The following is a 226,801-nucleotide window of genomic DNA, read 5'->3' as shown; positions in this document are numbered from 1 at the left end:
GGCCTTGGTGACGACCGGCTTCTGGCCGGTGATCTTGACGAGGTCGTCGACCGCGCCATCGATCACCTTGCTGTCGCGAGCTGCCTCGCCGACACCGGTGTTCACGACGACCTTCACGAGACCGGGGATCTGCATGACGTTCGAGTAGCCGAACTCCTCCTGCAGAGCCTTCTGGATCTCGTTCTTGTACTTCTGCTTCAGGCGCGGCTGGATTTTGCCAGCGGGCGCGGCAGTATCGGTGCTCATATTCAGAGGTCCTTGCCTGACTTCTTCGCGAAGCGAACGCGAACCGTGCGCTTCACGCCGTCCTTGACCTGCTCCTCGACGCGGTGGCCGACGCGGGTCGGCTTCTTGCTCGAGGGGTCGACCAGGGCGACGTTGGAGATGTGGATGGGGGCTTCGAACGTCTCGATGCCACCCGTCTTGGTTCCGCGCTGGGTCTGACCCACGCGGGTGTGCTTGGTGACGTAGTTCACGCCCTCGACGATGACGCGGTTCTGCTCGACAAGGATCTCGAGGACCTTGCCCTGCTTACCGCGGTCGCCGCCGCGCTCGGGCTTGGCGCCCGAGATGACCTGAACCAGGTCGCCCTTTTTGATCTTCGCCATGATCAGATGACCTCCGGTGCCAGCGAGACGATCTTCATGAACTTCTTGTCGCGAAGCTCACGACCGACAGGCCCGAAGATGCGGGTGCCGCGGGGCTCCCCGTCGGTCTTCAGGATCACGGCGGCGTTCTCGTCGAACTTGATGTACGAGCCGTCGGGGCGGCGGGTGTGCTTGATGACGCGCACGACCACAGCCTTGACGACGTCGCCCTTCTTGACGTTTCCGCCGGGGATCGCGTCCTTGACCGTTGCCACGATGACGTCACCGATGCCCGCGTAACGACGGTTGGAGCCGCCGAGCACGCGGATGGTGAGCAGCTCCTTGGCGCCGGTGTTGTCGGCGACCTTGAGGCGGGATTCGTTCTGAATCATGGGTTACTTCGCCTTCTCGAGGACCTCGACCAGACGCCACCGCTTGGTGGCGCTGAGCGGACGGGTCTCGTTGATCAGCACGAGGTCGCCGATGCCGGCGGAGTTCGTCTCGTCGTGCGCCTTCACCTTGGAGGTGCGACGGATGACCTTGCCGTAGAGCGGGTGCTTCACGCGGTCCTCGACCTCGACGACGATGGTCTTGTCCATCTTGTCGCTGGTGACGTAGCCACGGCGCGACTTGCGGTAACCGCGGGCGTCCGCGTCGCGCACGTCGCGCTCGGAGCTCTCGTGCCCCTTGGCCTGCACGGCCTCGTCCACGACGGGCGCCTCGGCGGCCGCAGCTGCCTTGGTCGGCGCCTTGCGGGCGGGAGCCTTCTTCTTCTCGGTGGTCTCAGCCATCACTCGGCCTCTTCCTTCGCGGCCGAGTCAGCGGCATCCGCCTTCTTGGCCTTGGTCTTCTTCGCCTTCGTCGCCTCCACCGGAGCGGGAGTGGCACGGATGCCGAGCTCGCGCTCACGGATGACGGTGTAGAGCCGCGCGATGTCGCGCTTGACGGCGCGGATGCGGCCGTGGCTCTCGAGCTGGCCGGTGGCCGACTGGAAGCGCAGGTTGAACAGCTCTTCCTTGGCCTTGCGCAGCTCTTCGACCAGACGCTGGTCTTCGAACGTGTCGAGCTCGCTCGGGGCGAGCTGCTTGGTGCCGATCGCCATTACGCGTCGCCCTCCTCGCGCTTGATGATGCGTGCCTTGAGGGGCAGCTTGTGAATTGCCCGGGTGAGCGCCTCGCGAGCGAGGGACTCGTCGACACCGGAGACCTCGAAGAGGACCCGGCCCGGCTTGACGTTCGCGACCCACCACTCGGGCGAACCCTTACCGGAACCCATGCGGGTTTCAGCGGGCTTCTTGGTCAGCGGACGGTCGGGGTAGATATTGATCCACACCTTTCCACCACGCTTGATGTGACGCGTCATGGCGATACGAGCGGACTCGATCTGACGGTTGGTCACGTAGGCGGGGGTCAGTGCCTGGATGCCGTACTCGCCGAAGCTCACCTCGGTGCCGCCGGTCGCCTGACCGGACCGCCCGGGGTGGTGCTGCTTGCGGTACTTGACCTTACGGGGGATGAGCATTACGCCGACGCTCCTTCTGCCACGGGGGCCTCGTTGCGGGGGCTCCGCGGCGGACGGCGGTCGCCGCGGTCGCCACGGTCGTCGCGACCGCGGGACTTGGGCGCGTTGGCCTGCTCGCGAGCGAGCTCCTTGTTGGTCATGTCGCCGTTGTAGATCCAGACCTTCACGCCGATGCGGCCGAAGGTGGTCTTCGCCTCGTAGAAGCCGTAGTCGATGTTCGCGCGGAGCGTGTGCAGGGGCACACGGCCTTCGCGGTAGAACTCCGAGCGGCTCATCTCGGCGCCGCCGAGGCGGCCGGAGACCTGGATGCGGACACCCTTGGCGCCGGCGCGCTGTGCACCCTGCATGCCCTTGCGCATCGCGCGGCGGAACGCCACACGACCCACGAGCTGCTCGGCGATGCCCTGCGCGACGAGCTGGGCGTCGGCCTCGGGGTTCTTGACCTCGAGGATGTTCAGCTGGATCTGCTTGCCGGTGAGCTTCTCGAGGTCGGCGCGGATGCGCTCGGCCTCGGCGCCGCGACGACCGATCACGATGCCCGGGCGGGCGGTGTGGATGTCGACGCGGACGCGGTCACGGGTGCGCTCGATCTCGATGCTGCTGACGCCGGCGCGGTCGAGCGACGTGGTGAGCAGACGACGGATCTTGATGTCCTCCGCCACGTAGTCGGCGTAGCGCTGGCCAGGCTTCGTCGAGTCGGAGAACCACCGGGACACGTGGTCCGTGGTGATACCGAGGCGGAAGCCGTACGGGTTGACTTTCTGGCCCATTACTTGCTCGCCTTCTTGGTCGGGGTTCCGGCCTCGGCCGTCGGCGCCTCGGGCGTCGACAGCACGACCGTGATGTGGCTCGTGCGCTTCTTGATCTGGAAAGCGCGGCCCTGGGCACGGGGACGGAAGCGCTTCAGCGTCGCGCCCTCGTCGACGTACGCGTTCGCGACGAACAGATCCTGGTCGTCGAGGTACTCGTTCGTCTTGTCGGCCGTGACCCGAGCGTTCGCCATCGCCGAGGCGACGAGCTTGTAGATCGGCTCGCTCGCGCCCTGCGGCGCGAACTTCAGGATGGCGAGGGCCTCAGCGGCCTGCTTGCCCTTGATGAGCGCAACGACACGACGAGCCTTCTGAGGGGTCACGCGGATGTGTCGCACGCGTGCGATGGACTCCACCATTTCTCTCTCCTCTAGCGCCCCCGCGTCAGCGGCGGCGGCCCTTCTTGTCGTCCTTCTCATGGCCGCGGAAGGTGCGGGTGGGCGCGAACTCGCCCAGTTTGTGACCCACCATGGTCTCGGTCACGAACACGGGGATGTGCTTGCGACCGTCGTGCACGGCCACGGTGTGGCCGAGCATGGCGGGGATGATCATCGATCGACGCGACCAGGTCTTGATCACGTTCTTGGTACCGGCTTCGTTCTGCGACACGACCTTGCGAAGCAGGTGCTCGTCGACGAAGGGGCCCTTCTTGAGACTGCGTGGCATCTTCTGTTCCTACCTACTTGCGCTTCTTGCCGGCGGTACGACGACGGACGATGAGCTTGTCGCTCTCCTTGTTGGGGTGGCGGGTGCGCCCCTCCTTCTGACCCCACGGGGTCACGGGGTGACGTCCACCGGACGTCTTGCCCTCACCACCACCGTGCGGGTGGTCGACCGGGTTCATCGCGACACCGCGGACGGTCGGGCGGATGCCCTTCCAGCGGTTGCGGCCGGCCTTGCCCCAGTTGATGTTCGACTGCTCGGCGTTGCCGACCTCGCCGATCGTCGCGCGGCAGCGCACGTCGACGTTGCGGATCTCGCCCGAGGGCAGACGCAGCTGGGCGTACGGGCCGTCCTTGGCGACCAGACGCACGGATGCGCCGGCCGAACGCGCCAGCTTCGCGCCGCCGCCGGGGCGGAGCTCGATGGCGTGGATGACCGTACCGGTCGGGATGTTGCGCAGCGGCAGGTTGTTGCCGGGCTTGATGTCAGCGCCGGCACCCGACTCGATGACGTCGCCCTGCGACAGCTTGTTCGGCGCGATGATGTAGCGCTTCTCGCCGTCCGCGTAGTGCAGCAGCGCGATGCGCGCGGTGCGGTTGGGGTCGTACTCGATGTGAGCGACCTTGGCGTCGATGCCGTCCTTGTCGTTACGACGGAAGTCGATCAGACGGTACTGGCGCTTGTGTCCGCCACCGATGTGACGCGTGGTGATGCGCCCCTGGTTGTTGCGGCCACCGGTCTTCGACAGCGGTCGGAGCAGCGACTTCTCAGGCGTCGATCGCGTGATCTCGGCGAAGTCTGCCACCGACGAACCGCGGCGACCCGGGGTCGTGGGCTTGTACTTGCGAATAGCCATGTTCTGTAGTCCTCAGTCCCGACCGTCAGCCGACTGCCGTGAAGATGTCGATGGTGCCCGACTTCAGCGTGACGATGGCGCGCTTGGTGTCCTTGCGCTTGCCGAGGCCGAAGCGGGTGCGACGCGCCTTGCCGACGCGGTTGATGGTGTTCACCGCGGCGACCTTGACGTCGAAGATCTTCTCGATGGCGAGCTTGATCTCGGTCTTGGTGGCGCGGGTGTCCACGTAGAACGTGTACTTGCCCTCGTCGATGAGCCCGTAGCTCTTCTCGGAGACGACCGGCTTCAGGATGATGTCGCGCGGGTCCTTGTTTACGGTCATGCCGACACCTCCTGGGTGGTCGCCGACTTCGACGCGACGAAAGCGTCGTACGCGGCCTTGGTGAAGACGATGTCGTCCGAGACGAGCACGTCGTACGCGTTGAGCTGGTCGAACGTGAGGACGTGGACGTACGCGAGGTTGCGGACGCTCTTCACGGCCACATCGTCGCCGCGCTCGATGACGACCAGCACGTTCTTCGTCGCCGAGAGGGCACCGAGCACGGATGCTGCGGCCTTCGTCGACGGCGTGCCGTCGAACCCGAACGAGTCGATGATGTGGAGACGGTCGCCGCGTGCGCGGTCGCTCAGTGCGCCGAGGAGGGCGGCCGAGATCATCTTCTTGGGGGTCCGCTGCCCGTAGTCGCGGGGCTTGGGACCGTGGACGATGCCACCACCGGTCATGTGGGGAGCACGGATCGAACCCTGACGGGCGTTACCGGTTCCCTTCTGCTTGAACGGCTTGCGGCCGGCACCGGAGACCTCACCGCGACGCTTGGTCGAGTGGGTTCCCTGGCGAGCCGCCGCGCGCTGCGCGACGACGACCTGGTGGATCAGCGGGATGTTCGTCTTGACGTCGAAGATCGCGGCGGGCAGCTCCACGGAGCCAGCCTTCTTGCCGTCTGCCTTCAGCACGTCGAGCGCGAGAGTCGAGTCAGCCATGAGGTCAGGCACCCTTCACTGCGTTGCGGACGTAGACGATGCGGCCACGTGCACCGGGGACGGCGCCCTTGACGAGCAGCAGACCCTTCTCGGCGTCGACGGCGTGCACCGTGAGGTTGAGGACGGTCACGCGCTCGCCGCCCATACGGCCGGCCATGCGCATGCCCTTGAAAACGCGGCTCGGGGTCGACGAGGCGCCGATCGAACCGGGCTTGCGGTGGTTGCGGTGCGAACCGTGCGATGCCGAGACGCCCTTGAAGTTGTGACGCTTCATGACACCGGCGGTTCCCTTGCCCTTGCTGGTGCCGACGACGTCGACCAGCTGGCCGGCCTCGAAGAGGCCTCCCGCGGTGAGTTCCTGTCCGAGCGAGTAGTCGCCGGCGTCCGCGGTGCGGATCTCGGTGACGTGACGACGGGGGGTGACGCCCGCGGCCTCGAAGTGGGCCGTCAGGGGCTTGTTCACCTTGCGGGGGTCGATCTGCCCGTAGGCGATCTGCACGGCGTTGTAGCCGTCCTTCTCGGGGGTGCGAACCTGGGTGACCACGTTCGGAGCCACCTCGATGACGGTGACGGGAACGAGCTTGCCGGTGGCGTCCCAGACCTGGGTCATGCCCAGCTTGGTGCCCAGCAGGCCCTTGGAAATCTTGGAGTTGATGTCAGCCATGTCGAACCTCAGAGCTTGATCTCGATGTTGACATCGGCCGGGAGGTCGAGACGCATCAGCGAGTCGACGGCCTTGGGCGTCGGGTCGATGATGTCGATCAAGCGCTTGTGGGTGCGCATCTCGAAGTGCTCGCGGCTGTCCTTGTACTTGTGCGGCGACCGGATGACCGCGATGACGTTCTTCTCGGTCGGAAGCGGCACGGGGCCGACGACCGTCGCGCCGGCACGGGTCACGGTGTCGACGATCTTGCGCGCGGACGAGTCGAGTCCGGCGTGATCGTACGACTTCAGGCGAATGCGGATCTTCTGTCCCGCCATTGTCTGCTCTCTCTCTATACGCGTCTTACCCCGGGCCATTCGGACCCGGTGGCATTGGACGCACGACGGCGCTTGCGCGCCCTGGCACTTCTGCTCACTCTTGCGAGCGATGCTGCACCGCTGTTCTGCTGTCAAACCGGCTGCCGAAGCATCCGGCCCGCCCCTCCTCGCGCACGAAGACGCACTCCCGAAAGAGTGGAGGGTTTCGGTGGGATGTTCTCCTGCCCGCGGCCTAGCTCACTCTCGTGTCGCTATGCACTGCCCTGGCAGTGACCGGCGGCACGCAGAGCGACCACCGGAGTGTGGAACTGGATTAGTCTACGTGCCGCCCGGGCGTGTCGCAAACCCGGGCGTGTCGCGACAGACGATATGCAGCGCTCCCCCAGCCTCACACACGCCGACAGTGCCCGTTTCTGCCGCGGGTGCCCGACATTGCGGCCTGAAATGGCGGATTCGGGCACTCTCGGTGTCAGTCGAGCACACCGTGCGATCGCAGGAACGCCGCGAAGGTCGACAGCGACGTCAGGCGCTCCCACCCCCAGCGCACGGGCAGCCACCCGGTCGCCTCCGTCACCGCGGACTCGCGCGCGCGCTGCTCTCGCAGGGTCTCCCGGATGCTGCGCCCCGCCGTCATGGCCGGGTCCACGTATTTGCCGTCGCCGTCGAACTCCCCGAACCGGCGCCGTCTGGGCCACGCGAAATCGGGGTAGGCGCGGCGCCCGCCGCGCAGGCGCACCTCGGCCTGCAGCACGGGGGCGTCCGCGTGGAGGCGATGCATCCATAACCGGCTGAGGCTCTCGCCGGGAAGCTGCGCCCGCCCGTCGGCGAACGCGATCACGAAGCGCGCCTGCCGGATCCCGCGGGCCGACCCCGCCGCATCCGCCATCTCCTGCACGCGCTTGCGGAGGGCGGCAGCGCTCTCCTCGTCGTACCGGCCATGGCCGCGCCACGCGACAGCGCGCAGACCGCCGTCGAACGCCGCAAGTGCGGTCTCGACCGACGCCGTCCGAGCGACGTCGAAGAGCGTGCGCGCGAGGGAGGTGACCCGGAGCCCCTCGCGCTCGACGATGTCGTCGTCCCCCAGCGTGACGACACGGCGCACGACGTCGCCGCGGCTCCTATGCCCGACGCCCGGCTGCGCGACCTCTACGCGGTCGTCGCCGACCCGCAGGAGCGGCAGCCGCCACGCTGCGGCCGCGGTCGTGCCCATGAAGACGGGTGGATGCACCGCTCGGGCAGCAACGGCATGTGCGCGCAGCAGGATCCGCTGCTCGGAGGTCGAGGCGTCCCATGCGCCGGGATTCACGTACGCGCCCGAGCGCAGCCGCACCAGCGCTCCCCCGCGCACCTCTGCCCTCAGCCCGCCGTCAGACCCGGTACCGGAGAGATCGGCGGTGCGGACGAGGGGGCCATCGAAACGCATGGTTCGACGGTGCCCCACCGCCGCCCCGCTCCCGCCCCCGGCGGCGCATCGGTGCAGCATCCGTCCGTTGCGACCCCCTGGGGAGGAGAGGGCGCCCACACGCCGAAAGTGCCCGTTCCCGCCGTGGGTGCCCGAATCTTCGGGCACCTATGGCGGAAACGGGCACTCTCGGTGCGGCGCTACTGGTTGCCGATGTTCTTGTCGACGTTGGCGCGGACCTCGTCGATCTTGCCGTGGTGCTGCTCGGGAGCGACCTTCTTGATCGCGTCGGCGGCACCGTCGAGGAACTTGTCGCTGACGTCTTCGGCCTTCTCGCTCTTGAGGGCCTCCTCGATCTTGTCGCGGTTCTGCTCGAACATCTGCTTGCCCTTGTTGATGATGTCGTCGACACCCATGGGGTGACCTCCTCTAGTCCGAAGCCCCATTGTCGGTCGTGGCCTTCGCCGCGGGCAAGGGGTGGCGGACCGCGCGAGGAGGTCTCCCCGAGAGCCAGACGTACGTCGACGCGACGACGAGCACGCCGGCCACGATGAACGCCCACCACGGGAAGGTGGGGATCTCCGGTCCCCGGCCCGCGCCGTCGAGGTCGGCCTGCGGGGTCGGGATGACGCGCTCCCCGGTCACGAGGATGCGGTGGCTGTTCACACCGAGCGGGGTGCAGGTGACGAGGGTGACGAGGTCCTCCCCCAGCGCGGGGAGCAGACTCTCCGTCTCCGCGGGGTCGACCACGCGGGTGTCGACGACGCGGTAGGTGAGCACTTCGCCGAAGACCTCGATCGTGAAGGTATCTTCCACCTGCACGCGGTCCAGATGCGTGAACAGCTCGCTTGTCGCGAGCCCGCGATGCGCCGTCAGGACGGAGTGGGTGGATGCCCCGCCCACCGGCACGGCGGTTCCCTCCAGGTGCCCGACCCCGTGTTCGAGGACGGCATCGCTCGTGCCGTGGTAGATCGGGAGGTCCACGCTGATGGCGGGGATCTTCAGTCGCGCCATCAACCCGTCAGCATCCGCGCGGAGGACGCCGAGGTAGTCGCCGGCCTGGTCGGGCTCGTCGGCCAGCGGCAGCCGCTCGTTCGCGGCCACGTTCGCACCGGCCCCGCTCAGGTCGTCGTTGTAGGCGCGCGCCTCGGCGAGGCGCTCGCGGAGGGTGTCGGCGCCGAGGTCGGCGACGTCGTCGGTGAGCGCATCGATGCGCTGGGACTGCTCGTACTGGCTGAACCACGACACCACGGTCGGAAAGAGCAGGAGCCCCGCCCCGGCGAGCGAGACGAGCGCGATGATCAGAGGAAAGACCGGCAACCGCCACCGCCGCGCCCGGCGCAGCATCCTGCGCGTCGGGAACGGCGAAGGCGGGGCGCCCGGCCGACGCCCCGCCTTCGCTGTCACCATGCCGGTTACGCGGCAGCGCGCGCGCCGAGCGCGCGACGACGCGACACGACGACCGCCGCGCCGAGGGCGATCACCACGAGGGCGCCGCCACCGAGGCCGAACCACAGGCCGCCGTCACCACCGGTGAGAGGCAGCAGGAAGTTCGCGGCCGACACCTGCGTGTGGTTGAACTCGACGTAGTTCTGCACGGGCGGGACGGTCGAGGTCGGTCCCGCGACCACCACGGCCTGCACGGGGTTGCTCTGCGGCAGGTTGAAGCCGGCGGGCGGGGTGATCTCACGCACGTAGTAGCTGCCCGGCGTGATGATCGGGATGGCCACGAGGCCGTTCGCACCCGTCGTCCAGTTGGTCTCCCCGTTGATCGAGATGGGGTTCTGCTGGAGGTTAGCATCGTTCTGGTTCAGGTACACCTGGTACACCGCGCCGGCCAGGGGCGTGCGCGGACCGCCGTTGTTGCTCTCGTACGCGAGCACCGTGAGCTGACCGATCGGCGTGACACCGGTGACGGTCGTGGTCAGGCCGTTGATGTTTCCCGTTGCGCTGTTGACGATGCGGCCATCGGCGGGGATGGACACGGCGCGCGTCAGCACGTTGAACGACACGACGCCGCCCTGCAGACCCGTCAGACGGGTCAGGCCCGCGGGCGTGAAGGTCAGGGTGGAGGTGCCCGCCGCGGCGTCGGTCACGATGTTGTAGTCGGTGCCCGCCACGAAGTTCTGGGCGAGACCGGCGGAGTTGGTGACGGTGACGGTCGTCGGCGACACACCCGCCGGCGGGGTGCCGACGAAGGTGAGGTCGGCCGGGATGGTGTCGACCAGCGAGAAGTTCGAGATCGAGTCGCCCGCGGCGAGAGTCGGAACGGTCGACGAGATCGCCCAGCGGATGAGGTCGGGGTTGCGCGCCTCAGCGGAGTTCGCCGGAGCCGGTACCCGCGTCTTGGTCAACTGGGTGACGGCGTTCTTGGGGTAGACGTGGACGTCGTAGATCCACTGGTTCGCCGGCGCGCCCTGCGTGCCCGTCGGCAACGGCAGCGAGACGAGGAACGGCGCCGTGGGGTTGGTCGCCTCGGCCGGGAGCACGGTCTCCTGCACGTAGAACAGACCGATCGGCATGTCGGTCGGGAACGTCGCGGTGCCGTTGGAGGCGGATGCCGTGGACGTGAACGTCGTCGTGCCGAGACGGTTCGCCGCCGACTGCGGGGTGAGGTTGCTCGCGATGGCCCATCCCTCCGACGTCGTGAGGTCGACGCCGGCGACCTGCGTCGCGGTGAAGACCGCACCCGCGAGGGGGGTGCCGAGGTTCGTGCCCGCCGGGAGCTGCTGGCCGGTGCCCGCCTGCTGCGGGCTGTTCGGGCCGAGCGCGTACTTGTGCACCGTCAGGCTGCGCGCCTGCGTGCTGTCGATGTTGCCGGGCAGCGTGACCGCCTGGGCGGGGGCGGTGGCCACGATCGCCGCGCCGGCGGCCAGGACGACGGCGCCGATCGCGGCGGTGACCCGCCGAAGGATGGACGAGGACATGGGATTGCTCCATTCGGTGTGTACAGCGAGTAGTGCGAGGAAAGGGGTGGATCTATCGGTGAGCGAGAGGGGAGGACGTCTCAGAAGGCGCTCCTTCTCGTTCGGCGGCGCCCGTGCCAGACGGCGAGGGCGAGTGCGAGGACCAGGACGGCTGAGCCGCCCAGGAGGAAGGCGTCGGTGCTCGTGCCACCGGTGAGGGGAAGCGTGGCCGGCTGGACGGGCGCGTTCACGAACCGGTACACCGCGGTCTGCCCGGCCGCGGGCGCGGTGATCGACGCCGCACCCGACGACGCGGTGGCCACCGGGGTCCAGCTGCCGTTCGGCTGACGCACCTCCACCCGCAGCTGCTGGTAGGCGAGGCGCGTGCCGGTCTGGGCGAGCGCCTCCGTCAGCGTGTAGGCGTGTCCGGGCCGCACGTCGAAGGTGCTGGCGGGGTTGCCCGTGGCGGCGTAGTCGGCGCCCGCCACCGTCGTCGCCCCGAGTCCGGCGAGGGCGGCCGGGGTCGCGGTGAGGTTCCACGTCGACGGCTGGAACCCCGTCTGCGGGCTCTGCACGTTCTTGAGCAGGACGACGGATGCCGTTGCATTGGTCACCGTGCAGGTGACCGCCGTCGCGCGGGTGAGGGTGAGATCTCCCGCCGACGAGACCGGCACGGCCGCTCCCGCCGCCGTCACGCAGTCCCACGCGCCGACCTGCACGTACGTCGCGGGACCGCCCGCCTCGGCGAGGCGGTACGGCGTATCGGCCGAGACCGTCACCGCGTTCACCGTTCCGCTGCCGCCCGCGCCGGTCGGGCCGGGGAGGGCCGTGGCCAGGCTCCGTGTCGCGGAGAGCTGCCAGGCCGACGGCGCGGCGCTGCCGTAGGAGACGTTCTTCACGAGCGTGAGGGTGGCGACGGGCCGGTTCGTGTACACGCACTCGACCGTGGCGCCGGGGGCGATGTCGACGTTGAGCGCACCGCGCACTTGATCACCGGTGGTCGTGACGGTCGTGGCGCCCGCCGTGCCGTTCACCGTGCACACCAGGCTCTGATACCGGTAGCCCGTCTGCGTCGTCTCCGCGACCGTGACGCGGCCGCGGTGGGATGCTGCGCCGAAGAGCACCTGCCAGGTGGCGCTTCCGTCCGCGCCGGTCTGCTGGGAGGGGTTGCGCGAGGGGAGGATCGACACCGTGCTCCCGGCGTTGGCGGCCGCCGTGGTCGTCATGGTCCACCCGGGCGTCGGGGTACGCGCTGCCCCCCGCCAGTCCTCCACGATCTTCGTCACCCGGACCGTCGCGAAGGGCGCGGGCGAGTTGGTGAAGGTGCAGGCGACCCCGACGCTGAGCCGGTTGGGGATGGTGATGGTGGCCGACTTCTCGGTGCCGGTGAACAGGCGCACGCCGTCGGCCCAGCACTCGTACACCGACGTGTACGCGCTCAGCTGCGATGCCGACCCCGAGGCCATCGTCTCGGAGATGGTCACCGACGTGTTGATCTGCACGGGGGTGGGCGCGATGCGTCCCGCCTGCACGCCCGTCGCCGTCCCCGAGGTGACCGCGGTGGACGACTCCACGGCCGGCGATCCCGATGCGAGGGCGAGACGGAACTGGTCGGCGGCGTTGACCCGGCCGACGACGTTCTTCTCCAACGACAGCGTCGAAGGCGAGGCGCAGGCGGCGAGGTCGGTCGCCCCCGCGCCGGTCGCGGTCGTACCGATGGTCGCGCGCGGGCTGTTCGGCACCCGCACCCAGGTGACGGGGTCGAACTGGTACGCCACGGTCGCGTTTCCCAGGTACACGGTGCCGGCCGGCGAGAACGCCATGCCGTTGACCGCGGTGAGCGCGAATCCGCTGTCGGTCCCGCTCAGCGCGCGCCGCACGGTGGCGGTGGCGGGGATGGTGCCGCCGGTCGCCGCGACCAGCGACTCCCGGCTGACGCTGAACATCCCGACATTGCTCGAGTCTGCCGCCGTCTGAACGATGTGGAGGTTCCCCTGAGCGTCGAACGAGACGTCGCCGTTCTCTCCGGCGGTGGTGCCTGTGGCCACCTGACCCAGGTAGAGGAACCGGCTCCCGTTGTTCAGAGCCGTCGGCGTGTACTCCCACAGACGCACCGAGCCCGCCGCGGACTTCCCGACGACGAAGCGGCCGTTGAGCGGGTCGACCGCGCCGGCGATGATCGTTCCGTCGAGCGTGGCACCGGCCCGGTCGAGGAACGCACCCTGCGCCGTGGTCAGGGTCGTGCGGGTCGCCTGCAGGGCGCCGCTCACGATCGTGTAGTTCACGACGGCACCGGCGTTCCCCGCGCTGTTCGTGGCTCTGTCGATCGCGATGGCGGACGACCCGTCGCCGCTCACGCCGAGCGCGTTCACGTCGGTGGCGCTGGTGACCGCCCCCGCCACCTGCGTGGGCGCAGCCGTACTCGTCGCGTTGACCTGCACGATCGAGCCGTTGGACCGCACACCGTAGAAGTAGGTGCCGTCGCAGTAGAGGCTCGCCGGCTGGGGGGTGTTCGTGAAGGTGCACACGATCTCGGCGCCGGGCTCATCGGGGATCGTGATCGGACCCGACACCGAGGTACCCGTCGCGATCGTCGTCGTCCCGCGCACGCACTGGTAGCTCGTGACGTACGTGTTCAGCGTCGCCGTCGAGACGATGCTCTCGGAGATGGTGTACGTGGCTCCGCGGGCGACGGCGATCGGGCCCACCCGCTGGGTCTGGACTCCCGTGGCCGCCCCGAGTGTCGTGGCCGTCGCGATCTCGGTCGCGCCCTGGCTCAGAGCCAGTCGGAACTGGTCGCCGACGATCGCACGTCCGGTGACGTTCTTCAGGATGGTCAGACGCGCGGGCGCTTCCACGACGAGGGTCGCGTTCTCGGGCGCGTTCAGCACGGTGGTGACGTTCGAGGGCCCGTTGACGTAGGTCCCCGGGGTGTTCGCGACCACGTTGACCGTGACCGTGCAGCTGACTGCTCCCGCCGCGAGATCGCCGCCGGAGGCCGCGATCGTCCCGGAGCCGGCGGTGGCCTGGACGGAGTAGGCGGCTCCCGTCGCGTTCGCGCAGGTGCCTCCCACACTCGGGGACGGGGCGACGACGAGTCCCGTGGGCAACGCGTCGCTGAAGCTCCAGTCGCTCTTCGCGGCGAGCTCGGAGGTGTTGGTGATCGTGAACGTGAGGGTCGTCGGCGTACCTGCCACGACGGTGTCGGAGGCGAACGCCTTGTCGAGGGTGGGGGTCGCGTCGAGGATGCGGAGGTTGTCGACCGCCAGGTCGTTACCGCCCGAGGCGAGGTTGTTGTTGCGCACCACCGGGCGCAGCTGGGCCGCCTGGGCCGCGGTGAGCAGCAGCGAGGCGTCCGAGGTGAACGTGCCGACGGCGACACCGTTTCCGCCGAGGTTCCAGCCGCCCTGCAGTGCCGGCGAGGTGTACCACCGCGCGGTCGTCTCGGTGCAGGGCGAGAACGCCCGCGACGTCATCGAGGGCGTCGCACCGGTGCCGACCGCGAGCCCGAGGGTGACCTGCGCCCGCGTCCCGAACGCGCACGATGCCTCGCCCATGTCGAGGCGGGCGACGTAGTACCGCGGCCCGCTCGCGGCGATGCCGAGCGAGGGGGCGCCGGCGGAGCGACCGAGCATGAGGGTCTGGCCCGCCGTCCCGGTCTGCGACTCCGTCCACTCCGTGAGTGCACGGTTTCCCTGCGAACCGCCGTTGGGCGTGGTCGTGGAGGTGCCGGTGGCGGTCGCCGTGTCGGCGGTGGCGGCACCCGGGACGCCGAGTCGCAGCTGACCGAGCGCATCGGCGAGCCGCCGGATGTTGTTCCGCGAGGCCTGCGACGTGGCCGTGCAGATCGATGACAGCGACGCGTCCGTCGTCGCGTACTCCGCGAGCACACCGTTGCACTGTCCGTACGCGAGCCAGAAGGCGTCCGCGGTGTAGGCGTTTCCGAGCGAGCTGCCCAGGGGGGCGGCCGCCGTGCCGCTGACCCCTTCGAAGTCCTCCGTCCAGACGGGTGTCGGTGCCAGGGGGACGCCGGCGGCGAGGATCGAGACGCCGCCTTCGTTTGCCGCGCGCGCGAGCGGCGGGCCGCGGGCCGCCCGCTGGGTGCCGCTCGACGGGGACGACGACGGGTCCGGGGTGGACGACGAGTCGGAGGTCGGGGCATCCGTCGAGGGCGAAGGGACCGCGTCCGCCGGCTCGTCCTGCTGAGGCGCGGGGGCATCCGCGGCGGCGTCGTCCTGAGGGTCGACGGTCGCTTCGGGGGCCACGGCCGCACCCGTCTCCTCCGCGCTGACCGCCGGGGCCACGGCGGACGCGGATGCCGTCACACCGCCCACGGCGAGGAGCGTGACCACCAGGCTCGCGACCACCGCGCCGGCCACGGCCGTTTTCGCGGTGCGCCACGCCCGCGCCGCATGCGGGCGGCGGGTCAAGGCCTGATGAGCAGTCATTTTCGCGCGTAACTGTGAGGGGACGATGGGCGGCGGCGGCGACCCACAGTACGCGCGCGACGCAGGCGTCACGGCATGTGCGGAGGAGGGGCACCAGACTCCGGATTGCCGCACGCGCTCTCGTGAGCGCGGCGACGATTCATAGATTAGAGGGACACGCACCAAATATTCAAGTGTCCGAAGAGTTGCGATTCGGCAAAATTTTTGCCGCTCCCCCGGCATCGACGTTCGGCGCACGAAAAAGCCCCCCGGATCCCAACGGACCCGGGGGGCTTTCTCATGCGCTCGTTGGCCGAGCGGCGGTATTACTTCAGGATCTTCGTGACCGTGCCGGCGCCGACGGTGCGGCCACCCTCACGGATCGCGTAGCCGAGGCCCTCTTCCATGGCGATGGGCTGGATCAGCTCGACCGTCATGTCGGTGGTGTCGCCGGGCATGACCATCTCGGTGCCCTCGGGCAGCGTGATGACGCCGGTGACGTCGGTGGTGCGGAAGTAGAACTGCGGGCGGTAGTTCGTGAAGAACGGGTTGTGACGGCCGCCCTCTTCCTTCGACAGGATGTAGGCGGTGCCCTCGAACCCGGTGTGCGGCGTCACCGAACCCGGCTTCACGACGACCTGGCCACGCTCGACGTCGTCACGCTTGGTGCCGCGCAGGAGCAGACCACAGTTCTCGCCGGCCCAGGCCTCGTCGAGCTGCTTGTGGAACATCTCGATACCGGTGACGATCGTCTTCTGCGTCGGACGGATGCCGACGATCTCGACCTCGGAGTTGATCGCCAGTGTGCCACGCTCGGCGCGGCCGGTGACGACGGTTCCACGACCGGTGATCGTGAAGACGTCCTCGACGGGCATGAGGAACGGCTTGTCCTTGTCACGCACCGGGTCGGGGATGGACGCGTCGACGGCTTCCATGAGCTCGACGATCTTCTCGACCCACTCGGCGTCGCCCTCGAGAGCCTTCAGGCCCGAGACGCGGACGACGGGGGCGTTGTCGCCGTCGAAGTCCTGGCTCGAGAGCAGCTCGCGAACCTCGAGCTCGACGAGCTCCAGGATCTCCTCGTCGTCGACCATGTCGGACTTGTTCAGCGCGACGAGCAGGTAGGGGACGCCGACCTGCTTGGCGAGCAGAACGTGCTCACGGGTCTGAGCCATCGGGCCGTCGGTGGCGGCGACCACGAGGATCGCGCCGTCCATCTGGGCAGCACCGGTGATCATGTTCTTGATGTAGTCAGCGTGGCCCGGCGCATCGACGTGGGCGTAGTGACGCTTGGGGGTCTCGTACTCGACGTGCGAGATGTTGATCGTGATACCACGCTGACGCTCTTCCGGCGCCGAGTCGATCGACGCGAAGTCACGCTGAACGTTGGTGGCCGACGGGTACTTGTCGGCGAGCACCTTCGAGATGGCAGCGGTGAGCGTGGTCTTGCCGTGGTCGACGTGACCGATCGTTCCGATGTTCACGTGCGGCTTGGTCCGCTCGAACTTGGCCTTAGCCACTGGGTCCTCCTCAGGACGGTGATGTGTAGAGGGTCCGGGCACTGGTTTGCGACCGGTTCTCTACGGGGATGGATTCAGCTTAGTAGAGGTGTGATGTGAAGTTGTGGGGTGGATGCTGCCGGCCCCTCACCGGGGCGCGGAGCCGGCAGCATCCGGAGGGCGGATTTACTCGCCCTTGGTCTTCTGGACGATCTCGTCGGCCACCGCGCGCGGCACCTCGGCGTAGCTGTCGAACTCCATGGAGTAGACGGCACGGCCGGAGGTCTTCGAGCGCAGGTCGCCGATGTAGCCGAACATCTCCGAGAGGGGGACGTTCGCCTTGACGACCTTGACGCCCTGGGCGTCTTCCATCGACTGGATCTGGCCACGACGCGAGTTGAGGTCGCCGATGACGTCACCCATGTACTCCTCGGGAGTACGCACCTCGACACCCATGATGGGCTCAAGGATGATGGGGTTCGCCTTGCGGACGGCTTCCTTGAATCCCATGGAGCCGGCGATCTTGAACGCCATTTCCGAGGAGTCGACGTCGTGCGACGCACCGTCGAGCAGGATCGCCTTGACGCCCACCATGGGGTAGCCGGCGAGCACGCCGACGTTCATGGCGTCCTGGAAGCCCTGGTCGGTGGGGCCGATGTACTCGCGCGGGATGCGGCCACCGCTGACCTTGTTCTCGAACTCGTACGTCTTGTCGGCCGTGACCTCGAGCGGCTCGATCGCGAACTGGATTTTCGCGAACTGACCCGAACCACCGGTCTGCTTCTTGTGCGTGTAGTCGTGACGCTCGACGGCCTTCTTGATCGTCTCGCGGTAGGCCACCTGGGGCTTTCCGACGTTCGCCTCGACGCGGAACTCGCGCTTCATGCGGTCGACCAGGATGTCGAGGTGGAGCTCGCCCATGCCCTTGATGACGGTCTGACCGGTGTCGGAGTTCTGCTCGACGCGGAACGTCGGGTCCTCCTCCGCGAGCTTCTGGATCGCGAGACCCAGCTTCTCCTGGTCGGCCTTGGTCTTGGGCTCGATGGCGACCTCGATGACCGGCTCGGGGAACGTCATCGACTCGAGCACGACCTGGTGCTGCGAGTCGGAGAGCGTGTCGCCCGTGGTCGTGTCCTTGAGGCCGATGACCGCGTAGATGTGACCCGCGGTGACCGAGTCGACCGGGTTCTCCTTGTTCGCGTACATCTGGAAGATCTTCCCGATGCGCTCCTTCTTGGACTTGGTCGAGTTGACGACCTGTCCGCCGGAGTCGAGGTGACCGGAGTAGACGCGGATGTAGGTGAGACGACCGAAGAACGGGTGCGTCACGATCTTGAACGCCAGGGCCGTGAACGGCTCTTCGCGGTCGGCGTGGCGCTCGATGACGATCTCTTCGTCCTTCGGGTCGTGGGCCTCGATGGCCGGCACGTCGAGGGGCGACGGGAGGTAGTCGACCACCGCGTCGAGCATGGGCTGCACGCCGCGGTTCTTGAACGCCGAACCGCACAGGACCGGGTAGACCTCGGACGCGATGGTGAGCTTGCGGATCGCGGCCTTGACCTCGGCCACAGTCAGCTCCTCGCCGCCGAAGTGCTTCTCGAGAAGCTCCTCGTCGGACTCGGCGACGGTCTCGAGCAGGAGCTCGCGGTACTCGGCGGCCTTGTCGGCGAGGTCGGCCGGGATCTCCTGGATCTCGTACTTCGCTCCCATGGTGACGTCACCCTTGGAGTCGCCGGGCCAGACCAGGGCGCGCATCTCGACGAGGTCGATGACGCCGACGAAGTCGTTCTCCGCACCGATGGGGAGCTGGATGACGAGCGGCTTGGCCTTCAGCTTGTTGACGATCGTGTCGACGGTGAAGTAGAAGTCGGCGCCCAGCTTGTCCATCTTGTTGACGAAGCAGATGCGGGGGACGTCGTACTTGTCGGCCTGCCGCCAGACGGTCTCGGACTGGGGCTCGACGCCCTCCTTGCCGTCGAAGACGGCGACGGCGCCGTCGAGGACGCGGAGCGAGCGCTCCACCTCGACGGTGAAGTCGACGTGACCGGGGGTGTCGATGATGTTGATCTGGTTCTTGTCCCAGAAGCAGGTGACGGCGGCCGACGTGATCGTGATGCCGCGTTCCTGCTCCTGCTCCATCCAGTCGGTGGTCGAGGCGCCATCGTGCGTCTCGCCGATCTTGTGGTTGACGCCCGTGTAGAAGAGGATGCGCTCGGTCGTCGTCGTCTTGCCGGCATCGATGTGCGCCATGATGCCGATGTTGCGGACCTTGGTGAGGTCGGTGAGCACGTCTTGTGCCACGGGCGGGGTTCCTAACTTGTGGAGAGGGACATTCCGTCGACCTCCGGGCCCTTCGACAGGCTCGGGACCCGGAGGTCGACGTTCAGGCGTATTACCAGCGGTAGTGCGCGAAGGCGCGGTTCGACTCGGCCATCTTGTGGGTGTCTTCGCGGCGCTTGACCGCGGCACCGAGGCCGTTCGAGGCGTCGAGGATCTCGTTCTGCAGACGCTCGATCATGGTCTTCTCGCGGCGGGCCTTCGCGTAGCTCACGAGCCAGCGCAGGGCCAGCGTGTTCGCACGGTGGGGCTTCACTTCGATCGGCACCTGGTAGGTGGAGCCACCGACGCGGCGGCTCTTGACCTCGAGGGTGGGGCGCACGTTGTCGAGCGCCTTCTTGAGGGTGGCGACGGCGTCCTGGCTGTTCTTCGCCTCGACGCCCTTCAGAGCGGTGTAGACGATCGATTCCGCGATCGACTTCTTGCCGTCGACGAGGATCTTGTTGACCAGCTGGCTGACGATCGGAGCACCGTAGACCGGGTCGTTGACGACCGGGCGCTTGGTGACGGGACCTTTACGAGGCATCTGACTCAGCCCTTCTTCGCACCGTAGCGGCTGCGAGCCTGCTTACGGTTCTTGACGGCCTGGGTGTCGAGCGCACCGCGGACGATCTTGTAACGGACACCGGGGAGGTCTTTGACACGACCGCCGCGGACGAGCACGAGCGAGTGCTCCTGCAGGTTGTGGCCCTCGCCGGGGATGTAGGCGGTGACCTCGGTGCCGTTGCGGAGCTTCACACGGGCGACCTTGCGCATGGCCGAGTTCGGCTTCTTCGGGGTCGTCGTGTAGACGCGGGTGCAGACACCGGCCTGCTGGGGGTTCGACTTCAGGGCGGGAGCCTTGGTCTTGGTGACCTTCGGCGAGCGTCCCTTGCGAACCAACTGCTGAATAGTTGGCACGTTCTCTCCTTGTTGTGCTGCACGGTGACAGCGGGTGTGTCTCCCCCGCAGCATCCGGATCTTTCGATTCATGACGGTGCGGGCTCACATAGACCCACCGAGCGGCAGAATGATCTGACGCTTCTCGTGGTGGATATGCCGTGGGGGTGACCTGTTCGCAGGCCCATCCCTGAGATGGTGCGACCATCGCTCCTGCGAGACACCGGGGGCACGACGCAGGGCGCGCGTGAGCGCACACCCGCCCCATCATACGCCCCGAGCAGGGTACGGGCAAACGAGGGCGGATGCTGCGCGCGGTCGGGGCGGCGGAGTCGGTGTCAGGCTTCGACGTCGACCCACCGGAACGTGCTCATGATGACGTCGCCCGTCTCGAGGAGCAGCTCGGTGAGCCTGGTCGGCGTGATCACGTCGTCCGACGGCGCGGGTTGCGTGTCGTCGGCGGCCAGTACGGTGTGCACGAAATGGAGCCCGCGGCGTTCGGCGGCATCGACGCCGACCGGGACGACGTAGTGCTGCGCACGCGTGCGGATGGCGGGCTCGTCGGTAGCGCGCCGGTCGCTGTGATCGTTCGCCCACCGCCACATCGAGGTCGCGGTGAAGTCCGGCTGCACGACCTCCGCGCCCCGCGCGGCGCGACCGACCGCGTCTGCCCACGACACGTCGCCGGGTCGGACGAACGGTGCCGCCGTGAGCACGGCCGGCTGCGGATCGCCGTCGAGGGTCGGCGGGAGGTAGGCCTCGAACACATGGGTCGACCGCAGGGATCGCCGCAGCTGCGACAGCATCCCCCGCATCTGCAGGACGAGATCCGGCCGACCGGCTTCCTTGAAGCGCTCGACGGCCGTCTCGCCGAACACGTCGGTCAGGACCTCGGCGGGAACCCGCCGCCACCCCGAGGGCGCCAGCAGACGATAGGGCGCGGGCCGGGGCGGAGCCGCTCGGCGGCCGATGAGTTCTTCGCGCAATGTCATCGATCCGTCTCTCGTTCGCGGGGCTCCGCCATACTGCGGAACAGCGCCTCGACGTCGGCTTCCCTGTCGGCGATCGCCGCGGGGTCGTGATCGTTCGTGACGAGGTAGCAGACCCACTCGGGCGTCACACCCAGCCACTCCAGCCGGGGCAGCACCGCGGGCTCGGCGTCGTCCTCCGAGCGCAGCACGAGCGGGAGGCTGTGGCGGCGTGCCGCAGACGTGAACCCGTCGATCGTGAAGACCTCCACGACCGGGTCGAGCGCGGTGAACCCCGCATCGGGGAGCAGGTCCTGCGCGTGCGTGCCGTCGGGTTCGCGACTCTGGACGTAGATGTCGACGAATCCGGTCGGGATCGATGCGATCGGATAGTGCCAGAAGCGCGCCCACACGTGGGGGGCGGGGAACAGCGCGACCGCACGCGCGCCGGAGCGCACGAGGGGCGCGACGGTGTCGGCATCGGGCCGGCCGCTCGTGGCGGACTCGGCGAGCCAGTCGGCCCATTCCTCGGCATCGCGCCACGGCGTGTCGGCGTAGTCCAGGGGCACGCGGATCCAGCGGTCGGTGTCGAAGATCACCTCTGCGGCGCTCATCCCGCGTCTCCTCTCCAGACCACCGACGGGTTCTTCCGCCGGAGGCGTCGTGCGTCGCCGGCGCGGATGATGCCCTCGCGCTCCAGCACGTCGATCGTGGTGCCGTAGGAGCGGTCGGCGACCGACCGCTCGGCGGCGGCGAGTTTCGTGGGCAGGGAGGCCCACCACTCGTCGACGGGGTCGCCGTCGCCGACGCTGACCCCCCACTCGTCCTTCGCCGCGACGGCGGGGTCGAGCAGCGCGATACGGTCGCGGCGACGCGCCACGACCGCGAGCCCCGCCATACCCACGACCGACAGCCCGAGCAGGACGAGACCGGCGATAGGGAGCTGGGGCTCGAAACGGTCGACGTCGTCCCAGTTGAGCGACATGTAGACGAACACCGCGGCCCACACCACGGCGAGCACGATGTACAGCCGCCAGGCGCCCCTCGTGTGGGCGCCGAGGAGAAGGGTGTCGCGTCGGCCCCGTTCCAACGCGACGAAGATCGCGAACGCGGCGACCGCGCACAGACCGACCCAGAGTGCGGCGGTGTCGACGCCGAGGGCGGGGCGGCCGTTGCGCGGAGACGGCAGAACGAGGCCGGCCGCGAGGAGACCCAGGAGGAGGGCGACGACGGTCACGGTGTCGCGGATGCCCCACGTCGGACGCGACGGTCGTGCGGGCGTCGCGTCCGCTCGACGAACGACGTTGTCGTGTTCGCCGCGAAGGCGCGGCACCGCCACGAGGACGGCGGCTCGCGACGCCTCGACGACGGCGTCCAGGCGCTTGCGGCTGCGCAGTTCCGGGATGCGATTCTTCAGCTCGGCGCCGACGCCCGTGGTCAGGTCGGACACGTCACCTCGCCAAGGGGTTGAAGTCGAGACCGGGGATGTCGGCGACGGTCGGGATGTCGGGGCCGCCGAACACACCCACACCGGTGCTCACCGACTGCTCGATGCCGTTGAAGAAGTTCACCACGTTGGTCCCCTGCATGAACCCACCGGGGGCCCCGACGCCGGCGAGCCAGTTGTTCGCCGCGACGCGCGGCACGCCACCCGGGCGCGGCCAGGCGTTCAGGATGTTCTCCGACATGCTCAGCGCCTGGCCGTCGAGACGACCACCACCGGATCGGATGGCGTTCCAGGCGCCCTGACCCCAGTTGCCGACGGAGGTGCGCAGGAAGTCGTCCGCGATCCCCCCGGCAGCGGCCCGGCGAGCGGCCTGTCCCCCGCCCGAGCCGCCCCAGCCGAGGATCGTGCGCACGCCGTCTTCGACGGCGTTGCGGCCCGCCGTGATCGTGGTGCGCGACGCGGTGCCGAGACCGGCTGCGGGCCCGAGTGCGCGGAAGAACCCCGATCCGCCGCGCATGGCCTTGACGACGCCTCCGGCGAAGGGGATCACCGCGATGGTGTCGAAGATCAGGTCGCCCATCGTCACGCGTTTGGAGCCGGCGAGCATCATGCCGACGTGGATGGCCAGGGTGGCGATGGCCGCCACGGTGGCGATGACGAGCAGCACCGCAGCGATGGGAGCGGCGACGAAGATCGCCACGACGACGGCGATCGTGCCGATCACGGTCAGCGCCTGGGCGATGAAGTCGAAGGCGTCCTCCCACGGGTTGTCGTCGATGCCCGATGCGCTGTACGCGGACTCCAGATCGTTGACGGCCTTCTCGTAGGCCTCTTCCCACACCGAGTAGCCCGACTCGAAGGACTCCCAGAGACCCTCGAGTTCGGTCTCGGCACTGCTCGCCGCGCTTCCGGCGCTCGAGGCGGCCTGGTCGGCGGTGGCGAGCTGTGCGTCGGTGGCTTCGTCCTGCCACGGCCAGGGGTTGCGGAGGTCGTCCGCGGTGCTCTCGGCCTCCTCGCGGGCGGCGACGGCTTCGTTGCGCGCCGTGATCGCGGCGAAGATGTCGTCCACGAGTGGATTGACGGTGCGCGTGCGCGCGTCGCGGAGCGCGGCGGCGTACGTGACGAGGACCGGGCCGGAGCTCGTGTAGCGATCGGCGACCTTGGTCAGCTGATCGGCCAGCTCGCCCGCCTGCTCGCGGATTGCGTCGAGCCCCTCGGCCTTGTAGCGCGTCTCGGACGAGAGCTTCTCGAGCTCATCGGAGGTCCACTGCATGCGCTCGCCCATGCGCGTGTACTCGTTCCCGGCGGTCTCGATGTCGTAGGGGTCGCCCTCGAGCTCCTCGAGCCGATAGCCGCGATTCGGTGAGTAGGTCATTCGGGGTCACTCGCCAATTCCACATCGAGTTCGCCGATCGTGTCGACGAAGTCCTTCAAGTGCTGATAAACCGTGTCGAGATCTTCCGACAGCTGCTCGCGGTTGCCGTCCCATCCGCCCTGGAACTCCTCGACCTTGCCGCGCAGTTCCGACCGCCCGGAGGGTCGTCCCACAGCATCCGCCACCGTGTCGGTGTTTTTCCCGAGATCGGCGAACTCGGTCTTGAACGAATCCAGGCGGCTCACCATCAGCTCGAGATCACCGAGATCGACATCCATCCCGTCGTTGGCCATGCGGTCTCCTCTTCGTCGTCGCCGGAACCGTCGCGCACACGGCTTTCACCCCGGGTCGTTCCTCGCAGAGGACGGCCCGGGGTGAAAGTGCGTCAGTTGCCCGCGAGCGCCTGGTCGGTGTCCTTGATCGCCTGCATCATCTTGCGCAGCGACTCGCCCATGTCGGAGATGCCCTCGATGGCCTTCTCCAGGCCGGTCGTCAGCTCGGTGTAACCCTCGCCGAACTTGCCGGAAGCGTGCTGCGTCTTGAAGTCGTCGCCCAGGAGCCGGTCGACGTCGTCCTTCAGGCGACGAAGCACATCGCCGATCTCTTCACGGCCCGACTCGAGCTTTCCCGACATCGACTCCATCTCGCCGTAGGACGCTTTGAAATCCGCCATCATGCACCTTTTCGTTGAGGAAGAAGGGGCCGGAACCCCCGAACGACCACCACCCTAACCGAACCTCCGCGCGGCCCAGGACAGACCTTCCGGACGGCCGAGGGGTTGTGGTAACGCGCTTCAGTCGGCGACCAGCGGGAGCTGCACGGTGACCATCCGGCCGTTCTCGACGAACAGTCCGCGACCCGGCGGGAACTCGTGACGCTGCACCTTCGGGAAGGGAACCTTGAACAACGAGTCGCCGTCGTAGGTCTCGGGCCGCAGCGCGACGCCATGCCGCCCCGCCTTGAGTTCGCCGATCAGACCGAAGCCGCTGGTGAGCTGGGCGACGTCGCCGTCGGCGACCAGGAAGTGATCGCTGCGGTTGATCGCCTGGAACAGCTCCTTGAGCGGACGCTCGGCATCGGTGTCGCTGAACTCGGTGATGTTCTCCACGACGATCATGAGCCTCTTGGTGAGGGTCTCGTCGACGACGACGTCCTTGAGCTCCTTGGCGAGAGCGCGCACGTCCTCCGGACTGCTGGCCGTCCTGGTCCAGGGACGGAACGAACGCAGCGCCGCGCGGCGTCCGCCGACGTGAAACAGCGCCACCTCGGGGTCGAGACGCTCCACGGCCCTGACGAGGCCCCGCAGCGCCGTGGTCTTTCCGCTCTGCGGCGGCCCCGCGACGACGAACGTGCCGATGGGCTCGAACGCCCGGGGTCCCAGGGTGTCGTCGCCGATGCCGAGCACGGGGAGTCCGTCGAGCCGATCGGGCAGGCTCGCCGCGTCGAGCTCGGTGGGGAGCGATCCGATGTTCTCGGCCTCGACGGCGCCGGCGGAGCGGAGGCTCTCGGCGAAGACCTCGGCGGCGGTGTTCTGCTCGGCGACGTTCGTGGTGCCCCCGATGACCGCGATCTGGGTCTCGACGCCGTCGACGATGGCGCGCCCGGGGGCACTGCGCTCGTTCAGGACGTCCTTCGGAACCCCGAGGATCGAGTACGCGCCGTCATCGGCCATGCGCAGGACGATGCGCTTGGTCACGTTCGCACTGACGGCCGTGGGGACGCTTCCGTAGCGATCGGCGGTGGCGACGACATGTACGCCCAGCGGCCGCCCCTCGCCCAGCACGCGCATGAAGATCGCGTAGTACGGCGCGCGCGCCGACACCGTCTCCCAGTCCTGCTTGAAGGTGCCGAACCCGTCGAGCAGGATGACGATCCGCGGTTCGTCGGGCTTGCCGGCGAGAACGCGGTACTCGGTCAGGGTCGAGGCGTTGACCGCGGAGAACCGTCGCGCGCGGTCGTCGAGGATCGAGCGCACCGTGCGCAGCAGACGTTGGACGCGCTCGGCGTCGTCGCCCGAGACGATCGCGCCGACGTGGGGCATGGCCTCGATCGAGCGGAGCGACCCGGTGCCGAAGTCGATGCCGTACACCGCGACACGACCGAGGTCGGGACGCGCGCCCGCCGCGATGCCGATCGAGCGCAGCGCCACGCTCTTCCCCGACCCGCTCGTGCCGTAGACCAGCATGTGGCCGTCGGTGTCGGGCTCGAAGAAGACCGCCGTCTGCAGCTGCTGCTGCGGGATGTCGGCGAGCCCGAGAGGAATCCTCGCGTCTCCGTCGAGCGGGAGGTCGCGCAGGTCGATCGTGCTCGCCAGATCGTCGAGCCAGGGCCGCCTCGGCTTCGGCAGGCCCGCCTCCTCCGAGGCGGCCACCAGATTCGCCACGAGGCGCTTCTGGTCGTTCGGGCCGAGGTCTTCGTCGTGCGCGTCGGATCCGTCGTCGTCGTGCTCGGACTCCCAGAGCGTCACCGATCCGAAGCGGAGCTCCGCCACCCGCACCTGGGCGCGGTTCGGCTCCTCCGTCGTCCACCCTCCGGCGTAGGCCGCCTGGAACGGCACGAGCCGGCCGGGGCCGGTCTTGGCGATGCCGCGACCGGGGATGGACGGATCGAAGGTGGATGCGACGGCATCGCCGACGACGTCGTTCGAGTCCGACGCATCCGCCATCCGGAGGGCGACGCGCAGGTTGGTGTTCGCGCGGAGGTTGTCCTTGATGACACCGGCGGGGCGCTGCGTCGCCATGATCAGGTGGATGCCGAGGGAACGACCTCGCTGGGCGATGTCGACGACCCCGTCGACGAACTCCGGCACCTCGGTCGCGAGGGCGGCGAACTCGTCGATCACGATGACGAGGGCCGGCGGCGTCTCGGGATCCTGACGCTTCTCGAGCTCGAGCAGGTCCTTCGCCTTCTTGCGGTTGAACAGGTGCTCGCGGTGGTGCAGCTCCGCCCGGAGGCTCGTCAGGGCGCGCCGCACGAGGTGCGGGCTCAGGTCGGTCACGAGCCCCACCGTGTGGGGCAGGTCGACGCAGTCGGCGAAGGCCGAGCCGCCCTTGTAGTCGACGTAGAGGAACGTCACGCGGTCGGGGCTGTACTCGGCCGCCATCCCCAGCACCCAGGTCTGCAGGAACTCGCTCTTGCCCGAGCCGGTCGTTCCGCCGACCAGCGCGTGAGGCCCCTGCGTGCGCAGGTCGAGCGACATCGCGTCGGGGCTGCCCTGACCCATGAACGCCTTGAGGGTGCCGGCGCGCTTCAGGCGCGGACGGGGGGTGCGCGACCGGTCGATGATCGAGTTGTTCTGCCGCCACCGTTCGATCACGGCCGACGTCTCGGCGGCCCGATCGGCACCGATGATGCGCAGGAGCGACACGCTGTTGGGGAGGTCCGACGAGTCGGGTGCGACCGAGCTGGAGTCGACCACGGGCGCGAGCCGCTTGGCGAAGTGCTCGGCGTACTCGCGCGAGACGCCCTCGACACTGACGTTCTCCGCCCGCTCGCCGGCTCGCACCCACCCGACCACGGCGTCGTCGAGTCCGTTCGAGACGTCGATGAACGTGCGGCAGGCGGCCGGGAGCGACTCGACCGTCGGGGCGACGAAGATCGTGAAGACCCCCGCATCCGGTCCGCGCTCGATGAGCTGGGTGAGTCGGGCGCGGTCGACGGGCGCGTCGTTCGTGGCGATGAGGATCAGCGAGACGTCTCCGCCCTTGGCGGGGCTGTGCGCCCGCTCGCCGACGCTCTTGCCGAGCTCCATCGACGTGTCCTGCGGGGCGAGCGGCCCGCGCGGCTCGGTGGAGCCGGTGAGGCGCTCGAGAACGGCGCCCTCCAGGGCGTTGAGCAGCACGGTCGCCGCCGAGGGGCTGTCGGCGAGCGCGATCTCCGCGAACGGGGACTGAGGGCTCGTGGTGTGCGGCAGCCACTTCATCCACTCGACGTCGGGCGTCCACGCGGGGTCGACGATCGCGGCGGTGATGACCTCGTTGGGCGCGTGGAGGCCGAACAATTGCACACCGATCCCGCGGAGCACGTCGGCGACCTCGCCGCGCCCGCCGGCGATGCCGATCGCCCCCGCCGAGGGGAGGAGCTCGACCAGGGGCACGTCGGAGATGTGCTCGAACCGCGACCGGAGCGCGTTCACCCGATCGGAGTATTCGGCGATGCCGCGCTGGTCGCTCGCCTCCTGCACGGTGTTGCGGCTGCGACCGGTGCCCGACCCGAGTCGCACCGAGAGGAAGTTCCAGTGCTCGGGGCGCCGGGTCCACATCAGCGGGCCCAGTTTCATGGACTGCTCGAAGACGGTGGCGGTCGGCGGCGCCTCCTCTCGGCGGCGTTCGCGCTCGACCACCTCTTCGGCGAGCAGGGAATCCTCGAGCTCGTCGATCTGGGTCTCGAACGTGTCGATCTCCAGCCGGAGCTTTTTGCCCTGCTGCGTGCGCTGCCCGATGAAGTTGCCGAGCATCATCAGCGGCGCCATGAAGACGATCAGCAGCGACGTCGGACGCTGAGTCACGGCGAACAGCGCGAGGCCCAGGAGAACGGGGGCCGCGACCATCGGCCACGGGAAGATGCGGGGGTCGGCCTCGGCCGGGATGATCGGGTGACGGTGCTCGCGTCCGGCGTAGCGCTTCTCGACGCGGGGCGAGCGGTTGAACAGCAGCGACCCGCCCTGCTCGAAGATGCGCGCCTCCTCGGCGTCGCCCTCGTTCGCCGTGCGGACGAATCGCACGTCGGTGCCGCCGATGGTGATGATCTGGCCGGGCCGCACGCGCACGCGGGAGACGAGACCGCCGTCGATGACCAGCCCGTTGGCGGAGTTGAGGTCGATGACCTCGATCTCCTTGTCGACCTCGACGCGCGCGTGGCGCTTGGAGACCATCGGGTCGCGCAGCACGACGTGAGCCGGCTCGACCCGCCCGATGATCGAGGTCCCGTGGGCGAGCGGGACGACGCGCCCCGCTTCGGCGCCGCTGAGGATCTGCATCACGGCAGCGGTGGCCCCGCTGGATGCATAGGCATCGGCCGTGGCGGCGACCACCGCGGCGTCGAAGCCCGAGCCGAGGGGCGCGTCGGCGACCAGCGCGGTCGGATCCATCTGCGCGGGTTCCTCACCGGGCGGGGCGACGAGCAGCGTGGGAGTGACCGACGCCGGGATGCGGCTGCTGTCGGCGAGCGATCTGGCCACATCTTCGACGGTCGCGGTGGCGTCGGCGGTGACGATGACGTCGACGGGTGCTGCGGCCTCCCGGCGGAGGGCGAGTTTGATCTTCATGCCTGGGGATCCCCTCGACGAACCTGGAACATGCGACCGCCCAGGCGCACGACGGCGCCCGCCTCGAGGCCGACGCGCGAGCCCGGGGTGAGCGGGGTCTCGGCGCCGTCCGCGCCGACGATCATCGTCCCGTTGCTCGAGTTGCGGTCCATGACCCACACCCCGCCCGCATCGAGACCGAACGCCAGATGGGTCTTGGACAGGAGTTTGTCGGGGTCCTCGAGGGCCAGCAGCACCTCGGCCGTCTGACCGGGTGCGGCCTCGGGCTGACGACCGATCAGGCCGTACTCCGGCACGCGGACGCTCGAGCCGTCCTCGAAGACGAGCACGTGCTCGATCCGCGGCGCGGCGGTGATCAGTCCCGCGGCCTCGTCCTCGACGGGGTGCGGGGCCCACGGTCCGCCCGAGACGCCGACGACGCCGGCCCGCGAGCGGCGCTCGGCGAGCATGGGCGGTTCACCGGACCCGTTCGACGCGAGCGACGGCAGGCCCTCCGACACCTCCCGCAGCGGCATGTCGAGCTCGCGGATCGTGCGGCGCAGCGCCCGCGCGTCGGCCGGGTCGAGCCCCGCGCGCGCGTCGATCACCCAGCATCCGGCGACACGATCGAGGATGCTGCGCCCGCGGCCTTCGCGGTCCCACAGCCCCGACGCGAGCATCACGGCCGGGCCGATGAGGGGGATGATCCCGCTGACGCCCAGGACGAGGGCGCGCAGCACGATGCGCCAGAAGCCGGGGCGCCCGAGATCGACCACGGAGACCGAGCGCAGGCGCATCGCGGCCTTGCCGGCGGTGACGCCGCGACGCCCGTGGAGCACGAGCTGCACGAGCCCGAACAGGGCCGGCAGCGCCGCGCCGGCGATCACGAGCACGGTCGGACCCCACGACGCGTCGCCCATGAGCAGGAGGGCACCGCCGATGCCCGCGGGGACGGCCAGGAGCGACCAGATCAGCAGATCGATCGCGAACGCCCACGCGCGCACCCCGGGACGCGCGGCGACGATGCCGAGTCGCGTCGCGGACTCCGGGTCTCCACCGATCGACTCCGACGGGGTTCGGTCCCGCGTCTCACCGGCTCCGCTCATCGGTCCCCCTCGCAGAAAAGCTCGACTGGTAAACCTATCGCAGCGACGCGGCCCACCCCGTCGCTTGACGGGTGTACGGCCGCACGCCTCCCCGGTGCCGCGGTCACGCCGGGACGACGATCGCCCAGACGATCGCGGCGATCGCCAGCACGCCTGCCGCCGCACCCGCCGCGATCGCGACAGCGGCTCGACGTCGAGCCCGTCGAGCGCGCGAGGCCGTTGCGGCGGCCACGTCGACGGTGGCCTGTGACTCCCGTCGGGCCGGAGCCGCGCGCGTGACGACCTCGGACTCGACCGCTCGCGGCCGATAGATCTCCCGCTCCTCGGCCGACGGGACGCGCGCCGTGCGCTCCTCGGCAAGCCCCTGAGCCGCACGCACCGCCGACCGGCGGACGCGGGTCGGGGGAATGTCGGCGGGGCGGGCCCGCGCGCCCGGGGCCGTGTCGTCGTCGGGTTCGCCCTCGGATGCGGCGAGCCGCCGACGCCCCGGGACGGTGGCCTCGTCGAGCGGCTCGTCCGACGCCGCGACGGCGGACGCCGCCGCCGGGGTCGCCCGAGGAAGGAGGACGGTCGGCTCCTGCGCCGCACGGCGGCGCGCCACGAGGGTCTCGTCATCGACCGGCGACGGGACCTCCTGCTCGTCGCGGGGAGGATTCGGCCACGCGCGCAGCCGTCCCGCCCAGATGGTGACGTCGTCGTCGCGGTCGCTCACGCCTCGCTCCGCGTGAGTCGCACCTCCGCGTCGCCGAGGAAGAACCGCTCCCCCGCTTCGAGTTCCTGACCGGGCTGGGCCTCGATCTCGGTGCCCATGAGGGTCGCGAACAGCACACCGTTCGTCGAATCGAGGTCGGTGACGAACCACGTCTCACCGCGCAGCTCCAGTCGGGCGTGCGTCTTGGACACGGTGCGCGTCTCGTCGGAGATGGCGATCAACTGCGCGCCGGGCCGCGTGGGATCGGGGGCGGGGCGACGACCGAGGATGACGACCTCCGACGAGATGTCGATCGGGGCACCGCCCGGCGGGATCAGCTTCCACGGCACGCGGCGACGCCGCGCCACGATCGTGCGGTCCATGGCCTCGAGGTCGTCGTCCTCGTCGTCGGTCGAGTCGCCCTGGGCGTACAGCGCCGAGACCGACGACAGCGCCGACCGGGGCGCGCCCGCATCGGGGGCACCCGGCACGGCGGAGATCGCCTCGCTGAGCTCGGGGAACTGCTCGGGGTCGCTCGCGGGCGCGGCCGGCGCCCGGAGGGGTCCGGGAGCCCACGGCTCTCGCACCGGTGCCGGCGCGGGGGGCTCGGGAACCTCGGCGACCGGCGCGGGGGCGGCCTCCGGCGTCTCGCGCGGTGGCACGGTCGGCACCGACTCGATCGGCGCGGCGGACTCGGCGCTGCGTCGGGGCTGCTCGGGGTCGAGCGCGGGGGCGGACGGGGAGGACGCGCCACTCGGAGGGGACGGCGGCGTCACGCGGTCCTCGGGTTCCGCGGCGCCGCCGCCGGGCTCTTCGGCGGGGAGGGGCGACCGCCGCGAGGCGAGGAACGACGCGGGCGGCGGCAGCACCGGCGACTCGGCGGGCGGGTCGGCCTTCGGCACGACGACCGGAGCGGGAGGAGGGGTGGATGCTGCCGGGCGCGGGGTCTCGGGGGTCGGGGCCCAGAACCCCGTCGACAGGGGCGCGGCGTCCTGGGGCGCGGTGTCGGGCCGCGGGATGTCGACGCGCGTCGTGTCGACCGGATCGGCGAACATCGGCTCGAACGCGGTGAACGCTCGCGCACGCGGGGCCAGCGCAGCATCCGCGGGGTCGTCGCGGTCCGCCGTGCGACGGGGGCCGGACTGCTCCTCTCCGATCCAGCGCGCCGAGCCGAACCCGACGATGCTCGCCCAGATGAGCGGGAAGAGCGCCGCGACGACCGTCATCCCGCCGCCGAAGCCGAAGGCGACGTTGATGCGGTAGTACGCGATCACGAGGATCACCACGAACGCGATCTGACCGAACAGCGGCACGAAGACGATGAAGACGAACCACGGCGAGAATCCGCCCAGACGCAGGAGCACCGCGGTGTTGAGGATGGGCACCCATGCCTGCCAGGCGTCCTCCCCGGCCTTGCGGAACACCGCCGCGAGAGAGAGCGACGTCCAGAGGTAGAGGACGATGATCACGGCGAAGGTGATGAGCCCGGCGACGACGCCGATGGAAGAGTCGTTCATGTCGTGGTGCGTCCGCCAGCAGCTGGTCGGCGCTTCCCCCTCTCGACGGACCGCGGCGACCGCGGGCGCGAGGGGCGCGGCGCGATCAACCGGACGAATGACCTCAACGATAGGGCCGCGACGAAGCGACGCCAGAATCCACGCTCACGGGAGAGTCGTCTGCGTTCGTCGTCGACGATGCGCCAGAACTCCGCAGCGTCGTCGGGTGTGGTCTGCTCGCGCGCGAACACCGCTCGGTCGGCGGTGGCCGCGAGCTGCCCGCCGGACGGCGTACCGAAGGCCGCCGCGAGCTCTGAGCGCGTCAGTTCGCGCGGCGCCGGATGACCGGCGTCGACCCCCGCGTCGACGTACTCCTCCCAGCCGCCGGCGATCTTCTCGACGGGATCGGACGACGTCCGGCGCCCGCGCCGACGCGACGCCTTGGCCGCCAGGATGGCCAGGAACGGGCCGAGGACGACCGCGAGGACGAGCAGCACGATGCCCGCGACGCGCAGGATCGGCCACAGCCACGCCAGATCGATCCCGCCGGCGTCGTCGTCGGGCGCGTCCCGCGCCGAGTCCTCCTGCACGGGCTCGGGCGGCACGACCTCCTCGACGGTGTCGGGGCGCACCTCGGTGACGTTCTCGGGGTCGCGCTGCTCGGTGACCTCCAGGCTCGGCGACTGCTCCCACTGCGGGGTCGCGTCGACCGCGATCCAGCGGCCGTCGTCGGAGCGCACCTCGGCCCACGCCGCGAGATCCTTCGCGCGGCAGGTGCCCGCCTCGCAGGTGCTGAGCCCGGGGTCGGAGGAGGTCAGTCGCGCGCCGACCACCACCCGGGAGGCGAAGCCGAGCTCGCGCGCGACGAGGGCGACGGCGACCGAGAACTGCTCGTCGTCGCCGACGGCCGCCACGAAATTGTCGGACGCGACGGCCCGCGGGTCGCTCTCGCGCTCGATCAGGCGGGAGAAAAGCGTGTCGATGCGCGCGAGGGAGTGCCCCGACGCGCTGGGCTGGAACACGTAGCCCGACAGACCCGCCCTCCACACCGGCGTCTGGTCGCCCTCGTTCAGCGCGTGGCTGAGGTAGCCGCGCTCGCGCAGCAGCCGCACCAGTCCGTCGAGTGCCGCGCCGCCCGTGCCCACGGCGTGCTCGTCGACCCAGGCCGCCAGGTTGTCGGGCGGGACGACGCCGCCCGTGACACCGCCGGGCTCGCCGATCGAGGCGAGATCGCCGACGGCGGGCTCGACGCCCCGCAGCCGGTAGCGATCTCCCGCCGCGAGCCCGCCCTCGGCGGTCTGCACCCCCGCGCCGGCCGTCACGTCGTAGTAGAAGCTGTCGGCGAGCGCCGCCGCGCGGTCGCCCTCGAACTCCACGCGGGCGAGGCTGCCCGCGGTGGGCATGAAGATGCCGCCCAGGTCGCCGATGGTGACCTCGGCGTCGATCGGCGTCCCCTCCCCCGCATCGCGGACGGAGGGTACGCGCACGAACCGGCTGCCGTCGCCGCCCGGGCGGAAGATCTCGCCGTCGTAGCCGTCGAGCGTGGCGACGCGCACACGCTCGGGAGGCGCGTCGCCGCTGACCGTGAACAGCACGTCATCGGCACGCGCGTCGGAGAACAGCATCCGATAGTCCGACAGGGGACTCACCGCGGCGGCGATCTCGACCTCCGGGCCTGCCGCCGTGCGCAGCACCTGCCGATCGGCTCCCCGTGCAGCCCACGGCACGACCGCCACCGCCGCCACCAGCGCGATCGCGAGCATCCCCGCGCCCAGAGCCGTTCGGCGCTGGTCGGCGCTCGACGGCCGTCGCGACAGGCGCACGCCGCTCGCCGACGTGGCGCGCTGCAGCGCCGCGACGCGTTCGTCGCGCGCGCGCCACGCGAGCCACATCAGCGCGGAGCCGAGGGCGCAGACCCCGACGAGGGTCTCGACGGGCGCGGCGAACGTCAGCGGCCCGAGAACGAGCGCGGAGCTGACGGACGAGCGACCGAAGAAGAGCCCGAACGACACCATGCCCAGACCCACGACGACCGAGGCGTTGGCCCACCGGTCGTCGCGCCAGGCGAGGAGCAGAGCCACGGTCGTGCCGACGAGGAAGATCACGAGCGCCGGGACGAGGAGGTTGCGATAGGCGCCGACGGGGAGGTCGACCGTGAGGAGGTCCTTCCACCCGACGAGCACCCCGGCGAACGCCTCGCCGAGACCCTGCAGCATCTCGACCGGGCCGATGAGCCTCGACGGCACGGCGAGGGGCACGGCGAGGAGGGCGAAGGCGCCGACGAGCAGGGCCGCCACGATCCATCCGCCCCAGCGTCGTCGCAGCGAGACGACGGCGATCCCCGCGCCGACGAGGGCTCCGGCACCGGCGGCGACCAGGAACGCCGTCGACGCGTAGATCGGCCATGCGGCGAGTGCGGCCACCACCACGGTCGCAGCCACGTAGACGGCGCCCGCGGCGATCCGGGGGCCCTTCACGACGCCGCCCCGCGTGCGAGGAGGCCCGAGAGATCGTCCAGGGTGCCGATCGTCAGCACCGAGAGCCCCGAGAGCACGCGCATGCGCGGGTGCGCGCTCTCGTCGCAGACGACGGCGACGAGAGCGGTGTCGGCGGGGAAGGCGAGCGCGGCCTGCCGCAGGCGCTGCAGCGGCACAGTCGAGCCGACCACCATGAATGCGATGGACAGACGCTCGTTCGCCTCCGCGGCCAGGCGGCATACCTCGTCGACCGGCATGGTGTTCTCCAGGCGCGCGATGGCGCTGAAGCCGTCGAGCATCGCGCGGGGCGACACGGTCGCGATGTGCTGGATGGCGCGGAGCCTGCCCCGCACCACCCGCGGGATCTCCGACCCCGCGACGATGTCGAGGTCGCGCGCGTCGCGTACGGCGCGCAGGCCGAGGGACGCGGCGGCCGAGACGGCGAGCTCGAACTCGTCGGCGTCGGCGAACTCGGGCTCGGCGACACCGAGCACCACCGCCATGCGTGAGCGGCGCGACTCCTCGAACTGACGCACCATCAGGCGCCCGGTCTTCGCCGTCGATTTCCAGTGCACCTGGCGCTGGGAGTCGCCCGGGGCGTACTCGCGGATCGCGTGGAACGACATGTCGGAGTCGACGAGACGGCGCGTGGGATTTCCTTCGAGGTCGCGGATGAGCCCCGCGCTCGTGGACGGGATCGCGGTGGTGCGCGGGTGCACGAACAGGTCGCGCACGTCGTCGAACGCGTGCTCGCGCCGGAGGAGCCCGACCGGGTCGCTGCGGACGGTGGTGACGGGCCCCACCCGCACGACGCCGCGGGGCAGGGCCGGGATCTCGAGCGGCTGCGCCACCGTGTGCCCCGGGCGAAGGAGCGGCACCCCGAACTCCACGAGTCCGCGGCCCACGGGGATGTCGAGGCGCCCGGGGAGGGCGACGCGCCGCCCGTCATTGCGGACGACGATCTGGCCCGTCACGCCCTGGCCGGCCACGACCCGTTCGTGGGTGAGGGTGAGATCGACCTCGTAGGCGCGGGCGCCGAACAGGAACGGGACGGCCATGACCACCAGGAGCGCCGAGACGACCCCGGCGACCATCCATTCGACCCACCCGAAGGCGACGCCGGCGATGAGCCCGGCGGTGGCCGCGACCACCACGAGCGCGCCGGCGGGTCGAACGGTGCGTCCCGCCCAGCGCACCGCGGCGACGAGCGCGTCGCGGGTGGCTCGGAGGGCCACGGTGGTGCGCACGGCGGCGCGCACGACGGCCCGCTCGCGTCGCCGGGAGGTCGTCGAGGTGATGGAGGTGCGAGACGACGTGGTCGTCGACGACGCGGCGGAGGTGCGGGTCAGACGCGGATCGACGGAGTTCATGCCGCGTCGCCGGGGCTCGGGTCCGCGCTCATACGGCCTCGCGCTGCGTGGGAGGGGCGACGTCGAGGAGCACCTGGCCGATGACGGCCTCCTGCGTGACCCCGTCGAACTCCGACTCGGGGTGCAGGATCAGGCGGTGGGAGAGCACGGGCACGGCGAGCGCCTTCACGTCGTCGGGCGTGGCGTACGTGCGCCCCTGCGACACGGCGCGTGCACGGGTCGCGCGGGTGAGGGCGAGGGCGCCTCGGATGCTGACCCCGAGCCGCACTTCGTCGGCCGAACGGGTCGCGTCGACGAGCCGCGCGATGTAGTCGAGCACGAGGGCGTCGACGTAGGTCTCTGCCGCGAGGTCGGCCATCCCCGCCAACGCCTGGGGCGTGATGATCGGCGGGAGGTCGTCGGTCGCCATCGCTGCGCCGTCGAGGATGCGCACGGTGGCGGCGTGGTCGGGATACCCGAGCGACGTGCGCATCATGAAGCGGTCGAGCTGCGCCTCCGGCAGGCGGTAGGTGCCCGCCTGCTCCACCGGGTTCTGCGTCGCCAGCACGAGGAACGGGTCGCCCACCGCGCGGGTCACCCCGTCGATCGTGACGTGCTTCTCCTCCATCACTTCGAGCAGCGCCGACTGGGTCTTCGGGCTCGCGCGGTTGATCTCGTCGGCAAGCACGATGTTGGCGAAGACCGGACCGGAGTGGAACTCGAACGCGCCCGTCTTCTGGTCGTACACCGTGATGCCCGTGATGTCGCCGGGGAGGAGGTCGGGGGTGAACTGGATGCGGGTGTTCGTGCCCTGCACCGACTGCGCCACCGCGCGGGCGAGGGAGGTCTTGCCCGTGCCCGGCACGTCTTCGAGCAGTACGTGCCCGTCGCTGAGCATCGCGGTGAGCACGAGGTCGACGACCCGCCGCTTGCCGAGCACGGCGCGCTCGACGTTGTCGGCGATCTGCGCGAAGGTGTCGGCGAACCACGTCGCCTGCTCCTGGGTGATCGTCATCGTGCTCTCCTGTGTCGTGGGGAAGGGAAGGTCAGGGGGCGGGCGGCTCGGGCGCCGATGGTGTGCCGGGATCGCACTGCCCCGAGAAGGTCGACCGGGCCGCGTCGAGGTTCCAGCCCTGCGTGGTCCATCCGGCGGTGACGGCGATGTTCTCGACGTACCGCGCACCGGCGGGCACCAGCCGTGGGTCCTCGCCACGGGTCAGCGCCGTGCGGTTCGCATCGAGATAGCGCACCCCGGAGTAGTCGAAGGTGATGTCGGCCTGCGCATTGCTCGAGGTGCCCGTGGCGGTCAGCGTGCTCCCTGCGACGCATCCCCCCTGGCCCACCGACCACTCCGCCTGCACCTGGAACGGCGCACTGCCGGCACGAGGCCCCACGTTCTGAGGCGCCGACGACGACCACCCGTCGCGGACGTAGCGCACCGTGATGCCCGGATCGCGACCGTAGATCGTCGACGGGAGTCCTTCGAAGGCGGCGCGATAGCGTCGAGGCGGCTGATCGGTCTGCGAGCGCGGGTCGCTCGTGATGCCCCACTGCGCCCGCGAACCCGACACGGACGCACGGCGGTCGACCTCGAACTCCCAACCCGTGGGGACCTTGGTCGTGTCGATTCGAGCGGTACGACTGGCGGTGGCGGTGCTGAAGCCCTCGTCCCGGTACCGCGACTGCACGCAGACGACGACCGAATACTCCTCGCCCTCGTCGACGTCGGAGAAGGTGGCGGTGGCGGTGGAGCCGGTCGGGCTGCACCGGTCCCGGCCCAGGGCGAATCCGTACACCAGCGTCGACCCCTCCCCGTTGAGCGTGGCCGTGGCACTGGCGACGAGCTCGGTGCCGTTCTGCCCCTGTCGGGCTTCGACCGAGAGCGCGACGTTCTGCGGGGCGCCGACGCCGTTGGCACGGATCGTCGTGGACTGGCCCGACGGCGCGCCGCCGAGACCCGGCGGGAGTGTGAAGCGCGAGAACGGCGTCACGGTGACCTCCGTGGCCGCGTTCGATCCGACGGAGAACGATCTCACGTCGACCGCGGTCTGGCCCGGGCGGATGGACACGTCGCGCGTCTCGCCCGCCGCGCTGACGATCTGCAGCCGCCCGGTCGCGGAGGCGTCGATTCCCGAGATGCCCAGATCGATGACCTTCCCGTCCGCTCCGACGTCGCGGGGCTGCCAGACGATCTCGGCGGGGGCATCGGGGGCGTCGTACGCCCACGCGGTCGTGCGCACGCTGGAGCGCGATTCACCGGTGCTGTTCACGGCCCACGCCTCGTACGAGCGCTGCTCGCCGTTCGGGGCGGCGATCGGGGGGCAGACGCCGTCGACGCCGCAGCGCGCGACCTCCTGCCCCGACTGACGGATCACGAAACCGGAGAGCGACGGGTAGGCCTGGCGCGACTCCCCCGCGTCCACGCGGAGGGTCACCGAGCCGTCGGCGTAGGCCGTCTGACGAACGCTCCCCGGCGCCTTCGGGAAGCCCTGCAGATCGAGCAGCAGGCGCCCGTCCCGGGGGCCGGCCGTCACACGCCCCTGGGCGTCGCGCACCGAGAACGACGCGCTGCAGGTCGACCCCGGAGCATCCGCCGTCCACGACGCGGTCACCGTGTTCGCGGACGCGACACGGAAGCCCACCCCGACGCACGCGCCGGTCGGGCGGACGTCGACGACCTCCAGGGGCGTGCGCGGGAGCGGGTTGACCTCCCCCGACGCACCGATGACCGTCACCGTGCACGACGACCCCGCGGCCTGCGAGCACTGCTGCGCCGTCGACCCGCCCTGTGGCAGGGTCGACGGCGCCGCGCCCACGCGCAGGATGAGACGGGCAGGGGCCGTGGTGTGGCTGGTGATCCCGACCAGCACCGCGTTCTCCGAACCCGGCAGCGCGCGGTCATCGCCGGTGACCGTGACGGTCGACCCCGCCAGAGACACGTCGAACGCAGACCCGCCGTACTCGATGCCGTACTGCAGGGCGTTCCAGTCGTCGCGGAGCTGCCACGTCGTCATGGTCCGCAGGTCGAACGTCGCCGTCTCGCCCGGTCCGACGGTGAGGGACGCGGGGCGCAGCTCGGGCTGCGGGTCGAGTGCGTTCACCAGGATGGGCACCGAGAGGTAGGTCCAGTCCTCCGTGCCGGCGATCCGCACGGGAACCTGGCACGCGTCGGTCCACGGCGCGCCCTGACCCGAGCTGTAGCGCACCGTCGTGCCGCCCTCCGCGGTGCAGATCGCCGCCGGCCGCGCCCCCGCCGACCGCACGTCGCCGCCGATCTCGAGCGACGCGCCGCGCGGGAGGGCGACCAGCTGGGCCATGTCGAACGAGACCGACTCGAGTTCGTTCACCTGCTGCGCGGCGGTCCCGGCGCGCAGGGCCAGGGCCAGGTCGTCGTCGCCCGGCACGCGCAGGAACGCGTAGGTGCGCACCTCCACGCCGGCGGCCTCGCCCGTCACGGCGAACGGGATGACCCGGGTGGTCCGGGGGAGTTCGCCGCTGAGACGCCATCCGTCGACCCGGACGTCGCCCGGGTCGGCCCACAGGCCCACGGTGAGGCTGCCGACGTCGCCGCCCGACCAGGCGGCCTTCGCCGTCAGCACGTCGACGCCGTCGGCGAACTCGTCGCGGTTCTCGGTCGTGAGCACCGTGTCGGAGACGATCGGGTAGTCGGGCACGCTCTCGCGCACGACCTTCACGACGATCAGGCCGCGACCGGTGTTGCCCGAACTGGACTCGACGTCGTAGAGGAACGACATCGTCCCGGGGTTCTCCCCCGCCGCCAGGAGCACGTCGCTGTCGCCGACGTCTCGGATCTGCGCGGCGAGGCGGGTGTACTCCTCGTTCGCCTCGCCGTCCGCGAGGGTCTCGGGCAGGTCCGGCCGGACGTCGGTGATGGCAAGCGTCCCCTGCGTGGGGTCGATGTCGTTGGCGAGCGCGCTCACGCGGATCGTGTTGCCGGACCCCGCCTGCACCTGCACGTAATCCGTGAAGGTCACCGGGCTCGGGTTGGCGTCGGCGTCGAGCACGCCGACGCGCACCGTGCCCTCGCCGCCCGCGCCCGCAGCATCCACCGCCCGGTACCGGAACGAGACCTGCCCGCGGTACCCGGGCACGCTCGTGTAGACGATCGACGAACCGTCGGCCGAGATCGTCGCCGAGCCGCTCTCGGGCTGCGTGACGATGCGGTCGAGGGTGACCACGTCACCGTCAGGATCCATGCCGAAGCCGTCGAAGTCGATCGTCGTGGTCTGCCCGCTCAGCACCCGCCCCTCGATCCGGTCGGGTCGCGGTGCGCGATTCGCGTCGTCGGGGAGCACCCGCACCCGCACGGTCGCGCTGTCGGAGAGCGAGGGGAGTCCGGTCGTGTACACCGAGTAGTCGATGCCGTACTCGCCGGGCTCGGTGGGCGCGAGATAGCGCAGCACACCGCCCGAGGCGAATGCCAGGGCGTCGGGGGTGCTGGAGACCACCGAGGCCGGGTTCAGGGTCGGACGCCCGCCCGCGGGCGAGATGTCGTTGTCGAGCACGGGGATGTCGATCTGCGAACCGGCCCGCACGACGACGCTGTCATCGACCGCGATCGGTGCGATCTCGGGCGTCGGCGGCAGCAGGTAGACGGTGGCCTCGCCCGCGACGCGGGATCCTTGGTCTTCGGTGCCGTCGCTGACCGTGTACGAGACCGTGCCGAGCCGCCCGGCCGAGCCGCTCGCCGTCGTTCCCGAGACGCGCAGATCGTTCTGGCCCACCGCGTCGACCGACAGGGTGGCGCCCTCGTCGGCGTTCGCGACGACGTCGCTGAGCAGGAGCACCCGCCGGGTGGGGTTAGAGACCGCGGCGAAGACGTCGAGGGTCGCATCCTCCTGGGGGCGCACGAACGCCACGACCGGGGAGGTGGCGAGTTCGGCGGGCGCATCGGCGGCGACGAGTGTGATGCGCGCGGTGCCCGTGGCTTCGCTGACGCCGTCGGTGACGGTGAACCCGACCCGGAACGTGCCGGCGTCTCGCGCCGAGAAGTCGAAGGTGGTCGACCCGCCCACCACCGTCGCCGAGGCGGCCGCGTCGTCGAGCACGCGCACCGACGACACCGAGAGCGAGCCCGAGGTGCCCGTCACGTGCGGGGCGACGTCGACCGTGATGCCCGACTCGATGGAATCGACGGCGGCGAAGGACTGCACCGCGAGCGCGGGGCTCGGCGAGACCCTCACGAGCAGCGAGCGCTGCGAGACCAGTCCCGTCGTGTCGGCCACCGTCACGGGCAGCTCGATGAGCTGCTCGCCGCCCGAGCCGTCATCGCTGTGCTGATAGACCACCTCGCCCGACGGCGTCGCGGCCACCGTGCCGATGCCCGACGGGTTCTCGACCGAGAGCAGCAGCAGCGGGTCGCCGTCGGGGTCGACCCACCCGGGCAGGACGGGCACGGTCACGGTGCCTCCCCGGGCGACCTCCGGCTCCGGCCACCGCACGAGACAGCGTTCGACGCCGCACCATTCGGGCGCGGCATCCGCCGTCGACACCGTGAGGGTGACCGTCGTCGGAGCGGAGGTCAGGCCGTTCTGCGCGGTGCCGTCGGTCACGGCGTACTGGAAGGTCGCCGAGCCCACCGCCCCCGGCTCGACCCGCACCGCGAGGCGCTGGCCGTCATCGGTGATCGACACGGTGCCGAACCCGGGGTCCAGGCCCACGACCGATGCGGGGTCGATGCTGAGCACGTCCTCGTTCGGGTCGTGATCGTTCATCAGGACGGGCAGCGTCGCCAGACTCCCGGCGCGGACGCCGAACGCGTCGGGTTCGGCGATGGGCGGCTTGGGGTCGATCACGACGCTCAGCTGCTCCTCGCTGGGCACGGCGTCGGGATCGGTGCGGTCATCGAGCGACCAGTCCTGGCTCGACGGTACGAGCTCGCCGTCGGGTACGGTCCACACCCAGCCGGTGCGCGTCTCGTTGAGGATGACCGCGTCGTCTGTTGCCACGAAGACCGGTCGGCGCTGATCGGGGGCGCTCTCCCCGCCGTAGTCGAGCGTCGTCTCCCCGGCGCCGCTGCGCCAGAGCGATCCTCCACCGTCGCTCGGGCCGAGCCAGGCGGCGTAGACGACGCCGTCGTGCACGATCGGCGGAGCGGGCGTGCCGAGCACCGATGCGCCCGTGTCGCGTTGCGGGGCGACGCCCGAGCCGTCGACGGGCACACCCACCAGGGTCGACTCGTCGGCGAGGTAGACCGACGAACCGTCGGGGTCGGGCTCGCCCACCACGATGGTGCCGGTGAGGTCGGTGACGACAGGCGCGTCGACATCGCGCATCCGTACGTCTCCCGACTCCCCGTCCACGACGGCCCAGGCGTCGCCGGCGGCCGTCAGCGACGGCGAGGCGACATCCGCGTCGAGCGGATCGCGACCGCGCACCTCCGACGTCGCGATGTCGTAGCGCACGACGGATGCGTCGGCCGACGAGTAGGCGAAGAGGCGGCCGGTGCGATCGACCGCGACGGCGTCCGCCGCGTACTGGGGGGCGTCGTCGTCGGACGCGAACGGATCGACCTGGACGGCGTCGCCCGACGACAGGCGCCCGGCGAAGACCGCCCCGGTGTCGGTGAGGTAGGCCGTGAAATCGCCGGCCGTGGCCACGCGGGTGGTGCCCGCGGGCGTGGACGGCGACGTACGCAGCACTTCTTCGTCGAGGTCCACGGGGAGCGACGCGTCGATGCGGGTGAGTTTGCTGTAGCTGTCGGAGTAGAGGTATGCGCCGTCGGCGCCCTGCACGACGGCGCTCGGGTTCGTGACGCTGCGCACCGTGTCGAGCTCGCGGATCGTCGTGTTCACGCGCGCATAGCGGAAGTTCTCGCCCGTCTGAAGCGCCCAGACCGACGTGTCGACCTCCGGAGTCTCCTGGGCGTCGAGACCGGGCCAGACCACGCTGACGCCGAGGATCAGGGCGGCCGCGACAGCGGATGCCGCGATCCCGGCCGCGGTGCGGCGGCGCATCTAGAGCACTCCCGTGAGGAAGAGAGTGGTCACCACGACGATGCCGGCCGCGAGCACACCGCCACCGGCCAGCATCCACGGCACGACCCGGCTCCGGCGACCGGGCGACGCGGAGATGTCGGTGTCTTCGTCGCGCGCCAGGCCCGCCACGCCCGACGCGGTGCGCACCTTGCGCGAGCTGGTGTGCTCCACGCGCGAGCGCACCGGACCCCGCAGGGAGCCGTCGGCGAAGTCGATCGGGCGCGACGACGGCGCCCACTCGTCGGCCGCCACCTCGAGGGGCGTGACGGGGAGCCCGAGCTCGGACTGGGCCTCGCGCAGGGCATCGCCGACCTCGCGAGCGCTCGAGAACCGCTGCTGCGGATCGCGGTGCATCGCGCGGGCGAGTACCTTCTGCACCGAGGCGGGCACGTCGGTGCGGGCGATCTCGACGTACGAGGCGCGGGCGATCCGCCGGCGCAGCTGATCGCGGGTGTTCTGCCCGCGCTCGCGCCGTTCGAACGGGCTGTGCCCGGCGAGGAGCGAATAGACCGTGGCGCCCAGGCTCCACACCTCGCTGGTGATCGACCCGGCCGTCTGCTCGGCGACGACCTCGGGGGCACTCCACGGGATCGACATCGCGAGCATCTCGTCGGCCGACTCGCGCGCGAGCGACGACGAGATGCCGAAGTCGGCCAGAACCGGGGCCCCGAACGTGGTGATGAGGATGTTGCTCGGCTTCACGTCGCGGTGCACGAGCCCGGCGCGATGGGCGGATTCCAGCGCGCTCGCCATCTTCACCCCGATGGTGAGCACCTCGGGAACGGGCATGCGCTCGACGCGGTAGCGCTGCGACAGCGAACCGGGGCAGAACTCCATCACGATGTACGGCCGCCCGTCGGCCGAGATGCCGGCCTGATAGACGGTGACGATCGACGGATGCGCCGAGAGATGCGCGAGCACGTCGGCCTCGGCGTTGAACATCCGAAGCAGGTCGGGGTCGCGCACGTCGCTCGGCAGGACCTTCACGGCGACGTTGCGGCGCGGCATGTCCTGCTCGTAGAGGAACACGTCGGCGAAGCCGCCCGAACCGAGCGGTCTGATGTAGCCGAGCCCGGGGAGGATCGGGGGCGCGGCAGGCAGGCGTGTCGGCACCCGGCCTCCCGATTCTTGCAGTCCCGACGCGCCGACATCGGCGCGGGCATCTCCTGGTACGAGCCCGGCAATGCTAACAAGATCGGCACGGCGAACGCCCACCGCCCGCCCGGGGAGCGGCCGATCGGGTCAGAGGTTCGGCAGGCCCGGCTCCCCCGGGTCCGCCGGCGCCTCGAAGGGGGCGTCGAGGGTGCGGGTGAGCTCCTCCAGCATCGCGGCGATCTGGGGCTCGACGTACTGCGCGACGGCCGCCTGGATGCGCAGCCGGTGGTGCAGCAGGATCGCGCACACCTCCCGGCCGATCATGTTCGCGTAATCGTCGGCGAGCCCGACCTCCTGGCGCAGCGCCGCCTTGGCCTCGTCGCTGAGAGGCGGAAGCGCCGGGATCGCCGCCTCCTCCTCGGCCGCGAGCCCGGAGAGGGTGAAGAGGAACGGCGATGCGGGGTCGGGGTCGGGGTCGAGCGGGAGTCCTTCGAACTCCGGGTCGAGCCCCTCGGCCGGACGATAGCTGCGGACGCGGTTGCGCTCGGCCTGCTGATCGAGCTCGGCCTGGAGCATCGGGAGGTTCCGGGCCGTGTACTCGGCGACGGCGTGGTCGACGATCGTCTTCACGCGGGTCGACAGGCCGTGCTGCACACCGTGCGGCACGTCGGATCCGAGCCCCGCGGCCGAGAGCACCGGTGAGCCGAAGCACCGCCGGCAGGGGGCCACGCGCCCGCGGTGGGTGGCGGGTTCCCAGCGCGGCAACCACCGCAGCCAGGTATCGACGGCCTGGCTGACCTGGGTTTCGAGCGACCGCTCCACGGTCCCACGCTAGTCCGACACGCCCGGACTTCCCAGGCACCGGCCATCGGCGGCGCGGCGCGTCACTCGTCTTCGTCGCCCTCCCAGCCCCACCTCGGGCGTCGGGCGCGGGTGCGCACGAGCGCGATACCGGCCCACGCGGCGACGACGGCGGCAGCCGCGACGATCACACCGAACCAGCTGACGAGCGTGCGGCCCGCGGCCGCCACCGCCGCCGCCGGGTCGACTCCCGCGATCGCCGCCCCGATCGCCACTCCCCCGCCGTACAGGAGGAAGACAGCGAGGGCGACGACCGGCGCATTCCAGAACGACGGATGCGGCGCCCGCAGCGCGACGGCGAGAGACCCGGCGAAGACGGCGAGGGCGACGATCATCCCGACGATGCCGGGGACCTGCCCGCCCCCCGATGTCGAGATGACGTCCTCATCGAGGACGAGGCTCGTCACCCCGAGCCCGCAGATCGCGAGGGCGACGAACCCGACGCTCGCGAAGGCGACCGCGATGGAGCGGCGGACGGGGCCGCCCTCCGCTGGGGACGAACCCGTCATCGCCGCATCCGATCAGCCCTGGCGAAGCTGCGGACCCGCTTCGAGCGTGCGCTCGTACTCGCGCTGCGCCTCGTCGTTGAGCTCGGTGGCGCGGCGCCCGCGGGCGGCGACCCATGCGCCGAACCAGATGGTGAGCTCGCGGCCGAGCACGAAGGCGACGATCGACAGGGGCGCCAGCAGCTGCTCCTCGACCAGAGTCGCGCCCTCACGCGCCGTGAGCATCCAGAACGGTGCCTGGAAGAGCTCGCCGAGCAGGTTGCCGGCGTAGGCGAACAGACCGACCAGGATGCCCCAGACGACCCAGTGCCCCCAGCGCCCGCGGTTGATGAACGCGCCGAGCAGCCAGAAACCGATGTAGAAGGTGACGACCGGTACCCACAGCGTCCACGTCGTGAGCGCGGCGAGGGCGGTCTGCGGAACCTCGGCGAGCGTGATCCCGCCGTCGTACAGCAGCTCGAGACCGAGCCACGCGGCGAGGAAGAGCACGGCGAAGACGAGCGCGGCGAGCAGCCCGATGGCGCCGGCGGCGCCGCGGTTGCCCCGCGCGCGGGGCGCTTCGGGTGCCTGCACGAAGATCGGCTGGGCAGCGGGCGCCGTCGCAGCACCGGCCGCGTAGGACGACTCGGCGGCGTACATCGGCTCGGGCGCGGCGTAGGCCGGCTCGGGTGCCGTGTACGTCGGCTCGGACGCGACGGAGGCCGGCTCCGACGCCTGCGCGGCACCGCTGGTCCGGGCGGCGGATGCGTACGACGTGTCGCGCTCGGCGGCAGGTGCGTACGACGTGTCGCGCTCGGCGGCGGGTTCGCTCGCGGTCACCGCGGGCTCGTCGTCGAGGGGAACGTCGTCGCGCTCGTACCAGGGAACGCCGTCGGGCTCGGCACGCTCGTGAGCGACGGGCTCCGCGCGCTCCTGCGCTCCGGGCTCGACACGCTCGTCCGCGGCGCTGTCGACCGGGGCACGATCGGGTGCGGGGGCGTTCGTCGCCTCCGCATCGCGGCGCGCAGCCTCGGCTTCTGCAAGCCCCTCGTGGGCGCGGCTGACGACGTCGTGGTCGACGACGTCCTTCGGCTCATCGACCGGTTCGCCGTAGGACGACCTGGAATCACTCATCGCCGCATTCCTCCCGCGGGGGCACGGTCCCGCGTTGCGAGGTTAACCCCGCGGCGCTCGCGCGGCGGTGAGGCGTGCCGTCGTGTGTCGATGTCGGGGTCGCGATCGGCGCCGGTAGGGTGTGCCCATGGCCCGTCTCCGCGTCCGCAGCCTCGCCCTCGCCGTCGCGGTGGCGGGAATCGTGGCGCTCGCGGGATGCGCCCCCGAGGGCTACGGGCAGGCGACGCCGTCGACCGCGTCCACCGCGAGCGAGACGCCGGGCGCCTCGGCCAGTCCCGCCGTCTCGCCCTCGCCGTCGGGTTCGCCGGGGTCGTCCGCACTGCCCACCGACTGCCGCAGCATCCTCTCCGCCTCGGTGCTGGCCGAGCTCGCGGGTGTTCCGCTCAACGACCCGTCGTTCGGTCCCTCCGGCGCGCGGGGCGACACCCTGACGTGCATCTGGCGCGATCCGGCCGCCGACACCACGAGCCTGGTCACCACGATCACGAGGATGTCGTCGGGGCCGGCACTCGACCTGCTCAACGGCCTCGTGGCCTCCGACGGCTTCACCTGCTTCACCCCCGACAAGGGCACGCGGTGCGAGAAGACGTTCCAGAATCCGACGTACGGCACCACCGACGGTCGCACGCTCTTCTACCGCGAGGGGCTGCTGATCGACACGTCGTACTCCAACCTCGCGCCCAGCGGCTACACCAGCAGCATCATCGAGCGCGTCTTCGGCTGACCGTCCGCCGTTCGAGACACCACGATCGGCTGAGACACACCGCCAGGCGGGGCGTTTCGGCCAAAGGGCGTGTCTCACGCCGTCAGCGCGGGAACGCCCGAGACACCGTCTGAGCGCCGTACTCCTCGGGCTGCCAGTTCGTGAGCACCGTCGAGAGCCACGCCGTGCCCCGCAGATCGTGCAGTTCGACGACATCTGCCGTGGTGCGCTCGCAGTGCAGGCGCCCACCGTCGTCCTCGCACGAGAATCCCTCGCTCGCGAGTGCGGCCGACGCGATCGCTCCCGACCCGGTGGCGACGTCGGCGAGGGTCGTCGACACGCTCCGGCCGTCTTCGGTCGTCCACGTGCACGTGAACCGCACCGTCGGCGCCAGCGCCTGGGCGAGAGTGCTCGTCGTCGCCGGTGCCGCACCGTTCTGCGACAGGAGCACCTCGGGCGTCCAGGTCAGCTCGGCCCATAGGCGATCGGGGTAGAGCGTGCGGCAGTCGGTCGCCGCCTCCTCGACCTCCTCAGGCGCGCTCGCGACGGAGGTCGTCGTCGCACTGCGCAGCGTGTCGCCGACGAACGAGATCGCGCCCGGCACACCCGGAGCGGCGAGCCACAGCAGGACGAGCACGACAGCCGCACAGAACAGCAACGCCGGCCACGCGATCCACGCGCTGCGTCCGCCCACCTTGGCCATGTCTCGACCTCCCCTCCCACCACGGTACGCACCGGGGCGTCGATCCCCCGGCTGCGGCACGCCCGACGTGCGCGCTGCGGGCTCCGTCGGCCTCGAGCCTGCGGCCCGCATCCGTCTGTCGCGGTTCGGGGCGCATTCCGGCCCTCGGGGCGCGGAATACTCCGCCCCGGAGCGAAGAACGCGCCCCGAACCGGTGAGGGGGCACCGCAGCGTCCGGGCGACGCAGCACGAAGGCCTCCGACCCGGGAGGGGCGGAGGCCTTCGTCACACGGATGCTGTCAGCATCCGTTCTTCACTCAGTCGTCTTCGCGACGATGTCGCTCAGCAACCTCGATCGGCTCGGTCGTGCGAGCAAGCTCGCGCCACTCTCGCCTCACTCAGTTGTAGGTACCGGGCGTGAAGTCGTCGGTCGAGAAGCTGTCGAAGTCGACGTAGCTCAGGTCGGCGTCGCTGTACGCGCCGTCCGAGGCGAAGATGCGGTTGGGGTACCGCTCGCTCTTCGCTTCCTCCGTCGCCTCGACCGCGACGTTGCGGTACTTCGCAAGTCCGGTTCCGGCGGGGATGAGCTTTCCGATGATGACGTTCTCCTTGAGGCCGACGAGCGGGTCGCTCTTGCCCTCCATGGCGGCCTGCGTAAGAACGCGGGTCGTCTCCTGGAACGATGCGGCCGACAGCCACGACTCCGTCGCGAGCGACGCCTTCGTGATACCCATCAGCTCCGGTCGACCCGACGCGGGGCGCTTGCCCTCGCCCACGGTCTCGCGGTTGATGTTCTGGTACTTCTTGAAGTCGACCAGCTCGCCCGGGAGCAGCGTGGTGTCGCCGTGGTCGACCACGGTGACCTTCCGCAGCATCTGACGGACGATGACCTCGATGTGCTTGTCGTGGATCGGCACACCCTGCGAGCGGTACACGCCCTGGACGCCGTTCACGAGGTAGCGCTGCACCTCGCGGGCACCCATGACACGCATGACCTCCTTGGGGTCGAGCGTTCCGACGAGGATCGGCTGACCGACGGTGACGTGCTGGCCGTCCTCGACCAGGAGCGTCGCACGCTTCAGGACGGGGTACACGACCGCCTCGTCGCCGTTGTCGGGCGTGAGGATGACCTTCTTGGCCTTCTCGGTCTCGTCGATCGTGATGCGGCCGTCGGCCTCGGCGATCGGCGACGCACCCTTGGGGGTACGGGCCTCGAAGAGCTCCTGCACACGGGGAAGACCCTGCGTGATGTCCTCCGCCGACGCCGACCCACCGGTGTGGAAGGTACGCATCGTCAGCTGGGTTCCGGGCTCACCGATCGACTGGGCCGCGATGATGCCGACCGCTTCGCCGATGTCGACGATCTTGCCGGTGGCCAGCGAACGGCCGTAGCAGTTCGCGCAGACGCCGACAGCGGAGTCGCAGGTCAGCACCGAGCGCACCTTGATGGTCTCGACACCCGCCTCGACCAGCTTGTTGATGAGCACGTCGCCCACGTCGTCGCCGGCGTCGGCCAGGACCGTGCCCTGAGCGTCGACGACCTCGGAGGCGAGGGTGCGGGCGAACACCGAGTTCTCGACGTTCGGGTCGCGGGTCAGCGTTCCGTCAGCGCCCACCAGGGCGATGGGGAGCTCGAGGCCCTTCGACGTGCCGCAGTCCTCTTCGCGGATGATGACGTCCTGCGAGACGTCGACCAGACGACGCGTCAGGTAGCCCGAGTCGGCCGTACGGAGGGCCGTGTCGGCCAGACCCTTACGGGCACCGTGCGTCGCGATGAAGTACTCCGCCACCGACAGACCCTCGCGGTACGAGGAGATGATCGGACGCGGGATGATCTCACCCTTGGGGTTGTTGACGAGCCCTCGCATACCGGCGATGTTGCGGATCTGCAGCCAGTTACCACGAGCACCCGACGACACCATGCGGTTGATGGTGTTGTCCTCGGGGAAGTTGGCGCGCATCGCCTTCTGCACCTCGTCGGTCGCCTCGGTCCAGATCTTGATGAGCTCCTGGCGACGCTCGGCGTCGGTGGTGAGACCCTTCTCGTACTGCGACTGGACCTTCGCGGCCTGCTTCTCGTAGCCGCCGACGATCTCGGCCTTGTTCGGCGGGGTCAGGATGTCGCTGAGCGCCACCGTGACACCCGAACGGGTGGCCCAGTAGAAGCCGGCATCCTTGATCCGGTCGAGCGAGGCGGCGACCTCGGTCTTCGGGTACTCCTCGGCCAGCTTGTTCACGATCTGCGACAGCTTGCCCTTGTCGGCCTGCTCGCGGACGAACGGGTAGCCCTTGGGGAGCGTGTCGTTGAAGATCGCCTGTCCGAGCGACGCCTCGACGAGACCGTTGCGCTCGTACGCCTCGATCGTCTCGGGGGTCTCGCCCTCCGACTCGAGGAACGACAGACCCGGGATGCGGATGCGGACCTTGGCCTGCAGGTCGAGGGTTCCCTCGTCCTTGGCCAGGATCGCCTCGCCGACCGAACCGAACGCGCGGCCCTCACCGATCGCACCCTGCTTGACCGTGGTCAGGTGGTGCAGACCGATGATCATGTCCTGCGAGGGCAGGGTGACCGGGCGGCCGTCGGACGGCTTCAGGATGTTGTTCGAGGCGAGCATGAGGATGCGTGCCTCGGCCTGGGCCTCGACCGACAGCGGCAGGTGGACGGCCATCTGGTCACCGTCGAAGTCGGCGTTGAACGCCGCGCAGACGAGCGGGTGGAGCTGGATGGCCTTGCCCTCGACGAGCTGCGGCTCGAACGCCTGGATGCCGAGACGGTGCAGCGTGGGCGCACGGTTGAGCAGCACGGGACGCTCGCGGATGATCTCCTCGAGCACGTCCCAGACCTCGGGACGCGTGCGCTCGACGGCGCGCTTGGCGGCCTTGATGTTCTGCGAGTGACCGAGGTCGATCAGGCGCTTGATCACGAACGGCTTGAACAGCTCGAGAGCCATCTGCTTGGGCAGACCGCACTGGTGGAGCTTGAGCTGCGGACCGACGATGATGACCGAACGACCCGAGTAGTCGACGCGCTTTCCGAGCAGGTTCTGACGGAAACGACCCTGCTTTCCCTTGAGCATGTCGCTCAGGGACTTCAGCGCACGGTTGCCGGTACCGGTGACGGGGCGACCACGACGGCCGTTGTCGAACAGCGCGTCGACGGCCTCCTGCAGCATCCGCTTCTCGTTGTTCACGATGATCTCGGGAGCACCGAGGTCGAGCAGGCGCCGCAGACGGTTGTTGCGGTTGATCACACGACGGTAGAGGTCGTTGAGGTCGGAGGTCGCGAAGCGGCCACCGTCGAGCTGCACCATCGGGCGCAGCTCCGGCGGGATCACCGGGACGACGTCGAGCACCATGGAGGCCGGGCTCATGCCGGTCTGCAGGAACGAGTTGACGACCTTCAGGCGCTTGATCGCGCGGATCTTGCGCTGACCCTTGCCCTCGGAGATCTGCAGGTGGAGGCTGTCGGCCTCTTCCTGCAGGTCGAACGCGGCCAGACGACGCTGGATCGACTCGGCGCCCATGTGGGCCTCGAAGTACTGTCCGAAGCGGTCCTGCAGCTCGTGGAAGACGTCGTCCTCGGGCTTGAGCGCGCCGACCTCGAGCGTGCGGAAGTCTTCCCACACGCGCTCGAGCTTGGCGATCTGCTCGTCAGCGCCCTTGCGGACCTGCGACATCTCCTTCTCGGCGGCGTCCTTGACCTTCTTCTTGGCGTCGGCCTTGGCACCCTCCGCCTCGAGAGCGGCGAGCTCCTCCTCGAGCTTGGCGAGGCGGGCAGCGATCTTGGAGTCGCGGCGGTCGCCGAGCGTCTTCAGCTCGAGACGGATGTTGTTCTCCTGCGTGGCCAGGTCGCGGTGACGCGCGTCGGCGTCGACCGAGATGACCATGTAGGCGGCGAAGTAGATGACCTTCTCGAGGTCCTTGGGCGCCATGTCGAGCAGGTAGCCCAAGCGCGAGGGGACGCCCTTGAAGTACCAGATGTGGGTCACGGGAGCGGCGAGCTCGATGTGGCCCATGCGCTCGCGACGGACGGAGGACTTGGTGACCTCGACGCCGCAGCGCTCGCAGACGATGCCCTTGAAGCGGACGCGCTTGTACTTGCCGCACGCGCACTCCCAGTCACGGGAAGGGCCGAAGATCTGCTCGCCGAACAGACCGTCCTTCTCGGGCTTCAGGGTGCGGTAGTTGATGGTCTCGGGCTTCTTGACCTCGCCGAAGGACCAACGACGGATGTCGTCGGCGGTCGCGAGGCCGATGCGAAGCTGATCGAAAGTTGTTGACTCGAGCACGAATTCTCCTGGTAGAAATTCAGTCGCTGAAATTTTGGGTCGACGTCCGGGGGCGGATGCTGCGGCCGGTCGCCCTCAGGCGGAGGGCCGCAGCATCCGGTTCCGGATCAGATCTCGTCGATGGATGAGGACTCGAAACGGCTCGAGATGTTGATGCCGAGCTCTTCGGCGGCGCGGAAGGCGTCGTCGTCGGTGTCGCGGAGGTTGACCGCCGTGCCGTCGGCCGAGAGGACCTCGACGTTCAGGCAGAGCGACTGCATCTCCTTCATGAGCACCTTGAAGGACTCGGGGATGCCGGGCTCCTGGATGTTCTCGCCCTTGACGATCGCCTCGTACACCTTGACGCGGCCGAGGATGTCGTCGGACTTGATCGTGAGGAGCTCCTGGAGCGCGTACGCGGCGCCGTAGGCCTCGAGGGCCCACACCTCCATCTCACCGAAGCGCTGTCCGCCGAACTGCGCCTTACCACCGAGCGGCTGCTGGGTGATCATCGAGTACGGACCGGTCGAACGGGCGTGGATCTTGTCGTCGACGAGGTGGTGCAGCTTCAGGATGTACATGTAGCCGACCGAGACGGGAGCCGGGAACGGCTCGCCGGAGCGGCCGTCGAACAGCTTCGTCTTGCCCGAGGAGTCGATCAGACGGTCGCCGTCGCGCGTGGGGGTCGTCGAGTCGAGCAGACCCGCGATCTCCTGCTCGAACGCGCCGTCGAACACCGGGGTGGCGACCTTCGTGTTCGGAGCGGCCTCGAAGGCTTCCTTCGGGAGGTTGGCGGCCCACTCGGGGGTGCCCTCCACCTTCCAGCCCTGCTTGGCGATCCAGCCGAGGTGAAGCTCCAGCACCTGGCCGAAGTTCATGCGGCCGGGGATGCCGAGCGGGTTCAGGATCACGTCGACGGGCGTTCCGTCGGCGAGGAACGGCATGTCCTCGACGGGGAGGATCTTCGCGATGACGCCCTTGTTGCCGTGACGACCCGCGAGCTTGTCACCCTCGGTGATTTTGCGCTTCTGGGCGATGTAGACCACGACGCGGCGGTTGACGCCCGAGCCGAGCTCGTCGTCGCCGTCCTCGGCGTTGAACTCCTTGACCGCGATGATCGTGCCCTGCTCGCCGTGGGGGACCTTCAGCGACGTGTCGCGCACCTCGCGGCTCTTCTCGTTGAAGATCGCGCGGAGCAGGCGCTCCTCGGCCGACAGCTCGGTCTCGCCCTTGGGCGTGACCTTGCCGACGAGGATGTCGCCCGGGCGGACCTCGGCGCCGATGCGCACGATGCCGCGCTCGTCGAGGTCCTTGAGCAGGTCGGGGCTGACGTTGGGGAGATCACGGGTGATCTCCTCCTTGCCGAGCTTCGTGTCGCGCGCGTCGACCTCGTACTCCTCGATGTGGATCGAGGAGAGCGTGTCGTCCTTCACCAGCTCCTGGCTGAGGATGATCGCGTCTTCGAAGTTGTGGCCTTCCCACGTCATGAACGCCACGAGGAGGTTCTTTCCGAGGGCGAGCTCACCGTTCTCGGTGGCGGGACCGTCGGCGATGACCTCGCCGACCTCGATGCGGTCGCCCGCCGAGACGATGACGCGCTGGTTGTACGACGTGCCCTGGTTGGAGCGGTCGAACTTGCGCAGGAAGTAGTCCTGCGTGCCGCCCTCGTCGAGCTGGATGGTCACGACGTCGGCCGAGACCTCCTGCACGACGCCGGCCTTCTGCGCGGTGACGACGTCACCGGCGTCGATCGCGGCGTAGCCCTCCATACCGGTTCCGACGAACGGCGAGTCGCTGCGAACCAGCGGCACGGCCTGACGCTGCATGTTCGCACCCATGAGGGCGCGGTTGGCATCGTCGTGCTCGAGGAAGGGGATGAGCGAGGTCGCGACCGAGACCATCTGGCGCGGCGAGACGTCCATGTAACCGATCTCGTCGATCGGGAAGAGGTCGACCTCGCCACCCTGGCCGCGACGTGCGAGCACGCGGTCCTGGACGAACGATCCGTCGGCCTTCAGCTCGGCACCGGCCTGGGCGACGATGTAGTCGCTCTCTTCGCTGGCCGTGAGGTAGTCGATCTGCTCCGAGACCTTGCCCGCGGTGACCTTGCGGTACGGCGTCTCGATGAACCCGAACGAGTTGATGCGGGCGAACGAGGCGAGCGAACCGATCAGACCGATGTTCGGGCCTTCAGGGGTCTCGATGGGGCACATGCGGCCGTAGTGCGACGGGTGGACGTCACGCACCTCGACGCCGGCGCGCTCACGCGAGAGACCGCCGGGGCCGAGCGCCGAGAGGCGACGCTTGTGGGTCAGACCCGCGAGCGGGTTGTTCTGGTCCATGAACTGCGACAGCTGCGACGTTCCGAAGAACTCCTTGATCGCGGCGACGACGGGGCGCACGTTGATCAGGGTCTGCGGCGTGATCGCCTCGATGTCCTGCGTGGTCATGCGCTCGCGGACGACGCGCTCCATGCGCGACAGACCGGTGCGGACCTGGTTCTGGATGAGCTCGCCGACGGCGCGGATGCGGCGGTTGCCGAAGTTGTCGATGTCGTCGGTGTCGAGACGGATCTCGGCGGGCTTGCCCGCGCGGAGGCCGTCGAACGTCGTGTCGCCGCGGTGCAGGCGCACGAGGTACTTGATCGTCGCGACGATGTCTTCGACGGTCAGCACCGAGTCGCTGAGCGGGCCCGCGAGGCCGAGCTTCTGGTTGATCTTGTAGCGACCCACCTTGGCGAGGTCGTAGCGCTTCGGGTTGAAGTAGAAGTTGTCCAGCAGCGCACGCGCGGCCTCGGCGGCGACCTGCTCGCCCGGACGGAGCTTGCGGTAGATGTCGCGGAGCGCGTCTTCCTTCGTGAGGATGGTGTCCTTCGACAGCGTCTCTTCGATGGAGTCGAACCCGGCGAACTCCGCGAGGATCTCTTCGCTGGTGAGGCCGAGGGCCTTGAGGAACACGGTGACCGATTGCTTGCGCTTGCGGTCGATGCGCACGCCGACCTGGTCGCGCTTGTCGATCTCGAACTCGAGCCAGGCGCCGCGGCTGGGGATGATGCGCGAGGAGACGATGTCCTTGTCGGACGTCTTGTCGGGGGTCTTGTCGAAGTAGACGCCCGGCGAGCGGACGAGCTGCGACACGACGACACGCTCGGTGCCGTTGATGATGAACGTGCCCTTGCCGGTCTGGAGCGGGAAGTCGCCCATGAAGACCGTCTGGGTCTTGATCTCACCGGTCTGGTGGTTCATGAACTCGGCCTCGACGTAGAGCGGGGCCGCGTACGTCTTGCCGCGCTCCTTGCACTCCTCGATGGAGTACTTCTCGGGCTCGAGGTAGGGGTTCGTGAACGAGAGCTGCATCGTCTCGCTGAGGTCTTCGATCGGCGAGATCTCCTCGAAGATCTCCTCGAGACCGCTGATCTCGGAGACATCCGTGCGGCCGGCGGCCTGGGCCTCGGCGACCCGCGCCTTCCACTGCTCGTTACCGACGAGCCAGTCGAAGGACTCGGTCTGCAACGCCAGGAGGTCGGGGACCTGCAGGGTGTCGGAGATCTTGGCGAACGAGAGGCGGGAAGTACCGCGACCGTTCTTCTGGTTGGTGGTGGTGTTGGATGCGTTGCGCGCAGCAGCCAAAAGATATCCTCCGCAGAGCCCGGGCAGGGGGCTCATGATTCCTCGTCGTCAGGTGGAGTGCTCCTCGGCCCCGAAACCCTGTGCGTCGCACACCGCGGAATCGCGGGGACGCGCAGAGACAGCCGACCACCATATGAGGGCAGGGAGATACGAGGAGCGCAAAGACCAACTATATGTCGGATGCCGCGCCGTGTCCAGCGGGAATCTTGACGAGTGTGATCCGCTGCGGTATAACCGCGAGCCGGTCGCCGGCATTCCCGCCCGCAGTCCCCCGGCTTCGAGCCCGGACGCAGGACGAACGCTTCGAGCCCGTACTCAGGACGAACGCTTCGAGCCGCCCTCTTCCCCGCGTGTTCTCGGCTCGCGCTGTGACCTCAGCCTGAGTTCGTGCCGCGTCGACTCGTGCGACGCCTCTCGCACTCCGGTCGACCGGCTGCTTCTTCGCCTCGGCCGGCGCGCTGCCCTCTTCGCCTCGGCCGGCGCGCTGCCCTCTTCGGCCTGGCCGGCCCGCTGCCGTCGTCGGCCTGGGCGCGCCCGCACGCCGATCGCCGCCTGGGCAGCGCGGCAGGGACCAACCCGCTTCCGCGCACGAACTCAGGATGGGAGCGAGCCCACCGCCCTCTGCACGGCGTGTCGCGCGCGATCGCCCGACTCATCCTGAGTTACGGCGTTGAGGGAGGCGGAACCCGGGAACTCCGAAACTGCGGGGACTGCGGGAGCCGCGCCTACTCGCTCGGGCGCGCGTGCGAGAAGCGCAGGCGGTCGCCGGGCCTGGCCTGGCCGAGGGCGTCGAGCGACGCATCCGCCACCACCGCGATCACGGGATACCCGCCGGTCACGGGGCCGTCGGCCAGGAGGATCGTCGGGCGCCCGCTCGGCGGCACCTGCAGCGCCCCGGGCACCATGCCCTCGCTCGGCAGCTCCCCGTCGCGCACGCGCTCGAGCGTCGGCCCGTCGAGGCGCAGCCCCACCCGATCGGCGGCACTGCCGACCGTCCACGCACCGTCGAAGAGGAGGGAGAGGGCGGATGCGGCGAACCACTCGGCCCGCGGACCGGGAGCCAGCCGTACCTCGATCGGCGACTCGGCGTGCGTGAGCCAGGGGACGGCGTCGACCGTCGGCACCTCGCCGAGACCCTCCCGCCCGACCTCGAGCCCGTCGCCCGCCCGCAGCGGCGCCCCGCCGAGCCCGGCCAGCGTGTCGGTCGACCGCGAGCCGGCGACGACGGGCACGTCGATCCCGCCGCGCACGGCCACGTAGGCCCTGACCCCGGCGACGAAGGGCGCGAGCGACAGCTCCTCCCCCGCGGGCCAGTGCACCGCCGCGTGCGAGTCGACGGCGCGGCCGCCCAGGTGCAGGTCGCCGCCCGCCCCGGTGACGGCCACCCACAGGTCGCGTTCGGCGGCGGCGCGGAACCCGCCGACGGCCACCTCGATCGCCGCGGCATCCTCGCGATTGCCCACGAGGCGGTTCGCGAGCCGGAGTGCGCCGCGGTCGAGGGCGCCCGAGCGCGCGATGCCGAGCGCCGCCCGACCCTCGCGGCCCAGGTCCTGGACGGTCGAGAACAGACCCGGCGCAAGCACGCGCAGGCTCATGCCGTCACCTCGGTGAAGCGCACGCGGCTGCGGGGCGCGAGGAGCACCGGATCATCGGCATCGGGGTCGAACAGGGGCGCCCGCGTCGTCCCGATCAGGCGCCATCCCCCGGGGGTCTCGCGGGGGTACGCGCCGCAGAACGGTCCGGCCAGTCCGACCGCCCCGGCCGGCACGCGGGTGCGGGGCGCGGCCAGCCGCGGCACCTCGAACGGCCACCCCGCCCCGACGAGGTAGGCGAACCCCGGCGCGAACCCGGTGAACGCGACCGACCATTCGGTGGCGAGATGCCGCTCGACGAGCGCCCGCGTCGTGAGCCCGAGCAGCTCGGCGGTGTCGGCGAGGTCGGGCCCGTCGTACCGCACCGCGACCTCGACGAGCGGACCGGGCCCGGCAGCATCCGCCCCCGCAGGCCCGGCCGCCTCGGCGATCCAGGCGCGCGCTCGCGACAGCGGCAACACGGCCGGGTCGAGTGTGACGAGAACCGTCTGCGCGGCGGGCACGAGGTCGGTGACGCCGGCGGGCCTGCTCGCATCGAGCGCCGCATGGAGGGCGAGCACCGCCTCGAGCGAACCGGCCTCCGCCAGGAGCGCCCGGTCGCCCATAGGACGCACCACGACGGATGCGGCGTCGCCGCCGCTCATCGCCGACACCTCACCACGGCTCCCTCACGCTCACGCCGTCGGCCTCGAGAACGCGGCGCACGGCCCGCGCCATCGCGACGGCGGCCGGGGTGTCGCCGTGCACGCAGAGCGAGTCGGCGTGCGGACGCAGCCGGGTGCCGTCGACCGCGACGAGCTCGCCGTCGGCGACGAGGCGCCGGGCGCGCGCGGCGACGGCCTCGGGGTCGTCGAGGAGATCGCCGGGCGCGCCGCGCGGGACGAGAGCGCCGGTGGAGAGGTAGCCGCGGTCGAGGAAGGCCTCCCGACGGAACGGCAGACCCGCCGCGACCGCCGCCCGCTCGACCTCGCCGCCGACGCCCAGGAGCGGAACGGGACGACCGAGGTCGCGTGCGAGGTCGGCGACGGCACCCACGACCGCGTCGGCCTGCCCCGCGTCGGCCACGACCGCGTGGTAGAGCGCCCCGTGGGGCTTGACGTATCGGATGTCGGCGCCCGCGGCGCGGAGCGCGGCGAGCTGGGCCGCGATCTGTGCGCGCAGCACGACAGCCCCGGGGTCGTGACGCACGCGGCCGAAGTTCTCGGGGTCGACGTAGGACGGGTGGGCGCCGACGGCGACGCCGAAGCGCTCCGCGCGCTGCACCGAGGCCCGCATCGACGCCGCGTCGCCCGCGTGCCCTCCGCAGGCGATGTTCGCGCTGGAGATGAGCGCGAACATGGCCTCGTCATCGGCCGTGGCGACCCCGCGGATCGTCTCGCCGAGGTCGGCGTTCAGGTCGATCGTGCCCATCACCCCACGGTAGCGGCGGCCCGCCCGCCCCCGCCCGACGCCGCGACCGCCGCACGGCGTCGGAGGGTCGCGCGGAGGTCGGAGCATTCTCCGCCGAACCTCCGACGGCCGTGCCATCATCCGACGGGGTCGGGCGCGACCGAGCGGCGCCACTAGCGTGGGAGCGTGGCCAGGGCGCGGATAGAGAACGACGAGCTCGGCCGCGCGCGCCTGGGCGACGGCACGATCGCGCGCGTGCTGCCCTCCGCGTACACCTCCGGGTACGAGCTCGACGTCGACGGGACGCCGCAGTCGCACGTCGACCTCGACGACCCGACGCACCTGCACTTCGAGTACGTCGCACGCATGGGCGCGGTCATCGATCTCCTTCGCATGCCCGGGCAGCCGCTGACCGCCGTGCACCTCGGGGCGGGCGCCCTGACGATCCCGCGCTACGTGGAGGCCACGCGCCCGGGGTCGCGCCAGCAGGTGGTCGAGCTCGAGCAGCCGCTCATCGACCTGGTGCGCACGCACCTGCCGCTGCCACGGAATGCCTCACTGAGGGTGCGCATCGGCGATGCCCGCGCGGTCACCGCGAAGCTCCCGGCAGGGCTCACCGGCGCGGTCGACCTGCTCGTCTGCGACGTCTACGCCGGGGCGCAGACCCCCGCGCACCTCACCACCGTGGAGTTCTACCAGGATGCTGCGCGCCTGCTCGCCCCCGACGCGGTGCTGCTCGTGAACGTCGCCGACGGAGCGGGTCTCGCCTTCGCCCGCCGTCAGGTCGCGACCGTCCGGGAGGTGCTCGAGCACGTCGTCGTGCTGGCCGAGGTGCAGGTGCTCAAGGGCCGCCGGTTCGGCAATCTGGTCGTCGTCGCCTCGGCGTCGCCTCTTCCGGTCGAGTGGCTGCCGAGGCTGATGGCGGCCGGTCCGCACCCCGCCAAAGTGGCCCAGGGCGCCGAGATCGACGAGTTCATCCGCGGTGCGCGACCGGCGACCGACGGCGACGCCACGGCGTCTCCGAAACCTCTGCCGTCGCTGTTCGACCGGTGAGATCGGCGCGCCTGTGCGAGGCACCCGGCGACGTGACGCACACTTGCTGAGCGGCCGGCACGGGCGGAAGGAGTCGCGAGTGAGCTACATCCACGGGTACGACCCCGACACGCTTCGCGAGATCGTCGATCTCGAGGAATGCGGTGAGCGTCTTGAAGAGATCGGCGCGCAGCGCAGCCTGCCCGCGCTCCTCGAGCGCGTGTGGCTGCTGAAGGTGCTCGATCGACTCGACGAGGCCCTGGTGGTCTCCGACCAGTCGGTGCGCGTGGCCCGCATGGGCGGCACCCGCAAAGACCTCCTGCGTGCCCGCATCCTGCACGCGACCGTGCTGCAGAACCGCGGGGCGTTCGCCGCCGCACTCCAGGAGCTCACCGCCTGCGCCGAAGAGGCCGAGGGGCAGCGCTGGTCGGGCATCGCGGCGTTCGCGTACCAGCACCGCGGCAAGACCTCCTACGACGGCGAGGACTACGAGTCGGCGCGCACCGACTTCAAGCGCGCCCTCTTCCTCCGCCAGGACGCCGGGGCCACCGACGAGCAGCTGGAGGCGACCCTGCTCGCGATCGACGCCGCCGACCGACGACGCGCTCGGACCACCGTCGCCAGCTGACCGGCGATGGGCGACTGTCGGACGTACGTTCTATCGTCACGAGCATGACCGAACCGCAGCGCGTTCGCACCTGGGCTGAGGCGCTCCTCGCCCTCCACCTCGATGCCTCGTGGTCGTTCGGCTTCGACAACGCCAAGCTGCGTGCCGGGCTGTGCGACTTCCGACGCAAACGCATCACCGTCTCGCGTTACCTCTCCGCGCGGTACGACGACGAAGAGAACCATCAGACCCTGCTGCACGAGGTCGCCCACGCCATCGCCGGCCCGGGCGCCGGCCACGGGCCCCGGTGGAAGGCGATCGCCCGCGACCTCGGTTACGTCGGCGGCACCACGCACCACGGCGAGACCGCCGTCGAACTCGCGCCCTGGGTGGGCGTCTGCCCCGCGGGCCACGTCGCCTACCGGCATCGCCGCGCACCCCGGGCGACGTCGTGCTCGAAGTGCGCGCCGCGTTTCGACCAGCGGTTCCTCTTCACCTGGACCCGGCGCGAGATCAGCTCCGCCGACCGGCTCGCCGCACGAACTCCGCGCTGAGGCGCTCGGGATGCCTCCGCTGAGAGAGGATGAGGCATGCGCATCCTTTTGAAGCTCGTCATCGACTGCGACGCGGATGCGGCGTGGCGCGCCCTCCACTCCCCGACGGCGGTCGCCGAGCTCTACGGGCCGCTCATGCAGATGCAGCCGCTGGCCGACCCGCCGACCTCGTTCGAGACGGGCACCGACGCCCCGGTGAGCCTGAGCGTCGCCGGTGTGGTGCCCGTCGGCAGTCAGCTCATCTCGGTGTCCGACCGCGAGACGACGGATGCGGCGGGCGCCCGCGTGCGCATCTTCCGCGACAGCGGCATGCCGCTGACCGGTCCGCTCGCCGCCCTCGACGTGTGGGACCACCAGATGGCCGTGGCGCCCGCCCCCGGAGATCCCACGCGCACCCTGTGGCGCGATCGCCTGGTCATCGGTGGTCGCGCGGCGCCCCTCCTGTGGCCGACGCTCTGGGCGGCATGGCAGTGGCGTGCGGCGCGGCTGCGCGCCCTCGCCCCGACCTGGGCCCACGACCCCGAGCCCGAGCCCGAGGCCTGACCGGCTGCGCGGCTGCGCGGCTGCGCGGCTGCGCGGCTGCGCGGTGCGAGGGTCCGTGACGCATGCCCGGAGTCGCCGGCCCGAGGCCGGCGGCTCCCCGCCAGTCCCGATACCAGCGTCTCGGCCCCTCCCACCGCTCCGCCGCTCCCCCGACCCTGCGCGGCGTGCGCAGCATCCGCTCCACCCCGTGATGCTCGAATCCACATCCCGCCGCTGCAGCGGGGGGTGGATTCGAACACGACCGTGTCGATCGGATGCCGTGGCACGACCCGCGGTGGCGGCTACTCGGCGAGCGCGGCGACAGGGGCGACGCGCGTGGCGAGGCGGGTGGGAACGACCGCGGCCACCAGGGTGAGGATCGCCGTCGCGACGATCACGGCGAGTACGGGCCACAGCGGCACCGCGGGGAGCACGAAGGTCGGCGAGAGCCACGCGGGCGGGAACCGCACCGACCCGAGCACCGACTGCGCGCCCGCCCAGCCGTAGGCGATGCCGAGCACCAGCCCCGTCACGAGGGCGGCGATCGTGACGTGCGCGGCCTCGAGCAGCACCATGCGACGCACCTGCGCGTTCGACATGCCCAGCGCCCGCAGCAGCCCGAGCTCGCGACGCCGCTGCACCACCCCGATCGTGAGGAGGTTGACCAGTCCGACGCCGGCGATCACGGCGCTCACCGCGACGAGCGCCATCATGATGGCCGAGAACGAGTCGATGAGAGTCGCCATCCCGGGGTCGAGCTCCCCGCCGCTGGATGCCGTCAGCACCGCCTTGACGGTCTCGAGGGCCACGGCGAACATCGTCACGAGCGTCACCCCCATGACGACTCCGATCGCCATCCGCGACGAGCGCTCGGGGTATCGCAGCGCGTTCTCCGCGGCCAGTCGCGCCGTCGCCGAGCGGCCGAACAGCCGCCCGACCAGGCGCAGCACCGGGGGCATGACAAAGGTCGCCCCGAGGGCGAGCGCGGTGAACGAGAAGATGCCGCCCACGAACGAGATCGCAACGCCCAGGGGCGTGACCAGCCCGACCGCGATGCCCAGGGCGAGAAGTCCCCCGCCGATCACGAACAGCACCAGGGCGGCGATGTTCCGACCGCTCCGACGCGCCACCGTTTCGCGGGTCGGTTCCACCGAACCGCCCAGCGCCTGCAGCGGCGTCACGGTCAGCACGCGGCGCGATCCCGCCCACGCGGCTCCCCAGGTGGTCAGGGCGACGACGACGACGGGGAGCACCAGCAGCGGCTGCAGAAGCGTCGAGACGTCATCGACCAGCGCGAGGCCCATCAGCTGCACCGCGAGCTGCGCCCCGCCGAGCGACAGCACGGTGCCGATGACGAAGCCGAGCGTGGCGCCGATCGCCCCCACGATCAGTCCCTGCCGGGCGACCTCGGCGCGCTGCGCCTTGGCCGACGCGCCGATCAGACGCAGCAGCGCGATCTGACGTGTGCGCCCCGCCACCACGGTGGCGAAGGTGTTGGCCGTGACGATCGCGGCCACGTAGACGGCGACCCCGACGAGCAGCACCGTGAGGAAGCCCAGGATGAAGACCAGCGTCTCGCTCCCCCCGATGAAGGGGTCGGAGCGCAGGACGATCGAGATGAACGCGGTCGTCGACATGAGCACCACCGCGAACGCGCTCGACAGGGCGGCGACGAGCACGCTGGCGCCCATCCCGCGTTCCCGCAGCCACGCCAGCGGTCGGGCGGATGCTGCGGGACGCACCGCCCGCTCCTGCACCGCGACCGCGGTCATGCCGTCACCTCGGGCGCCAGGGCGCTCTCGGTCTCGAGCATGTAGGCCGCGATCTGCTCGGCACTCTGCCGCGGCTTGTCGGCGACGATCCGGCCGTCGCCGAGGAACAGCACGCGGTCGGCGTGCGACGCCGCGAGCGGATCGTGGGTCACCATCGCGATCGACTGGCCGTGGTCGCGGCTGGCCGCGGCGAGGAGCCCCAGCACCTCCCGGCCCGAGCGCGAGTCGAGGTTGCCCGTGGGCTCGTCGGCGAAGACGAGGTCGGGCGCGGTCGCCAGTGCCCGGGCGATCGCGACGCGCTGCTGCTGACCGCCGCTGAGCTGGTGCGGGCGGTGGGTGAGGCGCGCGGTGAGGCCGAGCGTCTCGACGAGGCCCTCGATGCGCGCCCGCTCGATCGCCGAGGGGCGGCGCCCGTCGAGGTCGAACGGCAGGAGGATGTTGCCGATCGCGTCGAGGGTGGGCACGAGGTTGAAGGCCTGGAAGACGAAGCCGACGCGGCGGCGGCGCAGGAGGGTCAGCTCCAGGTCGCCGAGGCCGCTGATCTCGGTGTCGCCGATCCATGCGCGACCCGAGGTCGGGGCGTCGAGGCCTGCCATGACGTGCATCAGGGTCGACTTGCCCGAGCCGGAGGGGCCCATGATCGCGGTGAACTGTCCCCGGCGGATGCCGACGGAGACGCCGTCGAGAGCACGGACGGCGTTCTCGCCGCCACCGTAAGACTTCGTGAGCTGCTGCACCCGGGCGGCGAGCCCGAGATCTGTCGAGGTGATTTCCATGCCTTCGACGCTACGAACCGGGCCGGGCGCGCCGCGTCGCCCGAGCGACGCATTCGCGTACATCGCGAGGATGACGATCGCTCAGGGCGCGTAGACGTCCAGCGCGCTCGAGAGGGCTGCCAGACGCAGGATGTAGCCGTCGGCGGTCGAGAAGGGGGCGTCCTCGAGCTCACCGTCGTGCGCGAAGGGCACCACCTGTCCGCCGCGCAGCAGCACCCGCACGGCGACATCGCCGACGACCCGACGCTCCACGTCAGACGCCCGAGGCAGCAGGCGCAGTTTACGGAGGACGGCGGCCGTCCGTCGGCCGAAGGCGAGCGATCCGAAGGCACGCAGGCGGGAGTCCCGCGCATGCAGGATGCGGAGGTCGAGCTCCCCGGTCGACAGCCGGCGACGCTGCATCGTCGATACGCGGCCCGGATCGTTGCGGCCGATGCTGGCGAACACCGACCAGACCGACATCTGCTCACCGTCCATCTCCACCGTGATCGGCCGCGCTCGCCGGACGACGATCGCGGCGGCGACCACGGCGGCGATCCACTTGCCCCAGCGCGCCTGTCGTCGGATGCGCTCGGCCACGAAATCGGGGTATATGCCGACCGAGACGGTGTTGAGCACCGTGAGCGGCGTGTCGTCACCGACAGCGAGCGAGCCGACCCCCACCCGAAGACCTCGACCCGTGCTCGCCGCGTCGAGCCCGACGTCCAGCTCGTCGACACCGAGAGCGCGTACGAAGTGGTTGAAGGTACCGCCGGGCAGGCCCAGGAGCGGAAGCGAGTATTCCCGCGCCAGCTGCGCCATCCGTGCGACGGAGCCGTCTCCCCCGTAGGCGACCAGCACACGAGGCGGGGTCGCCGAGGCGACCTCCTCGCGCACGATGTCGTCCATCCGGTCATCCGGCCCCATCTCCCGGATGCGCGCGCGGGGCAGCCGCGACGCGAAGACCGGCCGCGGGTCGGCGTGCAGCACCGAGGTGCCCGCCTCCTCGTTCAGCACGATGAGCAGGCCTTCGCCGTCTCGGGCCTCGGGCAGATCCACCCGCATGCCCGTCTCGGCGACCGACGGCTCGCTCCGCGGCCGGCGCGGGGGAAGGATCACCGCGCCGACCGCGGCGACGGCGGCGCCGATGCCGATCCCGCCCAGGACGTCAGACGCCCAATGGGCACCGACGTGCACCCGCGAGTACGCGACCGCCGCGGCGACCGGCGCCACCGCCGCGCCGACTGCGGGAGACTCCAGAGCGACACCCGTCACGAAGGCGGCCGCACTCGCGGAGTGCCCGGAGGGGAAGGACGCCGACGTCGGGTAGGACCCGAGCCTGCGACCGACCGGTACGTCCTTCCACAGCGGCCTGGGCCCACCGAACAGCCGTTTGCCGACGAGGTTCGCGAGAGCACTCGCCAGCACCAGCGACGCCGACCCCCGCAGAGCCGCACGCGGCCTGCCCGCGAGAGCGAGGACGCCGGCGATGGCGAACCACAGGATGCTGCGGTTCGCCGCCCGTGACGCGATGCGGAACACCGTGTCTCCGACAGGTCCGACGCCGGCCGCATTGACCCGGTGATTGATCGATCGATCGGCTCGGCGCACCCACCGCGGCAGCACCCGTCGGCGACGGATCGAGAAGATCGGGTGCCGCAATCGCTCCAGTCGCATGCTCTGAAGCTAGGCGATGCGCGCCGAGACAGAGAGGCCTTGCGACCGCGCGGGCGTCATGCCAAACCGTGCTCGAAGGCGAAGACGACGAGCTGCACGCGGTCGCGCAGGGACAGCTTCGCGAGGATGCGGCTGATGTGGGTCTTCACGGTGGCCTCCGACAGGTACTCGCGGGAGGCGATCTCGGCGTTGCTGAGCCCGCGGGCGGCGAGCGCGAAGATCTCGCGCTCGCGGTCGGTGAGGGTCTCGAAGGCGGCGGGAACCGGCACGGGCGCCGGGGTCGTGGCCGCGAACAGCTCGCGGGTGGCGGATGCGGCGATCACCGCCGACCCGGAATGCACCGTGCGGATCGCGGCGAGCAGGAACTCGGGGTCGGCGTCTTTCAGCAGGAATCCGCTGGCGCCCTGGCGGATGGCGCGCGCCGCGGCCTCGTCGAGGTCGAAGGTCGTGAGCATGACGATCCGCGGCGGCCCGTCGACGTCATCGGCAACCGGGTCGGCGAGGATGACGGCGGTCGCGGCGAGGCCGTCCATCCGCGGCATCCGGATGTCCATGAGCACCACGTGCGGGCGCGTCGCGCGGATGACGTCGATGCCCTCGGCGCCGTCGGCCGCCTCACCCACGACCTCGAGGTCGTCCTGCGAGTCGATCATCATGCGGATGCCCGCGCGGAAGAGCGCCTGGTCATCGACCAGCACCACCCGGATCACGAGTCCACCCCCAGCGGAATCGACGCCCGGACGACGAAGTCGTCGTCTGTGGCGCCGGCGTCGAGACGACCGCCGACGAGTTGCGCGCGCTCGCGCATGCCGATCAGCCCGTGGCCGCCGGGGGCGGGATCGCTCGCCCGTCCGTTCGTGACCGTCAGGTCGACGCGGGTGGGCCACCACGCCAGCCGCACCGAGACGACGCCACCGTCGCCGTGCCGGAGGGCGTTCGTGAGCGCCTCCTGCAGGATGCGGTAGACGGCCAGCTGCACCGAGGCGGGCTGCTCGCGGGCGGGCGCCGGATCCACCTCGACCCTCAGCTCGACCCCGGCCGCACGCACCTGCGCGTAGAGCGCCTCGACATCGGCGAGCGTCGGCTGCGGACCGGGCGCCTGGCTGTGCCGCAGCTGCGTGAGCAGCAGCCGCACGTCGGCGAGAGCCGCCCGGGCCGTGGTCGAGATCGTGCCGAGCGCGGTCGCGGCGGCGGTGGGATCGGATGCCGCCGCATAGCGGGCCCCGTCGGCCTGCGCGATCACGACCGTCAGCGAGTGCGCCACGACGTCGTGCATGTCGCGCGCGATGCGCACGCGCTCCTGCTCGGCGGCCGCCTGGCCCTCGGCGAGCTCCTGCGCCCGTCGGGTCTCGCGACCGCGGATAGCGGTGCGCACGAGCGCTCCGGTCACCCACGAGAGCAGGAGGGCGAACAGGGCGGCGACGAGCACCGCGATCGCCGTCGGGAGACTGTCGAAGCCCACCGTGGTGAGCACTCCGAAGATGTACACGGTGATGACCACGGCGCCGCCGATGGCGGAGGCGAACCCGAGCCAGAACACCAGCCGCGAGCCGTACGCGGCTGTGACGTAGAGGACGGCGAACACCACGACGTCGGCCGGTCGCGGCTGCTGCAGGAAGAGCATCTGCAGCACCGCGGCGAGCCACGCGACGCCCAGCGCGAGGCCGGGCTGGAGCCGTCGAACGGCGAGCGCCGCCGTGAAGAGCAACACCACCGCGCCCACCTGGACGGGGGCGGTCTGCTCGTAGCTCACTCCCGTGACCTCGAGGAGCGCAGCGCACACCCCGAACACAGCGGCGAGCGACAGATCGAGGGTGATCTGGTAGGGGCGGAGGGAGCGGAACATCGCTTTCACCGTACGCGTCGGGGCGGCCCCCGGCATCCGCCTCGCGATGTAGATGAGGCCCCGACCGTTGTGGCGACGGCCGAGGTGCGGTAGGGATGCAGTGCGGGCGAGCACCACCACCATCAGCATGGAGGTAGCAGTGACGACAGTACGAGCGGCCATCACCCAGACGACGTGGACGGGCGACAAAGCCTCGATGCTCGACAAGCACGAGGGCTTCGCGCGCGATGCCGCCGCCGACGGGGCGGAGATCGTCTGCTTCCAGGAGCTGTTCTACGGCCCGTACTTCGGCATCACGCAGGACAAGAAGTACTACGACTTCGCCGAGGCGGCCGACGGTCCCATCGTGCAGCGGTTCGCCGACCTCGCTCGGGAGCTCGGCACGGTGATGGTGCTCCCCATCTACGAGGAAGCGCAGACCGGCGTCTACTACAACACCTCGGTGCTCGTCGATGCCGACGGCTCAGTGCTGGGCAGGTACCGCAAGCACCACCTCCCCCATCTCGATCGGTTCTGGGAGAAGTTCTACTTCCGCCCGGGCAACCTCGGCTACCCGGTCTTCGACACCGCGGTCGGCCGGGTCGGGATGTACATCTGCTACGACCGCCACTTCCCCGAGGGGTGGCGCGAGCTCGGGCTGGGCGACGCGCACATGGTGTTCAACCCCAACGCCACCAAGCCCGGTCTGTCGAACCGCCTGTGGGAGGTCGAGGGCCCGGCCGCGGCCGTCGCGAACGGCTACTTCGTGCTGCAACCCAACCGCGTCGGCCGCGAAGACAACGAGTACGGGGAGCTCGCGGTGGACTTCTACGGCACCAGCCAGGTGATCGACCCGCGGGGGAACTTCGTCGGAGAGCGCGGCTCGGGCGAGCACGAGGAGGTGCTGGTGCGCGATCTCGACCTCGACATGGTGCGGCAGATGCGCGACGACTGGCAGTTCTACCGGGATCGCCGCCCCGACTCCTACACCCGGATCGCGCAGCCGTGAGCGCCGCGACTGCCCGGGTCATCGCCCGCCTCGAGTACCCCGGTATCGCGTCCGCCTCCAGACCGACCGGAGCGATGGCACCGGCGACACCGCTGGCCCTGCCCCTGATCGACACGGGACGGGCGGGGGACGACCGAAGGTCGCCCCGGGCCTGCGGTGACGCCGATGCCATCGCGCAGCGAGCGACGGAGGTCAGGCCATGAAGACACTCATCACGGGCGGCACGGTCGTCACGGCGACGGGCTCGAGCCTGGCCGACGTGCTGGTCGACGGTGAGACGATCGCCGCGGTGCTGGCACCGGGGTCGGCGCTGCTGGGCTTCGACATCGCCGCGCACGTCGACACCGTGATCGACGCGGCGGGAAAGTACGTCATCCCCGGCGGCATCGACGCGCACACCCACATGGAGCTGCCGTTCGGCGGCACGAACGCCTCCGACACCTTCGAGACGGGCACCCGGGCCGCCGCCTGGGGCGGTACGACCACCATCGTCGACTTCGCCGTGCAGAAGACCGGCGAGCGCGTGCAGGACGGACTCGCCGCGTGGCACGAGAAGGCCGCCGGCAACTGCGCGATCGACTACGGGTTCCACCAGATCATCGGCGGCGTCGACGACGCGTCGCTGCGGGCGATGGACTCGCTGGTCGATGAGGGGATAACGAGTTTCAAGCTGTTCATGGCTTATCCCGGCGTCTTCTACTCCGACGACGGACAGATCCTCAAGGCCATGCAGAAGTCGGCCGAGACGGGCCTGCTCACGATGATGCACGCCGAGAACGGCCCCGCGATCGACGTGCTCGCCGCCCAGCTCGCCGAGGCCGGCAAGATCGCCCCGTACTACCACGGCATCGCGCGCGCCTGGCAGATGGAGGAGGAGGCGACGCACCGCGCCGTCATGCTCGCGAACCTCACCGGCGCTGCGCTCTACGTCGTGCACGTGTCGGCCAAGCAGGCCGTCGACCAGCTCGCCTGGGCCCGCGACCAGGGCTGGAACGTGTTCGGCGAGACCTGCCCGCAGTATCTGTACCTCTCGCTCGAAGAGCAGCTCGGCGCCTTCAGCGCGGAATGGGGCGCCTTCGAGGGGGCGAAGTGGGTGTGCTCGACGCCGCTGCGCTCTCGCGCCGAGGGCCACCAGCACCACATGTGGCAGGCGCTGCGCACGAACGACGTGCAGATGGTCTCGACCGATCACTGCCCGTTCTGCATGAAAGGCCAGAAGGAGCTCGGCAGGAACGACTTCCGCGCCATCCCCAACGGCATCGGCTCGGTCGAGCACCGGATGGATCTCATGTACCAGGGCGTCGTCACCGGCGAACTGACCCTCGAACGCTGGGTGGAGCTGACCAGCACGACCCCGGCGCGCATGTTCGGCATGTACGGCAAGAAGGGCGTCATCCAGCCCGGAGCCGACGCCGACATCGTCGTCTACGACCCGAACGGTCGCACCGCCATCAGCGCAGCATCCCACCACATGAACATGGACCACTCGGCATGGGAGGGGTTCCAGATCGACGGTCACGTCGACACCGTGCTCTCGCGCGGGCGGGTGATCGTCGACGACGGCGCCTACCTCGGCTCGAAGGGCGACGGCCGGTTCGTCCGCCGTGGCCTCAGCCAGTACCTGATCTAGGGGGAACCGTGGACTTCGGCGTCGTTCTGCAGACCAATCCGCCCGCCTCGCGGGTCATCCACCTCTCGCAGCTGGCCGAGGCGCACGGGTTCTCGCACGTGTGGACCTTCGACTCGCACCTGCTGTGGGAAGAGCCCTACGTCATCTACTCCGCGATCCTCGCGGCCACCCGCCGGGTGACGGTCGGTCCGCTCGTGACCAATCCCGCCACGCGCGACTGGACGGTGACGGCGTCGATCTTCGCGACGCTCAATGAGATGTACGGCAATCGCACCGTGTGCGGCATCGGACGCGGCGACTCCGCCGTGCGGGTGACCAACGGACGCCCGTCGACGATGACCGAGCTGCGCGAGTCGATCCACGTCATCCGCGAGCTCGCGAACTCGCGGCCCGTCGAGTACAAGGGCGCCACCCTGCAGTTCCCGTGGAGCCGCGGCTCCGAGCTCGACGTCTGGGTAGCCGCGTACGGGCCGATGGCGCTGAAGCTCACGGGCGAGGTGGCCGACGGGTTCATCCTGCAGCTCGCCGACGTCGACATCGCGGAGTGGATGATCAGAACGGTGCGGGATGCTGCGGCCGCCGCCGGGCGCGATCCCGACGCGATCGCCTTCTGCGTCGCCGCCCCCATGTACATCGGCACCGACCGGGCCCACATGATCGACCAGACCCGGTGGTTCGGCGGGATGGTCGGCAACCACGTCGCCGACATCGTCGCGAAGTACGGCGCCCACGGATCGGTACCCGACGCGCTCACCGACTACATCGCCGGACGCACCGGGTACGACTACAACTCCCACGGCAGAGCCGGTAACGACCACGTCGACTTCGTGCCCGACGAGATCGTCGAGCGCTTCTGCATCCTCGGCACCGCCGAGGAGCACATCGAGAAGCTCGAGCGGTTGCGCGCGCTCGGGGTGACCCAGTTCGCGGGCTACCTGCAGCACGACAACAAGGAAGAGACCCTCCGGGTCTACGGCGAGACCGTCATCCCCGCGCTCCAGCTGCACGTGACGGCGAAGGCGTGACCTGCGCCGCGCGCGGATCACGCCGTATGGTCGATAGCAGGCCGGGATTCCGGCCCGACGACGCGACTCGACGATGAGGATGGCGATGGACCCCGACACGACAGACCTCGACGCCCGCACGAGAAACCTCGACCGCGCGCACGTCTTCCACTCGTGGTCGGCGCAGGGGGCCCTCGATCCGATGGTGATCGCCGGGGGCTCGGGCACGACGGTGTGGGATCACGCCGGCACCCGCTACCTGGACTTCTCCAGTCAGCTCGTGAACGTGAACATCGGCCACCAGCATCCGGCCGTCGTGCGCGCCATCCAGGAGCAGGCGGCGACCCTCGCCACCATCGGACCCGCGACGGCGAACCTCGCGCGGGGAGAGGCGGCCCGACGCATCGTCGAGCGGGCGCCCGACGGCTTCGAGAAGGTCTTCTTCACCAACGGCGGCGCCGACGCGAACGAGAACGCCATCCGGCTCGCGCGACTGCACACCGGCCGCGACACGGTGCTGTCGACCTACCGCTCGTACCACGGCAACACCGGAGCCGCGATCGTCTCCACCGGCGACTGGCGCCGCATCCCGAACCAGTACGCCCGCGGGCACGTGCACTTCTTCGGCCCGTACCTGTACCGCACCGAGTTCTGGGCGAACAGCGCCGAGGAGGAGTGCGAGCGGGCGCTGCGCCATCTCGAGCGTGTGATCCAGGCAGAGGGCCCCACCACGATCGCCGCGATCCTGCTCGAGACGATCCCCGGCACCGCCGGGGTGCTCGTGCCGCCGCCGGGATACCTCACCGGCGTCCGGGCTCTGGCCGATCGGTACGGCATCGTGCTGATCCTCGACGAGGTGATGGCCGGGTTCGGCCGCACCGGACGCTGGTTCGCCTTCGACGGCTACGAGGTCGTTCCCGACCTCATCACCTTCGCCAAGGGCGTGAACTCCGGCTACGTTCCCGTCGGCGGCGTGATCATCTCCGACCCCATCGCCGCGCCGTTCGACGAGCAGGTCTTCCCCGGCGGACTCACCTACAGCGGTCACCCGCTCGCCGCGGCCTCCATCATCGGCGCCCTCGACGCGATGGCGGACGAAGGCATCGTCGAGCACGCCGCACGCGTCGGAGCAGAGTCGATCGGGCCGGCCCTGCGAGCTCTCGCCGACCGGCACGACGTGATCGGCGAGGTGCGCGGCGAGGGCGTCTTCTGGGCGCTCGAGCTCGTCGCCGACCGCGCCACCCGCGAGCCGCTGTCGGGCCCGGCCATGGGCGCGCTGAAGAGCGGCCTCGTCGCCCGGGGGCTCCTCCCCTTCGTATCCGAGAACCGCATCCACGTCGTACCGCCCTGCGTGGTCACGGCCGACGAGGTCGATCAGGCCGCCGCCATCTACGACGAGGCCTTCACCGACCTCGCCCGCGCTCGCTGATGAGCGCCCTCAGAAAGGACAACATGACCGATACCGCAGTCACCGCTCCCCCTGCCGCAGCATCCGACACCGTCGTGCTGGACCACTGGGTCGACGGCGCGCCGTGGCCCGGCTCGTCCGACCGCACGGGTCCGGTCTTCGACCCGGCGCGCGGTGTGGTGCAGAAGGAGGTGCGCTTCGCGTCGACGCAGGACGTCGCCGACGCGGTCGCCTCGGCCTCGCGCGCGGCCGCCGTGTGGCGCGATACGAGCATCTCGAAGCGCACGCAGGTGCTGTTCGCGTTCCGCGAGCTGGTCAACGCGAGGAAGGACGAGCTCGCCGCGATCCTGACCTCCGAGCACGGCAAGGTCACCTCCGACGCCCTCGGCGAGATCGCGCGGGGGCTGGAGGTCATCGAGTTCGCCTGCGGCGTCGGCACGCTCAACAAGGGCGCCTACTCCGAGAACGTCTCGACCGGCGTCGACGTCTACACCCTGCGCCAGCCGCTCGGCGTCGTCGGGATCATCAGCCCCTTCAATTTCCCGGCGATGGTACCGATGTGGTTCTTCCCGCTCGCTCTCGCGGCCGGCAACGCGGTCGTGCTCAAGCCCAGCGAGAAAGACCCGTCGGCGGCGAACTGGATGGCGGCCCGTCTGAAGGAGGCAGGCCTGCCGGACGGCGTCTTCTCGGTCGTGCACGGGGACAAGACGGCGGTCGACGCCCTGCTCGAGCACCCCGACGTGCGCGCGATCTCGTTCGTCGGCTCGACGCCGATCGCTCAGTACGTCTACGAGACCGGCACCCGCCTCGGCAAGCGCGTGCAGGCACTGGGCGGCGCGAAGAACCACATGCTCGTCCTCCCCGACGCCGACCTCGACCTGACCGCCGACGCGGCGGTGAACGCCGGCTTCGGCTCGGCGGGCGAGCGCTGCATGGCCGTGTCGGTCGTGCTCGCCGTCGACACCGTCGCCGACGCGCTCATCGAGAAGGTGCGCGAGCGCATGGGGCGGCTCACGATCGGCGACGGCACCCGCGGCACCGACATGGGTCCGTTGATCACCGCCGCCCACCGTGACAAGGTCGCGTCGTACATCGATGTGGCCTCCGGCGACGGGGCGGACGTCGTGGTCGACGGGCGCGGCGTGGCCGTCGACGGCGACGCCGACGGGTTCTGGCTCGGACCGACCCTGCTCGATCGCGTGCCGACGGCCTCGGCCGCCTACCGCGAGGAGATCTTCGGGCCGGTGCTGTCGGTGATCCGCGTCGCCGGATACGAGGAGGGTCTCGAGATGATCAACTCGGGCGCCTTCGGCAACGGCACGGCGATCTTCACGAACGACGGCGGTGCCGCTCGCCGTTTCCAGCACGAGGTGCAGGTCGGCATGATCGGCGTGAACGTGCCGATCCCCGTGCCGGTGGCGTACCACTCCTTCGGCGGGTGGAAGGCGTCGCTGTTCGGCGATGCGAAGGCCTACGGCACGCACGGGTTCGACTTCTTCACGCAAGAGAAGGCCGTCACCTCGCGCTGGCTCGACCCCTCCCACGGCGGCCTGAATCTGGGCTTCCCGCAGCACGACTGAACCGCAGCATCCGTCTCGATTCGCGAGCGCGTTCTGCGTAGGGTAAGCTCGCTCGAGGCCCCCGCACCGTTTCGTGTTGGGGGTCGCGCGCCCGTAGCTCAATGGATAGAGCATCTGACTACGGATCAGAAGGTTAGGGGTTCGAGTCCCTTCGGGCGCACACTGTGTTGAGACAGTGACAGGCTCCGGCCCTCGCGAAAGCGGGGCCGGAGCCTTTTTCTCTGCCCTCGCTCTGGGTGAGAGTCCACAACACCCGGAGCGCACCGAGCGCGCGTCCGGGTGCTGTGGACTTTCACGCGGGCCCTCGGCCGCCCGAGCTCTGGGAGCATGGGTGTGATGAGCTATCGCACCGCCGACGAGGCCGCCGACCACGGTGCACGCCGCATCAGCCTCCGCGTCGCCGCGCCGTTCGACGAACTGCGCGCCCGCATCGAGGCCGAGGTGCCCGAGCTCGACCGCGACGACCTCGACGCGGTCGCGGGCGGCCGAACCCCGTGGGACGACTTCGTGCGCGGACTCGCGTGGGAGGCGCCGAACGGATTCGTTCGCCTGTCGAGCGATGACCTCGGTCGCGTGCTGAGCGTGGCGGGAAGGGATGCTGCGGCCGTGGGGTACCTGCTCATGGACTGGGCGGCGGCCGCCCGCATCCACCGGATCGAACCGACCGCGCTGCTGTACCTTCCGGTGCGGATGCTGCTGGTCGCGCGGGGCGACGAGGTCGCGCTCACGCTCGAGCAGCCCGGCCCGCACCTCGCGAGCTTCGGCCTCAACAAGCTCACCCAGGCGGGCGTCGAGCTCGACCGGCGACTCGGCGACCTGCTCGAGGCGCTCGACATCGCGCGCCCGGCGGCCCTGCGGCGGTAGTCGTTCCGCGCGAGACACGCGGATCGGCCGAGACATCACGCCAGGCGGCGCGTCTCGGCCGATTCGCGTGTCTCACCGCGCGCGGTGCGCGAACGGGCGATCAGGCGTCGTCGGCGCGGGCCTTCTGGGCCTTCTTCTTGGCCTGGGAGGCCAGGCGGGCGAGGTCGATCATGCGCAGCGAATCCATGCGCGCTCTGCGCATCGTCTCGTATTCGGGGTCGGAGTCGGCCGTCATCGCTTCGACGTTCAGCCGACGGGCGAGGTTCGACTCCACGTCGCCCCACGCGGCGTCGCGCGCGCTCTCCAGCAACGCGCTCACTCGGGCCTCATCGCCCGCCCAGTCGCGCAGCTCCGATGCCACGCCCAGGTACTGCTTGCGACGGCGGCGGAGGTTCGCGGTGTCGCGGTCACGGTAGTCGTGCGTGCCCGACGACGTCGAGAACTTGCCCCAGGCGCCGCGCCGTAAGCGCCGCGCCCGATCGGCGGCGCGCTCCTGCTCGGCGGCGAGTCCGAGCAGCGTCTCGCGGGTGATCTCGCCGAACGCGTCGGCGTCGAACTGGCCGCCATCGGCGATCGTGTCGACGAGGATGCGGTTGCGCACGATCAGTCGAGCGGCCGCTGCGGCGATCGAGACGCCCTCGGCGACAGCATCCGACGTCTTGCCCACGGCGCACCTCCTCCACACGAGGCTAGCGCGACCGCGGCCGGGCTCAGACGGAGAGCGTCGCCACGATGGACCGGATGCGGCGTTCCCGCGTCTCGGCGGTCTTCGCACCCTCGACGTTCGCGACGTGCGCCGTGCGCCGACTCGGCGCCAGGGCGTCGAAGCGGTCTCGCGTACCGGCCTCGGCGAGGGCCGCCGCGAGATCGTCCGGCAGCTCGACGGTCCGCGGAGCGGTGTCGAGGGCCAGCTCGACCGTGATCGCGTCTCCCCCGCGGAGCCCGGTCTCGGCGCGCTTGTCGGACGAGAACGGGATGAGGTGGCGCCCTCCCATCACACCGACCGTGCTCCGATAGGTGAACCCGTTCACCGTCACGATCACGGCGGGGCGCTTGCCTCCGCCCAGCTCCTCGATCCGTTCCGGGGGCACCTCGATACCCGTGTTGTTCCCGCTCTGGGAAAGAGTCGTCTCGAACCTCATGCGAGAAGTGTGACAGCGCGCGAATACCGCGTCAGACCGGCGCGCGCAACCCCCGCGATTCGTTGCCAGACCAGGCCATAGCTTCGAACCTGGGAGAACGCCCAATCCGATCTCCCTCCCAGTACGAATCATTCTCAGATGCGGCGCCGGTCGCATCCTGAACAAGGAGGTCCCTCATGGGCTCGTCACCGAATCGCATCGTCGCCACCGTCTTCGGCGCCGTCTACCTGCTCGTCGGCCTGCTCGGCTTCGCCGTGACCGGCGGCGTCGGCTTCATCGCCACCGACGGAGGCCTCCTCCTCGGCATCTTCGAGGTGAACCCGCTGCACAACATCGCCCACCTCCTCATCGGCGCCGCGCTCCTCATCGCCGGCCTCGCCAACGTCCGTGCCGCGAAGGGCGTCAACACCACCGTGGGCGCGGTCTACCTGCTCCTCGGTGTCGTCGGCTTCTTCCTGGTCGGAACCGCCGCGAACATCCTCGCGCTGAACGTGGCCGACCACTTCCTCCACCTCGCCAGCGCGGTCGTCCTGCTCGGTGTCGGCCTCGCCGCCGACAAGAACGTCCCCCGCACCGCGGCGATCTGAGCGAGCGACTCTCCATCGTGACTGTTCATGCGGACACCCCCGCGGTCGTGACGGCTCATCGAGCCCGACCGGCCGCGGGGTCGTCCGGTTTCACCGGGTCGTGGCCATCGGTCGCGGCCTGGGGGGCCGGACTCATCCAAGCCGCCCTCGGCGCCGGGGCGATCGTCGGCGCGACATCGGGCTTCACCGAGCGCGCCGCCGGCGTGGTGCTGGTCAGCCTCGGCATCCTCTCGCTCTTCTGGGGCGGCGCCAACCTCGTCGCCTCCCGTCTCATCGCTCCCCGCCTCGCCCTCGCCGGGGCCGTCGCGGGCGTGCTGGCGATGTTCGGACTCCTCGCCGTCGCCCCCTCGCACACCGGCGTCTACGCGATCGCGGCGGGCGCCTTCCTGCTGCTGGTGGTCGGCGGTGCCTGCGCCGTCGTGGTGCGCCGCGGCGCCGACAAGCCCCGCGACGTCGGCACGCTCCGCGGAATCCTCGGCATGCTGGTGGCCGCGGCCATCATCGCCGTCATCGTCACCCCCGCGCTCGGTGCGGCGCAGGATGCCGTGCTGCTCACCGACGACGGCACAGTGCCCGTCGTGACGCACGACGGGCACTGATACACGACACTCTTCGGGTCAGCCGATCGCGCGGATGCGCCACCGGGCACCCGGATGCTGGACGCCGGGCTCGAGCACGATGAGCCCGGCGTCGAACGTGTACGCCGCATCGTTGAACGCATCGGGGGCGCAGGTCATCGGCTCCACCGCGAGTCCGATGCGGTAACCGGGCGCCGCAGGATCGCCGTCGACGTCGGCGGTGTGGATCTGCACCCAGGGGCACGTGGCGTCCCAGTCCATCGCAACGCCGCTGCCCGCGGCATCCGTCACCGTCACGGTCGCGAGTCCGCCGTCGCCGCGCTCGAGCGCGGTGAACGCGTGGTCGATCTCGACGTCGCCGAGGGTGCGGGCGACGCGGAAGTCGAACCGGTCGGCGTCGACGCCCACGGGCGACAGCTCGGTGGGCGACAGGCGGTCGGGCGTGACCTCGAGCACCTGGGCGGCGGGCAGCGTCAGGGTCCACCCATCGACGAGCCCGTCTCCGGCGACCAGGTACGGGTGCGGTCCGGTGCCCCACGGCGCCGACGTCGCGGAGTCGTTGCGCGCCGTGACCGACTGGGTGAGCCCCTCCGACGAGAGGGCGAAGGTCGTCTCGACCTCGACGCGCCACGGGTAGCCCGCCTGCGGTTCGACGGTGGCGACGAGCGTCACGTGGCTCGGACCCTTGTCGGTCACGCTGAAGTCGCTCCACCCGAGCAGTCCGTGCAGCGCGTGGCCCCGATCGGGCTCGCTCAGGGCGACCTGATACTCCTCGCCGTCGAACGTGTAGCGGCCGTCGACGATGCGGTTGGGCCAGGGAGCGAGCGTGGCCCCGCGGAAGCCGGGGCGGAGCTCGTCGGCACCGAACGGCACGACGAGGTCGCGACCGCGGTGGGTGAGCGACCGGAGCGATGCCCCGACACTTGCGACGATCGCGTCGTATTCTCCGGCGCGCAGCACGTGCTGTTCGCCGGAGACGGGAACGCGTGCCATGTCAGAGCCCCTGGGCGAGGCGGTAGTAGGCCTGGTTCCAGCGCAGCTCGCGCTGGAAGTCGCGCACCGTCGTGTCGTCGTCGATGACGACGAGCTCGGTCTTCGCGATCTCCGCGAAATCGCGGAACACCTCGATACCGACCGCCGTGGTCATCACGGTGTGGTGCGCGGCCCCGGCGGCGAGCCAGCACGCCGCGCTCGTCGCGAAATCGGGCTGCGGCTTCCATACCGCACGACCGACGGGGAGGTTCGGGAGGTCGGGGGCGTCGACGTTCTCGACCACGTTCGCCACGAGGCGGAACCGGTCGCGCATGTCGCTCATCGCCACCACGAGCGCAGGTCCCGGGTCGGCGGTGAAGACCAGGCGCACCGGGTCTTCCTTTCCTCCGATACCGAGCGCGTGCACCTCGAGCCGCGGCTTCGCGGTCGTCAGCGACGGCGACACCTCGAGCATGTGGGCGCCGAGGATGCGCTCCGCGCCGGGCACCAGGTCGTACGTGTAGTCCTCCATCAGCGACGCGCCGCCGGGAAGGCCCGCACCCATGACGTTCGCGACGCGCACGAGGATCGCGGTCTTCCAGTCGCCCTCCGCGCCGAAACCGTACCCCTCGGCCATCAGACGCTGCACCGCCAGTCCCGGCAGCTGCTTCAGCGCGCCCAGGTCTTCGAACGACGTGGTGAACGCGCCGAACCCGCCCTCCTCCAGGAAGGAACGCAGCCCGATCTCAATCGCCGCACCGTCACGGAGGGACTGGTGGCGGGCACCGCCGGGCAGCAGTTCCTCGGCGACGTCGTAGGAGGCGGTGTACTCGGCCACGAGCGCGTCGACATCCGCGTCGGATGCTGCGGCCACAGCATCCGCGAGTTCGTTCACGCCCCACGTGTTGACCTGCACGCCGAACCGCAGCTCGGCCTCGGTCTTGTCGCCCTCGGTGACCGCGACGAACCGCATGTTGTCGCCGAAACGCGCCAGCTTCAGTGTCCTCGAGGCCGCCCACCCGGCCGCCGCACGCTGCCAGTCCTCGACCTGCCGGCGCACCACCGGGTTCGACACGTGGCCGACGACGGTCTTGCGGGCGACACCCAGGCGGGTCTGGATGTACCCGAACTCCCGGTCGCCATGAGCGGCCTGGTTCAGGTTCATGAAGTCGAAATCGATGTCGGCCCACGGCAGCTCGACGTTCGCCTGCGTGTGCAGGTGGAGGAGCGGTTTCTGCAGCGCATCCAGACCCGCGATCCACATCTTCGCCGGGCTGAACGTGTGCATCCACGCGACCACGCCGATGACGTCATCGCGGCCGTTGACCTCGAGGGCGAGGCGACGGATGCTGTCGGAGTCCTTGAGCACCGGCTTCCACACGACCTTCACCGGCAGCCCGCTCAGCCCGTCGGCGACGGCCTGCGACTGCTCCGCCACCTGGCGCAGCGTCTCCTCCCCGTAGAGGTTCTGACTACCGGTGACGAACCACACCTCGAAGGCATCGAGCGACGTGGACAGGGGCGTACGGGACATGACGGGGCTCTTTCGTCTTCGGAGGAGGTGAGGCTGGAACTCCTATTGTGCGCGCTAACACGAGGAATGGCGAGCGATTGCCGGAGTTCATCCGGAGTCGTCGCCGCGCTCGGGGCGAGCACCCGCCGACCGACCCGGAGCTGCTCGCGACGTCAGCGTCCGCCGGGGGCGGTGGGCGGCGAGGACGACGACATCCGCACCGTCAGATGCGGCTCGATCGTGTCGTGCTGCGGCGCACCGTCGTGCTCGATGGCCGAGACGATCCGTTGCAGGGCGAGATCGCCCAGAGCCGCGAAATCCTGACGCACGGTCGTCAGCGGCGGGAGGAAGTGGCGCGTGTCGGGGAGGTCGTCGAAGCCCACGACGCTGAGGTCGTGCGGCACGCGCAGACCGCGCTCGCTGAGGCCGTGGATCAGGCCGAGCGCCATCTGATCGTTGGATGCGAACACCGCGGTCGTCTCGCCGATGTCGAACCGGCGGCCAAACTCGTAGCCGAAATCCGATGTCCAGTCGCCACTGACCGTCGGACCCGGCCGGATCCCGTGGTCGTGCAGCGCCTGGCGCCATCCTTCGGCACGCTCGCGGGAATCGACCCAATCGAGCGGTCCCGCCAGGTGGGCGATCGACGTGTGCCCCAGCTCGATCAGATGGGTGACCGCTGCGACCGCGCCGGCACGCTGATCGACTCCGATCGTGTGCCACTGCTCGTCGCGTTCTGACTTGATCACGACGGTCGGCAGGCCCGTGGACTGCCGGCGGAGCAGGTCGAGCGACGACGCCCGCGGCGCGATCACACACAGCGCCTCGACACCCTGGTTGGCCAGCTCCGCCGCGCCGGAGTCGATCGGCGACCCCTCATCGTCGGCGACCGAGAACGTACTGATGGCGTACCCCGCCACGCGAGCGGCGCTTTCGAACGCCTGCAGCGTGCTGTTCGGACCGTACTGGTCGGGGGCGTCGACCAGCACGCCGATGCGATGAGCGCGACGCGTAGCGAGCGCCCTCGCGATGGGGCTGGGGGTGTAGTTCATCTCGTCGATGACCTGCAGCACCCGCGCGCGCGTGGCGTCGCGGATGTTCGCGTGACCGTTGAGGACGCGCGAGACCGTCATGTGCGACACCCCGGCCTGGCGCGCGACGTCGTAGATGCTGGGACGCGGGCGCTGGGTCATCCGTCGCGGTCTCGGCGCTCGGCGCTCCGCAGGGCCGACCTCGTCAACGGGGCTGGTTCCTCGGCATTCGCGCGTGCACCGGCTGAGGCCATCCCCTCCTCGCGCGCCGCCGCGATCGCCGCCACGAACCGGCGTCGGGAACGCCGCCGCCCCCAGAGAAGGGCGACCAGGACGAGCGCGACACCCAGGAGCAGCAGCAGCTGCGGGATCGGAACGGCCCAGATCGCCGCGTCGACCGCGAGGGGGGCCATGTCGATGGGTGCACCCCCGAAATCGGTCGCCGAGGGAGTGAGCGAGATCGATGCGGGCACGAACAGCGTCGGCCAGACGTCGCCCACCACGATGGTGAAGCTGCGGCTGTCGCCGGGGAGGAGCAGCTGCTGAGGTTCGTCGGATGCGGGGAAAGACATCGATCCCGACCCGGCTCCCACCCGGCCGACGACCGAGACGCTGGCGTTGCCGGTGTTGCGGACGTCGAACGACACCGTCGCGGCACCGGGCCGGAAGGGGTTCCACGACATGTCGTACGCGGTCGTCACCGCCGCGACGTCGACCGACGGCGTGATCTCACCGGTGACCCGGGTGAGCACGCGGAATCCGACCCGGCTCTCGACCCCGACCTGTGCTCCGCCGTCGTCCGTGGAGGTCGAGAGAACGGATGCGGCGATCCCGGCCGCGTGATCGCCGGGGGTCGCATCGTCGGGCACGGTCGTGGTGAACCTCACGACGGCGGTGGCATCGGCTCCGACCGTGACGGTCTCCGGCATGTCGATCCACGTGCCGGCGTCTACGGACTCTGCGCCGGCGGGAAGCATGTTGAACCGGCCGGCATCCGTGTAGTAGCCGTCCGCTGCGCTCAGTCGGAAGGTGACCTCCGACTGACTCAGGTTGCGCACGGCGAAGTAGTCGTCCGTCGACGATCCCGCGTCGAGTTCCTGCTCGACGACGCTGCGACCGTCGGGGCCGCTCTCAGCCGCCGGTGTCACCGACCACGTGATATCCGTCGCCGCGTCCGTCGCGGCGACGGCGGGCGATGCCACCAGGGCCGCCGCCAGCGCTGCGCTCGCCAACGACACAACCCGTCCCCACCCGAAGATGCGCCTTCGCATGCCCCTACCACCCTGTCTCGGATCCACGCCGCGTAGCCGCGGAACGGAGCGTGTTCGACGTTGTCTTCGGAGACTCCTCGTGCGATAAGCAACTTTACCGGTCGGCGCCGATACGCCACGGAGAAGCAGGCGACGAGCCCCTCCCCCGGAGATCAGAGGGAGGCGACGGCGGCCCGTTCGACGACGAGTCCGGCGGCGTAGCGGTCGAGGTAGGCGGCGAAACCCGCGACGTCGGCGGGATCGGGGGCGGCGGTCTCGAACGCGGCCGACGCGAAGACACGGTCGGCGAGGTACTCGTCGAGCGCGATCTCGGGAGCGGTCGCGGCGTAGGCCGCGAGCACGGCGATGCCCCACGCCCCTCCCTCGGAGGCCGTCTCGGCCACCGAGACCGGGGCGGCGAGCGCACCGGCGAGGAACCGCTGGGCGACCCCGGCCGTGCGGAACATGCCCCCGTGAGCGAACATGCGATCGAGCGCCACGCCCTCCCCGTCCAGCACGCGTATGCCGAGGGCGAGGGTGCCGAACACGCCATAGAGCTGTGCCCGCATGAAGTTCGGCAGGTCGAACGCGCTGTCGGGGGTGCGGACGAACAGCGGCCGGCCTTCGTCGAGACCCGCGATGGGCTCACCGGCGAGATGGTTGTAGGCGAGGAGCCCTCCCGCATCCGCCGCTCCCGTGAGCGCCTCGCGGAAGAGGGCGTCGAAGGCCGCATCGGGCCCGACGGGCGTGCCCGCGGCCTCCGCGAAGCGCGTGAACAGCCCGACCCAGGCGGCGAGCTCGCTCGCGCCGTTGTTGCAGTGCACCATCGCGACCGGGTCGCCCGCGGGGGTGGTGACGAGGTCGATCTCGTGGTGCAGGCTCTCGAGCGGCCGCTCGAGCACGACCATCGCGAAGATGCTCGTACCGGCGCTCACGTTCCCGGTGCGCGGCGCGACCGAGTTGGTCGCGACCATGCCCGTGCCCGCGTCGCCCTCGGGCGGGCAGAGGACGACGCCCGGGCGGAGTGCTCCGGTCGGGTCGAGCAGGGCGGCGCCCTCGGCGGTGAGTTCACCGGCCGACACCCCCGCGGGGAGCACCTCGGGGAGAAGGACGGCGAGGTCGAGCGCCCGGTCGCCCACCAGATCGCCGAACTGCCGCAGCATCCGCTCGTCGTAGGTCTTCGTCGTGGCGTCGATCGGGAACATGCCCGAGGCATCGCCGACGCCCAGCACGCGGCGGCCGGTGAGCCGCCAGTGCACGTACCCGGCGAGGGTCGTGACGAACCTCACATCGGCGACATGGGGCTCGTCGTCGAGCACCGCCTGGTAGAGGTGCGCGATCGACCACCGCAGCGGGATGTTGGTGCCGAACAGGTCGGTGAGTTCGGCCGCGGCGGGACCGGTCGACGTGTTGCGCCACGTGCGGAACGGCACGAGCAGCTCGCCCTCGCCGTCGAAGGCGAGGTAGCCGTGCATCATCGCCGAGACGCCGATCGCGCCGACCGCGCCGAGAGCGAGACCGTAGCGGCGCCGTACGTCGGCGACGAGGTCGCCGTAGGCCGCCCGCAGGCCCGACCACACGTCGTCGAGCGAGTAGGTCCACGTGCGGTTCTCGAACCGGTTCTCCCAGTCCGAGCTGCCGACCGCCAGCACGGTGGCCGGGTCGTCGGGGTCGATGAGGCACGCCTTGATGCGGGTCGAGCCGAGCTCGATCCCGAGGACGGCGCGACCGCCGGCGATCGCGGCGGTCATCGGCGTGCGTCCGAGTTCTGGCCGTACACGTTCTGGTAGCGGTTGTAGAGGGCGTCGATCCGGTCCTGCGGGATCGGGATGAGGGGCCCCGCCTCGCGCGCGATGTGCACCGAACGCGCGGCGTCCTCGCACATGACGGCGGCCTTCACCGCATCCTTGGCCGAGACGCCGATCGTGAACGGGCCGTGATTCTGCATGAGCACGGCGCGGCTGCGGTGACCGCGCAGGGTCTCGACGATGCCGCGACCGATCGAGTCGTCGCCGATGACGGCGAACGGGCCGATCGGGATGGGACCCCCGAACTCGTCGGCCATGCCCGTGATCACGCAGGGGATCTCCTCGCCCCGCGCGGCCCAGGCCACGGCGTAGGTCGAGTGGGTGTGCACGACACCGCCGACGTCGGGCATGTTGCGGTAGACGTAGGCGTGGGCGGCGGTGTCGCTCGACGGGCTCCGCTCGCTCCCCGAGGTGCCGGGCACGACGGTGCCGTCGAGGTCGCACAGGATCATGTTCTCGGGGGCGAGGTCGTCGTACGACACACCGGAGGGCTTGATCACGAAGAGATCGGCACCCGGCACGCGCCCGGAGACGTTGCCGCCGGTCCAGACGACCAGGCCGTATCGGACGAGTTCGCCGTGCAGGCGGGCCACGTCGGCTCGCACCGCCTCGACCGCGTCCTGGATCTCGGGGGTGAGGGCGGTACTGCTCACGGAAGCTCCATCGTCGTCGTGCGCGGCCCCGTCGACCGCTCCCCGATGTTACCGCTACCACCCTCAGCCCGCCAGCTTCTCCTCCCCCTCCCCGCGCCCTCGCGCCCCGTCGAGCCCGCGGCGATCACCGAGCGCGCACGCCCCCGGCGCGCAGAGCGTGCGTGTTCGGCGAGACCGTGCGGGCTCGGCGAAGGGAAGGGCGGATGCGGCGCCGCGGCACGCAGGTCGTTCGACGGCGTGAGAACCCCGCCCCCGCGGCGCGCGGCGATGGCACGCTGGGAGGATGACAGCATCCGGCCCGTCCGCGCGCACGACACGACTGCGCTCGCGGATGCTGACGGCGCTCGCCGGCGACCCCGACGGCACCCCGCCGTGGGTGCTCGCGATCGAGGACGGTGACGACCCGGGGTACTTCCCCGAAGACGGCGCGACGTGGGTGGTGCACGGCGGCATGGGAACCCTCGTGGCGGGTATCCGTGCGCTGCTCGTGCAGGCGCTCCACCCGGGGGCGCTCGCGGGCGTCCACGACTGGTCGCGGTACCGGGAAGACCCCATCGGCCGCCTGAGCGGCACCGTGCGCTGGGTCATCTGCGTCACCTACGGCTCACGCACCCAGGCGGAGGCCGAGACCGCACGGGTCGGTCGGCTGCACACCCGCGTGAAGGGCGACTACACCGCCGGCGACGGCGCGGTGCGCGGGTACACCGCCGATGCCTCCGACCTCGTGACCTGGGTGCACCTCGCCTTCGCCGACGCGTTCCTTCGCAGCCACGAGATGTGGGGGGTCCCGATACCCGGGGGTGCCGACGCCTACGTCGCCGAATGGGCGGCCGCGGGGAGGCTCATGCGGGTGCCGGATCCTCCCACCAGCGAGGCGCAGCTGCGAGCCGCGCTCGAGGGCTTCCGCTCGCGCGGCGAGTTGCGCCGCGACGAGCGGGTCGACGAGGTCGTGCGCTTCCTGCGAAAGCCGCCGTTCACCGGGGCGATGGGTCTGGCCTACCGCGTGCTCTTCGAGGCGGCCGTGGCGTCGCTGCCGCGCGAGTGGCGCGCGATGCTGGGCCTGCGACGCTCGCCCCTTCCGATGGTGACGCTGACGCGCATCGTTCTCGCGGTCTCGGCGCGCGCACTGGGCTCGGGCCCCCGCGCACAGGACTTCGCTCGCCGACGGTTGCGACGCCTGGAGGGCGAGCGCCGCGACGCCTGACGCGACGACGGCGCCGCCCCCGCAGGGGCGACGCCGTCGGATTCTGCGGATGGGTCAGCCGAGCAGTCCGCCGAGGCCCAGCGTGCCGGTCACGCCGTCGACGGTCGCGCCTACTCCGCCGGTCACGCCGTCGACCACGTCGGTGACGTCGTTGGAGATGTCGGTGTTCGCATCACCGGTCGAGGTGTCGGTGTCGTTGCCGCTGCCGACGGGGGCGTCGACACTGGTGTCGTTGCCCGATCCGATGGGGGCGTCGATCGGTGCGTCGATCGGAGCCGAGACGTCGTTGCCCGAGCCCACGGGGGCGGAGACGTCATTGCCCGAGGCGACCGGCGCCTGGTTGCCCGAGAGCACGTCGCCGACGAGCGGGCCCTCGATGACGCTGACGTCGCCGATGGTGGTGTCGGGCGACACACCGGTCACGGGGGCGACGTCGTTGTCGGTGAGGGAGATGACCTCGCTGACCCAGGCCTGGAAGTCGCCGAGCGACGAGGTGAGGTCGGTCGAGGTGGCCGACGAGTTCGACGCGTCGACGTCGGTGGTCGTCGTGTCGGCCGTGGCGGGGAGCGCGATACCGGCGATCGCGAGTCCGGCGACGCCGACTCCGGCGGTGGCCAGGATTCCAAGACGGGTGTTCTTCTGGGTACGCATGGTGTCTCCTTGCTGTTCCGTCTGCGGCAGTTCCGCCGCATGTGGGGTCATCCGACCCGAGGCGCGAAGTGGATTGGTGAGAGCTCTCTCATGTGCCCGCACCGGGATTTCCGGGCGGGCCGGGATCGGCGTCCTGCCGCGGAACTCGGGCCGTCCCTGGGAGAACCCTGAGCGTCGAGATCCGCACCGTGGGTACCCCGCGAGGACGATCCGCTACGAGGGCGGCAGGTCGCAGCATCCGCCCCCAGCAATCGATGGGGTCACTTGCAGGAGGGCGCCACATTCTGTTCGATGAAGCACGGGGAGGAGCCGGAGAGAACATGCGAGACGATCCGCGGCAGGCCGCGCAGGAGTATCGGCAGGCGCGCGATGCCGCCGCGGCGGGAGAGGCGCCGGATGCTGCGGAGCCCGAGGCCGATGTCGCCCGGGGATCGACCGCGGCCGAGCGTGCCGCCTACGTCGAGACGGCGATCCAGCAGGCGATCCGGCGCGGCGACTTCGACGGACTCCCCGGTGCGGGCAAGCCCCTGGCGGGGCTCGGCGACACCCACGATCCCGATTGGTGGATCCGCCGGAAGATCGCGTCCGAGCAGATCACCGGGCTCGGCCCTCCCGCGCTCACGCTGCGGGTCGAGCACGCCGAGATGGCCGAGCGCCTCGACGCACTCCGGCGCGAGGACGAGGTCCGCGATGCCGTCGAAGACTTCAACCGCCGCGTCATCGAGGCGCGGCGGCAGCTGCTCGGCGGACCTCCCGTCGTCACCCCCACGCACGACGTCGACGCGGAGGTGACCGCGTGGCGGGATCGTCGCGCAGCGCGGGAGAGCGCCGCATCCGCGCTCCCCTCCGACGACGACCCGCGACCGCAGCGCTGGTGGCGGCGCGTGCGTCCCCGCTAGGTTCGAAGGGTGGCCGACTCTCGCGATCTTCCGATCCCCGTGACCGCTTCCCCACCAGCCGATGCGGGGGTGCCGGCGATGGCGCTCTCCGGGCTCGTCAAGCGCTTCGGCGAGAAGGTCGCCGTCGACAGGCTCGACCTCGTCGTTCCGACGGGCTCGTTCTACGGGCTGGTCGGTCCTAACGGAGCCGGGAAGACCACGACGCTCTCGATGGCGACCGGGCTTCTGCGCCCCGACGCCGGCACCGCCACGATCCACGGCGTGGACGTCTGGGCCCACCCGGTCGAGGCGAAGGCGATGATCGGCAACCTCGCCGACGGCGTGAAGCTCTTCGACCGGCTCACCGGCGAGCAGCTGGTCACCTATACCGGCATGATGTTCGGCCTCTCGCGCGACGAGATCGGCCAGCGCACCGCCGACCTCCTGCGCATCATGGATCTCGGCGAAGCCGCCGGAACCCCCGTCGTCGACTACTCGGCCGGCATGACGAAGAAGATCGCCCTGGCGTGCGCGCTCGTGCACGCCCCGCGTCTGCTCGTGCTCGACGAGCCGTTCGAGTCGGTCGACCCGGTCTCGGCCGCGAACATCGAAGACATCCTGCGCGGGTACACGCAGGGCGGCGGCACGGTCATCGTCTCGAGCCACTCCATGGACCTCGTGCAGCGCATGTGCGACCACGTCGCCGTCATCGGGGCCGGTCGCCTCCTCGCCGCGGGCACCGTCGACGAGGTGCGCGGCGGCGAGAGCCTGCAGGACCGCTTCGTCGAGCTCGTGGGCGGCCGACACCACACGGAGGGCCCCGAGTGGTTGCGACGCTCCTGAGGATCCGCTTCCGCATCCTCGGCAACACCCTCTCGCGCAGCCCCTGGCAGCTCGTCGGTTTCATCATCACCGCCTTCTGGGCGCTGGGCGTGCTGTTCATGGCCGCCGTCGGTCTCTTCTTCGCCGGAGCGGCGGGGGCGGATGTGACGCGCTACGCCGTCGTCGCCGGTGGCGCCATCCTCACTCTCGGCTGGATCATCGGCCCCGTGTTCGTCGCCGGAATCGACACGACGCTCGATCCGGCCAAGCTCGCGCCCTTCCCCCTCACCACCGGGCGGATGATGATCGCGATCGCGGTCGCGGGACTCACCGGCATCCCCGGCCTCGCCTCTCTGCTCGGGGGCCTCGCGACCTTCACCGCGTGGTGGCGCTGGCCCCTCGCCGCCGCCGCCGCGGTCGTGTGCGTGCCGCTCGGCGTGGCCATCTGCGTCGTCGCGTCGCGCACGGTCGCCTCGCTCGCCTCGGGCTTGGGCGGTCGTCGGCGCACCCAGGAGACGGTCGGCCTCATCGCCTTCGTGGTGATCCTTTTCGCCGGTCCGATCTTCCTCGGGGCGACGCAGCTCTTCCGTACCGGCGTCGAATCTGGCGTGCAGTTCGCCGCGATCCTCGACGGCCTCTCGTGGACGCCGCTCGCCGCGGCGTGGGCGGTGCCCGGCGACCTCGCGGCCGGCTCGCCGGTGACCGCGCTGGTGAAGCTGCTCATCGCCGCCGCCACCCTCGCGGGACTCTGGCTGCTGTGGAACCGCAGCCTGACGGCCGGTCTCGCATCGCCGTCGCAGACATCCGCCCGCCGCGTGCAGTCGGGCTCGCTGGGCTGGTTCGGCCGGCTCCCCACCGGGCCCGTCGGCGCGACCTGGGCCCGCTCGCTCACCTACTGGGTGCGCGACTCCCGCTACCTGCAGCAGCTGCTCCTCGCCCCGCTGGTGCCGGTCTTCGTGCTGTTCTACAGCGGCGGCGATCTGACGAGCCCGTTCTTCGCGGGATCCGCGATCGGTTCGGCGTTCTTCGTCGGCGTCGCGCCCTACACGATCATCTCCTACGACGGCACGGCGTTCGCGGGCATCCTGCAGACCGGCATCCGCGGGAGGGCGGACCGCGTCGGGCGCACGCTCGCCGCAGCATCCGTCGCGGTGCCGCTCGTGCTCCTCGTCGCGGTCGTCACCGTCGGGATCTCGGGCCGCTGGGAGGTGCTGCCCGCGGTGCTCGGCGCCTCGTTCGGCGTGCTGCTGACCGCCTACGGCGTCTGCGCCGTCAGCTCGGCGCTGCTGGTGATCCCGGTCGCCGCCGCCGGCGACAGTCCGTTCAAGCGCGTGCCCGGGGCGACCTTCACGATGGGCCTCGTCGGCATCGGGCTCTGGCTGGTGGCCGGGCTCCTCGCCGCGCCCGAGATCGTGTTCGCCGTGCTCGCCATCGCGCTCGGCGATCCCCTGTGGTCGTGGCTCGCCGTCATCGTGGGCATCGTGCTCGGGGCAGTGCTGTGCATCGTCGGCATCATCGTCGGGGGCCGCATCTTCGATCGCACCGCGCCGTCGCTGCTCAGCCGTCTGAAGTCCTACAAGAACGCCTGAGCCGCGGCACCCCGGCGAGAGAAGGTCGCCGTCACCGCTCCGACACGATCGCGTGGTGGCGACCGATCGGGAGCATGAGGGGTCGGCCCGACGTGGGGTCGGAGATGACCCGGCTGCGGATGCCGAACACCCGCTCCACCGTCTGCTCGGTCAGAACGGCCTCGGGTGTCCCCGCGGCGGCGACCGCGCCCTCGGCCATCGCGATGAGGTGGTCGCAGTAGCGCGCGGCGAGGTTCAGATCGTGCAGCACCATCACGATCGTCGTGCCGCGTGCCCGGTTGAGGTCGGTCAGCAGATCGAGCACCTCGACCTGATGGCTGACGTCGAGGAACGTCGTGGGCTCGTCCAGCAGCAGCACGTCGGTCTGCTGCGCGAGTGCCATCGCGATCCACACGCGCTGCCTCTGGCCGCCCGAGAGCTCGTCGACCGCTCGATCGGCGAGCACCGCGGTGTCGGTGGCCTCGAGCGCCTCGGCCACCGCGACGTCGTCGTCGTGCGACCAGCGGGTGAGCAGCCCCTGGTGCGGCGTGCGCCCGCGTCCGACGAGGTCGGCGACCGTGATGCCCTCCGGCGCGATGGGCGACTGCGGCAGCAGACCGAGGGTGCGGGCGAGCTCCTTCGCCGGCGTGCGGTGCACGGCGCGTCCGTCGAGCACGACGCGGCCCGACCGCGGCACGAGCAGACGCGACATCGCCCGCAGCAGGGTCGACTTCCCGCAGGCGTTCGGCCCGACGACCGCCGTGATACGCCCGGCCGGGACCGAGAGATCGAGGTCGGCGACGACGGTGCGATCGCCGTAGCCGAGGGTGACGGCCTCGACGGCGAGAGAATGCGTTGCGGTCACAGGGAGCCCCCCACGCGGTTGGTGCGGACGATGAGATAGACGAGATACGGGGCGCCGAGCACCCCGGTGACGATGCCCACGGGATAGCGCATGCCGAGCATGTACTGGCCGACCAGGTCGGCGGTCAGGACCAGCAGCCCGCCCACGAGCGCCGCCGGCAGCAGCGGCGAACCGAGCGGTCCGACGATCCGGGCGGCGATCGGGCCCGAGAGGAATGCCACGAACGCGATCGGGCCGGTCGCGGCGGTGGCGAAGGCGATGAGGCAGACCGCCGCGACGATGATGAGCAGCCGGGTGCGCTCCACCCGCACGCCGAGGGCGGCGGCGGTATCGTCGCCGAGCTGCATCGCTGCGACGTCGCGCGATCGGCTCAGCAGCAGCGGGCCGAGCACGACGAGCGCGATCAACGCCGGCACGGTCTCCTGCCACGTCGCTCCGTTCAGGCTGCCGGTGATCCACCGCAGTGCTTCCTGCAGGTCCCACTGACCCGCCTGCGAGAGCACGTACTGGGTGACGGCCTGGAGCATGGCCGCCAGCCCGATCCCGATCAGGATGAGGCGGGTGCCCGCTCCCCCGCGAGAGAAGGCGAGGGCGTAGACCAGAACCGCGACGCCGAGGCCGGCGACGATCGCGAAGGCCGAGACGGCGATACCGCCCAGCCCGAGGATGACGATCGCGAAGGCCGCCGCGGCGCTGGAACCGGCGGTGATGCCGATGATGTCGGGGCTGGCCAAGGGGTTCCGCAGCAGCGTCTGGAAGCTCACGCCCGCGAGGCCGAAGCTCATCCCCACGATCAGGCCGAGTGTGGCTCTGGGGAGGCGGAGCCGCCCGACGGCGAACGAAGCGCCGTCGACGGGCTGCCCGAAGATCACGGCGAGCACGTCGCCGGGCGGGTAGAAGCTCTGCCCGACCATCAGGCTGAGACCGAAGATCGCCACGATGAGCGCCGCGAGGATGCCGAGGATCGATCTCCTCCGCCGGTGACGACGAGACCGCCCCGCGGCGACATCGGCGGCGGTGAACGGTGCGGACACGGAGGAGGTCATAGCGACGACACCTTCCGACCCCGAACGATCGCGATGAACAGCGGGGCACCGATGAGCGCGGTGATGATGCCGGCATCGATCTCGCTGGGGCGCGCGACGACCCGCCCGACGACGTCGGAGACCAGCAGGAGGCAGGCACCGCCGACGGTGGCGAAGGGCAGGAGCCAGCGGTGGTCGACGCCCACCAGCAGCCGGCTCGCGTGCGCGACGATGAGGCCGACGAATGCGATCGGGCCGGCGATGGCGGTGGCCGCGCCGCACAGGAGCACCGCGCCGAGCGCCGCGACCGCCCGCGCCACGGCGACCCGCTCACCGAGTCCTGCGGCGAGATCGTCGCCGAGGGCGAGGGAATTGAGGCTCCGCGCCGACGCCAGGCTGATGACGAGACCGACGACGAGGAAGGGCAGCACCTGCACGATCGTCTCCCACGACGCCCCGCCGACGCCGCCGATCAGCCAGGAGCGGATGTTGCCGGAGATGTCGCCGCGGGGAAGGTAGACGGCTGTGACGAACGAGCTGAGCGCGGCCGAGGTGGCCGCGCCGGCGAGGGCGAGCTTGAGGGGTGTGGCTCCGCCACGGCCGAGCGATCCGACGGTGTAGACGAAGACGGCGGCGACGGCGGCCCCGACGATCGCGAACCAGACGTACCCGCCGGCGGAGGACAGGCCGAACCACGCGATGCCGATGACGACGGCCAGCGACGCACCCGTGTTGACCCCGAGGATGCCGGGATCGGCGAGCGGGTTGCGGGTGACGCCCTGCATGACCGCACCCGAGAGCCCGAGCGCCGCCCCGACCAGGATGGCGAGAGCCGTGCGCGGGAGGCGGATGGCGACCGCCGCCTGACCCAGGTTGTCGACCGATCCCGCCAGACCCGCGATCGCATCGTCGAAGGAGACGTCACGGGATCCGACGGCGATGGAGACGGCCGCCAGGACGCCGAGCGCCACGACGGCGACCGCGAACCACCCCAGGCGCACGCGATTCGGGCGCCGCACGGCGGCGACGCCCGAATCGATGGCGGACGGTGCGGACACTCAGGACTTGTCGGCTGCGTCGGCGAGCAGCCCGACGTAGTCGTTCAGCACCCACGAGATCGCCAGCGGTGTCGGGTTGGCCGCGGTGCCGATGGGCGAGGTGCCGTCCAGCGCGACGATCGCCCCGTTGGCGACCGCGGGCATCTGGGCGAGCAGGGGGTTCTGCGTGATCGCGTCGACGACGCCGTCTCCGGCGTAGGTGACGATGATGTCGACGTCGGCGAACGCGTCGATCTGCTCGGCGCTGATCGTTCCGTTGAACACGTCGCTGTCGCCCGTCGCGTCGATGATGCTCGGGGGCGTGGTCATACCGAGGTCCTCGAAGAACGCCGCGCGGGTGTCGTTGGGGGTGTAGTAGCTGATCTTGCTGAGATCCGTCGGGTCGACGTGCGTGAGGAACATGGTGCGCTTGCCGGCGAGCTGCGGGTGTTCGGCGACCGTGTCGGCGATCTCGTCCTCGATGCTCGCGACGAGGGCGTCGCCCTCGGTCGCCATGCCCATCCCGGCGGCGTTCAGTTCGATCACGTCGCGCCACGACGTCGACCACGGGGCTTCGGGGTAGGCGACGACCGGGGCGATCTCGCTCAACGTGTCGTAATCCTCCTGCGTCAGTCCCGAGTACGACGCGAGGATCACGTCGGGGTCGGTGTTCTGCACGGCCTCGAAATCGATGCCGTCGGTCTCGTCGAACAGCACGGGCGTCTCGCCGCCGAGCTCGGCGAGCTTCTCCGAGACCCAGGGGAGCATGCCGTCGCCGTCGTCGTCGCCGAAGTTCGCCGCAGCCATCCCCACCGGAACCACGCCGAGAGCCAGGGGCACCTCGTGGTTCGCCCACTGCACCGTCGCGACGCGCTCGGGCTTGGACTCGATGACCGTCGTGCCCAGGGCGTGCTCGATCGTGATGGGGTAGCCCGCGGCGGAGTCGCCCGACGAGCCGGTCGTCGGCGCGGAGGTCCCCGCGCTGCAGGCGGAGAGAACGAGGGCTGCGGCGGCCGAGAGCACGGCGAGGGCGGTCAGACGACGGTTGCGCATGGATTTCCTTCTGTGGGTGCGGGACGAGCCGCACCCGCAGGAGGCGATGTCGATCGGAAGGCGCCGAGGCGCTTCTCCTCCGACTTAGGTGAGGCTTACCTCTCACCCTAGAGCGCCGTGGGCGCCGGCTCCAAAACCGGATGCCGCATCATCGAGAGATCCACGCCGTGAACGACGAACGGATGCTGCGCGAGCGCGCAGCATCCGTTCTCGGGTTCTGTGTCGAGACTCAGACCTTGCGGTAGGCACCCATCTGGACGGCCGCGGGGCAGTCGAAGGGGTCACCGCCGGCGGCGAGGCCGACGCGGTTGAGGTATTCGATGACGATCGCGTAGGACTTGATGAGGCTCGTCTCGGTGTACGGCACGTCGAAGGTGCGGCAGTACTCGATGACGATCTCGCGAGCCTGCGCGAGGTGGGGACGAGCCATGCTCGGGAAGAGGTGGTGCTCGACCTGGTAGTTGAGGCCGCCCATGAGCGCGGTGGCCCACCAGCCGCCGGCGACGTTGCGGGAGGTACGCACCTGCTTGCTGAAGAAGTCGAGACGCGCGTTGGGGTCGATGATCGGCATGCCCTTGTGGTTCGGAGCGAACGCCGCACCCATGTAGATGCCGAAGACCGCGAGCTGCACGCCCATGAAGGCGAACGCCATACCGAGGGGCAGGAGCAGGAAGACCGGCACGATCACGACGGCGAGACGCAGCAGGATGAGGGTCAGTTCCTCCCAGCGACGCGGAACCGGTCCGCGCGCGAGGTTGTGCTTGATGCCGAGGAAGTGCAGGTTGATGCCCTCGAGCGTCAGCAGCGGGAAGAACAGGTAGCCCTGCTTGCGGGTGATGAGCTTGACGATGCCCCGGGCCTTCGCCGCATCCTCTTCGATGAACGAGATCGTGTCGATCTCGATGTCGGGGTCTTTGCCGACGCGGTTGGGGTTGGCGTGGTGGCGGGAGTGCTTCGAGTCCCACCAGGTGTAGCTCATACCCACGATGCCGGGGCCGATGAAGCGCGCGAGGCGATCGTTCGCCTTGCCCGACGCGAAGATCTGCTTGTGAGCGGCCTCGTGCGAGATGAAGGCCGCCTGGGTGAACAGGATTCCGAGGGCGGCGGCGATGAGCAGCTGGAACCAGGAGTCGCCCAGGAGGAGGAAACCGGTGATCGCGCCGGCGAAGCCGAGCACGATCGCGGTGCCCACGAGCGCGTAGAACAGCGGTGCCCGGCGGAGCAGACCCGTCTCCTTCACCACCTGCGAGACCTGGGTGTAGGCCTTCGCGACGGGCGGGAAGTCCTTCGTCGTGGCGTAGGTCGTACGCACGGGGCCGAGAGTCGAGGTGGGGGAAGTCGTTGCGACGACGGGTGATGCCACGTGGGGCTCCTGTCGATCGGCAGCGACGCGGGGGCATCGCTGGAGGGGGGGAAGCCAAAGGCCGGTTGCCGATCGCTGTAGCCGACACTACGCGCACGCTCATACCCGCCCGGGTATGTCTCCGCGTATGTCCAGCAGACGCACAGGCCCTCGAAATACGGGGGTCTCGCGGTATCCGGTCACCCCTCTCGCCGCGGTCGCCGCCCGCGATGTCTCGCCTGGTATGAGACCGGCGGCGCCATCGCTGCCCTCGCCGATTCGATCCGAGAATCTGACCCGTTGCGCCCTCTCTCCGCGTAGAGTGTGGTCAGACCACATCCAACCGAAGGACATCCCATGGTCACGCGCCAACTCCCCCAGGTCGGCGAGCTCCTCGAACTGATGCAGTTCAAGAAGCCCGACCTGAATCTGAAGCGTCGCCGCCTCGAGTCGGCGCTGACGATCGACGACCTCCGCGTCATCGCGAAGCGCCGCACGCCGAAGGCCGCCTTCGACTACACCGACGGCGCCGCGGAGGGCGAGCTCTCGCTCGAACGCGCGCGACAGGCGTTCCGCGACATCGAGTTCCACCCCGACGTGCTGCGTCCCGCCGCCGACGTCGACACCTCCACGACGATCCTCGGGGGCCCCAGCGCCCTGCCCTTCGGCATCGCACCGACCGGGTTCACGCGTCTCATGCAGACCGAGGGCGAGAGCGCGGGAGCGGGCGCCGCGGCCGCCGCCGGCATCCCGTTCACGCTCTCCACGCTCGGCACCACGTCCATCGAAGACGTGAGACGTGCCAACCCGACCGGACGCAACTGGTTCCAGCTCTACGTCATGCGTGACCGCGACATCTCCTACGGGCTCGTGGAGCGCGCAGCGAAGGCCGGCTTCGACACCCTGCAGTTCACCGTCGACACCCCGATCGCCGGCGCACGGCTGCGCGACAAGCGCAACGGGTTCTCCATCCCGCCGCAGCTCACCGTAGGCACGATCGTGAACGCGATTCCCCGCCCGTGGTGGTGGATCGACTTCCTCACCACGCCCAAGCTCGAGTTCGCGTCGCTCTCGACCACCGGCGGCACGGTCGGCGAGCTGCTGAACGCGGCCATGGATCCGACGATCAGTTACGACGACCTCGACGTGATCCGCTCGATGTGGCCCGGCAAGCTCGTCGTGAAGGGCGTGCAGAACGTGGAGGACTCGAAGCGGCTCATCGACGCCGGGGTCGACGGCATCATCCTGTCCAACCACGGCGGGCGCCAGCTCGATCGCGCGCCCATCCCGTTCCACCTCCTCCCGCACGTCGTGCGCGAGGTCGGCGCAGACGCCACGGTCATGGTCGACACCGGCATCATGAACGGCGCCGACATCGTCGCCTCCGTCGCCCTCGGCGCGAAGTTCACTCTGATCGGCCGCGCCTACCTCTACGGCCTCATGGCCGGCGGGCGCGCGGGCGTCGACCGCACGATCGCCATCCTCCGCACCGAGATCGAGCGCACCATGGCCCTCCTCGGCGTCTCGAGCCTCGACGAGCTCGAGCCGCGCCACGTCACGCAGCTCGCGCGTCTCGTGCCGGTGTCGTCATCGACCGCGCAGGCCGCCGCGGCGCTCGACGCCTGAGCCGGCTCCACACCGAAACGCCCCGATCCACTCTCCCCCGCCGCAGCGGGGTGTGGATCGGGGCGTTGTCGTGTGGATGCGGCGTCAGAGACCCGCGAGCGCCTGCTCGAGGTCGGCGAGCAGGTCCTCGACCGACTCGATGCCGACCGAGAGACGGATGACCTCTTCGGGGACGGCGAGCTCCGTGCCGCGCACCGACGCGTGCGTCATCTCGTCGGGGTAGTTCAGCAGGCTCTCGACGCCGCCGAGCGACTCGGCGAGGGTGAAGACCCGCGTCGACTCCGCGAAACGGCGGGCGGCCGCCGCATCCGCCAGGGCGAGTGAGACGATGCCGCCGAACGCCGACATCTGGCGGGCGGCGATCTCGTGGCCGGGGTGCGAGGCGAGTCCCGGGTAGTACACCCGGGCGACGGCGCCGTGACCGGCGAGGAAGTCGGCCACGGCCTGACCGTTCTCGCTGTGCCGCTGCATGCGGATGCCGAGCGTCTTGATGCCGCGCGTCGTCAGCCACGCGTCGAGGGGACCGGAGACCGCGCCGGCCGCGAACTGCAGGAACTTCGCCTTCTCGGCGAGCTCGTCGTCGTTGAGCACGAGCGCCCCGCCGACGACGTCGGAGTGACCGCCGAGGTACTTCGTCGTGGAGTGCACCACGACGTCGGCGCCGAGGGCGAGGGGCTGCTGCAGCGCCGGCGAGGCGAACGTGTTGTCGACGACGACCAGGGCACCGGCGGCGTGAGAGACGCGGGCGAGCTCGGCGATATCGGTGATCCGCAGCAACGGGTTGCTGGGGGTCTCGACCCAGACGATCTTCGGCGCGCGCTGGTCGATGGCCGCGGCGACGGCATCGGCGTCGCTCATGTCGACGACGCGCAGCTTCACTCCCCACGGACCGAGGATGCGGGCGATGAGGCGGTAGGTGCCGCCGTAGACGTCGTTGCCGAGCAGCACCTCGTCGCCGGGCTGCAGCACGGCCCGCAGAAGCGCGTCTTCGGCGGCAAGGCCCGAGGCGAACGACAGCGCGTGGCGCCCGCCCTCGATCGCCGCCAGCTGCGTCTGCAGCGAGGTGCGGGTCGGGTTGCCGCTGCGCCCGTACTCGTATCCCTGGCGCAGGCCCCCGACGCCGTCCTGCGCGTAGGTGGTGGAGAAGTGCACGGGCGGGATGACCGCGCCCGTCGCCGGGTCGAACTCCTGGCCGGCATGCACGGCCAGGCTGTCGAATCCGCGAATGTTCTCGGTGGTCATGAGCGGTTCTCCGATTCGGGTGCGGATGCTGCGGGGGTGGATGCGGCGGACGGCGGGGCGTCGATCGCGTACCCGCGCGCCGTCATCCAGTCGTCGTCGAAGACCTTGCTGAGATAACCGCGACCGTGGTCGGGGAGGAGGACGACCACGACGGCGTCCTCGGGCAGGTCGCGCGCGGCGCGGAGGGCGCCGACGACGGCCATGCCGCTGGAACCGCCGACGAGCAGCCCCTCCTCGCGTGCCAGGCGCCGCGTCATCGCGAACGACTCGGCGTCGGGGATCCGGTGCAGCTCGTCCACGACGCCGGGATCGTAGGCGGGCGGCCAGAAGTCTTCGCCGACGCCTTCGACGTCGTAGCCGTGCACCGGGCCGCCGGTGTAGATGGAGCCGACGGGGTCGACGCCGACGATGCGCACGCTCCCGCCGGATGCTTCACGCAGGAATCGGCCGGTGCCGGTGATGGTGCCGCCCGTGCCGACGCCGGCGACGAAGTGCGTCACCCGTCCGTCGGTGTCGCGCCAGACCTCAGGCCCGGTCGACTCGTAGTGGCTGCGGGGCCCGTTCGGGTTGGCGTACTGGTTGGGCTTGTACGCTCCGGGAATCTCGGAGACCAGGCGGTCGGAGACGTTGTAGTACGACTGCGGGTCTTCCGGGTCGACGTCGGTCGGTGTCACCACGACCTCGGCGCCGTAGGCCCGCATCACCGCGCGCTTGTCCTCGGCGACCTTGTCGGGCACGACGAAGACGCAGCGGTATCCCCGCTGCTGCGCGACGAGGGCGAGCCCGACGCCGGTGTTGCCGCTGGTCGGCTCCACGATGGTGCCGCCCGGGCGAAGGAGCCCGTCGCGCTCGGCTGCATCGATGATGTTGGCGGCGATACGGTCTTTCGACGATCCACCGGGGTTGAAATACTCCACCTTCGCGAGCACCGTGGCACGGATGCCGTCGGTGACCCGGTTGAGCTGGACGAGAGGGGTGTTGCCGACGAGGTCGGTGACGGTGCGGGCGTATCGCACGGAGTGCTCCTGGGGTGAGCCGCGCGGAGGGCGCGGAGATCTGTCGGGGTCGGTGAAAGTAGAGAGCTCAGCGACAACAGCGACAGTTCAGCACACACCCACAGTACACACCCCGCACCCCGCGGGGTAGCGCGGGTTCGGCGGCGATCAGACCTTCGCGGAGCGGCGGGTGCGCGGTGCGCGGGTCTCGACGACCTCATCGGCGAACGCGTCGAAATCGACGATCAGGCCCGCCGTCGAGCTGGCGTCGTTGGCCAGGCTCTTGAGGTGCTCGGGATCGAGCAGTTCCGGCTCGGACGAGGTGAAGACGAAACGCAGGGGGATCGACGGCTGGATCCAGATCGTCGAGCGACCGCGAGGGGTTCCGGCGTCGTGTCGCCACGACAGCGTGAAGCTCTCACCGCGGCGGAGCTTCGTGGCCACGACGACCTTGACGTGGGCGAGCACGCGGTCGGGCATCTCGATCGGCTGGTCCGTGCTGCCGTAGAACAGTTTGCCCATCGGATGCTCCTTCGTTCAGCGCGCGAGTCTGCGCGGTCAAGCGGTCCGTTGCGTCATGTGCGACCGCCGGCGGCTGTCACCCCTCCGGGGCGGGACCCTCATGAAGAACAGTACAGTTATCTCAGTAATTTAGCTAATCTCTTTACATCTTCGGCTCACTACCTATGCTGATAACGTGGGCGCGGTCGCCCGAACGAACAGAAGGAGGACGCGTGAGCAAGTCACTGACACCGTCACCCCTCCGGCGCGCTCTGCAGAAGTACGTCGATGCTCGTCACGCCGCGATGATCGAGGCGCGCCGCGAGCTGAAGATCGGCGAACTCGACGCCCGCGCGCTGCTGTTCATCGCCGACAACCCGGGCGCGCGACCGACGCAGCTGCGGGAGTACCTCGGCATCACCTCCGCCGGAGTGACCACCCTCATCGATCGGCTCGTCGAGCGTGAGGCCGTGCGGCGAGACGTCGACCCCGACGACCGGCGCGTGAACCGCATCACCGTCACGGTCGACCTCGGCGAGCTGCCGTGGTCGGCGTTGCAGCAGTTCGACAACGACTTCGACCGGGCCGTCGCCGCCGGCGACCGCGAGCACACCGCCCACTTCGCCCGCACGCTCGACGACTTCACCGCCGCCGTCGCGTCGATGGCCCGCGCGTCCTGACGCCGGGCCGCTCGATCAGCCCGAGACGCTCTGCGACTTCGCCTGGAGGAACGAGCACAGGACGGACGCGATCGAGAGTTCGGACGCGAGGCCGTGCAGACCCGCCGCGTCGAGAACCACGGCATCCTCCCGCGGCTCGAGGGTGACGACCCAGCGATGCGACCCCTGCGATTCGGGCTGGATGTAGGTCACGGTCGACGCGTTGTGAAGGCTCACCGCGACCAGTCCGGTGTTCGAGCCGTCTTCACCGTCCTGCGGGAGCACCTTCAACGTGCCCGTCACCGGGTAGCCGAGGGCGTGGAACTCGTCGAGCCACTCCTGCAGCGTGTCCTGGCTTCGGAACGGCATCCGCGACCCCTCATCTCCCCCGGCTGAGACCGCCGTATGGCTCCATTATGGGGGTCGTGGGGCGCGCCGGGAACCGGGATCCCCGACCGTCGAGACGAGCTCAGAACGGCGCCAGCGACGGCTCCGCCCGCGTGCCGAAATCGTGGCGGAGCGCGCTGAGCGCGGCGCGCCAACCGACCAGCCCGGTGACGCCCGGGCCGGGGCTGACGGACGCCGAGCAGAGGTAGACCCCGGGCACGGGCGTGTGCCACGGGTCGGAGCTCAGCACGGGACGCCGCAGGAGTTGATCGAAGGTCGGCGCTCCCGCGGAGATGTCGCCCCCGGGGTAGTTCGGGTTGTAGCTGGCGACGTCGACCGCCGACCGCGAACTCGTCGCGAGGATGGTGTCGCGGAAGCCCGGCGCGAAGCGCTCGATCTGCCCGATCACGGCCTCGGCGCGGTCGGCGTCGCTGCCGGCGGGAACGTGCGTGTAGGTCCAGAGCGTGTGGGCGCCCTCGGGGGCGCGTCCCGCGTCGAACAGGGACGGTTGCGCGGCCAGCACGTAGGGACGCTCGTGGAGCCTGCCGCGCGAGACGTCGTTCTCCGCCTCGGCGACCTCCGCGCGCGTGCCGCCGACGTGCACCGTTCCGGCCCGTCGCACGTCCGGATGGGTCCAGGGCACGGGCTCGGACAGGGCGAAGTCGACCTTCGCGACGCCGCCGCCGTAGCGGAAGCGCTCCATCTTCGCGCGGTAGGACCGCGGCATCCGATCTCCCGCGAGCCGCACGAACGCATCGGGGGTGACGTCCAGCAGCACCACCCGCGACGAGGGCAGCTCGTCGAGCGATGTCACCTCGTGGTCGGTCACGACCTCGCCCCCGTGGGCGACAAGGTCGGCGACCATCGCGTCGACGATCGCCTGGCTGCCGCCGCGCGGGATCGGCCACCCCCGCGCGTGGCCGTAGGCGGCGAGCGCGAGGCCCGCGCCGGCCGCCGCGAGGCTGGGCTGGTGGAGGATCGTGTGCGCCGCCACGCCCGTGATCATCGCGGGGGCGGTCTCTTCGCGGAACGGGGCGTTCCACCACGGACCGCCCTGGGCGATCGCGCGCAGACCGAAGTTCATGACGGTGACCGGATGCCGCGGTACGCGCAGCAGCGTCGACCCGGTGAACTCCGCCACCCGCGACGCGCGCTCGGCCAACGGGCGCATGAGCAGGTCGTAGGCGGCGCCGTCGCGTCCGAGGCTCTCGACCGTGCGGGCGAGGTCGAGGTACGCCAGACCCGCGCGCCCACCGTCGAGGGGGTGGGCGTACGAGACCTCGGGTACGACGAAATCGACGCGCGAGCCGAGCTGGAACTCGCGGAAGAACCGCGACTCGAAGGCCATGGGGTGCACCGCGGAGCAGACGTCGTGCAGGAAACCGGGGAGCGTCAGCTCGGTCGTCGAGGCCCCGCCGCCGATGAGCGACGCGCGTTCGTACACGCGCACGTGCAGTCCCGCTCGAGCCAGCGTCACGGCTCCCGCGAGGCCGTTGGGACCCGACCCGACGACGATCGCGTCGAACTCGTCGGTCACTCGCCGTCCTCGGCGATCTCGCGCTCCGCGGTCGAGGATCGGGCGTGGAGCGCGCGTCCCTCGGCGAGGTAGGCGAGACGGTGGAGGGTCTCGGCGTTGCGGATGTGGAGCCCGATGTCCATCAGGGCGTCGGGCACGAGCTTCCCGGGCCCGGCGACGGCCTCCTCCTGGATGCGCACGACGCACCCGTCTCCGCGGGGTTTGACATCGACCGTCACGAGGGCCTCCCCCACCGGCCATCCCCGCGCCCGAAGAACCGCGCGACGCGGCGGATCCCAGTGCAGCGACACCGTCGTGTCGTCGATCAGGACGGGCCAGACTCCGAACGAGTGGTGGAGGTGAGACCCCACCTCCGGCCACGCGTCGTCGACCTCGCGCATGCGCGACGAACCCACCACCCACGAAGGGAACAGCCAGCCGTTCGCGATCACCGCGAACACGTCGTCGGGTGAGCAGTGGAGCACGCGTACGTTCGAAGACATCCGATTTCCTCCCGTTTCGGCTGAGCGAGTGGCGATCCGGTGATCAGCGCCGTCGTAGTGCGAGTGCTCCCCCGATGGCTGCGACGGCGGATCCGGCGACGCCGGCCCCCGCGAGCAGACGCCGGTGGTGGATCGCCCACGTCTGAATACTGCCCGACTTGGCCTTGTCGTCGAAGATGCCGCGCGCGCCGTGGTCGCCGGCGACCGGCTCGTACAGGTTCGCCGGAAGCTGCGGGTCGGTGTGGTCGGGCGAGAGCTGACCGCTCCACGCCGTCTTCGCGAGGTACCAGTCCATGAAACGACCAGCGAACCGCGTTCCGAGAACGAGGCCGACCGTGGGAAGGCCCACCCAGGTGCGTCGGCGCGGGGTGTCTGCGACGTCGGCGACCGCGCGCGCGCCCACTTCGGGCTGGAAGATCGGCGGCACGGGCTGCGGGTGCTCGGCGAAGTCGGACTTCACCCAGTTGAACTGCACCGTGTTGAGAGCCGGCATGTCGACGATCGAGATCGCCACCGGGATGCCGTCGTGCGACAGCTCGGCGATGACGGCGTCGGTGAAGCCGTGGATCGCGTGCTTGGCCCCGCAGTACGCCGCCTGCAGCGGGATCCCCCGATGGGCGAGAGCAGATCCGATCTGGATGACGTGACCGCGACCGCGCGGAACCATCCGGCGCAGTGCCGAGCGCGTCCCGTTGACCACGCCGAGATAGGTGACGTCGGTGGCGCGCTCGAAGTCCTCCTCCGTCGTGTCGAGGAACGGCGAGATGGTGCCGGTCATCGCGTTGTTGATCCAGAGATCGATGCCACCGAACTCCTCCTCGACGCGGGCTGCCGCAGCATCCACCGCCTTGGCATCGGCGACGTCGACCGAGATGCCCAGGCCCCGGCGCCCGGCGGCCTCGATCTCGGCGACGGTCGCCGCGAGGCCGTCTTCGCCGCGAGCCAGAACGACCACGTCCCACCCTCGACCTGCCAGCTCGCGGACGGTGGCCCGGCCGAGTCCTGCGGATCCGCCCGTGATGACGGCGGTACCTCGTGCGTTCGTGTCGCTCATTCTGCCGAGGCTACGCACGACGGATGCTGCGGCCCCCCGTCTTGCCAGGGTGCCCGCGGGCGGCTAGGGCCTCAGAGGGTGACGAGCCGCACGTCCGCGAGGGCCCCGTCGTCGACGACGAGGGTCATGTACGTGTGGTGCGGCTGCCGACGACGATCGGTGGGCGAGCCAGGGTTGAGAAGGCGCAACCCACCGCCCGAGGTGTCCCACGGGATGTGGCTGTGACCGAAGACGAGCACGTCCGTGTCGGGGAAGGCGACGGGCATCCTGCGCTCCCGCGATCTGGCGTCGCCCGTCTCGTGGATCACGGCGAACCGCACGCCCTCGATCTCGCGCCGGGCGATCTCGGGCAGGCGCGCGCGGAGGTCGTCGCCGTCGTTGTTGCCCCACACCCCGAGCACCTCGCCGTGGCGCTGCAGCTCGTCGAGCACGCCCTCGCTCACCCAGTCGCCGGCGTGGACGATGAGGTCGGCCTCGTCGGCGGCCTTCACCACCGCCGCGGGCAGCACCCGCGCCCGGCCCGGGATGTGCGTGTCGGAGATGAGCAGCATCCGTGTCGCCATACCTCGACGCTACCCCCCACCGGTTCGACGATCGGATGCGGCGCGGAGCCGTCAGTCGGCGAGCACGGCGAGCTCGGCCAGCACCCGGGGGTGGGCGAGGATGCGGAAGTGGCCGCCCGTCTCGAGCCGCACGTTCTTCGCCCCGGCCAGCTCGCTGCCCTCGGGGATGTGCGGATCGAACCGCCCGTACACCGACACGATCCTCGCGTTCACGGCCGTCTCCCGCGCGAGTGCACGGATCGTCGCGTCACGCGGGGAGAAGATCCGCAACGTCGGCGCGAGCACCATGAGCCGGGCATAGCTCGAACCGCCGAACGGGGTCGCGACGGCGAGCATCCCCCGCACCCGGCCGGCAGCGGGGCCGAACGCCATCGCCTGCTTGCCGACCAGACCCCCCTTGCTGTGCGCCATGAGCACCACGTCGGAGAGGTCGTGCTGCTCGAGGTACTCCGTCACGCGCTCGGCCATCTCGACCACCGGGCGCTCGTTGCGCCGCAGCAGATCGATGACGTGCACCGGGTGCCCGCGCCCGTGCAGCTCCTCGATCAACGGCTGCATGAACTTCCACGTCTCGTATACGCCGGGCAGCACCACGATCGGCGTGCGGTCGCCGGAGAGGAACATCGCGGGGTCGGTGCGATGGAAGAACGCACGCACCTGCCACACGACGGCGTAGGCGTAGTCCCTCGCCCACCAGACCGGGACGCGAAGCGGATTCACCCTCGACCCTCGACGCGCTCGGCGACGAAGACGTCGATGGCGGAGGCGACCGACCGCGGCGCCGTCTGCTGCACCACGTGGTGGTGCCGGGGCACCTCGACGAGCATCCCGTCGACGGCGGCGTCGCGCAGACGCCGGCACCAGTCGAGCCCGGCCACCGGATCGCTCCCGCCGCGCAGCACCAGGACCGGCGCGGTCACCGCCGCCACGCGCTCCTCGATCGGATACGACAGCATGTGCCGCACCTGCGTGAGGTACCACCGCGGCCCGCACCGCACGTAGTCGCTGAACACCCGATAGTTGATCGCCGGCGGCTCTCCGAACGACTCGATCGTCAGGGCGAGGGCCTGTGCGGGGAGCGAGCGATGCCTCTCGTCGGCGACCGGTCCCATCGCGACGACGCCCCGGACGAGATCGGGGCGCTGCGCGGCGAGCTCGACCGCCCACTGCGCTCCCATCGAGTGGCCGACGAGCACCACCGGGCCGCTGTCGATCCCGTCGAGCACCGTGCCGAGCAACTCGGCCATCGCCGGGATGTCGAGGTCTCGCCCCGGCTTGGGCAGCCCCCCGAACCCGGGCAGATCGATCGAGTGCACGTCGGCCTCCTCGGCCAGCCGCGCGTGCAGCTTCGTCAGGTATCGGTGCGACATGCCGATCCCGTGGACGAGCACGAACGGGACGCCGGGATCGGCGGCCGACGACTCCGTGGTGAGGACGCGGAACACGGCGCCGTCGAGATCGACCCGGCGCTCGACGGCGGGGAAGGCGAGCGGTCGCGTCATCGGGCAACCGTACCCCGCCGGAGCGGATCGCCCGCTCAGAGTTCGCGGGCCCAGGGGAGATCGGCGCCCGCGCGTGAGACGGTCAGCGCGGCGGCGCGGATCGCGTCGCCCCCGATCCGCTCGAGGGCGTCCCGGTCGAGGTCGGCACTCCCGGATGCGGCGACCGACGCGACCAGCGACGCCATGAACGTGTCGCCGGCGCCGATCGTGTCGACCACCGCGACCCTCTCGGCCGGGATCGTGAGCCGTTCGGTGCTCGTCGCGATGATCGCGCCCTCGCCGCCGAGGGTCACGGCGACCAGTCGCGGACCGAGTGCGAGGATCGCGTCGACCACGGCGTCGGGAGACGCTCCGGGGTAGAGCCACGCCGCATCCTCATCGCTGAGCTTGACCACCGTCGAGAGACGGGAGGTGGCTTCGAAGGCGGCGAACGCCGCGGCGTGCTCGCCGACGAGCGCCGGCCGGATGTTCGGGTCGAACGTGACCTCGCCCGCCGAGGTGTCGCCGAGCGCTTCGCGCACCGACGTGGCTCCGGGCTCGAGGAACGCCGCGACCGACCCGGTGTGGAGCACCCGCGGGCGCAGATCGGCGGGCACGACGAACGGGTCCCATGCGAGATCGAAGGCGTACGACGCCTGGCCGTCGGGGGCGATCCGCGCGCGCGCCGTCGACGTCGCATCCGAGGCGAACGACTCCCGCGGCACGACCACGCCCGACTCCTCCAGGTGGGCGGCGATCCGCGCTCCCCGGTCGTCTCTCCCGAGCTGGGTGACGAGCGCGACGCCGACCCCGCGGCGGCCGAGACCGAGCGCGACGTTCGCGGGACTCCCGCCGACGTGCTCGGTCGTGCCGTCGCGAGACTCGACGATGTCGATGAGCGCTTCGCCGATGACGACGACGTCGGGGGTGGGGGCGGTGCTCATGGACTCTCCTGTGACGGTCGGGGGCCGCGTCCCTCGAATCTACGCGGCGGGCCTCGGGGGCGTTGCCATAATGGGGTGCCCCGTTCCACGAAAGGCGGACGACGATGAGCCCTGAGCATGTGGGAGTGATGCTGCCCCGCGATCTGCCGGCCGGCGAGGTCGTCTCCTTCGCCCGCAGGGCCGAGGAACTCGGATTCGACGAGCTGTGGGTCGTCGAAGACCTGGGCTTCCGCGGCGGTATCGCCCAGGCCTCGGCCGTCCTCGCCTCGACGCGTCGCATCACGGTCGGCGTGGGCATCCTCCCCGCCGGTGCACGCAACGTCGCCTTCACCGCGATGGAGATCGCCACGCTCGGCGAGCTCTTCCCCGGCCGCGTGATCGTGGGCGTCGGCCACGGCATGCCGCACTGGATGCGCTCGCTCGGGGTGTGGCCGAAGAGCCCCCTCACGCTGCTGAGCGAATACACGGCCGCGCTGACCGCTCTTCTCCGCGGCGAGCCGACCCCCGAGGCCGGTCGCTACGTCGACGTGGCGGGCCTGCGTCTCGACCTCGTCCCGTCGACGCCCCCGCCCATCGTGTGGGGCGTCCGCGGTCCTCGATCGCTCGCGGCGGCGGGGCGGGTCGCCCAGGGCGTCGTGCTCGCCGAACCGTCGGCGCCCGCCTACATCCGCGCGTCGATCGAGACCGCCGCGTTCGACACCGGACGCACGGATGCTGCGGCGCCGATCGTCGTCGCTTACGACATCGCCGCCGTCGCCCCGACGGATGCTGCGGCGCGCGAACTCGTGCGGCCGACCCTCGGCGTCGTGGGCGAGCCCGACTGGCACCCGCACATCGCGCCCCTGCCGTTCGCCGACGATGTCGTGGCGCTGCGCGAACGGACGGGCAGCCCCGAGGCGTTCGCCGCCGCACTCCCTGACGAGTGGATCGAGGCTCTCACCCTCGCGGGCACGGCCGACCGCGTGCGCGCCGGGATCGCCGCCCGCCACGCGGCCGGTGCGACGAGCGTCGTGCTCACCCCGGTCGGTGCCGACCGCTCCGCCGCGCTCGACGACCTCGCCGGCGCCCTCGGCTAGGAGTCAGACCGCGAACCGGGCGCCGACGAGGCTCTCCGACGCCTCCCACAGCCGACGCGCGTCGGCCATGCTGCGCATCGGTGCCCAGAACTCCTTCCGAGCGGGCCTGCCCCCGATCCCACGGATCGGACCGTAGAACTCGTCGCCCAGGGCCGCCGGGTCGGTGGCCGCCATGAGGGCGGGAAGCGCTGCGGTCTCGGGGGTGCCGGCGATGCCGAGACGCGAGAGAAGACCGACCACCCGTCGCCCGCCGGTGTCCTTCTCGCGACCCATCCCCGGCTGGGCCGCGAGAAGGTTGGTCGGCGAGATGCCCGGGTGCGCCAGGTTGCTCGTGATCGCCCACTGCCCCTCGCGGCTGCGCGCATCGAGCTCACGGGCGAACAGGGCCACCGCGAGCTTCGATTGGTTGTACGCGGCCATCCCGTCGTAATGGTCGCGCCCGTCCAGGTCGTTCCAGCCGATCGCCCCGCTGCGGGCGGCGATGCTCGTCTGGTGCGTGATGCGCGCTGTCCCCTCGCGCAGCAGCGGCATCAGACCCAGTGTGAGCGCGAAGTGCCCGAGATGGTTCGTGCCGAACTGCAGTTCGTGTCCATCGCTCGTCTCCTGCCGGCGGGGCGGCTGCATGACGCCGGCGTTGTTGACGAGCAGGTGGATCGGACGCCCCTCGGCGCGGAGCTCGTCTACGAGGGCGCCGACCGAGTCGAGCGAGGACAGGTCGAGCACGCGCGTCGAGACCGATGCCGCGGGGACCGCCGAGCGGATCCCGTCGGCGGCTCGCTCCCCCTTCGCCGGCGAGCGCACCGGCATGACCACCTCGGCGCCCGCGCGGGCCAGGCGCGTGGCGATGACGTGCCCGATCCCGTCGCTGGCGCCGGTCACGACGGCGATCCTTCCCGTGAGGTCGGGGATGGTGATATCGATGCGGCGTGCCATGAGGACTCCTCGGTCGTGCGGCCCGGAGCCGCGAAAAGCGATGTACCTCGATGCTCGCTCCGCGGCGTCCGGATATTCAGGGCCTGACGATCCACGGATGCGGGGAGCACCCCACGGGCGTCACGACAGCGACGACGCGCCGACGACGGCGAGAAGCTCGAGCTTCTCGTAGCTCTCGCTGCCCGGCACCGCCGTGTAGACGAGCAGCCGGTGCGACTGGTCGGGGTCGAGGAGCGTCTGGCACGACAGTTCGAGCTCCCCCACCACGGGATGGCGGAAGCGCTTCACGTCGGGCGGACGCATGCCGACCTCGTGGGCGTCCCAGAGACGCGCGAACTCGTCGCTCTCGCCCCGCAGTCGAGCGGCGAGGCGGGCGGCCCGTGAATCTTCTCCCCGCATCGTCGCGATCTCTCGCAGCCCCGCCGTGTAGAGGCGGGAGAGGTGCGCGCGATCCTCGACCGGGTAGGCCTCCTGCGACGCCGGCTCGGTGAACCATCGGTAGCCCAGGCTGCGCGCCGGCCCGATGCGCTCGCTCGCATCGCCCAGGAGGGCGACCCCGAGCGGGGTCTGGCGCAGAGTCTCGCCCAGTTCGGTGACGATCTCGGCGGGGGTGTCGTGGAGACGATCGAGGATGCGCAGGAGCCCCGGGCCGACGAAGTCGCTGTCCGCGCCGCGAGCCGGCGCGTTGTGGCCGGCGAGGCGGAACACGTGGTCGCGCTCATCGAGCGACAGGTGCAGCCCCTGCGCGATCGAGGCGATCATCTGCTCGGACGGGTGCGGGCCGGTGCCCCGTTCGAGCCGCGCGTAGTAGTCGGTCGACATGTGGCACAGCGCCGCGACCTCCTCGCGACGCAGCCCCGCGGTCCTCCGGCGTTGCCCGCGCCCGAGCCCCACGTCTTCGGGCTGCAGCGATTCGCGTCGACGCCGCAGGAACGTCGCCAACCCCGAACGATCGATCATGCGCCCCTCCTCCGGCGGGATCGGCCCGCCCTGTCGTTCCTACACGCGTGATGACCCGGCCGCCAGGACTCGTCGATCCACCCCTCAGCGCGTGAAGGCGCTCAGCCCCGTCACCGCCCGCCCCACGATCAGGGTGTTGATCTCGCGGGTGCCCTCGTAGGTGTAGACGGCTTCCGCGTCGGTGAAGAACCGCGCGACGTCGTTGTCGATGACGATCCCGTTGCCGCCGACGACCTCGCGAGCCCACGCCACGGTCTCGCGCAGGCGATCGGACAGCCATACCTTGGCCAGGGCGGAGTCTTCGTCGCGCGAGACTCCCGCCTGTCGCCGCTCGGCGAGACGGACGGCCATGCTGAGCGACGCCGTGATGTTCCCCAGCATCCGCACGAGCTTGTCCTGCACGAGCTGGAACCCCGCGATCGGGCGTCCGAACTGCTCGCGCGACAGCGTGTACCGGAGCGCCGCCTCGTACGCCCCGGCCTGCGCACCCGCGGCGATCCAGGCGATATCGGGTCGGAGCGTGCGGAAGAGCGCCGACACGTCGGCGAACGACGACACCCGCTGGAGCCGGTGCGACTCCGGCACGCGGACGCCCTCGAGGGTGATGTCGGAGTTGGTGATCAGCCGCAGCGCGGCCTTGCGCTCGATGGTGGTCAGGGTCATTCCGGGGTCATCGGTGCGGGCGAGGAACACCTTCACCTGGCCGTCGGCGACGTCGCGGGCGAACACCCCGACGAACTCCGAGTGCGCCGCATTGCCGATCCACCGCTTCGCCCCGTCGAGGATCCACTCCTCGCCCTCGCGCCGCGCGGTGGTGGCGAGGCCGCCCGCGACGTCGGAGCCGTGATCGGGCTCGGTGAGCGCGAAGCATCCGGTCATCTCGAACGAGACGATCGCGTCGTCCCACGCCGACACCTGCTCGTCGCTGCCGCCCTGGCGCACGAGCTCGCGGAACATCGCGGTCTGACCGTGGAACAGCATGCCCGTGCTGATGTCGGTGCGAGAGAACTCGAACGCCCGGAAGCCGTTGTACAGCTCCCGCGTGCGCCCGTCGGGCCCGAGCAACGCGGGGTCGTCGACGAGCCGCAGGTCGCGCAGCGGTTCGCGCAGGTGCACCGGCGAGGCCGCGCGCTCCCAGAAGTCGGGGAGGATCGGCGCGAGCTGCGTCTCGAGCAGCTCGCGCAGCGACCTCAGCTTGGCGGTCTCGGCATCGGTGAGCAGGTCGGCGAATCCGTAGAGGTCGGAGACGGGGTACAGAGCGGTCACGTTTCCTCCTGGAGAAGTCGGGCCCGGAGCGCGGCCAGGTCGACCTTCCCGCTCCCGGTGCGCTCGAGATCCGTCACGACGAGCAGCCGCTGGGGCTTCTTGTAGCCTGCCAGCTCCGCCCCGACGTGGGAGATCACCTCCGAGCGGGAGAGGGACGAGGGGTGCTCCACCGCGATCGCCGCGGCGACGACCTCCCCCCATCGTTCGTCGGGGATGCCGAACACCACGGCGTCGAGCACCGCAGGGTGCCGGAGCAGCGACTCCTCGACCTCGGCGGGGAACACCTTCTCTCCCCCGGAGTTGACGACCGTCGCGCCGCGGCCGAGGAGCTCGATGTAGCCGTCGGCCTCGACGCGCACCAGGTCGCCCGCGATGATGTGGCGGCGCCCGCGGATCTCGACGAAGTTGGCGGCGGTCTTCGCCGCATCCTTGTAGTACCCGCGGGGCATGCCGCCGGTGAAGGCGATGCGCCCCGTCGCTCCGGGCGAGGACTGCACCTCCGCGAGAGCGTCGTCGAGCACCACCGTGCCCGGGGTCAGCCGGAATCGCGCGGGGAGATCATCGGCCGACCGCGTGATGCCGAGGCCCACCGCCCCGCCCTCGGTGGAGGCGAGGATGTCGGTGATGACGACCGGACCGAGCGCGTGGAGGCGCGCCTTCGTCGTATCGCTGAACCTCATGCCCGAAGACAGCACGGAATCCAGGAGAGGGAGCTCGGTGATACCCACCTCGTCCGCCGCCTCGAGCAGCGGCAGGGCGATCGCGTCTCCCGCGACGGCGACCCGGGTGACGCGCTCGTCGACGATCGCGCGCACCGCGCCCACCGCATCGAATCTCGCCGTCGGCAGTACGACGACGGTGCCGCCCAGGAGGAGCGCGTTGATGACGGTGGTCAGCGCCGTGCCGTGCATGTAGGGCGACAGCGCCAGAGCGACGATGCGCCCGTGAGCCGGGTCCGTCGCGAGCCGGACGACGTCTTCGGGGGTCTCTGGCAACGGGCGTCCCGCGGTGACGTAGGCGTTGTAGACCTGCATCGAGAGCATCTGCCTCACGCTCCACACCGCAGCTTTCGGCGCTCCGGTCGTGCCACCCGTGTACATGAAGAAGTCGCCGTCGACCGGGTCTTCGTACGTCAACGGGGCGCGGGCGAGGTGCTCGCGGAAGTCCACGGCTCCCGGAAGCAGCTCCGCATCCACGTCCTGCACCTGGAGGAGGGCGATCGGCCGGCCGAGGATCGACACCGCCTCGGCGACGACCGGTGCGAGGCTGGCCGCGTAGACGACGGCCGCCGAGTCGGAGTCGTCGAGCAGCCTCGCGACCTCGTGGGCGCGGTAGCGGAAGTTGAGCGAGACGGGGACGATTCCGACCCGGATCGATCCGGCGAACGTCACGAGCCACTCGGGACGGTTGTGGAGCAGGATCGACACCTTGTCGTCACGACGAAGCCCGAGGTCGGCGACGAGCGCGGCGAACCGGGCCGCGGCGTCGTCGAACTCGCGGTACGTCATCGCCCCTTCGCCCACGGTGACGATGGCAGGACGATCGGGGACCGCCTGCGCGATCCGATGCCAGAGGTCGGCGTAGTGCGCCTCCACGATCAGGCCGCCGCTTCGACGAGGGCGTCTGCGGTCGCCTCCGGCGCCGCCGGGGCGAGGGCGGCCGCGCTCACCGGTAGTACCTCAGCACCATGTCGGCCACGCAGGCGGGCTTGGACCCGCCCTCGACCTCGAAGACGACGCGGGCGGCGACCTGCAGCCCCCCGGCGACCTCGTCGACCGCGGTCACCTCCCCCGCGATCCGCACCCGCGAGCCGACCGGTACGGGCGCCGGGAAACGGAGGCGGTCGAGCCCGTAGTTGATGCCCACGCCGATCCCCGTGACCTCGAACACCTCGGCCATCAGGGGCACGACGAGACTCAGGGTGAGATAGCCGTGCACGATCGTGCCGCCGAAAGGCGTCGTCGCCGCCATCTCGGGATCGAGGTGGATCGGGTTGTGATCCCCGGTGAGATCCGCGAAAGCCCTCACCTCCGACTGCGGGATCTCCCGCCACGACGACGGCCCGAAGGAGCGGCCGACGAGGGTGGGGAGGTCGTCCAGCGACACGCTCAGGCGCGCAGCATCCGGTGAGGTCATCTCATTCTCCTTCGAACGCGATTGATGTCAGGCTACCTGCAACTCTCTCGGGTGACATGATGAATTCCGCGGGGCCACTCCGCGGAAGGGACGCCCGAGAACATGCCCGGCGACAGAGGCCTCATCTACCTGCTCAAGCGGACGGAGATGGCCGTGAGACGGCCGTTCATCGACGCTGTCGCCTCGCACGGGCTGAACTACGCGCAGTACACGGCGCTGACGGTGCTCAAACGGCTTCCGGGCCTCACGTCGTCCGACCTCGCGCGCCGATCGTTCGTGCGGCCGCAGTCGATGGCCGAGACCCTGACCCCCCTGGTGGACGCGGGGCTGGCCCGCCGGGATCGCGACCCCGACCACGGGCGGCAGATCCTGCTGTCGATCACCCCGGCCGGCATCGAGAAGATCGACGCGATGGCCGAGACCGTTCGCGCGATCGAGGACGCCATGCTCGGCGACTTCGACGACGACGAGGTCGCCCTCTTCGCCGGCTTCCTGCGCCGGGCGCGCCGGAACCTCGCCGACTCGGCGATCGAGAACCCGGGCTCCCCGACGAAGCGCTCCTAGGCGTCCGGCGTCGATCCCGCGGCCGTAGGCCGGCGGCGGATGCGGATCGGCCCCCGCGCGGTCGCCGGGTCCACGACCTCCCCGCCCTGCGTGATGTCGACGACGCCGGCGGCTTCGAGTCGCGCGGCGGCGGCCCGCGCAGCATCCATCTGCTCCCGCCAGTGCTCACCGCCGACGACCCGCGCGGCCTCGGAGGGGCAGATCGTCGACGTCGCGGCGCGCTGCGCGAGCAGGCCGAGGATCGCGGCCTCGAGATCCCGGTCGGATGCGGCGTACTGCGCTGTCGACGGCTGCTCGGGCATGCCTGATCCTCCCTCCCCCAGCCCCGCGGCTGGTGGGGCTTGCGCCGCACCCCCGACCCTGATCCCCCGGCGCGACCGGGCCCGGGGTGGCCGCGCTGCGGCCCGGCTGGGCCCGTGCTGCCTAGCCCTACGACCTAACTCAGGATGAAACAGCCGCCGCGCCCCGGAAACCCGGCGTGTCGCCGGCAGGGCTGCCATCCATCCTGAGTACGGGCTGTAGCCGGCCCGGAGCGGCGGGCGGGAAGAAGGGTCGGCACGGGGTGCAGCCGTCACGGTGCGGGCGGCAGCAGCCGGCGGGATTTCCCCCGCGCCCACCCCTTCCCAGACCCCGGCGGCCAGGCCCATGCTGCCTGGCCCGCTGCCCGAACTCAGGATGAAACAGCCGCCGCGCCCCTGGACCTCGGCGTGTCGGAGGACGGGCCGCCAGCCATCCTGAGTACGGGCTGCAGCCGGCCCGGAGCGGCGGGCGGGAAGGGTCGGCACGGGGTGCAGCCGTCAGAGGAGGGGTCGGCCGGATGGGGCAGGCAGGTGCGAGGGACGCGGCGAGCGGTCGGGGCGACGGGCGGAGGATCGAGCGTTCGGCGGGCGCGGCGCGCGAAAGCGCGCGCGGCATACCTCACCTTTTATCAAACATCACCGCGACTTCTGCTTGACCGAAGGCATTAGGTCGACATACGGTCGTGTAGCGCCTCAGTCCCCCGCGAAGCGCCCCGCGCACCGCCGCGCACAGAGCAAGGACAATGATGACCGACAGTGCTTCTTCTCCCGATTTCACCACGCCCCGTGTCGGCGCCTGGTTCATCGGAGCCCGCGGGTCGCTCGCGACCACCGCGACCGTGGGCCTGTTCGCCCTCGCCCGCGGAGCCGCCGCTCCGACCGGCCTGACGACCGAGAACGACGAGTTCGACGACGTGCCGCTGGTCGCCCTCGACGACATCGTCATCGGCGGCCACGACATCTACGAGGTCCCGCTCGCGGCGAAGGCCGCCTCGCTCGCCGCCGGCGGCATGTTCTCCGACGCGCTCGTCGACGCGGTGCGCGCCGACCTCGACCGCACCGACGACGACCTGCGCCTCATCGACCTCTCCGGCCCGACCCAGCAGCACCACATCGACCGCATGGCGGCCGACATCACCGACTTCCGCGACCGGCACGGCCTCGCCACGGTGGTGGTCGTCGACGTGTCGTCGACCGAGCCGCTCCCCGCCGACCACCCGGCGTTCCACTCGGAAGAGGCTCTGCGCGATGCCCTCGCCGACCCGACGCAGCGGGTGCTGCCGGCGAGCGCGGTCGCCGCCGCCGCGGCGATCCAGGCGGGCGCCGCCCTCGCCGCCTTCACCCCCTCGACGAGTCTCAACCTCCCCGTGCTGCGCGCCCGGGCCGAGGCGGCCGGCATCGCCTTCGCCGGCCAGGACGGCAAGACCGGCGAGACCCTGCTGCGCACCGTGCTCGCGCCCATGTTCACCGCGCGCAACCTGAAGGTGCGCTCGTGGGCGGGCACGAACCTCCTCGGCGGCGGCGACGGCGCCACCCTGGCCGATCCCGAGGCCGTGCGCTCGAAGCTCGTGTCGAAGAATCGCGGACTGCACTCGCTCGTCGGCGACGACGTCGTGGCCCCCCTCCACATCGACAACGTGCCCGACCTCGGCGACGTCAAGACCGCGTGGGACCACATCAGCGCCGTCGGTTTCCTCGGCAGCCGCGTGACGCTGCAGACGACGTGGAGCGCGTACGACTCGACGCTCGCCGCGCCTCTGGTGCTCGACCTCGTGCGCGTGCTCGCGCTGGCGACGGCGGCCGGCCAGTCGGGTGCGATCGCTGAACTCGGATGCTTCTTCAAAGACCCGTGGGGAAGCGACACCCACGCCTTCGCCGACCAGACCGCCGCGTACGTCGCGTGGGTGCAGCGCACCGGTGTCCTCGTTCGCCTGGCGGAGGAGGTCAGCGCCGGATGACCGGCCGCCTGACCGATCTGCTCGACCTCGTGCGGGCCCCCGCGGCCCTGACCGCCATCGGCGACACCGTCGTCGGCGCGACGAACGCGCGCGGCCGCGCGGGCGTCTCGGCGCTGCCCCTGTCGACCTCGTCGGCCTGCCTGTATGCGGCGGGCATGGCGCTGAACGACTACGCCGATGCCGACCTCGACGCCGTCGAGCGACCCGAGCGTCCGATCCCGTCGGGGCGCATCAGCCGCGACACCGCCCTGAAGGTCGGCGCGGGGCTGACGGCCGCGGGCGTGGGCCTGGCCTTCGCCTCCCGCCGCTCGTCGGGGTGGATCTCGCTGGCACTGGCCGCTTCGATCTGGACGTACGATCTCGTGGCGAAGCCGACCCGCTTCGGTCCGGTCGTCATGGCGGTCTGCCGCGGACTCGACGTGATGATGGGCGCGGCCGGACCCGGGTGGCGACGCGCGATCGTGCCCGCGATCATCGTCGCCGCGCACACCGCCTCGCTCACCGTCATCGCGCGCGGGGAGGTGAACGGTACGACCTCGGCCACCGCCGGCGCCACCGCCGCCGCGAGCGTGGGCGCCGCCGCGGCCTCCGTCGCCGGAGCCGGACCGCACACGACCGCCGCCCTCCTCGGCGGCGCGGGCTACCTCGCCGCCGCTCTGCCGTCGCAGGTGGCGGCCGCACGGCAGCCCGACGCGGAGCACGCACGATCGGCCGCGCGCGCCAGCATCCACGCGATGGTGCCGCTGCAGACCGCGCTCGTCGCGCGCACCGGCGCCGTCGTTCCGACGGCCGTGCTCATCGCGGTGCAGGCAGCGGGACGCGTGCTGGCCAGACTCCGCTCGAAGGGCGACGTGACATGACCGGGCCCGATTGGGTGATCGGGTACGGCACGAACGGCTTCGCCGACCACACCCTGCCCGATGCCCTCGATGTCCTCGAGGGGTCGGGATACCGGGCGGTGGCGCTCACCCTCGGGCACCCGCACCTCGACCCGTTCGCCGACGACTGGCGCGAGGAGGCCCTGGCGCTGCGCGACGACCTGCGCCATCGCGGGATGCGCGTGGTTGTCGAGACCGGCGCGCGCTACCTGCTCGATCCGTGGCAGAAGCACCGCCCGACCCTCGTCGACGTCGAGGCGGAGAAGCGGATGCTGTTCCTCCGCCGCGCCGTCGAGATCGCCGCGGTCCTCGAGGCCGACTGCGTCTCGCTGTGGAGCGGTGTGCTCCCGGGCGAGGTCGCGGCCGAGCGCGGGTGGACGCTGCTCGTGGAGCGTCTCGCCGGTCTGGTTCCCTTCGCCGAGGCCGCCGGCGTCCGCCTCGCGATCGAACCGGAGCCGGGCATGCTGGTGGAGACGGTCGACGACGCGCTGCGGCTGCGAACCGCCCTGGGCGACCCGGTGAACGTGGGGATCACCGTCGATCTGGGGCACTGCGTCGCCGTCGAGCCTCACGGGGTCGTCGGGGCGCTCCGGGCCGCCGGAGACCTGCTCTTCAACGTGCAGGTCGACGACATGATGCCCGGCGTACACGAGCATCTGGAGCTCGGTTCGGGGCAGCTCGACCTCGCCGCGGCTTTCGCGACGCTTTCGAAGATCGGCTACCGCGGGGTCGCGGCCGTCGAGCTGCCCCGTCATTCTTTCGACGCCCCGCGGCTCGCCCGCACGAGCATGGAGGCCATCATGAGCGCCGCATCCCCCGAGCCCCACCCCTGGACCGCAGCCGCCGTCGACACCGTCGCCGCAGACCCCCGCCGGGCACGGCGCCTGTTCGCGGAGGCCGGCCGCGCCGTGGGGCGCGAACCGATCGACCCCGCCGACACCCAGGGCGTCGGTGGGACGGTCGACGACGTCGCCCGTGCCGCGCTCGTGGCCGCCCTCGCCTCGTCCGACGCCGCGGGGGCCGATCTCGTCGCGACCCTCTACCGGGAGGGCGACGACGCCGAGCGCCGCGGCGTGCTGCGCGGGCTCAACCTGCTCGTCGACCGCGACGCCGACCTCGATCCCGAGTGGCAGCGCATCGGTGGCGAGCTCGTCGCAGACGCACTGCGCACGAACGACCCGCGGCTGGTCGCGGCCGCCATGGGCGGCTTCGCCGCCGCGCACCTCGACGACCACGCCTGGCGGCACGGCGTGCTCAAGCTCGTGTTCATGGGCGTCCCCCTCTCGGTGGTCAGCGGACTCGAACGCCGACGTGACACCGAACTGTCGGAGATGGCCGCCCGCTACGCCGAGGAGCGTCGAGCGGCCGGTCGCAGCATCCCCGATGACATCTCCCTCCTCGTCCTCGCCTGACCCGTCCCTCTTCCCGAAAGGCGAACCGATGCGCATCTTCGACCCGCACATCCACATGACCTCCCGCACGACCGACGACTACGAGGCCATGTACGACGCCGGCGTCCGCGCCCTCGTCGAGCCCGCCTTCTGGCTCGGGCAACCGCGCACCACCGTCGGGTCGTTCATCGACTACTTCGACGCGCTGATCGGGTGGGAGAGGTTCCGCGCCGCGCAGTTCGGCATCCGGCACCACTGCACGATCGCGCTCAACCCGAAGGAGGCGAACGACCCCCGCTGCCGCGAGGTGATGGAGCACCTGCCGCGCTACCTGGTGAAGGACGGCGTCGTGGCGGTCGGCGAGACGGGGTACGACTCCATGACGCCCGAGGAGGACGACATCCTCTCGCAGCACCTCGCCCTCGCGATCGAGTACGAACTGCCCGCGCTCGTGCACACCCCTCACCGCGACAAGGTCACCGGCACGCGCCGCACGCTCGACGTGGCGATCGAGTCGGGGCTGCCCGTCGAGCACCTGCTGGTCGACCACCTCAACGAGACCTGCGTCGACATGGTCGCCGACAGCGGGGCGTGGATGGGCTTCTCGATCTACCCCGACACCAAGATGGACGAGCAGCGGGTCGTGGCGATCATGCAGCGCATCGGTCTCGACCGGGTCATCGTGAACTCCGCCGCCGACTGGGGGCGCTCCGACCCCCTCAAGACCGCCAAGACCGGTCGGGCCATGCTCGACGCGGGCTTCACCGCCGCCGACGTCGACCGCGTGCTGTGGCAGAACCCGGTCGACTTCTACGGCCAGAGCGGCCGACTCATCCTCGATCCCGTGCCCGGCTTCGAGCCCGAGCGCCAGGGGCCCGACCTCTTCGAGGGCAACTCCGTGCTGCGCGGAGTCGCGTCGCGTCGCGAGGCCTGAGCGTGGAGCTGTCGTACTGCACCAACGTGCACCCGGCCGAAGACCTCGACGGCATCATCGAGCAGCTCGACGTGCACGCCGGCCCCGTGCGCGCTGCGGCGGGACTCGCCACCCTCGGGGTCGGACTCTGGATCCCGGCCGAGACCGCCGCGGTTCTGGCCGCCGACGCCTCGACCCGCGCGCGGCTGTCGACCGCGCTGGATCGCAATGCGCTCACGCTGCGCACGATCAACGCGTTCCCCTATCGCGGGTTCCACGACGACGTGGTGAAGCTCGCGGTCTACCGGCCCGACTGGACGACCGCCGAGCGCCTGCGGTACACGCTCGACTGCGCGACCCTTCTCGCCGAGCTGCTGCCCGAGGGGGCATCGGGAAGCATCTCGACGCTGCCGCTCGGGTGGCGGGAGGGATGGGATGCGGCGGCCGACGCCGCCGCGGAGGCCGCGCTGGGCGCCCTGGCCGACGGTCTGCGCGAGATCGAACGGCGCACCGGACGCACCGTGCGCGTCGGCATCGAGCCGGAGCCCGGCTGCATCCTCGACGACGTCGCCGACGTGGTGGCCTGGTTGGGCGCCCGCCCGCACCTCTCGGCCGACGGACTCCTGGGCCTGTGCCTGGACACCTGCCACCTCGCCGTGTCGTTCGCCGACCCCGCCGCCGCGGTCGCTGCGGCCGAGCGGGCGGGCGTGCGCATCGTGAAGGTGCAGGCGTCGGTCGCGCTCGAACTGACCGACCCCTCCGCCGACGGGGCGCGGGAGGCCCTCGCCCCGTTCGCCGAAGCGCGCTACGTGCACCAGGTGCGCGCGCGGCCCGCCGCATCCGTCGCCGAGTTCGCCGCCGACGACCTGCCCGAGGTGCTCGCGGCCGACCCCGCGTGGCCGACGGATCGGCCGTGGCGGGTGCACGTGCACATCCCCCTGCACGCGACCCCCGCCCCGCCCCTGCGCGCCACCACAGAGGTGCTGCGCGCCGCCGTCGACGCCGTGCTGCAGACCCCGCACGGCCGCGAGGCGCACCTCGACGTCGAGACCTACACGTGGACGGTGCTCCCCGACCACCTGCAGCCCGACTCGCTCGTCGAGGGCATCGCCGCCGAACTCCGCTGGGCGATCACCCAGCTCGCCCCCGCCCTCACACTCCCCGCAGAGGTCACCCCATCATGAAGAACGTCCTCCTCCTCGACATCGTCGGCCTGACCCCGCGCGCCCTCGCCGCCATGCCGCGGCTGCGCGCCCTCGGCGACCGCGGCCGCACCGTGCAGCTCGAGACGGTCCTTCCGGCCGTCACGTGCAGCGTGCAGTCGACGATCCTCACCGGAACCATGCCGCGCGAGCACGGCATCGTCGGCAACGGATGGTATTTCCGCGGGCTCGGCGACCCGATGCTGTGGCGGCAGCACAACAAGCTCGTCGCCGGCGAGAAGCTGTGGGAGACGGCGCGACGCCGCGACTCGAGCTACCGCGCGGCGAACCTGGGCTGGTGGTACGCGATGGGTGCGACGACCGACGTGACCGTGACCCCGCGACCGATCTACCACGCCGACGGGCGCAAGAGCCCCGACGCCTACGTGCGCCCGGCGGCGTTGCACGACCCGCTCGTGCGCGACCTCGGCGACTTCCCGCTCTTCCAGTACTGGGGGCCGACGGCGACCATCGCCTCGTCGCAGTGGCTCATCGACGCGACCCGCGGCATGCTGAGCGAGCGGTGGGGCTCCCCCGCTCCCGAGCTGGTCATGTCCTATCTCCCGCACCTCGACTACGACCTGCAGCGCTTCGGTCCGAACTCGCCCGAGGCCGACCGCGCCGCGCGCGAGCTCGACACCGCGCTGGCGCCGCTGCTCGACGACGCGGAGGCCCGCGGCTACACCGTCGTCGCACTGGCGGAGTACGGCATCGCCGACGCCGACCGACCCGTCGACATCAACCGGGCGCTGCGGCGCGAGGGCCTGCTCGAGGTGTACGTGCAGGACGGCGGCGAACAGCTCGACCCGTGGACCTCGCGCGCCTTCGCCGTCGCCGACCACCAGGTCGCGCACGTCTACGTTGACGACGAGAGCGACATCGCGCGAGTCGCCTCGTTGCTGCGGGCGCTCCCCGGTGTCGACGAGGTGCTCGACCGCGAGGCGCAGGCCGCGTACGGACTCGACCACGAGCGGTCGGGCGAACTCGTCGTGGTCGCCGAGCCCGGCGCCTGGTTCACCTACTACTTCTGGCTCGACGACGACCTCGCCCCCGAGTACGCGCGCGGAGTCGATATCCACCGCAAGCCCGGGTACGACCCGGCCGAGCTGTTCTTCGACCCCGCCGACCGCCTCGCGAAGGCCAAAGCGGGCCTCAACCTGGTCAAGAAGAAGCTCGGCCTGCGCTACGCGATGAGCACCGTGCCGCTCGACCCCTCGTGGGTGCGCGGCACCCACGGCCGCCTGCCGGAGTCTGCGGCCGACACCCCGCTGCTGCTGTGCTCGGATGCGGCGCTGCTCGACGACAGCGTCACCTCGGTCGCCGCGACCGACGTGCGCGACCTCGTCCTGGCCGCCCACGGTTCGCCGGTGAACGCGCCGACCCGGCGCAGTTCGCGCGTCTGACGCCGCATCCGGCTTCGCCCGCGGTCACACGGGAGGAGTCGCGCAGACGGGAGGAGAACCCGGGGGCGTACGCCCTCCCGCCTGCACATCTCCTCCGCACCGCACGGGCGTCACAGGGCGGCTTCGTGGATCTGGCGGGCGTTCGGGGTGCGGGCCGTCGTGACCGGGTGCGTGGCGAGGATGACCTTGCCGCGCGAGTGCAGCTTGTCGAGATCGTTGTAGGCGTCGGCGATCTCGGCGAGCGGGTAGAAGCCCGAGACGAGCAGGGTGAACGCGCGGACGCGGGCGAGCTCGGCGACGCGGCGCAGCAGATCTGTGCCCTTCGCGACCGCCTCGGGGTCGCTGTCGAGCAGGCGCAGCTCGATGTCGCGTCGGTCGGCGCTCGAGCGGTAGCGGCCCGCGGGGATGCCGAGCTGGGGAAGCAGCTCGTGGCCGTCTTTGCCGAAGTTGTCGATCATGGCCGTGATGGGGCGGCCGTCCGCCGCGCGGCGGATGCGGTCGACGAGGCCGTCGCCGTATTTGACGGGCTTGATGCCGAGCTGACGGAGATAGTCGAAGTTGCGCTCCCCGCACGTTCCGATCACTCTTGCCCCGAGGTGCTTCGCGACCTGCGCCTCGATGCTGCCCACCCCGCCGGCAGCGGCGGAGATGACCACGGTGTCGTCGGCTCCGATGCGCAGCTCGTCGAGCACCGTGAGCGCGGTGGCTCCGGCGAGGTAGAGGCCGCCCGCGACCTCCCACGTCACCTCGCGGGGCTTTCGCACGAGGGCGGCGGTCGGCACGTTCAGGTACGTCGCGTGCGCGCCGCTCGAGACGTGCCCGATGACGTCCTGGCCGAGGGAGAACGCCGTGACGCCGTCGCCGCGCGCGACGACCACGCCGGCGAACTCGCTGCCCGACCGTCGCGGCCAGTCCTCCTCCCAGGCCGACTCGCGGCCCGTCCGCAGGAACCCGTCGATGTGGCTGATGCCGGCGCTGATCACCTCGACGGTCACCTCGCCCGGGCCCGGCGAAGGGAGATCGTGCGTCCTCAGCTGCAGGACGTCGGCGCCGCCCAGCTCGTCGTACTCGTAGACATCCGTGCGAGGCGGTTTCTTGGACACGATCCACGACCCTTCGTCGAAGCACGCGACAGTGCGTCACCCGGCGGCCGGACCGGAAGCCGGTCGTCGTAGAGCTATTCGTAGCAGAACGGCGCCACGATGCAAGACCTTTCTCCGGATGCTGTCAGGCGAGGGCGTCGGCGAGCGCCGCGACGATCCGGGTGCCGCGGTCGTCGCCGGCCTCCATCAGGTTCGTCACGAAGGAGAAGCCCACGCGGCGACCCGGATCGGCGAAGGCCACCTGTCCGCCCGCACCGTCGTGGCCGAAGCCGTCGGGCGAGAGGTAGCGCCGCGCCTCGGAGTCGAGCTGGAACCCCATGCCCCAGCGCGGCCACGGGGGCGCGGCCTCGAAGAAGGGGCGTCCGGAGCTCACCGGCACGGTCGCGGCCGCCCGCGCCTCGTCGCCGAGCAGGCGCACCCCGTCGGTCGGGGTCACGGTCGCCGACCAGATCGCCGCCAGGGCCCGCGCCGACGCGACGCCACCAGCGCCGGGGATCTCGGCCGCCCGCACACGCGGCGAGTTGAAGCCGATGCCGTCGCCGACGAGGGACGCCGGCAGCGCCCCTCCGAGGGTCATCGCCCGCGCGGGCCACGACCGGCCGCCGTCGGGCCGGAGCATCTCCTCCGTCGCGGCGGCGAGGGTCGCGCCGATCCGCATCGGCGCCACGCGCGGCTCGATCGCCGCGGGCAGCCCGATCCAGGCGTCGGCGCCGAGGGGGCCTGCGACCTCGTCGCGGAAGAGGTCGCCCACCGAGCGGCCGGTGCGTCGACGCAGCACCTCGCCGATGAGCCAGCCGTGTGTGATCGCGTGGTAGGCGTACTCGTCTCCCGGGGTCCACAGCGGTTCCTGTTGGGCGAGCACCCCGGTCACGCGCGCCCAGTCGACGATGTCGTCTTCCGAGAGGTCGACGCGCGGCGCCGACAGACCCGCGCGGTGCGCGAGAAGGTCGGCCACGGTCGCGCCCCGCTTGCCGCCGACGCCGAACTCGGGCCAGAGCCCCACCACGGGGTCGCCGTATCGCAGATCGCCGCGCTCGACGGCGCGGGCGGCGAGGATCGACATGAGCCCCTTGGTGCAGGAGAAGACCACGCTGACGGTGTCCTCGCGCCAGGGCGCGCCCGTCTCAGCATCCGCCACGCCCGCCCAGACGTCGACCACGGGCTGTCCGTCGACGCGCACGGCGAGCGCTGCCCCCATGTCGGGGCGCCCGTCGAAGGCCGAGCCGAAGGCGTCGATGACCCGGTCGAACCGGGCATCAGCGCTGCCGTCGATGGCGATCATGCGCGTGCACCTTCCCGGTCGCCGGCGAGCACCAGCAGTCCGTCGTCGTCGGCTTCGAGCCTCCGCGGGTCGCCGATGCGGCCCTCGAACGATCCGTCGACCATGTTCTCGAACCCCATCAGAGACAGCGCTCCGTCGGTGTCGCGCACGATCCGCCCGGCGTAGAGGCTCTCATCCACGAGCAGACGAGCCTCGCCCGCGTCGATCCACCCCGTCTCTGGGTCGCGTCGCGCCACCCAGATGCCGCCCCGCTGGCCGGCGCGGTCGCCGGCGAGGTGGGCGCTGTCGCACGAGAAGATCACGACCTCCACGCCGTCGCCCGACACCACCTGCGGCACCTCGAGGTGCGCGAACCCCGAGCCCGGAGCCGAGACCCGCGCCTCGACCGTCCACTCGACCAGGTCGCGCGATCGTGCACGGGCGATGACGCCGCGGTCGCGGTCGTCGGCGGCGCCGCGCGCCCTGGCCGTCAGCAGCATGTGCCACTCGTCTCCGACGCGGAAGACCCACGGGTCGCGCCACGCCTCCTCGTGCCAGGTGCCGTCGGCGAGCACCTCGTAGCGCTCGGGGTCGGCGCTCAGCGCGAAGGGCAGCTTCGTCCAGTCGTTCAGGTCGCTCGACTCGGCCATCGCCACGGTCTCGACGTTCGTGATCTCGCCGTCGCGGAAGAACCGCGACCCCGTGTAGAACATCAGCCAGCGCGCGTCGTCGCGGACGACGCATCCAGTCCACACGGCCGACGCGTCGATCGACCCGTCGGGTCCGGGTCCGATCACCACCCCGAGGTCGTCCCAGTCGCGCAGGTCGGTGGAGACCGCGTGCCCGATGCGGGCGTTGCGGTGCCGCAGGTCGGGGTCGCCGAGCGAGCGCGGCGCGTGCAGGTAGAAGAGGTGGAACGTCTCGCCGTCGCGGGCGATCCAGAAGTCCCAGACCCAGGAGTCCGGTCGGGAGAACGTCATACGGGTGTCCTGTCGTGGTGAGCGGCGGCGGCCAGGGGCGAGCGGGGGCTCACCCCTTCACCGCGCCCTGCAGCAAGGCCTTGATGAACTGTCGCTGGAAGATCAGGAACAGCACGATCGCGGGGGTGATGATGATGAGCGCTCCGGCGTTGAGGAGGGGGATGCTGAGCGAGTACTGCCCCTGGAAGAAGGTGAGCGCACCGGCCACCGTGCGGTTCAGCGGGTCGGCGATGAGTACCACCGGCAGGATGAACTGGTTCCAGGTCCAGATGAACAGCAGGATCGCCAGCGCCGAGAGCGCGGGCATCGCGAGCGGAAGCTGGATGCGGCGGAACTCCTGCCACGTGCTCGCTCCGTCCACCCGCGCCGCCTCGCCGAGCTCCGGCGGCACGTTGATGAAGTGCGCGCGCATCCAGAACACGCTGAACGGCATGAACAGACCGATCAGCGGGAAGATGACGGCCCACTGCGTATTCAGGGTGCCCATCGCCTGCGCCTGGTAGTAGAGCGGGATGATGAGCGACTCGAACGGGATGGTGAGACCGAGCACGAAGAAGATCAGGATGCCGCGACCGCCCTTCACGCGGAGGCCTCCCAGCGCGTATCCGGCGAGGGTCGCGATCAGCAGGCTGATCGGCACGACGCCCAGCACGATGAGGGTGCTCGATCCCATGAGCCGCAGCACGTTGCCCGTCTCGAAGGCGGTGACGAAGTTGCCCCACTGCGGATCGCTCGGCCACTCGATGCCGGTCGGGTTGCGGTCGGCGGGTGCGAGCGCGGCCGAGAGCATGCTCACCAGCGGGATCACGGTGAGGATGAGGGCGAGGATGAGGAGCGTCCGGCCGAGGATCACCTCGGTGCGGTTGGCGATCATCGGGATTCCGTCCGGGACAGGCGCTGGATGGGCAGCACGACGATGAGGATGAGCACCATCAGCACGATGCCGAACGCCGAGGCGAGTCCGACGTCGCTCTGGGTGAACCCGATGCGGAAGATCGACAGACCCGGCACGAGGGTGGCCCGGCCGGGCCCTCCCTGGGTGGAGGTGTAGATGATGTCGAAGCTGCTGAGGGCGGCGATGACCGTCAGCGTGACGAGCACGGCGATCTCCTGACGCAACCCCGGGAGCGTGATGGTGAAGAACTCACGCCACCAGCCGGCGCCGTCCAGACGGATCGCTTCGTAGAGCGAGACGTCGATCTTGCCGATGCCGGTGAGCAGGAGCACGGTGCACAGACCCGTGAGCACCCACGACCCGATGAGGCCCACGGCGGGGAGCGCGGTGGTGTAGTCGGCGAGCCACGACCGGGTGATCCAGCCCAGGCCCACGCCGCTGAGGATCTGGTTGACCGCGCCGGTCTGGGCGTACATCCACGACCAGGCGATACCGGCTGCGGCGAGCGGGATGATCTGCGGGAGGAAGAGGATCGTCTGCGAGATGCTGGCGAACGCGCCCGCCTTCATCGAGCGGATGAGCGTCGCGAGCACGAGCCCGACGCTGACCGGGATGACCGTGAAGAAGGCGATGAGCAGGAACGCGTTGCGGATCGCACCGAGCAGGTCGGGGTCGGTGAACACCCGCAGGTAATTCTCGACGCCGACCCAGGTGGCCACGCCCACGCCGTTCCAGTCGTAGAACGAGTACTGCACGCCCTGGATGAGCGGCCAGATCACGAAGCCGACGTAGGCCAGCAGCGCCGGCACGAGCAGCGCCCAGCCGACGAGCGTGGCCCGTCGGGCCACCGCGATAGCAGTGGCCCGACGGGGGGTTCGCGAACCCGCGACGGCTGACGCCGGGGTGTTCCCCGGCGCCAGCACGTCGGGGTCGATCGCGGGTCGGGATGTCACCCGCCGACCTCGCTCTCGTAGAACTTCTGCACGCGCTCGGTGAACTCGGCCCCGGTGATCTGGCCCGTCACGAGGAGCTGCGATTCGGGGATGATCGATCCGGCGTAGATGCCGGCGGTGGTGTTGGCCATGAAGTCGACCTGGCCGTTCTCCTCGCCGATCTGCGCCGACATTTCGAGCGCCTTCTCGATGAGCGAACCCGACTCGACCTCGGGGAGGGCGAGCGAGGGGTCGCCGCCGGGCGAGGCACCGGTGACGTCGACGATGATCTGGCGCGCGACCGGGTCGGTGTGGATCCAGTTCAGGAAGTAGACGATCTCGTTCTTGTGCTGCGATTTCGCCGCGACCGAGAACGAGTTGGCCGCTCCCATCGCGACGTGGTCGCCGCCCTCCTCGATCGGGGGCACGAGGAAGAATGTCACGTCGTCGCCGAGGGCGGCCTGGTAGTTCGCCGCCTCCCAGTTGCCGTTGAAGGTGAACAGCGCCCCGCCGTCGGAGAACTGGCTGACGAAGGTGAAGTAGTCCAGCGCGTTGATGTCGGACGGGAAGTAGCCTTCGTCGGCCCAGCGCCGGATGAGTTCGGCGCCCTCGGTGTTGCCCGCGGTGTTGTAGGTGGCGCCGGGCTCGTTGAACATCCACGCCATGAACTCGTCCTTGTCGGCGTACTGGTTCATCGCGGCCTGCGTCACGAAGTTGACCACGCCGTCCTTGTCGCCGGCCATGATGGGCTGCACGCCACCGGCCTTCGCCGTGGCGAGGTCTTCCTCGAGCTCGGCCATCGTGGCGGGGGGTCCGTCTATGCCCAGCTGGTCGGCCAGTGCCGTGTTCATGTAGATGCCGGTGATGCTGTAGCCCAGACCCAGCTGGTACAGCGGCCCCGAGCCGCGGACGCCGTCTTCGCTCATGCGCAGCGGCGCGAGCTGCGAGGCGGGCCACGCGTCCCATCCGTACGCGTCGAAGTACGGGTCGAGGTCGAGCACGAGCCCGTCCTTCACCGTCTCGCCCAGGGTGGGGAGGCGGATGAGATCGGGAGGCGTGGAGCTGGCGAGGAGCTTGGGGGCGTTCGCGGTGAGGTTCTGGAACGTGTCGCGGGTGATGGTGAAGGTGACGTTCGGATGCTGCTTGGTGAACTCCTCCGTCAACTTGTCGGTGACCGGGAATCCGGTCTCGTCGGCGATCGTGAGGGTGACCTCGTCGGAGGTCAGCTCGGTTGACACGTCGACGGCGTCGGCACTGGTGTCGGGGGCGGCGGCACCCGGCGCGCAGGCCGAGAGCACGACGCCGACGACGGCGAGAGCGCCGAGGGCGATCGCGCGGCGCCCTGCGGGGCGGCGGGATGAGGGCATGAAACGACTCCTTCGTCATGTGATGCGCCCCGGTGTGGGTCACCGGGGTGGTGCGGGTGTTTCGGGGGATACTGCGCGTGCTGAAAGGTTTTAGCACCCTCATCATGAGATGCGTGCCCGGGTTCTGTCAAGTGTGCGAAGCGGCGATAGCATCCATAGGTCGAGAGGATGATCGATGGCGACCAAGCGCGTGACGCTCGCCGATGTCGCGCAACGAGCGGGACTATCGGTCAGCGCGGCGTCGCTCATCCTCAACGGCCGACCCGACACCCGGTTGTCGAAGGACGCCCATGACCGCGTGCACACCGCGGCGACCGAGCTCGGCTACCGTCCGAACATCGCCGCGCGAGGGCTCCGCACCGACAAGACCTCGACGTTCGGCTTCGTCTCCGACCTCGTCGCGACGACCCGTTTCGCGAGCGGCCTCATCAAGGGCGCGCTCGAGGCGGCACGCGCCGCCTCGCACGTCGTGCTCGTGATCGAGACCGACGGCGACCCCGCCCGCGAGGAAGAGGCCATCGCGGCACTCGTCGATCGCCAGGTCGACGGCATCATCTTCGCGACCATGCGCGCTCGCGAGCTCTTCGTGCCCGAACTCCCCCGCGGCACCGCCGCCGTGATGCTCAACGCGATCAACCCTGGCCACCCCGCGTCCGTCCTCCCCGACGAGTACAGCGGCGGGCGCGCCGCCGTGCGCCTGCTGCTCGAGGCCGGTCACCGCGACGGCATCGCCCTCATCGGCCAGAGCGACGACGCCGAGCGCGACGTGTTCCGCTCGACGACCGTCGCGCGACGCGTCGCCGGGGTGCGCGACGCGATGGCGGAGGCCGGGGCGACCTTCGCCGCGGAACGCTCGATCTGGCTCTGGGAGCCCGACCACGGGTACGAGGCCGTCCGCGACCTCCTGGCGTCGGGGCCGGCGCCCCGCGCGCTCATCTGCATGAACGACCGTCTCGCCTTCGGGGCCTACCAGGCACTGAGCGAGGCGGGGCTGTCTGTGCCGGGCGACGTATCGGTCGTCTCGTTCGACAACGACGAACTCGCCGCCTACCTCCGCCCGGGCCTGACCACCATCGGACTGCCGCACGAGGCGATGGGGCGTCGTGCGGTCGAGCGGCTGCTCGACCCGGGCGAACCCGGCGAGTCGCTCATCCCGATGCCCGCCATCGAGCGTGCCTCGATCGCTCCCCCGCGGCGCTGACCCGCCCCCACCCAGCCCGCGAGACGTCATCCGGGATACGACACTGCGCACGAGGGTCGCAGTCTCGTATCCGCGGTGAGGTCTCGCGGTCGGGGGGGGTCGGGGGCGACCCGTCAGGCGAGCGCCAGCTCGACCGTGGTGAAGGAATGCGGCGGCAGCTCCACCGTCAGCACCCCGTCCTCGCCGAGGGCCGCGGCGATCGGGCGCGGTGCGACGCGTTCGGGCCCCTCGACGTCGTTGAACGACGACGCCGCGTCGCCCGTGAGCGTGCGCGCGCGCACGACGCTCGCCGCCCGCCCACGGAGGTCGAGCCGCACCGTGCACGCGTTGTCGGCCGACAGGTGGGTCATCGACACCAGCGCCGTATCGTCGCGGGTCGACGCCGAGATCGACACGAGGTCGAGATCGTCGCCGCGCACGGTGGTCGTCGGCGTCTCGAGCACGTGCACCGGGAGGCCCGCCGCATCCTGGTGCCCCTTGTTCATCTCGAACACGTGATAGGTCGGGGTGAGCACGAGGTTCTCGCCGTCGGTGAGCACCATCGCCTGCAGCACGTTGACGGTCTGCGCGATGTTCGCCATCGTCAGGCGACGCGCGTGACGGTGGAAGACGTCGAAGTGCAGACCCGCGACGAGGGCATCGCGCACGGTGTTCTGCTGGAACAGGAAGCCCGGGTTGGTGCCCTCCGCGGCGTTCCACCACGTGCCCCACTCGTCGCACACCAGCCCGACGCGGTTCTGCGGGTCGTAGGAGTCCATCACGGCGACGTGCCCACGGACGATGCGCTCGATCCCCGCCGCATAGGCCACCGTCTCGTAGTACTGCGCGGTGGTGAACTCGGTCGCCTCCTCGGTGTTGATGCCGGATCCGGAGTGCGTGTAGTAGTGGAAGGAGATGGCCTGATAGGGGAGGTTCCCGCCCATCGTGCAGCCGTGGCACTCCGTCAGCGACTTCATGAGCGTGCGGGTCCACTCGAGGTCGTCCTCGTTGGCGCCCGCCGCGATCCTCGTCAGCGAGTTGCCCCCGTGCTCGTGGCAGAAGGTCGCGTAGCGACGCGCCTCCTCCGCGTAGAACGACGCCGACATGTTGCCGCCGCATCCCCATGCCTCGTTGCCCAGCCCCCAGAACGGCACGCGCCACGGCTCGTCCCGACCGTTGTCGCGTCGCAGTCTCGCCATGGGGCTGTCGTCGGCCCGGGTGAGGTACTCCACCCACTCCGACATCTCCTGCACCGTGCCGCTGCCGACATTGCCGTTGACGTAGGCGTCGGCACCGAGGAGGTCGCAGAGGTCCATGAACTCGTGGGTGCCGAAGTGGTTGTTCTCCACGACGTCGCCCCAGTTGGTGTTGGCGATCTTCGGTCGCTGCTCGCGAGGCCCGATGCCGTCGCGCCAGTGGTAGGTGTCGGCGAAGCATCCGCCCGGCCACCGGAGGTTCGGGATGTCGAGGGCGCGGAGCGCCTCGACGATGTCGAGACGGATGCCGCGCACGTTCGGGATCGTGGAGTCCTCCCCCACCCAGAACCCGTCATAGATGCACCGGCCGAGGTGCTCGGCGAAATGACCGTAGAGGTGACGGCTGATGCGATCACCGGTGACGTCGAGGTCGATCACGGCGCGTGCCGTCGAGGTCATGATGCTCTCCATGCGGTTCGGGGTGTGAGGGGGGCGAGCGACGGGCGTTCGGCGGTGGTGGCGAGGTCGATGCGTCGACCCTCCCGCGCCGACGCCGTCAGGGCGGTCATGATCTCGAGCACGTGCAGGGCGACGTCGCCGCCGGCCCGCCCGTGACCGGCGACGACGTCGATCAGGCCGATACCGCGCCCCGCGCCCTCGTAGCCGGCGCGGGGCTCGATCACCGTGCCCTCGTCGGAGGGGGAGCGTCGCAGCCTCACCTCCCCGGCGAACGTGTTCGGATCGGGCACCGTCAGCGATCCGAGTTCGCCGTGCACCTCGAGGGGGGCGGCGGTGGTCGCCACCGCGTCGAAGCTGAACGTCACCGTCGACACCGCGCCGCCGGCGTGCTCAAGCACGCCGGTCACGTGCGTATCGACCTCGACGGGGATGCGCTCACCGGCACGAGGGCCGGTCGCGATGACGCGTTCGCCACGCGGTCGTGACGACACCCCCGACACCCGCACGACGGGACCGAGGAGGTGGAAGAGCGTAGTCAGGTAGTAGGGCCCCATGTCGAACAGGGGGCCGCCCCCGGCGAGGTAGTAGAAGTCGGGATTCGGATGCCAGGCCTCGTGTCCCGGGGCGACCCAGGTCGCCGTCGCCGACACCGGTCGGCCGATCTCGCCGGCGTCGACGACCGCTCGTGCGGTCTGCACGCCGGTGCCGAGCACGGTGTCGGGGGCCCCGCCCACCCACGCACCGCCGGCGGCCGCGACGACCTCGCGCGCCTCGGCGAGCGTGGCGGCGAGCGGCTTCTCCCCGTAGACGTTCTTGCCCGCAGCGAGCGCCGCGAGGGCCACCGACGCGTGCGCGGCGGGGATCGTGAGGTTCAGCACCGTCTGCACCTCGGGGTCGGCCATGAGCTCGTCGACGGAGAGGGCTCGGCACCCCGGCACGCGCTCGGCGGTCGCCCTCGCGCGGGCGGGGTCGAGGTCGGCGACGGCCACGATCCGCACCGCGTCGAGACCGATGAGGGTCTCGAGATACTGGGCCGAGATGACCCCGAGCCCGACTATTCCGATTGCGTGCGGCTGGCCCACAGCATCCCCCTCTCGATGATGGTGCGGACGTTGGCGTCGGCGAGCACCTCGACGTCGTGCCCGGGGGTCGCGACGAAGACGCGCCCCCGCCCCCACGCCCGCGTCCAGACCGCCGGCGAGGTGATCGGGCGGTGCCAGGGATGGTAGGGCTGCACCGGGTGGGTGGTCGTGGCGAGCACGTCGTTGAGGTCGTCGGTGAGCACCCAGTACTGCTCGGTGCGCAGGGCGAAGCCATCGATACCGGCCATGATCGACGAGGCGCGCCCGGCGTCGGTGACCTCGATCGTGTGATCGACGAAGTTGTCGCGCTCGTCTCCGGGGCGCTCATCGGGGTGCCGCGAGGGGTGGGTGGCGAACTGCCCGCCGACCAGCTGCAGGTAGTCGGAGCTGTCGCGGTAGGAGTCGGCGATGCCGCCGTGCCACCCCGCGAGCCCGGTGCCGCGCTCGACCGCGGCGCGAAGCCCCGCGACCGCCTCTCGTGAGGCCTGCGCCATCGTGACCGACTGCACGACGAGGTCGACGGCGTCCATCGCGTCGCTGTCGGCGTAGACCTCCGGGTCGGACTCGGTGCGCACGTCGAAGCCGTTGTCGCGCAGGAACGGCACGAAAAGGTCGGTGGCCTCGACCGGATGGTGTCCTTCCCACCCGCCTCGGACGATCAGGGCGTGACGTGCGGTCATGACGAACTCCTCGGCGCAGAGGTGGTCGGAACGGGAGGCGGCGGAGCGCTTCCCCGGGTGGGGACGGCATCACCATGCCACACCCCCTGGACCGACCGCGCAGATATTGCGCAAAATAGGGAGGTGCCCGCATCCGCCCGATCCACGCTCGCCGACGTCGCGGCGGCGGCGGGGGTCAGCGTGACCACCGCCTCGCGCGCTCTGCGCGGCCGGGGAGAGATGGCCGCGGCCACGCGTGCGCGGATCGTGACCGCGGCGACGACCCTCGGGTACACGCTCGATGGAGAGCGGCGGGGTCGCCCGCGCGGAGGCACCGCCCGGCTGATCGACCTCGTGCTCTCGCACTTCCACAATCCGTACACCGAGGAGGTCACCGCCGGCGCGCGGACCGCGGCCGCGCACCTGCGCTACGACCTCGTGCTGACGACCGAGCGCGACGATCCCGACGACGACTGGCCCGTCCGCGTCCGGTCCCGCGGGAGTGCGGGTGTCGTGCTCGGCCTCATCCTTCCGACGGCGACGCAGACCGCGGTGATGCGCGAAGCGGGCATCCCCGTCGTGCTACTCGAGCCGCCCAGTGGTTCGTCGCGAGGGCTGCCGAGCGTACGCTCGACCGATCGCGCCGGGGGCTCGGCGGCGGCGGAGCACCTCATCGCCCGGGGCGCGCGCCGGTTCGTCGTGATCGGGGGCAGCCCTCCCTATCGCTGGGGTCGGGCGCGCGCCGAGGGCTTCTTCGAGACGCTGGATGCTGCGCTCCCGCGCGCCGCGCGCGTGCACGAGAGTGCGAACTGGGGTGCGACCGAGGCGCGCGAGGCCTGCGTGCGAGCCCTCAGGAGCCTCGCCGGCGACGGACCCGTCGGGGTGTTCGCCTGTTCGGACGAGATGGCCGCGGGGGCCTACCGCGCCGCCGCCGACCAGGGCCTGCGGGTCGGCGTCGACGTGCTGGTGGTGGGGTTCGACGACCTGCGCGGTGCACGGTGGCTGCAGCCGTCGCTGACCACCGTGCGCCAGCCGATCCGCGAGATGGCGGCCACGGCGGTGCGGATGCTCGCGGCCGGGGCACCCGCCGGCGACGAGATCGTGGAGCTGCCGACGGAGCTCATCCCCCGCGGCTCCACGCGGGGCTCCGGCGGCTGACCCCGCATCCTCCCCCGCCGGATGCGGGCATTCGGGCCGGCCGCGGGCATTCCCCCGCCCGAGGCCCGCGCGCGGGACGATCCCCCGCATCCCATGCGCACGCCGGACGCCGCCCCGCCCTCCCCCAGGCCCACGACCCGCCGGCGCTCAGGCGCGCTGGGCGATGACCTCTCGCCAGGGGCCCCAGTCGGGGTCGTGCGCGGGCCACACCTCGACGCCGTCGAGCGCGTCGAGGTCGTGGAGGCGCCGGATCGCCGCATCCGCGCGATCATCGCCGTCGTCGCCGACCGTCGACCCGCACCGCACTCCCTCGGTGACGTTGCGGCGGAGGTCGGCCGCGTCACCGGCGCGCACGACGGTGCGCTCCCCGAGCTCGACCACGAACGACTGGTGGCCGGGGGTGTGCCCCGACGTGTCGATGGCCCGCAGCCCGGGCGCGAGGTCGGTGTCGCCGATCAGCGTGACGACCGAGAGCCCCTCGCGCACGACGTCGTCGACGAACAGGAACCCCGCGCGCGCGTCGTCCACCGTGCGCACGTGCTCCCACTCCCGCTCCTGCAGGAGGAGGGGCTGGTCGGGGGCGAGCAGGCGCGCCGCCCCGGTGTGGTCGAAGTGCACGTGGGTGATGGCCGCCGCGGCAAGGTCGCCCCAGTCCAGTCCGGCCGCCGCCACCTGCTCGACGAGCGGGTCGCCGGCGGGCACCAGCGGCGTGTAGTTCTCGTAGTCGAAACTCGCCACGCGCCGATCTCGGTCACGGATGCGGGCCGGGTCGAACCCGCCGTCGACGAGCACCCACCCCTCGTCGAAGACGACGGCGGCGGCCGTGACCGGTTCGAGGAGGAACCGGAAGAAGCTGCCGCCGGCGACCGAGACGCCCTCCGGGATCGGCTCGTAGCCCACCACGAAGGGGACGAGCCGCCGCGGGCGACCGCCGAGGCGGAGGGGCGCCGCATCCGCCCACGGCGTCGACGTCACGACCGCGCCGCCGATGCCAGGTAGGCCCGCCATCCGCCGAAACGGGTGATGTCGGCGGCACCCTCCAGGGCGACCGTCTCGCACAGGAAGCCCGAGACGGTCGAGCCGTCGGCCAGTCGCGCGGTGCCGATGCCCATCGGTTCGGGAAGCGCCGCGACGAAGCGGCCGAAGCCGGCGGCCGGCAGCCGCCAGACCTCCCCCTCGATCGGTGCCCCGCCGTCGGCCACGCGCACGAGGCCGGGCTTGGCGGGCGTGGTCGCGAGGGCGAACAGGCGGTAGTCGGGCGCTGTCGAGACCGACGCGACGAACGATCCGCCGGCGGCGACGAGCTGGTGGTTGAGAGGTTGACCCCGCAGGTGCGCGCCGACCACGAGCACGTCGACCGGAGGGGCCGACACCCGCTCGGCGAGCTGCGCGAGCGTGCGGTCGGCGAAGGGGGCGCCGGTGAGCATGACGCCGAACGGCTTGCCGCCGACGACCCCCGCCGGCACGGCGAGCGCGCTGCGGTCGAGGAGGTTCGCGAAGTTCGTGAAGCGCCCCATGCGGGAGTTCGCCCCCACGGGGTCGGCCGCGACCTCGTCGAGGGTCGGATGCCACGTGGTCGTGGGGGTGAGCAGCGCCACCGTTCCCGCGAGTCGGCCGAGGCCCTCCAGCCCGAGTCGGTCGAGCCGCTCACGGTCGCGGAAGTAGTCCGCGGCCCGGGCGTCGGCACCGGCGAGCACGATGCCGGCGACGGTCGGGTCGATGTCGGTGCCGATGAGCTCGCGGTTCGCCTCGATGAACGCGCCGACGGCCGCCGTGCGCTCGGCGACGAACGCCCCGCCGTACAGGAGCGATGCGGCCTCCAGGAGCGGCGCGATGTCGACCTCGACGATGTCGACCCCGGATGCGGCGAGCCTGCCGACGACGCCGCGGAACGCCTCGATCCACCCCTCGGCGAGACCCTCCAGGTGCTCGGCCGTGGGGATGGCGACGACGGGTCGGGCATCCAGCGGTGGCGCGGGCACGTCGACGCGGGCCCGCGGATCGACGCCGTCGGGCCCGGCCATGAGCTCGGCGGCCTCGCGGGCGAGCGGGAGTTCCCGCGCGAAGACGGTCACGCAGTCGATGCTCCGGCAGGCGGGGACGACACCGGTGGTCGGCACGAGACCGACGGTGGGCTTGACCCCGACGATGCCGTTGAGGGCCGCCGGCACCCGCCCCGACCCCGCCGTGTCGGTGCCCAGGGCCAGGTCGACGACCCCGAGCGCGGTCACGACCGCCGATCCCGAGCTCGATCCGCCGGAGATGAGCGAGGGGTCCCAGGCCCCGCGCACGGCGCCGTAGGGGCTGCGCGTGCCGACGAGGCCGGTGGCGAACTGGTCGAGGTTGGTCTTGCCGAGCACGACCGTTCCGGCCGCTCGCAACCGCGCCACCGCCGGGGCATCCGACTCCGGTTCGTAGGCGTACGCGGGGCTCCCCGCGGTGGTGGGCAGGCCCGCGACGTCGATGTTGTCCTTCACGGCGAGCACGGTTCCCGCCAGGGGGAGCCGTTCTCCCGCGGCGACCCGGCGATCGATCTCGGCGGCCTCCGCGAGCGCCTCCGCCTCGGGCCGGAGGGCGATCCACGCCTCGGGACGGTCGATCTCGGTGTTGCGGGCGTACGCGGCGGCGACCCGCTCGACCGCGCTCATCGGGCGACCTCCACGACGGCCAGCAGCTGCCCGGCCTCCACGCGCTCCCCCGGTCGTACGAGCACGTCCCGCACGATTCCCGCCTGTGTCGCACTCACGGTGGTCTCCATCTTCATCGCTTCCAGCACCAGCATCCGTTCTCCTTCGGCAGCCTTCCGCCCCGGTTCGGTCTCGACCTTCCAGACCGCCGCCGAGAAGGGCGCGCGCACCGCGATGCAGCCCGGCGGCAAGGGGTCTTCGACGGGGGCGGTGGCGACGGCATCCGATTCCACGGGTCGATCGAATTCGCCGGCCTCGCGCCAGCGGTCGCGTTCCTCGCCGAAGGCACGCTGTTGACGATCGCGGAACGACGAGATGCCCGCCGCGTTGTCGGCGAGGAACATCTCGTACTCGGCGAGGCGGAACTCGCCCTCGGAGGTCTCGAACTCGCCGCGGCCGGCGTCGGTCTCGGCGCGCAGTTCGAGGAGCTCCTCGGCCGACACCGGGTACCAGCGGATGCGGTCGAAGAACCGCAGCGCCCAGGGGTTGTCGGCGAACAGGCCGCCCCGCCGGAACCTGTTCCACACCTGCACGGTGCGACCGACGAACTGGTATCCGCCCGGCCCCTCCATTCCGTAGATGCAGAGGTACGCGCCGCCGATCCCCACGGAGTTCTCGGCGGTCCAGGTGCGGGCCGGGTTGTACTTCGTGGTGACGAGCCGATGACGCGGGTCGAGCGGTGTCGCGACCGGGGCGCCCAAGTAGACGTCGCCGAGACCCATCACGAGGTACTGCGCGTCGAAGACCGTGCGGTACACGTCGTCGACGCTGTCGAGCCCGTTGATGCGGCGGATGAACTCGATGTTCCACGGCGTCCAGGGGGCGTCGTCGCGCACGCCCGCCATATACCGCTCGATGGCGAGCCTCGTCGCCGGGTCGTCCCACGACAGCGGCAGACGCACCTCCCGCGAGGGCACGACGAGTTCGCTCGTGGGCGGGAGGTCGTCGTCGAGCTCGCGGAGGAGACCGACGAGTTGCGAGGCGCGGAGCACGGATGCGTCGGTGTGCACCTGCAGCGATCGGATGCCGGGGGTGACGTCGAGGATGCCGCGGGGGGCGTGCTCGGCGAGGCGCGTCTGCAGCGCGTGCACGCGCATGCGCAGACCCAGATCGAGCTCCTGCGCGCCGAACTCCACGAGGAGGTTGTCGTCGCCGTCGCGCCGGTAGGTGACGCGCGGGCGGTGCACCCCGGTGGCGTCGACGTCGGCCTCCCGCACCGAGATGACCCCGTCGTCGCCGTCGCCGCCGCCGACGAGCGGCGGGGCACCGAGCGAGCGGGCGGAGTCGAGCCCGGCGGCATCGGCCTCGCGCACCGGCACGAAACGCAGCGAGTCGCCCGGGCGGAGCTGCCCGATCTTCCACAGCTCGCCGCTGGCCACGACCGCCGGGCAGACGAATCCGCCCAGGCTCGGGCCGTCGGGTCCGAGGATGATCGGGGTGTCTCCGGTGAAGTCGAGGGCTCCCACGGCGTAGGGGGTGTCGTGGATGTTCGAGGGGTGCAGGCCCGCCTCTCCGCCGTCGGTCCGCGCCCACTCGGGCTGCGGACCGCTCAGGCGAACGCCCGTGCGCGCCGAGTTGACCTGCACCGTGTATTCCGCGGCGTAGAGCTCGTCGATGTCGGCGCGGGTGAAGAACTCGGGAGCGGCGTGCGGGCCCTCGGTGACGCCGATGCGCCACTCCCGCCCGATGTGCGGTCGCCTTTCGGGCGGGGTCGCGCCGCCGGGAGCGGCCGGAGCGACGGCGGCGGAGCGCAGCACGTCGCCGGAGACGAGCGCCCGCCCGCCGTGACCGCCGAACCCGCCGAGCGTGAAGGTCGCCGCGCTCCCGAGGTAGGCGGGCACGTCGATCCCGCCGCGGATCGCGACGTAGGTGCGGATGCCGGGGCCGGGCGACGCGCCGATGCGCAGCGTGCCGCCGGCGGGCACCTCGACCGGTTCCCAGAGCGCGACGGCCGCACCGTCGACCGTGACGTCGACCGGCGCGCCGGTGACGCATACCGTCGTCGCCGCGGTGAATCGCAGCGTCGGTCCTGTCAACGTGACCTCGAGTCCGGGCGCCTCGGGAGGGTTGCCGACCGCCAGGTTGGCCTCCCGGAACGACACCGCGTCCATCGGACCCGACGGCGGGACGCCCACCTGCCAGTATCCGAGACGGCCGGGAAGGTCTTGCACGGTGGTCATCATGCCCGGCTCGAGCACCTCGACCCGCGGGTCGGGATCGCCGATGCCGTCGAGGGTGCCGGTGTCGTGGGTCGCGTCGCGGACGTCCGGATGCTGCGCGATCTCACGCAGCATCCCGGTGCCGGTGACGATCCCGTCGACGCGGGTGCCGGCGAGCGACGCGTGCAGCAGGTCGAGAGCGTCGTCGCGGGTCGCCGCGTGCGCGATGACCTTCGCGAGCAGCGGGTCGTAGTACGACGTCACCTCCATCCCCTCCTCGATCCAGGAGTCGACACGGACGCCGTCTGCCTCCGGGAGGCGGACTCCGGTGACGAGTCCGGTCGACGGGGCGTTGCCGCGGTCCGGGTCCTCGGCGTAGATGCGCGCCTCCACGGCATGCCCGTTCGGCTGTCGCGGAGCGTCGAAGAGCGAGGGGTCGACGGCCTCGGGTCCGCCCGCCGCGAGGTCGAGCATCAGTCCGACCAGATCGAGACCGTAGACGGCCTCGGTGACCGGATGCTCGACCTGCAGACGCGCGTTGACCTCGAGGAAGTAGGCGGCCTCGGCGACGGGGTCGTAGACGAACTCCGCCGTGCCCGCGGAACGGTAGTCGACGCTGGCGGCGAGGGCGGCGGCCGTGGCGTGGAGCTGTGCGCGCACGGCGTCGGGGAGGCGCGGCGCCGGGGCCTCTTCGACGACCTTCTGGTTGCGGCGCTGCAGCGAGCAGTCGCGGTCGCCCAGCACGGCGACGCGCCCCGCCCCATCACCGAACAGCTGCACCTCGACGTGGCGCGCCGGGCGCACGAACTTCTCCACGAAGAGTCCTGACGACCCGAAGCTCGCCTGCGCCTGACGGGTGACAGCGTCGAAGGCCTCGGCCACCGCGGCGGCGTCTCCGCAGACCCGCATGCCGATCCCGCCGCCGCCGCCCGTCGCCTTGAGCATGACCGGGAACCCGATCGACTCGGCGGCCGCCACGGCGGCGTCCCGCGACTCCAGCACGCCGCTGCCCGGAAGCAGCGGCACGCCGGCCGCGGCAGCGAGCTCGCGTGCGGTGTGCTTCAGCCCGAACGCGTCGAGCTGATCGGGAGTGGGACCGACCCACGCGAGACCGGCGGCCTCCACGGCCCGGGCGGCTCCCGCGTTCTCGGCGAGGAACCCGTAGCCGGGGTGGATCGCTCCGGCACCCGTTCGGGCGGCCGCCTCGAGGACGGCGTCGAGCAGCAGGTACGACTCCGAGGCGGGAGCCGGCCCGAGCCGAACGGCGGTGTCGGCCTCCCGCACGTGGGGGGCCGCCCGGTCTGCGTCGGAGTAGACCGCGACCGTGCGGAACCCGCGCTCTCGCGCGGAGCGGATGATGCGACGGGCGATCTCGCCGCGATTGGCGACGAGCAGGGTGTCGAAGCCCCTCACGGGCGCGTCACGATCATGCGCAGCGGCGTGCAGCTGAAGTCGTTGCAGGGATTGTTCATCTGCGGGCAGTTCGACACGACCACGAGCACGTCGCGCTCCGCCCGCATCGCCACGCGCTTTCCCGGCGCCGACATCCCGTCGACGATCCCGAGCGACCCGTCCGCCTCGACGGGCACGTTCATGAACCAGTTGAGGTTCGACACGAGGTCGCGCGCCCCGAGCCCGTGACGGGCGGCCTCGGCGAGGAAGTTCTCCCGGCACCCGTGCTGGAACAGGGTGTGGTGGCCGTACCGCAACGTGTTCGACTCCTTGCTGCACGCTCCACCGATCGTGTCCTGGCGGTCGACCTCGTTGCCCACCACCGTCATCAACGGTCGCCCGAGGTTGCTGCGCAGCACGGTGCCGGTGCGCACGTACACGTTCTGCTGCCAGGCGATGGTGTCGGCGGCGCTGTAGCGCTCGTCGGTGTCGGCGGCGGCGTAGACGAGGAAGTCGGCCGACTGGTTCCCTCCGACGTCGACGATCGTCAGCACGTCGCCGACGGCGACGACGGCCGACCAGGCGGCCCGCGGTGCGACGCGCTGGTCGAGCACCACGGCGCCGTCGACGAGCGGGCTCGACCAGTCGAGGGGCGCGTCGGCGGCGTGAACGGGGCGGTCGGGAACGGTGGTGATCATTCTGGCGTCCTCTCAGAGACCGGCGAGCTCGGCGTAGGCGGCGGTGTTGCGGTAGGCGCGTTCGCGTTCGGGGCTGGCGTGGAAGACGTCGTCGTCCTCGCCCGTCGGCCGTTCCGTCCAGGCGACCACGCGCAGCGGGCCCACGACGTAGTCGTCGCGCGGATCCAGCGCGTGGGGCACGTTCGCGACGAGCACGATCAGCGGCAGCTCCGCGCGGAGGTCCACGTGGGCACCGGCACCGGCCGAACCCTGCCAGGCGAGCGAGCCGTCGGCCTCGGCGCGCACCCCCTGGAAGAACGAGATCGCCGGGGGCAGGTCGCGCGAGGTCAACCCGTGCTTGGCGCCAGCGAGCCGGAGCAGCCCGTGCCCGGACGGCGACGGCCCCTCGGGCAGGGCGTCGCCGTACTTGCGCTCGTTCCAGGCGTCGCTGGTCGTGCCGCAGAACGCGTCGTGCCGACCGGACGTGTCGGCGACGATCGTCGCCAGCACGCGCCCGTCGCCGGAGAGCAGCGGGTGCCCGGCGCCGAGGTAGGCCTGCCACGGGATCTTCTGGGTGTCGGCGACGTTGATCCGCTCCCAGGGTTCGACGGCGTTGAGCACCACGACGCTCGCGCAGGCGTCGCCCGTGGGGTCGATGAGGCGGATGCGGGTACCCCGCGCGACCCGAAGATGCGTGTATCCGCCGGGGGCCACGGTCTCCGCCCACCGGAGCGCTGCCGAGTCGACCTCGGCGGGGGCGAAGGGGGCGGAGGCCGGCGGGAGGTAGGGCATCCACTCCGACGAGGCGGCGCGGGCACGGGCGTCTTCGCGAGCACGTCCGACATCGCCCAGGGCGAGCTTTCGACCGTCCATTCCCGATCCTTTCTATCGATTGACAGGTATGACACCACGTCGGCGTTTCGCCCGTGTTACGGCGGCACCGTTACGGTGGGAGCATGGCGCCGGCGAGAACCGGACGACCCCGCGCGGCGGGTCCGTCCCCCACCGGGCAGGGCACCCGGGCCGACGTCCTCACCGCGGCGGCGGCCCTGTTCTGCACCCGCGGGTACACCTCCTCCAGCACGCACGCGATCGCGGAGGCCGCCGGCATCCGCCAGGCCTCGATGTATCACCACTTCGAGCGCAAGCACGACATCCTCCTCGCCCTCCTGCTCGAGACCGTTCAGCCGTCGCTCGAGGTCGCCGCCCGGCTTCTCGCCGACGACGACGAGCCCGCGGCGCGCCTGTGGGCGCTGTGTGTCGCCGACGTGCGCCTGCTCTCGGCCGGACCCCACAACGTCGGCGCTCTCTACCTGCTGCCGGAGGTGTCGGAGGACGCCTTCCGCCCCTTCCGCGAGCGGCGCAGCGAGCTCGAGACGACCTACAAGACACTGGTCGCCGCCAGCGGCCTCACCGCCGACCGTGTCGGCATCAGCACGAGCCTCGTGCTCGGCCTGGTCGAGAGCGTGATCCTGCAGCGCAAGCGGGGCGTCGAGATCACCGACCGCACGGCGGAGGCGATCGCGTCCGCCGCCCTGCGTGTGCTCGACCTGGATCCCGCGGTCATCTCCCGCGCCGAGCAGCTCGGCACCGGCGTTCTCGACCGCATCGCCTGACCGGCGTTCGTCGGCCGACGAACGAGCGCTCCGTCGCTCCGCGCCCGCCCGGGCGGATTTCACAGGACTGTTACACAGCCGACATCGCTGACGGTGCCGCGGATGGAGATTCTTTCTGTCAAGCAACAGAAAGCCCATCCGACCGCCTTTCCCCGCCCGGGAGTGCCCATGATCATCTTCGGAGTCGCCCTCAGCGTCGTCGTCATCCTCGTCGTCGGCATCGTCGTCGCCCGCAAGGTCGACGGCGACAGCGCCAATTACCTCGTCGCCGGACGACGTCTCGGCGTGCCCCTCGTCGCCGTCTCGCTCACCGCCGCCGCCGTCGACGCGAACGCCACGGTCGGCAACACCGACCTCACCTCGCAGTTCGGATTCTGGTCGGGGGCGTCCCTCGCGATCGGGCTCGCCCTGTGCCTGCTGCTGACGGGTCTGTTCCTTGCGAAGCGGATGAACGCGATGAGGCTGTTCACCCTCGGCGACTTCTTCCGGCTGCGCTACAACCGCCCCACCGAACTGGCCGCCTCGGCACTGATGGTCGTGTCGTTCACGATCCTCCTCGCCGGCAACCTCGTGGCCTGCGGGTTCCTCCTCGAGCACTTCGCGAACATCCCCTACGCGTGGGGCGTCATCCTGGCCGTGGTGCTGGTGCTCGCTTACACGATCGCGGGGGGCCTGTTCTCCGATGCCTACACCGCCGCGATCCAGACCGCGATCACGGTCGTCGCGGCCGTGGTGCTCCTCGCCTGGGTGGCGATGTCCTACGGCATCGTGATCCCCGAGGGAATGGGCCCGTTCGACCTCGAGCAGCTGAGCGACCCCGCGGCCGGCGCCCCGATCAACTGGGCGACGCTGGTCTCGTTGGCCATCGGCGACATCGTCGCGATCGACTTCATGCAGCGGATCTTCGGCGCCAAGAGCCCCTCCGTCGCGCAGCGGTCGTGCTTCATCGCGGCCGGCCTCACCGCCGCGATCGGCACCGTCTTCGCGATCGTCGCGCTCAGCGTGTCGGCGACGCTCGGCATCTCGGTCGAGGACGGCCCCGTGCTCTTCACGCTCCTGGGCGACTTCGCCCCGCCGCTCGTAGCGATCCTGGTGCTCTCGGGAATCGTCGCCGCGTCGTTCTCGACGGCGTCGGGTGCGATGCTCGCGACCTCCGCGATCGCGGTGCGCAACATCTTCACCGTTCGCCGTCACAGCGGCACCGGCCCCGATCCGCTCCTGCGCTGGACCCGCGTGGCCATGGTCCCGTTCGTGATCGGCGGCGCGTTCCTCGCCATCCAGGTGAGCCAGACCGGGATCCTCCTGACCCTCGCGTTCGACCTCATGCTCGCGTGCCTGGCGGCGCCGTTCCTGTTCGGCGTCTTCTGGAAGCGCCCCGGGTCGGCCGCAGCGCTCACCGCGATGGCCGTCGGGTTCGTGGTGCGCATCGCGTTCCTGGCGCTCACACCCACCCTCTACGGGGTGCCGAACGACATCTTCTACGTGCCGAACACCCTCGTCGGGCCGGAGTTCGACGGCTGGGCGACGCTGGTGGCCGCCGCGGTCGGGTTCGGAACGTTCGCGCTGGTCGCGGCGATCTCGGGACGTCGCGAGTCGGAGGTGGCGGCCGAGGCGCGCATCCGCGCCGACCTCGACGCCGAGCGCGAGTCGTCGGAGGCGGCGGTGCCGGCCCCAGCGTGAGGGCGTGACACCCGCATCCACGTTCATAATGGATCCAATTATACTTATGCCGGATCCATTTCCCGGCGGATGCGTGCGCCGCCCCTGCGCGCGGAAAGAAGGCCACTCGAATGAACATCGTCCTCGTCCACGGCTCCGGCGGGTCGGAGCGATCGTGGTCGCTCGTCGCGCCGCTGCTGGCCTCCCGCGGGCACGCGGTGATCGTCGCCGACAACCCGTCGCAGTCGCTCGAGGAGGACACGCGCCGGGTGCGCGACCTGATCGACCCGCTCGAGGGCCCGATCGTGCTGGTCGGGCACTCGTACGGCGGGGCGGTCATCACGAACGCGGGTGTCGACGAGAGGGTGGCCGCGCTCGTCTACGTCGCCGCGTTCGTTCCCGATGCCGGCGAGAGCGTGCAGGGCATCGTGAACAGTTATCCCCCCGCCGAGGTCTCGCGCTTCTTCACCCGCGGTCCGGCCGGCGAGTGGATTCCGGAGGACAGCCCCGCCTCGCGTGCGGCCCTGGCATGGGACGTGCCCGACGACGTCTGGGCGACACGCCACAACGACCGGCGGACCTCCGCCGACGCCATCTTCACCCAGCGCACCGGCAGCCCCGCCTGGGCGACGACACCGAGCTGGTACCTGCTGGCGACCTCCGACAAGCACATCCGCGTCGAGGCGCAACGCGAGATGGCCTCCCGCGCGGGTTCGACGGTCCTCGAGGTCGACACGAGTCATGCCGTCCCGCATGCCGCGCCCGAGCGCGTCGTCGCCGTCATCGAGGCGGCGATCGACGCCGTCACGGGCTGACGCGGGGGGATCAGCGGGCCAGACCGTCGAGGTCCTTCACGAAACGCCCGCCCTGCACCACGGCACGCACCGCCGTCGGGTCGCCCAGGGCATCGAGGTCGGCGAGCGGATCCACCGCGGTGACGACGAGGTCTGCCAGCTTGCCGGCCTCGACCGAACCGAGGTGCTCGTCCAGTCGCAGCAGGCGGGCGCCGGCGAGCGTACCCGCGTGCACCGCCCGCAGCGGGGTCAGCCCGACACCCACGAGGTGGCCCAGCTCGGTGAGGTTGCGCCCCTGCGGGTGGATCCCCGCATCCGTTCCCATGGCCACCGCGACCCCCCGCGCGACCGCCGCCGAGATGGCCGTGATCGCGCGCTCCTGCCGCCGACGGCGAGCCGGGTCGTCGCCCGACGAGGACGGGCGCAGCAACGTGCTCAGAGTGGGGACGAGGGTGGTTCCCCGCTCGAGCATGAGTGCGATCGTCTCGTCGCTCATGTCGTAGCCGTGCTCGATGCTCGCCGCGCCCCCCAGCACGGCCGCCCGCACGCCCTCGTCGTTCTGCGCGTGGGCGGCGACGGGCTGCCCGTGACGGCCGCGCATCTCGGCGACGACCAGCTCCACGTGCTCCCGCGGGAGCCCGCGATCCTCCGGGGAGTCGTGCGGACTCGTGACGCCGCCCGACGTGCACACCTTGATGACGTCGGCGCCGGTGCGCACGAGCTCGCGGACGACCTTCACGACCTCGTCGGGCGTGTCGACCACGGCCACCCCGGAGGCCGCTCCCCGCGCGGCCCAGACCGGCACCGATCCGTTCGCTCGGACGGGGTCGGCGTGACCACCGGTGGGTGAGAGCATCGAGATCGCCAGGTGCAGGCGCGGTCCGGCCACGGCGCCGGAGGCGACGGCCGACCGATAGCCGGGGGTGAGTCCACTGAGATCCCGGGCCGTCGTGACGCCGGCCTCGACCGTCGCCCGGAGGTTCGCGAGGGCCGCGACCACCCACTCCTCGTCGAACCAGTCGGCCTGTTCGCTGCGCGACGCCGCCGTGCTCATCACGAGGTGCACGTGCGCGTCGACGAAGCCCGGAAGGAGGAACCGGCCGCCGAGATCGATCGCCCTGCCGCGCCCCGACGGCCGTCGCGGCCCGACGTACGCGATCCGGCCCTCGACGACCTCGACCTCGGCGTCGGGCAGCGGGTCGCTCAGCGTGCCGTCGATCAGCGTCGCACCGACGAGGCGGTACGGCGCCGCGTTCACCGGGGTCAGGGGCAGTCGTGCGGTCATCGGGAGCTCCTCACGCGTCGAGCCGGAAGCCGGGCGCGCCGGGATCGGCGTCGAGCAGCCTGCGGGTGTACCAGTGACGCGGATCGCCGTAGATCTCATCGGCCGTGCCCGACTCCACGACCTCGCCCCGGTACATCACCGCGACGTAGTCGCTCACCCGCTGCACGACGGCGAGGTTGTGCGAGATGAACATCATCGTCACCCCGACCTCGGCCTTGATCTCGGCGAGCAGGTCGAGGATCTGAGCCTGCACCGACACGTCGAGCGCGGACGTGATCTCGTCGGCGATCACGAACGAGGGGTCGAGCAGGAGGCTGCGGGCGATGGCGATGCGCTGCCGCTGCCCGCCGGAGAACTCGTGGGGATACCGCGTCATCATGTCGGCGGAGAGCCCGACGCGCTCGAGCCAGTGGGCGATCCGGTCGGAGAAGCGCCGCACGTCGGCGCGCCGGGGGTCGACGGCCTCCGCGAGCGTCTGTCCGACCGTGCGACGCGGCGACAGCGACGAGTAGGGATCCTGGGGGATCATCTGCACCCGCCGGCGGTAGTCGTAGGCCGCCCGGCGGTCGCGCCCGAGTCGACGGACGTCGATCCCGCCGACGGTCACCGCGCCCGACGCCGCGGGCACCACGCCGACGAGCGCCTTCGCGAGGGTGGACTTGCCGGAGCCCGATTCGCCGACGACGCCGATAGTGCTGCCCTTCTCCAGCGCGAGCGAGACGTCGTGGAGCACCCGCGTGCCCCCGAACGAGACCTCGAGACCGCGGACGTCGACCATCAGTGCGGTCATTGCTGTTCTCCGTTCGTCGCGAGGTTCTCGGGGATGCGCACGACGGGCGTCGCCGCGAGCAGCTTGCGCGTGTACGGATGGGTGACCGTGTCGGCCGACATGCCGGCGACGTCGTCGATCCGCTCGACGATGCGGCCGTCCTTCATGACGAGCACCCGGTCGCAGAGCGCCCGGACGACGCCGAGGTCGTGGGAGATGAACAGCACCGACGTGCCCCTCTCGCTGTTCATCCGACGGATGAGGGAGAGCACCTCCCGCTGCACGGTGACGTCGAGCGCGGTCGTGGGCTCGTCGGCGATGAGCAGCGCCGGATCGGTACTCATCGCCGATGCGATCATCGCGCGCTGCTTCATGCCGCCGGACAGCTGGTGCGGGTACTGGCGCAGCCTCCCCTCGGGGTCGGTGAGCATGACCGACCGGAACCCTCTGACGAGCATCTCGACCGCGGCCCGCCGACTGTGGCGGAGGCGGATGGTCAGCACGTCCGACAGCTGCACGCCCAGGATCAACGCGGGGTTCAGCGCCGTTCCCGGGTCTTGATAGATGAGCCCGATCTGAGAGGCCAGCTGCTTCTCCGAGACCTTGCCGAGCATGTCCGCGCCGTCGAGCTCGAGGCGGCGCGCCGAACCCTCCAGCCCCTCCCCGAGGAGTTTCGCCACGACCGAGGCCGTGACGGACTTCCCCGAACCCGACTCCCCGACGATGCCCAGCACTTCGCCCCGGCGGATGTCGAACGACACGTCCGAGACCAGTACGCGACCCGAGACGGCGTGCTGCACCGTGATGCCGTCGGCGACGAGGAGCGGACCGTCGGCGGTGGTGACGGCGGATGCGGCGACGACGCCCGGGTGCGCAGCATCCGTCGATCCCGAGCGGACGAGGCGCGAGCGCGGGGTGTGCGAGCGCGGATTCGCCGCGGCGGCGAGGCCGTCGCCGACCAGCAGAGCGGCGAGAGACGTGAAGGTCAACGCGACGGCCGGTCCGACGATGACGATCGGGTTGACGAAGATCTTGTTCAGGCTCTCGCTGAGCAGACTCCCCCAGTCGAACGAGGGTGACTGGGGTCCGAGGCCGATGAACGACAGACCCGAGATCTCGACGAGCGCGCCCGAGAACGCGCTGGCGATGAGGATGAGGATCGGCTCCGCCATGTTCGGCAGCACGTGCCGCAGAGCGATGCGGTAGGTCGGCACACCGAGCAGCCGGGCTGTCGAGACGTACTCGCTGACGGCGATCTTCGCGGCCAAGTTGGCCGTCAAGCGCGCGAAGCCCGCGATGTTGGCCACGGCGATCGCGACCACGAGCTGCACGACGCCCTGCCCCAGGATGGCGGCGATGACGATCGCCACGAGCATGGTCGGGTAGCTGACGGCGAATTCGATGCCCCGCAGCGACAGTTCGCGCAGGCGACGCGGCGCGAGCCAGGTGGCGATGCCGATCGTGATGCCCACGAGAGCCGACAGGACGGTGGCGAGCAGGGCCATCACCACCGTGGAGCGCGTGGCGACGAGAGTACGGGCGAGGAGGTCGCGTCCGAGCGTGTCGGTGCCCAGCGGGTGCGCCCAGCTCGACGGCTGGTTCGGGCCGCCGCCGAGCGCGGTCGCCTGGTCGCCGAGCACGAGGGGCGCGACGATCGCCACCGCGGCGACGAGACCGAGCATCGTCACCCCGATCACCAGGGCGGGGTTCCAGCGGAAGGCGCGTGGGCGCGCCGTGGGCTCGTCGGCGACGATCAGGGCGGCCGGGTTCGTCTCAGCCACGCTGGTCTCCGAGGGTGCGGGGGTCGATCAGACCCAGGATGATGTCGATGACCAGGGTGATCAGCAGCGAGATCGTGCCGATCACGAACACCGCGCTGCGGATGACGGGGTAGTCCTTGTCGACGGCGATGGCCTGCACGATCACTCCGCCCAGACCCGGCCACGCGAACACGGCCTCGGTGATGAGGGCGGAGCCCAGGAGGGCGGTCAGGATGATGCCCGAGAGCGTCAGCGCGGTGGTCAGCAGGTTGGGCAGCATGTGCTTCGCGTACAACGAGAGCGCCGGAAGCCGCCAACCCCGGGCCGTGCGCATGTAGTCCTGCTCGAGGATGACGGCCGTCTCGTGCCGCACGATGCGCGCGACCGAGCACATACCGCCGATCGTGAGTGAAGCGATCGGGAGGATCGAGGCGGCACCGAAACCGTAGGCCGGCGAGTACGCGGGAGGCAGTACCCGCAGCACGACCGCGAAGATCACGACGAGGATCGTCGCTTGCACGTATACCGGGATCGAGGAGAACAGCGCCGTCACCGCGTTGAAGACCCCGCCGAGCCACCGACGCCGGTCGCCGCGGGTCGCGACGCCGACCGACATCCCCAGAGCGAGCCCGAGGATCAGCAGGAGGACGACGGCCGGGAGCGTGATCGCGAGGGTGAAGGGGACGGCCGCCATGACGACCTGCATGGCCGGGACCCGGTAGCGGAACGAATCGCCGAAGTCGAACTGCGCGACCCCCACGACGTAGTCCCACAGCTGTACGGGCAGGGGCTGGTCGAGTCCGAGCTGCGCGCGCACGAGGTCGACCTGCGCGAGGGAGGCGTTCTCGCCGGCGATCGCGACAGCCGGGTCCCCGGGGATCAGCTGAACGATCAGGAAGGTCAGGAGCACCAGGATGACGAGGTTGACGACCAGACCGCCCGCCCGACGGAGGAGGAACCTCCGCCAGGCGGCCGTCAGGGTCGACGCGCGGGGCGCATCGGTGCTCGACAGGGCGCCCGGACCGGGCGTCGACGGGGATTCTCGGAGTGTTCTGGTCATCGATCGCTCTCGACGTTCCGGTCCGGGCGGTGGCTCACGGCGTCTCAGCCGACGATGCGCATCGCGGTCGGGTCCCAATACCCCGACAGCACGTGGGTGGCGAAGCCCGCACGGGCGACGTACCGGTGGGTGTCGGTGATGAGAGGCACCATGTCGACGCGCTCGAGGATGCTCTTCTGCGCGGCCTCGAAGTTCTCGCACTGCGTCGCGGTGTCTGCCGCGCTCAGTCCGGCCTCGAACAGCGCCACGGCCTCGGGGTTGTCGGTCGCGGCGACGTTGGTGCCGCCCTGGGGGTAGGTCGGGCCGAGGTAGCGGGCGATGGAGAGGTGGATGAGTCCCGACTCGGCGTTCTCGGCTGCCACGGCGACGTCCCACGTCTCGGGCGCGGTGCGCATCTGCTTGGTCCACTCGGCCGGGTCGAGGGCCGAGACCTCGACGGTGGCGCCGGCGGCGCGGAGCGATTCGGCGAGGTAGTCGGCCGCCGGATCCCAGTTCGTCATGATGAGCAGTCGTATGGTCTTGCCGGTGAGCTCGGCGGATGCCGCGGCCGGGTCGTAGGACTGCACGAGCGACGGGTCGTCGAGCGCGCAGGCGTAGCCCGCGGAGTTCACGGTGTACTGCGCGACGCCGAGCCCGTCGAGACCGGCGTCGTTGAAGCCCTGCGGGTCGATGGCCTGGCCCACGGCGGCGCGGAGCGCCTCGTCGCCCTCGAACACCGATCCGGTGCCGGGGGCCTGGTTGAACACCAGGTTGTACGCCGAGCTGGCGAACGTGACCGTGCTGAACCCGTCGGTGTCGAATCGCAGCGCGTTGGAGTCGTAGAACCGTGCCACATCGACACCACCCGATTCGAGCAGGTTCGCGCTCGTGTTGGAGTCGGGCTGCACGGTGAGGTTGATCGTCGCAGCGGGCTCGCCGTCCACGCTCGCCCACTCGGGCCACGCGTCGTAGTCGTCGCGCAGGGCGTAGGCGACGCTCACTCCCGAGACGTTCTCGGCGAGGGTGTACGGCCCCGACCAGGCACCGGCGACCGTGCCGGCGGCCAGACCCTCGGGGTCGTCCAGTCCGGCGGGGCAGATGATGCCCGTACCGGGGCGGGTCACGCCGCTGAGCAGCTGCGAGTAGGGCTCGGACAGGTCGATCGTGACGGTCCTCGCCGCGTCATCGGCGGTGAAGGTGGGGGTCCCCGAGCCGAAGGCCTGGTTCTTCCAGGTCACGGCACCGCTGTCTTCCAGACCCGTGAGGTACTCGAAGGATGCGGCGACCACGCCGGGTGTGATCGCGGTGCCGTCGGCGCACGTCGCATCGTCGCGGATGGTGAAGACGTACTCCGATGCGGAGACGGTCTCCCAGTCGGTGGCGAGGCCTCCGACGATGGGCTCGGCGTCGCCCTGGCGCAGCAGCGTGTCGAATCCGAGGCGGGCGATCTCGACGTCGGAGCTCGCCGACGCCTTCGCGGGGTCGAACGTCGAGGGGGCGTACCAGAGCTCGGCGTTGATCGTGTCGGTCGCCGCCGCCGCATCATCGGCCGGCGCGGCCGTCGATGCGCAGCCGGTGACCACCAGGCCGGCGGCGACGATCGCCGCGGCTCCCGTGAGCATCCTCTTCGTGTCCATGGTGCTGTCCTCCATAGGGGTTCGGGTGGAGCGGATCGGCGGCGCGCGGAGACAGAGGAGCCGTCCGGGGTGCGCGGGTCATGGGTGCGGACGGAGCATTCGCGCCGACGAGACCTTGCCGTCGTGGATCCAATATATACAGCTTGGCATCCAATATTGTTTCGTCAGGATTACGCGTGCGTCTGGGATGCATCCGGGCGATCGAGCAGGCGCCGCGGCTCGGAGACGAGCATCGCGTGCAGTCGACCGTCGGGAACGCCTCTCCGGCGCAGGTCGGGCACGATGCGCTCGACGAGATAGGCGTATCCGAATCCGCCGTAGGCCCGCAGCTGCGCCTTCGTCCACACCGACTCGCCGAGCACGACACGCGCCTCGGGGTGCGCGGCGACGAACTCGGGGAAGAACGCCAGGCGCTCGCGGTCCGAGGGGTTGTCGACCCGGCCGACATGCACGGCCTCGGTGCCGAAGCACATCTCCAGCACGGCGCCGGCATCGGACAGCGCGGCCCAATACGCCGCATCCAGGTATTCGTCGACATTGGCGAAGACGACCCGGTCGGCGGCGAGGCCCTCCGCGCCCATCAGACGCAGCACCTCCGGACCCCGGAACGCGTCCGGATCCAGCCGCACCGACACGCTCGCCCCGGTTCGCACGGCCGCGCGCGCGGCGGCCCGCAGCTGCTCGCGCTCGCGATGCTCGAGCTCGCCGGTGGTGCCCATGATGCCGAGCATCCCCGCGCGGAACCCCGCCCCGGGAATGCCGACGGTGAGCGCCTCGACGAAGTGCCGCTCGAGCTCGCGCTCGGACATCTCCGCGATCCACCCCGGCACGATGCGCGGCACGTACGCCCCGTACGAGCTGACGATCGTCATCCCCGAGGCGGCCGAGACGGCCGGAAGGCCCGCGTGGCGCGGACCGAGTCCCCACGACGAGCACTCGACGACCGCGCGCTGACCGGCGCCGACCGCCCGACCCAACTCGCCGGCGGCGAGGGCGGGATCGTCGAGCACGAGGTTGTCGGCGAGGGCGAGCGCGTTCCACCGGAGGTATCCGAGGGTGTCGATCGATACGGCCTCCCCCGCCGGTGCGGGCGCGGCCCCGTCCCGGCGCAACCGCGACGCGTCGCTGAGCACGTGGTCGTGCATGCAGGTCGCGCCGAGGAGCGCAGCATCCATTCGGCCCGTCACCGTCTCGATCACGACAGCCTCCCGATTGCGGATCCATTCGCTGTTACTTAGGATCCAATCATGACTCACGTGATTCGACCCGCCGAGGCCGATGCCGAAGCCCTCGAGGCGAAGCCCCTCGCACCGCCCAGCGCTCAGCCGCTCTCGGGCGAGATCACCGTCCGCGGAAAGGTCGAGTTCGCCACCGCGGATCGCACCATCGTGTCGGGGCTCTGGGAGAGCGACCCCGGGCGGTCGCGGTGGGAGTTCCTCACGCGCGGCGAGATCGTCCACATCCTCAGCGGCCGCATGATCGTGCACGAGGACGGCGGAGAACCCGTCGAGCTGACCGCAGGGAGCGCGGCGTTCTTCCCGATCGGCTGGACCGGCGAGTGGTCGGTCATCGAACCCGTGCGCAAGTTCTACGTCGTATACAAGTAGGCCGCGATGAACCGTCTGAAACTGGGCACGTTCGGCACGAACCTCGCCCCCGGCATCACGTTCACCACGATCCCCGGCGCCCTCACGACCGACTGGTCGCGGGTGAAGGACCTCGCCCGCCGTGCCGAGGCGATGGACTTCGAGGCCATCGTGCCCATCTCCCGATGGAAGGGGTACGGCGGCGAGCACAACCCCCACTCCGACGCCTACGACACCCTCACCTGGGCGGCGGCCGTCGGCGCGGTCACCGAGAGCGCGCGCATCTTCGCCACCGTGTCGATGCCCGTCGTTCACCCGGTGATGGCGGCGAAGCAGATGGCCACGATCGACCACGTGACCGGCGGTCGGGCGGGCATCAACGTCCTCGCCGGGTGGTACCGGCCCGAGATGGAGATGTTCGGTGCCGACCTCCTGGCGCACGACCGCCGGTACGACCTCGCCGACGAGTGGATCGGCGTCGTCGAGCGCCTCTGGAGCGAGAGCGCGGAGTTCGACCACGACGGTGAGTTCTTCCACCTCTCGGGCGCGTACTCGGCGCCCAAGCCCCTCGGTGCGCGTCCTCAGATCATGAACGCCGCGATGTCGGGCCGCGGGTTGGAGTTCGCCCTGCAGCACGCCGACAAGCTGTTCGTGAAGCTGAGCGACGATCGCGAGAAGGCGACCGCGCACGTGGCCGACGTCAAGCGCCAGGCGCGTGAGAAGTACGGGCGCGACATCGAGGTGTGGACCTTCGGCTACGTGGTCGACGGCGAGACGGAAGAGGCCGCCCGCGACTTCCTGCACTACTACGCGCAGGAGAACGGTATGCACGACGCCGCCATCAACGCCCTGACGATCATGGGCGTCGAGGCGGAGGTCGCGGGCGACAACTCCACCGCCGCGCGCCGCTTCAGCTGGGTCGCCGGCGACGGCGGCGTGCCGCTGATCGGCACCGCCGCGCAGGTCGCCGACGGGCTCGAGTGGCTCTCGGACGTCGGCATCGACGGCTGCCTGCTCGGCTGGCCGCTGTGGGAGGACGGCATGGCGCGCTTCGCGGACAGCATCCTGCCCCTCCTCCACTCCCGGGGCCTGCGCACCGCGCTCTGACCCCGCGACGCGCAAGACCGCGAGACCGCTTCCTCGCGACGAGACCCGGGTTTTCGACCGGGGTCTCGTCGGCGGGAAGCGGTCTCGCGGTCTGTGGTCGCCGGGTCAGGCGAGCTTGAGGAGGCGCGCGGCGTTCTCGCCGAGGATCGCGTCGCGCTCGGCGCGCGAGAAGCCGGGCAGGCTCTCGACGATCTCGGCGGTGACGCCCGGGGTGTACCAGGGGAAGTCCGAACCCATCACGACGCGGTCGACCCCGATCGAACGCACGAGTCCGGCGACGTCGTGGGCCGACGGCCCCGCGGTCGCACCGATCCAGATGACGATCTCCGACAGGTCGAACATCACCTGCGGGTGCGCCGCGGCGACCGCCGCCGTGTCGCGCCACGAGCCGCCGCCCAGATGCGCGAGCACGAGCTTCAGCTCGGGCCGGGATGCGGCGAGCGCGGCGAAGACGCCCGGTTCGGAGAATCCGCGGCCGCGCGTGTCGGGTCCGCTGTGGAACACGATCGGCACGTCGGCGTCGATGCAGGCGTCGTAGACGCCGTCGAAGCCCGGATCGTCGGGGTAGGCCCTGATGCCGATCGGGTGGAGCTTGAGGCCCCGCGCGCCCCAGTCACCGAAGGCCTCGGCGAGGTGCTCCCGCGACTCGTCGGAGGTCATCACGGCCGGGTTCGCGCTGACGAAGGGGATGAGCTTGTCGTGCGGGGCCGCCATCTCGCACACCCACCGGTTGTAGGCGACGAGGTCGTCGCGATACTGGCCGTAGTGGGGCTCCGCGGGCCAATGCGTGAGACCGGCGGGTAGATCCGGGTATCCCGGCACCTCGTAGCTGCCGAGAACGGTGGCGTAGTCGAACCCCGCCGCGTCGAGGGCGGCGAGGGCATCGTCGACCGATCCGCCGACGCCGGCGAGCGGGATGTCGGCCTTCTCGCCGTACTCGACGATCGGGAAGTTCTCGATCTCGTACAGCCCGCGCGCCGGGTCGGCGTAGATGTGCAGGTGGGTGTCGATCCTCATTCGTCGATCTCCTTCGCGGGGGTACGGGTCTCGACCTCGGCGATCATCTCGAACACGTTGCCGCCGGAGAGGCTCGAGACACCGATGCCGGCCGACGTGGATCGGCCGATCCTGTCGCCGAAGACCTCGACGAACAGGTCGGCGGCGCCGTTGGTGACGAGGTTCACGTCGGTGAACTCCGGGGTGACGACGACGAAGGTGAGGGTACGGATGAACCCCGTCACCTCGTCGAGCGAGCCGACGGCGAAACGGATGAGACCCAGCACGTTGATCGCGGCGTATCGGGCCGCCGCATACCCCTCTTCCAGGGTCACGGTCTCACCCACCCGGCCGGGGTGCACCTTGTTGCCCTGTCGATCCTCGGGCGTGATGCCGCTGATCGTCAGGCACCTGCCGAGGCGGTGGAACGCCTTCATCGTGGCGTACCGCTCCCCGTAGGGAGGGTTCGCGTAGTCGGGGATGACCAACCCCAGCTCTTCGACCCGCCGTTCCGCGCTCCACACCATGGCTTCTCCTCTGGCCTCTAGAATGGATCCATTCTACGCAGTTTCGGATACAGATCGAGAGAAGGTTCAGGATGGCGACGCCAGAGCAGAGGGTTCGGGAACTGGGCCTCGAGATCCCCGATTACTCCGATCCCCCCTACGGACGCCGCTACGGCCGCATGAAGCCGTTCCACCGAATCGGCGACCTGCTCGAGCTGAGCGGACTCACGCCCGAGAACCGCGTCGGCGACCGCCTGAACCCCGGAGTCGTGGGCGTCGATGTGACGATCGAAGAGGGCTACGCCGCCGCGCGCCTGACCGCGGTGCACACCCTCGGCATCATCCGCTACGCGCTCGGATCGCTCGACAACGTCAAGAGCCTCTCCCGCGGACTCTGCTTCGTCGTGTGCCCTCCCGGCTTCGAAGACCTGCACCTGGTCTCCAACGGAGCGACCGACCTGTTCCTCGAGGTGTTCGGGGAGGAGGCCGGGAGCATCGGACGCGCATCGATCGGTGCCACCACGCTGTCGCGCAACAACTGCTTCGAACTGTGGCTGAGCCTGGAGTGCCACCCGGAGACCACGCCGTGACCGAAGCGGCGGAAGCCGCACCGCGTGACATGGTCCGCACCCTGCCGTTCTGGCTCATCTTCGTCGCCTCGACCCTGGGCGGCATCACCAACTCGGCGAGCACGCCGATCATCCCGGTCTACGTGGAAGACACGCTCGGCGGTGACAGTTCGCTCGCCGGCGCGATCGTCGCCCTGGCCGCACTCGCCTCCGTCGTCGCGATGCCCATCGCGGGCGCCCTGGCCGATCGGCGCGGCTACCGGCTGATCACGGTGGTCGGGGGAGGCATCGCGGTGGTCGGGATGCTGCTGCTCGCCGCCCTTCCGTCGCTCGCGGGCGCCGGCGTGAGTCGCGTGCTGTTCGGACTCGGCAACGCCGCTGCCATGACCGTCATCATGGCGTGGCTCATCGCCCTCACCCCCGCCGACCAGCGCGGCCGGGCGCTGAGCTACTTCGGGCTCAGCGTCTGGTTGGGGGTCGCCCTGGGTCCGCAGCTCGGCACTGCCGTGGAGCAGATCGGCGGAGCGCCGGTCGTCTTCCTCGTCTGCGCGGCGCTCGAGCTCGCCACCGTGGCGACGATCATCGCCCTCCCCCGGCCGCGAGCCGCCGCCGTCGGCACAGCGACCGGGCCGATCGCGCTGCCGCGCGGCGCGGTCGCCGGGGTCTGGCACGCCTTCCGCGCGGTATGGGCCCCCGGCGTCGCCGCAGCCGCGGCCTGGTGCGGTGAGGGCATCATGATCGCGTTCCTCATCGTGCACCTGGCGGGAGCGGGCGTTCCCGCGGGCGGCTTCATGGGCGGCGCGTCGGTGTACACCGTCTTCGCGGTGAGCGTCATCGGTGCGCGACTGGCCCTCGCCTCGCTTCCCGACCGCATCGGGCCCCTCCGCGCCACCGCGATCGCCCTGTCCAGCCTCGCCGTCGGCTTGACGGTCATCGCTTTCGCGCAGGACTTCTGGCTGGCGAGCCTCGGCGCCGCGTTCATCGGCGTCGGCTTCGCGCCCCTCTACCCCTCGCTCACGATGCTCGCCACGAGAGGGCTCACCTCGCGGAACCGCGCGCTCGGCCTCGGTCTCTTCTCGAGCTTCACCAGCATCGGCTACGGCGGCGGCGCGCTGCTGGGCGGGTTCGTCATCTCGATCGCGTCGTCGACGCTCGCCTTCCTCATCGTCGCGGGCCTGCAGTTCGTCGCCCTCGCCGTGCTGACCGCATTCACCCGCGACGAGTCGCCCCGGTCGCGCGACCGCCTCGCGGAGCCCCGCGACCCCGCCGCCTGACCCCGCCGCCCGAGACGGACCGCGAGCGCACGCTCTGGGCCCGAGGGCACGGGGCGAGAGCGCCCCCGAAGGCGTGCGCTCGGGCGCATGCCGTGCGCTCGCGATACCGGCTCAGCTGAGCGAGGTGATGCAGTGCTGGAGGAGGCGCGTGAGGGCGGCGCGATCGGCGACGGGGAGGCCGCCGACCATGCGGTTCTCGACCTGCTTCACCGCGGCGCTCGCGAGAGCGAGCTGCGCTCGACCCGCGTCGGTGAGCTGCGTGGGCAGCACCCGGCCGGCCTCGGGCTGCTCGGCGCGCGTGACGAGCCCGTCGCGCTCGAGCGTCTGGAGCAGCACGTTCATCGACTGCCGCGTGACGAACGTCGCCCGCGCGAGGTCGGAGTTCGACGACCCCGGTCGTTGGGCGAGCACCTCGAGGCAGGAGTAGTGCGTGACCGTCATGCCCAGCGGTCGCAGCACGTCTTCCATCGCCGACCGCAGGGCGGTCGCCGCCACCTTCAGGAGATACCCCGGCGACGTGGCGAGGTCGATCGTCAATTCCGCTTGACCCATGTCAGTATTCTGACATACGCTGCTCTTTGTCAGATTACTGACATAGAGAGGACATCATCATGACCGTTTCCGGCCCCGGCTTCATCTCCCTGCAGGTGCGCGACGTGCCCCGCTCGGCCGCGTTCTACGAGCGCTACCTCGGCTTCGCCCGGCAGGCGGGCCCGCCCACCGCGGTCGTGTTCGACACGGCCCCCGCCGCGTTCGCCGTACGCCCGCCGCTCCCCGGCGTCGACCTCGATGCGGGTCCGCTCGGACGCGGCGTCGGCGTGTGGATGCACGCCGCCGACGCGAAGTCGGTCCACGACGCCCTGGTGGCCGACGGCGTCGCGATCGCCGTCGAGCCCGTCGACGGCCCGTTCGGCTGGACATTCACCTTCGTCGACCCCGACGGGTACCTCATCACCCTCCACGACCGCGCCTGAGGGCGGTCGCGGCGGCTACCAGAGGCGGCGGCGCTTGGCGGGCAGGAGCGCGGCGAAGGTCGTCGGCACGATCTCGGCGCCCTCGGTGACCCAGACCCGTGCGTCGGGCCAGTAGTCCGAGAGCATCTCGGCGCAGACCCCGCACGGCTCGATCACGTGCTCCGCGCCCGACGGGCGCCGCAGCACGCTCACCGCGGCCGTGACCGACGAGCCGTGGGCGATCGCGTTGCCGGCCGCCACCCCCTCGGCGCAGACGGCGCTGCGGCGCGCCGAGCCGTCGACGTGCACGCCCGTCACGATCGACCCGTCATCCATGCGTAGCGCGGCCGCCACCTCGTGCCGCCCCTCACGGTAGACCGTGCCCAGGAGCTCGGCGGCGGCCGCCAGCAGCTCGGCGTCGCCGTCGCCCATGCCCGCGGGGCGCGCGAGCAGCGGCCGATCGCTCACGCGACGTCCAGGCGCAGCAGCCGCGCGTAGTTGCCGCCCTCGACGAGCGCGCGGTCGGCAGCATCCGGGATCGCCTTCGCGATCTTCATGCGCTCGAGGTCGAAGTCCGACCCCGGCCACTCCGAACCCATGAGGATCTTCTCCGCACCCACCCGGGCGTAGGCGCGCTTGACGTCGGCCATGAGGGTCGCGGACGTCTCGAGGTAGACGTTCTCGCGGCGCTCGGCGACGATGATCGCCTCGGGCACGTTCCAGACGGCGCCCATGTGGGCGATGATCGTCGGCACGTCGGGGTGGTCCTTCACGATCTCCTCGATCGAGAACGGCGCGCAGAACGCGTCGTCGAGCGCGTTGATGATCACGGCCATGCCGTGACGCGCGCACTCGCGGAAGACCGGGTCGAGCAGTCCGTGATCGGCGACGTGGTAGCCGTGCATGCTCGGGTGCAGCTTCAGACCCCGGATGCCGGCTTCGGCCATCCGGCGGATCTCGTCGAGCGCGTCGTCGTCCTGCGGGCGCACCTGACCGAATCCGATGAGACGGTCGGGGTGGCTGTCCTGCAGCCCGATGATGAAGTCGTTCTCGATGCGCTGGGCGAGCGAGCACACCATGGCCATGTCGACCCCGGCGGCATCCATGCGGGTGAGGATGCGGTTCGGATCGAACGGCGTGTAGGCCGGGGGCTCCTCCCCGGGCCGCGCACCCGTCAGGTAGTCGGAGCGACCGCGCACGTCTTGCGTCGTGTTGTAGGCATCGATGATCATCCGGGGGCTCCTTCGAGATGCGTCAGTTAGGATCCATTCTAAGCTATATCGGATACATTCATGGATCGGGAGCTGCCGCATGATCGAAACCGTCCTGGGGCGCGTGCCCGTGGAGTCGCTCGGGCGGGTCTCGACGAACGAGCACGTGCTCACCGATTCGCGGCATCTCCTGCGTCCCACCCGGGAAGGCGGGAGCCTCGACGGACCGATCCGGCCCGAGATCCTCGGCGACCTCCGCTGGAGCTACATGTCGCTGGCCGACAACCTCACCCTCGACGACCCGACTGCCGCTGCCGAGGAGCTGACGGCTGCCCGCCACGCCGGTCTCGACACGATCGTGGAGGCGACGTCGTGGGGGATGGGGCCGCGGCACGCGGAGCTCCCCGGCATCTCGCGCCACAGCGGCATCCGCATCGTGGCGGCCTACGGCGGCTACATCGACAAGACGCTCCCCGAGTGGTGGCGCGACCAGAGCGAGGCGGAGGTCGAGGCGGCCTACACGACCGCCCTCACCGAGGCGATCCCCGGAACCGGCTTCCGCGCGGGTCTCCTGGGCCTGCTGGGAACGAGCGCCGAGATCACCGCGGCCGAACGGCGCGGACTCCGAGCTGCTGCGCGCGCGGCCTCCGCGGCGGATGCTGCGGTCAGCATCCGTCTCGACGGCGCCGCGCGACGGGCGCCCGACGTCATCGACATCCTCACCGGACAGGGGCTCTCCGCCCGCCGCATCCTGTTCTGCAACATGGACAAGGTGCTCGACGCGGCGTACGTCGGCGACGTCGCCGACTCGGGGGCGGTGGTGGAGTTCGCCTTCGGCAGCGAACACCACTTCGCCGACGGCGCGAGGGACGCCACCGACACCGAGCGGCTCGCGTTCCTGGCGCGACTGCTCGACGAACACCCCGACGCGCACGTCACCCTGTCGTGCTCGGTGTGGACGAAGGGGCAGCTCTCGCGCCACGGGGGAATGGGCTACGCGCACGTCGTGCGGCGCATCGCTCCCGCGCTGCGTCGTGCGGGCGTCTCGGACGCGCGCCTCGACGACATGCTCGTGCACGCGCCGGCCCGACTGCTCGACCGCGCCTGACCCGGCGCCTCAGGCCGGGACGGGGATGGCGGCCGTCGCGACCGCCTCGATCACGTGCACGCGGTCGGAGTTGCGGCACGCCAGGCGCACGCGCTCCCCCACCCCGAGCGCCGAGACGTCCGACGACGGCGAGAGGGAGGCGACGACCTTGCGACCGTAGTCGGTGGCGATCTCGAGGCGGTACCGCGAGCCCTGGAAGCTCACCAGCCGCACGACCCCCTCGATCGACCAGGCGGGCGTCGACTCGTGGGGGGCGACGATGCTCATATCCTCCGGGCGCAGCACCGCCGTGCCGTCGACCAGGAGGCCCGTGGCATCGTCGACGAGCGCGTCGTCGACGGTCGGCAGCAGGTTGGCCTCCCCGAGGAAGCTGGCCACGTAGGCGTTGACCGGTCGACGGTAGAGCTCCTCGGGACTCGAGACCTGCACGAGCCGCCCCTCGTGCATGATCGCCACGCGGTCCGACATCGTGAGCGCCTCGGTCTGGTCGTGGGTGACCGAGACCGTGGTGATGCCGACCTTCCGCTGGATGCGCGTGATCTCGACCTGCATGTGCTCGCGCAGCTGCTTGTCGAGGGCGGCCATGGGCTCGTCGAGCAAGAGGATGCCCGGGTTGGCCGCGAGGGCGCGGGCGAGTGCGACGCGCTGCCGCTGACCGCCCGAGAGCGAGGACGGCTCGCGGTCGGCCATGCCCGGCAGCTGCACGAGGGCCAGCATCTCGTCGGCGACCGCGCGACGCTCCTTCGCCGGTCGCCGGGCGGCCAGGAGCGGGAACGCCACGTTCTCGCCGATGGTGAGGTGCGGGAAGAGGGCGTACGACTGGAACACCACGCCGACGTTGCGCTTCTGCGGCGAGCGCTTCTCGACGTTGGTGCCGTCGAAGGCGACGTGGCCGCTGTCGACCGACTGCAGGCCGGCGATGACGTTGAGAAGGGTCGACTTGCCGCTGCCGCTGGCCCCGAGGAGCGTGACGAATTCGCCGGGGGCGACGTCGAGCGAGACGCCCTTGAGCACGTGGTTGGCGCCGAGGGTGACGTGCACGTCGGAGATCGAGAGGGCGACGGTCATTCGGGGACTCCTTCCGCGACGGCGGGGACCGCGGGGGTCCGGCGCCGGCTGGGGCGGTTGCGCCGCGAGAGACGCGACGTGATGAGGGGGACGAACGCGAGGAGCACGATCGCGAGCACCGAGACGAGAGTGGATGCTGCGGTGAGCTCCGGCGAGAACGCCTCGGAGGCGGCGCTCAGCATCTTCAGCGGGAGCGTCTGGACACCCGGCGGCAGCAGGAAGACGGCGAGCACGACCTCGTCGAACACGACGATGAACGCGAAGAGCGCGCCCGAGAGCACGTACGGCAGGAGGGCGGGCAGCTCGATCTTCCACAGGATGAGCGGCCATCGGGCGCCGAGCGTCCAGGCGGCCGGCCGGAGGGCGGGGTCGATCCGGGCGATACCGCCCGACACGATGACGAACACGTACGGCATCGCGATGAGCGCGTGCCCGACGACGAGGGTGACGAGGGTTCCGCGCAGGAAGCCGAAGTCCATGTTGACCCCGTAGAGCCCGACCGCGTAGGCGATGGGGGGCAGGGCGATCGGCACGATGAACAGCGTCCGCACCCACCGCTGCGCCTGGCGCGACCGAACGCGGGTGAGCCCGATCGCCCCGGCGACGCCGAGCACCGTGGCGATCACGGTGGCGATGAGGCTCTCCCAGATCGACAGCCAGAACGATCCCATCCAGCGACGGTCGCCGAGCACCTCGGCGTACCACTGCAGGGAGAACCCCTCGGGCGGGAAGAGGATGAAGCTCCCCGCGGTCCACGACGTCGAGACGAGGACCAGGAAGGGGACGATCAGCAGCAGGCTCGCCAGCAGCGCGATGACGATGATGGGTAGGCGGAAGGCGCCGAGGCTGCGTCCGACGGTCGTGCTCATGCGATCAGCCCCACTTCTCGCTGACCTTGAACAGCCGGTCGGCCACGAGGTAGATCAGCATGGTTCCCCCGACGAGGAGGATGCTCATCGCGGCCCCCAGGTCGGGCCGGTTGGCGGTGTTGAGCTGCTGGTTGATGACGCCCGACACGGTCATGTTCGAGGGCCCGCCCAGGAGGAGCGGCGTGACGTAGAACCCGAGCGACATGACGAACACGAGCACGCCGCCGCTGATGACCGAGGGGAGCATCTGCGGCCACGTGACGATGCGGAAGGTCAGCAGAGGACCGGCACCGAAGACGGATGCGGCGTTGAGCTGTTCGCGGTCGATCGACTGCAGCGCGCTCATGACCGGGAGCACCGCGAAGGGCAGCATCACCGCGACCATCGCGGGGTACATGCCGAAGGCCGTCTGGTAGATCTCGAGCGGCTCGTCGGCGAGGCCGAACAGGCCCAGGAACCAGTAGATCCCGCCCTTGGGCAGCTCCAGCAGCATCCATCCGAACGACCTGACCATGACCGAGGTCCACAGTGAGAGCATCAGCGCCGCGAGGAGCGCGAGGCGCAGCCAGGTCGGCGACGCGGCGATGGCGAGTCCGTATGCGGCGCCGAGCACCATCGTCAGGATCATTGTGACGACCGCCATCAGCAGCGTGCGCCAGAGCGAACCCACGAACGCAGGCACCGCGAACATGCCCGCGTAGGCACCGCCGCCGCCCTCGAGCGACTGCGTGACCAGCGTGATCATCGGCAGACCGAGCGCCACGACGAAGAAGATGAGCGGGGGCCACATCAGCCAGCGGAACTCCGCTCGCGAGACGCCGAGCGCGGTGCGCCTCGGCGTCGGCACGGGCCGGGCATCGAGGACGGCGGGAGAAGTGCTCACTGCGTCATGCTCCAGGATCGAGGTTGCGCGGGTGTTTCGGACAGCTCGGTATCGGACGTGGATCCAATCTATCCCTCAATGGATCCGAATGCGTTGCCCACCTGTTTCCATCGCGTTACGAGAACGTGGGAAAGGCCCCCGATCCGACGATCGGGGGCCTTTCCGCGCGGGGGTACGGGGTCAGCCCGCGAGCCACGCCGTGTACGAGTCGATGAGCAGATCCTTGTTGTCGGCCCGCCACTGCTCGTCCCACTGCAGTAGTCCGTCGGCGTGCTCCGGGGAGTTGACGACGTTGGCGGCGACCTCGTCGGAGATGACCTCGAAGACCGCCGAGTTGACGGGGCCGTAGCCGGTGCGCTCGGTGAAGACGGCCTGATTCTCCGGGTCGTTGATCCACGTGGCGAGCGCCTTGACCGCGTCGGGATTGCTGGACTTCTCGGGGATGACGAAACCGTTCAGCGCCTGGAAGGCCTGGTTCCACTGCACGGTCACGTCCAGACCCGAGTTCTGCAGCGCCTTGAACTGACCGGTCACCGAGACCGCGATCGATGCGCTGCCGCTGGAGAGCAGCTGCTGCACCTCGGGGTACGACTGGTAGAACACCAGATCGTCGCGGATGGTGTTCAGTTTCGCCGTCGCGCGGTCGAGGTCGAGCGGGTACAGGTCTTCCGGCGCGACGCCGTCGGCGAGGAGGGCGATCTCGTACGAGCCGTCGAAGAAGCCCGGGGAGCCCGGCCATGCCCGCTTGCCGGGGTACTTCTCGGTGTCGAAGAAGTCGACCCAGTCCTGCGGGCCGCCGTCTGCGAAGGTGTCGGTGAGCCAGCCCTGACCGATGCCGATGTAGAAGCCGCCGACCACGTATGGCGAGAGCGTGTCGTCGATCAGGTCGCCGCGCGCCTCGTCGGGGATCTCCTGGATGTGGTCGGGGTAGGCGAGGATGTCGGCGGTGCTGACCTGGAAGACGTCGTAGTCGCCGTCCTCACCCTCGAGCATCGGGTAGTAGATGGCGTCTTCGATCGACGACGACACGACGTCCACGCCGGTGTCGTCGCCGAATCCGTCGAAGTACGCGACCTGACGGCTCTCGTTGGTGGGGCCGCCGAAGTCGGCCCAGACGATCTGGCCGCTGATGGCGGCATCGTCGGAGCCGGAGCTCGTGCCGCCCGCGGAGGCGGTGCCGGCACAACCGGTGGCGACGGCGGCGACCGCGCCGATGGCGAGGGCGACGGTCGCGCCCCGGCGGAATCGGTTCAGGGAAGACATGCGATGGGTTTCCTCTCGAAGACGTGCAGTGCGAGATGGTGCGGGGCGGGCTCCGTCGGGTAGGGCGCCCGGGGTGGGGTAATGGATCCAATTGTGTAGCACATGGATCCCCCTCGTGTGTCTCGACTGTTTCGTGTGTGTAACAGAGTCAGAGCACGGCGGCGGGGGTCGTGCCGAGCAGGCCGGCGTCGATGCCGAACACCTCGCTCCACGCCACCGTCGAGGAGCCGTCGTCGACGCGCACCGGACCGATCGCGCCGAGGAACGGATGCTGCGGCACCCGGCGATCACGCAGCCCTCGGCATCCCCACAGGAGCGGGCCCGGAGCGGCGACGAGCCGCGCGCCCACCACGACGGAACGCACCGGCGAGGCGGCTCCCGAAGACGGCCGGACGACGACCTCGAGCCGATCGCCGGGCCGCCCGGGGATGCGGACGGCGATCTCCGCCCACTCCCCCGCCGCGAGCGGGTCGCCCGCGGAGAGGCTCACCGGCCCCGCCGTCGTTCCCATCCCGACCGTCGCGCGGCCGTCGTCGCCGACGCCGATCCACCACCCCGCCGCGTCGAGCGCGTGCGCGAGCGCGCCCTGCGGCCCCTGGCCGACGGGGCGGTCGGGGCGGATCCCGACGGTGACGCGCAATCCCGCCTCGCCGAGCGCGGGAGGACGATCGACCCGGACGTAGGGGACGACGATCTCGCGGCTCGACACCGGTCAGGCCCGGATCGCCGTGGGCGCGGCTCCGACGAGTCCGAGCGCGGACTCGATGGCGGCACCGATCGCGAGCAGCCGCGCGTCGCGCCGCGACGCCCCGACGAGCTGCATGCCCACCGGAAGACCGCCCTGAGTGAAGCCCGCCGGGGTGGCGAGCACCGGGTGGCCGGTCACGGTGAGGCGGCAGGCCGCGCGCTGCCAGAGGAAGTAGCGGTCGAAGGCGACGCCGTCCACCTCCGCGACCCACTCGACCTCGGCCGGCGGGGCGGCTACCGGCGTCGCGGGATAGACGATGGCGTCGACCTCCTGCAACACGGCCGCGGTGCGGCGGAACAGCTCGGTGCGGTGGGCGAGGGCATCCATCAGCTCCGTCGCCGACAGGTCGAATCCCTCCTGGACGTTGCGCAGGTAGTCGTCGCGGAACCCGGTGCGTCCCTCGGCGAAGCGGGGCCGTGCGTCGCCGGCGAAGCCGAACATCTCGATCGCCTGCCACGCCTCATCGGCCCCGTCGAGATCGGGCTCCACGTCGATGACCACGACCCCCGCGCTCTCCAAGCGTCGGCGCGCGTCGGCGAGCACGCGACGCACCTCGCGGTCGATCGGGAGTCCCCAGACATCGGGGCTCCAGCCGAGCCGGAGTCCGGAGAGGTCGATCTCGTCCAGATCGGCGAGCGCGCGCGGCTCGTCGACCCACGAGATGGGCCAGCGCCGATCGTGCCCGGCGATACCGGCGAGCATCAGCGCCGCGTCTCGCGAGTCGCGCGCCATCGGACCGGCGACCCCGTGGGGATCCCACCCGTTGCCGGTGCGCCCGCTGGGAACCATTCCCGGGGTGGGCCGCAGACCCACCGTGTTGCAGAACGACGAGGGGTAGCGGATGCTGCCGCCGCTGTCGGATCCGTCGGCGATGGGCAGCATTCCGGCCGCCACGGCCGCCGCCGCTCCCCCGCTCGATCCGCCCGCGTGCCTGCTGAGATCCCACGGATTGCGGCAGACCCCGCGGACGGGATTGAAGGTGAGGGTTCCGAGCCCGATCTCGGGCGTGTTCGTCTTGCCGATGATGAGCGCCCCGGCACGGCGGAGATGCTCGGCCAACACGCTGTCGCGGGTGGCCGGCGGCTCGGACGCGTAGGCGGCGGACCCCTGCGAGGTCGGCAGGCCGGCGACGTCCATGAGGTCTTTCACGCCCGTCGGGAGTCCGTGGAGCACGCCGAGCCGGTCGCCGCGCGCGACCGCCCGGTCGGCCTGCTCGGCCATCGCGAGCGACTCCGACTCGGGAAGGAGCGACACGAACGCCGCGATCCTCCCCTCGAACTCCTCGATGCGCGCGAGGTGGGCGCGCATGACCTCCACGGCGGAGACGTCGCGGGCGGCGACGGCGGCAGCGAGTTCGCGGGCGGACCAGGCGTGCAGGGCGGTATCGGTCATCGGTTCTCCTGGACGTAGACGGTGCGTCCGCCGACGTCGGTTCGGCGGACGGGGATGCGGGGGAGGTCGTCGATCGGCACGGCGAGGGGGTCTTCGCCCCACAGCGCCCAGTCGGCGAGATACCCCGGGCGGATCATGCCGCGGTGGTGGTCGGCGAGGGCGGCGACGGCCGCACCGGTCGTGTAGGCCGCGAGCGCCTCGGCGACGGTGATCGACTCGCTTGCGGCGAGCGGTTCGTCCTCACCGGCGACGCGTCGCGTGACGGCCTGCCACACGAGGAAGCGGGGGTCGAAGGCGAAGAACGGGCCGTCCGAGCCGAAGGCCACGGTCGCGCCGGCGTCGAGCCAGCTGCGCACCGGGTTGGCGCGCTCGGCGCGCGCGCCCAGCGAACGACGGAGCCCGGCGCCGTTGTGCCAGATGATCGACGGCTGGAGCGAGGCGATCGTTCCCGACCGGGCGCCCGACGCGATGCTCTCAGCGCTCGGCTCGAGGTAGGCGTGGATGAACTGGAAGCGCCTCTCCCGCACCGCCTCCCCCGCCTCGGCGTAGGCCGCGGCGACGATCGCGACGGCCGCCGAACCGACGGCGTGGGTCCCGACTCCCCAACCGTGCTCGGCACACCAGGCGACGAGCCGGCCGAAGTCGGCGGTGGAGAGGCGCTGCTCGCCGCGGTATCCCGCAGCATCCCAGGGCTCCTCGAGGAGCGCCTGGCCCTTCAACGCCTCACCGTCCAGATAGACCTTGATCGGCCCGATACGCAGGAACTCGTCGCCGAAGCCGGTCGAGACGCCCGTGCCGTCGAGGTGCGCGATCGCGGCGTCGACGTCGGGGATCGCCGCGGATCCGATCTCGAGGTACGGCATGGCGACCGTGCGCATCGTGAGCGCGCCGCGGCGATGCGCCTCCTGGTAACCGCGCATCTCGTCGATGGTGACGGCGGGATCCACGATCCCGGTGAAGCCGAGCGCGTGGAAGAGGGGCTGGACCCGCTCGAGGGCGCGCACGCGGTCCTCGAAGGGCGGAGCGACCGGGCCGTCGTCGTCGAAGCTGTCGCGCATCGCCTCGATGTAGCGGTCGACGCCGTCGGTCTCGGACAGGTAGTCGAGCGCTTTGAGCCCGGCGCGCTCCATGTGCAGGTGCGCATCGATCAGCCCCGGGAGCACCACGCCGCCGAGGCGCTCCTCCCTCGTGCCGTCGGGCACCGCGGCGCGCACCTCCGCCGCCGTCCCGACGGCCAGGATCCGCTCTCCCTGCACGGCGAACGCCTCGGCGCGGGGCCGTTCGGGGTCCATCGTGACGATCGGAGCGAGGTAGACGACGGTCTCGATCACGGGTGTTCCTTCCTCGTGCGGCTCGCCGGCCGCGACGGACGGTCAGGTGCGCAGCAGTCCGCGCGGGATGCGGGAGAGCGGTGCCAGGCCGTCCTCCGTGGCGAGCACCGTGTCGATCGCGGCGGCCTCGAACCCGGCTTCGCGATCGAACAGCACCGTCTCGAAGTTCGAGACGTAGCCCGGCGCAAGGTCGGCCCGGTGGGGTCCATCATCGGCCAGGTACGTATGACCGACCCAGCTGGGCGGGAACGCGAGCCCGAAGCCGTAGCCGCCGACCCACCAGATGTTCCGACTCGACACCCTCTCGCGCAGTTCCCGCTCGGCCGCCGCCATCGCCCCCGCGGGGCTCTCCCCGTTCCGCGCCTCCCGGCACAGCGTGGCCAAGCTCGCCGCGCCCGCTTGGAGGTACTCCTCGGCCTTGTCGTTCCACCCGTCCACGACGAATGCGCGGCTGAGGTTGGCGTGGTACCGATCGACGACACCGGAGGCGTCGACCGACACGATGTCACCGCGCTCGATCACCCGCCGCGACGGGAAGGCGTGCACGTCGGCCCACGCCGTCGGGCCGGATGAGACCAGGGCATGCTGGGCGGGCACCTCCGATCCCCGCTCGGCCAGGAGCGTGGTGATGAGAGCCGATACCTCGAGCTCCGTCAGGCCCGGGCGCAGCTTCTCGCGCAGTTCTTCGAACGCACCGTCGGCCATCTCGGCGGCGCGGACGATCTTCGCCCGCTCGGCGGCGGACTTGTACACCCGCAGATCGTCGACGAGGTAGTCGCCCTCGACGAGCTCGGCACCGATCGCGCGAAGACCCGAGACGAGGTCGCGGACGATCCCCGCCACGGGGTTGGGGGCGTGCCACTCGATCGCGACGGCCCCCTCGTGCCACCCCCTGCGTCGAATCGCCTGCACGACCTCGCTCGCCGCCGTTCCGTAGTCGATGAGCTCGATCGCGTCGTGGATCGCCGTCAGCGGGATGTAATCGACGTGCCGCGACCAGTCGACGATGACGATCTCGGACTCGGCGGCCCGGATCAGCGCGCCGATGGGCAGCCTCGGTGCGTACCAGCTCGCGACGTATCCGGTGAGGTAGCAGAGGTTCGTCGGCGACGTGACGAACAGGGTGTCTATTCCTCGCACGACCATCGCCGCGCGAAGGGCGGCATGGCGGGATTCGTACTCGTCGAGCGGGAACGGCAGCCCCTCGGGGACGATTCGCGTCATGCGGCACCTCCGGTCGGGCGGATTCCGATCGCAATGCGCCGTTACCCACGGGAAACAGATTGGATCCTAACATTAGTCTGTTGGATCCATAAAAGGGAGGGTGTCATGGGGATACAAGGAAGACGAAGGATGCTGGTCGGCGGCGCGCTGGCCGTCGTCGCGCTGGCGACGACGGCGTGCGCGAGCGGGGAGACCGCTCCGACGAGCTCGAACGACCCGGCGAAGGTGTCGGGCCAGATCGTCTGGGCCGACTACGGGGGCCCGACGAACGAGGCCTTCCAAGAGGTCTTCTTCGCGCCCTTCACGGAGGAGACGGGCGTCGAGGTGGTCGCGACGACCCTCGCCGCGAGCGTTCAATACCAGATGCTCGAAGGAGAGGAGGGCGACTACGACACGATGATGACGGGCATGGCGGAGGTCGTGCTCTACTCCGACAACCTCGTCGCGCTCCCCGAGAGCGTCCCCCGTTCCGACCAGCTCTCGCCGGATGTCGCCGAGTACACGATCGCGACGCCCATCATCGGGTACGCCCAGGGCTATCTCGCCTCGACCTTCCCCGACGGGGGCCCTCAGACCTGGGCCGACTTCTGGGACACGGAGACCTATCCCGGCAAGCGCGCGGTGCCGGGAGAGTACTCCGACTTCATGTTCGAAGCCGCCCTCCTCGCCGACGGCGTCGCCCCCGACGACCTCTACCCGCTCGACCTCGACCGCGCGACGGCGAAGCTCGACGAGCTCAAGCCCGACATGGTGTTCTACACCGAGTACCCGCAGGTGCAGCAGCTGCTGAGCGCCGGCGGCGCGTCCATCGCGTTCTCCCCGAACGGGCAGTTCGCAGCCCTGAAGAACGCGGGACTCGACGTGACCGTGTCGTGGGACCAGGCACTCGTCGAGGCGAACCCCTTCGTCGTCCCCTCCAGCGCGAAGAACCCGTCCGCGACCTTCGCGCTCGCGGAGTTCCTCGCCGATCCGGAACTCCAGGCCGAGTTCTCGCGCCGCACGAACTACGGCCCCTCGAGCTCGGCAGCGTTCGAGTACCTCTCCGACGACGAGATCGCGGCGCTGCCCAACGCCCCGGAGCACACGGAGATCATCTGGGCCGACGCCGACAACCGCGCCGAACTGTACGACGAGATGAACGACCGCTACACCGAGTGGCTCACGAGCTGACCAGGTGACCGGCGAGGGGCGGCCGCCTCGACGGCATGTCGGGACGGCCGCCCCTCACACGGCCGGCCGGCGCGCCATGACGTCTCCGACGGCGCTCTCCCAGGTCAGGGCGAACTCGAGAAGCAGACGGTCGCCACGGTACGGCCCGACGAACTGCACTCCGATCGGAAGGCCCCCGCGCGAGAAGGCCATCGGCATCGACACCGCGGGCATCGCCGTCGCCGTGATGCGGCTGCACGAGCGTTGCCAGGTGTAGTAGCGCTCCATCGCCACGCCCTCGATCTCGGTCGGGTACTCCCACTCGATCGGGAACGGCAGCACCTGCGTCGTCGGAGCCAGCAGCATGTCGTACTCGCCGAGCAGCGATTGGAAGCGTCGGAACAGACGCGTGCGAGCTCCCGCCGCGCGGTTGAGCAGACGCGCGTCGATGCCATCGGCCCACGAGACGTCGTCGCGAACGGTCTGCTTGACGAGGTCGGGGTGGAGCGCCGCATCCTCGCCGTGCGCGTCGAGGAACTCCAGCGAACGGAACGTCTCGAACACGAGGTCGGCCTCCGTCAGGTCGATGTCGACCTCGACCACCTCGGCGCCCAGGTCGCTCGCCAGTCGCGCCGCCGCTGCCGTCGCCTCGCGCACCTCGGGGTCGAGCGGAAGACCGCCGAGGTCGGGAGAGTAGGCGATCCGCGCACCTCGGAACGATCGGGGCGCGAGCGAGAGGAAGAGATCGGGGTCTTCGTCGATCGACAGGGGCGCTCGACGCTCGGGAGCGGAGATCACCGAGAGGAACAGGGCGGTGTCGGCCACGTCGCGCGTGAGGGCGCCGAGCACCGATCCGGGGTCCCACGCATTGCCCGGCCGCGCGGAGGCGACGCGTCCCGCGGTCGGTCGGAGCCCCACGAGGTTTCCGAACGAGGCGGGATTGCGGATGCTGCCGCCGAGGTCGGATCCGTCGGCGAAGGGCAGCATCCCGGTCGTGACCGCCGCGGCGGCTCCTCCGCTGCTCCCCCCGGCGCTTCGGGTGGTGTCGTAGGGGTTGCGCGTCGGGCCGAACACCTCGTTGAAGGTGTGCGACCCCGCCCCGAACTCGGGGGTGTTCGTCTTGCCGACGAACACGACGCCCGCCTCGCGGAGCCGGGAGGCGATGACGCTGTCGTCGGCGGCGACCCGGCCCGCGTAGATCCGCGACCCGTGGCTGGTGGGCAGCCCCGCCACGTCCATGAGGTCTTTCACAGCGATCGGCAGACCGTGCATCGGCCCGCGGATCACGCCCCGAGCGAGTTCGCGATCGCGTTCGCGCGCGGTCTCGAGGGCGACCTCGGGCTGATAGCTGACGATCGCGTTGATCGCGGGGTTGAGCTCGTCTATGCGTGCGAGGTGAGCGGCGACGACCTCCTCCGACGAGAGCCGCCGGGTGCGGATCGCCTCGGCGAGCGTGCGGGCGCTGAGGGCGGTGATCCGGTCGGTCATGCGGTGGCCTCCTCGAGCAGCATGGCCGCGACCTTCTCGCCCATCACGACCGACGGCATCGCGGTCGTCGCCCGCGGGATGCGCGGCATGATCGACGCATCGGCGACGCGGAGTCCGTCGATGCCGTGGACGCGAGCGCGCTCGTCGACGACGGCGCCCGGATCCCCGGCGACCCCCATCCGACACGTGCCCACCGGGTGCCAGTAGTTGTCGGGATGCCGGTAGAGGTGGGCGGCGAGCGCGTCGCGGGCGAAGGTCTCGGGACCGGGATGGATCTCGGCGCCGACGAGCGGCGACAAAGCGGAGGTCGCCGCGAGCTCTCGCAGCATGACCGCTCCTTCGATCAGCATCGCCACGTCGGCGCCCTCCGCGTCGGAGAGGAACCGGTGGTCGATCCAGGGCTTCGCCTCGGGGTCGGCGCTGCGCAGGCGCACGAACCCTCGTGACCGCGGCAGCAGCGCCGAGGTGCCGATGCTCCACCGCTTGTCGTCGCCGCGGTGCGTCGGGCTGTACGGGAGGAAGTGGAGGTCGAACGCCTCGGTCTCCAGGCTCGACGCGGCCTTCCCCATCGCCTGTTCGTCGGGGGTCCAGCCGGTCGCGCGCGCGGCGTCCATGTCGGCCGCCATCCGGTCGGATCCGGCGAAGCTCATCAGGAGGAACGGCTGGTCGTGGAGGTTCTCGCCGACACCCGGCAGGTGGTGCACGAGCGGGATGCCCAGGGGAGCGAGCTGCGCGAAGGGGCCGATGCCCGAGCGCAGGAGGATGGTCGGGGAGTTGTAGGCGCCGCCGGCGAGGACGACCGTGCCCGCCCGAACGGTCACGACCTCGCCGCGGTGGTGCACCACGACACCGGTCGCCACCCCGCGCTCCACGACCACTCGGTCGACGAGCGCATCTCCGACGATGCGCAGGTGCGCCAGGCCGCGCACCGGGTCGAGGTACGCGAAGGAGGCGTTGATGCGCACACCGTCCTGGATGTTCATTGCTTCGGGGGCGAACCCGGCCGCCTCGTCGAGATCGTTCAGGCTCGTCAGACGCGGCATGCCGACCGCGGGCGCGGCGTCGTACCAGGCGTGCTGCCAGGGGGTCAGCTCGTCCGCTGCGAATTGGCGCACCCGCATCCGTTCCATTCCGCCGGCGAACAGCGGCGCGAGGTCGTCGGCCGCCCAGCCCACCAGGCCCGCCTCTGCCCACGCGTCGTAGTCGCGCCGATGGCCCCAGGTCTGCGTGCACCCGTTGACGTCGGAGCTGCCCCCGATGGCCCGCGCGCGCTCGAAGCCGATCGTCCACGGGTAGGTGTCACCCGAGTCGTAGCCCCAGTCGTGCGAGCGGCCGAGCCTCGTCGCGTCGACGAAGTCCGCGGGCCACGACGCGGCGCCCTGGGGCCCGAAGTCGGGGCCGGCTTCGAGCACGAGAACGTCGCGCCCGGCTTCTGCCAGACGCGCGGCGACGGCGCTCCCCGCCGTCCCTCCTCCGACGACGACGTACTCCGCGGCCTCGGGGAGGAGGCCGGCCCGCCGTGGATCGGTCATCGCATCAGCACCGGCTCGGCGCCCGTAGCCGCGGCCTCGAAGAAGGCGAGCACGTCGGCGGTGTCGACGAGGGCGTCGCGCTGCAGGTACGAGATGGCCTCGAGCGATGCCGTGTGCGCGCGTTCGCTCGAGCCGCCGACGGCGTCCTGGATCACCCGCACGCGGTAGTCGTGCTGGTGCGCGTCGACGAAGGTGTAGTGGATGCAGACGTCGGTCAGACCCCCGATGAGGATCAGGGTCTCGGCCTTGTACGCCTTGAGCACGATCTCGAGTTCCGTGCCGAAGAACGCCGAGTAGCGGCGCTTTCGCACCACGAACTCTTCGGGGCGCGGCTCCAGCCACGCGGCGAGCTCCGTGCCGTCGTCTCCTTCGATGCAGTGCGGACCCTCGACGCCGTCGAGCTCGCGACCGATGTCGATGAGGGAGGGCTTGTGCACCTCCTGGATGAACACGACGGGCACCCCCGCGGCCCGCGCGGCAGCGACGAGGGCGCGCTGGCGCGGCCCCCGCTCGGCGCGGCCGCCCATGATCGGGATGCCGCCCTCGCCGGGCGCGGACTGGCCCGAACCGCCCTGGATGTCGACGACGACGAGCACGGGCTGCCCGACGATGTGCGCGTTCTGCGGCGCGGAGGATGCGAGGGGGGTGGTCATGGCCGCTCCAGGAGTCGTCTCGGGGTGTGGATGAGGATCTGATCGACGGCCGCCGGATCGCCGGCGATCTCGGCGATCGCGGGCCCGATCCGCCGGAAGAGGTGATCGTATCCGTTGCCGCCGTTGCGGCGGAGGTTGGCCTGGGCCCAGACGTCCTGCGCGATGACGAGCTGCGAGGCGTAGCCCTCCGAGAGCAGCCACTCGACCATGTCGAGCCGCTCCGCATCGGTGGGGTTGCGCAGTTTCGCGCTGCCGTAGTGGAAGTCCGAGCCGAAGGTGTCGTACGCCAGGACGGCGCCGGCCTGTGCGATCTCACGGTGGTACCCCGGGTCCCAGAACTCGTCGAGATGACCGATGATCACGCGATCGGCACTCATACCCTCCTCGAGGATCGCGTCGAGGACGCTCGTGCCGCCCTTCCCGCGGAACGACTGGTGGGTGTACACCGCGGCGCCCGTCTCGGCTCCCGCACGGGCCGCGGCGCGGACGGATCGCCACTCGGCGTCGGTCACCGGCCAGCTGGTCCCGATCTCACCGAGCAGCGCGGGGCGGATGCCGGTGTCGCCGATGCCGTCGGTGAGCTCGTCGAGGAGGCGCTGGGTGAGAGCGTCGACCGACGCGGTCTTGACGTCTCCCGCCATGGTGTCCTCGACGTAGAAGCCCGCGCCGACCATGACGTGCACCCCCGAGCGTCGTGAGATCTCGGGCAGCTCCGCGAGGCGGCGTCCCATCCCGTCGAGGGTCAGTTCGAGCACACCCGACCCTCCGGCGCTGCGCACATGGGCGAGCTCCTGCGCGGCGATGTCGGGGTCGTGGAGAACGATGTTCTCGGGCACCGACAGGAAGTTCCACCGGAGGTAGGCCATGAGCTCCGGCCCCATCGGCACCCCCTCGGGAGGGAGCTCCTTCGGGGGCTTCGCCCAGATGCGCAGATCGCTGAGCAGGTGCTCGTGCATCGAGGTGGGCCCGAGGTCGCCGGCGGCGATCGGCCCGAGGACGGTATGGATGGGCATGGGTCACTCCCCGAAGACGGCGCGACGCGGGTTGTCGCGGTGGATGGCGTCGAGCGTCTCGGCGGCGATTCCCGACTCGACCGCGAGCGCGCGGAACTCCTCGAAGAGGAAGGTGTACCCCGGGCCGCCCGCCGCGCGCAGGTGCGAGCGCTGGCAGACGTCGTGGGAGAGCAGGATGCTGTCGGCGTAGCCCGCGTCGATGAGCTGCCGCAGATACGACAGCCGCCGGTCGATCTGCGGGCGGACGAGCTCGCCCCCGACCCGGCAGGTCATCAGGCAGTCGAACTGCACGAACGCTCCACGCCGCGCGATCTCGAGCGAGTAGTCGACGCTCTTGACCGTGTCGGCGTGACCGATCGCGACGCGCGAGGGGTCGACCCCCTCCTCTCGCAGGATGTCGAGCTGCGCGAGACCGGTCGGGAAGGTCGGTGCGTGGGTGGAGATCAGCATCCCCGTCTCCCGTCCCGCCCTCCCCGCCGCGCGGAAGGACCGCTCCTCGGTCGCCGAGATGTGCGAGAGGTCGGACGCGATCTCTCCGATGACGCCCGCCCGCACCCCCGTGCCGGGGATCTCGTCGAGCAGGTCGGCGATGAGGTAATCGGCGATCAGGTTCGTCGGCGTGCGATCGAACCAGAGCCGGTCGAGGTACGTCTCGTAGTAGTGCCCGGTGCCGAGGATCACCTGCACCCCGGTGCGCTCGGACACCTCCTTGGTCGCGAGCACGTTCGCGACCGATCTCGAGCCGGTGATCGGGTTCTGCTGCATCGCCCGAAGGTCATCGCTCCACCCCACCGGCGCCGCGTAGTCGCTGAGCTCGCCGTTCGTCAGGTCGATGAGGGTGGCGCCGCCCGCCGCCGCATACAGCGCGAGCTCGGCGTCGGCCTCGGCGGCCACGTTGAGGTACCCGTCCTGCGGCGTCGTGCGCGTCATGTTGATGTAGACGTGCTCGTGTGGGAGCGTGACCCCGAGGTCGGCGGGGCCTATGGGCCCGGTGACCGTGTGCACCGTGTCGATCACGGATGCCCCTTTCCCGCCGTTCGGCGTGCTAGATCGCGATGACGACGCTCTTGGGCTCGCAGAAGCCCAGGAGGCCCTCGTCGCCCAGGTCTCGGCCGAGCCCCGACTCCCCGACACCGCCGAACGACAGCGCCGGGTCGAAGACGTTGTAGGTGTTGATCCACACCGTGCCGGCCTCGATGGCGGCCGCCATCCGATGTGCGCGCGACAGGTCGCGGGTCCACACCCCGGCGGCGAGGCCGTACCGGGTGTCGTTGGCGATGCGCACCGCGTCGGCCTCGTCGTCGAACGCGATGATGCCGACCACCGGGCCGAAGATCTCCTCCCGGGCGATGGTCATGTCGTTGGTGACACCGGAGAAGAGCGTCGGCTCGACGTAGAAGCCCGGCTCGCGGGTGCCGCCGCCGGCGACCAGGGTCGCGCCCTCGTCGACGCCCTTCTCGATGTAGCCGAGCACGCGCCGGCGCTGTTCCTCCGAGACGAGCGGGCCGACGGTGATGCCGCCGTCGAGACCGTCGCCGACGGGCACCCGGCGGACGGCCGCCGCGAGGCGCTCGGTCATCTCGTCGAGGATGGAGCGCTGCACGAGGAGGCGGCTCCCCGCGGTGCACATCTGCCCGGAGTGCCCGAACGACGCGCGCATGGCGGTCAGCACCGCAGCATCCAGATCGGCGTCTTCGAAGACGATGTTCGGGCTCTTGCCGCCGAGCTCGAGGGTGACGCGGGTGAAGTCGTCGGCGGCGGCGTGAGCGACGAGCCGGCCGACCTCCGTCGAGCCCGTGAAGCTGATCTTCGCGATCCCCGGGTGGGCCGAGAGCGCGGCGCCCACCTCGCCGTCGCCGGTGAGCACGCTCACGACGCCGTCGGGCACGCCCGCCTCCTGCAGGATCCTCGCCAGGCGAAGGAGCGTCAGGGGGGTGTCCTCCGCGGGCTTCGCGATCACGGGGCAGCCCGCGGCGAGCGCCGGGGCGAGCTTGAAGGCCGCCGTCATGATCGGGAAGTTCCACGGCAGGATGATCGCCACCGGTCCGATCGGCTCGAGCACCGTGTAGACGTGGTGCGCGCCGCCGTCGATCGGGATGACCGACCCGCCCAGGCGTGACGGCGCACCGGCGAAGTGCCGGAAGGTGCGCGCCGCACTGGCCGTGTCGGCGCGCGAGCGCTCGATCGGCTTGCCGTTGTCGCGGGTCTCGAGGATCGCGAGTTCCTCGAGGTCTGCCTCGATGAGGTCGGCGACGCGGTTCAGGATGCGGGCGCGATCCAGCGGCGCCATCCCCCGCCAGCGCCGATCGGCGTGCGCGGCGACGGCCGCCGCCACCGCCGCATCCACGTCGGCGGCCGTCGCGTCGGCGACGGTGGTGAGCACCTCCTGCGTGGCGGGGTCGACGACCTCGCGGCGGGCGCGGTCGCCGGCCGGGATCCACTCCCCCGCGAGCAGGAACGGCTCGTGGGCCGGCAGGGTGCCGACACGGGATCTGATGCTCATGCGTGCTCTCTTCCTCGGCGCGGGATCACAGGATCCCGAAGTATTCGCGCTGCTCCCAGTCGGAGACGTGTCGGAGGTACCGGTCGAACTCGGCGCGTTTGATCGTCGCGTACCAGTGCACCACCGTCTCGCCCAGAGCCGACCGGAACGCGGGGTCGTCGACGAGGGCGGCGACGGCGTCGCCGAGCGACGCCGGCAGCGCCGGCGCCTCGGTGCGGTAGGGATCGAGGGTGGGGGCGGGCGGCACGAGTCCGCGCTCCATGCCGTCCATCCCGCTGATCAGCTGCGACGCGATGTAGAGGTAGGGGTTCGCCGCGGGCTCGCCGGAGCGGTTCTCGAGCCGCGTCGCGGGGTCGCCCACGCCGCCGACCGCGCGGATCATCGCGCCCTTGTTGTCGATGCCCCAGGCCACGCGGTCGGGCGCGAGCGAGAACGGCTGGTATCGCTTGTACCCGTTGACCGTCGGCGTGGTGAAGGCCGCCGCCGCCGGGGCGTGGGCGAGGAGCCCGGCGAGGTAGGCCGACCCCACGAGACTCAGGGTCGTCCCCTCCGCCTCGGGCACGAAGGCCGCGGCCCCCGTCGTCAGCTCGTAGAGCGACTGGTGCAGATGCCAGCCGGTCGAGGCGCCCTCGACACCCTGAGGCCGAGACATGAACGTCGCGTGGTAGCCCAGGCCGCGGGCGACGCGGCGCACCGCCATGCGGCACAGCACGATCGCATCGGCGATCCGCGCAGCATCCCCCGCCTCCATCGTGATCTCGAACTGGCTGTGCCCGAACTCCAGCTCGATAGAGCGCAGCGGGAGGTCCAGGAGGGTCAGGGTGCGGTAGAGCGCATCGACGAGAGGCTGCATCGCGTCGAGCGACTCCTCGTGCAGCAGCTGCGCCCCGCGCGTCGTGGGGGCGCAGACCATCGCGTCCCCCGGGCGGCCGGGCGCGGCGACGTGCGCCGTGGCGAGCTCTTCGTCGGAGAGTCGGAAGACGTGGAACTCCAGCTCGGCGCCCACCGTCATGCCGTACCCGCGGGAGGCGAGCGTGGCGAGCTCGGTGCGCAGGATCGACCGCGTGCAGAACGGCACGGGAGCGCCGTCCGGAAAACGGAGGTCGCAGAGGATCCAGGCGGTGTTCTCGGTCCAGGGCAGCACGCGGAAGGTCTCGGGGTCGGGCACGAGCACGATGTCGCCCGCTCCGCTGAAGCCGTCGACCCCCACCCCGGTGTCGGCGGAGAAGACCGAGAAGACCGACTGGCCCGAGGTGTCCTTCAGCAGGAGGGAGCTCGGCACCGTCAGGCCCGAGCGCATCGCGGCCGCGACGCCGGCGCGGGTGATCGTCTTCCCGCGCAGGATCCCGTGCTGGTCGACGAACGAGAACCGCACCATCTCGATGCCGATCTCATCCATGACCCGGCGCATCTGGCCCGCGGCCGCGTACTGCGCCTCGTTCCAGAGGTCGTGGCGCGAGATGAAGCCGTCGCGCTCGGCCGCGAGCATCGGCCGCGCCGAGACGCCCCCGCCGTTCTCGGAGACGGGGCGCTCGTCGACGTTGCGCTCACGCATCGACGGTGGCTTCCGCGGTGGCGAGCGGGCCCGCCCACGGCGAGGCGTCACGGCGCTCCCGCTCGCGCTCGACCCAGCGGGTCTGCCACGCGTCGTTCGCGGCGATCGTGTCCATCGCGATGGGTCCTGTCAGTTCGGTCGCCTCGGTCTCGCTGAGCGGGTGCGACGGGGTGCGCGCCCCGGAGGCGAAGGCCTCGATCGCGCGGAGGAGCAGGCGACGGTTCGCGCTCACCGCGCGGTCGGAGACGCCCAGGCGCTCGACGGTGCGGTCCTGGATGGCTCCCATGCTCTCCACCGCCCACTGGTCGTGCACGTTGATGTCCAGGCCCATGCCGGTGTAGGTGAGCTCCTTCTGCTCGACGGGGTCGAAGCCCCAGTTGTTGCTGCGGTTGCGCAGCGGCCGGTACTCGGGGAGGCTCACGCCCTCGAGCCGCTGCTGCAGGAGGGTCTCCTTGTCGGTGGGCTCGGCGAAGTCGTAGAAGATCATGTACCAGTACGACGTCTCGTCATCGATCGGTACGTGCCACTGCGTGAAGACCTTCGAGTTGCCGAAGGGGACGACGAACGCGTTGGGGAACATGAGGTTCGTCACGCGCACGTGCTTGATGTCCTCGGTGAGCTGACGCAGGGCGTAGACGCGCAGTCCGTGCTCGGCGTTCTCGACCTCGATGTCGGGGCGATAGCTCTCGCCGACGAGCATCGACAGCTTCTTGCCCGTGCCCTCGACCTCCTCGGCGAACTGCTGGCCGTACATCTCTCGCGGGTCCTCTTCAATGAAGCGGTGGAGGAACGATACGTGGCTGGGGTCGATGCCGCCCTCGAGGCCCTGGAGCCAGTTGCACTCCCACAGCCCCTTGAAGGCGAACGTGTACTCCTCGGGAGCGACGAAGCAGTCGTAGTGCGGGAACGGCGGCGGGTCACCCGCGCCCATGTACGTGAAGATGATGCCGTTGCGCTCCACGCACGGGTAGTTGGCGATACGCACCTTGCCGAGGAACTGGCTGTGGTCGGGCTCAGCGGGCTGCTCGACGCACCGACCCTCGCCGTTGTAGAGCCACCCGTGGTACAGGCAGCGGATGCCGTCCTCCTCGAGGCGCCCGTACGACAGGTCGACCCCCCGATGGGCGCAGTAGCGGCTGATCAGCCCCCAGCCCTCCCGCTTCTTGAACAGCACGAGGTCTTCGCTCATGATGCGCACCTGCTTGACCGGGCGTTCGCCCGGCATCTCCGACACCAGGGCGGCGGGCTGCCAGTACGAACGCAGCAGGTTGCCGAGCGGGGTGCCGGGCCCCGATCGGGTGATCTTCTCGTTGTCTTCCTGCTTGAGCATGCGGTGCGCTCCTTCAGTGCGTGTCGGTCGGTGAGGATTAGGCGTCGAGGACGAGCAGTGGGCACGAGGCGCGCGAGACGCAGACCATCAGGCAGTCGCCGTTCGCCTTCTCCTGCGCGGTGAGGACGAAGTCGCGGTGCTCGGGATCCCCCTCGACCACGCGGGTCTCGCAGCTGCCGCAGATGCCCTCCTCGCAGTCGGACAGCACCTCCACGCCGGCGCCGCGCATGACCTCGAGGATGGACTCCTCCGGGGTCACCTCGAGCTCGAGACCGCTGCGATCGAGGCGGATGCGGAAGGGCCCGCCCGGCTCGTACGCGATCTCGGGCGCCGAGAAGTACTCGAGCCGCAGCCGGGCGTCGGCGTCGGGCACCGCATCGGCCAGGGCCGTCAGCATCCGTTCCGGACCGCAGGCGTACACGAGCGCGTCGGGCGATGCGGCGACCTCGGCGATCAGGTCGGCCCGGGTGCCCTCGTCACGGGCGACGACGGTGACGTCTCCGCCGAGGGCCGCGAGCTCGTCGAGGAACGGCATGCGCTCGCGCGAGCCGCCGAGGTAGAGCAGCCGCCAGCGTGCTCCGGCCGACTGCGCCTGACGCACCATGGGCAGGAGGGGCGTGATGCCGATGCCCCCGGCGATGAAGAGGTACTGCGCGGCGGGCTCCAGCACGAAGTGGTTGCGCGGCTCTCGGACGATGACCTCGTCGCCCGGGCGCAGTCGTTCGTGGACGGCTCGCGACCCGCCCCGACTGTCGCTCTCGCGCAGGACGGCGATGCGGTATCGCGGCACCGACGGGTCGCCGCAGAGCGAGTACTGCCGCACGGGCGCCCCGGGCACGACGAGGTCGATGTGCGCGCCGGGGGTCCAGGAAGGGAGCGCGCCGCCGAGGGGTTCGAGCTCTACCGACAGCACACCCTCGGCCTCGCGGGCGAGCCCGCGCACCCGGACGCGGATGTCCGTCATCACTTCCAGCCCTGACATATGTGGATCCTAACATCACAAGTGTGGATCCAATATTACTCACCTGGGCGACGTTCCGCGCCGATCGGGGTCCATATAGACGAGTTCTGTTATCGTTCCGAGGTGCCGCAGCACCATCTGCGTCGGTGAGGAGACACACCCGAATGCCTGATGAGACGATCGAAGCGTCTTCCGCTCACGCTCTCGTCGATGAGATCGCGGCGAAGATCCGAGCGCGGATCATGAACGGCGACATCCCCATCGGAGCGCAGCTGCGGCAGGCCGAGCTCGCGAGCGATTTCGGTGTCAGCCGCACCCCGGTGCGCGAGGCGCTCCGTCAGCTGCAGACCGGCGGGCTGATCGACGTGGTCCCCAACCGCGGCGCGGTCGTTCGGGTTCCCGCTCCGTGGGAGGTGCGCGAGGCCTACGAGGTGCGCGCCGAGCTCGAAGCCCTCGCGGCCGCACGCGCCGTCAGCCGCATCTCGCACGCCGACCTCGACAGGCTCCGCGCCGCCAATCAGGAGATGTACGACCGCTCGGTCGAGGGCGGCGCCCCGGCGCGCGCCCTGGACAGTCGGCAGGAGAACGACGTCTTCCACAACACGATCGTGCTCGCGTCGGCCAACGCGCGGCTCGGACGCGCGATCGCCGAGATCAACGAGACCTTCCCCCGCAACGTCTCCGCACAGCTGCTCGTCAACGACGAGCGCCACCGCGAGGAGAACTACCAGGAGCACCTGCGCATCATCGAGGCCATCGAGCGCGGCGACGCCGAGGCCGCGAGCGCGCAGATGCGCGCCCACGTGCACGGAGCCGGCGAGCAGCTCGCGCGCTGGTACGAGCGCCGCAGCTCGACCGTCTTCACCGGCTGACGCCGCCCCGCGACACACACCTATCGGCCGAGACATCACGCCAGGCGGCGCGTCTCGGCCGATTCGCGTGTCTCGGCTCGCGCCGGGCTCAGCCGAGGGCCGCGCCGGCCAGGAGCAGCAGCGAGACGGCCATGCTGACGTACTGCACCCGCTCGAGCAGGTGAGCACGGCGCAGGCGCGTCGCCGACCAGGCCGCGTACACCGCGGTCGCGGCGACCAGCGGCAGCACGAGCGAGGCGATCGAACCGCCGTGGTGCGCTCCGCCGGTCGGGACCGGCCCGCCCGACATCGCCAGCATCAGCCCCGCCATGAGGATGGCACCGACCGCGGAGTGCACGCGCATCCCCACCACCGCCGAGGGTTCGGCCGGACGTCGCCGCCTCGCCCCGAGCGCCATCGCCAGGGCGACCGTCAGCGCACTCCACCCGACCACGGGCACGAGGTGCACGGCGGTGACGACGTCGAGCATCGCCAGGAACATCACGATCGACAGCGACAGCTCTCGCAGCCGCGGTCGCGGGCGGTCGAGAGCGACGCAGCAGGTTCCGAGGCCGGCGGCCCCCAACGCTCCCGCGTGCAGCAGTTCCGCCGGCATCAGTGGTGATCGTGGTGGTGCGCGTGCGGGTCGTCGCTGCCGTGCTGCACGTGAGCGTGACCGTCATGGTCGTGACCGTACCCGTCGTGTCCGTGCCCGCCGGACGGCGCGTGGCAGGCGGCCTCCTCCGACGGCGGGACGTCGAGCGACGGGTTGCGCACGAAGAAGCCGTCGGGCTCCAGTCGCAGGCCGATCTTGTGGGCCGGCATGATCGGCCACTCCTCCGGCTTCGGGTAGTGGTGCACGCCGACGATCGGCCACACCACGAGCTCGGCGCCGTCGAGCGGGCGGTCGGCCTGCTGCCACGCCGTGATCCCCTCGGCCTCGAGCGGCGCCTGATTCGGGTACTCCCCCGCGATGAACCGCTCGGAGGCGTCGTAGGCGGTGGCCCACAGATGCTTGCCGACGAACGGCGCCTTACGGGCCACGACGCTCCCGGGCTTGGCGAACAGGCGCGTGGTGTTGAGCACGGAGAGGCGGTAGGCCGTCGATTCGCCGAAGCGGTTGGTGTTTCCGGTGTTCTCGATCCGCCAGTGCAGGGCGCGCGAGGAATCCGCCAGGCGCGCCGCATCCTTCTCCGACGAGATGGTCTCCGACACCATCTTCACCGCGTTCCCCCACGGATTCAGCTCGTCGTCCTCCTCGACCTCGGCGTGCACCTCGACCAGGCGGTTCAGCGGCCCGTCGACGGCGGTGTCGAGACGGATGGCGAAGTAGTGCTGGTGGGTGGGAGCCTGCACGTTCGGACTCACCATGCGTCCGAAGGAGGGCATCTTGCCGTCGTCGATGCCGGAGACCGACAGGATGCCGGTGAGCTTGATCTCCAGCTCGATGTTGCCGTCCTGGTAGAGCGACCAGTAGAAGCCGTAGTCGTAGTTCGCCACCGTCGCGAAGAACGAGATCACCAGGCGGCGCGAGCGGCGCACGTCGGCCTCGCCGGTGCGGGTGTTCACGTGCTTCCAGAGGATCGAGTGGTCCTCCTCGTGCAGGCAGATGCCGTTGGAGATCGTCATCGCCTCGCCGTTGCCGTCGAGCACGTGCGCGTCGAAGTAGCGGATCTCGCCGAGGCAGTCGCACCCCAGTTCGAGCGAGGCGGTGAGCGGCCCCGCGCCGTACTCGCCCCAGTCGAAGAAGTTCTTGCGGTACGCGGTCGGGTCGGAGTCGAGGTAGGGCACGTACATCTCGTTGATCGACGCCCGGCGCATGACCGAGCGGTCGACGTCGCCGTCCCGGTACGAGATGTCGTGCAGCACGAGTCCCTCGCGGTGGGTGAAACCGATGTTGAACGACCAGTTCTGCCAGGTGACGCGGTGCCCGTCGACATCGAATCCGGGCCCCTGCGGCTGGGTGATCTCCAGCGGGGCGACCTCGCGATCGGGGCCCCAGGTGCCCGAGCGGTAGTTGCCCGATTCGCTCGCCATCGGGATCACGCCGTGGTCTTCGATGCGTATGACGTCGAGGGTCTCGAGATCGAGGATCGGCACGAGACCGGCCACGGGCCGCGCGTAGCCGTTGTCGTCCACGCTCTCGCGGTACCAGACCGTTCCCCACGACAGTCGGCGGTCGGCGAGGTCTTCGGGCTCGAAGCCCGTGATCGACTCCGGATCGACCCACACCAGCGAGGTGTCATGGATGCCGCGTTTGGCGAGTGCTTCGACGATGAGCGGGTGGTTGCGCGCCGCCTGGGCGATCGCCCGCGCTTCGTCGGAGGAGACGCCCGGACGCTTGGCGTCGACGTCTGCCCAGCCCGAGAGCACCGCATCGCGATCGGTGCCCGAGGTCCAGCCGGTGACCTCCCACGCGGCGTGGGCGTCGGGGTTCATGACCACCAGTCGCACCGGGCGCCCCTGACCCGGGGCGAGGGCACGGGCCAGCCCCTCCTCCACGGCGATGCCCCAGAACCGCGGTCGCTCGCCGATGCGCGCGTCGGCGCGTACCAGGGCGGTGATCTCGTCGATCTCGGTGGGCGTGAGCGGGTCGCTCCAGATGCGTGAGGTCATGGGGTTCTCCTCCAGTGTCAAAGGGTGACGACGCCGACACCGTCGGCTCGGGGATCGCTCGCGGCGTCGAGCAGGTGGCCATCGCGTCGCCGCACGAGCTGCACGTGTCCGGCGACGTCGGCGCGAGAGGGGAGATCGGCCACGGGAACGCCCGCAGCTTTCGCGCCGGCGAGCGCCTCGGGCGCGACACCGGGCTCGGCGGCCAGGGTGAGGCGATCGAAGCCGAGGTCGACGTCTCCGACGATCCATCGAGGCCGCGCGAGGATCGCGTCGAGCGGCTCCCGCAACGACGACCCGGCGGCGAACAGCTGCGCGAGGATCCAGGGCTGCGCGCGACCGCCCTGGCAGCCGGCGATCACGAGGTTCGCGGCGTCTTCCACGATGAGGGGGCACAGGGTGTGGGGCGGGCGGGCGCCGGCGCGCAGAAGGGCCGGCGATGCCGGGTCGGTGCTGAACGCGCTCCCGCGGTTGTGGAACAGCACGCCCGTCGCGGGGTCGAGGAACCCGGCACCGAAGGTGAAGTAGACGCTCTGCACGATCGTGATCGCCCACCCGTCGTCGTCGATCGCGACCACCGAGGCCGTGTCGCCGCTCGCCCGCGGCTCGCCGATCGTCGAACCGGCACCCGGGGCGATGTCGAGCAGGGCGTCGACGTCGATCGGCCCCATGCGCGGATCGCCGAGGTGAGCCCCGCGGGCAGCGACGCCGCGCACGCTCGCGGCCACGAGGGCTGCAGCATCCGCAATGCCCTCCGCGTCGAGACCGCCCGCCACCACACCCGGCACGAGGGCGCCGGCCGACGGCGGCGGTGCGACCGACCAGGTGCGACCGCCGAGGTCGGTCGACAGCGCGGGGGTGATCTCGGGGGCGTAGCCGGCGAAGTCGTCGCGGGTGTGCACGCCGCCCGCACCGCGGAGGGCGGCGACGAGCAAATCGGCGGTCGCGCCGCAGTAGAAGTCGGTCGGGTCGTCGGCGAGGCGGCCGAACGTATCGGCGAGAGCCGGCTGCAGGTACGTGTCACCCTCCGCCAGCAGGTCGCCCGTCGGTGCGAAGACGGCGGTCAGTCCGGGGTCGGCGAGGATCCCCTCCGCCCTCGACGCGATGGCACGCGCGAGCCCCGCGCTGACCGTGACGCCGTCCCGCGCCGCGTCTGCGGCGCCGCGGAAGGCCGGCGCGAGACCGAGCGCACCGCCCAGCGCCGCGATGGCCTCCCAGCCCGCGACCATCCCCGGCACCGTCACGGAATGCGCGCCCTGACGGGGCACCGCCGCCCAGTCCCCCGACGCGGTGTCGATGGCGGCGGGTGCGGTGCCCGCCGCGATCACGGCGGTCGTGGCGCCCGAGGGGTCTCGGACGAGCGCGATGAGGTCGCCGCCGATCGCGCACTGGTGGGGGTAGGCCACCGTGAGCATCGCGGCAGCGGCGAGCGCCGCGTCGAGGGCGTTGCCACCGGCGGCGACCGCGCGCTCACCGGCGGTGACGGCGGCGCGATGGGGGGCGGCGAGGGCGACGGCCATCTCAGAGTCCTCGTCTCTCGGTCGAGATGAAGGAGAGGTCGTCGCGCGATCGCCCTTCGTGAAGGTCGGCGACGGCCTCACCCACGGCGGCACCGAACTTGAAGCCGTGTCCCGAGCACGCGGAGACCGCGATGACCTCGGGAGCATCGGCGAGCGGCCCGAGCACGAATCTTCTGTCTTCGGTCATCGTGTACAGGCACGCGGCGGCCTCGACGACGGAGGTGTCGATGCCCGGCACGTAGTCCGACATCAACGCGCGCAGTGCGTCGATCTCGGCGGGGGTCGCGGGGGCGACGGGCTCTTCGGGGTCCCACACCGGTCCGGCGTCGACGCCGATCTTCAACCCGTTCCCGGCCGCATCGGGGATGCCGAACACGAGCCCTTCCGGGCGGTCGATCGAGAAGGCGCCGAGCCGCGGCGGCATCGCGACGGGCTGACCGGCGGCGACGGTGAGGGTGAGGATGCGCCACACCTCGACGATCGGCGCGAGGGCCGGCAGCATCCGTGCCGCCCACGATCCCGGGGCGACGACCAGGCGGTCGGCCCGGATCTCGTCGTCACCCGTACGCACGACGACCCCGGACGACGTCGTGTCCCAGCCGTCGACGCGCGCGCCGAAACGCAGGTCGGCGCCGTTGCCCGTGGCGCTCGCCCGGAGCACGTCGAGCGCAGCCTCGGCCTCGAGCACCCCGGCGTTCGGATCGTAGACGGCCCCGTAGCCCTCGGGGATCCGCAGGCCCGGGAAGACCCCGGCGACAGCGGCCGGGTCGGCCAGAGCGACGCAATCGGGCCCCTGCAGCTGCGAGGCGCCCTCGTGGGCGTACACCCCACCGGTGCGGTGGATCAGCGTGCGGCCGCTCTCGCGCTCGAGTGCCGCCCACGCGTCGTAGGCCTCGGCCACGAAGCCGTTCCAGACAGGGTTCGGGTAGGCGCGTCGGATCATGCGGGTGCGGCCGTGCGACGACCCGCGCGCGTGGCCCGCCGCGAAGCGCTCCAGCCCGACGACCCGGTGCCCCCGGCGCGCGAGGCTCGCGACCGCCGCGGAGCCGTGCACCCCGAGTCCGAGCACGACGACGTCGGCCTCCACCACGCTCATGCCCCTCCCGACCGATGCGTCCGAGCGATGTGCGCGACCCGGTCGATCAGGGCCGCGAGGTCATTCTCGTCGTTGTAGACGTGGACCGACGCACGCACGACCGCCGAGAGGCCGCGGTCGCCGAGATCCCACTGGCCGTGGGTGGCCGGTACCGACACCACGCGCACGCGGTCGCGGGCGAGCTCGGTCACGACGGTCGCCGACGGCACACCCTCGACGACGAAGGTCACGATCGCCGACGGGGTGTCGACCGCCTCGCCGAGCGAGACGCCGTCGATCTCGGCCAGCGCGGCACGGACGGCCCGTCCGGTCGCGGTGAGCCACTCCTGCGTCTGCGGGATGCCGCGTTCCAACGCTTCGTCGATGGCGACGCCGAGCCCCAGACGGCCGGCGATCGACGCCTCCCAGGTCTCGAAGCGGCGGGCCGACTCCTCGACGCGCCAGTCGGATGCCGACGTCCACTGCGCACCGCGGACGTCGGGGGCCGTGGGGAGGAGGCGCTCGAAGGCGCTCGCCGCGACGTAGGCGAACCCCGTCCCCCGGGGCGCCCGCAGGAACTTGCGGCCGGTTGTTACGAGCACGTCGCACCCGATCTTCCGCACGTCGGAGTCGAGGTGGCCGACCGACTGGGTGGCGTCGAGCAGGAAGAAACCGCCGTACGAGCGCACCAGCGCACCGATGGCGGCGACGGGCTCGACCAACCCTGACGAGGTGGGCACGTGCGCCGCCGTGACGATCGCCGGCGGCCCCTCCGCCAGCATCCGCTCGAGCGCATCGAGGTCGAGGAGACGGTCGGCTCCGGCCGGCACGATCTCGAGGTCGACCCCGTCTTCGCGGGCGAGGGTCATGAGGTGCAGGGCGTGGCTGACGTAGGTGCTGCGCGACGCGATGATGCGGGATCCCGCGCGAGGACGGAGGGCGTCGAGCACGACCCGGAGTCCCGTCGACGCGCTGTCGAGGAGGGCGATCTCGTGGCGTTCGGCGCCGACGAGGCGCGCCGCGGAGTCGTAGACGGCCTCGATGCGGGGCTTGACCTCGATCGCCGCCTCGTAGCCGCCGATCGCCTCTTCGAGCCGCAGGTGCTCGACCGTGGTCGTCACGACCTGCAGCGAGGGGAGGGCGGCGCCCGCGGCGTTGAAGTGCCGTGCGTTCCACGAGCCGGCCGTTCGAGCCCGCTCCCGCGCCACATCGATCGGGGCAGGGGGCTCGACGGAGGTCGTCGACGGCGAATTCGCCACGGGCATCGAGTTCATGGACCTTCCCAGGGGAGCAGTAGGATCCAAACGTAACATAACTGGATCCAATATGAAGGCGGTCGGATGTCACGGATGCTGGGGACGATCGCGCCGCGGGCGATGACGCCCCGCGACGCCCTCGGCGCGACGCTTCTCGGCGACTTCCTCGACCTCGCGGCGCTCCACACCGACGGGTGGGGGTACGCCCGGACCGACGCGTCCGATCGCCCTCCCCTCCTCCTCACCGGCCTCACCCCCGCTCGCGACGCTCCGCCGGCCGAACCCTCCGTGATCTCGCTGCTCTACCTGCGCTTCGCCAGCGCCGGCGCCGCTGTCGCCCCGGAGAACCTGCAGCCCTTCGTCGCGGACGGCATCGCCTTCGCGCACAACGGAGCCCTCACACCCCGCGCGCACGCGCTCGACGCGCTCACCGAGCACGAACGGGCGGAGCTGCGCGGCACGACCGACAGCGAGGTGTACTTCGCTCTCGTGCGGCGGGCGCTGCGCTCACCCTCGCCGATCGAGGCGGGTGTCGCGTCCGCGGCGTCGCACGTCCGTGCGCTCTACCCCTCCGCGTGCCTGAACGCGATGCTCATCGTCGACGGGGCGCTCGTCGTCGTGCACTCCCGGGGCACCGTCGAGCCGCCGCTCGCCGCCTTCGCTCGCCGCGGGGTCGCCGCGGCCGACCTGCCGCCCGGCCATGACGACGCCTACAACGTGCTGGCGACGACCGTCCTCCCCACCGGCGCGAGGGTGGTGGCGACATCCGGTGTCGACACCACCGGCTGGGAACCCCTCGCCGACGACGCGGTGCACGTCTTCGAGCGAGGCGGGGTCGCGCGCTCGATCCCGCTCTGACGCCGAGCACACGGGGTGCGCCCGAGCGGACGGCCTGCGCGCGGACTCAGACCGTGCGTTCGGGCACAGCCCGTGCACTCGCGACGTCGTTCGGCTGCGCGGCGGCAGTCGAGACGGCGGCGGCGATGCGGGCCTGCACGCGCGCCTCCGCCCGCGCACGGGCGCGCACGATCAGCACGATGATGACGGCGGCCACGGCGAGCAGGGCGAGCTGCGACCACGGGATCGTCCACACCGTGAACGGCGTCGTCGCCGCCACGAGGGAGGCCTGCACCGCGTCCTCGCCCACGGTCGTCGGCACGGCCGCCACCTCGCCCCAGGCGAAGAAGACCGGCCACACCGCCACCGTCGCCGAGGCGGCCGTCTGCTGGCGGGGCAGGATCTCGCGCTGCTCGCCCGCCGCGCTCGCTCCTCCGATGCCGAACAGGCCCGCGGCCTGCGTCGTCGTGGTCGCACCGAGGCGCACGTTGCCCTCGTTGGAGATGACGTAGTCGACCGTCAACGTGCCGGGCGCGAACGGGTTCCACGACGGCGAATACGAGGTGGTGATCGAACCGGGAACGACGGATGCGACGACATCGCCCGCCACGCGGAGGTGCAGACGCACCCCGACGCGCGAGGCGACCTGCACCGACTCGTCGTCGCCGCGGGCGAGCTCTGCCACGACGCCGGCCGGATGGTCGCCGGGCGTCGCCTCGTCGGGGACGTCGACACGAAGAGGAACGAGCGTGGTCGCGCCGGCCGGCACGTCGATGACGATCCCGCCACCGTCGCGGGGGGTCGCCCCCTCCACCTCGCCGATGCGGACCCACGTGCCGCTGTCGACGGGTGTCTCACCCGACGGCAGCAGGTCGAAGTTGCCGGCCTCGGTGACCACACCGTCGCTCGCGTAGATCGCGAACGGTGCGGCGGCGGCGCTGAAATTGGTCACCGCGATGAACTCGTCCACCGATCCGCCGGGGTCGATCGTGTGCCGGAACGACACCCGTCCGTCCGGTCCCTCCGCCGACGCCGGGGCCACCGCCCAGGTCGTGCTGGTCTCGGCTGTCGCACTCGCGGGTGCGTCGAGCGCGATCGCCGCCGGTGCGCCCCCGAGCAGGGCCGCGAGGGCGAGCGAGGCGACGATCATCGGGCGGGTCCGCAGCATCCGCGGTTCTCCTGTCTGTGCGGGGGTGAGGCCGAGGCCCCACCCCCGCGTCGGTCGATCAGTCGGTCGGGAACAGCGACAGCGTCAGTCGCGCCGAGTAGTCGCCCTCGGGGGTTCCGAGCGGCGCGTCGAGGTACAACCACGCGTTCACGTCGGTCACACCGCGGCGTCCCTCGGGCGTCGCCGAAGCGAGCACCGATGCGACCGCGAGCCCCGTGCCGCCGTCGACGGCGGTCGCGACCTGCGGCCCCGCCGATACCCCGTCGCGGGGGGTCACGAGGTTCGGGGCCCACCCGAGGTTCTCGGCGCCGAGCGTGGCACCGCCCGAGACGAACGCCGACGACTGGCCGGAAGCCGCCCACCCGCTGGTACCGGCCTGCGTCGCGTTTCGCGAATCAGAGACCTTGACCGTCGGGAGACCCGCCGTGAAGCGCCAGCGGTCGGTGAAGCCCGACTCCTGGTTGAGGCGCACCGACTCGCCGAAGTCGGCGACGGTGAGCGCGAGAGCGCCCGGTGCGTCGACGATCGACACGTCGATCGGCACGCCGTCGGCGTCGGTCGGGCCGTCGGCGGTCAGACCGCGCTGCCACTCGAGGAGGTCGGCGATCTTCGCGTCGAGCACGTCGTCGTCGAGAGCGGTCGCGGCGCGCTGCGCCTGCAGCAGCGACGCGATCGCGTCGGCGTGGGCGTCGGCGGCGTCCGCCGTCTTGGCCGCGGCGAGGTGCCCCTGCACCGTGGCCTTGACCGCCTCGTCACCGGTCGCGGCGGCCAGCACCGTGTTGACCTCGGGGAAGGTGACGCAGTCGCCGCCGCCCGAGACGAGCCCTGCGGTCCATTCCAGTCCGCGCAGGATGTGCTCGAGGAAGACGGGGTCGGTCCACGACGCATCCGTGTGGCCCGCACCCTCGTACCAGGAGCGCCCGCCCTCGAAGTTCTGGCACCACGCGAGCGGGTGGTCTTCACCCATGCGCCCGTTGCCCGGGTTGTAGGTCGTCTCGTCGAGCGTGATGAGCACGTGCACGTCTTCGCGCGGGTTGGTGGTGAAGTTGTACCACTCGTCGTAGCGCGACCACGCCTCGGGAAGCATCGTCGTCGACGGGTGGCCGGGGTTCTCGACCCGCATCGTGGCCTGCTGCTGCGCGGGGTGGCTGCGGAAGCGCGCCCCGCCGCCGGTGAGCTGGCTGTACCACGGCACGGCGTGCATCGCGTCGGTCGCGGCGTGCAGGCCGACGTATCCGCCGCCGCCGCGGATGTAGCCCTGGAAGGCGGCCAGCTCGGTGTCGTCGAGCAGGCGCGGGCTGGCGGGGTCCTGGCGGTTGGTGCCGTCGACGGGCGACGCGAAGACGATCGTGGCGTACTTGTCGAGGTCGGCGGTGCTGGTGAACGGCGTCGAGGCCATGGTCAGCGCCGGCTGGCCGGGGGAGTTCCCGATCGCCGGATCCCAGACGTCGACCGTGAAGCCGTTCTGCTCCCCCAGCTGGATGAGCGCGTTGGTCGTGTCGTCGATGTGCGAGTGCCGGAACCCGAGGGTCTTCCCGACGACGAGGACCTTGTAGTCCTCTTCCTCCGGTTCCGCGAAGGCGGCGGTCGGCGTGACGCCGAGGCTGATGGCGACGCCGGCGGCTGCTGCCACGGCCCCCCACCGGTAGACGGGCTGCTTCATCTGCAATCTCCCTTGAGTGCGTGGCTGGAACGGCCGGACATAAATGTTGTCCGTCCCGACATATCGAGGTGAGGCTATCCGTGATTCTGTGAACCGTCAATGAACCGGATGCCGCGCCCTGGCGCTCTTGTGCCGAGAACGTGTCGTGAGCCGGCTCGCGCGAGAGGAACTCGAGGCTCAAGGTCGCCTCTCTTCCGCTGAGCGGAACGGCGGTCATCACGCGCGGCGGGTTTTGCCCGAAGAACAGACAAAAGCAGGACCGTCGTCGATCTCTGATCATGGAACTTCGGCCGGAAGCAGCCCGGGAGACCCGGGTAAGAATCATGGTGTCGCGCCCGACGCGCGGCCCGCACCCTTCCGGCACACGGAAATGCGACACCGCAGGGCCGCAGCCTGCCGGCCAGAAACCCGCCGGCTCCGACCGCGCAACGCGCACGTAACACCGCGCGTGCAGACTCGATCTCGCAACGTGAGCCGTTGCGGGCCGCCGGGCCAAAAGATCTCGGTGGTGTGGGAGACCTGGAGAAGCGCTCGGCAGCGACCGCGCCCGATCCCGTCTCCGTATTCCTGGCACTCGCCCCGGACGAGACGAGCGCGGATCAGCCGCGTCACCTCTCGCGGGCGTCGATTGCGCTCATCGATAGGAGGAAACACCATGTCGGATTCGCTCATCGCTCCGCCCGCCATCGACCCCCGCGTCTTCCGCGACACCCTGGGGCACTACGCCTCCGGGATCACCGTGGTCAGCGCGATCGCCGACGGTGAACCCGTCGGCTTCACGTGCCAGTCGTTCTACAGCGTCTCGGTCGACCCGCCACTGGTCTCGTTCAGCGTCATGCGCACCTCGACGACGTATCCGCGCATCGCCGCCGGCGGCCGTTTCACGGTCAACGTGCTCGCACACGACCAGCACCACATCTCCAACCAGTTCGCCCGGAAAGGCACGGACAAGTGGGCGGGCATCGCCTGGCGCCCGGCCCGGTCGGGCAACCCGGTCATCGACGCAACGCTCATGTGGGTCGACTGCGAGGCCTGGGCGGAGTACGAGGCGGGCGACCACCTCGTGATCATCGGCCGCGTGGTCGAGATGAGCTCACCCGAGTGGCACACCGGGTCACCCCTCCTCTATTTCAAGGGCGGATACCGTCACCTGCAGGAACTCGCGGGCTGAATCGGGAGCCGTCGGCACGCTGACCGCCACGGGCGGAACGCGCGGGCCCGGCTGGAGGTCGACACGTCTCGCACCGCAGCCGAGGCAGCGCACGTAGAGCAGCCGCCCTTCGCTGGTGCGGTGCGCGGACTCCGTCGCCCAGCCGTGCTCGTGCGCGGCGACGGGCGAGGGCGACTGACGGTCGGAATCGAGCGGCGGAGCATCCATGCCTCCACTGTGATGTCATGGTCTTATGCATCTCAACCCTTACGGGGAGTATGCGGTGCTCCTCGCCGCATCCCTCGCCAACGACTGGCCCCGCAACCGGTCCGAGATCGAGGAGCGCACCCGCGACCACGGCATGACGATGGCCTTCCGCGTCGCCGCCGACGATCATGCCCGCACCCGGGCGGTGATCGACGCGTGGCTCACCGTGGTCGACGCCCCCACGCCGACCGCGAGGGCGGCTCTGCTCAACGCCCGCATGGCGGCGATCGCCGCCTACCCGCGCCTCACCGACCACGACGGCGAGGGGTGGCACCTCCACTATCGCGATGAGGAGCAGTCGCTCGCCCCCGTGCTCGACGCCGTGATCTCGGTGGGCACGGCGATGCACCTGACCACGCGAGGCATGAGCCGTCTTCGTCGCTGCGAGGCCGGCGCCGAACCCGGCGACGCGTGCGTCAGCGTCGTCGTCGACGTGACCCGCAACGGCCGCCAGCGCTACTGCTCCGTGCGCTGCGCGAACCGCGCCGCCGTCCGCAGGCACCGGCGCCGCGCCGCCGCGCCGGCCTGATTCCCGCGCCCTCCCCCTCCGGAAGGCGGACGATCGGCCCGTGCGCGGGCTTTCCCCGCACAAGCGCCCGCACGAGGGCCGATCGCCCTCATCCGGACAGGAGGGCGGACGGGACGGATGCGGGGCTCGATGGTGGCCGCGGAACGAAGAAATCCCCCGAGTGATCGGGGGATTCTCTGGCGGAGACGGAGGGATTTGAACCCTCGGTCCCCGTGAGGGGACTCCACCTTAGCAGGGTGGTGCACTAGGCCGAACTATGCGACGTCTCCAGGCTTCCGACGCCGAAACGGCGGACGCACCCACCCATAGTAACGGGTGCCGCAGGTCTCTCCGAACCCGCGCCGCCCGCCGCATCCGGGCATCTCTCCGGCGCAGGTCAGCCGATGCCCGTCAGGTTGCCGTTCGAGCACGTCTCCTGCGCCGCCGTCACACCGGCGATCGAGTCGGGAAGGGCGACAGCCGACTCGGTCGGCGCCGGCGCCTGCGTCGCGCCCTCGGTCGGAGCGGGCGCCTCGGGCGCAGCATCCGTCGGCTCTGACGTCGGCTCCGCCGTCGGAGCCCCCGTCGGGTCGACCACGACCACGCCGTTGCCCTGGCTGGCCTTGCCGGTCAGCTCGAGGGGCTGGTTCGTCGCGAGGGCCTCCCAGAGCGCCGCCGCAGCGGTCTTGTTCGGGATCACGCGGTTCGCGTCGGCGGGATCGGCCACGGTCGGGTACTGGATGAACGTGATCTCGTCGAACGGCACGTCCTTCACCGCGAGGGCGATCTGGGCGAGTGTCAGCGGGTTCGTGAGCGACGTCGACGGGTCGATGCTGCTGAGCGCCGTCGACGCGAGCTTGTAGAGCGTGCCCGGGTTCGACAGCACGTCTTCGCTCACGAGCTTCTTGACCAGGCGCGACATGTACTGCTGCTGGTTCGAGATGCGACCCAGGTCTCCGCCGTCGCCGACGCCGTGGCGGGTGCGCAGGAACTGCAGCGCTTCGACGCCCTGGATCGTGTGCATACCCGGGGTGAGATCGAGACCGGTGTACCGGTCGCGGATGCCACCGGAGACGCAGACGTCGACGCCGCCGATCGCGTTGGTGATCTCGATCACACCGCCCCACGTCACGGTGGCGGCGAAGGGGATGTCCTGTCCGCTGAGCTCGGAGATCGTCTTCACGGTGCACGAGAGGCCGCCGTAGGAGAAGGTCGTGTTGATCTGCTGCTTGGTCATCGCCGACGACGTCTTGCCGTCGGCGTCGGTGCACGACGGGATGGGCACCATGAGGTCGCGCGGGAAGGAGATGACCGTCACCCGACGCGGCTCGTCGGAGATGTGCACGAGCATGTTCACGTCGTTGAGCTCGCTGGCCGAGTCGGGACCGGTGCAGCGATCGCCGAAGATGTCGGCGTATTCGGGCTCGCACTTGTCGGTGCCCGCGATGAAGAGGTTCACGCCGCCCTCGATCGCGCCGATGTCGGGCGGGACATCCGACTGTCCCTCGAGCTCGATCGCGTCGGCGGTGTAGCTCTGCGTCAGGTCGTACAGCACGTAGCCGCCGACCCCGAGACCCGCGACGAGCACGACCGCCACCGCGACGGCCACGACCTTCATGAGCTGTGCGAACGGATGCGGCGAGGTGAGGCGTCCGTGGCGCGCCACCGTGCGGCGGCCGCGCTTGGCGGGCTTGATCGAACTCACTCGGGTCCTCTCGGGGCGGATCGTTCTCGCCGACCCCCAGGTCCGGCGGAGTGTGCAGATGCTCTTGCGGAGGCGTTCACATTGCGGAGGGTGTGGGATTCGTCCCTACCGTCACTCCACGGATCGCTTCGCGCTCCGCGGAGCCTCTGACGGCAGGGGCCCACCTGAAGGTTCGAACCCGGGTCCTCTCATGGTCCGCCGGCGACCCCCTGCAGGGGTCTCCGTCGAACCAGCGGAGGGTGTGGGATTCGAACCCACGGGACATCTCTGCCCACTGGTTTTCAAGACCAGGTCCATCGGCCGCTCGGACAACCCTCCCGACAGCGTGCTTCGCAGCACCGTCGAACGGCGTCGAGTCTATCGAGTACCTGGCCGCCATTCTGACGCGTCGGTCTGGACAAGCCCTGATAGACGCGCCAAACGGATGCGGTGCGACGGCCTACAGCGCTCGGAGGATCGCGGCCACGCCGCCCTCGTCGACCGAGAGGCCGATCTCGCTCGCCGCCTCGTGCACCTCGGCGGGCCCCTGGCGCATCGCGATGGCGCGGCCGCCGTGCTCGACGGCCCACTCGAACATGCCGATGTCGTTACGGCCGTCGCCCATGACGAGAACGCGCTCGGGGGCGATGTCGAGCCAGCCCCGCACGAGCTCCAGCGCCGTGGACTTGTCGACGCCCATCGGGGCGATGTCGAGCCAGGCGGTCCACCCGATGGCGTACGACACCTGGTTCAGGCCGATGCGCGCGACGAGGTCGACGAAGTCCTCGTCGCTCTTACCGGGCGAGACGACGACCACGCGGCAGACGGGCTGGTGGCTGAGCTGCTCGAACGTGACGTGCCCCGCACCGCGCAGGTTCCAGTCCTCGAGATACTCGGTGTACAGGCGGGTGCCGTCGGGCAGCTCGACCATGTAGCGCGCGTCGGCGAGGTGCTCGCGCAGCAGCGTCAGCACCTCCGACGCGTCGAAGGTCTCGGTGTGGGCGCGCTCGTATCCGTCGGCGTCGTCGCCGCCGACGCGCTTCATCACGATCGCGCCGTTGGAGCACACCGCGTACTCGGGCCAGATGCCCAGGCGCTCCATGATCGTGTGCGTGCTGTCCCAGCTGCGGCCGGTCGCGAGCATCACCTCGTGACCGCGCGATCGCGCGAACTCGACGGCTTCGACCACCCCGGGAGAGAGCGTCTCGTCCTCGAGGATGACGGTCCCGTCGACATCGAGGGCGATCAGCATCCGCTCGGCGAGACCGTCTTCGGCCAGATCCTCCACGAGCTCGGCGGCGTCCTCCTGCTCGACGATGTCGACGCTGCCCGTGTCGGGGATCGTCACTCGACGGGCTCCATGACCTCGAGGCCCCCGAGGTAGGGGCGCAGCACCTCGGGCACGGTCACCGAGCCGTCGGCGCGCTGGTGCGTCTCGAGCAGGGCGACGATCCAGCGGGTGGTCGCCAGCGTGCCGTTGAGGGTCGCGACCGGCGAGGTCTTGCCGCCCTCGGGACGGAAGCGGATGTCGAGGCGCCGCGCCTGGTAGGTCGTGCAGTTGGAGGTCGAGGTGAGCTCGCGGTACGCGGCCTGGGTCGGCACCCATGCCTCGATGTCGTACTTGCGCGCGGCGCTCGATCCGAGGTCGCCGGCTGCCACGTCGATCACCCGGTACGACAGACCGAGGTCCTGCAGCATCCCCTCCTGCATCGCGACGAGACGCAGGTGCTCGGCCTCGGCTTCTTCGGGGGTCGTGTAGACGAACATCTCGAGCTTGTTGAACTGGTGCACGCGGATGATTCCGCGCGTGTCCTTGCCGTACGACCCGGCCTCGCGGCGGTAGCAGGTCGACCATCCGGCGTAGCGCTTGGCGCCCCGCTCGAAGTCGAGGATCTCGTCCATGTGGTAGCCGGCGAGGGGCACCTCGCTCGTGCCGACGAGGTAGAGGTCGTCGTCTTCGAGGTGGTAGACCTCGTCGCCGTGCTGGCCGAGGAAGCCGGTGCCGCGCATGACCTCGGGGCGCACCAGGGTGGGCGGGATGATCGGGGTGAATCCCGAGGCGAGAGCCCGGTCGAGGGCGAGGGTCATGAGGGCGAGCTCGAGGCGCGCTCCGATGCCGGTGAGGAAGTAGAAGCGGCTGCCCGAGACCTTCGTGCCGCGTTCCATGTCGATCGCGCCGAGCTTCTCGCCGAGGGCGAGGTGGTCGAGCGGCTCGAAGTCGTAGGCGGGCACGTCGCCGTGCGTGCGGAGGGTGACGAAGTTGGCCTCGCCGCCGGCGGGCACGCCGTCGATGACGATGTTCTCGATCTTCGACAGCGCGAGATCGGCGGATGCTTCGGCCTCGGTCACCGCGTGCTGAGCGGCTTTCACGCGCTCGCTCAGCTGCTTCGCCTCGGCCACCAGGGCGGCCTTCTCGTCTTTGGGTGCCTGGGCCACGCGCTTGCCGTGGGCGTTCTGCGAGGCCCTCAGCTCTTCGAAGGCCGTGATCGCGGCGCGGCGACCCCGATCGGCCGCCAGGGCGTCGTCGACGGTCTCCGGAGACTCGCCCCGGGCCACCTGGGAGCGCTTGACGAGCTCGGGATCTTCACGCAGCAGGGTCACGTCGATCACGCGATCAGTCTAGAGTCCGCGAGCGCCGACCTCACCCGCTGCCCTCCCCGTCCGCGCCGAGAGCCCCCGCCCCTAGGGTGGGAGCCATGGCCCCAGCCCCCGTAGTCCCCGGCGACGACGATCCCGGCGCGGGCGAGCACGACCCGGTCTCCGCCGCAGCCGATGCCCCCGGTCCCCGTGGCGCCGACGACGACTCCCCCGCACCCGCCGACGCCGCCGCACCCGACGACGTCATCCGCCAGCCCGACGACGTCGCGCCCGATTCGTCGGCCGCGGGAGCGGGAGAGGCCCGCCGCGTCGATGCGCAGGGCGACCCCGCCCCGCTCGCAGCGCCGCGGGGAACGGGCAGGCGCGCGGCCCTCGTGTACAACCCGACCAAGGTGAGCCCCGCGACCCTGCGCGCGAAGGTCGTCGCCCTCTCGTCGGAGGCGGGGTGGGACGCACCCCTCTTCTTCGAGACCACCGTCGACGATCTCGGCGACGACGCCACGCGCGCCGCGGTCGACGACGGCGTCGACGCGGTGCTCGTGGCCGGCGGCGACGGCACGGTCCGCGCGGTGGCCGAGACCCTCACCGACACGGGCATGCCGCTGTCGATCATCCCGAGCGGCACGGGCAACCTCCTCGCGCGCAATCTCAATCTTCCGCTGACCGATCCCGACGCGATGATCCGCGCCACGTTCGACGGCGACATCCACCCCACCGACGCCGGCGTCGCGCGCCTGCGACGCCCCGACGGCACCACGGAGGAGCACGGCTTCGTCGTCATGGCCGGCATGGGGCTGGATGCGGCGATGATCGCGAACACGAACTCGCAGCTGAAGAAGACCGTCGGCTGGGTCGCCTACGTCGATGGAGCGGCGCGCTCGCTCGTGAAGGCGCAGCCGTTCCGCATCATGTACCAGCTCGACGACCGGCGCCTCCACGGGGCGAGGATCCAGAGCATCCTGTTCGCGAACTGCGGCACGCTGCCGGCCGGAATCTCTCTCATCCCGGGCGCCTCGATCGGGGACGGCCTCATGGACGTCGCGATCATCCAGCCCACCGGCCCGTTCGGCTGGCTCGGCGTCTGGCGCAAGGTCGCCTGGGACAACTCCGTGCTCCGGCGCTTCCGCGCCGGGCGCCGGGTGCTCGAGCGCCGACGCGATTCGTCGGTGCGATACCTGCGCGGCCACGAGATCGAGACCGCCACCTCCCCCGCACAGCCCGTCGAGCTCGACGGCGACGAGTTCGGCGAGGCCACCCGCATCCACTGCCGCATCGTGGCGGGCGGTCTGCAGCTCGTCGTGCCGAAGGGCCACGACACCTCCAAGCTGTAGCCGGGCCTCACGCAGGCTTCGAGAGCGGGGCGGGCCCGCCGCGAGAGGGTGTCAAGCCCGACGATCGCGGTCGGCGCCGTCGATAGCGTGGCGGGATGGTGAGTCCCTCCGTCGTCTGGTTCCGCGACGATCTGCGCATCGCCGACAATCCGGCTCTGCGAGCCGCGATCGATCGCGGCGAGCCGGTCATCTGCCTCTACGTGCTCGAGGGCGATTCCGATGGGATGCGCGAGCTCGGCGGGGCGGCGAAGTGGTGGCTGCACCACAGCCTCGACTCGCTCGGCGAGCGCCTGCGCGAGCGCGGTGGCGCGCTCGTGCTGCGCCGCGGCCGAGCGGCGGAGGTCGTTCCCGCGGTGGTGGCGGATGCGTCTGCCGGGGCCGTCTTCTGGAACCGCCGCTACGGCGGGGCCGAGCGCGAGATCGACGCCGGGATCAAGGCCGCGCTGCGCGACGACGACGTCGAGGTGGCATCCTTCGCCGCGTCCGTGCTCTTCGAGCCGTGGACCGTGCAGACCGGATCGGGTACCCCGTACTCGGTGTTCACCCCGTTCTGGCGTGCCTGCCAAGACCTCCCCGCGCCGCGCGCACCGCTGCCGGCCCCTCGCGAGATCGACGCTCCGAAGAGCCTGCCCGACTCCGACGACCTCGACGGGTGGGAGCTGCTGCCCACGAAGCCCGACTGGGCCGGCGGATTGCGCGAGGCGTGGGAGCCCGGGGAGCCGGCTGCCCTCAGACGGCTGAAGGGCTTCCTCGGGGACGATCTCGGCGACTACGACCGCTCGCGCGACGAACCGGCGGGCGAGGCGACCTCGCACCTGTCCCCTTACCTGCGGTGGGGCGAGGTCAGCCCCTACCAGGTGTGGCACGAGACGGTGAAGCAGCGCGGCACGGGCGCCCACGCGGCATCCGCCTCTCGTTTCCTCTCGGAGATCGGCTGGCGCGAGTTCGCCTGCCACACGCTCTACCACTTCCCCGATCTCGCCACCAAGAACTGGCGCAGCGGCTTCGACGCCTTCCCGTGGCCACGATTGAACCGCTCGCACCTCGAGGCGTGGCAGCAGGGACGCACCGGGGTCGCCCTGGTCGATGCCGGCATGAGGGAGCTCTGGCACTCCGGCGCGATGCACAACCGGGTGCGGATGGTGACGGCGTCGTATCTCATCAAGAACCTCCTGATCGACTGGCGCCTCGGCGAGCAGTGGTTCTGGGACACCCTCGTCGACGCCGACGGGGCGAGCAACCCGTTCAACTGGCAGTGGGTCGCGGGTTCCGGCGCAGACGCCGCGCCGTACTTCAGGATCTTCAACCCCGAGCTGCAGCGCAAGAAGTTCGACCCGCACGACGAGTACGTGCGCCGGTGGGCACCCGACCATCTCGACGGGAACGCGCCCGAGCCGCTCGTCGACCTCGGCGACACGCGTCGACAGGCCCTCGCCGCGTACGAGGACGTCAAGCGGGCGCGCTGAGCGCCACCGGGGCCGGAGTTCCGGGCGGAGGCCGCACTACCTCGTCGACCCCGGAATGCGAGCGGATGCTGCGTCGTTGCATCCGGCGATGACTACTCCGCCGCTCGCCCTCTCCGTTCTCGATCTCATCCCGGTCCGAGCCGGCCAGTCGAGCGCGCAGGCCGTCTCCGCCTCCCTCGACCTCGTCGCCCGCGCCGAGGAGCTCGGCTACCGCCGATACTGGTTCGCCGAGCACCACAACATGCCCGCCGTCGCCTCGACCACCCCGCCGGTGCTCATCGCGGCGGCCGCCGGACGCACCAGCCGCATCCGCGTCGGGTCGGGCGGCGTCATGCTTCCCAACCACTCCCCGCTGGTCGTGGCCGAGCAGTTCGCCGCCCTCGAGGCGGTCGCACCGGGGAGGGTCGACCTCGGAATCGGTCGTGCCCCCGGCTCCGATCCCGTGATCACGCAGCTGCTCTTCCGGTCGGGCACGACGAGCGACGTCGACCGCTTCCCCGAGCACATCCGCGACATCCTCGCGCTCACCTCCCCGGAGGGCGCCACCGTGCGCTTCAGCTCCGGCGGCGAGTACACGGTGCACGCGACACCCGCAGCATCCGGCTCGCCCGAGGTCTGGCTGCTGGGGTCGAGCGACTATTCCGCGTCCCTCGCGGCCGCGCTGGGCCTGCCGTACGTGTTCGCGAACCACTTCGCCGGCCACGGGCTCGAGCGAGCCCTCGACCTCTACCGCACCGGGTTCCAGCCGAGCGAGACCCTCGCCGCACCGCGCACGTTCCTCACGGTGAACGCGGTCGCCGCCCCCACCGCCGAGGAGGCCGAGGCGCGGGCCCTGCCGCAGCTGCGCATGATGGCGCGCCTGCGCTCGAACATGCCGCTCGTGCCGCTCGAGACCGTCGAGCAGGCGCGCGCCCTGCCGTTCGACGCGATGGCCGAGTCGCTCATGTCGCAGACGCGCGCGACGTGGTTCGTCGGCACGGGCGACTCCGTCGCCGCAGAGCTCACCGCGTTCGCCGCCCGCCACGGGGTCGACGAGATCATGCTCTCCCCCATCGCCGGCGCCTTCGACGGCGAGCCGCTCGACGCGGCGGACGGACGGGTGCAGACGCTGTCGCAGGTCGCCGGCGTGCTCGTTCCCGTCGCGGCCTGACGCGCCGCATCCGGTCGCGAAACACCCGTTTCGGCTGAGACACCCCGCCTGGCGCGGTGTCTCGGCCGATCGTGGTGTCTCGGCCGCTACGCCTCGGGCTCGCCGCTGATGAGCGAGCGCAGCCAGTCGCGCGCCTCGACGAAGACGTCGTCGGAGTAGCGATCGGGGTATCGGACGATCGCGCGGTCGGCGCGGGCGTACGACCCGAGGAAGATCATCTTCGGGCTGAACCGGCGCAGCCCCAGGAGCGCGTCGGCCATGCGCTCGTCGTACACGTGGCCGTCGGCGTCGATGACGAAGCGGTAGCGCCCGAGGGCATCTCCGATCGGACGCGACGCCAGCAGGCTCAGGTTGATGCCGCGCGTCGCGAACTGCTCGAGGAGCTCGAGCAGGGCGCCCGGGTGGTCCTCGGGCAGCTCGACGATCAAAGACGTCTTGTCGGCACCGGTCGGCGGTGCCGGCGCGACCGTGCGACTGACGAGCACGAACCGGGTCACCGCATTCGGGTTGTCGCCGATGCTCTCGGCGAGCACGGCGAGATCGTGATGGGCGACGATGCCGGGTGCCGCGATCGCGGCGTCGGCGTCGCTCGTGCCGTCGAGGATCCCGAGGGCGCTGGCGACGTTGCTCGCCGCGGGGATGTGCGCGTGCGCGGGAAGGGCGTCGGTCAGCCAGCCGAGGCACTGGGCGTAGGCCACCGGATGGCCCGCGACGAGCGACACGTCTTCGAGCCGGGTGCCGGGCCGCCCCACGAGCACGAAGTTGACCGGCACCAGGTATTCGCCGACGATCCGGAGACCGGGCATCGTGGCCAGTGCGTCCTGTGCGGTCGAGACCCCGCCGTCGACGGAGTTCTCGATCGCGATCATCGCGGCGTCCGAGCGCCCCTCGACGACGTCGGCGAGCGCCTCACCGACGTTCCTCACCGCGCGCCAGTGCTGATCGCGCGCCTCGGGCACCTGCGCGAGCGCGGCCTCGGTGAAGGTTCCCGCCGGCCCGAGATAGCTGTATGTGCGGCGGGTGGGGGCGGTCTCGGGCATCACGGCGATCAGCCTAGCCCCCACATCTGCACCGGCCGTTGCGGATCGGCGGTGCACCGAGGGACCGCAGAAGGGGGTGAAACCAGCAGTTCGTGTCAAAGGCGTCCCGCAACGGGCTCTCACCGGGCAGACTGGGGGAATGAGCAGTCGCGCAGGACGCCCCGCCGAAGCATCCGATCTCATCGACATCGATGAACTGATCTCGGCCTATTACGACCGCAAGCCCGATGTGGCGATCCCGGAGCAGCGCGTCGCCTTCGGCACGAGCGGCCACCGCGGCTCGTCGTTGTCGACGAGCTTCAACGAGAACCACATCCTCGCCACCACCCAGGCGATCGTCGACTACCGCGCCGCGCAGGGGATCCGCGGGCCCCTCTTCCTCGGCCGCGACACGCACGGACTGTCGCTGCCCGCCGAGCGCAGCGCGATCGAGGTGCTCGTCGCGAACGGCGTCGACGTGCGCATCGACGCGCGCGACTCGTGGGTGCCCACCCCGGCGCTGAGCCTCGCGATCCTCAACCACAACCGCGGCAAGGCGCTCGACGACCCGACCCGCGGCGACGGCATCGTCGTCACCCCGAGCCACAACCCTCCCCGCGACGGCGGCTTCAAGTACAACCCGCCCCACGGCGGCCCCGCCGACACCGACGCGACGAGCTGGATCGCCGACCGAGCGAACGAGCTCATCGCCGCCGGCCTCGAGGGCGTGCAGCGCACGCGGTACGCCGACATCGACGGCGATGCGCTCGGCGAGTACGACTTCCGCGAAGCGTACGTGCGCGACCTCGAGGGCATCATCGACATCGAGGCGATCAAGCGCGCCGGCGTGCGTATCGGCGCCGACCCGCTGGGCGGCGCATCGGTGGAGTACTGGCAGCTCATCGGCGAGCACTACGGCCTCGACCTCACGGTCGTGAACCCCGATGTCGACCCGACGTGGCGCTTCATGACGCTCGACTGGGACGAGAAGATCCGCATGGATCCCTCGTCTCCGTCTGCCATGGCCGCGCTCGTCGCCCGCCGCGAGGAGTACGACATCCTCACCGGCAACGACGCCGACGCCGACCGCCACGGCATCGTCACCCCCGATGCGGGCCTGATGAACCCCAACCACTACCTCGCCGTCGCGATCGACTACCTCTTCGCGCACCGGCCGGGCTGGCCGGCGGATGCTGCGGTGGGCAAGACGCTCGTCTCGTCGATGATCATCGACAAGGTCGCCGCATCGCTCGGCCGCCCCCTCCTCGAGGTGCCGGTGGGCTTCAAGTGGTTCGTACCGGGGCTTCTCGACGGGTCGGTCGCCTTCGGCGGCGAAGAGTCGGCCGGGGCGTCGTTCCTGCGCACCGACGGAACGGTCTGGACGACCGACAAGGACGGCATCCTGCTCGCCCTGCTCGCCGCCGAGATCCTCGCGGTGACCGGCAAGACGCCCTCGCAGCGCTACGCGGAACTCGAAGACACCTACGGCTCGTCGGCGTACCAGCGGGTCGATGCGCCCGCCACCCCCGCGCAGAAGGCGGCCCTCGCGAAGCTCTCGCCCGACGCGGTCACCGCGACCGAGCTCGCCGGCGAGCCCATCACGGCCAAGCTCTCGCACGCTCCGGGCAACGGCGCGGCGATCGGCGGCCTCAAGGTGCAGACCGAAGACGCGTGGTTCGCCGCGCGCCCCTCCGGCACCGAAGACGTCTACAAGCTCTACGCGGAATCGCTCCGCGGCGAAGGCCACCTCCGCGAGGTGCAGGAGCAGGCGCGCGCGGTCGTCGCCGAGGCCCTCGGCGGAGCCTGACCCGCAGCATCCACCGACGACGACACCCCGGCCTCATCGAGACCGGGGTGTCGTCGTTCGTCGCTGCGCACGCAGCAGCAGCGGGTCAGATGGTGGCGGCGTCGATCACGAAGCGGTACCGCACGTCGCTGGCGAGCACGCGCTCGTAGGCCTCGTTGATCTGCGCGGCGTCGATGAGCTCGACCTCGGGCGCGATGCCGTGCTCGGCGCAGAAATCGAGCATCTCCTGCGTCTCACGGATGCCGCCGATGCTGGAGCCGGCGAACGAGCGACGGTTCGAGAACAGCGTGAACACCTGGATCGGCAGCGGCTCGGGCGGCGCACCGACGTTGACCATCGTGCCGTCGAGCGAGAGCAGACCGAGGTACTGCTTCAGGTCGAGCGGTGCGCTCACGGTGTTGACGATGAGGTCGAGGCTGTTCTTCAGCGTCTCGAACGTCTCGGGGTCGCTCGTGGCGTAATAGTGGTCGGCGCCCATGGCCAGACCGTCGTCCTTCTTGCGCAGGCTCTGCGACAGCACGGTGACCTCGGCGCCCATGGCGTGCGCGATCTTGACCGCCATGTGCCCGAGCCCGCCGAGGCCGACGACGGCGACCTTCTTGCCGGGGCCGGCGTTCCAGTGGTGCAGCGGCGAATACGTCGTGATGCCGGCGCAGAGCAGGGGCGCCGCCTTCTCGTACGGGATCGCCTCGGGCACACGCAGCACGAAGTCCTCGTCGACGACCACCTTCTGCGCGTAGCCGCCCTGGGTGATCGAGCCGTCGCGATCGACGTTGGCGTAGGTTCCGACATTGCCCTTGAGGCAGTACTGCTCCTCGCCGGCGAGGCAGTTCTCGCACTCGCGGCAGGAGTTGACCATGCAGCCGACGCCCACGCGGTCGCCGACGGCGTGGCGGGTGACGTCGGAGCCCACTTCGGCCACGGTGCCGACGATCTCGTGACCGACCGTGAGCGGGTAGGCGACCTCGCCCCACTCGCCGCGGATCGTGTGGATGTCGGAGTGGCAGATGCCGGCGTAGGCGATGTCGATGAGCACGTCGCGCGGGCCTACCTCGCGGCGCTCGATCGTCGTGGGTTCGAGGGGGGAGGTGGCGGATGCGGCGGCGTACGCGCGAACGGTGGTCATGTGACTCCTCGGGGATGGGGTTCGAGCGTATCCGCGAGAAGCGCACCCGCGGCCCGGATTGACACGACGGGGGCGGCCATGGCCTTCTCGACCGACCCGGCGAGGTCGGCGAGTGAGACGGCCGCGGCGAAGGCGGAGGTGTCGGCACCGGGCGCGACGCGGCCGGCGACGAGGACCGTGCGCCCGGGAGCCAGCGCCGCGACGAGCGACGGCACCTTGCCCGCGGCCGACTGCCGATCGTACGCACCCTCGCCCGTGACGACGAGGTCGGCGGATGCGGCGGCCTCGACCAGTCCCGTCACCGCGGCGATCTCCGGCGCGCCCGCGACCAGGTCGGCCCCCCAGGACAGGAGCGCCCAGCCCGTGCCGCCCGCGGCCCCGGCCCCCGGGGCGGCAGGGTCGGCAGCGGGCACGAATGACGCCAGGCGCGCGAGTCCGGCGTCGGCGCGAGCGAGGTCCGCGGCATCCATCCCCTTCTGCGCACCGAACACCCGGGCCGCGCCCCGCGCGCCGAGGAGCGGGTTCTCGACGTCGGTCAGCACGCGCACTCCCCCGGGCGGGAGCGACACGAGTGCGGCGAGGTCGACGGCGGCGAGATGCTGCAGCCCCTCGGCGCCCGCGGGGATCGGGTCGCCCGCCGCATCCGTGAATCTGCCGCCGAGCGCGCGGAGGAGGCCGACCCCGCCGTCGGTCGAGGCGCTCGAACCGATCGCGAGCACGAGCTGCGAGACCCCCGAGGCGAGAGCGGCGGCGACGGCATGGCCGAAGCCGAGCGTCGAGGCGGACCAGGGGCGGAGCGCCCCGCGCAGGAGTTCGATGCCCGACGTCTGAGCGAGCTCGACCACACCGGTCCCCGAAGGCGCATCGGCCGTAGCCGGGAGGCGGAGCCACACCGCGCCGACGGGTTCGCCCGCCGGGCCGGGTACGGTGACCGGCACGCGCACGGCACCCCGCACGGCGGTCGCCACGGCATCGAGCGTGCCCTCCCCGCCGTCGGCCATGGGCGAGAGCACGATCTCGTCGCCGGGGCGCACCGCCCGCCAGCCCGCGGCGAGCGCGGCCGCCGCATCCGATGCCGTCATGGTGCCCTTGAAGCTGTCGGGCGCCATCACGATCCGGGTCATGCCACCCATTCTGTCTCCGCGACGGGCGTCCGCCCCCGGCCCCGTCGTTCAGGCCGAGAGGTGGTCCGCGGTGCTACGCGGGGACGACGCACGAACCGTCGCTCGTGGCACAGTGGGGGCATGCGCTGGGGACGTCGCCGAGATATCGCTCACGACACCTTCGATATGGCCGGGCTGCCGGGCTTCTCCCGCGTCGACGGGCTGCTCCTGCGCGAAGGGCCCGGGGACGCCGTTCCCATGGCCGTCTTCGAGGACGCGATCCCGTCGGTCGCCGAACGTCGACGGATAGTCGAGCGCGGCTACGGCCTGCATGTGCTGGGAGTTCCGGCCGCACATCGAGATCTCACGTTCCTGCGCGATTTCCTGGGATTGACCGCTCTCAGCGTCACCGGGGTCGACTACGACACCCGGCCCGTCAGTGAGATTACGACGCTCGAGCATTTGTCACTGGAGGTCCTCGGTGCGCCCGAAACGGATCTCCGTCCGCTCACCTCGCTGACGTCTTTCGCGGGCGCATGGGAGACCAACAAATCGGTCTTCGAGATCGCCACTCTAGAGCGGGCGTCTTTCCATGACGTGGAGGCCAGTGCTTTGAACGAGATCCCGGCTCACCTCCTCGAGCTCGACCTTGCGAGCGCACCGCGCATCCGCTCGCTCCAGGGCACCCGGGACGGCGACCCGGCACTGCGTCGACTCTCGATCAACCGGGCCCGCCTGTTCGATGCGACCAGCCTCACGACGTTCCCCCGCCTCTCCGTCCTCGCCATCAGCGATGTCGCCCGGCTCGTCGGCACGGCGGCCCTCGCCGACCTTCCGCTTCGAGAACTGGGGCTCCTGAACTGTCACCACATTGCGGACATGGCGGAACTCGCCCGGCTGACGAAGGTGCGCGTGACGGTGACGGGCAGGTTGGCCGCCTCGATAGCCGAGATACGCACCGGCTGCGAACCGCCCTGGGAGTATCTGGCCTAGCCGCGGCAGCTACCGTGTTAAGCGTGCTCCCCACCCCACAAGTCCCACCGGAGCGTCGGGTGATCCGCATGTTCGCCGATTACGGACGGCGCTACCCGCTGTGGGAGAGCTCGACCCCGACCTGGGACGTCGGCTACACCACGACCCCGGAGACGTACGGCTTATCTCCGGAGCTGGCCGAGGATCTCGAGGGATGGCAGGCCTTCTTCGAGAGCCACGGCGATCCGTTCGAGGGATGGGACAGCGATGCCAACCTGCAGAAGTGGCTGCGCGACGGCGCCTGGCTCGCCGACCGCCTCCAGGCGGAGGTTCAGTCGTTCGCCGATGTCAGACGCGAGTTCGGCCCGCTGAACGATCGCGAATGATCGGTCAGGCCGGCTCGGTGGTGCGGATCAGACCGCAGGTCATGCACGACCACGCCACCAGGAACCGTTCGTCGTCGAGGATCTCGAACCTCAGCGGATCACCGCAGGTCGGACACGACCGCGGGTCGGGGGCCTGCGCGCTCATCCGCCCAGCCTAGGGATCCGCCGAGTTGCCGCCATCCGGGGTGTCAGAGCCGGGCGTGACCCCGGGTTGCGGCAACTCACCAGCGAGCGCGCGGTCAGACCGCTGAGCTCGACCGCACCACGAGGGTGGGCGGGAGCGAGACGAGGGGCGCGACCGCGTGGCCCTCGATAAGCGCGATGAGGGTCGCGACGGCGCGCGCGCCGAGCTCGTCGAAGTCCTGACGGACGGTCGTGAGGGGCGGGCGGAACTCCGCCGCATCCACGATGTCGTCGAAGCCCACCACCGCGACGTCGTCGGGCACACGCCGGCCGGCGTCGGCGAAGGCGCGCAGGGCTCCCAGGGCCATCTGGTCGTTCGCCACGAACACGGCGGTGGAATCGAGAAGACCGGATGCTGCGGCGTGCCCCGACCGCGACGTCCAGTCGCCGCGGGCGACCGCCGGCGGGGTCGCCCCGGCGGCCGAGAGCGCCTCTCGCCAGCCGCGCTCGCGCTCGACCGCGGCGAAGGAGTCGGCGGGCCCGGCGAGATGGTGCACCGTCGCGTGCCCGAGATCGAGCAGGTGCCGGGTGGCGGCGGCCGCACCGGCGGCGTGGTCGGTCTGCACGAGGGCGAAGCGGTCGTCGGGGGCCGAGTCCACGGCGACCAGCCGCATGCCCTCGGGCACCGCGGCCTCGCGCGTGAGGGGGGTCGCCTCGTTCAGCACGATCGCGCCGTCCACGCCGTCGTCGCGAAGCCGGGCGAACGCCTCGAGCATGCCCCGCTCGCCGCGGGCGGTGGCGACCGTGAGGGCGTAGTCGCCGGCGGCCGCGACCTCGGCGATCGACTGCAGCATCCGGGAGTTGCCGACGGTCGCGAGCGTCGAGACGATGAGCCCGATCGTGCGGCTCTGCCCCGTGCGCAGCGCGCGGGCCGCTCGATGCACGCGGTAGCCCAGATCGCTCATCGCGCGCTCGACGCGGACGCGGGTCTCGGGATCGACCCGCGGACTGCCGTTCGCCACCCGCGAGACGGTCTGCGCCGACACCCCCGCGCGCTCGGCGACATCCGCCATCGATACTCGCAGCATCCTGACCTCCCCGGAATGTTGACGATATCACGCCCGCAAGCTAGCGTGTTATCGTGAACATGCAACGCATCGACGCGGTCGCCCTCGGCGGGGGCGTCGCGAAGCGCTCCACCCGTCTCGCCGACGGCCGGGAGCTCATCTACTTCGACGACCCCGGCACGGCCCTGGGCCCCGATCGCGCGGTCGACGAGCGCACCCTCGACCCGCGGCCGGCGACGGCGACGATGCGGCAGGACGTACTCACCGGCGACTGGATCTCGATCGCCTCTGCCCGGCAGAACCGCGCCTTCCTCCCGCCGGCGGACCTCGACCCGCTGGCCCCGCAGACGCCGACCAACCCGTCGGAGATCCCCTCGCTCTACGACGTCGCCGTGTTCGAGAACAAGTCGCCCTCCTTCGGCCCCGCGCTCGCGGAGGCCACCGACGACGCCCCCGCCGCAGGCGACGCTCCGGCCGGAGACGGCGACCTCGTCGCGCTCGGCCTCGGCCGCAGCCGCACCTCGGTCGGACGCTGCGAGGTCGTGTGCTTCAGCCCGGCCCACGAGGGGTCGTTCGGCTCGCTCGGCGTGGTGCGTGCCCGCACCGTCATCGAGGCGTGGGCCGACCGCACCGCCGCGCTGTCGGCCCTCCCGGGCATCGAGCAGGTCTTCCCGTTCGAGAACCGCGGCGAGCAGATCGGCGTCACCCTCGCGCACCCCCATGGCCAGATCTACTCCTACCCCTACGTCACCCCGCGCACGCGCCGTCAGCTGGAGGCCGTCGAGAAGGTCGGAGGCGACCTGTTCGCCCGAATCCTCGAGTCGGAGCGGGAGTCCGAACGCGTGGTGCTGCGGGGCGAGCACTGGACGGCGTTCGTGCCCTTCGCCGCGAGGTGGCCGATCGAAGTGCACCTGCTCCCCCACCGCCACATCCCCGACCTCGCCGCGACGAGCGACGTCGAGCGCGACGAACTCGCCCCGCTGTACCTGCGGCTTCTCCGCGGCATCGACGCCCTCTACGACACCCCGACCCCCTACATCGCCGCCTGGCACCAGGCACCCGTGGGCGTCGGTCGCGACGGCATCCGCCTGCACCTGCAGCTGACGTCACCGCGGCGCGCGGCCGACAAGCTCAAGTTCCTCGCCGGCAGCGAATCGGCCATGGGCGCGTGGATCGCCGACCTCACCCCCGAGTCCCAGGCCGAGCGCATCCGCGCGGCCATCGCATCCGTTCCCGAGGTGTCGGCATGATCGCTCCCCCCTCCGCAGCATCCGCCCTGCTGGCCACCCTCACCGACCGCACTCCCGAGGGGGTGTGGTCGGCTCCCGGCCGCGTCAATCTCATCGGCGAGCACACCGACTACAACGAGGGCTTCGTGCTGCCGTTCGCGATCGGGCACCGCACGGTCGCCGCCCTCGCCGTGCGCGACGACGACGTCATCCGGGTCGCCAGCACCTTCGCCGACGAACCCGTCGAGGTCGCGCTCTCGCAGCTGGATGCGGCGATCGACGCCGGCGGACTCGGGTGGGCCGCCTACCCGTTGGGCGTCGCGTGGGCGTTGCGCGCCGCGTCGACCGCGGGCGTTGCGCGAGGTGTCGACATCGCCATCTCGTCCGACGTGCCGGTCGGTGCCGGGCTGTCGTCGTCGGCGGCCATCGAGAGCTCGGTCGCCTCGGCCCTCAACGAGGTGTGGGGCGCGGGCCTCGATCGCGTCGCCCTCGCCCGCGTCGGGCGGATCGCCGAGAACGACGCGGTCGGGGCTCCCACCGGGATCATGGACCAGATGGCGTCGATGCTCGGCCGCCCGGACGCGGCGACCTTCCTCGACTGCCGCACCCTCGAGGCCGACTCCGTCGACCTCGGGTTCGAGGCGGCGGGGCTCGAGATCCTCGTCGTCGACACCCGCGTCGAGCACGCGCACTCGTCGGGCGGGTACCGTGAGCGCCGCGCGTCGTGCGATGCGGGCGCCGCCGCGCTCGGCGTCACCTGGCTACGCGACGTCTCGGTCGTCGATCTCGACCGCGCGGTCGGACTCCTCGACGACGAGACCTTCCGCCGGGTGCGCCACATCGTGACCGAGAACCAGCGCGTCCTCGACACGGTGGCGACCCTGCGCGCAGACGGACCGACGGCGATCGGCGAGCTGCTGACGGCATCGCACGCGTCGATGCGAGACGACTTCGAGATCTCGGTTCCCGAGCTCGACCTCGCTATCGATACGGCGCTCGAGGCCGGCGCCCTCGGTGCGCGGATGACCGGCGGCGGATTCGGCGGGGCGGCGATCGCGCTCCTGCCGAAGGAGAAGGTCGCGGATGCGGCGGCCGCGGTAGAGCGCGCCTTCGCCGCCGCGGGCTTCACCGCCCCGCACACCTTCACCGTCGCCGCATCGGAGGGCGCCCGGCGCGACGCCTGACGGGTCAGATCTCGAGGCGTCCGGAGGTGATGTCGGCCGCGACATCGCTGAGTCGCCGCTGATTCTCCCGGGCGTGCCCGCGGATGAGGCGGAAGGCGGCCTCCATATCGAGGTTCCGCCGCTGCGCGATGAAGCCCTTCGCCTGCTCGATCACGACGCGGCTGTCGAGAGCGTGCTGCAGCTGCCCCTGGGCGACGACCGACTCCCGGACGAGCCGCTGCTGCAGGATGCTGATCGTGGCGATGTCTGCGAGCGTCTTGGCCGCGGCGGCATCGACGGCGTTCAGCTCGCCGACGCGGTCACGGAAGAGGTTGAGCGACCCGATGACGGAATCGCGCAGTCGCATCGGGATGGCGTGGAGCGACAGGAATCCGGAACGGCGCGCATCCTCGGCGAAAATGGGCCAGCGGTCGGTGACGTCGCGGAGATCCTCCACCGACACGACCCTCCCGGTCTCGATGGCCTCGACGCACGGGCCCTCGCCCGCGCGGAGCTGCATCAGCCCGACGAACTCGCTGCGCTCGCTCGTCGAGGCGATCACCTCGAGCTCTCCACCCCGATCGACGAGGAGGATGCCTGCCGCGGTCGCATCGAAGATCGACGCGCTCTCCTCGACGAGCACCTGGAGCAGGTCGACGATATCGAAGTCGTCGACGAGGGAGTCGGCGAGCGTGGACACGGTCCGCAGCAGCTGATCCTCGCGAGTGCTCATAGTTGAGTGTAGGACGCCGACCTCACGATTCGAAGGCCAGCCGGCGGGCCACGACGTCCGCGGAGACCTCGCTCACCGATCGGCCCGAAGCGAAGGCGCGTCCTCGGATGACGAGAAGAGCATCGTCCACGGCGATCCCGAGTTGAGCTGCGACCATCCCCGACGCCTGGTGCATCACCCGTCGCGAGTGCGGTCCGTCGGAGAGCCCTTCCTCGACGTCGCCCATCTCATCCAGCGCTCTGCGCAGGAGGAGACGGGAGGTGACTCCGGCCAGCACCGTCGCGTCGCGCACCGCACGGGGGGAGAGCCGGAGCGGGGATGCGCAGTACAGGTCGACGGATCCGACGCCGAGATCGCCGACGAACAGCGGAAACGCGAACAGCGCCCCGATATCGAGGCGTCCGACGGCTTCGCGCGCCAGCGGCCACTGCGTCCCGTGGCTTCGCTGCAGATCGGATTCGATCACCGGTCGACGCGTCCGCAGCGCCTGCCATCCCGGGCCCTCGCCCAGATCGATCTGGATCTCGTCGATGCGAGCCGCCATCTCGTCGCTCGCGCACACGGTCTCGCTTCCCAGGGGGCGCCCGAGCGTGGAGATCGCCGCTCCCGTCACCCCGACCGCCCCGATGAACGGCGCACACAGATCATCGCCGACCCGGGCGCCGGTGAGCGCAGCGAGCGCGTCGGCGAAAGCGTGCCGATCGTCGCCCGGCAAGAGAGTACCCATGAAAGTCCGCCTGTCCTCGTGTGGTGAGGAGGTGCCACTCCCAGGTCCCATCGTGGCGACGCTATCACTGGAAGGACTCTCTCCGTCCGCCGTGCCAGGGAGTCAGATCGCACTCCGCTGCGCGACGAGGGGGCAGTCGAACGGGTCGCGCTCCCCCAGGCCGACCCGGTTGATGTAGCGCACCACGATCGCATACGACCCCAGCAGGCTCGTCTCGGTGTACGGAATACCGAGACGCACGCAATACGCGCGGACGATCGGAGCCGCGTGACGCAGATGCGGGCGGGGCATCGAGGGGAAGAGGTGGTGCTCGATCTGATAGTTGAGTCCCCCCAGCGCCGTATCGACGAACCGCCCCCCTCGGACGTTGCGGCTCATCAGCACCTGGCGTCGCAGGAAGTCGAGGCGGAGGCTGGCCGGCACGAGTGGCATGCCCTTGTGGTTGGGGGCGAAGGACGCCCCCATGTACACGCCGAACAGTCCCAGCTGCACCGCCAAGAACGCCACCGCGATGCCGGGGCTGAGCACCACGAAGGCGAGGGCGATGAACCCCCCGATCCGGACGGTGAGCAACACGATCTCGATCCATCGGCGGTCCACGTGTTCGCGATGCAGAACCCGCGCGATGCCGGTGGCGTGCAGCGATACCCCCTCGAGGAGCAGCACGGGGAAGAAGAACGCGCCCTGGTGGCCGATCAGCCAGGCCGTCAGCGGGTTCCTGCGCCGCGCGGCCTGCGCCGGGGTGAACGAGATCACGGGCAGATCGATGTCGGGATCGGCCCCCTCCTTGTTGGGGTTGACGTGATGACGCGTGTGCTTGTGACGCCACCACCCGTAGCTCATCCCCACGAAGAGGTCGCCGATGATGAGGCTGACCGCGTCGTTCCATCGGCCGGACACGAAGATCTGCCGGTGCGCGGCGTCGTGTCCGAGGAAGGCGACCTGCGTGAAGATGATGGCGAACGCGGCGGCGGTGATCAGCTGCCACCAGCTGTCGCCGATCCAGATGAACGCAGCGACGGCGGCGGCCAGCACGAGTGGCACCGCCACCAGCTTGGTCCAGTAGTACCCGTATCGCCGCCGGAGGAGCCCCGCGCCCCTGATGCGCGCCGACAGCTCGGTGAAGTCGCTGGCTCCGGGTACGCGGGCCTCGTCGAGCGCGCGCTCAGCCGGGGGCGCGCCCGCCCGCCCGGACGATGTGAATGATTCCATGACTGCTCCAGACCGTGCGCGTATGCGCTGTGATGACGACCGCGAAGTCGACCGGGGTCTGGGGCAACGTGGGGTGACCCTACGTCCAGGTGGCCCGCGAAACAACCCCGTGTCCGACACGGGTGCCACAGGGGGGGCCTCTGTCGTCCTACGTTGTGCGGCCGGTCGGCCTTCTGTACTGTTCGAAGACAGTTGCCCAAGACCCCGGTCGACTCCATGTCATGGAAGCGTCAAGCGACCGACCCGGGAGGTCATTGTGGGTTACTTCATCTACGACAGCAGCACCAAGACCGAGATCGACGACCGACTGCTCGCGCATCTGCAGCTGGTCATCGGGGCGAAGCTCCGCCGGTCCGAGTACTTCTTCTTCACCTGGAAGGAAGACGCGAGCGTGGGCGCGGGACGCACCACGGTGTGGATACACTCCGGCGCCGGGCTGCGGTTCAAGTTCCACGGAAGCCGTCAACCGGCGATCAACCACGCCTGGCTCAAGGCCCTGACCCTGACGGCCAACTCGTCGGCGGGGCTGTACGCGGTGCGCGAGCCCGCCGACCAGCGCGCGCCCGTCCTCACCGAGCTGGCCCTGGCCTGACGACGCTCCGAGCGCCCGTCACCGGCCGGGCCGGCGGTATGCGCGGCCCGGGCGGCCCCTGCCCGCCCGGGCCGTGACACTCTGGAGCAATGCGTATCGCACTGACGGGATCATCCGGAAAACTGGGCACGGTCGTCGCCCGCGAACTGCGCGAGCACGGTCACGAGGTGATCGGCCTCGACGTGGTCGGCACCCGCGGACCCGGGTTCGTGCAGGTCGACCTCACCGACTACGGGCAGGTGATCGATGCCCTCGCCGGCGTCGGCGACCAGCACGACGGAGTCGATGCGCTCGTGCACCTCGGGGCGATCCCGGCGCCCGGTATCCGCTCCGACATCGCCACGTTCCACAACAACATCACCGCGAGCTTCAACGTGTTCTGGGCGGCCGTGCGGCTCGGCATCGACCGGATCGTGTACGCCTCGAGCGAGACGGTGCTGGGGCTGCCCTTCGACGTGCCGCCGCCGTACATCCCCGTCGACGAGGAATACCCGGCGCGTCCGGAATCGGTGTACTCCCTCGTGAAGCACCTCGAGGAGCAGCTCGCGATCGAGCTCGTGCGCTGGAACCCGCAGCTGTCGATCACCGCGCTGCGCTTCTCGAACGTCATGGTGCCCGACGACTATGACGAGTTCGCGTCGTTCGACGCCGACGCGACGACCCGCAAGTGGAACCTCTGGGGCTACATCGACGCCCGCGACGGAGCCCAGGCGGTCGAGCGGGCGCTCGAGGTCGCCCCTCCCGGATTCGACCGTTTCATCATCGCCGCGGCCGACACCGTGATGGATCGCCCGAACGCCGAGCTCGTCGCCGAGGTGTTCCCCGGGGTCGAGCTCCGCGGCGAGCTCGGCGATCACGACACCCTGCTGTCGATCGACAAGGCACGCCGCCTCCTCGGCTACGCCCCGCAGCACTCCTGGCGCGACCCCCGCTGACTCCGACTGCCGGGCGGCTCCGCCGCATCCGATCAACACCCTTCTGCTCGAACCCACACGCCCGCGCAGCCGCGGGGTGCGGATTCGAGCAGTTGCGCGTGGAGCGGATGCTGCGCCCCGACGCGAGGCGCGCTCAGCGCAGCGCCGGCACGACCTCGCGCTCGAAGAGGTCCACACCGGAGCGGTCGTAGGCCGCCTCGGGGAAGTAGTGGATGGCGTAGCCCAGCCCCGCGGCGGCCCGTTCGGACAGTCGTTCGACGATCTGCTCGGGGGTGCCGAACGCGGGCGACTCGCGGTAGTCGCGTTCCATCTGCGCGGCGCGATCGGCTCCGACGTGGGGCGTCAGGCGGGCGATGACCGCGTCGAGCCGGTCGGAGGCCTCCGCCTCGGTCGCAGCGACGATCGTGTTGAAGTTCGTCGATCGGGTGATCTCGTCGAAGTCGCGGCCGAGCGCGTCGGTGTGACCGCGCAGCACCTCGGACTTGTGGGCGAACTCCTCGATCGAGCTGCCGAAGTTCGTGTACGAGGCGTACTTGGCCGCGATCTTGAGCGTGACCTTCTCGCCGCCACCGGCGATCCAGAGCGGGATGCCGCCCTCCTGCAGCGGCAGCGGCCGGACGATGGCACCGTCCGCCTGGTAGTAGGTGCCGTCGAGGGTGGCCGAACCGGTCGTCCACGCCTGGTGCATGATCTCCACGCCCTCGCGCAGACGCCCGAGCCGCTCGGCGATCGGCGGGAAGCCGTAGCCGTACGCCCGCCACTCGTGCTCGTACCAGCCGCCGCCGATGCCCATCTCGGCGCGCCCGCCCGAGATCAGGTCGACGGTCGCGGCGACCTTGGCCAGGTAGGCCGGGTTGCGATAGCCCATGCACGTGCACATCTGGCCGAGGCGGATGCGGTCGGTCGAGGCGGCGAACGCCGACATGAGCGTCCACGCCTCGTGCGTGGCCTCCTCGCTCGGCACGGGGGTCGTGTGGAAGTGGTCGTACACCCACAGCGACTCCCACGGGCCCTCGTCGGCGTCCTGCGCGAGAGAGGCCATGACGCGCCAGTGATCGGCGGGGGCGATGTCGACGAGGTCGAAGCGCCAGCCCTGGGGAATGAAGAGTCCGAATCGCATGGACTCAGGCTACGGGGGCGGAGGCGACCTCGACCACGGTGGCGTGCGGCATCCGCTCGCGCATGACCGCGACGGCGGCGGGATTGTCGTCGACGAGCACCGCGTGCCGACCGAGGGCCGCGGCGACCGCCCCGGTGGTGCCGCTGCCGGCGAAGAGGTCGAGCACGCGATCGCCCTCGCGGCTCGACGCCTGCACAATGCGTCGGAGGATGCCCTCCGGCTTCTGCGTCGGGTACCCGGTCTTCTCGCGCCCGGTCGTCGGCACGATCGTGTGCCACCACACATCGGTGGGGAGCTTGCCCCGCGCCACCTTCTCGGCGGTGACCAGACCCGGCGCCATGTAGGGCTCGCGGTCGACCGATTCGGAGTCGAAGTGATACCGCTGCGGGTTCTTCACGTAGACGAGGATCGTGTCGTGCTTCGTCGGCCACCGCCGGCGGGTCTTCGCCCCGTAGTCGTAGGCCCAGATGAGTTCGTTCAGGAACCGCTCGCGCCCGAACAGGGCATCCATCAGCACCTTCGCGTAGTGCGCCTCGCGGTAGTCGAGGTGGAGGTAGAGCGTGCCGTCGTCGGCGAGCAGCCGCCAGGCCTCGGCCAGCCGCGGCTCCAGGAACCCCCAGTAGTCGTCGAACCGGTCGTCGTAGGCCCGCAGATCTCCGCGCAGCCGCTCGTACTCCCGCCCGTGGAACCCGCGCCACACGATGGTCTGCGCAGCATCCTCGCCCGTATTCAGGACGGATGCTGCGACCTCGGCGTCGCGCCCGCGTGATTCCGCGGTGCCGGCCACTGCCGCCTCGGGCTCATCCTGAGTTGTGGCTGCAGACGGCGGCGCAGCCGCTGCCGTATCGGGCGGGGCCGCACCGCGCGGGGCCGCACCGCGCGCAGCCGCCGCCGTATCGGGCGCGGCCGCGTCGGGGGTGGGCGCCGGAGACCACGTGCGGGCGGTCTCGACCGCGCGCTCCCGCGTGCGCCCCGTGTTGAAGGGCGGGTCGAGGTATATCAGCGTGAAGGCACCGTCGGCCAGGGCTGCGGCGGCGGCGAGGTTGTCTCCCGAGTAGATCTGCACCGATCCGGGGAGGGCGGCGCCGGAGGTCACGGCACCCGGTGCAGCCAGGCGTCGCTCGAGAACTTCGATGCCACGAGCGCCTCGGCCTCGGCGTACTCCTCGTCGCTGATGCGGCCGGGGACGGCCCCGTACAGGGTGGAGAAGGTCGAGATGAAGCGGTCGATGATCTGCTCGCGCGGAAGACCGGTCTGGCTCCGCAGCGGATCGACCCGCTTGGCGGCGGAGACCGTTCCCTTGTCGCTGAGCTTCTCGCGGCCGATCCGCAGCACCTCGGTCAGAGTCTGGCCGTCCATGTCGTAGCTGAGGGTCGCGTGGTGAAGGACACCGCCGTTGGCGAGTCGCTTCTGGGCGGCCCCGCCGATCTTGCCGTGGGGCCCGGCGATGTCGTTGAGCGGCTGGTAGGTCGCGTCGATGCCGAGCGACTGCAGCGCCTGCAGCACCCAGTCGTCGAGGAACGCGTACGAGTCGGCGAAGGTCATACCGGCGACGAGGGAGGCCGGCACGTAGAGCGAGTACGTCACGATTGAGTTCGCGGCCATCAGCATCGCCCCGCCGCCCGAGATCCGTCGCACGACGTCGAAGCCGTGGCGGGCTGCGGCCGCCGGGTCGACCTCGTTGCGATACGACTGGAACGAGCCGATGACGACGGCGCTCTCGTCCCACTCCCACAGGCGCAGGCTGGGCCGGCGCCGGCCATCGCCGACGCGGGTGGTGAGCACCTCGTCGAGGGCGAGGTTCATGCGCGGCGAGACGGGCTTGTCGTGCAGCACCTCCCACTCGAAGTCCTTCCACCCGGGGGCGGTGATGAGAGCGCGGCGGACGGCCGTGGCGACCGACTCCGGTGTGAAGCCGAGGAGCTGAGCGCCCTCGGGCAGGGCCGCGCGGATCGCGGCGGCGATCGTCGGCACGTCCGACTCGACGGCGAGGCCGTTCACCGCCGCGTCGATGTCGTCGAGCGCGGAGTCGGGCTCGAGGAAGAAGTCGCCCGCGAGGTGGAACCCCGAGATGCGGCCGTTGACGTTGTCGAGGTCGACGACGACGAGCTTGCCGCCGGGCACCTTGTATTCGCCGTGCATAGGGAGAGCCTACGCACCCCGCGGCAGGGACGTCAGCGGGCGGTGAGCCGCGTCGTGAGCTGGTGCGCGTGGGCGAGCAGGGTGCGGCCGAGCTCGGCCTGCCGCTCCGCGCCGAAGCGGAACTCCACCCCGGTGAGGCTGAGCGCCCACTGCGGGTCGCCCTGCCTCGTGAACACCGCCGCCCCCATCCCCCAGCTCCCCTCGACGATGAGCCCGGGGTTGACCGCGTACCCGCGCTCCTGCGTGTCGCGCAGGCGCGCGCGCAGCCGTGACTCCCCGTGGGAGGCGCCCCACCGCGCAGCGAGCTCGGGGTGTCGGCCGAGGTAGGCGTCCACATCGTGGGGCGGAAGGAACGCGAGGATCGCCAGCCCCGCCGACGCGACGCCGAGGGGGAAGCGCACTCCCTCCGAGAGCACGAACGAGCGGATCGGGAAGCTCCCCTCCTCGCGCACGAGGCACACCGTCTCATCGCCGCGACGCACCGACAGGAAGGCGCTCTCCTCGGTGCGCACCGCCAGCGAGCGCACGATGTCGCGGGCGGCCGCGGTGATGTCGAACCTGGCGGCGGCGACGGTTCCCATGAGGTACAGCTCCGGGCCGGGCATCCACCGCCCGGTGTCGTCGTCGCGGTCGACGAGCCCCTCCTGGCGAAGCGCGGCGAGCAGGCGGTGCACGGTCGGGCGAGTGAGCGATGAGCGCTCGACGAGCTCAGCCCCCGTCACACCGTCGGCTCCCGCGGCGGTGACGAGCCGCAGCAGCCTCGCCGCCCTCGTGACCGCCTGCGTACCGGCCACCGCGTCCGCCGTTCGTCCCGTGTCCACCATATGGACGGTAGACCCGGCGATCTCCACATGGCAAGAACGGATGCTGCCGCCGACACTCTGCGCACGAAGGATGGAGAGCGCACCCCGAACGAAGGAGTCGCGTGTGATCGACAAGACCGTCCCCTCCGCCGCGGAGGCCGTCCGTGACATCCCCGACGGAGCCTCGCTCGCCGTCGGCGGCTTCGGCCTCTCGGGCAACCCCATCGCCCTGATCGAGGCGCTCCTGGCCCAGGGCACCACCGACCTCTCCGTCGTGTCGAACAACTGCGGCGTGGACGACTGGGGGCTGGGGGTGCTGCTGCGCGCGCACCGCATCCGCAAGATGACCTCCTCGTACGTCGGCGAGAACAAGGAGTTCGAGCGCCAGTTCCTCTCGGGTGAGCTCGAACTCGAACTCACCCCGCAGGGGACCCTCGCCGAGAAGCTGCGCGCCGGCGGTTCGGGCATCGCCGCGTTCTTCACGCAGACCGGTGTCGGCACGCAGGTCGCAGAAGGCGGGCTGCCCCGCCGCTACGACGAACACGGAGGCGTTGCGGTCGCCTCTCCCGCGAAAGACGTCCGCACCTTCGACGTGCACGGCCGCCCCCGCGAGTTCGTCCTCGAGGAGGCCATCGTCACCGACTTCTCGCTCGTCCACGCGCTCCGCGGCGACCGGCACGGCAACCTCGTGTTCAACAAGGCCGCGCGCAACTTCAATCCGCTCGCGGCGATGGCCGGGCGGGTATGCATCGCGCAGGTCGAAGAGCTGGTCGAACCGGGCGACCTCGAGCCCGACAGCATCCATCTCCCCGGTGTCTTCGTTCACCGGGTCGTGGAGGTCGGCACCGACATCGACAAGCGCGTCGAGAAGCGCACCGTCGCTCACACGGAAGGGCACTGACATGGCACGCACACGGCACGAGATGGCGGCGCGTGCGGCGCTCGAGCTCGCCGACGGCGCCTACGTGAACCTGGGCATCGGCCTGCCGACGCTGGTTCCGAACTTCGTCCCCGCGGGGGTGCGCGTCGTGCTCCAGTCCGAGAACGGCATCCTCGGCGTCGGCCCCTACCCGGCGGAGCACGCCCTCGACCCTGACCTCATCAACGCGGGCAAGGAGACGGTGACCACCCTGCCGGGGGCGTCGTTCTTCGATTCGGCCTTGAGCTTCGGCATGATCCGCGGCGGCAAGATCGACGACGCGATCCTCGGGGCGATGCAGGTCTCTCGCACCGGCGATCTTGCGAATTGGATGATCCCGGGGAAGATGGTCAAGGGCCCCGGCGGGGCGATGGACCTCGTCCACGGCGCAGAGCGCGTGATCGTACTCATGGAGCACGTCGCCCGCGACGGCAGTCCGAAGATCGTGGAATCCTGCTCGCTGCCGCTGACCGGCCGGGGCGTCGTCGACCGCATCATCACCGACCTCGCCGTGATCGACGTCACCCCCGACGGGCTCGTGCTCGTCGAGACGGCACCGGGGGTCTCGGTCGACGAGGTCGTGGCGGCGACGGAGCCCGCCCTCATCGTCGCCGACGCACTTAGGGTGAACGCATGACCACGGACGACGTCGTTCTCGTTTCCGCCGCTCGCACCCCGCAGGGGCGTCTGAAGGGGCAGCTGTCCTCGCTCACCGCGACCGAGCTCGGCTCGATCGCGATCCGCGCGGCACTCGAGCGCGGCGGGGTGCCCGCCGATGCGGTCGACGCCGTGCTCGCGGGCCAGGTGCTGCAGGCGGGGGCGGGGCAGAACCCCGCCCGCCAGGCGGCGCTGGGTGCCGGCATCCCGTGGGGCGTCCACGCCGCGACGATCAACAAGGTGTGCCTGTCGGGCCTCACCGCCGTGATCGACGCGAAGCGCATGATCGACGCGGGAGACGCCAGGGTGGTGGTCGCGGCCGGCATGGAGTCGATGAGCCGCGCGCCGCATCTCTTGATGGGTTCGCGCGAGGGATGGGCCTACGGATCGGTCGAAGCTCTCGATCACATGGCGCACGACGGGCTCACCGACGCGACCGACCACGAGAGCATGGGCGCCTCCACCGAACGCGCGAACGAGCGGTTCGCGGTGAGCCGTGAGGCTCAGGATGCTGTCGCCGCCCGCTCGCACCAGCGTGCGGCCGCGGCGCAGGAGGCCGGGGTGTTCGACGCGGAGATCGCCGTCGTCGAGGTGCCGCAGCGCAAGGGCGCCCCGGTCGTCGTGTCGCGCGACGAGGGCGTCCGTCCCGAGACCACCGTCGAGACGCTCGCGGGCCTGCGCCCCGCGTTCGCCGCCGGCGGGTCGCTCACCGCCGGCAACTCCTCCCCGATCTCCGATGGGGCGTCGGCGGTCGTGCTGACGACCCGCTCGCACGCCGCCGAGAACGGGTGGCCGGTGCTGGCGGTCGTCGGCGCCCACGGACAGGTGGCCGGTCCCGACAACTCCCTGCACGAGCAGCCGGCACGTGCCATCGAGGCGGCGATGGCGAAGCAGGGCATCGCCGCCGGCGACCTCGACGTCGTCGAGATCAACGAGGCGTTCGGCGCCGTCGTCGCGCGCTCCCAGACCGAGCTCGGCCTCTCCGACGACGTCGTGAACATCCACGGCGGCGGCATCGCGATCGGTCACCCGATCGGCGCGTCCGGCAACCGTCTCGTGGTGCACGCCGTGCACGAACTCGTCCGTCGCGGCTCGGGCACCGCCGCCGTCGCCCTCTGCGGCGGGGGCGGGCAGGGCGACGCCCTCATCCTCACGCGCTAGCGCATCCGCACGCCCCGAGAGTCCAGAACACCCGGACGCGCATCTCGCGTGCTCCGGGTGTTCTGGGCTTTCGACGTGGGTGGGACGGACGGCCACCAGTTCCCGCGGCCGAGGAGCGTCATGGCCGCCGGCAGCAGCAGACCGCGGATGAGCGTGACATCCAGCAGCACGGCCACCAGCATCCCGATGCCGATCTCCTTCATCGCGACGAGCTCGCCGACCGCGAAGCCCAGGAAGACGATGCAGATCGCCAGGGCGGCGGTGGTCACCACGGGGCCGGTCTGCGTGATCCCGTACCTCACGGCCTCGGCGTTCGCCTCGCGGGGATCGACGGCGGGGTCGCGCTCGACCCACCTCTCGCGGATGCGCGCGATCAGGAAGACCTCGTAATCCATCGTGAGTCCGAACGCGAGGAGCCCGATGAACAGCGGCGTGGTCACGTCGAGGGTGCCCACCGGCTCGAACCCGAGGAGCGCACTCCCCCAGCCCCACTGGAAGATCATGACGAGCACCCCCAGCGTCGCCGTCATCGTGAGGATGCTGAGGAGCAGCGCCTTCACCGGAACGACGACCGACCGGGTCAGGGCGAACAGCAATGCGAAGCTGGCGACGGCGACGACACCGACGGCGAGCGGGATGCGCTGCAGCAGGTGCTCCTGCGTGTCGACGAGGGCCGCCGCGGGTCCGGTCACCTGCACGGTCAGATCGGTGTCGACCGCCCGCGCCTCGTGCACCAGGCGTTGCGCGGCCGCGCTCGTCGCGCTGTCGCCGACCGGGGTGAAATCGACGGCGGTGATGTCTCCCGGAAGGTCGGCGACGAGATCGGCGTCGGCGACGTCGGGCGACGCGGCGATGCGGTCGAGGACGGCGACGACGGCGGGGTCGCCGACCGCGCCGTCGACGACGACCGTCACCGGCTCGACGCCGAACCCGGCGAAGCCCGTCGTGGTCGCCTCGTAGGCCCGGCGCTCCTCGGCCGTCGGCGGCAGCGAGCGGATGTCGGAGCTGTCGAGCGCGAGGGAGGAGAGGGGGGCGGCGAGGGCGAGGAGGACGACAACGGCGCCGATGACGACTGCGACCGGGCGACGCTGGGCGAGACCGGCGGAGCGAGCCAGCCATCCCCGCGATGCCGACGCGTCCGGACGCGACCACGGCCGCGCCCACGTACGCACTCCCCGAGCGGGCAGGTGACGGTGCACCACGGCGAGAGCCGGCGGAAGCAGCGTGAGACCCGCTGCGGTGGACAGCACCACTACGATCGCGCCGCCGAGCGCCATACCCGACAGCAGGGGGTCGCCCAGGAGGAGCACGCCGACAAGGGCGATGAACACGGCGAGACCCGAGATGAGAACGGCCCGGCCGGCGGAGGCCACCGTTCGGGTCATCAGAAGGTCGAGCGGCGCATCGGGGTCGTTCTGCCGCTCCTCGCGGAAGCGCATGATCACGAGCAGGCTGTAATCCACCGCCAGGCCCAGACCCAGGATCGTGACGATGTTGACCGCGAACTCGTTCACGGGCATGAGCGCGACCACGGCCCCGAGCACGAGAAGCGTCACCACGATCGATGCCAGAGCGACCACGATCGGCAGGACGCCGACGCGGAATCCGCCCAGCACGATGACGAGGACGACGAGCAGGACGACGATGGCGATCCCCTCCCCGATCGCGGCGTCGGTGAGCGCGCGATCGACGAAGGCCTGCTCGGCGAGGAGCTGCCCTCCGACGAGCACCTCGGGGGCGGCGATCGTGTGGAGACGCTCGGCGACGTCCGCGGCGACCGCGAGGGCGGCCTCACCCTCCAGCGCGCGGTCGATCTCGACCACCACGAGCGACGATCGACCGTCGTCTCCGATCGCGCCACCGGAGGTGTAGGCGTCGGAGACGTCGACCACCCCCGGAACCTGCCGGATGCCCGCCAGCACCGACGTCGCGCTCTCGCGCAGCGCGGGAGAGAAGAAGTCCTCCCCCGCGATCACGGCCGTGACGAGCTCTCCTTCGGGGTCCAGCTGGTCCAGGCGCTCCTGGGCGAGCAGCGATTCGGCACCGGCGGGGGCGTCGTCGACCGACGTCATCCGATCGAAGACGTCACCGGCGAAGACCGCCCCGATGACGATGAGGAGACCCCACGCGGCCAGGAAGAGGAAACGGCGCCGAACGGTGGCACGGCCGAGGCTGGCGAGCATGGGGTCCTCCCGGACTGACGGGACAAAAGGAGACCCTCCGGTGGCGGACACGAGGTCCGCCACCGGAGGGCGAGGGTTTTCTACGCCTAACGGCAGCTCTTCGCGGCGTAGGCGGTCGTCGCCTCGCCGGTCCTGCTGTCGCCTGTCGCTGCGACCGTCGCCGATCCTGCCGGGACGGAGGCCTGGCGGGTGGTGAAGGTATGAGCGACCGTAGTGCCGGGCTTCACACCCTTGACGACCTTCTCGCCGTACGCCGACGTCAGTGTGACGTCCACAGGAACCGTATCGGAGTTCGTGGCACGAACCGTCAACGATCCCTTCCCGGCGATGCAGCGGACCTCACTGGTCGCGCTGACCGAGAGGGGCGCCGGAGCGGTCAGATCCTTGACGCGGATGTTGCGGTACGACACCGCCTCACCGCCGCCGTGGTTCTGGACGCCGATGAAGCGGTCCTCGAGAAGGCGGTTCGGATCCGTGCTCGTGAAGTCGTTCACGAGGGTGCCGTTGAGGTAGATCTTGATGTTCTTCCCCTTCACGACGATCTCGTAGCCGTTCCACGAACCGACGGGGTTCAGCGACGCCTCGACGGCCTCCGCGTTCGCCCCCTGGAAGGTGTAGATCGCGCCCGTGGTGCGGTCCGCCGCATCCGTCGCGTCGATCTGGATCTCGTACCCCTGGTTCACCGCGACCCACGGGTCGTTGCCCGGGTTCGGGAACCCGACGAACACGCCACCGTTGTGGTCGGCGACGAGCTTCCAGTCCAGCTTCAGGCTGTAGTCGGTCAACTGCTCGGTGCGGTTCCACAGCAGACCCAGTCCGCCTTCGCCGCGGATGCTGCAGTCGTCCTGGCGTCCGAACCCACCGGGTCCGGCCATCCGCCAGTCGTCGAGGCTCGCGAGCGTGCCGTCGAACATGCCGCGGTAGCCGTCTTCGATCTGTGCCGGGGCGCAGATGTCGGTGG

At 70.8% G+C, this 226,801-nt stretch carries 207 protein-coding genes and 3 tRNA genes (2 of these 210 only partly in view); 58 read left to right on the top strand and 152 right to left on the bottom strand.

The window, feature by feature from the left end:
* The 41 genes from rplE to DEU34_RS02140 form a co-directional block, all read right to left on the bottom strand.
* Positions 1–246: the 5' end (the start) of a 50S ribosomal protein L5 gene (gene rplE, locus DEU34_RS02340; RefSeq protein WP_116648300.1), read on the bottom strand. 345 nt of this gene lie to the left of the window's left edge; 246 of the gene's 591 nt are visible here — the first part of the coding sequence; the start codon lies at positions 244–246; its stop codon lies off the left edge, out of view.
* Between the two features lie 2 nt (positions 247–248).
* Positions 249–608, bottom strand: a complete 360-nt coding sequence (gene rplX / locus DEU34_RS02335; RefSeq protein WP_116648299.1) for a 50S ribosomal protein L24 — start codon at positions 606–608, stop codon at positions 249–251.
* Positions 609–610: 2 nt separating this feature from the next.
* The gene (gene rplN, locus DEU34_RS02330; RefSeq protein ID WP_116648298.1) at positions 611–979 is read right to left on the bottom strand and encodes a 50S ribosomal protein L14; all 369 of its coding nucleotides are present in this window, start codon (positions 977–979) and stop codon (positions 611–613) included.
* 3 nt (positions 980–982) lie between these two features.
* Complete coding sequence (rpsQ, locus tag DEU34_RS02325) at positions 983–1,378, bottom strand: 30S ribosomal protein S17 (protein ID WP_396652098.1); 396 nt, start codon at positions 1,376–1,378, stop codon at positions 983–985.
* Positions 1,378–1,689 (bottom strand): 50S ribosomal protein L29, encoded by a 312-nt coding sequence (gene rpmC, locus DEU34_RS02320; protein ID WP_116648297.1) that lies wholly within the window; start codon positions 1,687–1,689, stop codon positions 1,378–1,380. The genes rpsQ and rpmC overlap by 1 nt, the downstream gene beginning before the upstream one ends.
* On the bottom strand, positions 1,689–2,108 hold the full coding sequence (rplP, locus tag DEU34_RS02315) for a 50S ribosomal protein L16 (RefSeq protein ID WP_116648296.1): 420 nt from the start codon (positions 2,106–2,108) through the stop codon (positions 1,689–1,691). Before rplP ends, rpmC begins: the two co-directional genes overlap by 1 nt.
* On the bottom strand, positions 2,108–2,878 hold the full coding sequence (rpsC, locus tag DEU34_RS02310; protein ID WP_116648295.1) for a 30S ribosomal protein S3: 771 nt from the start codon (positions 2,876–2,878) through the stop codon (positions 2,108–2,110). Before rpsC ends, rplP begins: the two co-directional genes overlap by 1 nt.
* Positions 2,878–3,276, bottom strand: a complete 399-nt coding sequence (rplV, locus tag DEU34_RS02305; protein ID WP_121148515.1) for a 50S ribosomal protein L22 — start codon at positions 3,274–3,276, stop codon at positions 2,878–2,880. Before rplV ends, rpsC begins: the two co-directional genes overlap by 1 nt.
* A 25-nt stretch (positions 3,277–3,301) precedes the next feature.
* Positions 3,302–3,583, bottom strand: coding sequence for a 30S ribosomal protein S19 (gene rpsS, locus DEU34_RS02300; RefSeq protein ID WP_116648293.1), 282 nt, complete (start codon positions 3,581–3,583; stop codon positions 3,302–3,304).
* Positions 3,584–3,596: 13 nt separating this feature from the next.
* A complete protein-coding gene (rplB, locus tag DEU34_RS02295) occupies positions 3,597–4,436 on the bottom strand; it encodes a 50S ribosomal protein L2 (protein ID WP_116648292.1) in 840 nt (279 codons plus the stop codon).
* Positions 4,437–4,461: 25 nt separating this feature from the next.
* Positions 4,462–4,758, bottom strand: a complete 297-nt coding sequence (gene rplW, locus DEU34_RS02290; RefSeq protein WP_116648291.1) for a 50S ribosomal protein L23 — start codon at positions 4,756–4,758, stop codon at positions 4,462–4,464.
* Positions 4,755–5,417, bottom strand: coding sequence for a 50S ribosomal protein L4 (rplD, locus tag DEU34_RS02285; RefSeq protein ID WP_116648290.1), 663 nt, complete (start codon positions 5,415–5,417; stop codon positions 4,755–4,757). Before rplD ends, rplW begins: the two co-directional genes overlap by 4 nt.
* Before the next feature lie 4 nt (positions 5,418–5,421).
* Positions 5,422–6,081: a 50S ribosomal protein L3 gene (gene rplC, locus DEU34_RS02280; protein ID WP_121148513.1), complete on the bottom strand. Its 660-nt coding sequence runs from the start codon at positions 6,079–6,081 to the stop codon at positions 5,422–5,424.
* 8 nt (positions 6,082–6,089) lie between these two features.
* Positions 6,090–6,398, bottom strand: coding sequence for a 30S ribosomal protein S10 (gene rpsJ, locus DEU34_RS02275; protein WP_116648288.1), 309 nt, complete (start codon positions 6,396–6,398; stop codon positions 6,090–6,092).
* A 469-nt stretch (positions 6,399–6,867) separates the two neighbouring features.
* Positions 6,868–7,821, bottom strand: coding sequence for a hypothetical protein (locus DEU34_RS02270; RefSeq protein WP_121148511.1), 954 nt, complete (start codon positions 7,819–7,821; stop codon positions 6,868–6,870).
* Between the two features lie 179 nt (positions 7,822–8,000).
* Positions 8,001–8,216: an Rv0909 family putative TA system antitoxin gene (locus DEU34_RS02265; protein ID WP_121148509.1), complete on the bottom strand. Its 216-nt coding sequence runs from the start codon at positions 8,214–8,216 to the stop codon at positions 8,001–8,003.
* Between the two features lie 13 nt (positions 8,217–8,229).
* Positions 8,230–9,147, bottom strand: coding sequence for a class C sortase (locus DEU34_RS02260; protein ID WP_121148508.1), 918 nt, complete (start codon positions 9,145–9,147; stop codon positions 8,230–8,232).
* A 68-nt stretch (positions 9,148–9,215) separates the two neighbouring features.
* Positions 9,216–10,727 carry a SpaH/EbpB family LPXTG-anchored major pilin gene (locus tag DEU34_RS02255; RefSeq protein WP_121148506.1) on the bottom strand — a complete coding sequence of 504 codons (1,512 nt, stop codon included), beginning with the start codon at positions 10,725–10,727 and terminating at the stop codon, positions 9,216–9,218.
* An 80-nt stretch (positions 10,728–10,807) separates the two neighbouring features.
* Complete coding sequence (locus tag DEU34_RS02250) at positions 10,808–15,154, bottom strand: LPXTG cell wall anchor domain-containing protein (protein ID WP_147423988.1); 4,347 nt, start codon at positions 15,152–15,154, stop codon at positions 10,808–10,810.
* Between the two features lie 305 nt (positions 15,155–15,459).
* Positions 15,460–16,653: an elongation factor Tu gene (tuf, locus tag DEU34_RS02245; RefSeq protein ID WP_116648285.1), complete on the bottom strand. Its 1,194-nt coding sequence runs from the start codon at positions 16,651–16,653 to the stop codon at positions 15,460–15,462.
* A 165-nt stretch (positions 16,654–16,818) separates the two neighbouring features.
* Positions 16,819–18,933: an elongation factor G gene (gene fusA / locus DEU34_RS02240; RefSeq protein ID WP_116648284.1), complete on the bottom strand. Its 2,115-nt coding sequence runs from the start codon at positions 18,931–18,933 to the stop codon at positions 16,819–16,821.
* A 91-nt stretch (positions 18,934–19,024) separates the two neighbouring features.
* Positions 19,025–19,495 (bottom strand): 30S ribosomal protein S7, encoded by a 471-nt coding sequence (gene rpsG / locus DEU34_RS02235; protein WP_116648283.1) that lies wholly within the window; start codon positions 19,493–19,495, stop codon positions 19,025–19,027.
* Between the two features lie 5 nt (positions 19,496–19,500).
* Complete coding sequence (gene rpsL, locus DEU34_RS02230; protein ID WP_017201609.1) at positions 19,501–19,869, bottom strand: 30S ribosomal protein S12; 369 nt, start codon at positions 19,867–19,869, stop codon at positions 19,501–19,503.
* A gap of 317 nt (positions 19,870–20,186) precedes the next feature.
* Positions 20,187–20,840, bottom strand: a complete 654-nt coding sequence (locus DEU34_RS02225; protein ID WP_147423987.1) for a hypothetical protein — start codon at positions 20,838–20,840, stop codon at positions 20,187–20,189.
* Positions 20,837–21,430, bottom strand: a complete 594-nt coding sequence (locus DEU34_RS02220; protein ID WP_121148500.1) for a hypothetical protein — start codon at positions 21,428–21,430, stop codon at positions 20,837–20,839. Before DEU34_RS02220 ends, DEU34_RS02225 begins: the two co-directional genes overlap by 4 nt.
* Positions 21,427–22,266, bottom strand: coding sequence for a hypothetical protein (locus tag DEU34_RS02215; RefSeq protein ID WP_121148498.1), 840 nt, complete (start codon positions 22,264–22,266; stop codon positions 21,427–21,429). Before DEU34_RS02215 ends, DEU34_RS02220 begins: the two co-directional genes overlap by 4 nt.
* Position 22,267: 1 nt before the next feature.
* Positions 22,268–23,638: a hypothetical protein gene (locus DEU34_RS02210; protein WP_121148496.1), complete on the bottom strand. Its 1,371-nt coding sequence runs from the start codon at positions 23,636–23,638 to the stop codon at positions 22,268–22,270.
* Positions 23,635–23,931 (bottom strand): hypothetical protein, encoded by a 297-nt coding sequence (locus DEU34_RS02205; RefSeq protein WP_121148494.1) that lies wholly within the window; start codon positions 23,929–23,931, stop codon positions 23,635–23,637. The genes DEU34_RS02210 and DEU34_RS02205 overlap by 4 nt, the downstream gene beginning before the upstream one ends.
* A 92-nt stretch (positions 23,932–24,023) precedes the next feature.
* Positions 24,024–24,311 (bottom strand): WXG100 family type VII secretion target, encoded by a 288-nt coding sequence (locus DEU34_RS02200; RefSeq protein WP_121149676.1) that lies wholly within the window; start codon positions 24,309–24,311, stop codon positions 24,024–24,026.
* A 120-nt stretch (positions 24,312–24,431) separates the two neighbouring features.
* Positions 24,432–28,904 carry an FtsK/SpoIIIE domain-containing protein gene (locus tag DEU34_RS02195; RefSeq protein ID WP_121148493.1) on the bottom strand — a complete coding sequence of 1,491 codons (4,473 nt, stop codon included), beginning with the start codon at positions 28,902–28,904 and terminating at the stop codon, positions 24,432–24,434.
* Positions 28,901–29,989 carry an RDD family protein gene (locus tag DEU34_RS02190; protein ID WP_121148491.1) on the bottom strand — a complete coding sequence of 363 codons (1,089 nt, stop codon included), beginning with the start codon at positions 29,987–29,989 and terminating at the stop codon, positions 28,901–28,903. Before DEU34_RS02190 ends, DEU34_RS02195 begins: the two co-directional genes overlap by 4 nt.
* Before the next feature lie 103 nt (positions 29,990–30,092).
* Complete coding sequence (locus DEU34_RS02185; RefSeq protein ID WP_121148489.1) at positions 30,093–30,701, bottom strand: hypothetical protein; 609 nt, start codon at positions 30,699–30,701, stop codon at positions 30,093–30,095.
* Positions 30,698–32,197 (bottom strand): DUF5684 domain-containing protein, encoded by a 1,500-nt coding sequence (locus tag DEU34_RS02180; RefSeq protein ID WP_121148487.1) that lies wholly within the window; start codon positions 32,195–32,197, stop codon positions 30,698–30,700. The genes DEU34_RS02185 and DEU34_RS02180 overlap by 4 nt, the downstream gene beginning before the upstream one ends.
* Entirely contained in the window at positions 32,194–34,653 is a 2,460-nt protein-coding gene (locus DEU34_RS02175; protein WP_259460005.1) for a transglutaminase domain-containing protein, read from the bottom strand. The genes DEU34_RS02180 and DEU34_RS02175 overlap by 4 nt, the downstream gene beginning before the upstream one ends.
* The gene (locus DEU34_RS02170) at positions 34,650–36,023 is read right to left on the bottom strand and encodes a DUF58 domain-containing protein (RefSeq protein WP_121148485.1); all 1,374 of its coding nucleotides are present in this window, start codon (positions 36,021–36,023) and stop codon (positions 34,650–34,652) included. Before DEU34_RS02170 ends, DEU34_RS02175 begins: the two co-directional genes overlap by 4 nt.
* 28 nt (positions 36,024–36,051) lie before the next feature.
* Complete coding sequence (locus tag DEU34_RS02165) at positions 36,052–37,017, bottom strand: MoxR family ATPase (RefSeq protein WP_121148483.1); 966 nt, start codon at positions 37,015–37,017, stop codon at positions 36,052–36,054.
* A 31-nt stretch (positions 37,018–37,048) separates the two neighbouring features.
* Positions 37,049–42,979 carry an Ig-like domain-containing protein gene (locus DEU34_RS02160; protein WP_121148481.1) on the bottom strand — a complete coding sequence of 1,977 codons (5,931 nt, stop codon included), beginning with the start codon at positions 42,977–42,979 and terminating at the stop codon, positions 37,049–37,051.
* On the bottom strand, positions 42,980–44,113 hold the full coding sequence (locus DEU34_RS02155; protein ID WP_121148479.1) for a serine/threonine-protein kinase: 1,134 nt from the start codon (positions 44,111–44,113) through the stop codon (positions 42,980–42,982). It lies immediately after the preceding gene.
* Between the two features lie 129 nt (positions 44,114–44,242).
* Complete coding sequence (locus tag DEU34_RS02150; protein ID WP_116648379.1) at positions 44,243–44,917, bottom strand: spermidine/putrescine ABC transporter substrate-binding protein; 675 nt, start codon at positions 44,915–44,917, stop codon at positions 44,243–44,245.
* A 62-nt stretch (positions 44,918–44,979) separates the two neighbouring features.
* On the bottom strand, positions 44,980–45,465 hold the full coding sequence (locus DEU34_RS02145) for a hypothetical protein (protein WP_121148477.1): 486 nt from the start codon (positions 45,463–45,465) through the stop codon (positions 44,980–44,982).
* A 12-nt stretch (positions 45,466–45,477) separates the two neighbouring features.
* A complete protein-coding gene (locus DEU34_RS02140) occupies positions 45,478–46,575 on the bottom strand; it encodes an ABC transporter (protein WP_121148475.1) in 1,098 nt (365 codons plus the stop codon).
* A 127-nt stretch (positions 46,576–46,702) separates the two neighbouring features.
* Between DEU34_RS02140 and DEU34_RS16145 the strand changes: the two genes are divergently transcribed.
* On the top strand, positions 46,703–47,299 hold the full coding sequence (locus tag DEU34_RS16145) for a hypothetical protein (protein WP_183042314.1): 597 nt from the start codon (positions 46,703–46,705) through the stop codon (positions 47,297–47,299).
* An 82-nt stretch (positions 47,300–47,381) separates the two neighbouring features.
* Here DEU34_RS16145 and DEU34_RS02125 read toward each other — a convergent pair whose 3' ends face one another.
* The 6 genes from DEU34_RS02125 to DEU34_RS02100 form a co-directional block, all read right to left on the bottom strand.
* On the bottom strand, positions 47,382–47,981 hold the full coding sequence (locus tag DEU34_RS02125) for a hypothetical protein (RefSeq protein WP_121148469.1): 600 nt from the start codon (positions 47,979–47,981) through the stop codon (positions 47,382–47,384).
* 377 nt (positions 47,982–48,358) lie between these two features.
* Complete coding sequence (gene rpoC, locus DEU34_RS02120; protein ID WP_121148467.1) at positions 48,359–52,249, bottom strand: DNA-directed RNA polymerase subunit beta'; 3,891 nt, start codon at positions 52,247–52,249, stop codon at positions 48,359–48,361.
* 107 nt (positions 52,250–52,356) lie between these two features.
* Positions 52,357–55,857: a DNA-directed RNA polymerase subunit beta gene (locus DEU34_RS02115; protein ID WP_121148465.1), complete on the bottom strand. Its 3,501-nt coding sequence runs from the start codon at positions 55,855–55,857 to the stop codon at positions 52,357–52,359.
* A gap of 725 nt (positions 55,858–56,582) precedes the next feature.
* Entirely contained in the window at positions 56,583–57,452 is an 870-nt protein-coding gene (locus DEU34_RS02110; protein ID WP_121148463.1) for a biotin-dependent carboxyltransferase family protein, read from the bottom strand.
* Positions 57,449–58,093: an allophanate hydrolase subunit 1 gene (locus tag DEU34_RS02105; protein ID WP_121149674.1), complete on the bottom strand. Its 645-nt coding sequence runs from the start codon at positions 58,091–58,093 to the stop codon at positions 57,449–57,451. The genes DEU34_RS02110 and DEU34_RS02105 overlap by 4 nt, the downstream gene beginning before the upstream one ends.
* A 10-nt stretch (positions 58,094–58,103) precedes the next feature.
* Complete coding sequence (locus tag DEU34_RS02100) at positions 58,104–58,859, bottom strand: 5-oxoprolinase subunit PxpA (RefSeq protein WP_121148461.1); 756 nt, start codon at positions 58,857–58,859, stop codon at positions 58,104–58,106.
* A 165-nt stretch (positions 58,860–59,024) separates the two neighbouring features.
* Between DEU34_RS02100 and DEU34_RS02095 the strand changes: the two genes are divergently transcribed.
* From DEU34_RS02095 to DEU34_RS16405, 5 genes are all read left to right on the top strand, one after another.
* Positions 59,025–59,891: a spermidine synthase gene (locus tag DEU34_RS02095; protein WP_121148459.1), complete on the top strand. Its 867-nt coding sequence runs from the start codon at positions 59,025–59,027 to the stop codon at positions 59,889–59,891.
* Positions 59,892–59,970: 79 nt separating this feature from the next.
* Positions 59,971–60,498 carry a hypothetical protein gene (locus DEU34_RS02090; RefSeq protein ID WP_121148457.1) on the top strand — a complete coding sequence of 176 codons (528 nt, stop codon included), beginning with the start codon at positions 59,971–59,973 and terminating at the stop codon, positions 60,496–60,498.
* A gap of 44 nt (positions 60,499–60,542) precedes the next feature.
* Positions 60,543–61,031 carry a SprT-like domain-containing protein gene (locus tag DEU34_RS02085; RefSeq protein WP_121148455.1) on the top strand — a complete coding sequence of 163 codons (489 nt, stop codon included), beginning with the start codon at positions 60,543–60,545 and terminating at the stop codon, positions 61,029–61,031.
* Between the two features lie 36 nt (positions 61,032–61,067).
* On the top strand, positions 61,068–61,574 hold the full coding sequence (locus DEU34_RS02080; protein WP_121148453.1) for a hypothetical protein: 507 nt from the start codon (positions 61,068–61,070) through the stop codon (positions 61,572–61,574).
* 62 nt (positions 61,575–61,636) lie between these two features.
* Positions 61,637–61,765, top strand: coding sequence for a hypothetical protein (locus tag DEU34_RS16405; protein WP_259460004.1), 129 nt, complete (start codon positions 61,637–61,639; stop codon positions 61,763–61,765).
* Positions 61,766–61,855: 90 nt separating this feature from the next.
* Here the strand turns inward: DEU34_RS16405 and DEU34_RS02075 are convergent, their stop codons facing one another.
* The 5 genes from DEU34_RS02075 to DEU34_RS02055 all read right to left on the bottom strand — a co-directional run bounded on the left by DEU34_RS02075 (position 61,856) and on the right by DEU34_RS02055 (position 67,603).
* Positions 61,856–63,325 (bottom strand): FtsX-like permease family protein, encoded by a 1,470-nt coding sequence (locus tag DEU34_RS02075; protein WP_121148451.1) that lies wholly within the window; start codon positions 63,323–63,325, stop codon positions 61,856–61,858.
* Positions 63,322–64,101, bottom strand: coding sequence for an ABC transporter ATP-binding protein (locus tag DEU34_RS02070; RefSeq protein WP_121148449.1), 780 nt, complete (start codon positions 64,099–64,101; stop codon positions 63,322–63,324). Before DEU34_RS02070 ends, DEU34_RS02075 begins: the two co-directional genes overlap by 4 nt.
* An 81-nt stretch (positions 64,102–64,182) precedes the next feature.
* Positions 64,183–65,757 (bottom strand): phosphatase PAP2 family protein, encoded by a 1,575-nt coding sequence (locus DEU34_RS02065; protein WP_121148447.1) that lies wholly within the window; start codon positions 65,755–65,757, stop codon positions 64,183–64,185.
* Positions 65,758–65,813: 56 nt separating this feature from the next.
* On the bottom strand, positions 65,814–66,467 hold the full coding sequence (locus tag DEU34_RS02060; protein WP_121148445.1) for a response regulator transcription factor: 654 nt from the start codon (positions 66,465–66,467) through the stop codon (positions 65,814–65,816).
* A complete protein-coding gene (locus DEU34_RS02055; RefSeq protein WP_121149673.1) occupies positions 66,464–67,603 on the bottom strand; it encodes a sensor histidine kinase in 1,140 nt (379 codons plus the stop codon). The genes DEU34_RS02060 and DEU34_RS02055 overlap by 4 nt, the downstream gene beginning before the upstream one ends.
* A 139-nt stretch (positions 67,604–67,742) precedes the next feature.
* Here DEU34_RS02055 and DEU34_RS02050 point away from each other — a divergent pair, with 139 nt between their 5' ends.
* From DEU34_RS02050 to DEU34_RS02020, 7 genes are all read left to right on the top strand, one after another.
* Positions 67,743–68,591: a nitrilase-related carbon-nitrogen hydrolase gene (locus DEU34_RS02050; RefSeq protein WP_121148443.1), complete on the top strand. Its 849-nt coding sequence runs from the start codon at positions 67,743–67,745 to the stop codon at positions 68,589–68,591.
* Between the two features lie 199 nt (positions 68,592–68,790).
* On the top strand, positions 68,791–70,221 hold the full coding sequence (gene hydA, locus DEU34_RS02045; RefSeq protein WP_121148441.1) for a dihydropyrimidinase: 1,431 nt from the start codon (positions 68,791–68,793) through the stop codon (positions 70,219–70,221).
* An 8-nt stretch (positions 70,222–70,229) separates the two neighbouring features.
* On the top strand, positions 70,230–71,246 hold the full coding sequence (locus DEU34_RS02040; RefSeq protein ID WP_121148439.1) for a TIGR03842 family LLM class F420-dependent oxidoreductase: 1,017 nt from the start codon (positions 70,230–70,232) through the stop codon (positions 71,244–71,246).
* Positions 71,247–71,331: 85 nt separating this feature from the next.
* A complete protein-coding gene (locus tag DEU34_RS02035; protein WP_121149672.1) occupies positions 71,332–72,654 on the top strand; it encodes an aspartate aminotransferase family protein in 1,323 nt (440 codons plus the stop codon).
* A 23-nt stretch (positions 72,655–72,677) separates the two neighbouring features.
* Positions 72,678–74,213: a CoA-acylating methylmalonate-semialdehyde dehydrogenase gene (locus tag DEU34_RS02030; RefSeq protein WP_121149671.1), complete on the top strand. Its 1,536-nt coding sequence runs from the start codon at positions 72,678–72,680 to the stop codon at positions 74,211–74,213.
* 87 nt (positions 74,214–74,300) lie between these two features.
* Positions 74,301–74,373, top strand: a tRNA-Arg gene (locus DEU34_RS02025).
* Positions 74,374–74,549: 176 nt separating this feature from the next.
* Positions 74,550–75,077 (top strand): hypothetical protein, encoded by a 528-nt coding sequence (locus DEU34_RS02020; RefSeq protein WP_147423984.1) that lies wholly within the window; start codon positions 74,550–74,552, stop codon positions 75,075–75,077.
* A gap of 100 nt (positions 75,078–75,177) precedes the next feature.
* On the opposite strand, the gene DEU34_RS02015 is transcribed toward DEU34_RS02020, so the two are convergent.
* Positions 75,178–75,744, bottom strand: a complete 567-nt coding sequence (locus DEU34_RS02015) for an asparagine synthase (RefSeq protein WP_121148435.1) — start codon at positions 75,742–75,744, stop codon at positions 75,178–75,180.
* A 43-nt stretch (positions 75,745–75,787) separates the two neighbouring features.
* A complete protein-coding gene (locus DEU34_RS02010; RefSeq protein WP_121148433.1) occupies positions 75,788–76,219 on the bottom strand; it encodes a YdeI/OmpD-associated family protein in 432 nt (143 codons plus the stop codon).
* 176 nt (positions 76,220–76,395) lie between these two features.
* Between DEU34_RS02010 and DEU34_RS02005 the strand changes: the two genes are divergently transcribed.
* Positions 76,396–76,806 carry a DUF4383 domain-containing protein gene (locus DEU34_RS02005; protein WP_121148431.1) on the top strand — a complete coding sequence of 137 codons (411 nt, stop codon included), beginning with the start codon at positions 76,396–76,398 and terminating at the stop codon, positions 76,804–76,806.
* A 17-nt stretch (positions 76,807–76,823) separates the two neighbouring features.
* Entirely contained in the window at positions 76,824–77,405 is a 582-nt protein-coding gene (locus tag DEU34_RS02000) for a hypothetical protein (protein WP_147423983.1), read from the top strand.
* An 18-nt stretch (positions 77,406–77,423) separates the two neighbouring features.
* Here the strand turns inward: DEU34_RS02000 and DEU34_RS01995 are convergent, their stop codons facing one another.
* The 6 genes from DEU34_RS01995 to DEU34_RS01970 form a co-directional block, all read right to left on the bottom strand.
* Complete coding sequence (locus DEU34_RS01995; protein ID WP_121148427.1) at positions 77,424–78,377, bottom strand: aldose 1-epimerase family protein; 954 nt, start codon at positions 78,375–78,377, stop codon at positions 77,424–77,426.
* 1 nt (position 78,378) lies between these two features.
* Complete coding sequence (araA, locus tag DEU34_RS01990) at positions 78,379–79,890, bottom strand: L-arabinose isomerase (RefSeq protein WP_121148425.1); 1,512 nt, start codon at positions 79,888–79,890, stop codon at positions 78,379–78,381.
* Positions 79,891–80,042: 152 nt separating this feature from the next.
* Complete coding sequence (locus DEU34_RS01985; protein WP_121148423.1) at positions 80,043–81,062, bottom strand: LacI family DNA-binding transcriptional regulator; 1,020 nt, start codon at positions 81,060–81,062, stop codon at positions 80,043–80,045.
* Complete coding sequence (locus DEU34_RS01980) at positions 81,059–82,171, bottom strand: hypothetical protein (RefSeq protein ID WP_121148421.1); 1,113 nt, start codon at positions 82,169–82,171, stop codon at positions 81,059–81,061. The genes DEU34_RS01985 and DEU34_RS01980 overlap by 4 nt, the downstream gene beginning before the upstream one ends.
* A gap of 152 nt (positions 82,172–82,323) precedes the next feature.
* A complete protein-coding gene (locus DEU34_RS01975) occupies positions 82,324–83,901 on the bottom strand; it encodes a xylulokinase (protein WP_121148419.1) in 1,578 nt (525 codons plus the stop codon).
* Positions 83,898–84,611: an L-ribulose-5-phosphate 4-epimerase gene (locus DEU34_RS01970; RefSeq protein WP_121148417.1), complete on the bottom strand. Its 714-nt coding sequence runs from the start codon at positions 84,609–84,611 to the stop codon at positions 83,898–83,900. Before DEU34_RS01970 ends, DEU34_RS01975 begins: the two co-directional genes overlap by 4 nt.
* A gap of 283 nt (positions 84,612–84,894) precedes the next feature.
* Here DEU34_RS01970 and DEU34_RS01965 point away from each other — a divergent pair, with 283 nt between their 5' ends.
* On the top strand, positions 84,895–85,815 hold the full coding sequence (locus DEU34_RS01965; protein WP_121148415.1) for an oxygenase MpaB family protein: 921 nt from the start codon (positions 84,895–84,897) through the stop codon (positions 85,813–85,815).
* 54 nt (positions 85,816–85,869) lie between these two features.
* Here the strand turns inward: DEU34_RS01965 and DEU34_RS01960 are convergent, their stop codons facing one another.
* Complete coding sequence (locus DEU34_RS01960) at positions 85,870–86,466, bottom strand: hypothetical protein (RefSeq protein ID WP_121148413.1); 597 nt, start codon at positions 86,464–86,466, stop codon at positions 85,870–85,872.
* A 320-nt stretch (positions 86,467–86,786) separates the two neighbouring features.
* On the opposite strand from DEU34_RS01960, the gene DEU34_RS01955 reads away from it, so the two are divergent.
* The 3 genes from DEU34_RS01955 to DEU34_RS01945 all read left to right on the top strand — a co-directional run bounded on the left by DEU34_RS01955 (position 86,787) and on the right by DEU34_RS01945 (position 89,755).
* The gene (locus tag DEU34_RS01955) at positions 86,787–87,365 is read left to right on the top strand and encodes a DUF1992 domain-containing protein (RefSeq protein WP_121148410.1); all 579 of its coding nucleotides are present in this window, start codon (positions 86,787–86,789) and stop codon (positions 87,363–87,365) included.
* A 78-nt stretch (positions 87,366–87,443) separates the two neighbouring features.
* Entirely contained in the window at positions 87,444–88,187 is a 744-nt protein-coding gene (locus DEU34_RS01950; RefSeq protein WP_116648377.1) for an ABC transporter ATP-binding protein, read from the top strand.
* Positions 88,169–89,755 carry a hypothetical protein gene (locus tag DEU34_RS01945; RefSeq protein WP_121148407.1) on the top strand — a complete coding sequence of 529 codons (1,587 nt, stop codon included), beginning with the start codon at positions 88,169–88,171 and terminating at the stop codon, positions 89,753–89,755. Before DEU34_RS01950 ends, DEU34_RS01945 begins: the two co-directional genes overlap by 19 nt.
* Before the next feature lie 31 nt (positions 89,756–89,786).
* Here DEU34_RS01945 and DEU34_RS01940 read toward each other — a convergent pair whose 3' ends face one another.
* The 5 genes from DEU34_RS01940 to DEU34_RS01920 all read right to left on the bottom strand — a co-directional run bounded on the left by DEU34_RS01940 (position 89,787) and on the right by DEU34_RS01920 (position 95,077).
* Positions 89,787–90,599 (bottom strand): ABC transporter ATP-binding protein, encoded by an 813-nt coding sequence (locus tag DEU34_RS01940; RefSeq protein ID WP_121148404.1) that lies wholly within the window; start codon positions 90,597–90,599, stop codon positions 89,787–89,789.
* Positions 90,596–91,645 carry an iron chelate uptake ABC transporter family permease subunit gene (locus DEU34_RS01935; protein WP_121148402.1) on the bottom strand — a complete coding sequence of 350 codons (1,050 nt, stop codon included), beginning with the start codon at positions 91,643–91,645 and terminating at the stop codon, positions 90,596–90,598. The genes DEU34_RS01940 and DEU34_RS01935 overlap by 4 nt, the downstream gene beginning before the upstream one ends.
* Positions 91,642–92,682: an iron ABC transporter permease gene (locus DEU34_RS01930; RefSeq protein WP_121148399.1), complete on the bottom strand. Its 1,041-nt coding sequence runs from the start codon at positions 92,680–92,682 to the stop codon at positions 91,642–91,644. The genes DEU34_RS01935 and DEU34_RS01930 overlap by 4 nt, the downstream gene beginning before the upstream one ends.
* Positions 92,683–93,714, bottom strand: a complete 1,032-nt coding sequence (locus tag DEU34_RS01925; protein WP_121148397.1) for an iron-siderophore ABC transporter substrate-binding protein — start codon at positions 93,712–93,714, stop codon at positions 92,683–92,685.
* A 229-nt stretch (positions 93,715–93,943) separates the two neighbouring features.
* Positions 93,944–95,077, bottom strand: coding sequence for an acyl-CoA desaturase (locus DEU34_RS01920; RefSeq protein ID WP_259460003.1), 1,134 nt, complete (start codon positions 95,075–95,077; stop codon positions 93,944–93,946).
* Between the two features lie 336 nt (positions 95,078–95,413).
* Between DEU34_RS01920 and DEU34_RS01915 the strand changes: the two genes are divergently transcribed.
* Positions 95,414–96,682 carry an alpha-hydroxy acid oxidase gene (locus DEU34_RS01915; RefSeq protein WP_121148392.1) on the top strand — a complete coding sequence of 423 codons (1,269 nt, stop codon included), beginning with the start codon at positions 95,414–95,416 and terminating at the stop codon, positions 96,680–96,682.
* A gap of 84 nt (positions 96,683–96,766) precedes the next feature.
* Here the strand turns inward: DEU34_RS01915 and DEU34_RS01910 are convergent, their stop codons facing one another.
* From DEU34_RS01910 to DEU34_RS01900, 3 genes are all read right to left on the bottom strand, one after another.
* The gene (locus DEU34_RS01910; RefSeq protein ID WP_121148390.1) at positions 96,767–97,924 is read right to left on the bottom strand and encodes a cystathionine gamma-synthase; all 1,158 of its coding nucleotides are present in this window, start codon (positions 97,922–97,924) and stop codon (positions 96,767–96,769) included.
* Complete coding sequence (locus DEU34_RS01905) at positions 97,921–98,940, bottom strand: pyridoxal-phosphate dependent enzyme (protein ID WP_121148388.1); 1,020 nt, start codon at positions 98,938–98,940, stop codon at positions 97,921–97,923. Before DEU34_RS01905 ends, DEU34_RS01910 begins: the two co-directional genes overlap by 4 nt.
* 147 nt (positions 98,941–99,087) lie before the next feature.
* Positions 99,088–99,441 carry a hypothetical protein gene (locus DEU34_RS01900; RefSeq protein ID WP_121148385.1) on the bottom strand — a complete coding sequence of 118 codons (354 nt, stop codon included), beginning with the start codon at positions 99,439–99,441 and terminating at the stop codon, positions 99,088–99,090.
* Positions 99,442–99,653: 212 nt separating this feature from the next.
* Between DEU34_RS01900 and DEU34_RS01895 the strand changes: the two genes are divergently transcribed.
* Positions 99,654–100,100, top strand: a complete 447-nt coding sequence (locus DEU34_RS01895; RefSeq protein ID WP_259460002.1) for a helix-turn-helix domain-containing protein — start codon at positions 99,654–99,656, stop codon at positions 100,098–100,100.
* A 15-nt stretch (positions 100,101–100,115) separates the two neighbouring features.
* Here the strand turns inward: DEU34_RS01895 and DEU34_RS01890 are convergent, their stop codons facing one another.
* The 8 genes from DEU34_RS01890 to DEU34_RS01855 all read right to left on the bottom strand — a co-directional run bounded on the left by DEU34_RS01890 (position 100,116) and on the right by DEU34_RS01855 (position 106,527).
* Positions 100,116–100,448: a hypothetical protein gene (locus tag DEU34_RS01890; protein WP_121148380.1), complete on the bottom strand. Its 333-nt coding sequence runs from the start codon at positions 100,446–100,448 to the stop codon at positions 100,116–100,118.
* 100 nt (positions 100,449–100,548) lie between these two features.
* A complete protein-coding gene (locus DEU34_RS01885; RefSeq protein ID WP_121148377.1) occupies positions 100,549–102,003 on the bottom strand; it encodes an NAD(P)/FAD-dependent oxidoreductase in 1,455 nt (484 codons plus the stop codon).
* Positions 102,000–102,485: an SRPBCC family protein gene (locus tag DEU34_RS16400; protein ID WP_121148375.1), complete on the bottom strand. Its 486-nt coding sequence runs from the start codon at positions 102,483–102,485 to the stop codon at positions 102,000–102,002. Before DEU34_RS16400 ends, DEU34_RS01885 begins: the two co-directional genes overlap by 4 nt.
* Positions 102,486–102,528: 43 nt before the next feature.
* Positions 102,529–103,539, bottom strand: a complete 1,011-nt coding sequence (locus tag DEU34_RS01875; protein WP_121148372.1) for an SDR family oxidoreductase — start codon at positions 103,537–103,539, stop codon at positions 102,529–102,531.
* A 71-nt stretch (positions 103,540–103,610) separates the two neighbouring features.
* Complete coding sequence (locus DEU34_RS01870; protein ID WP_121148370.1) at positions 103,611–104,102, bottom strand: metallophosphoesterase; 492 nt, start codon at positions 104,100–104,102, stop codon at positions 103,611–103,613.
* A gap of 51 nt (positions 104,103–104,153) precedes the next feature.
* Entirely contained in the window at positions 104,154–104,822 is a 669-nt protein-coding gene (locus DEU34_RS01865) for a triacylglycerol lipase (protein WP_121148367.1), read from the bottom strand.
* The gene (locus DEU34_RS01860; RefSeq protein WP_121148365.1) at positions 104,819–105,604 is read right to left on the bottom strand and encodes an alpha/beta fold hydrolase; all 786 of its coding nucleotides are present in this window, start codon (positions 105,602–105,604) and stop codon (positions 104,819–104,821) included. Before DEU34_RS01860 ends, DEU34_RS01865 begins: the two co-directional genes overlap by 4 nt.
* Positions 105,605–105,639: 35 nt before the next feature.
* Positions 105,640–106,527: a carbohydrate kinase gene (locus DEU34_RS01855; protein WP_121148361.1), complete on the bottom strand. Its 888-nt coding sequence runs from the start codon at positions 106,525–106,527 to the stop codon at positions 105,640–105,642.
* A gap of 104 nt (positions 106,528–106,631) precedes the next feature.
* Here DEU34_RS01855 and DEU34_RS01850 point away from each other — a divergent pair, with 104 nt between their 5' ends.
* Complete coding sequence (locus DEU34_RS01850; RefSeq protein WP_121148358.1) at positions 106,632–107,603, top strand: LLM class flavin-dependent oxidoreductase; 972 nt, start codon at positions 106,632–106,634, stop codon at positions 107,601–107,603.
* Between the two features lie 3 nt (positions 107,604–107,606).
* Here the strand turns inward: DEU34_RS01850 and DEU34_RS01845 are convergent, their stop codons facing one another.
* The 5 genes from DEU34_RS01845 to DEU34_RS01825 form a co-directional block, all read right to left on the bottom strand.
* Complete coding sequence (locus DEU34_RS01845) at positions 107,607–108,536, bottom strand: SDR family oxidoreductase (RefSeq protein ID WP_121148355.1); 930 nt, start codon at positions 108,534–108,536, stop codon at positions 107,607–107,609.
* 120 nt (positions 108,537–108,656) lie between these two features.
* Positions 108,657–109,496 carry a helix-turn-helix transcriptional regulator gene (locus DEU34_RS01840; RefSeq protein WP_121148353.1) on the bottom strand — a complete coding sequence of 280 codons (840 nt, stop codon included), beginning with the start codon at positions 109,494–109,496 and terminating at the stop codon, positions 108,657–108,659.
* Positions 109,497–109,580: 84 nt separating this feature from the next.
* Entirely contained in the window at positions 109,581–110,762 is a 1,182-nt protein-coding gene (locus DEU34_RS01835; RefSeq protein ID WP_121148351.1) for an acyl-CoA dehydrogenase family protein, read from the bottom strand.
* Positions 110,759–112,357, bottom strand: coding sequence for an AMP-binding protein (locus DEU34_RS01830; RefSeq protein WP_121148348.1), 1,599 nt, complete (start codon positions 112,355–112,357; stop codon positions 110,759–110,761). Before DEU34_RS01830 ends, DEU34_RS01835 begins: the two co-directional genes overlap by 4 nt.
* 70 nt (positions 112,358–112,427) lie before the next feature.
* A complete protein-coding gene (locus tag DEU34_RS01825) occupies positions 112,428–112,898 on the bottom strand; it encodes a MaoC family dehydratase (RefSeq protein WP_121148346.1) in 471 nt (156 codons plus the stop codon).
* Between the two features lie 102 nt (positions 112,899–113,000).
* Here DEU34_RS01825 and DEU34_RS01820 point away from each other — a divergent pair, with 102 nt between their 5' ends.
* Positions 113,001–113,462, top strand: a complete 462-nt coding sequence (locus DEU34_RS01820) for a MarR family winged helix-turn-helix transcriptional regulator (RefSeq protein ID WP_121148343.1) — start codon at positions 113,001–113,003, stop codon at positions 113,460–113,462.
* Here DEU34_RS01820 and DEU34_RS01815 read toward each other — a convergent pair.
* Positions 113,459–113,764 carry a DUF3253 domain-containing protein gene (locus DEU34_RS01815; RefSeq protein WP_121148341.1) on the bottom strand — a complete coding sequence of 102 codons (306 nt, stop codon included), beginning with the start codon at positions 113,762–113,764 and terminating at the stop codon, positions 113,459–113,461. The two genes, DEU34_RS01820 and DEU34_RS01815, sit on opposite strands and share 4 nt — an antisense overlap.
* A gap of 743 nt (positions 113,765–114,507) precedes the next feature.
* Here DEU34_RS01815 and DEU34_RS01810 point away from each other — a divergent pair.
* Genes DEU34_RS01810 through DEU34_RS01785 form a run of 6 tightly spaced genes read left to right on the top strand, consistent with a single transcriptional unit; the run spans position 114,508 to position 121,506 of the window.
* Positions 114,508–115,719 carry an inositol-3-phosphate synthase gene (locus tag DEU34_RS01810; RefSeq protein ID WP_183042311.1) on the top strand — a complete coding sequence of 404 codons (1,212 nt, stop codon included), beginning with the start codon at positions 114,508–114,510 and terminating at the stop codon, positions 115,717–115,719.
* The gene (locus DEU34_RS01805; RefSeq protein WP_121148336.1) at positions 115,716–116,579 is read left to right on the top strand and encodes an SCO3242 family prenyltransferase; all 864 of its coding nucleotides are present in this window, start codon (positions 115,716–115,718) and stop codon (positions 116,577–116,579) included. Before DEU34_RS01810 ends, DEU34_RS01805 begins: the two co-directional genes overlap by 4 nt.
* Positions 116,576–118,009: an EboA domain-containing protein gene (locus tag DEU34_RS01800; RefSeq protein ID WP_121148333.1), complete on the top strand. Its 1,434-nt coding sequence runs from the start codon at positions 116,576–116,578 to the stop codon at positions 118,007–118,009. Before DEU34_RS01805 ends, DEU34_RS01800 begins: the two co-directional genes overlap by 4 nt.
* Positions 118,010–118,037: 28 nt before the next feature.
* Complete coding sequence (locus DEU34_RS01795; protein WP_121148331.1) at positions 118,038–118,922, top strand: TatD family hydrolase; 885 nt, start codon at positions 118,038–118,040, stop codon at positions 118,920–118,922.
* Positions 118,923–118,924: 2 nt separating this feature from the next.
* Positions 118,925–120,085 (top strand): metabolite traffic protein EboE, encoded by a 1,161-nt coding sequence (gene eboE / locus DEU34_RS01790; RefSeq protein WP_121148328.1) that lies wholly within the window; start codon positions 118,925–118,927, stop codon positions 120,083–120,085.
* Complete coding sequence (locus DEU34_RS01785; RefSeq protein ID WP_121148326.1) at positions 120,082–121,506, top strand: alkaline phosphatase family protein; 1,425 nt, start codon at positions 120,082–120,084, stop codon at positions 121,504–121,506. The genes eboE and DEU34_RS01785 overlap by 4 nt, the downstream gene beginning before the upstream one ends.
* Positions 121,507–121,616: 110 nt before the next feature.
* On the opposite strand, the gene DEU34_RS01780 is transcribed toward DEU34_RS01785, so the two are convergent.
* The 6 genes from DEU34_RS01780 to DEU34_RS01755 all read right to left on the bottom strand — a co-directional run bounded on the left by DEU34_RS01780 (position 121,617) and on the right by DEU34_RS01755 (position 128,044).
* Positions 121,617–122,609: an NADP-dependent oxidoreductase gene (locus tag DEU34_RS01780; protein ID WP_121148323.1), complete on the bottom strand. Its 993-nt coding sequence runs from the start codon at positions 122,607–122,609 to the stop codon at positions 121,617–121,619.
* 124 nt (positions 122,610–122,733) lie between these two features.
* Positions 122,734–123,891: a serine hydrolase gene (locus DEU34_RS01775; RefSeq protein WP_121148321.1), complete on the bottom strand. Its 1,158-nt coding sequence runs from the start codon at positions 123,889–123,891 to the stop codon at positions 122,734–122,736.
* Positions 123,888–124,850: a glycosyl hydrolase family 32 gene (locus DEU34_RS01770; RefSeq protein ID WP_121148318.1), complete on the bottom strand. Its 963-nt coding sequence runs from the start codon at positions 124,848–124,850 to the stop codon at positions 123,888–123,890. The genes DEU34_RS01775 and DEU34_RS01770 overlap by 4 nt, the downstream gene beginning before the upstream one ends.
* A 49-nt stretch (positions 124,851–124,899) precedes the next feature.
* Entirely contained in the window at positions 124,900–125,724 is an 825-nt protein-coding gene (locus tag DEU34_RS01765) for a carbohydrate ABC transporter permease (protein ID WP_121148316.1), read from the bottom strand.
* On the bottom strand, positions 125,721–126,599 hold the full coding sequence (locus DEU34_RS01760; protein WP_396652109.1) for a carbohydrate ABC transporter permease: 879 nt from the start codon (positions 126,597–126,599) through the stop codon (positions 125,721–125,723). Before DEU34_RS01760 ends, DEU34_RS01765 begins: the two co-directional genes overlap by 4 nt.
* Before the next feature lie 95 nt (positions 126,600–126,694).
* Positions 126,695–128,044, bottom strand: a complete 1,350-nt coding sequence (locus tag DEU34_RS01755; protein WP_121148314.1) for an ABC transporter substrate-binding protein — start codon at positions 128,042–128,044, stop codon at positions 126,695–126,697.
* 175 nt (positions 128,045–128,219) lie between these two features.
* Here DEU34_RS01755 and DEU34_RS01750 point away from each other — a divergent pair, with 175 nt between their 5' ends.
* Entirely contained in the window at positions 128,220–129,245 is a 1,026-nt protein-coding gene (locus tag DEU34_RS01750; RefSeq protein WP_121148311.1) for a LacI family DNA-binding transcriptional regulator, read from the top strand.
* Positions 129,246–129,358: 113 nt separating this feature from the next.
* On the opposite strand, the gene DEU34_RS01745 is transcribed toward DEU34_RS01750, so the two are convergent.
* Genes DEU34_RS01745 through DEU34_RS01735 form a run of 3 tightly spaced genes read right to left on the bottom strand, consistent with a single transcriptional unit; the run spans position 129,359 to position 132,641 of the window.
* Positions 129,359–130,879: an alpha-N-arabinofuranosidase gene (locus DEU34_RS01745; protein ID WP_121148309.1), complete on the bottom strand. Its 1,521-nt coding sequence runs from the start codon at positions 130,877–130,879 to the stop codon at positions 129,359–129,361.
* Positions 130,876–131,961, bottom strand: coding sequence for a Gfo/Idh/MocA family protein (locus DEU34_RS01740; protein WP_121148307.1), 1,086 nt, complete (start codon positions 131,959–131,961; stop codon positions 130,876–130,878). Before DEU34_RS01740 ends, DEU34_RS01745 begins: the two co-directional genes overlap by 4 nt.
* A complete protein-coding gene (locus tag DEU34_RS01735; RefSeq protein WP_121148305.1) occupies positions 131,934–132,641 on the bottom strand; it encodes a ThuA domain-containing protein in 708 nt (235 codons plus the stop codon). Before DEU34_RS01735 ends, DEU34_RS01740 begins: the two co-directional genes overlap by 28 nt.
* Before the next feature lie 123 nt (positions 132,642–132,764).
* Between DEU34_RS01735 and DEU34_RS01730 the strand changes: the two genes are divergently transcribed.
* Positions 132,765–133,778 (top strand): LacI family DNA-binding transcriptional regulator, encoded by a 1,014-nt coding sequence (locus tag DEU34_RS01730; protein WP_259460001.1) that lies wholly within the window; start codon positions 132,765–132,767, stop codon positions 133,776–133,778.
* A 147-nt stretch (positions 133,779–133,925) separates the two neighbouring features.
* Here the strand turns inward: DEU34_RS01730 and DEU34_RS01725 are convergent, their stop codons facing one another.
* From DEU34_RS01725 to DEU34_RS01705, 5 genes are read right to left on the bottom strand one after another with little or no spacing between them, the layout of a single operon-like run.
* A complete protein-coding gene (locus DEU34_RS01725; protein WP_121148300.1) occupies positions 133,926–134,786 on the bottom strand; it encodes an MBL fold metallo-hydrolase in 861 nt (286 codons plus the stop codon).
* Complete coding sequence (atzF, locus tag DEU34_RS01720; protein WP_121148297.1) at positions 134,750–136,426, bottom strand: allophanate hydrolase; 1,677 nt, start codon at positions 136,424–136,426, stop codon at positions 134,750–134,752. Before atzF ends, DEU34_RS01725 begins: the two co-directional genes overlap by 37 nt.
* Positions 136,423–140,037, bottom strand: coding sequence for an urea carboxylase (gene uca, locus DEU34_RS01715; RefSeq protein WP_121148295.1), 3,615 nt, complete (start codon positions 140,035–140,037; stop codon positions 136,423–136,425). Before uca ends, atzF begins: the two co-directional genes overlap by 4 nt.
* Positions 140,034–140,714 (bottom strand): urea amidolyase associated protein UAAP2, encoded by a 681-nt coding sequence (locus tag DEU34_RS01710; protein ID WP_121148292.1) that lies wholly within the window; start codon positions 140,712–140,714, stop codon positions 140,034–140,036. The genes uca and DEU34_RS01710 overlap by 4 nt, the downstream gene beginning before the upstream one ends.
* 12 nt (positions 140,715–140,726) lie before the next feature.
* Positions 140,727–141,566, bottom strand: coding sequence for an urea amidolyase associated protein UAAP1 (locus DEU34_RS01705; RefSeq protein WP_121148289.1), 840 nt, complete (start codon positions 141,564–141,566; stop codon positions 140,727–140,729).
* Between the two features lie 83 nt (positions 141,567–141,649).
* Between DEU34_RS01705 and DEU34_RS01700 the strand changes: the two genes are divergently transcribed.
* From DEU34_RS01700 to DEU34_RS01690, 3 genes are all read left to right on the top strand, one after another.
* Positions 141,650–142,309 carry a TetR/AcrR family transcriptional regulator gene (locus DEU34_RS01700; protein WP_121148287.1) on the top strand — a complete coding sequence of 220 codons (660 nt, stop codon included), beginning with the start codon at positions 141,650–141,652 and terminating at the stop codon, positions 142,307–142,309.
* A 168-nt stretch (positions 142,310–142,477) separates the two neighbouring features.
* Positions 142,478–143,989, top strand: a complete 1,512-nt coding sequence (locus DEU34_RS01695) for a sodium:solute symporter family transporter (protein WP_183042310.1) — start codon at positions 142,478–142,480, stop codon at positions 143,987–143,989.
* A 110-nt stretch (positions 143,990–144,099) separates the two neighbouring features.
* Positions 144,100–144,783: an alpha/beta fold hydrolase gene (locus DEU34_RS01690; RefSeq protein WP_121148282.1), complete on the top strand. Its 684-nt coding sequence runs from the start codon at positions 144,100–144,102 to the stop codon at positions 144,781–144,783.
* 10 nt (positions 144,784–144,793) lie between these two features.
* Here DEU34_RS01690 and DEU34_RS01685 read toward each other — a convergent pair whose 3' ends face one another.
* The 6 genes from DEU34_RS01685 to DEU34_RS01660 all read right to left on the bottom strand — a co-directional run bounded on the left by DEU34_RS01685 (position 144,794) and on the right by DEU34_RS01660 (position 152,451).
* A complete protein-coding gene (locus DEU34_RS01685; protein ID WP_121148279.1) occupies positions 144,794–146,047 on the bottom strand; it encodes an amidohydrolase family protein in 1,254 nt (417 codons plus the stop codon).
* Positions 146,048–146,057: 10 nt separating this feature from the next.
* A complete protein-coding gene (locus tag DEU34_RS01680) occupies positions 146,058–146,837 on the bottom strand; it encodes an ABC transporter ATP-binding protein (protein ID WP_121148277.1) in 780 nt (259 codons plus the stop codon).
* Entirely contained in the window at positions 146,834–148,597 is a 1,764-nt protein-coding gene (locus tag DEU34_RS01675) for a dipeptide/oligopeptide/nickel ABC transporter permease/ATP-binding protein (protein ID WP_259460000.1), read from the bottom strand. The genes DEU34_RS01680 and DEU34_RS01675 overlap by 4 nt, the downstream gene beginning before the upstream one ends.
* Complete coding sequence (locus DEU34_RS01670; protein WP_121148274.1) at positions 148,590–149,636, bottom strand: ABC transporter permease; 1,047 nt, start codon at positions 149,634–149,636, stop codon at positions 148,590–148,592. Before DEU34_RS01670 ends, DEU34_RS01675 begins: the two co-directional genes overlap by 8 nt.
* A gap of 44 nt (positions 149,637–149,680) precedes the next feature.
* Positions 149,681–151,252, bottom strand: coding sequence for an ABC transporter substrate-binding protein (locus DEU34_RS01665; protein WP_183042309.1), 1,572 nt, complete (start codon positions 151,250–151,252; stop codon positions 149,681–149,683).
* A gap of 170 nt (positions 151,253–151,422) precedes the next feature.
* On the bottom strand, positions 151,423–152,451 hold the full coding sequence (locus DEU34_RS01660) for a phosphotriesterase (protein WP_121148269.1): 1,029 nt from the start codon (positions 152,449–152,451) through the stop codon (positions 151,423–151,425).
* 48 nt (positions 152,452–152,499) lie between these two features.
* On the opposite strand from DEU34_RS01660, the gene DEU34_RS01655 reads away from it, so the two are divergent.
* Together DEU34_RS01655 and DEU34_RS01650 are read left to right on the top strand one after the other, a co-directional pair.
* On the top strand, positions 152,500–152,859 hold the full coding sequence (locus DEU34_RS01655) for a cupin domain-containing protein (protein ID WP_121148267.1): 360 nt from the start codon (positions 152,500–152,502) through the stop codon (positions 152,857–152,859).
* A gap of 6 nt (positions 152,860–152,865) precedes the next feature.
* Complete coding sequence (locus tag DEU34_RS01650; RefSeq protein ID WP_121148265.1) at positions 152,866–153,945, top strand: LLM class flavin-dependent oxidoreductase; 1,080 nt, start codon at positions 152,866–152,868, stop codon at positions 153,943–153,945.
* Between the two features lie 105 nt (positions 153,946–154,050).
* Here DEU34_RS01650 and DEU34_RS01645 read toward each other — a convergent pair whose 3' ends face one another.
* Positions 154,051–154,962 (bottom strand): amidohydrolase family protein, encoded by a 912-nt coding sequence (locus tag DEU34_RS01645; RefSeq protein WP_121148262.1) that lies wholly within the window; start codon positions 154,960–154,962, stop codon positions 154,051–154,053.
* Positions 154,959–155,468: a RidA family protein gene (locus DEU34_RS01640; protein ID WP_121148260.1), complete on the bottom strand. Its 510-nt coding sequence runs from the start codon at positions 155,466–155,468 to the stop codon at positions 154,959–154,961. Before DEU34_RS01640 ends, DEU34_RS01645 begins: the two co-directional genes overlap by 4 nt.
* Before the next feature lie 71 nt (positions 155,469–155,539).
* Between DEU34_RS01640 and DEU34_RS01635 the strand changes: the two genes are divergently transcribed.
* Both DEU34_RS01635 and DEU34_RS01630 read left to right on the top strand, forming a co-directional pair.
* Complete coding sequence (locus DEU34_RS01635; protein ID WP_121148258.1) at positions 155,540–156,037, top strand: RidA family protein; 498 nt, start codon at positions 155,540–155,542, stop codon at positions 156,035–156,037.
* Positions 156,034–157,290, top strand: coding sequence for an MFS transporter (locus DEU34_RS01630; protein WP_121148256.1), 1,257 nt, complete (start codon positions 156,034–156,036; stop codon positions 157,288–157,290). Before DEU34_RS01635 ends, DEU34_RS01630 begins: the two co-directional genes overlap by 4 nt.
* Positions 157,291–157,401: 111 nt before the next feature.
* On the opposite strand, the gene DEU34_RS01625 is transcribed toward DEU34_RS01630, so the two are convergent.
* Positions 157,402–157,842, bottom strand: a complete 441-nt coding sequence (locus DEU34_RS01625) for a MarR family winged helix-turn-helix transcriptional regulator (RefSeq protein WP_121148253.1) — start codon at positions 157,840–157,842, stop codon at positions 157,402–157,404.
* A 59-nt stretch (positions 157,843–157,901) separates the two neighbouring features.
* Here DEU34_RS01625 and DEU34_RS01620 point away from each other — a divergent pair, with 59 nt between their 5' ends.
* Positions 157,902–158,264 (top strand): VOC family protein, encoded by a 363-nt coding sequence (locus tag DEU34_RS01620; RefSeq protein WP_121148251.1) that lies wholly within the window; start codon positions 157,902–157,904, stop codon positions 158,262–158,264.
* Positions 158,265–158,279: 15 nt separating this feature from the next.
* Here DEU34_RS01620 and DEU34_RS01615 read toward each other — a convergent pair whose 3' ends face one another.
* Positions 158,280–158,711: a hypothetical protein gene (locus DEU34_RS01615; RefSeq protein WP_220659914.1), complete on the bottom strand. Its 432-nt coding sequence runs from the start codon at positions 158,709–158,711 to the stop codon at positions 158,280–158,282.
* Positions 158,708–159,475, bottom strand: a complete 768-nt coding sequence (locus tag DEU34_RS01610; protein ID WP_121148249.1) for an amidohydrolase family protein — start codon at positions 159,473–159,475, stop codon at positions 158,708–158,710. Before DEU34_RS01610 ends, DEU34_RS01615 begins: the two co-directional genes overlap by 4 nt.
* Before the next feature lie 79 nt (positions 159,476–159,554).
* On the opposite strand from DEU34_RS01610, the gene DEU34_RS01605 reads away from it, so the two are divergent.
* Positions 159,555–160,562: a phosphotriesterase gene (locus tag DEU34_RS01605; RefSeq protein WP_183042308.1), complete on the top strand. Its 1,008-nt coding sequence runs from the start codon at positions 159,555–159,557 to the stop codon at positions 160,560–160,562.
* Between the two features lie 9 nt (positions 160,563–160,571).
* On the opposite strand, the gene DEU34_RS01600 is transcribed toward DEU34_RS01605, so the two are convergent.
* From DEU34_RS01600 to DEU34_RS01565, 8 genes are all read right to left on the bottom strand, one after another.
* Positions 160,572–161,630, bottom strand: a complete 1,059-nt coding sequence (locus DEU34_RS01600) for an ABC transporter ATP-binding protein (RefSeq protein ID WP_121148244.1) — start codon at positions 161,628–161,630, stop codon at positions 160,572–160,574.
* A complete protein-coding gene (locus DEU34_RS01595) occupies positions 161,627–162,499 on the bottom strand; it encodes an ABC transporter permease (RefSeq protein WP_121148242.1) in 873 nt (290 codons plus the stop codon). Before DEU34_RS01595 ends, DEU34_RS01600 begins: the two co-directional genes overlap by 4 nt.
* 4 nt (positions 162,500–162,503) lie before the next feature.
* Entirely contained in the window at positions 162,504–163,382 is an 879-nt protein-coding gene (locus DEU34_RS01590; RefSeq protein ID WP_147423982.1) for an ABC transporter permease, read from the bottom strand.
* A 180-nt stretch (positions 163,383–163,562) separates the two neighbouring features.
* A complete protein-coding gene (locus DEU34_RS01585) occupies positions 163,563–164,645 on the bottom strand; it encodes an extracellular solute-binding protein (RefSeq protein WP_121148235.1) in 1,083 nt (360 codons plus the stop codon).
* A gap of 148 nt (positions 164,646–164,793) precedes the next feature.
* Positions 164,794–165,354, bottom strand: coding sequence for a hypothetical protein (locus DEU34_RS01580; protein WP_121148232.1), 561 nt, complete (start codon positions 165,352–165,354; stop codon positions 164,794–164,796).
* Between the two features lie 3 nt (positions 165,355–165,357).
* A complete protein-coding gene (locus tag DEU34_RS01575; RefSeq protein WP_121148229.1) occupies positions 165,358–166,785 on the bottom strand; it encodes an amidase in 1,428 nt (475 codons plus the stop codon).
* On the bottom strand, positions 166,782–168,116 hold the full coding sequence (locus DEU34_RS01570) for an amidohydrolase (protein ID WP_121148227.1): 1,335 nt from the start codon (positions 168,114–168,116) through the stop codon (positions 166,782–166,784). The genes DEU34_RS01575 and DEU34_RS01570 overlap by 4 nt, the downstream gene beginning before the upstream one ends.
* Positions 168,117–168,158: 42 nt before the next feature.
* Positions 168,159–169,340, bottom strand: coding sequence for a Xaa-Pro peptidase family protein (locus tag DEU34_RS01565; RefSeq protein ID WP_121148224.1), 1,182 nt, complete (start codon positions 169,338–169,340; stop codon positions 168,159–168,161).
* Positions 169,341–169,469: 129 nt separating this feature from the next.
* Here DEU34_RS01565 and DEU34_RS01560 point away from each other — a divergent pair, with 129 nt between their 5' ends.
* Positions 169,470–170,510 carry an extracellular solute-binding protein gene (locus DEU34_RS01560; RefSeq protein WP_183042307.1) on the top strand — a complete coding sequence of 347 codons (1,041 nt, stop codon included), beginning with the start codon at positions 169,470–169,472 and terminating at the stop codon, positions 170,508–170,510.
* A gap of 54 nt (positions 170,511–170,564) precedes the next feature.
* Here the strand turns inward: DEU34_RS01560 and DEU34_RS01555 are convergent, their stop codons facing one another.
* From DEU34_RS01555 to DEU34_RS01515, 9 genes are read right to left on the bottom strand one after another with little or no spacing between them, the layout of a single operon-like run.
* On the bottom strand, positions 170,565–171,977 hold the full coding sequence (locus DEU34_RS01555) for an amidase (RefSeq protein ID WP_121148220.1): 1,413 nt from the start codon (positions 171,975–171,977) through the stop codon (positions 170,565–170,567).
* Entirely contained in the window at positions 171,974–173,509 is a 1,536-nt protein-coding gene (locus DEU34_RS01550; RefSeq protein WP_121148218.1) for a GMC family oxidoreductase, read from the bottom strand. The genes DEU34_RS01555 and DEU34_RS01550 overlap by 4 nt, the downstream gene beginning before the upstream one ends.
* Complete coding sequence (locus DEU34_RS01545; protein WP_121148215.1) at positions 173,506–174,162, bottom strand: cysteine hydrolase family protein; 657 nt, start codon at positions 174,160–174,162, stop codon at positions 173,506–173,508. Before DEU34_RS01545 ends, DEU34_RS01550 begins: the two co-directional genes overlap by 4 nt.
* Positions 174,159–175,175, bottom strand: coding sequence for a phosphotriesterase (locus tag DEU34_RS01540; RefSeq protein ID WP_121148213.1), 1,017 nt, complete (start codon positions 175,173–175,175; stop codon positions 174,159–174,161). The genes DEU34_RS01545 and DEU34_RS01540 overlap by 4 nt, the downstream gene beginning before the upstream one ends.
* A gap of 3 nt (positions 175,176–175,178) precedes the next feature.
* Complete coding sequence (locus tag DEU34_RS01535) at positions 175,179–176,192, bottom strand: phosphotriesterase (protein WP_183042306.1); 1,014 nt, start codon at positions 176,190–176,192, stop codon at positions 175,179–175,181.
* A gap of 28 nt (positions 176,193–176,220) precedes the next feature.
* The gene (locus DEU34_RS01530; protein WP_121148208.1) at positions 176,221–177,678 is read right to left on the bottom strand and encodes an aldehyde dehydrogenase; all 1,458 of its coding nucleotides are present in this window, start codon (positions 177,676–177,678) and stop codon (positions 176,221–176,223) included.
* 25 nt (positions 177,679–177,703) lie between these two features.
* The gene (locus DEU34_RS01525) at positions 177,704–179,233 is read right to left on the bottom strand and encodes a glutamine synthetase family protein (RefSeq protein WP_121148205.1); all 1,530 of its coding nucleotides are present in this window, start codon (positions 179,231–179,233) and stop codon (positions 177,704–177,706) included.
* Positions 179,226–180,563: an aromatic ring-hydroxylating dioxygenase subunit alpha gene (locus DEU34_RS01520; RefSeq protein WP_121148203.1), complete on the bottom strand. Its 1,338-nt coding sequence runs from the start codon at positions 180,561–180,563 to the stop codon at positions 179,226–179,228. Before DEU34_RS01520 ends, DEU34_RS01525 begins: the two co-directional genes overlap by 8 nt.
* Positions 180,564–180,600: 37 nt before the next feature.
* Complete coding sequence (locus tag DEU34_RS01515; RefSeq protein WP_259459999.1) at positions 180,601–181,545, bottom strand: PDR/VanB family oxidoreductase; 945 nt, start codon at positions 181,543–181,545, stop codon at positions 180,601–180,603.
* A 143-nt stretch (positions 181,546–181,688) separates the two neighbouring features.
* Here DEU34_RS01515 and DEU34_RS01510 point away from each other — a divergent pair, with 143 nt between their 5' ends.
* Positions 181,689–182,396, top strand: a complete 708-nt coding sequence (locus tag DEU34_RS01510) for a GntR family transcriptional regulator (RefSeq protein WP_121148199.1) — start codon at positions 181,689–181,691, stop codon at positions 182,394–182,396.
* 88 nt (positions 182,397–182,484) lie between these two features.
* Here DEU34_RS01510 and DEU34_RS01505 read toward each other — a convergent pair whose 3' ends face one another.
* From DEU34_RS01505 to DEU34_RS01485, 5 genes are read right to left on the bottom strand one after another with little or no spacing between them, the layout of a single operon-like run.
* Entirely contained in the window at positions 182,485–182,991 is a 507-nt protein-coding gene (locus tag DEU34_RS01505) for a hypothetical protein (RefSeq protein ID WP_121148197.1), read from the bottom strand.
* Positions 182,991–184,991 carry a primary-amine oxidase gene (locus DEU34_RS01500; RefSeq protein ID WP_121148195.1) on the bottom strand — a complete coding sequence of 667 codons (2,001 nt, stop codon included), beginning with the start codon at positions 184,989–184,991 and terminating at the stop codon, positions 182,991–182,993. The genes DEU34_RS01505 and DEU34_RS01500 overlap by 1 nt, the downstream gene beginning before the upstream one ends.
* A gap of 17 nt (positions 184,992–185,008) precedes the next feature.
* Positions 185,009–186,508, bottom strand: coding sequence for a gamma-glutamyltransferase (locus DEU34_RS01495; protein ID WP_121148192.1), 1,500 nt, complete (start codon positions 186,506–186,508; stop codon positions 185,009–185,011).
* A 1-nt stretch (position 186,509) separates the two neighbouring features.
* Entirely contained in the window at positions 186,510–187,604 is a 1,095-nt protein-coding gene (gene solA, locus DEU34_RS01490; RefSeq protein ID WP_121148190.1) for an N-methyl-L-tryptophan oxidase, read from the bottom strand.
* Positions 187,601–188,857, bottom strand: coding sequence for an aminotransferase class V-fold PLP-dependent enzyme (locus DEU34_RS01485; protein WP_183042305.1), 1,257 nt, complete (start codon positions 188,855–188,857; stop codon positions 187,601–187,603). Before DEU34_RS01485 ends, solA begins: the two co-directional genes overlap by 4 nt.
* Before the next feature lie 66 nt (positions 188,858–188,923).
* Between DEU34_RS01485 and DEU34_RS01480 the strand changes: the two genes are divergently transcribed.
* Positions 188,924–189,697, top strand: a complete 774-nt coding sequence (locus tag DEU34_RS01480; RefSeq protein WP_121148186.1) for a class II glutamine amidotransferase — start codon at positions 188,924–188,926, stop codon at positions 189,695–189,697.
* A gap of 46 nt (positions 189,698–189,743) precedes the next feature.
* Here DEU34_RS01480 and DEU34_RS01475 read toward each other — a convergent pair whose 3' ends face one another.
* Together DEU34_RS01475 and DEU34_RS01470 are read right to left on the bottom strand one after the other, a co-directional pair.
* A complete protein-coding gene (locus DEU34_RS01475) occupies positions 189,744–190,844 on the bottom strand; it encodes a hypothetical protein (RefSeq protein ID WP_121148183.1) in 1,101 nt (366 codons plus the stop codon).
* Between the two features lie 58 nt (positions 190,845–190,902).
* The gene (locus DEU34_RS01470; RefSeq protein WP_121148181.1) at positions 190,903–192,507 is read right to left on the bottom strand and encodes a ThuA domain-containing protein; all 1,605 of its coding nucleotides are present in this window, start codon (positions 192,505–192,507) and stop codon (positions 190,903–190,905) included.
* 655 nt (positions 192,508–193,162) lie between these two features.
* On the opposite strand from DEU34_RS01470, the gene DEU34_RS01465 reads away from it, so the two are divergent.
* The gene (locus DEU34_RS01465; protein WP_121148178.1) at positions 193,163–193,678 is read left to right on the top strand and encodes a flavin reductase family protein; all 516 of its coding nucleotides are present in this window, start codon (positions 193,163–193,165) and stop codon (positions 193,676–193,678) included.
* Here the strand turns inward: DEU34_RS01465 and DEU34_RS01460 are convergent.
* Positions 193,622–193,885 carry a hypothetical protein gene (locus DEU34_RS01460; RefSeq protein ID WP_121148176.1) on the bottom strand — a complete coding sequence of 88 codons (264 nt, stop codon included), beginning with the start codon at positions 193,883–193,885 and terminating at the stop codon, positions 193,622–193,624. The two genes, DEU34_RS01465 and DEU34_RS01460, sit on opposite strands and share 57 nt — an antisense overlap.
* Before the next feature lie 25 nt (positions 193,886–193,910).
* On the opposite strand from DEU34_RS01460, the gene DEU34_RS01455 reads away from it, so the two are divergent.
* Positions 193,911–194,453, top strand: a complete 543-nt coding sequence (locus tag DEU34_RS01455) for a CGNR zinc finger domain-containing protein (protein ID WP_121148173.1) — start codon at positions 193,911–193,913, stop codon at positions 194,451–194,453.
* 177 nt (positions 194,454–194,630) lie between these two features.
* On the opposite strand, the gene DEU34_RS01450 is transcribed toward DEU34_RS01455, so the two are convergent.
* The 5 genes from DEU34_RS01450 to serS all read right to left on the bottom strand — a co-directional run bounded on the left by DEU34_RS01450 (position 194,631) and on the right by serS (position 198,726).
* Positions 194,631–194,722: transfer RNA gene (locus tag DEU34_RS01450), tRNA-Ser, on the bottom strand.
* A 107-nt stretch (positions 194,723–194,829) separates the two neighbouring features.
* On the bottom strand, positions 194,830–196,137 hold the full coding sequence (locus DEU34_RS01445; RefSeq protein ID WP_259459998.1) for an LCP family protein: 1,308 nt from the start codon (positions 196,135–196,137) through the stop codon (positions 194,830–194,832).
* A gap of 233 nt (positions 196,138–196,370) precedes the next feature.
* Positions 196,371–196,455 (bottom strand) — tRNA-Ser (locus DEU34_RS01440).
* 121 nt (positions 196,456–196,576) lie between these two features.
* A complete protein-coding gene (locus DEU34_RS01435) occupies positions 196,577–197,464 on the bottom strand; it encodes an HAD family hydrolase (RefSeq protein WP_396652097.1) in 888 nt (295 codons plus the stop codon).
* Entirely contained in the window at positions 197,461–198,726 is a 1,266-nt protein-coding gene (gene serS / locus DEU34_RS01430; RefSeq protein ID WP_121148171.1) for a serine--tRNA ligase, read from the bottom strand. Before serS ends, DEU34_RS01435 begins: the two co-directional genes overlap by 4 nt.
* Before the next feature lie 86 nt (positions 198,727–198,812).
* Here serS and DEU34_RS01425 point away from each other — a divergent pair, with 86 nt between their 5' ends.
* The 3 genes from DEU34_RS01425 to DEU34_RS01415 all read left to right on the top strand — a co-directional run bounded on the left by DEU34_RS01425 (position 198,813) and on the right by DEU34_RS01415 (position 202,661).
* Positions 198,813–200,045, top strand: a complete 1,233-nt coding sequence (locus DEU34_RS01425) for a diacylglycerol kinase family protein (protein WP_121148169.1) — start codon at positions 198,813–198,815, stop codon at positions 200,043–200,045.
* Between the two features lie 95 nt (positions 200,046–200,140).
* A complete protein-coding gene (locus DEU34_RS01420) occupies positions 200,141–201,511 on the top strand; it encodes a deoxyribodipyrimidine photo-lyase (protein ID WP_121148166.1) in 1,371 nt (456 codons plus the stop codon).
* An 88-nt stretch (positions 201,512–201,599) separates the two neighbouring features.
* The gene (locus DEU34_RS01415; protein ID WP_121148164.1) at positions 201,600–202,661 is read left to right on the top strand and encodes an LLM class flavin-dependent oxidoreductase; all 1,062 of its coding nucleotides are present in this window, start codon (positions 201,600–201,602) and stop codon (positions 202,659–202,661) included.
* Between the two features lie 86 nt (positions 202,662–202,747).
* Here the strand turns inward: DEU34_RS01415 and pheA are convergent, their stop codons facing one another.
* A complete protein-coding gene (gene pheA, locus DEU34_RS01410) occupies positions 202,748–203,701 on the bottom strand; it encodes a prephenate dehydratase (protein ID WP_116648206.1) in 954 nt (317 codons plus the stop codon).
* A gap of 139 nt (positions 203,702–203,840) precedes the next feature.
* Between pheA and pgm the strand changes: the two genes are divergently transcribed.
* Positions 203,841–205,487, top strand: a complete 1,647-nt coding sequence (gene pgm, locus DEU34_RS01405) for a phosphoglucomutase (alpha-D-glucose-1,6-bisphosphate-dependent) (protein ID WP_121148162.1) — start codon at positions 203,841–203,843, stop codon at positions 205,485–205,487.
* Positions 205,488–205,572: 85 nt separating this feature from the next.
* On the opposite strand, the gene DEU34_RS01400 is transcribed toward pgm, so the two are convergent.
* Positions 205,573–206,613 (bottom strand): NAD(P)-dependent alcohol dehydrogenase, encoded by a 1,041-nt coding sequence (locus DEU34_RS01400; protein WP_121148160.1) that lies wholly within the window; start codon positions 206,611–206,613, stop codon positions 205,573–205,575.
* The gene (locus tag DEU34_RS01395) at positions 206,610–207,737 is read right to left on the bottom strand and encodes a glycerate kinase (protein WP_121148157.1); all 1,128 of its coding nucleotides are present in this window, start codon (positions 207,735–207,737) and stop codon (positions 206,610–206,612) included. Before DEU34_RS01395 ends, DEU34_RS01400 begins: the two co-directional genes overlap by 4 nt.
* A 120-nt stretch (positions 207,738–207,857) precedes the next feature.
* Here DEU34_RS01395 and DEU34_RS01390 point away from each other — a divergent pair, with 120 nt between their 5' ends.
* Entirely contained in the window at positions 207,858–208,709 is an 852-nt protein-coding gene (locus DEU34_RS01390) for a hypothetical protein (protein ID WP_147423981.1), read from the top strand.
* 68 nt (positions 208,710–208,777) lie between these two features.
* Complete coding sequence (locus tag DEU34_RS01385) at positions 208,778–209,074, top strand: hypothetical protein (protein WP_147423980.1); 297 nt, start codon at positions 208,778–208,780, stop codon at positions 209,072–209,074.
* A gap of 4 nt (positions 209,075–209,078) precedes the next feature.
* Here DEU34_RS01385 and DEU34_RS16140 read toward each other — a convergent pair whose 3' ends face one another.
* Together DEU34_RS16140 and DEU34_RS01380 are read right to left on the bottom strand one after the other, a co-directional pair.
* Positions 209,079–209,219, bottom strand: coding sequence for a hypothetical protein (locus DEU34_RS16140; RefSeq protein WP_183042304.1), 141 nt, complete (start codon positions 209,217–209,219; stop codon positions 209,079–209,081).
* Positions 209,220–209,313: 94 nt separating this feature from the next.
* A complete protein-coding gene (locus tag DEU34_RS01380; protein WP_259459997.1) occupies positions 209,314–210,285 on the bottom strand; it encodes a LacI family DNA-binding transcriptional regulator in 972 nt (323 codons plus the stop codon).
* Positions 210,286–210,344: 59 nt separating this feature from the next.
* Here DEU34_RS01380 and galT point away from each other — a divergent pair, with 59 nt between their 5' ends.
* Positions 210,345–211,514 (top strand): galactose-1-phosphate uridylyltransferase, encoded by a 1,170-nt coding sequence (galT, locus tag DEU34_RS01375; RefSeq protein WP_121149665.1) that lies wholly within the window; start codon positions 210,345–210,347, stop codon positions 211,512–211,514.
* A complete protein-coding gene (gene galK / locus DEU34_RS01370; protein WP_121148148.1) occupies positions 211,511–212,677 on the top strand; it encodes a galactokinase in 1,167 nt (388 codons plus the stop codon). Before galT ends, galK begins: the two co-directional genes overlap by 4 nt.
* Before the next feature lie 4 nt (positions 212,678–212,681).
* Here galK and DEU34_RS01365 read toward each other — a convergent pair whose 3' ends face one another.
* The 3 genes from DEU34_RS01365 to DEU34_RS01355 form a co-directional block, all read right to left on the bottom strand.
* Positions 212,682–213,389 carry a GAF and ANTAR domain-containing protein gene (locus DEU34_RS01365; protein ID WP_121148146.1) on the bottom strand — a complete coding sequence of 236 codons (708 nt, stop codon included), beginning with the start codon at positions 213,387–213,389 and terminating at the stop codon, positions 212,682–212,684.
* A gap of 22 nt (positions 213,390–213,411) precedes the next feature.
* Entirely contained in the window at positions 213,412–214,116 is a 705-nt protein-coding gene (locus DEU34_RS01360) for a GAF and ANTAR domain-containing protein (RefSeq protein WP_121148144.1), read from the bottom strand.
* 102 nt (positions 214,117–214,218) lie between these two features.
* Positions 214,219–215,328: an acyl-CoA desaturase gene (locus tag DEU34_RS01355; protein ID WP_121148142.1), complete on the bottom strand. Its 1,110-nt coding sequence runs from the start codon at positions 215,326–215,328 to the stop codon at positions 214,219–214,221.
* Between the two features lie 256 nt (positions 215,329–215,584).
* Here DEU34_RS01355 and DEU34_RS01350 point away from each other — a divergent pair, with 256 nt between their 5' ends.
* Positions 215,585–215,920, top strand: coding sequence for an ATP-dependent DNA ligase (locus DEU34_RS01350; RefSeq protein ID WP_121148139.1), 336 nt, complete (start codon positions 215,585–215,587; stop codon positions 215,918–215,920).
* An 89-nt stretch (positions 215,921–216,009) separates the two neighbouring features.
* Complete coding sequence (locus DEU34_RS01345) at positions 216,010–216,855, top strand: NAD(P)-dependent oxidoreductase (RefSeq protein WP_121148136.1); 846 nt, start codon at positions 216,010–216,012, stop codon at positions 216,853–216,855.
* A gap of 133 nt (positions 216,856–216,988) precedes the next feature.
* On the opposite strand, the gene DEU34_RS01340 is transcribed toward DEU34_RS01345, so the two are convergent.
* The 4 genes from DEU34_RS01340 to DEU34_RS01325 are packed head-to-tail and all read right to left on the bottom strand — an operon-like array spanning position 216,989 to position 220,941.
* Positions 216,989–217,975: an LLM class F420-dependent oxidoreductase gene (locus DEU34_RS01340; protein WP_121148134.1), complete on the bottom strand. Its 987-nt coding sequence runs from the start codon at positions 217,973–217,975 to the stop codon at positions 216,989–216,991.
* 4 nt (positions 217,976–217,979) lie between these two features.
* Positions 217,980–219,071: a site-specific DNA-methyltransferase gene (locus tag DEU34_RS01335; RefSeq protein ID WP_259459996.1), complete on the bottom strand. Its 1,092-nt coding sequence runs from the start codon at positions 219,069–219,071 to the stop codon at positions 217,980–217,982.
* Positions 219,068–220,117, bottom strand: coding sequence for a biotin/lipoate A/B protein ligase family protein (locus DEU34_RS01330; RefSeq protein WP_116648002.1), 1,050 nt, complete (start codon positions 220,115–220,117; stop codon positions 219,068–219,070). The genes DEU34_RS01335 and DEU34_RS01330 overlap by 4 nt, the downstream gene beginning before the upstream one ends.
* Before the next feature lie 32 nt (positions 220,118–220,149).
* Entirely contained in the window at positions 220,150–220,941 is a 792-nt protein-coding gene (locus DEU34_RS01325; RefSeq protein WP_121148131.1) for an IclR family transcriptional regulator, read from the bottom strand.
* Between the two features lie 103 nt (positions 220,942–221,044).
* On the opposite strand from DEU34_RS01325, the gene DEU34_RS01320 reads away from it, so the two are divergent.
* The 3 genes from DEU34_RS01320 to DEU34_RS01310 are packed head-to-tail and all read left to right on the top strand — an operon-like array spanning position 221,045 to position 223,657.
* Positions 221,045–221,821: a CoA transferase subunit A gene (locus DEU34_RS01320; RefSeq protein WP_121149663.1), complete on the top strand. Its 777-nt coding sequence runs from the start codon at positions 221,045–221,047 to the stop codon at positions 221,819–221,821.
* 1 nt (position 221,822) lies between these two features.
* Positions 221,823–222,476, top strand: coding sequence for a CoA transferase subunit B (locus DEU34_RS01315; protein WP_183042303.1), 654 nt, complete (start codon positions 221,823–221,825; stop codon positions 222,474–222,476).
* Positions 222,473–223,657: an acetyl-CoA C-acetyltransferase gene (locus DEU34_RS01310; RefSeq protein ID WP_121148129.1), complete on the top strand. Its 1,185-nt coding sequence runs from the start codon at positions 222,473–222,475 to the stop codon at positions 223,655–223,657. Before DEU34_RS01315 ends, DEU34_RS01310 begins: the two co-directional genes overlap by 4 nt.
* Here DEU34_RS01310 and DEU34_RS01305 read toward each other — a convergent pair.
* A complete protein-coding gene (locus DEU34_RS01305; RefSeq protein ID WP_121148127.1) occupies positions 223,654–225,840 on the bottom strand; it encodes an MMPL family transporter in 2,187 nt (728 codons plus the stop codon). The genes DEU34_RS01310 and DEU34_RS01305 overlap by 4 nt on opposite strands.
* 86 nt (positions 225,841–225,926) lie before the next feature.
* Positions 225,927–226,801, bottom strand: partial view of a family 16 glycoside hydrolase gene (locus DEU34_RS01300; protein ID WP_121148124.1) — the final stretch only. It continues 2,458 nt past the right edge of the window; only the last 875 of its 3,333 coding nucleotides appear in the window; the start codon falls outside the window, past its right edge; it ends in the stop codon at positions 225,927–225,929.

It is taken from the genome of Microbacterium sp. AG1240, from assembly GCF_003635115.1.
In the GTDB taxonomy this organism is placed as follows: Bacteria; Actinomycetota; Actinomycetes; order Actinomycetales; family Microbacteriaceae; genus Microbacterium.
Note: the sequence above shows the minus strand (reverse complement) of the source record. Positions and strands in the feature narration are given on the sequence as shown.

Bases quoted from the DNA above. Each gene is read 5' to 3' on its own strand.
- DEU34_RS02165 (WP_121148483.1), bottom strand. From the start codon at position 37,017: ATGACGATCACCCAGGAGCAGGCGACGTGGTTCGCCGACACCTTCGCG.
- DEU34_RS01500 (WP_121148195.1), bottom strand. From the start codon at position 184,991: ATGACCTCACGCATCTGGAGCGACCCGCTCACGCCCACCGAGATCGAC.
- DEU34_RS01650 (WP_121148265.1), top strand. From the start codon at position 152,866: ATGAACCGTCTGAAACTGGGCACGTTCGGCACGAACCTCGCCCCCGGC.
- DEU34_RS01685 (WP_121148279.1), bottom strand. From the start codon at position 146,047: ATGACCGCACGACTGCCCCTGACCCCGGTGAACGCGGCGCCGTACCGC.
- DEU34_RS01400 (WP_121148160.1), bottom strand. From the start codon at position 206,613: ATGACCACCGTTCGCGCGTACGCCGCCGCATCCGCCACCTCCCCCCTC.
- DEU34_RS01325 (WP_121148131.1), bottom strand. From the start codon at position 220,941: ATGGTGGACACGGGACGAACGGCGGACGCGGTGGCCGGTACGCAGGCG.
- DEU34_RS01620 (WP_121148251.1), top strand. From the start codon at position 157,902: ATGACCGTTTCCGGCCCCGGCTTCATCTCCCTGCAGGTGCGCGACGTG.
- DEU34_RS01330 (WP_116648002.1), bottom strand. From the start codon at position 220,117: ATGCACGGCGAATACAAGGTGCCCGGCGGCAAGCTCGTCGTCGTCGAC.
- DEU34_RS02075 (WP_121148451.1), bottom strand. From the start codon at position 63,325: ATGACCGCGGTCGCGGTGCAGGAGCGGGCGGTGCGTCCCGCAGCATCC.
- rplP (WP_116648296.1), bottom strand. From the start codon at position 2,108: ATGCTCATCCCCCGTAAGGTCAAGTACCGCAAGCAGCACCACCCCGGG.
- solA (WP_121148190.1), bottom strand. From the start codon at position 187,604: ATGAGCGTGGTGGAGGCCGACGTCGTCGTGCTCGGACTCGGGGTGCAC.
- DEU34_RS01855 (WP_121148361.1), bottom strand. From the start codon at position 106,527: ATGAGCACCGCCCCCACCCCCGACGTCGTCGTCATCGGCGAAGCGCTC.
- DEU34_RS01555 (WP_121148220.1), bottom strand. From the start codon at position 171,977: ATGACCGACCGGATCACCGCCCTCAGCGCCCGCACGCTCGCCGAGGCG.
- DEU34_RS01595 (WP_121148242.1), bottom strand. From the start codon at position 162,499: ATGAGCACGACCGTCGGACGCAGCCTCGGCGCCTTCCGCCTACCCATC.
- DEU34_RS01600 (WP_121148244.1), bottom strand. From the start codon at position 161,630: ATGACCGTCGCCCTCTCGATCTCCGACGTGCACGTCACCCTCGGCGCC.
- DEU34_RS01495 (WP_121148192.1), bottom strand. From the start codon at position 186,508: ATGGCCGTCGCCCTCGCCGCCCCCCATCGCGCCGCCGTCACCGCCGGT.
- DEU34_RS01700 (WP_121148287.1), top strand. From the start codon at position 141,650: ATGGCGCCGGCGAGAACCGGACGACCCCGCGCGGCGGGTCCGTCCCCC.
- rpsQ (WP_396652098.1), bottom strand. From the start codon at position 1,378: ATGGCTGAGACCACCGAGAAGAAGAAGGCTCCCGCCCGCAAGGCGCCG.
- DEU34_RS01385 (WP_147423980.1), top strand. From the start codon at position 208,778: ATGTTCGCCGATTACGGACGGCGCTACCCGCTGTGGGAGAGCTCGACC.
- DEU34_RS01345 (WP_121148136.1), top strand. From the start codon at position 216,010: ATGCGTATCGCACTGACGGGATCATCCGGAAAACTGGGCACGGTCGTC.
- DEU34_RS01360 (WP_121148144.1), bottom strand. From the start codon at position 214,116: ATGGGTACTCTCTTGCCGGGCGACGATCGGCACGCTTTCGCCGACGCG.
- DEU34_RS01545 (WP_121148215.1), bottom strand. From the start codon at position 174,162: ATGACCACCCCCCTCGCATCCTCCGCGCCGCAGAACGCGCACATCGTC.
- DEU34_RS02080 (WP_121148453.1), top strand. From the start codon at position 61,068: ATGCGCATCCTTTTGAAGCTCGTCATCGACTGCGACGCGGATGCGGCG.
- DEU34_RS02010 (WP_121148433.1), bottom strand. From the start codon at position 76,219: ATGAGGTTCGAGACGACTCTTTCCCAGAGCGGGAACAACACGGGTATC.
- DEU34_RS01815 (WP_121148341.1), bottom strand. From the start codon at position 113,764: ATGCCCGAGCAGCCGTCGACAGCGCAGTACGCCGCATCCGACCGGGAT.
- rplB (WP_116648292.1), bottom strand. From the start codon at position 4,436: ATGGCTATTCGCAAGTACAAGCCCACGACCCCGGGTCGCCGCGGTTCG.
- DEU34_RS01690 (WP_121148282.1), top strand. From the start codon at position 144,100: ATGAACATCGTCCTCGTCCACGGCTCCGGCGGGTCGGAGCGATCGTGG.
- DEU34_RS02085 (WP_121148455.1), top strand. From the start codon at position 60,543: ATGACCGAACCGCAGCGCGTTCGCACCTGGGCTGAGGCGCTCCTCGCC.
- DEU34_RS01850 (WP_121148358.1), top strand. From the start codon at position 106,632: ATGAGCCCTGAGCATGTGGGAGTGATGCTGCCCCGCGATCTGCCGGCC.
- DEU34_RS02020 (WP_147423984.1), top strand. From the start codon at position 74,550: ATGAGCTATCGCACCGCCGACGAGGCCGCCGACCACGGTGCACGCCGC.
- DEU34_RS02225 (WP_147423987.1), bottom strand. From the start codon at position 20,840: ATGACATTGCGCGAAGAACTCATCGGCCGCCGAGCGGCTCCGCCCCGG.
- DEU34_RS01390 (WP_147423981.1), top strand. From the start codon at position 207,858: ATGCGCTGGGGACGTCGCCGAGATATCGCTCACGACACCTTCGATATG.
- DEU34_RS01525 (WP_121148205.1), bottom strand. From the start codon at position 179,233: ATGCGTGAGCGCAACGTCGACGAGCGCCCCGTCTCCGAGAACGGCGGG.
- rpsJ (WP_116648288.1), bottom strand. From the start codon at position 6,398: ATGGCGGGACAGAAGATCCGCATTCGCCTGAAGTCGTACGATCACGCC.
- DEU34_RS02260 (WP_121148508.1), bottom strand. From the start codon at position 9,147: ATGCTGCGCCGGGCGCGGCGGTGGCGGTTGCCGGTCTTTCCTCTGATC.
- DEU34_RS01765 (WP_121148316.1), bottom strand. From the start codon at position 125,724: ATGATCGCCAACCGCACCGAGGTGATCCTCGGCCGGACGCTCCTCATC.
- atzF (WP_121148297.1), bottom strand. From the start codon at position 136,426: ATGAGCGCGGTCGAGCGGGTCGCCGCCGCGTACGCCCGCAACACCGAG.
- DEU34_RS01610 (WP_121148249.1), bottom strand. From the start codon at position 159,475: ATGATCATCGATGCCTACAACACGACGCAAGACGTGCGCGGTCGCTCC.
- DEU34_RS01800 (WP_121148333.1), top strand. From the start codon at position 116,576: ATGACCGGGCCCGATTGGGTGATCGGGTACGGCACGAACGGCTTCGCC.
- DEU34_RS01480 (WP_121148186.1), top strand. From the start codon at position 188,924: ATGTCACGGATGCTGGGGACGATCGCGCCGCGGGCGATGACGCCCCGC.
- galK (WP_121148148.1), top strand. From the start codon at position 211,511: ATGATCGCTCCCCCCTCCGCAGCATCCGCCCTGCTGGCCACCCTCACC.
- DEU34_RS01980 (WP_121148421.1), bottom strand. From the start codon at position 82,171: ATGCGAAGGCGCATCTTCGGGTGGGGACGGGTTGTGTCGTTGGCGAGC.
- DEU34_RS01975 (WP_121148419.1), bottom strand. From the start codon at position 83,901: ATGACCGCCGCGATCGCCGGCGGTCGCGCCGTCCTCGGGATCGAGCTC.
- DEU34_RS02105 (WP_121149674.1), bottom strand. From the start codon at position 58,093: ATGAGCGGCGGCGACGCCGCATCCGTCGTGGTGCGTCCTATGGGCGAC.
- DEU34_RS01755 (WP_121148314.1), bottom strand. From the start codon at position 128,044: ATGCCCTCATCCCGCCGCCCCGCAGGGCGCCGCGCGATCGCCCTCGGC.
- DEU34_RS01670 (WP_121148274.1), bottom strand. From the start codon at position 149,636: ATGACCAGAACACTCCGAGAATCCCCGTCGACGCCCGGTCCGGGCGCC.
- DEU34_RS02140 (WP_121148475.1), bottom strand. From the start codon at position 46,575: ATGAGTGATTCCAGGTCGTCCTACGGCGAACCGGTCGATGAGCCGAAG.
- DEU34_RS01925 (WP_121148397.1), bottom strand. From the start codon at position 93,714: ATGCGCAACCGTCGTCTGACCGCCCTCGCCGTGCTCTCGGCCGCCGCA.
- rplW (WP_116648291.1), bottom strand. From the start codon at position 4,758: ATGACCGTAAACAAGGACCCGCGCGACATCATCCTGAAGCCGGTCGTC.
- DEU34_RS02220 (WP_121148500.1), bottom strand. From the start codon at position 21,430: ATGAGCGCCGCAGAGGTGATCTTCGACACCGACCGCTGGATCCGCGTG.
- DEU34_RS16145 (WP_183042314.1), top strand. From the start codon at position 46,703: ATGGCCCGTCTCCGCGTCCGCAGCCTCGCCCTCGCCGTCGCGGTGGCG.
- rplC (WP_121148513.1), bottom strand. From the start codon at position 6,081: ATGGCTGACATCAACTCCAAGATTTCCAAGGGCCTGCTGGGCACCAAG.
- DEU34_RS02005 (WP_121148431.1), top strand. From the start codon at position 76,396: ATGGGCTCGTCACCGAATCGCATCGTCGCCACCGTCTTCGGCGCCGTC.
- DEU34_RS02255 (WP_121148506.1), bottom strand. From the start codon at position 10,727: ATGTCCTCGTCCATCCTTCGGCGGGTCACCGCCGCGATCGGCGCCGTC.
- DEU34_RS01900 (WP_121148385.1), bottom strand. From the start codon at position 99,441: ATGGGCAAACTGTTCTACGGCAGCACGGACCAGCCGATCGAGATGCCC.
- DEU34_RS02035 (WP_121149672.1), top strand. From the start codon at position 71,332: ATGGACCCCGACACGACAGACCTCGACGCCCGCACGAGAAACCTCGAC.
- DEU34_RS01745 (WP_121148309.1), bottom strand. From the start codon at position 130,879: ATGACCTCGACGGCACGCGCCGTGATCGACCTCGACGTCACCGGTGAT.
- DEU34_RS01960 (WP_121148413.1), bottom strand. From the start codon at position 86,466: ATGCGTACCCAGAAGAACACCCGTCTTGGAATCCTGGCCACCGCCGGA.
- DEU34_RS01910 (WP_121148390.1), bottom strand. From the start codon at position 97,924: ATGACCACCGAGAACATTCGCGGATTCGACAGCCTGGCCGTGCATGCC.
- pgm (WP_121148162.1), top strand. From the start codon at position 203,841: ATGAGCAGTCGCGCAGGACGCCCCGCCGAAGCATCCGATCTCATCGAC.
- rpsC (WP_116648295.1), bottom strand. From the start codon at position 2,878: ATGGGCCAGAAAGTCAACCCGTACGGCTTCCGCCTCGGTATCACCACG.
- DEU34_RS01515 (WP_259459999.1), bottom strand. From the start codon at position 181,545: ATGTCAGGGCTGGAAGTGATGACGGACATCCGCGTCCGGGTGCGCGGG.
- galT (WP_121149665.1), top strand. From the start codon at position 210,345: ATGCAACGCATCGACGCGGTCGCCCTCGGCGGGGGCGTCGCGAAGCGC.
- DEU34_RS01635 (WP_121148258.1), top strand. From the start codon at position 155,540: ATGGCGACGCCAGAGCAGAGGGTTCGGGAACTGGGCCTCGAGATCCCC.
- DEU34_RS01935 (WP_121148402.1), bottom strand. From the start codon at position 91,645: ATGACCTCCTCCGTGTCCGCACCGTTCACCGCCGCCGATGTCGCCGCG.
- DEU34_RS02265 (WP_121148509.1), bottom strand. From the start codon at position 8,216: ATGGGTGTCGACGACATCATCAACAAGGGCAAGCAGATGTTCGAGCAG.
- rplN (WP_116648298.1), bottom strand. From the start codon at position 979: ATGATTCAGAACGAATCCCGCCTCAAGGTCGCCGACAACACCGGCGCC.
- DEU34_RS02200 (WP_121149676.1), bottom strand. From the start codon at position 24,311: ATGGCGGATTTCAAAGCGTCCTACGGCGAGATGGAGTCGATGTCGGGA.
- DEU34_RS02065 (WP_121148447.1), bottom strand. From the start codon at position 65,757: ATGCGACTGGAGCGATTGCGGCACCCGATCTTCTCGATCCGTCGCCGA.
- DEU34_RS01985 (WP_121148423.1), bottom strand. From the start codon at position 81,062: ATGACCCAGCGCCCGCGTCCCAGCATCTACGACGTCGCGCGCCAGGCC.
- rpmC (WP_116648297.1), bottom strand. From the start codon at position 1,689: ATGGCGATCGGCACCAAGCAGCTCGCCCCGAGCGAGCTCGACACGTTC.
- DEU34_RS01625 (WP_121148253.1), bottom strand. From the start codon at position 157,842: ATGGGTCAAGCGGAATTGACGATCGACCTCGCCACGTCGCCGGGGTAT.
- DEU34_RS01805 (WP_121148336.1), top strand. From the start codon at position 115,716: ATGACCGGCCGCCTGACCGATCTGCTCGACCTCGTGCGGGCCCCCGCG.
- DEU34_RS02270 (WP_121148511.1), bottom strand. From the start codon at position 7,821: ATGCGTTTCGATGGCCCCCTCGTCCGCACCGCCGATCTCTCCGGTACC.
- DEU34_RS01505 (WP_121148197.1), bottom strand. From the start codon at position 182,991: ATGCCGGCGGAACTGCTGCACGCGGGAGCGTTGGGGGCCGCCGGCCTC.
- DEU34_RS01725 (WP_121148300.1), bottom strand. From the start codon at position 134,786: ATGGCGGGCCTACCTGGCATCGGCGGCGCGGTCGTGACGTCGACGCCG.
- DEU34_RS01890 (WP_121148380.1), bottom strand. From the start codon at position 100,448: ATGCCGTTCCGAAGCCAGGACACGCTGCAGGAGTGGCTCGACGAGTTC.
- DEU34_RS02195 (WP_121148493.1), bottom strand. From the start codon at position 28,904: ATGAAGATCAAACTCGCCCTCCGCCGGGAGGCCGCAGCACCCGTCGAC.
- DEU34_RS01365 (WP_121148146.1), bottom strand. From the start codon at position 213,389: ATGAGCACTCGCGAGGATCAGCTGCTGCGGACCGTGTCCACGCTCGCC.
- DEU34_RS01775 (WP_121148321.1), bottom strand. From the start codon at position 123,891: ATGATCGCCATCGACGGCAGCGCTGATGCCCGGTTCGACCGGGTCATC.
- DEU34_RS01705 (WP_121148289.1), bottom strand. From the start codon at position 141,566: ATGGACGGTCGAAAGCTCGCCCTGGGCGATGTCGGACGTGCTCGCGAA.
- DEU34_RS02125 (WP_121148469.1), bottom strand. From the start codon at position 47,981: ATGGCCAAGGTGGGCGGACGCAGCGCGTGGATCGCGTGGCCGGCGTTG.
- DEU34_RS01585 (WP_121148235.1), bottom strand. From the start codon at position 164,645: ATGTCTTCCCTGAACCGATTCCGCCGGGGCGCGACCGTCGCCCTCGCC.
- DEU34_RS01750 (WP_121148311.1), top strand. From the start codon at position 128,220: ATGGCGACCAAGCGCGTGACGCTCGCCGATGTCGCGCAACGAGCGGGA.
- DEU34_RS02180 (WP_121148487.1), bottom strand. From the start codon at position 32,197: ATGAACGACTCTTCCATCGGCGTCGTCGCCGGGCTCATCACCTTCGCC.
- DEU34_RS01395 (WP_121148157.1), bottom strand. From the start codon at position 207,737: ATGACCCGGATCGTGATGGCGCCCGACAGCTTCAAGGGCACCATGACG.
- DEU34_RS02205 (WP_121148494.1), bottom strand. From the start codon at position 23,931: ATGGCCAACGACGGGATGGATGTCGATCTCGGTGATCTCGAGCTGATG.
- DEU34_RS01540 (WP_121148213.1), bottom strand. From the start codon at position 175,175: ATGCCCATCCATACCGTCCTCGGGCCGATCGCCGCCGGCGACCTCGGG.
- DEU34_RS01575 (WP_121148229.1), bottom strand. From the start codon at position 166,785: ATGACCGATACCGCCCTGCACGCCTGGTCCGCCCGCGAACTCGCTGCC.
- DEU34_RS01305 (WP_121148127.1), bottom strand. From the start codon at position 225,840: ATGCTCGCCAGCCTCGGCCGTGCCACCGTTCGGCGCCGTTTCCTCTTC.
- rplX (WP_116648299.1), bottom strand. From the start codon at position 608: ATGGCGAAGATCAAAAAGGGCGACCTGGTTCAGGTCATCTCGGGCGCC.
- DEU34_RS01460 (WP_121148176.1), bottom strand. From the start codon at position 193,885: ATGGATGCTCCGCCGCTCGATTCCGACCGTCAGTCGCCCTCGCCCGTC.
- DEU34_RS01860 (WP_121148365.1), bottom strand. From the start codon at position 105,604: ATGACGCGACCGCTCGCCTTCCCCGCCGTCGAGCGCCGGGTCGATCTC.
- DEU34_RS01560 (WP_183042307.1), top strand. From the start codon at position 169,470: ATGCTGGTCGGCGGCGCGCTGGCCGTCGTCGCGCTGGCGACGACGGCG.
- DEU34_RS01915 (WP_121148392.1), top strand. From the start codon at position 95,414: ATGGTCACGCGCCAACTCCCCCAGGTCGGCGAGCTCCTCGAACTGATG.
- DEU34_RS01870 (WP_121148370.1), bottom strand. From the start codon at position 104,102: ATGGCGACACGGATGCTGCTCATCTCCGACACGCACATCCCGGGCCGG.
- DEU34_RS01530 (WP_121148208.1), bottom strand. From the start codon at position 177,678: ATGAGCATCAGATCCCGTGTCGGCACCCTGCCGGCCCACGAGCCGTTC.
- rplV (WP_121148515.1), bottom strand. From the start codon at position 3,276: ATGGTGGAGTCCATCGCACGCGTGCGACACATCCGCGTGACCCCTCAG.
- DEU34_RS01640 (WP_121148260.1), bottom strand. From the start codon at position 155,468: ATGGTGTGGAGCGCGGAACGGCGGGTCGAAGAGCTGGGGTTGGTCATC.
- DEU34_RS01735 (WP_121148305.1), bottom strand. From the start codon at position 132,641: ATGACCGCACGTCACGCCCTGATCGTCCGAGGCGGGTGGGAAGGACAC.
- rpsS (WP_116648293.1), bottom strand. From the start codon at position 3,583: ATGCCACGCAGTCTCAAGAAGGGCCCCTTCGTCGACGAGCACCTGCTT.
- rpsG (WP_116648283.1), bottom strand. From the start codon at position 19,495: ATGCCTCGTAAAGGTCCCGTCACCAAGCGCCCGGTCGTCAACGACCCG.
- DEU34_RS01875 (WP_121148372.1), bottom strand. From the start codon at position 103,539: ATGAGCGACACGAACGCACGAGGTACCGCCGTCATCACGGGCGGATCC.
- DEU34_RS02110 (WP_121148463.1), bottom strand. From the start codon at position 57,452: ATGAGCCTGCGCGTGCTTGCGCCGGGTCTGTTCTCGACCGTCCAGGAC.
- DEU34_RS01695 (WP_183042310.1), top strand. From the start codon at position 142,478: ATGATCATCTTCGGAGTCGCCCTCAGCGTCGTCGTCATCCTCGTCGTC.
- DEU34_RS01485 (WP_183042305.1), bottom strand. From the start codon at position 188,857: ATGAACTCGATGCCCGTGGCGAATTCGCCGTCGACGACCTCCGTCGAG.
- DEU34_RS01420 (WP_121148166.1), top strand. From the start codon at position 200,141: ATGGTGAGTCCCTCCGTCGTCTGGTTCCGCGACGATCTGCGCATCGCC.
- araA (WP_121148425.1), bottom strand. From the start codon at position 79,890: ATGTCCCGTACGCCCCTGTCCACGTCGCTCGATGCCTTCGAGGTGTGG.
- DEU34_RS01665 (WP_183042309.1), bottom strand. From the start codon at position 151,252: ATGGACACGAAGAGGATGCTCACGGGAGCCGCGGCGATCGTCGCCGCC.
- pheA (WP_116648206.1), bottom strand. From the start codon at position 203,701: ATGCCCGAGACCGCCCCCACCCGCCGCACATACAGCTATCTCGGGCCG.
- DEU34_RS01795 (WP_121148331.1), top strand. From the start codon at position 118,038: ATGCGCATCTTCGACCCGCACATCCACATGACCTCCCGCACGACCGAC.
- DEU34_RS01380 (WP_259459997.1), bottom strand. From the start codon at position 210,285: ATGCTGCGAGTATCGATGGCGGATGTCGCCGAGCGCGCGGGGGTGTCG.
- DEU34_RS01955 (WP_121148410.1), top strand. From the start codon at position 86,787: ATGCGAGACGATCCGCGGCAGGCCGCGCAGGAGTATCGGCAGGCGCGC.
- DEU34_RS01315 (WP_183042303.1), top strand. From the start codon at position 221,823: ATGGCACGCACACGGCACGAGATGGCGGCGCGTGCGGCGCTCGAGCTC.
- DEU34_RS01310 (WP_121148129.1), top strand. From the start codon at position 222,473: ATGACCACGGACGACGTCGTTCTCGTTTCCGCCGCTCGCACCCCGCAG.
- DEU34_RS01520 (WP_121148203.1), bottom strand. From the start codon at position 180,563: ATGCTCAAGCAGGAAGACAACGAGAAGATCACCCGATCGGGGCCCGGC.
- DEU34_RS01845 (WP_121148355.1), bottom strand. From the start codon at position 108,536: ATGGCACGCCGCATCGATATCACCATCCCCGACCTCACGGGAAGGATC.
- DEU34_RS02030 (WP_121149671.1), top strand. From the start codon at position 72,678: ATGACCGATACCGCAGTCACCGCTCCCCCTGCCGCAGCATCCGACACC.
- DEU34_RS01785 (WP_121148326.1), top strand. From the start codon at position 120,082: ATGAAGAACGTCCTCCTCCTCGACATCGTCGGCCTGACCCCGCGCGCC.
- DEU34_RS01680 (WP_121148277.1), bottom strand. From the start codon at position 146,837: ATGACCGCACTGATGGTCGACGTCCGCGGTCTCGAGGTCTCGTTCGGG.
- DEU34_RS01425 (WP_121148169.1), top strand. From the start codon at position 198,813: ATGGCCCCAGCCCCCGTAGTCCCCGGCGACGACGATCCCGGCGCGGGC.
- DEU34_RS02070 (WP_121148449.1), bottom strand. From the start codon at position 64,101: ATGGAAATCACCTCGACAGATCTCGGGCTCGCCGCCCGGGTGCAGCAG.
- DEU34_RS01470 (WP_121148181.1), bottom strand. From the start codon at position 192,507: ATGAAGCAGCCCGTCTACCGGTGGGGGGCCGTGGCAGCAGCCGCCGGC.
- DEU34_RS16400 (WP_121148375.1), bottom strand. From the start codon at position 102,485: ATGTCTTCGAACGTACGCGTGCTCCACTGCTCACCCGACGACGTGTTC.
- DEU34_RS01645 (WP_121148262.1), bottom strand. From the start codon at position 154,962: ATGAGGATCGACACCCACCTGCACATCTACGCCGACCCGGCGCGCGGG.
- DEU34_RS01820 (WP_121148343.1), top strand. From the start codon at position 113,001: ATGCCCGGCGACAGAGGCCTCATCTACCTGCTCAAGCGGACGGAGATG.
- DEU34_RS01950 (WP_116648377.1), top strand. From the start codon at position 87,444: ATGGCGCTCTCCGGGCTCGTCAAGCGCTTCGGCGAGAAGGTCGCCGTC.
- DEU34_RS02145 (WP_121148477.1), bottom strand. From the start codon at position 45,465: ATGACGGGTTCGTCCCCAGCGGAGGGCGGCCCCGTCCGCCGCTCCATC.
- DEU34_RS02190 (WP_121148491.1), bottom strand. From the start codon at position 29,989: ATGAGCGGAGCCGGTGAGACGCGGGACCGAACCCCGTCGGAGTCGATC.
- DEU34_RS01965 (WP_121148415.1), top strand. From the start codon at position 84,895: ATGACAGCATCCGGCCCGTCCGCGCGCACGACACGACTGCGCTCGCGG.
- DEU34_RS16405 (WP_259460004.1), top strand. From the start codon at position 61,637: ATGCCCGGAGTCGCCGGCCCGAGGCCGGCGGCTCCCCGCCAGTCCCGA.
- DEU34_RS01465 (WP_121148178.1), top strand. From the start codon at position 193,163: ATGTCGGATTCGCTCATCGCTCCGCCCGCCATCGACCCCCGCGTCTTC.
- DEU34_RS02210 (WP_121148496.1), bottom strand. From the start codon at position 23,638: ATGACCTACTCACCGAATCGCGGCTATCGGCTCGAGGAGCTCGAGGGC.
- DEU34_RS01825 (WP_121148346.1), bottom strand. From the start codon at position 112,898: ATGACCTCACCGGATGCTGCGCGCCTGAGCGTGTCGCTGGACGACCTC.
- DEU34_RS02100 (WP_121148461.1), bottom strand. From the start codon at position 58,859: ATGGGCACGATCGACCTGAACGCCGACCTCGGCGAGACGATCCGCGGG.
- DEU34_RS01415 (WP_121148164.1), top strand. From the start codon at position 201,600: ATGACTACTCCGCCGCTCGCCCTCTCCGTTCTCGATCTCATCCCGGTC.
- DEU34_RS01710 (WP_121148292.1), bottom strand. From the start codon at position 140,714: ATGATCACCACCGTTCCCGACCGCCCCGTTCACGCCGCCGACGCGCCC.
- DEU34_RS02250 (WP_147423988.1), bottom strand. From the start codon at position 15,154: ATGACTGCTCATCAGGCCTTGACCCGCCGCCCGCATGCGGCGCGGGCG.
- DEU34_RS01810 (WP_183042311.1), top strand. From the start codon at position 114,508: ATGACCGACAGTGCTTCTTCTCCCGATTTCACCACGCCCCGTGTCGGC.
- DEU34_RS01995 (WP_121148427.1), bottom strand. From the start codon at position 78,377: ATGGCACGCGTTCCCGTCTCCGGCGAACAGCACGTGCTGCGCGCCGGA.
- DEU34_RS01655 (WP_121148267.1), top strand. From the start codon at position 152,500: ATGACTCACGTGATTCGACCCGCCGAGGCCGATGCCGAAGCCCTCGAG.
- DEU34_RS02160 (WP_121148481.1), bottom strand. From the start codon at position 42,979: ATGCGCCGCCGCACCGCGGCCGGGATCGCGGCATCCGCTGTCGCGGCC.
- DEU34_RS01550 (WP_121148218.1), bottom strand. From the start codon at position 173,509: ATGACCGATCCACGGCGGGCCGGCCTCCTCCCCGAGGCCGCGGAGTAC.
- DEU34_RS01475 (WP_121148183.1), bottom strand. From the start codon at position 190,844: ATGCTGCGGACCCGCCCGATGATCGTCGCCTCGCTCGCCCTCGCGGCC.
- DEU34_RS02170 (WP_121148485.1), bottom strand. From the start codon at position 36,023: ATGAACTCCGTCGATCCGCGTCTGACCCGCACCTCCGCCGCGTCGTCG.
- DEU34_RS01605 (WP_183042308.1), top strand. From the start codon at position 159,555: ATGATCGAAACCGTCCTGGGGCGCGTGCCCGTGGAGTCGCTCGGGCGG.
- rplD (WP_116648290.1), bottom strand. From the start codon at position 5,417: ATGGCTGACTCGACTCTCGCGCTCGACGTGCTGAAGGCAGACGGCAAG.
- DEU34_RS01565 (WP_121148224.1), bottom strand. From the start codon at position 169,340: ATGACGCGAATCGTCCCCGAGGGGCTGCCGTTCCCGCTCGACGAGTAC.
- DEU34_RS01355 (WP_121148142.1), bottom strand. From the start codon at position 215,328: ATGGAATCATTCACATCGTCCGGGCGGGCGGGCGCGCCCCCGGCTGAG.
- DEU34_RS16140 (WP_183042304.1), bottom strand. From the start codon at position 209,219: ATGAGCGCGCAGGCCCCCGACCCGCGGTCGTGTCCGACCTGCGGTGAT.
- DEU34_RS01510 (WP_121148199.1), top strand. From the start codon at position 181,689: ATGCCTGATGAGACGATCGAAGCGTCTTCCGCTCACGCTCTCGTCGAT.
- DEU34_RS01840 (WP_121148353.1), bottom strand. From the start codon at position 109,496: ATGATCGATCGTTCGGGGTTGGCGACGTTCCTGCGGCGTCGACGCGAA.
- DEU34_RS01770 (WP_121148318.1), bottom strand. From the start codon at position 124,850: ATGACGTTCTCCCGACCGGACTCCTGGGTCTGGGACTTCTGGATCGCC.
- hydA (WP_121148441.1), top strand. From the start codon at position 68,791: ATGAAGACACTCATCACGGGCGGCACGGTCGTCACGGCGACGGGCTCG.
- DEU34_RS01340 (WP_121148134.1), bottom strand. From the start codon at position 217,975: ATGCGATTCGGACTCTTCATTCCCCAGGGCTGGCGCTTCGACCTCGTC.
- DEU34_RS02055 (WP_121149673.1), bottom strand. From the start codon at position 67,603: ATGTTCCGCTCCCTCCGCCCCTACCAGATCACCCTCGATCTGTCGCTC.
- DEU34_RS01455 (WP_121148173.1), top strand. From the start codon at position 193,911: ATGCATCTCAACCCTTACGGGGAGTATGCGGTGCTCCTCGCCGCATCC.